214 protein-coding genes and 2 pseudogenes (2 of these 216 only partly in view) are annotated in these 229,045 nt (G+C 69.9%); 108 read left to right on the top strand and 108 right to left on the bottom strand.

The annotated features are described in order from the left end of the window. From OU416_RS09250 to OU416_RS09235, 4 genes are all read left to right on the top strand, one after another. A protein-coding gene (locus OU416_RS09250; protein WP_270926448.1) for a CoA transferase crosses the window boundary here: on the top strand, positions 1-376 show its 3' portion. It extends 863 nt beyond the left edge of the window; only the last 376 of its 1,239 coding nucleotides appear in the window; its start codon lies off the left edge, out of view; it ends in the stop codon at positions 374-376. A 107-nt stretch (positions 377-483) separates the two neighbouring features. Beyond that, the gene (locus OU416_RS09245) at positions 484-1,656 is read left to right on the top strand and encodes a CaiB/BaiF CoA transferase family protein (protein ID WP_270926447.1); all 1,173 of its coding nucleotides are present in this window, start codon (positions 484-486) and stop codon (positions 1,654-1,656) included. Positions 1,657-1,724: 68 nt separating this feature from the next. Further along, entirely contained in the window at positions 1,725-2,951 is a 1,227-nt protein-coding gene (locus OU416_RS09240) for an acetyl-CoA C-acetyltransferase (protein ID WP_333779628.1), read from the top strand. 180 nt (positions 2,952-3,131) lie between these two features. Next, positions 3,132-4,478 (top strand): phenylacetate--CoA ligase family protein, encoded by a 1,347-nt coding sequence (locus tag OU416_RS09235; RefSeq protein ID WP_270926446.1) that lies wholly within the window; start codon positions 3,132-3,134, stop codon positions 4,476-4,478. Between the two features lie 99 nt (positions 4,479-4,577). Here OU416_RS09235 and OU416_RS09230 read toward each other — a convergent pair whose 3' ends face one another. After that, positions 4,578-5,492: a LysR family transcriptional regulator gene (locus OU416_RS09230; protein WP_270926445.1), complete on the bottom strand. Its 915-nt coding sequence runs from the start codon at positions 5,490-5,492 to the stop codon at positions 4,578-4,580. Between the two features lie 199 nt (positions 5,493-5,691). Between OU416_RS09230 and OU416_RS09225 the strand changes: the two genes are divergently transcribed. The 3 genes from OU416_RS09225 (at position 5,692) to OU416_RS09215 (ending at position 9,258) form a co-directional block, all read left to right on the top strand. Beyond that, complete coding sequence (locus tag OU416_RS09225; RefSeq protein ID WP_270926444.1) at positions 5,692-6,495, top strand: SDR family NAD(P)-dependent oxidoreductase; 804 nt, start codon at positions 5,692-5,694, stop codon at positions 6,493-6,495. 16 nt (positions 6,496-6,511) lie between these two features. Next, complete coding sequence (locus tag OU416_RS09220; RefSeq protein WP_270926443.1) at positions 6,512-7,930, top strand: MmgE/PrpD family protein; 1,419 nt, start codon at positions 6,512-6,514, stop codon at positions 7,928-7,930. A 110-nt stretch (positions 7,931-8,040) separates the two neighbouring features. Further along, positions 8,041-9,258 (top strand): MFS transporter, encoded by a 1,218-nt coding sequence (locus tag OU416_RS09215; RefSeq protein ID WP_270926442.1) that lies wholly within the window; start codon positions 8,041-8,043, stop codon positions 9,256-9,258. Between the two features lie 45 nt (positions 9,259-9,303). Here the strand turns inward: OU416_RS09215 and OU416_RS09210 are convergent, their stop codons facing one another. The 9 genes from OU416_RS09210 to OU416_RS09170 all read right to left on the bottom strand — a co-directional run bounded on the left by OU416_RS09210 (position 9,304) and on the right by OU416_RS09170 (position 18,305). Next, entirely contained in the window at positions 9,304-10,677 is a 1,374-nt protein-coding gene (locus OU416_RS09210) for an MFS transporter (protein WP_270926441.1), read from the bottom strand. Positions 10,678-10,785: 108 nt separating this feature from the next. Next, positions 10,786-11,934 carry a CaiB/BaiF CoA transferase family protein gene (locus OU416_RS09205; protein WP_270926440.1) on the bottom strand — a complete coding sequence of 383 codons (1,149 nt, stop codon included), beginning with the start codon at positions 11,932-11,934 and terminating at the stop codon, positions 10,786-10,788. 67 nt (positions 11,935-12,001) lie between these two features. After that, a complete protein-coding gene (locus OU416_RS09200) occupies positions 12,002-13,213 on the bottom strand; it encodes a CaiB/BaiF CoA transferase family protein (protein ID WP_270926439.1) in 1,212 nt (403 codons plus the stop codon). Position 13,214: 1 nt separating this feature from the next. Beyond that, positions 13,215-13,643 (bottom strand): Zn-ribbon domain-containing OB-fold protein, encoded by a 429-nt coding sequence (locus OU416_RS09195; protein WP_270926438.1) that lies wholly within the window; start codon positions 13,641-13,643, stop codon positions 13,215-13,217. 20 nt (positions 13,644-13,663) lie between these two features. After that, entirely contained in the window at positions 13,664-14,875 is a 1,212-nt protein-coding gene (locus tag OU416_RS09190) for a thiolase family protein (RefSeq protein ID WP_372907250.1), read from the bottom strand. A 5-nt stretch (positions 14,876-14,880) separates the two neighbouring features. After that, complete coding sequence (locus OU416_RS09185; protein ID WP_270926436.1) at positions 14,881-15,390, bottom strand: MaoC family dehydratase; 510 nt, start codon at positions 15,388-15,390, stop codon at positions 14,881-14,883. A 31-nt stretch (positions 15,391-15,421) separates the two neighbouring features. Then, on the bottom strand, positions 15,422-16,567 hold the full coding sequence (locus tag OU416_RS09180) for an acyl-CoA dehydrogenase family protein (protein ID WP_270926435.1): 1,146 nt from the start codon (positions 16,565-16,567) through the stop codon (positions 15,422-15,424). Positions 16,568-16,701: 134 nt separating this feature from the next. Beyond that, entirely contained in the window at positions 16,702-17,859 is a 1,158-nt protein-coding gene (locus tag OU416_RS09175) for a CaiB/BaiF CoA transferase family protein (RefSeq protein ID WP_270926434.1), read from the bottom strand. Beyond that, positions 17,856-18,305, bottom strand: a complete 450-nt coding sequence (locus OU416_RS09170) for a hypothetical protein (RefSeq protein ID WP_270926433.1) — start codon at positions 18,303-18,305, stop codon at positions 17,856-17,858. The genes OU416_RS09175 and OU416_RS09170 overlap by 4 nt, the downstream gene beginning before the upstream one ends. Before the next feature lie 372 nt (positions 18,306-18,677). Between OU416_RS09170 and OU416_RS09165 the strand changes: the two genes are divergently transcribed. Next, the gene (locus OU416_RS09165; RefSeq protein ID WP_270926432.1) at positions 18,678-19,943 is read left to right on the top strand and encodes an MFS transporter; all 1,266 of its coding nucleotides are present in this window, start codon (positions 18,678-18,680) and stop codon (positions 19,941-19,943) included. A gap of 178 nt (positions 19,944-20,121) precedes the next feature. Further along, positions 20,122-21,243, top strand: a complete 1,122-nt coding sequence (locus OU416_RS09160; RefSeq protein WP_270926430.1) for a CaiB/BaiF CoA transferase family protein — start codon at positions 20,122-20,124, stop codon at positions 21,241-21,243. A gap of 61 nt (positions 21,244-21,304) precedes the next feature. On the opposite strand, the gene OU416_RS09155 is transcribed toward OU416_RS09160, so the two are convergent. Further along, the gene (locus tag OU416_RS09155) at positions 21,305-22,009 is read right to left on the bottom strand and encodes a GntR family transcriptional regulator (protein WP_270926429.1); all 705 of its coding nucleotides are present in this window, start codon (positions 22,007-22,009) and stop codon (positions 21,305-21,307) included. A 248-nt stretch (positions 22,010-22,257) separates the two neighbouring features. On the opposite strand from OU416_RS09155, the gene OU416_RS09150 reads away from it, so the two are divergent. Next, the gene (locus tag OU416_RS09150; RefSeq protein ID WP_270926428.1) at positions 22,258-23,064 is read left to right on the top strand and encodes an enoyl-CoA hydratase/isomerase family protein; all 807 of its coding nucleotides are present in this window, start codon (positions 22,258-22,260) and stop codon (positions 23,062-23,064) included. Positions 23,065-23,147: 83 nt separating this feature from the next. After that, positions 23,148-24,542 carry an MmgE/PrpD family protein gene (locus OU416_RS09145; protein ID WP_270926427.1) on the top strand — a complete coding sequence of 465 codons (1,395 nt, stop codon included), beginning with the start codon at positions 23,148-23,150 and terminating at the stop codon, positions 24,540-24,542. Positions 24,543-24,607: 65 nt separating this feature from the next. On the opposite strand, the gene OU416_RS09140 is transcribed toward OU416_RS09145, so the two are convergent. The 6 genes from OU416_RS09140 to OU416_RS09115 all read right to left on the bottom strand — a co-directional run bounded on the left by OU416_RS09140 (position 24,608) and on the right by OU416_RS09115 (position 32,739). Beyond that, positions 24,608-25,372, bottom strand: a complete 765-nt coding sequence (locus OU416_RS09140; protein WP_270926426.1) for an SDR family NAD(P)-dependent oxidoreductase — start codon at positions 25,370-25,372, stop codon at positions 24,608-24,610. Between the two features lie 32 nt (positions 25,373-25,404). Then, positions 25,405-25,665, bottom strand: coding sequence for a hypothetical protein (locus OU416_RS09135; RefSeq protein ID WP_270926425.1), 261 nt, complete (start codon positions 25,663-25,665; stop codon positions 25,405-25,407). Between the two features lie 14 nt (positions 25,666-25,679). Next, positions 25,680-27,602 (bottom strand): hydantoinase B/oxoprolinase family protein, encoded by a 1,923-nt coding sequence (locus tag OU416_RS09130; protein ID WP_270926424.1) that lies wholly within the window; start codon positions 27,600-27,602, stop codon positions 25,680-25,682. A 10-nt stretch (positions 27,603-27,612) separates the two neighbouring features. Beyond that, a complete protein-coding gene (locus OU416_RS09125; protein WP_270926423.1) occupies positions 27,613-29,679 on the bottom strand; it encodes a hydantoinase/oxoprolinase family protein in 2,067 nt (688 codons plus the stop codon). 246 nt (positions 29,680-29,925) lie between these two features. Then, on the bottom strand, positions 29,926-31,011 hold the full coding sequence (locus OU416_RS09120) for a helix-turn-helix domain-containing protein (RefSeq protein WP_270926422.1): 1,086 nt from the start codon (positions 31,009-31,011) through the stop codon (positions 29,926-29,928). Between the two features lie 189 nt (positions 31,012-31,200). Next, on the bottom strand, positions 31,201-32,739 hold the full coding sequence (locus tag OU416_RS09115) for a helix-turn-helix domain-containing protein (RefSeq protein WP_270926421.1): 1,539 nt from the start codon (positions 32,737-32,739) through the stop codon (positions 31,201-31,203). Between the two features lie 381 nt (positions 32,740-33,120). Between OU416_RS09115 and OU416_RS09110 the strand changes: the two genes are divergently transcribed. Then, entirely contained in the window at positions 33,121-34,587 is a 1,467-nt protein-coding gene (locus tag OU416_RS09110; protein WP_270926420.1) for an aldehyde dehydrogenase family protein, read from the top strand. Between the two features lie 37 nt (positions 34,588-34,624). Here the strand turns inward: OU416_RS09110 and OU416_RS09105 are convergent, their stop codons facing one another. The 8 genes from OU416_RS09105 to OU416_RS09070 all read right to left on the bottom strand — a co-directional run bounded on the left by OU416_RS09105 (position 34,625) and on the right by OU416_RS09070 (position 42,103). Next, on the bottom strand, positions 34,625-35,329 hold the full coding sequence (locus tag OU416_RS09105; protein WP_270926419.1) for a GntR family transcriptional regulator: 705 nt from the start codon (positions 35,327-35,329) through the stop codon (positions 34,625-34,627). A gap of 42 nt (positions 35,330-35,371) precedes the next feature. Further along, positions 35,372-35,827: a MaoC family dehydratase gene (locus tag OU416_RS09100; protein WP_270926418.1), complete on the bottom strand. Its 456-nt coding sequence runs from the start codon at positions 35,825-35,827 to the stop codon at positions 35,372-35,374. Positions 35,828-35,900: 73 nt separating this feature from the next. After that, positions 35,901-36,647, bottom strand: a complete 747-nt coding sequence (gene fabG / locus OU416_RS09095) for a 3-oxoacyl-ACP reductase FabG (protein ID WP_270926417.1) — start codon at positions 36,645-36,647, stop codon at positions 35,901-35,903. A gap of 19 nt (positions 36,648-36,666) precedes the next feature. Continuing rightward, positions 36,667-37,815: an acyl-CoA dehydrogenase family protein gene (locus tag OU416_RS09090; RefSeq protein WP_270926416.1), complete on the bottom strand. Its 1,149-nt coding sequence runs from the start codon at positions 37,813-37,815 to the stop codon at positions 36,667-36,669. After that, positions 37,812-38,639: an HpcH/HpaI aldolase/citrate lyase family protein gene (locus tag OU416_RS09085; RefSeq protein ID WP_270926415.1), complete on the bottom strand. Its 828-nt coding sequence runs from the start codon at positions 38,637-38,639 to the stop codon at positions 37,812-37,814. The genes OU416_RS09090 and OU416_RS09085 overlap by 4 nt, the downstream gene beginning before the upstream one ends. Beyond that, positions 38,636-39,799, bottom strand: coding sequence for an acyl-CoA dehydrogenase family protein (locus tag OU416_RS09080; RefSeq protein WP_270926414.1), 1,164 nt, complete (start codon positions 39,797-39,799; stop codon positions 38,636-38,638). The genes OU416_RS09085 and OU416_RS09080 overlap by 4 nt, the downstream gene beginning before the upstream one ends. Positions 39,800-39,882: 83 nt before the next feature. Next, positions 39,883-40,761, bottom strand: coding sequence for an alpha/beta fold hydrolase (locus OU416_RS09075; protein WP_270926413.1), 879 nt, complete (start codon positions 40,759-40,761; stop codon positions 39,883-39,885). Positions 40,762-40,879: 118 nt separating this feature from the next. Further along, entirely contained in the window at positions 40,880-42,103 is a 1,224-nt protein-coding gene (locus OU416_RS09070; protein WP_270926412.1) for a CaiB/BaiF CoA transferase family protein, read from the bottom strand. Positions 42,104-42,556: 453 nt separating this feature from the next. Here OU416_RS09070 and OU416_RS09065 point away from each other — a divergent pair, with 453 nt between their 5' ends. The 9 genes from OU416_RS09065 (at position 42,557) to OU416_RS09025 (ending at position 53,076) form a co-directional block, all read left to right on the top strand. Continuing rightward, positions 42,557-43,027: a MaoC family dehydratase gene (locus OU416_RS09065; protein WP_270926411.1), complete on the top strand. Its 471-nt coding sequence runs from the start codon at positions 42,557-42,559 to the stop codon at positions 43,025-43,027. Between the two features lie 35 nt (positions 43,028-43,062). Beyond that, positions 43,063-44,226: an acyl-CoA dehydrogenase family protein gene (locus OU416_RS09060; protein WP_270926410.1), complete on the top strand. Its 1,164-nt coding sequence runs from the start codon at positions 43,063-43,065 to the stop codon at positions 44,224-44,226. 123 nt (positions 44,227-44,349) lie between these two features. Then, positions 44,350-45,132, top strand: coding sequence for an electron transfer flavoprotein subunit beta/FixA family protein (locus OU416_RS09055; RefSeq protein WP_270926409.1), 783 nt, complete (start codon positions 44,350-44,352; stop codon positions 45,130-45,132). A 34-nt stretch (positions 45,133-45,166) separates the two neighbouring features. Continuing rightward, complete coding sequence (locus OU416_RS09050) at positions 45,167-46,117, top strand: electron transfer flavoprotein subunit alpha/FixB family protein (protein WP_270926408.1); 951 nt, start codon at positions 45,167-45,169, stop codon at positions 46,115-46,117. A 99-nt stretch (positions 46,118-46,216) separates the two neighbouring features. Next, entirely contained in the window at positions 46,217-48,406 is a 2,190-nt protein-coding gene (locus OU416_RS09045; RefSeq protein ID WP_270926407.1) for a (Fe-S)-binding protein, read from the top strand. Positions 48,407-48,472: 66 nt separating this feature from the next. Beyond that, positions 48,473-49,363 (top strand): HpcH/HpaI aldolase/citrate lyase family protein, encoded by an 891-nt coding sequence (locus tag OU416_RS09040; protein ID WP_270926406.1) that lies wholly within the window; start codon positions 48,473-48,475, stop codon positions 49,361-49,363. Between the two features lie 415 nt (positions 49,364-49,778). Then, entirely contained in the window at positions 49,779-50,498 is a 720-nt protein-coding gene (locus tag OU416_RS09035) for an SDR family oxidoreductase (protein WP_270926405.1), read from the top strand. Positions 50,499-50,517: 19 nt separating this feature from the next. Continuing rightward, entirely contained in the window at positions 50,518-51,822 is a 1,305-nt protein-coding gene (locus OU416_RS09030) for an MFS transporter (RefSeq protein WP_270926404.1), read from the top strand. Between the two features lie 168 nt (positions 51,823-51,990). Further along, positions 51,991-53,076: an NAD(P)H-dependent flavin oxidoreductase gene (locus OU416_RS09025; protein WP_270926403.1), complete on the top strand. Its 1,086-nt coding sequence runs from the start codon at positions 51,991-51,993 to the stop codon at positions 53,074-53,076. Positions 53,077-53,165: 89 nt separating this feature from the next. Here the strand turns inward: OU416_RS09025 and OU416_RS09020 are convergent, their stop codons facing one another. From OU416_RS09020 to OU416_RS08960, 13 genes are all read right to left on the bottom strand, one after another. Continuing rightward, positions 53,166-54,071, bottom strand: a complete 906-nt coding sequence (locus tag OU416_RS09020; RefSeq protein WP_270926402.1) for an alpha/beta hydrolase — start codon at positions 54,069-54,071, stop codon at positions 53,166-53,168. 314 nt (positions 54,072-54,385) lie between these two features. After that, positions 54,386-55,621, bottom strand: a complete 1,236-nt coding sequence (locus OU416_RS09015) for a sensor domain-containing diguanylate cyclase (RefSeq protein WP_270926401.1) — start codon at positions 55,619-55,621, stop codon at positions 54,386-54,388. A 236-nt stretch (positions 55,622-55,857) separates the two neighbouring features. Beyond that, a complete protein-coding gene (locus OU416_RS09010) occupies positions 55,858-56,619 on the bottom strand; it encodes an SDR family NAD(P)-dependent oxidoreductase (RefSeq protein ID WP_270926400.1) in 762 nt (253 codons plus the stop codon). Positions 56,620-56,634: 15 nt separating this feature from the next. Continuing rightward, positions 56,635-57,816 (bottom strand): thiolase family protein, encoded by a 1,182-nt coding sequence (locus OU416_RS09005; protein WP_270926399.1) that lies wholly within the window; start codon positions 57,814-57,816, stop codon positions 56,635-56,637. Positions 57,817-57,841: 25 nt separating this feature from the next. After that, positions 57,842-58,576, bottom strand: a complete 735-nt coding sequence (locus OU416_RS09000; RefSeq protein WP_270926398.1) for an SDR family NAD(P)-dependent oxidoreductase — start codon at positions 58,574-58,576, stop codon at positions 57,842-57,844. Beyond that, positions 58,573-59,610: a phosphotransferase family protein gene (locus tag OU416_RS08995; protein WP_270926397.1), complete on the bottom strand. Its 1,038-nt coding sequence runs from the start codon at positions 59,608-59,610 to the stop codon at positions 58,573-58,575. The genes OU416_RS09000 and OU416_RS08995 overlap by 4 nt, the downstream gene beginning before the upstream one ends. After that, a complete protein-coding gene (locus OU416_RS08990) occupies positions 59,607-60,812 on the bottom strand; it encodes an acyl-CoA dehydrogenase family protein (RefSeq protein WP_270926396.1) in 1,206 nt (401 codons plus the stop codon). Before OU416_RS08990 ends, OU416_RS08995 begins: the two co-directional genes overlap by 4 nt. A 34-nt stretch (positions 60,813-60,846) precedes the next feature. Next, complete coding sequence (locus OU416_RS08985) at positions 60,847-62,067, bottom strand: NAD(P)/FAD-dependent oxidoreductase (protein ID WP_270926395.1); 1,221 nt, start codon at positions 62,065-62,067, stop codon at positions 60,847-60,849. Next, positions 62,064-62,258, bottom strand: coding sequence for a ferredoxin (locus OU416_RS08980; RefSeq protein WP_270926394.1), 195 nt, complete (start codon positions 62,256-62,258; stop codon positions 62,064-62,066). The genes OU416_RS08985 and OU416_RS08980 overlap by 4 nt, the downstream gene beginning before the upstream one ends. Before the next feature lie 62 nt (positions 62,259-62,320). After that, a complete protein-coding gene (locus tag OU416_RS08975) occupies positions 62,321-63,943 on the bottom strand; it encodes a pyruvate, phosphate dikinase (protein ID WP_270926393.1) in 1,623 nt (540 codons plus the stop codon). 12 nt (positions 63,944-63,955) lie between these two features. Continuing rightward, positions 63,956-64,615: a helix-turn-helix transcriptional regulator gene (locus OU416_RS08970; protein WP_270926392.1), complete on the bottom strand. Its 660-nt coding sequence runs from the start codon at positions 64,613-64,615 to the stop codon at positions 63,956-63,958. 40 nt (positions 64,616-64,655) lie between these two features. After that, positions 64,656-65,258: a histidine phosphatase family protein gene (locus OU416_RS08965; RefSeq protein WP_270926391.1), complete on the bottom strand. Its 603-nt coding sequence runs from the start codon at positions 65,256-65,258 to the stop codon at positions 64,656-64,658. Beyond that, the gene (locus OU416_RS08960) at positions 65,258-66,784 is read right to left on the bottom strand and encodes an AMP-binding protein (protein WP_270926390.1); all 1,527 of its coding nucleotides are present in this window, start codon (positions 66,782-66,784) and stop codon (positions 65,258-65,260) included. The genes OU416_RS08965 and OU416_RS08960 overlap by 1 nt, the downstream gene beginning before the upstream one ends. 202 nt (positions 66,785-66,986) lie before the next feature. On the opposite strand from OU416_RS08960, the gene OU416_RS08955 reads away from it, so the two are divergent. The 7 genes from OU416_RS08955 to OU416_RS08925 all read left to right on the top strand — a co-directional run bounded on the left by OU416_RS08955 (position 66,987) and on the right by OU416_RS08925 (position 74,675). Continuing rightward, complete coding sequence (locus OU416_RS08955) at positions 66,987-67,691, top strand: TetR/AcrR family transcriptional regulator (protein WP_270926389.1); 705 nt, start codon at positions 66,987-66,989, stop codon at positions 67,689-67,691. Between the two features lie 47 nt (positions 67,692-67,738). Further along, positions 67,739-69,469: a PEP-utilizing enzyme gene (locus OU416_RS08950; protein ID WP_270926388.1), complete on the top strand. Its 1,731-nt coding sequence runs from the start codon at positions 67,739-67,741 to the stop codon at positions 69,467-69,469. A gap of 10 nt (positions 69,470-69,479) precedes the next feature. Next, positions 69,480-70,715 (top strand): cytochrome P450, encoded by a 1,236-nt coding sequence (locus OU416_RS08945; protein WP_270926387.1) that lies wholly within the window; start codon positions 69,480-69,482, stop codon positions 70,713-70,715. After that, the gene (locus OU416_RS08940; RefSeq protein WP_270926386.1) at positions 70,712-72,160 is read left to right on the top strand and encodes an aldehyde dehydrogenase family protein; all 1,449 of its coding nucleotides are present in this window, start codon (positions 70,712-70,714) and stop codon (positions 72,158-72,160) included. The genes OU416_RS08945 and OU416_RS08940 overlap by 4 nt, the downstream gene beginning before the upstream one ends. Positions 72,161-72,266: 106 nt before the next feature. Further along, positions 72,267-73,049, top strand: coding sequence for an SDR family NAD(P)-dependent oxidoreductase (locus tag OU416_RS08935; RefSeq protein WP_270926385.1), 783 nt, complete (start codon positions 72,267-72,269; stop codon positions 73,047-73,049). 70 nt (positions 73,050-73,119) lie between these two features. After that, positions 73,120-73,884, top strand: coding sequence for an SDR family NAD(P)-dependent oxidoreductase (locus tag OU416_RS08930; protein WP_270926384.1), 765 nt, complete (start codon positions 73,120-73,122; stop codon positions 73,882-73,884). An 11-nt stretch (positions 73,885-73,895) separates the two neighbouring features. Beyond that, the gene (locus OU416_RS08925; RefSeq protein WP_270926383.1) at positions 73,896-74,675 is read left to right on the top strand and encodes an SDR family oxidoreductase; all 780 of its coding nucleotides are present in this window, start codon (positions 73,896-73,898) and stop codon (positions 74,673-74,675) included. Positions 74,676-75,175: 500 nt separating this feature from the next. Here OU416_RS08925 and OU416_RS08920 read toward each other — a convergent pair whose 3' ends face one another. The 20 genes from OU416_RS08920 to OU416_RS08825 all read right to left on the bottom strand — a co-directional run bounded on the left by OU416_RS08920 (position 75,176) and on the right by OU416_RS08825 (position 89,340). Then, the gene (locus OU416_RS08920; RefSeq protein ID WP_270926382.1) at positions 75,176-76,378 is read right to left on the bottom strand and encodes a tyrosine-type recombinase/integrase; all 1,203 of its coding nucleotides are present in this window, start codon (positions 76,376-76,378) and stop codon (positions 75,176-75,178) included. A 138-nt stretch (positions 76,379-76,516) separates the two neighbouring features. After that, entirely contained in the window at positions 76,517-77,674 is a 1,158-nt protein-coding gene (gene dnaN, locus OU416_RS08915) for a DNA polymerase III subunit beta (RefSeq protein WP_270926711.1), read from the bottom strand. Next, a complete protein-coding gene (locus OU416_RS08910; RefSeq protein WP_270926381.1) occupies positions 77,674-78,009 on the bottom strand; it encodes a hypothetical protein in 336 nt (111 codons plus the stop codon). Before OU416_RS08910 ends, dnaN begins: the two co-directional genes overlap by 1 nt. Continuing rightward, entirely contained in the window at positions 78,009-78,140 is a 132-nt protein-coding gene (locus OU416_RS08905; protein WP_270926380.1) for a hypothetical protein, read from the bottom strand. The genes OU416_RS08910 and OU416_RS08905 overlap by 1 nt, the downstream gene beginning before the upstream one ends. A 351-nt stretch (positions 78,141-78,491) precedes the next feature. Continuing rightward, positions 78,492-80,021, bottom strand: a complete 1,530-nt coding sequence (locus OU416_RS08900; RefSeq protein ID WP_270926379.1) for a YfjI family protein — start codon at positions 80,019-80,021, stop codon at positions 78,492-78,494. A gap of 97 nt (positions 80,022-80,118) precedes the next feature. Further along, positions 80,119-81,066, bottom strand: a complete 948-nt coding sequence (locus tag OU416_RS08895; RefSeq protein WP_270926378.1) for a bifunctional DNA primase/polymerase — start codon at positions 81,064-81,066, stop codon at positions 80,119-80,121. Beyond that, complete coding sequence (locus OU416_RS08890; RefSeq protein ID WP_270926377.1) at positions 81,063-81,470, bottom strand: hypothetical protein; 408 nt, start codon at positions 81,468-81,470, stop codon at positions 81,063-81,065. The genes OU416_RS08895 and OU416_RS08890 overlap by 4 nt, the downstream gene beginning before the upstream one ends. Beyond that, positions 81,470-82,093, bottom strand: a complete 624-nt coding sequence (locus OU416_RS08885) for a GGDEF domain-containing protein (protein ID WP_270926376.1) — start codon at positions 82,091-82,093, stop codon at positions 81,470-81,472. The genes OU416_RS08890 and OU416_RS08885 overlap by 1 nt, the downstream gene beginning before the upstream one ends. Positions 82,094-82,188: 95 nt before the next feature. Then, positions 82,189-82,626: a single-stranded DNA-binding protein gene (locus OU416_RS08880; protein WP_270926375.1), complete on the bottom strand. Its 438-nt coding sequence runs from the start codon at positions 82,624-82,626 to the stop codon at positions 82,189-82,191. A 63-nt stretch (positions 82,627-82,689) separates the two neighbouring features. Next, entirely contained in the window at positions 82,690-83,061 is a 372-nt protein-coding gene (locus OU416_RS08875) for a hypothetical protein (RefSeq protein WP_270926374.1), read from the bottom strand. Between the two features lie 31 nt (positions 83,062-83,092). Then, complete coding sequence (locus tag OU416_RS08870) at positions 83,093-83,569, bottom strand: hypothetical protein (protein WP_270926373.1); 477 nt, start codon at positions 83,567-83,569, stop codon at positions 83,093-83,095. Between the two features lie 43 nt (positions 83,570-83,612). Continuing rightward, positions 83,613-83,975: a hypothetical protein gene (locus OU416_RS08865; RefSeq protein WP_270926372.1), complete on the bottom strand. Its 363-nt coding sequence runs from the start codon at positions 83,973-83,975 to the stop codon at positions 83,613-83,615. A 29-nt stretch (positions 83,976-84,004) separates the two neighbouring features. After that, positions 84,005-84,499 (bottom strand): Pycsar system effector family protein, encoded by a 495-nt coding sequence (locus OU416_RS08860; RefSeq protein ID WP_270926371.1) that lies wholly within the window; start codon positions 84,497-84,499, stop codon positions 84,005-84,007. 181 nt (positions 84,500-84,680) lie between these two features. Next, positions 84,681-86,708, bottom strand: coding sequence for an FtsK/SpoIIIE domain-containing protein (locus OU416_RS08855; RefSeq protein WP_270926370.1), 2,028 nt, complete (start codon positions 86,706-86,708; stop codon positions 84,681-84,683). Between the two features lie 58 nt (positions 86,709-86,766). Further along, complete coding sequence (locus tag OU416_RS08850; RefSeq protein ID WP_270926369.1) at positions 86,767-87,129, bottom strand: hypothetical protein; 363 nt, start codon at positions 87,127-87,129, stop codon at positions 86,767-86,769. A gap of 34 nt (positions 87,130-87,163) precedes the next feature. Further along, positions 87,164-87,958 (bottom strand): hypothetical protein, encoded by a 795-nt coding sequence (locus tag OU416_RS08845; RefSeq protein ID WP_270926368.1) that lies wholly within the window; start codon positions 87,956-87,958, stop codon positions 87,164-87,166. Next, entirely contained in the window at positions 87,958-88,242 is a 285-nt protein-coding gene (locus OU416_RS08840; protein WP_270926367.1) for a hypothetical protein, read from the bottom strand. The genes OU416_RS08845 and OU416_RS08840 overlap by 1 nt, the downstream gene beginning before the upstream one ends. Further along, positions 88,242-88,631: a hypothetical protein gene (locus OU416_RS08835; protein WP_270926366.1), complete on the bottom strand. Its 390-nt coding sequence runs from the start codon at positions 88,629-88,631 to the stop codon at positions 88,242-88,244. The genes OU416_RS08840 and OU416_RS08835 overlap by 1 nt, the downstream gene beginning before the upstream one ends. Beyond that, entirely contained in the window at positions 88,628-89,074 is a 447-nt protein-coding gene (locus OU416_RS08830) for a hypothetical protein (protein WP_270926365.1), read from the bottom strand. Before OU416_RS08830 ends, OU416_RS08835 begins: the two co-directional genes overlap by 4 nt. Before the next feature lie 2 nt (positions 89,075-89,076). Beyond that, positions 89,077-89,340 carry a helix-turn-helix domain-containing protein gene (locus OU416_RS08825; RefSeq protein WP_270926364.1) on the bottom strand — a complete coding sequence of 88 codons (264 nt, stop codon included), beginning with the start codon at positions 89,338-89,340 and terminating at the stop codon, positions 89,077-89,079. Positions 89,341-89,546: 206 nt separating this feature from the next. Here OU416_RS08825 and OU416_RS08820 point away from each other — a divergent pair, with 206 nt between their 5' ends. The 3 genes from OU416_RS08820 (at position 89,547) to OU416_RS08810 (ending at position 91,846) form a co-directional block, all read left to right on the top strand. Beyond that, positions 89,547-90,392 carry a GntR family transcriptional regulator gene (locus OU416_RS08820; protein ID WP_270926363.1) on the top strand — a complete coding sequence of 282 codons (846 nt, stop codon included), beginning with the start codon at positions 89,547-89,549 and terminating at the stop codon, positions 90,390-90,392. Further along, the gene (locus OU416_RS08815) at positions 90,389-91,075 is read left to right on the top strand and encodes an HAD family hydrolase (RefSeq protein WP_270926362.1); all 687 of its coding nucleotides are present in this window, start codon (positions 90,389-90,391) and stop codon (positions 91,073-91,075) included. The genes OU416_RS08820 and OU416_RS08815 overlap by 4 nt, the downstream gene beginning before the upstream one ends. 588 nt (positions 91,076-91,663) lie before the next feature. Then, entirely contained in the window at positions 91,664-91,846 is a 183-nt protein-coding gene (locus OU416_RS08810) for a hypothetical protein (RefSeq protein WP_270926361.1), read from the top strand. Between the two features lie 214 nt (positions 91,847-92,060). Here OU416_RS08810 and OU416_RS08805 read toward each other — a convergent pair whose 3' ends face one another. From OU416_RS08805 to OU416_RS08755, 11 genes are all read right to left on the bottom strand, one after another. Then, positions 92,061-92,705: a VOC family protein gene (locus OU416_RS08805; protein ID WP_270926360.1), complete on the bottom strand. Its 645-nt coding sequence runs from the start codon at positions 92,703-92,705 to the stop codon at positions 92,061-92,063. After that, a complete protein-coding gene (locus OU416_RS08800; protein WP_270926359.1) occupies positions 92,702-93,310 on the bottom strand; it encodes an alkylhydroperoxidase domain protein in 609 nt (202 codons plus the stop codon). The genes OU416_RS08805 and OU416_RS08800 overlap by 4 nt, the downstream gene beginning before the upstream one ends. Further along, positions 93,307-93,930, bottom strand: a complete 624-nt coding sequence (locus tag OU416_RS08795) for a CMD domain protein (RefSeq protein WP_270926358.1) — start codon at positions 93,928-93,930, stop codon at positions 93,307-93,309. The genes OU416_RS08800 and OU416_RS08795 overlap by 4 nt, the downstream gene beginning before the upstream one ends. Continuing rightward, the gene (locus tag OU416_RS08790; protein ID WP_270926357.1) at positions 93,927-94,994 is read right to left on the bottom strand and encodes a putative FMN-dependent luciferase-like monooxygenase; all 1,068 of its coding nucleotides are present in this window, start codon (positions 94,992-94,994) and stop codon (positions 93,927-93,929) included. The genes OU416_RS08795 and OU416_RS08790 overlap by 4 nt, the downstream gene beginning before the upstream one ends. A gap of 39 nt (positions 94,995-95,033) precedes the next feature. Then, positions 95,034-96,659, bottom strand: a complete 1,626-nt coding sequence (locus tag OU416_RS08785; RefSeq protein WP_270926356.1) for a dipeptide ABC transporter ATP-binding protein — start codon at positions 96,657-96,659, stop codon at positions 95,034-95,036. Further along, positions 96,656-97,492, bottom strand: a complete 837-nt coding sequence (locus tag OU416_RS08780; protein ID WP_270926355.1) for an ABC transporter permease — start codon at positions 97,490-97,492, stop codon at positions 96,656-96,658. The genes OU416_RS08785 and OU416_RS08780 overlap by 4 nt, the downstream gene beginning before the upstream one ends. After that, positions 97,489-98,424 (bottom strand): ABC transporter permease, encoded by a 936-nt coding sequence (locus tag OU416_RS08775; RefSeq protein WP_270926354.1) that lies wholly within the window; start codon positions 98,422-98,424, stop codon positions 97,489-97,491. Before OU416_RS08775 ends, OU416_RS08780 begins: the two co-directional genes overlap by 4 nt. A gap of 22 nt (positions 98,425-98,446) precedes the next feature. Next, a complete protein-coding gene (locus OU416_RS08770; protein WP_270926353.1) occupies positions 98,447-100,231 on the bottom strand; it encodes a TIGR04028 family ABC transporter substrate-binding protein in 1,785 nt (594 codons plus the stop codon). Positions 100,232-100,990: 759 nt separating this feature from the next. Further along, on the bottom strand, positions 100,991-101,938 hold the full coding sequence (locus tag OU416_RS08765; RefSeq protein WP_270926352.1) for a DUF389 domain-containing protein: 948 nt from the start codon (positions 101,936-101,938) through the stop codon (positions 100,991-100,993). A 552-nt stretch (positions 101,939-102,490) separates the two neighbouring features. Beyond that, the gene (locus tag OU416_RS08760) at positions 102,491-102,643 is read right to left on the bottom strand and encodes a hypothetical protein (protein ID WP_270926351.1); all 153 of its coding nucleotides are present in this window, start codon (positions 102,641-102,643) and stop codon (positions 102,491-102,493) included. A gap of 38 nt (positions 102,644-102,681) precedes the next feature. Then, positions 102,682-103,341 (bottom strand): DsbA family protein, encoded by a 660-nt coding sequence (locus OU416_RS08755; protein WP_270926350.1) that lies wholly within the window; start codon positions 103,339-103,341, stop codon positions 102,682-102,684. Between the two features lie 398 nt (positions 103,342-103,739). Here OU416_RS08755 and OU416_RS08750 point away from each other — a divergent pair, with 398 nt between their 5' ends. Then, entirely contained in the window at positions 103,740-104,252 is a 513-nt protein-coding gene (locus tag OU416_RS08750; RefSeq protein WP_270926349.1) for an ImmA/IrrE family metallo-endopeptidase, read from the top strand. After that, the gene (locus OU416_RS08745; RefSeq protein WP_270926348.1) at positions 104,252-105,388 is read left to right on the top strand and encodes an MAB_1171c family putative transporter; all 1,137 of its coding nucleotides are present in this window, start codon (positions 104,252-104,254) and stop codon (positions 105,386-105,388) included. The genes OU416_RS08750 and OU416_RS08745 overlap by 1 nt, the downstream gene beginning before the upstream one ends. 53 nt (positions 105,389-105,441) lie before the next feature. Here the strand turns inward: OU416_RS08745 and OU416_RS08740 are convergent, their stop codons facing one another. After that, a complete protein-coding gene (locus OU416_RS08740) occupies positions 105,442-105,888 on the bottom strand; it encodes a hypothetical protein (RefSeq protein ID WP_270926347.1) in 447 nt (148 codons plus the stop codon). A gap of 675 nt (positions 105,889-106,563) precedes the next feature. Here OU416_RS08740 and OU416_RS08735 point away from each other — a divergent pair. The 3 genes from OU416_RS08735 (at position 106,564) to OU416_RS08725 (ending at position 109,231) form a co-directional block, all read left to right on the top strand. Continuing rightward, positions 106,564-107,418: a helix-turn-helix transcriptional regulator gene (locus tag OU416_RS08735; protein WP_270926346.1), complete on the top strand. Its 855-nt coding sequence runs from the start codon at positions 106,564-106,566 to the stop codon at positions 107,416-107,418. An 83-nt stretch (positions 107,419-107,501) separates the two neighbouring features. Next, positions 107,502-108,026 (top strand): MaoC family dehydratase, encoded by a 525-nt coding sequence (locus OU416_RS08730; protein WP_270926345.1) that lies wholly within the window; start codon positions 107,502-107,504, stop codon positions 108,024-108,026. After that, positions 108,023-109,231, top strand: coding sequence for a metal-dependent hydrolase family protein (locus tag OU416_RS08725; RefSeq protein WP_270926344.1), 1,209 nt, complete (start codon positions 108,023-108,025; stop codon positions 109,229-109,231). The genes OU416_RS08730 and OU416_RS08725 overlap by 4 nt, the downstream gene beginning before the upstream one ends. Positions 109,232-109,258: 27 nt before the next feature. On the opposite strand, the gene OU416_RS08720 is transcribed toward OU416_RS08725, so the two are convergent. The 4 genes from OU416_RS08720 to OU416_RS08705 all read right to left on the bottom strand — a co-directional run bounded on the left by OU416_RS08720 (position 109,259) and on the right by OU416_RS08705 (position 114,445). Next, on the bottom strand, positions 109,259-110,890 hold the full coding sequence (locus tag OU416_RS08720) for an ABC transporter substrate-binding protein (protein ID WP_270926343.1): 1,632 nt from the start codon (positions 110,888-110,890) through the stop codon (positions 109,259-109,261). 18 nt (positions 110,891-110,908) lie between these two features. Further along, entirely contained in the window at positions 110,909-112,555 is a 1,647-nt protein-coding gene (locus tag OU416_RS08715; RefSeq protein ID WP_270926342.1) for a dipeptide ABC transporter ATP-binding protein, read from the bottom strand. Further along, entirely contained in the window at positions 112,552-113,370 is an 819-nt protein-coding gene (locus OU416_RS08710; RefSeq protein ID WP_270926710.1) for an ABC transporter permease, read from the bottom strand. The genes OU416_RS08715 and OU416_RS08710 overlap by 4 nt, the downstream gene beginning before the upstream one ends. Before the next feature lie 97 nt (positions 113,371-113,467). Then, positions 113,468-114,445, bottom strand: coding sequence for an ABC transporter permease (locus tag OU416_RS08705; protein ID WP_270926341.1), 978 nt, complete (start codon positions 114,443-114,445; stop codon positions 113,468-113,470). A 477-nt stretch (positions 114,446-114,922) separates the two neighbouring features. On the opposite strand from OU416_RS08705, the gene OU416_RS08700 reads away from it, so the two are divergent. The 8 genes from OU416_RS08700 to OU416_RS08665 all read left to right on the top strand — a co-directional run bounded on the left by OU416_RS08700 (position 114,923) and on the right by OU416_RS08665 (position 123,851). Continuing rightward, positions 114,923-116,206 carry an aspartate kinase gene (locus OU416_RS08700; RefSeq protein WP_270926340.1) on the top strand — a complete coding sequence of 428 codons (1,284 nt, stop codon included), beginning with the start codon at positions 114,923-114,925 and terminating at the stop codon, positions 116,204-116,206. Positions 116,207-116,408: 202 nt separating this feature from the next. Continuing rightward, positions 116,409-117,206 carry a 2-amino-3,7-dideoxy-D-threo-hept-6-ulosonate synthase gene (locus tag OU416_RS08695; protein WP_270926339.1) on the top strand — a complete coding sequence of 266 codons (798 nt, stop codon included), beginning with the start codon at positions 116,409-116,411 and terminating at the stop codon, positions 117,204-117,206. A gap of 55 nt (positions 117,207-117,261) precedes the next feature. Then, the gene (locus OU416_RS08690) at positions 117,262-118,368 is read left to right on the top strand and encodes a 3-dehydroquinate synthase II (protein ID WP_270926338.1); all 1,107 of its coding nucleotides are present in this window, start codon (positions 117,262-117,264) and stop codon (positions 118,366-118,368) included. 45 nt (positions 118,369-118,413) lie between these two features. Next, complete coding sequence (locus tag OU416_RS08685; protein WP_270926337.1) at positions 118,414-118,956, top strand: flavin reductase family protein; 543 nt, start codon at positions 118,414-118,416, stop codon at positions 118,954-118,956. A gap of 17 nt (positions 118,957-118,973) precedes the next feature. After that, positions 118,974-120,176, top strand: coding sequence for an FAD-dependent oxidoreductase (locus OU416_RS08680; protein WP_270926336.1), 1,203 nt, complete (start codon positions 118,974-118,976; stop codon positions 120,174-120,176). A gap of 321 nt (positions 120,177-120,497) precedes the next feature. Further along, positions 120,498-121,268, top strand: coding sequence for an arylamine N-acetyltransferase family protein (locus OU416_RS08675; RefSeq protein WP_270926335.1), 771 nt, complete (start codon positions 120,498-120,500; stop codon positions 121,266-121,268). 119 nt (positions 121,269-121,387) lie between these two features. Continuing rightward, positions 121,388-122,935: an AMP-binding protein gene (locus tag OU416_RS08670; protein WP_270926334.1), complete on the top strand. Its 1,548-nt coding sequence runs from the start codon at positions 121,388-121,390 to the stop codon at positions 122,933-122,935. Between the two features lie 76 nt (positions 122,936-123,011). Continuing rightward, positions 123,012-123,851 carry a methyltransferase domain-containing protein gene (locus tag OU416_RS08665; RefSeq protein WP_270926333.1) on the top strand — a complete coding sequence of 280 codons (840 nt, stop codon included), beginning with the start codon at positions 123,012-123,014 and terminating at the stop codon, positions 123,849-123,851. A gap of 103 nt (positions 123,852-123,954) precedes the next feature. Here the strand turns inward: OU416_RS08665 and OU416_RS08660 are convergent, their stop codons facing one another. Next, positions 123,955-124,638, bottom strand: coding sequence for a TetR family transcriptional regulator (locus OU416_RS08660; protein WP_270926332.1), 684 nt, complete (start codon positions 124,636-124,638; stop codon positions 123,955-123,957). Between the two features lie 158 nt (positions 124,639-124,796). On the opposite strand from OU416_RS08660, the gene OU416_RS08655 reads away from it, so the two are divergent. Together OU416_RS08655 and OU416_RS08650 are read left to right on the top strand one after the other, a co-directional pair. After that, a complete protein-coding gene (locus OU416_RS08655) occupies positions 124,797-126,023 on the top strand; it encodes an MFS transporter (RefSeq protein ID WP_270926331.1) in 1,227 nt (408 codons plus the stop codon). Positions 126,024-126,332: 309 nt separating this feature from the next. Beyond that, positions 126,333-127,169 (top strand): TIGR03619 family F420-dependent LLM class oxidoreductase, encoded by an 837-nt coding sequence (locus OU416_RS08650; protein WP_270926330.1) that lies wholly within the window; start codon positions 126,333-126,335, stop codon positions 127,167-127,169. Positions 127,170-127,312: 143 nt separating this feature from the next. Here OU416_RS08650 and OU416_RS08645 read toward each other — a convergent pair whose 3' ends face one another. Genes OU416_RS08645 through OU416_RS08635 form a run of 3 tightly spaced genes read right to left on the bottom strand, consistent with a single transcriptional unit; the run spans position 127,313 to position 130,835 of the window. Then, positions 127,313-128,647, bottom strand: coding sequence for an MFS transporter (locus OU416_RS08645; RefSeq protein WP_270926329.1), 1,335 nt, complete (start codon positions 128,645-128,647; stop codon positions 127,313-127,315). Between the two features lie 48 nt (positions 128,648-128,695). Then, complete coding sequence (locus OU416_RS08640; protein ID WP_270926328.1) at positions 128,696-129,700, bottom strand: PDR/VanB family oxidoreductase; 1,005 nt, start codon at positions 129,698-129,700, stop codon at positions 128,696-128,698. A 1-nt stretch (position 129,701) separates the two neighbouring features. Beyond that, positions 129,702-130,835 carry an aromatic ring-hydroxylating dioxygenase subunit alpha gene (locus OU416_RS08635; RefSeq protein ID WP_270926327.1) on the bottom strand — a complete coding sequence of 378 codons (1,134 nt, stop codon included), beginning with the start codon at positions 130,833-130,835 and terminating at the stop codon, positions 129,702-129,704. A 108-nt stretch (positions 130,836-130,943) separates the two neighbouring features. On the opposite strand from OU416_RS08635, the gene OU416_RS08630 reads away from it, so the two are divergent. From OU416_RS08630 to OU416_RS08610, 5 genes and pseudogenes are all read left to right on the top strand, one after another. Beyond that, entirely contained in the window at positions 130,944-131,528 is a 585-nt protein-coding gene (locus OU416_RS08630) for a PadR family transcriptional regulator (protein ID WP_270926326.1), read from the top strand. Positions 131,529-131,631: 103 nt separating this feature from the next. After that, on the top strand, positions 131,632-131,829 hold the full coding sequence (locus tag OU416_RS08625; protein WP_270926325.1) for a hypothetical protein: 198 nt from the start codon (positions 131,632-131,634) through the stop codon (positions 131,827-131,829). An 18-nt stretch (positions 131,830-131,847) separates the two neighbouring features. Beyond that, a complete protein-coding gene (locus OU416_RS08620; protein WP_372907248.1) occupies positions 131,848-132,828 on the top strand; it encodes a PDR/VanB family oxidoreductase in 981 nt (326 codons plus the stop codon). 182 nt (positions 132,829-133,010) lie between these two features. Next, positions 133,011-133,184: pseudogene (locus OU416_RS08615) on the top strand (o-succinylbenzoate synthase); the annotation flags it as partial. 33 nt (positions 133,185-133,217) lie between these two features. Further along, positions 133,218-133,304, top strand: a pseudogene (locus OU416_RS08610) (HIT domain-containing protein); the annotation flags it as partial. A gap of 102 nt (positions 133,305-133,406) precedes the next feature. On the opposite strand, the gene OU416_RS08605 reads toward OU416_RS08610, so the two are convergent. Together OU416_RS08605 and OU416_RS08600 are read right to left on the bottom strand one after the other, a co-directional pair. Next, positions 133,407-134,537 carry an aminotransferase class V-fold PLP-dependent enzyme gene (locus tag OU416_RS08605; protein WP_270926324.1) on the bottom strand — a complete coding sequence of 377 codons (1,131 nt, stop codon included), beginning with the start codon at positions 134,535-134,537 and terminating at the stop codon, positions 133,407-133,409. A 283-nt stretch (positions 134,538-134,820) separates the two neighbouring features. After that, positions 134,821-135,564: an IclR family transcriptional regulator gene (locus tag OU416_RS08600; protein WP_270926323.1), complete on the bottom strand. Its 744-nt coding sequence runs from the start codon at positions 135,562-135,564 to the stop codon at positions 134,821-134,823. Between the two features lie 117 nt (positions 135,565-135,681). Between OU416_RS08600 and OU416_RS08595 the strand changes: the two genes are divergently transcribed. From OU416_RS08595 to OU416_RS08585, 3 genes are read left to right on the top strand one after another with little or no spacing between them, the layout of a single operon-like run. Continuing rightward, positions 135,682-136,986, top strand: a complete 1,305-nt coding sequence (locus OU416_RS08595) for an SLC13 family permease (RefSeq protein ID WP_270926322.1) — start codon at positions 135,682-135,684, stop codon at positions 136,984-136,986. A 14-nt stretch (positions 136,987-137,000) separates the two neighbouring features. Further along, positions 137,001-137,819, top strand: a complete 819-nt coding sequence (locus tag OU416_RS08590; protein ID WP_270926321.1) for an enoyl-CoA hydratase/isomerase family protein — start codon at positions 137,001-137,003, stop codon at positions 137,817-137,819. After that, a complete protein-coding gene (locus tag OU416_RS08585) occupies positions 137,800-139,206 on the top strand; it encodes an acyl-CoA synthetase (protein ID WP_270926320.1) in 1,407 nt (468 codons plus the stop codon). The genes OU416_RS08590 and OU416_RS08585 overlap by 20 nt, the downstream gene beginning before the upstream one ends. Before the next feature lie 27 nt (positions 139,207-139,233). Here the strand turns inward: OU416_RS08585 and OU416_RS08580 are convergent, their stop codons facing one another. The 3 genes from OU416_RS08580 to OU416_RS08570 form a co-directional block, all read right to left on the bottom strand. Next, positions 139,234-140,106: an NmrA family NAD(P)-binding protein gene (locus tag OU416_RS08580; RefSeq protein WP_270926319.1), complete on the bottom strand. Its 873-nt coding sequence runs from the start codon at positions 140,104-140,106 to the stop codon at positions 139,234-139,236. 79 nt (positions 140,107-140,185) lie between these two features. After that, positions 140,186-141,556, bottom strand: a complete 1,371-nt coding sequence (locus tag OU416_RS08575; RefSeq protein WP_270926318.1) for an NAD(P)/FAD-dependent oxidoreductase — start codon at positions 141,554-141,556, stop codon at positions 140,186-140,188. 85 nt (positions 141,557-141,641) lie between these two features. Further along, positions 141,642-142,925 carry a cytochrome P450 gene (locus tag OU416_RS08570; RefSeq protein ID WP_270926317.1) on the bottom strand — a complete coding sequence of 428 codons (1,284 nt, stop codon included), beginning with the start codon at positions 142,923-142,925 and terminating at the stop codon, positions 141,642-141,644. Between the two features lie 688 nt (positions 142,926-143,613). On the opposite strand from OU416_RS08570, the gene OU416_RS08565 reads away from it, so the two are divergent. The 16 genes from OU416_RS08565 (at position 143,614) to OU416_RS08490 (ending at position 158,841) form a co-directional block, all read left to right on the top strand. Continuing rightward, entirely contained in the window at positions 143,614-145,161 is a 1,548-nt protein-coding gene (locus OU416_RS08565) for a coproporphyrinogen-III oxidase family protein (protein ID WP_270926316.1), read from the top strand. After that, complete coding sequence (locus tag OU416_RS08560; protein WP_270926315.1) at positions 145,158-146,348, top strand: valine--pyruvate transaminase; 1,191 nt, start codon at positions 145,158-145,160, stop codon at positions 146,346-146,348. Before OU416_RS08565 ends, OU416_RS08560 begins: the two co-directional genes overlap by 4 nt. Beyond that, positions 146,335-148,014 carry a thiamine pyrophosphate-binding protein gene (locus tag OU416_RS08555; RefSeq protein WP_270926314.1) on the top strand — a complete coding sequence of 560 codons (1,680 nt, stop codon included), beginning with the start codon at positions 146,335-146,337 and terminating at the stop codon, positions 148,012-148,014. The genes OU416_RS08560 and OU416_RS08555 overlap by 14 nt, the downstream gene beginning before the upstream one ends. Further along, positions 148,011-148,652, top strand: coding sequence for an SRPBCC family protein (locus tag OU416_RS08550; protein ID WP_270926313.1), 642 nt, complete (start codon positions 148,011-148,013; stop codon positions 148,650-148,652). Before OU416_RS08555 ends, OU416_RS08550 begins: the two co-directional genes overlap by 4 nt. Continuing rightward, positions 148,649-149,659: a 3-oxoacyl-ACP synthase III family protein gene (locus OU416_RS08545; RefSeq protein WP_270926312.1), complete on the top strand. Its 1,011-nt coding sequence runs from the start codon at positions 148,649-148,651 to the stop codon at positions 149,657-149,659. Before OU416_RS08550 ends, OU416_RS08545 begins: the two co-directional genes overlap by 4 nt. Positions 149,660-149,804: 145 nt before the next feature. Beyond that, entirely contained in the window at positions 149,805-150,050 is a 246-nt protein-coding gene (locus OU416_RS08540) for an acyl carrier protein (RefSeq protein ID WP_270926311.1), read from the top strand. An 8-nt stretch (positions 150,051-150,058) separates the two neighbouring features. Next, on the top strand, positions 150,059-150,310 hold the full coding sequence (locus OU416_RS08535; RefSeq protein WP_270926310.1) for a phosphopantetheine-binding protein: 252 nt from the start codon (positions 150,059-150,061) through the stop codon (positions 150,308-150,310). A gap of 64 nt (positions 150,311-150,374) precedes the next feature. Continuing rightward, positions 150,375-151,610 (top strand): hydroxymethylglutaryl-CoA synthase family protein, encoded by a 1,236-nt coding sequence (locus OU416_RS08530; protein WP_270926309.1) that lies wholly within the window; start codon positions 150,375-150,377, stop codon positions 151,608-151,610. After that, positions 151,598-152,341: an enoyl-CoA hydratase/isomerase family protein gene (locus tag OU416_RS08525; RefSeq protein ID WP_270926308.1), complete on the top strand. Its 744-nt coding sequence runs from the start codon at positions 151,598-151,600 to the stop codon at positions 152,339-152,341. The genes OU416_RS08530 and OU416_RS08525 overlap by 13 nt, the downstream gene beginning before the upstream one ends. 133 nt (positions 152,342-152,474) lie before the next feature. Beyond that, positions 152,475-153,224: a polyketide synthase gene (locus OU416_RS08520; protein ID WP_270926307.1), complete on the top strand. Its 750-nt coding sequence runs from the start codon at positions 152,475-152,477 to the stop codon at positions 153,222-153,224. Beyond that, positions 153,221-154,933, top strand: a complete 1,713-nt coding sequence (locus OU416_RS08515) for a beta-ketoacyl [acyl carrier protein] synthase domain-containing protein (protein ID WP_270926306.1) — start codon at positions 153,221-153,223, stop codon at positions 154,931-154,933. Before OU416_RS08520 ends, OU416_RS08515 begins: the two co-directional genes overlap by 4 nt. Continuing rightward, positions 154,930-156,144, top strand: a complete 1,215-nt coding sequence (locus tag OU416_RS08510; RefSeq protein ID WP_270926305.1) for a beta-ketoacyl synthase N-terminal-like domain-containing protein — start codon at positions 154,930-154,932, stop codon at positions 156,142-156,144. The genes OU416_RS08515 and OU416_RS08510 overlap by 4 nt, the downstream gene beginning before the upstream one ends. 33 nt (positions 156,145-156,177) lie before the next feature. Then, complete coding sequence (locus OU416_RS08505; RefSeq protein WP_270926304.1) at positions 156,178-156,687, top strand: quercetin 2,3-dioxygenase; 510 nt, start codon at positions 156,178-156,180, stop codon at positions 156,685-156,687. Positions 156,688-156,820: 133 nt separating this feature from the next. Next, the gene (locus OU416_RS08500) at positions 156,821-157,189 is read left to right on the top strand and encodes a BlaI/MecI/CopY family transcriptional regulator (protein ID WP_270926303.1); all 369 of its coding nucleotides are present in this window, start codon (positions 156,821-156,823) and stop codon (positions 157,187-157,189) included. After that, positions 157,186-158,127, top strand: coding sequence for a M56 family metallopeptidase (locus tag OU416_RS08495; protein ID WP_270926302.1), 942 nt, complete (start codon positions 157,186-157,188; stop codon positions 158,125-158,127). The genes OU416_RS08500 and OU416_RS08495 overlap by 4 nt, the downstream gene beginning before the upstream one ends. Positions 158,128-158,187: 60 nt before the next feature. Next, the gene (locus tag OU416_RS08490) at positions 158,188-158,841 is read left to right on the top strand and encodes a TlpA family protein disulfide reductase (protein WP_270926301.1); all 654 of its coding nucleotides are present in this window, start codon (positions 158,188-158,190) and stop codon (positions 158,839-158,841) included. Between the two features lie 3 nt (positions 158,842-158,844). Here the strand turns inward: OU416_RS08490 and OU416_RS08485 are convergent, their stop codons facing one another. From OU416_RS08485 to OU416_RS08475, 3 genes are all read right to left on the bottom strand, one after another. After that, entirely contained in the window at positions 158,845-161,313 is a 2,469-nt protein-coding gene (locus tag OU416_RS08485) for an MFS transporter (protein ID WP_270926300.1), read from the bottom strand. Next, positions 161,310-162,275, bottom strand: a complete 966-nt coding sequence (gene sbnA, locus OU416_RS08480) for a 2,3-diaminopropionate biosynthesis protein SbnA (RefSeq protein WP_270926299.1) — start codon at positions 162,273-162,275, stop codon at positions 161,310-161,312. The genes OU416_RS08485 and sbnA overlap by 4 nt, the downstream gene beginning before the upstream one ends. Before the next feature lie 249 nt (positions 162,276-162,524). Then, positions 162,525-162,995, bottom strand: coding sequence for a hypothetical protein (locus OU416_RS08475; protein ID WP_270926298.1), 471 nt, complete (start codon positions 162,993-162,995; stop codon positions 162,525-162,527). A gap of 328 nt (positions 162,996-163,323) precedes the next feature. On the opposite strand from OU416_RS08475, the gene OU416_RS08470 reads away from it, so the two are divergent. Together OU416_RS08470 and OU416_RS08465 are read left to right on the top strand one after the other, a co-directional pair. Beyond that, positions 163,324-164,085: a TVP38/TMEM64 family protein gene (locus OU416_RS08470; RefSeq protein WP_270926297.1), complete on the top strand. Its 762-nt coding sequence runs from the start codon at positions 163,324-163,326 to the stop codon at positions 164,083-164,085. Positions 164,086-164,301: 216 nt separating this feature from the next. Beyond that, on the top strand, positions 164,302-165,813 hold the full coding sequence (locus OU416_RS08465) for a multicopper oxidase family protein (RefSeq protein ID WP_270926296.1): 1,512 nt from the start codon (positions 164,302-164,304) through the stop codon (positions 165,811-165,813). A gap of 49 nt (positions 165,814-165,862) precedes the next feature. Here the strand turns inward: OU416_RS08465 and OU416_RS08460 are convergent, their stop codons facing one another. After that, the gene (locus tag OU416_RS08460; RefSeq protein WP_270926295.1) at positions 165,863-166,579 is read right to left on the bottom strand and encodes a cytochrome c biogenesis CcdA family protein; all 717 of its coding nucleotides are present in this window, start codon (positions 166,577-166,579) and stop codon (positions 165,863-165,865) included. A 121-nt stretch (positions 166,580-166,700) separates the two neighbouring features. Here OU416_RS08460 and OU416_RS08455 point away from each other — a divergent pair, with 121 nt between their 5' ends. The 12 genes from OU416_RS08455 to OU416_RS08400 all read left to right on the top strand — a co-directional run bounded on the left by OU416_RS08455 (position 166,701) and on the right by OU416_RS08400 (position 174,078). Beyond that, positions 166,701-167,378: an ABC transporter ATP-binding protein gene (locus OU416_RS08455; protein ID WP_270926294.1), complete on the top strand. Its 678-nt coding sequence runs from the start codon at positions 166,701-166,703 to the stop codon at positions 167,376-167,378. Next, a complete protein-coding gene (locus tag OU416_RS08450; protein WP_270926293.1) occupies positions 167,375-168,046 on the top strand; it encodes a heme exporter protein CcmB in 672 nt (223 codons plus the stop codon). Before OU416_RS08455 ends, OU416_RS08450 begins: the two co-directional genes overlap by 4 nt. Next, positions 168,043-168,774 (top strand): cytochrome c biogenesis protein CcsA, encoded by a 732-nt coding sequence (ccsA, locus tag OU416_RS08445; protein ID WP_270926292.1) that lies wholly within the window; start codon positions 168,043-168,045, stop codon positions 168,772-168,774. Before OU416_RS08450 ends, ccsA begins: the two co-directional genes overlap by 4 nt. Further along, positions 168,767-168,889 (top strand): hypothetical protein, encoded by a 123-nt coding sequence (locus tag OU416_RS08440; protein WP_270926291.1) that lies wholly within the window; start codon positions 168,767-168,769, stop codon positions 168,887-168,889. Before ccsA ends, OU416_RS08440 begins: the two co-directional genes overlap by 8 nt. Beyond that, entirely contained in the window at positions 168,886-169,305 is a 420-nt protein-coding gene (locus OU416_RS08435; protein ID WP_270926290.1) for a cytochrome c maturation protein CcmE, read from the top strand. The genes OU416_RS08440 and OU416_RS08435 overlap by 4 nt, the downstream gene beginning before the upstream one ends. Further along, a complete protein-coding gene (locus OU416_RS08430) occupies positions 169,302-171,251 on the top strand; it encodes a heme lyase CcmF/NrfE family subunit (protein ID WP_270926289.1) in 1,950 nt (649 codons plus the stop codon). Before OU416_RS08435 ends, OU416_RS08430 begins: the two co-directional genes overlap by 4 nt. A gap of 5 nt (positions 171,252-171,256) precedes the next feature. Beyond that, on the top strand, positions 171,257-171,730 hold the full coding sequence (locus OU416_RS08425; RefSeq protein WP_270926288.1) for a cytochrome c-type biogenesis protein: 474 nt from the start codon (positions 171,257-171,259) through the stop codon (positions 171,728-171,730). Next, positions 171,727-172,503, top strand: coding sequence for a tetratricopeptide repeat protein (locus tag OU416_RS08420; protein WP_270926287.1), 777 nt, complete (start codon positions 171,727-171,729; stop codon positions 172,501-172,503). Before OU416_RS08425 ends, OU416_RS08420 begins: the two co-directional genes overlap by 4 nt. Further along, positions 172,500-173,114: a TlpA family protein disulfide reductase gene (locus OU416_RS08415; RefSeq protein ID WP_270926286.1), complete on the top strand. Its 615-nt coding sequence runs from the start codon at positions 172,500-172,502 to the stop codon at positions 173,112-173,114. The genes OU416_RS08420 and OU416_RS08415 overlap by 4 nt, the downstream gene beginning before the upstream one ends. Before the next feature lie 79 nt (positions 173,115-173,193). Then, the gene (locus OU416_RS08410; RefSeq protein WP_270926285.1) at positions 173,194-173,475 is read left to right on the top strand and encodes a metal-sensitive transcriptional regulator; all 282 of its coding nucleotides are present in this window, start codon (positions 173,194-173,196) and stop codon (positions 173,473-173,475) included. Between the two features lie 148 nt (positions 173,476-173,623). Further along, positions 173,624-173,830 (top strand): heavy-metal-associated domain-containing protein, encoded by a 207-nt coding sequence (locus tag OU416_RS08405; RefSeq protein WP_150064588.1) that lies wholly within the window; start codon positions 173,624-173,626, stop codon positions 173,828-173,830. 5 nt (positions 173,831-173,835) lie between these two features. After that, positions 173,836-174,078, top strand: a complete 243-nt coding sequence (locus OU416_RS08400) for a CDGSH iron-sulfur domain-containing protein (protein WP_270926284.1) — start codon at positions 173,836-173,838, stop codon at positions 174,076-174,078. A gap of 55 nt (positions 174,079-174,133) precedes the next feature. On the opposite strand, the gene OU416_RS08395 is transcribed toward OU416_RS08400, so the two are convergent. The 5 genes from OU416_RS08395 to OU416_RS08375 all read right to left on the bottom strand — a co-directional run bounded on the left by OU416_RS08395 (position 174,134) and on the right by OU416_RS08375 (position 179,398). Then, on the bottom strand, positions 174,134-174,331 hold the full coding sequence (locus OU416_RS08395; RefSeq protein WP_270926283.1) for a hypothetical protein: 198 nt from the start codon (positions 174,329-174,331) through the stop codon (positions 174,134-174,136). Positions 174,332-174,580: 249 nt separating this feature from the next. After that, the gene (locus OU416_RS08390; RefSeq protein ID WP_270926282.1) at positions 174,581-176,896 is read right to left on the bottom strand and encodes a heavy metal translocating P-type ATPase; all 2,316 of its coding nucleotides are present in this window, start codon (positions 176,894-176,896) and stop codon (positions 174,581-174,583) included. A gap of 14 nt (positions 176,897-176,910) precedes the next feature. Further along, entirely contained in the window at positions 176,911-177,870 is a 960-nt protein-coding gene (locus tag OU416_RS08385; RefSeq protein WP_270926281.1) for a hypothetical protein, read from the bottom strand. Between the two features lie 46 nt (positions 177,871-177,916). Then, positions 177,917-178,123, bottom strand: a complete 207-nt coding sequence (locus tag OU416_RS08380) for a heavy-metal-associated domain-containing protein (RefSeq protein WP_270926280.1) — start codon at positions 178,121-178,123, stop codon at positions 177,917-177,919. A 234-nt stretch (positions 178,124-178,357) separates the two neighbouring features. After that, positions 178,358-179,398 (bottom strand): C40 family peptidase, encoded by a 1,041-nt coding sequence (locus OU416_RS08375; protein WP_270926279.1) that lies wholly within the window; start codon positions 179,396-179,398, stop codon positions 178,358-178,360. Positions 179,399-180,024: 626 nt separating this feature from the next. Here OU416_RS08375 and OU416_RS08370 point away from each other — a divergent pair. The 3 genes from OU416_RS08370 to OU416_RS08360 all read left to right on the top strand — a co-directional run bounded on the left by OU416_RS08370 (position 180,025) and on the right by OU416_RS08360 (position 182,582). After that, complete coding sequence (locus tag OU416_RS08370; protein WP_270926278.1) at positions 180,025-180,783, top strand: CPBP family intramembrane glutamic endopeptidase; 759 nt, start codon at positions 180,025-180,027, stop codon at positions 180,781-180,783. A gap of 222 nt (positions 180,784-181,005) precedes the next feature. Beyond that, complete coding sequence (locus OU416_RS08365) at positions 181,006-181,821, top strand: ABC transporter ATP-binding protein (protein WP_270926277.1); 816 nt, start codon at positions 181,006-181,008, stop codon at positions 181,819-181,821. Continuing rightward, a complete protein-coding gene (locus OU416_RS08360; protein ID WP_270926276.1) occupies positions 181,821-182,582 on the top strand; it encodes an ABC transporter permease in 762 nt (253 codons plus the stop codon). The genes OU416_RS08365 and OU416_RS08360 overlap by 1 nt, the downstream gene beginning before the upstream one ends. 49 nt (positions 182,583-182,631) lie before the next feature. Here OU416_RS08360 and OU416_RS08355 read toward each other — a convergent pair whose 3' ends face one another. From OU416_RS08355 to OU416_RS08345, 3 genes are all read right to left on the bottom strand, one after another. Next, complete coding sequence (locus OU416_RS08355) at positions 182,632-183,201, bottom strand: TetR/AcrR family transcriptional regulator (protein ID WP_270926275.1); 570 nt, start codon at positions 183,199-183,201, stop codon at positions 182,632-182,634. A gap of 119 nt (positions 183,202-183,320) precedes the next feature. Then, the gene (locus OU416_RS08350) at positions 183,321-184,691 is read right to left on the bottom strand and encodes an amidase (protein ID WP_270926274.1); all 1,371 of its coding nucleotides are present in this window, start codon (positions 184,689-184,691) and stop codon (positions 183,321-183,323) included. After that, positions 184,678-184,887, bottom strand: a complete 210-nt coding sequence (locus OU416_RS08345) for a hypothetical protein (RefSeq protein WP_270926273.1) — start codon at positions 184,885-184,887, stop codon at positions 184,678-184,680. Before OU416_RS08345 ends, OU416_RS08350 begins: the two co-directional genes overlap by 14 nt. A 143-nt stretch (positions 184,888-185,030) precedes the next feature. On the opposite strand from OU416_RS08345, the gene OU416_RS08340 reads away from it, so the two are divergent. Beyond that, complete coding sequence (locus OU416_RS08340; protein WP_270926272.1) at positions 185,031-185,912, top strand: MBL fold metallo-hydrolase; 882 nt, start codon at positions 185,031-185,033, stop codon at positions 185,910-185,912. A 37-nt stretch (positions 185,913-185,949) separates the two neighbouring features. On the opposite strand, the gene OU416_RS08335 is transcribed toward OU416_RS08340, so the two are convergent. Then, complete coding sequence (locus OU416_RS08335) at positions 185,950-186,696, bottom strand: MerR family transcriptional regulator (protein WP_270926271.1); 747 nt, start codon at positions 186,694-186,696, stop codon at positions 185,950-185,952. Between the two features lie 138 nt (positions 186,697-186,834). Between OU416_RS08335 and OU416_RS08330 the strand changes: the two genes are divergently transcribed. Continuing rightward, positions 186,835-187,473, top strand: a complete 639-nt coding sequence (locus OU416_RS08330) for a DUF3159 domain-containing protein (protein WP_270926270.1) — start codon at positions 186,835-186,837, stop codon at positions 187,471-187,473. 182 nt (positions 187,474-187,655) lie between these two features. Here the strand turns inward: OU416_RS08330 and OU416_RS08325 are convergent, their stop codons facing one another. Genes OU416_RS08325 through OU416_RS08300 form a run of 6 tightly spaced genes read right to left on the bottom strand, consistent with a single transcriptional unit; the run spans position 187,656 to position 194,584 of the window. Then, on the bottom strand, positions 187,656-188,993 hold the full coding sequence (locus OU416_RS08325; protein ID WP_270926269.1) for a serine hydrolase domain-containing protein: 1,338 nt from the start codon (positions 188,991-188,993) through the stop codon (positions 187,656-187,658). After that, positions 188,990-190,000 carry an ABC transporter ATP-binding protein gene (locus OU416_RS08320; RefSeq protein WP_270926268.1) on the bottom strand — a complete coding sequence of 337 codons (1,011 nt, stop codon included), beginning with the start codon at positions 189,998-190,000 and terminating at the stop codon, positions 188,990-188,992. Before OU416_RS08320 ends, OU416_RS08325 begins: the two co-directional genes overlap by 4 nt. Beyond that, entirely contained in the window at positions 189,997-191,010 is a 1,014-nt protein-coding gene (locus OU416_RS08315) for an ABC transporter ATP-binding protein (protein ID WP_270926267.1), read from the bottom strand. Before OU416_RS08315 ends, OU416_RS08320 begins: the two co-directional genes overlap by 4 nt. Before the next feature lie 2 nt (positions 191,011-191,012). Then, positions 191,013-191,897, bottom strand: coding sequence for an ABC transporter permease (locus tag OU416_RS08310; protein ID WP_270926266.1), 885 nt, complete (start codon positions 191,895-191,897; stop codon positions 191,013-191,015). Beyond that, the gene (locus OU416_RS08305) at positions 191,897-192,898 is read right to left on the bottom strand and encodes an ABC transporter permease (protein WP_270926265.1); all 1,002 of its coding nucleotides are present in this window, start codon (positions 192,896-192,898) and stop codon (positions 191,897-191,899) included. Before OU416_RS08305 ends, OU416_RS08310 begins: the two co-directional genes overlap by 1 nt. Positions 192,899-192,931: 33 nt before the next feature. Then, complete coding sequence (locus OU416_RS08300; RefSeq protein WP_270926264.1) at positions 192,932-194,584, bottom strand: ABC transporter substrate-binding protein; 1,653 nt, start codon at positions 194,582-194,584, stop codon at positions 192,932-192,934. 229 nt (positions 194,585-194,813) lie between these two features. On the opposite strand from OU416_RS08300, the gene OU416_RS08295 reads away from it, so the two are divergent. The 4 genes from OU416_RS08295 (at position 194,814) to OU416_RS08280 (ending at position 199,408) form a co-directional block, all read left to right on the top strand. Next, positions 194,814-195,863 carry an Lrp/AsnC family transcriptional regulator gene (locus OU416_RS08295; RefSeq protein ID WP_270926263.1) on the top strand — a complete coding sequence of 350 codons (1,050 nt, stop codon included), beginning with the start codon at positions 194,814-194,816 and terminating at the stop codon, positions 195,861-195,863. Between the two features lie 183 nt (positions 195,864-196,046). Next, positions 196,047-196,928: a LysR family transcriptional regulator gene (locus OU416_RS08290; RefSeq protein WP_270926262.1), complete on the top strand. Its 882-nt coding sequence runs from the start codon at positions 196,047-196,049 to the stop codon at positions 196,926-196,928. A gap of 69 nt (positions 196,929-196,997) precedes the next feature. After that, on the top strand, positions 196,998-198,077 hold the full coding sequence (locus tag OU416_RS08285; protein ID WP_270926261.1) for an MBL fold metallo-hydrolase: 1,080 nt from the start codon (positions 196,998-197,000) through the stop codon (positions 198,075-198,077). Beyond that, entirely contained in the window at positions 198,074-199,408 is a 1,335-nt protein-coding gene (locus tag OU416_RS08280; protein ID WP_270926260.1) for an MFS transporter, read from the top strand. Before OU416_RS08285 ends, OU416_RS08280 begins: the two co-directional genes overlap by 4 nt. A gap of 55 nt (positions 199,409-199,463) precedes the next feature. Here the strand turns inward: OU416_RS08280 and OU416_RS08275 are convergent, their stop codons facing one another. Then, complete coding sequence (locus OU416_RS08275) at positions 199,464-200,219, bottom strand: GntR family transcriptional regulator (protein ID WP_270926259.1); 756 nt, start codon at positions 200,217-200,219, stop codon at positions 199,464-199,466. Positions 200,220-200,511: 292 nt separating this feature from the next. Here OU416_RS08275 and OU416_RS08270 point away from each other — a divergent pair, with 292 nt between their 5' ends. The 5 genes from OU416_RS08270 to OU416_RS08250 all read left to right on the top strand — a co-directional run bounded on the left by OU416_RS08270 (position 200,512) and on the right by OU416_RS08250 (position 207,857). After that, positions 200,512-202,014: a fumarylacetoacetate hydrolase family protein gene (locus OU416_RS08270; protein ID WP_270926258.1), complete on the top strand. Its 1,503-nt coding sequence runs from the start codon at positions 200,512-200,514 to the stop codon at positions 202,012-202,014. A 61-nt stretch (positions 202,015-202,075) separates the two neighbouring features. After that, entirely contained in the window at positions 202,076-203,053 is a 978-nt protein-coding gene (gene dapA, locus OU416_RS08265; protein ID WP_270926257.1) for a 4-hydroxy-tetrahydrodipicolinate synthase, read from the top strand. Positions 203,054-203,064: 11 nt separating this feature from the next. Beyond that, the gene (gene hpaE / locus OU416_RS08260) at positions 203,065-204,573 is read left to right on the top strand and encodes a 5-carboxymethyl-2-hydroxymuconate semialdehyde dehydrogenase (protein ID WP_270926256.1); all 1,509 of its coding nucleotides are present in this window, start codon (positions 203,065-203,067) and stop codon (positions 204,571-204,573) included. Positions 204,574-204,603: 30 nt separating this feature from the next. Beyond that, the gene (hpaD, locus tag OU416_RS08255; RefSeq protein ID WP_270926255.1) at positions 204,604-205,668 is read left to right on the top strand and encodes a 3,4-dihydroxyphenylacetate 2,3-dioxygenase; all 1,065 of its coding nucleotides are present in this window, start codon (positions 204,604-204,606) and stop codon (positions 205,666-205,668) included. Positions 205,669-205,949: 281 nt separating this feature from the next. Then, complete coding sequence (locus OU416_RS08250) at positions 205,950-207,857, top strand: FAD-binding monooxygenase (protein WP_270926254.1); 1,908 nt, start codon at positions 205,950-205,952, stop codon at positions 207,855-207,857. A gap of 55 nt (positions 207,858-207,912) precedes the next feature. Here OU416_RS08250 and OU416_RS08245 read toward each other — a convergent pair whose 3' ends face one another. Genes OU416_RS08245 through OU416_RS08235 form a run of 3 tightly spaced genes read right to left on the bottom strand, consistent with a single transcriptional unit; the run spans position 207,913 to position 210,740 of the window. After that, positions 207,913-209,169, bottom strand: a complete 1,257-nt coding sequence (locus tag OU416_RS08245; protein ID WP_270926253.1) for an NAD(P)/FAD-dependent oxidoreductase — start codon at positions 209,167-209,169, stop codon at positions 207,913-207,915. Between the two features lie 3 nt (positions 209,170-209,172). Next, positions 209,173-209,499 carry a 2Fe-2S iron-sulfur cluster-binding protein gene (locus OU416_RS08240; RefSeq protein WP_270926252.1) on the bottom strand — a complete coding sequence of 109 codons (327 nt, stop codon included), beginning with the start codon at positions 209,497-209,499 and terminating at the stop codon, positions 209,173-209,175. Positions 209,500-209,534: 35 nt separating this feature from the next. Further along, positions 209,535-210,740: a cytochrome P450 gene (locus OU416_RS08235; RefSeq protein ID WP_270926251.1), complete on the bottom strand. Its 1,206-nt coding sequence runs from the start codon at positions 210,738-210,740 to the stop codon at positions 209,535-209,537. A 136-nt stretch (positions 210,741-210,876) separates the two neighbouring features. Between OU416_RS08235 and OU416_RS08230 the strand changes: the two genes are divergently transcribed. Further along, positions 210,877-211,821, top strand: a complete 945-nt coding sequence (locus tag OU416_RS08230) for a LysR family transcriptional regulator (protein WP_270926250.1) — start codon at positions 210,877-210,879, stop codon at positions 211,819-211,821. A gap of 56 nt (positions 211,822-211,877) precedes the next feature. Here the strand turns inward: OU416_RS08230 and OU416_RS08225 are convergent, their stop codons facing one another. After that, on the bottom strand, positions 211,878-213,188 hold the full coding sequence (locus OU416_RS08225) for an MFS transporter (protein ID WP_270926249.1): 1,311 nt from the start codon (positions 213,186-213,188) through the stop codon (positions 211,878-211,880). A 570-nt stretch (positions 213,189-213,758) separates the two neighbouring features. Beyond that, positions 213,759-215,909 carry an ATP-binding protein gene (locus OU416_RS08220; protein ID WP_270926248.1) on the bottom strand — a complete coding sequence of 717 codons (2,151 nt, stop codon included), beginning with the start codon at positions 215,907-215,909 and terminating at the stop codon, positions 213,759-213,761. Positions 215,910-216,223: 314 nt separating this feature from the next. Between OU416_RS08220 and OU416_RS08215 the strand changes: the two genes are divergently transcribed. The 9 genes from OU416_RS08215 to OU416_RS08175 all read left to right on the top strand — a co-directional run. Further along, on the top strand, positions 216,224-217,591 hold the full coding sequence (locus OU416_RS08215) for an amidase (protein ID WP_270926247.1): 1,368 nt from the start codon (positions 216,224-216,226) through the stop codon (positions 217,589-217,591). Between the two features lie 134 nt (positions 217,592-217,725). Beyond that, entirely contained in the window at positions 217,726-219,417 is a 1,692-nt protein-coding gene (locus OU416_RS08210) for a helix-turn-helix domain-containing protein (protein ID WP_270926246.1), read from the top strand. A 124-nt stretch (positions 219,418-219,541) separates the two neighbouring features. After that, entirely contained in the window at positions 219,542-220,447 is a 906-nt protein-coding gene (locus OU416_RS08205; RefSeq protein WP_270926245.1) for an FAD binding domain-containing protein, read from the top strand. 2 nt (positions 220,448-220,449) lie between these two features. Continuing rightward, on the top strand, positions 220,450-221,061 hold the full coding sequence (locus tag OU416_RS08200; protein WP_270926244.1) for a (2Fe-2S)-binding protein: 612 nt from the start codon (positions 220,450-220,452) through the stop codon (positions 221,059-221,061). Next, positions 221,058-223,553: an aerobic carbon-monoxide dehydrogenase large subunit gene (gene cutA / locus OU416_RS08195; RefSeq protein ID WP_270926243.1), complete on the top strand. Its 2,496-nt coding sequence runs from the start codon at positions 221,058-221,060 to the stop codon at positions 223,551-223,553. Before OU416_RS08200 ends, cutA begins: the two co-directional genes overlap by 4 nt. Beyond that, positions 223,550-224,185, top strand: coding sequence for an SRPBCC family protein (locus tag OU416_RS08190; RefSeq protein WP_270926242.1), 636 nt, complete (start codon positions 223,550-223,552; stop codon positions 224,183-224,185). Before cutA ends, OU416_RS08190 begins: the two co-directional genes overlap by 4 nt. Positions 224,186-224,369: 184 nt before the next feature. Then, positions 224,370-226,472 (top strand): hydantoinase/oxoprolinase family protein, encoded by a 2,103-nt coding sequence (locus tag OU416_RS08185; RefSeq protein ID WP_270926241.1) that lies wholly within the window; start codon positions 224,370-224,372, stop codon positions 226,470-226,472. Then, complete coding sequence (locus OU416_RS08180) at positions 226,469-228,424, top strand: hydantoinase B/oxoprolinase family protein (protein ID WP_270926240.1); 1,956 nt, start codon at positions 226,469-226,471, stop codon at positions 228,422-228,424. Before OU416_RS08185 ends, OU416_RS08180 begins: the two co-directional genes overlap by 4 nt. A gap of 4 nt (positions 228,425-228,428) precedes the next feature. Next, on the top strand, positions 228,429-229,045 hold the 5' portion of the coding sequence (locus OU416_RS08175) for an NmrA family NAD(P)-binding protein (protein WP_270926239.1). It continues 250 nt past the right edge of the window; 617 of the gene's 867 nt are visible here — the first part of the coding sequence; it begins with the start codon at positions 228,429-228,431; its stop codon lies beyond the right edge, outside the window.

Raw genomic sequence — 229,045 nt, 5'->3', positions numbered from 1 at the left:
GGCCGACCGCTACCGGCACCGGGAGACGATCACCGCGATCCTCAAGCCCTGGTTCGCCTCTCGTGACCGCGCGCAGGCGGGCGCCGAGCTCGACGCCGCGCGTGTTCTCTGGGGCAAGTACCAGGGGATGGGCGAGGTCGTCGCCGAGCACCGGGCCGGACGGCACGCCGTGCTGGCCGACGCGACCTTGCCCGGCGGTGCCGAGGCGATCACGGCCCGGTCGCCGATGCGCTGGAACGGCGATCACGGTGGCGCTGGAGCGGCGCCCGAGCTGGGGCGCGAGACGGATGAGGTGCTGGCTGCCCGGCTCGGGCTCAGCGCTGCCGAGATCAGCGCGCTTCGCTCGCGCGGAGTGGTCGCGGGGCCGCGCGGCTGAGTTCTCCGTTGACCGGAACGAGTATTGAACATAATATATTTTTTGCTGAAGGCGCGCGGATGCGGCGCCCCTGTGCCCCGAGGGCTGTCATGGAAAGGAGCCGCGACGTGAGCGCTCCCCTGGAGGGGATCACGGTCCTGTCGATCGAGCAGGCGATCTCGGCCCCGCTGTGCACCCGTCACCTCGCCGACCTCGGCGCCCGCGTGATCAAGGTGGAGAACCCCGGGATCGGCGACTCCACCCGGCACTACGACGGGGTGGTGCGCGGCATGGCCGCGCACTTTGTCTGGCTCAACCACGGCAAGGAATCCGCCGAGCTGAACCTGACCGATTCGGCCGACGCCGAGGTCTTCGCGCGACTGCTGACCAAGGCCGACGTGCTGGTCAGCAACCTGGCGCCGGGTGCGCTGGGTCGGCTGGGCCTCGACCCGGCGGACCTGCTGGAGCGCTATCCGCAGCTGATCGTCGTCGACATCTCCGGCTACGGCCGGGGAGGCCCGCTCGACCACAAGCGGGCCTACGACCTGCTCGTGCAGGCCGAGGGCGGGTCCGCTTCGATCACCGGGCTGCCGGGACAGCCGGCCAAGCCCGGCATCCCCGTCGCCGACATCGGCACGGCCCTCTACGCGTACTCCTCGGTCCTCGCCGCGCTCTACGACCGGGACCGGACGGGGCGCGGCACCGTCATCCCGATCGCGATGCTCGACGTGGTCGCGGAGATGATGGGCTTCGCGCTCAACGCGGTGCTGCACGGCGGCGAGGAGCCGGAGCCGGTCGGCATGGGCTCGCCGATGATCGCCCCCTACGGCGCGTACGCCACCAAGGACGGCCAGACGGCGGTCCTCGGTACCACCAGCGATCGCGAATGGCGCCGCCTGGCCGGTGACCTCCTGCGGCGCCCGGACCTGGTCGAGGACGCCCGCTACGCGCGCAACGCCGACCGGGTGGCCCGGCGCGCGGAACTCGACGAAATCCTCGGCGCCTGGTGCGCGGCCCGCGACCTCGCGGACATCCAGCGACTCGCCGACGAAGCGGGCATCGGCAACGCGCGGCTGAACAGCGTCCGCGACCTCGCCGAGCACCCGCAGCTGGCGCAGCGCCACCGCTGGCGCCAGGTCGGATCGCCCGTCGGGCCCGTCGCGGCACTGCTGCCGCCCGCCTTGGGGCGGGGCTGGGAAGTGCCCGAGGGGCGCGTCCCGGCACTGGGCGCGGACACCGCGGCGATCCGCGCGGAGGCGGCGGAACTGGAACTGCCGGATCGAGCGGACGACTCGGCCTAGGTCTGCTGCCCGAGCCGCGGAAGTCCGAACAAGCGCTGCTGTGCAGCTCTCGCCAAGGAGAATTCATCGTGCCTGCTTCGAAATCGGTGCGCCGCGCCGCGATCGTCAGCCCGTTGCGAACCCCGGTCGGCGCCTTCGGCGGCGCCCTCCGCGACGTCCCGGTGGAGGATCTCGCCGCTACCGTGGTCAAGGCGGTGGTGGCGCGGTCCGGCGTCGACGCCGAACGCATCGACGACGTGGTCTTCGCCCAGTCCTACGCCAACTCCGAGGTGCCGTGCGTCGGTCGCTGGGTGGCGCTGCACGCGGGCCTGCCGATCGGCGTGCCCGGGATGCAGCTGGACCGCCGGTGCGGCGGTGGTCTCCAGGCACTGGTGACGGGCGCGATGATGGTGCAGACCGGCGCCGCGGACGTGGTGCTGGTGGGCGGCGTGGAGTCGATGAGCCGCATCGAGTACTACTCCACCGCGACCCGGTGGGGAGCTCGCGCCGGAACTGTCTCGCTCTACGACCGGCTCGACCGGGGCCGGGAGCGCTCGCAGCCCGAAGCCCGCTTCGGCCGGATCTCGGGAATGATCGAGACGGCCGAGAACCTCGCGTCGGACTACGGGATCGAGCGTGCGCAGGCCGACGCCTACGCGGCGCGCAGTCACCAGAGGGCTGCCGCGGCTTGGAAGGAAGGCCGGTTCGCCGACGAGGTGGTTCCGGTCGAGGTGCCGCGACGCAAGGGCGACCCGGTCGTGGTCGACACCGATGAGGGCGTGCGTCCCGATTCCACGCCGGAGGCCTTGGCCCGGCTGCGGACCATCGTGCCGGACGGGACCGTCACGGCGGGCAACGCCAGCCAGCAGAACGACGCGGCGGCCGCCTGCCTGCTCGTCGCCGAGGACCGGCTCGCGGAGCTCGGCCTGGAACCGCTGGGATTCCTGGACTCCTGGGCCGCGGCGGGGTGCGATCCCGCCCGGATGGGCATCGGCCCGGTGCCCGCGGTGGACAAGCTCGCGGCGCGCAGCGGGACCGACACGCGCAGCCTGCTCGACGGCCTGGATCTCGTGGAGCTCAACGAGGCCTTCGCGGTGCAGGTGCTGTCGGTGCTGGAGGGGTGGGACTGGCGCGACCACGACCGGCTCAACGTCAACGGTTCCGGGATCTCGCTGGGGCACCCGATCGGTGCCACCGGGATGCGCATGGTCACCACGCTGCTGCACGAGCTGCGGCGACGCGGTGGCGGCAGGGGTCTGGCCACGATGTGCATCGGCGGCGGGCAGGGCCTGGCCGCGACCTTCGAGACGGCCTGACGTACCGGCTCGGAGAAATCCGGCCGCGGAATTGCTATACATAATATTTTTCTACTACCGTTGGTATGCCCCGTCGAGCGCACCTCGGCGATCAGCGCGCAGGGTGCGGCGGGAGGTTCCGCGAGCGGAACGTCCCCAGGAGTTCGACCGCGGGGTGATCACCGATTCACAGGAGGCGTCATGGCAGCCGCTCCGTTCTCGGCGAACTACTGGAGCGCCGTGGAAACCCTTTCACCGGCGGAGGCACGCGCGGTCCAGGACGAACGCCTGCGGGAGCAGCTGGACCACCTGGCCGCGCACAGCGAGTTCTACCGCGCGAAGTTCGCCGAGCACGGCGTCGACGTGGCGAAGGTCCGCACCGTCGACGACCTGGCGGACCTGCCCTTCACCGAGAAGCAGGAGTTGCGCGACAGCCTGGCCACCGCGCCGCCCCTGGGCGCGCACGTGGCGGCCGACGCCGCGGACATCGTTCAGGTGCAGGCATCTTCGGGGACCACGGGCAGCCCGTCCTACGTCGGGCTGACCGCAGGCGACGTGGTCACCTGGTGCGAGCTCGGCGCCCGCGCGCTGTACGCGAACGGGTTCCGGCCCGGTGACCGGCTGCTGCACGCCTTCGGCATGAGCAAGGGCTTCGTCGGCGGCCTGCCGGTGATCCAGATCCTGCAGTACATGGGCATCGTGGACATCCCGATCGGTGCGGAAGCGGGCGCCGAACGGCTGCTGCGGGTGCAGGCCGACCAGCGGCCGAACGCGATGATCGGCACGCCGAACTTCCTGGCCCACCTGGCCGAGCAGGCGCCGCGGATCGTCGGCCGCCCGGCCAGCGAGCTCGGCGTCCGCGCGATCAGCGTCGGCGGCGAGCCGGGCGGCGGGCTGCCCTCGGTCCGGGAGAAGATCGAGTCGCTGTGGGGCGCGACCTCGCGCGAGATGCTGGGCGGTACGGACATCGCCTGCACCTACTGGGGCGAGTGCGAGGCGGCGGACGGGATGCACTTCCTGTCACCGGACCTCATGGTCGCCGAGCTGATCGACCCGGACACCGGCCAGCGCATCGAGCCGGTGGCCGGCGCGCAGGGCGAACTCGTCTACACCGCGCTGCGCCGCCAGGCCTCGCCGCTGCTGCGGTTCCGCACCCGGGACCACGTGGTGGTCACCGGCACCGACTGCTCGTGCGGGCGCACCGGGTTCAAGGTCCGCTGCATCGGCCGCACCGACGACATGCTCATCGTCCGCGGCATCAACGTCTTCCCCTCGGCCATCAAGCAACTGGTCGCCGAGCTGGTCCCCGCCGCCACCGGCGAGCTGCGCATCCGGGCGGACTTCGAAGGCCACTCGACCCAGCGGCCGCTGCCGCTGGTCGTGGAGCACGCGCAGGGGATGGGCGAGGCGGAGCAGGCGGAGCTGCGCACGGCCATCGAGACCCGGATCCGCTCGGCGCTCAACGTCAAGACCGTCGTGGAGCTCGTTCCCGACGGCACCCTCAAGCGCCCGGACCACGTCAAGGTCAACCTGATCGAACGGGTTTGAGACGGGCGGAGGAGGCGCCCCCTCGGCAGCGCGGACCGATCTCGTGGGAGGAGCGGTCCGCCGCCGAGGGGGCATCTTCATGCCGCGGAGTGACGCGGCTCAGGCGTCCTGCGGCCGGTCGAGCAGCTGCTTGAGCAGGGCGCGCGCGGCCGGCCCGGGGCTGCGCCCGTGCGCGGTGGCGATGTGGATCTTGCGCACGGCCCACGGCTCGGTGAGTTCGAGGACCGCGACGCGGGTGCGCAGATCGTGGTCGAGCAGGCATTCGGGCACCGCGGTGACGCCGAGCCCGGCCTGGACGAGGCTGATGGCCACGCTGGCGCTCTTCACCACGTGCCTGGACTCGAAGTCGAGCCCGAGGCGGCGGGCTGCGGCGCGGAACGTGCCGGACATGGTGCCGACCGCGATGAGGTTCTCGGTCAGGAGGTCCTGGAAGGCCGCGCCGGAGCGGTCGGCGAGCCGGTGGTTGGCGGGCACGACGGCGACGATGCGGTCCTGCCGGTAGGGCGTGACGTCGATGCCGTCGAGATCGAGTTCGTAGGCGGCGGCGAACACGCCGATATCGGCCTCGCCGCGCGCGACCTGGTGGATGATCTCGGGGTTCACGAGTTCGCGCACGGTCAGGTCGACCAGCGGGTACTCGCGGCAGTAGTCGCCCAGTTCGCGGGCCAGGAACGGGTTGATGACGGACCGGGCGGAGGCGATCGCCAGCTCGCCGCGCACGCCGTCGGTGAAGGTGGCGATCTCGGAGCGCATGTCCTCCAGGCTGTCGAAGATCGCGCGGGCGTAGCGCTCCAGGACGGTGCCCGCCGGGCTCGGCGCGACGCCTTTCGGGCCGCGCTCCAGCAACTGGATGCCCGCGACGTCCTCCAGGGCCTGGATCCGCTTGGTGGCCGTGGAGGCCGCGATGTTCTCCCGGATCGCGGCGAGCCCGATCTGCTTCTCCTCGATCGCGGACAGGAACAGCCGCAGCGTGAACAGGTCGACCTGGCGGATCAGGTGCAGCCGGTTGAACATGCGTCCCTCGCCTCCGGGCACCGCCTCGCGGCGCCGTCGCCCCTTCCGCCTGTGAGGAACACAATATATATTAAATTTTCGCGACCGTCACGAAGTCGCGACGAGAGGCCGGCGCGCCCGGGTGCGCCGCCCGGTCAGGTCCGCCGGACAACGCCCGGCTGGAAATCCAGAATCGACCTTGTGAGGGGCAATCACTGCCATGACCAAATTCCCCGCTGCGGAAGCGGCTTCCATCGGTGAACTGGTGGACCTGAGCGGCAAGACCGCGCTCGTCGTCGGCGGTGCCATGGGCATCGGCCTCGGCATCGTGCGCCGCCTCCACGAGGCCGGGGCCAACGTCGTGGTGTCGGACATCAACGGCGCAGCCGCTGAGCAGGCGGTGGCGGAGTTCGCCGAGGCGGACCGGCTGCACGCCGTCGTCGGCGACGTCAGCGATCCGGCGGACGCCGAGGCGATGGTGCGCGCCGCAGTCGACCGGTTCGGCGCCCTGGACATCTTCGTGAACAACGCGGGCATCTACGGGATCGCGCCGTTCCTGGAGCTGGACCTGGAAACCGCGCGGCGCACGCTCGAGGTCAATCTGCTGGGCGTCATGGCCTGCTCGCAGGCGGCGGCCCGGCAGATGATCGCGCAGGGCAGCGGCGGCCGGATCATCGTGGTGTCCTCGATCGAATCCCTGACCCCGTCGCTGGTCGGGATGGGGCACTACGGCGCCTCCAAGCACGGCGTCGCCGGCCTGCTCAAGACCATGGCGCTGGAGCTCGCCCCGCACGGCATCTCGGTCAACTCCGTCGCGCCCGGCGGCATCCGCACGCCCGGCCTCGGCCCGCTCGACGACGACGTGCTCGACGCGTTCGAAGCGGTGGTCCCGATGGGGCGGATGGGCGTGCCGGACGAGATCGGCCGGGTGGCGCTGTTCCTCGCCTCCGATCTCGCGACGTACATGACCGGAACCCAGGTCGTCGTGGACGGCGGCCGGACGCTGCGCGGCGCCGCAGTCTGACGAGAGGATCTCCGCAATGACCATCGTCGAACAGCTGGCGGACTTCACCGTCCGCAGCGAATTCGACCAGTTGCCCGCCGATGTCGTCGAGGAGTCCAAGCGCATCGTGCTGGACTCGATCGGTTGCGCGCTGGGCGCGGTCAACCAGCCCAAGGGCCGCATCGGCGTCGACTACGGCCGGATGACGGGGGGCTCGGGCGGTGATGCCACCATCATCGGTACGCCGGAACGGGTTTCGGTGTTCGGGGCGTCGTTCGCCAACGGCGAGCTGATCAACACGCTCGACTCCGATGCGGTGCTCCCGCCCGGGCACGTCACCCCGTATGTGCTGCCCGGCGCGCTCGCCGTCGGGGAGAGCGCCGGCGCCTCGGGCAAGGAGCTGATCACAGCGGTCGCCGTCGCGCACGAAATGTCCTACCGCATCGGCAAGGCGATGGACTACCTGCGCGACGTCAAGGACGGCGAGGTGAACACCCCGAAGGTCTACGGCTACAGCAGCACCGTCTTCGGGGCGACCGCGGCCATCACCAAGCTGAAGGGGCTCGCGCCCGAGGTCCAGGCGCACGCGCTCGGCATCGCAGGCCTCGTGGCGCCGGTCAACTCCTTCCGCTCGTGGAGCATGCACACGCCGACCTCCACGATCAAGTACCTGCTGGCGGGCACGCTGACGCAGGCCGCGCTGACCGCCGCGCACATGGCCGACCTGGGCCACCGCGGCGATCTGCAGGTGCTCGACGACCGGGAGTTCGGCTTCCCGCGCTTCATCGGGACGACGCGCTGGGAACCCGAGCACATCACCGATGCGCTCGGCGGCGAGTGGCGATTCCCGGCCGAGCAGACCTTCAAGCCGTACCCGCACTGCCGGATCCTGCACGCGCTGCTGGATTCGCTGGGCGAGATCGTGGCGGACAACGATCTGAAGCCGGAGGAGATCGACGGCATCAAGGCGCTGGTCGAGGGCTTCGTCGAGCAGCCGCTCTGGCTCAACCGCGACATCGAGCACCCGCACGACGCGCAGTTCAGCATCGCCCACGGCCTTGCCGTCGGGGCGCACCGCGTGCCGCCGGGCCCCGCCTGGCACGACCCGGAACTCATCCACAGCAAGTCCGTGCTCGACCTGATGGGCCGGACGACGCACGAGGTCCACCCGGACTACGTCGAGATGCTCAAGGGCAACGCCGCGAGCCGACCGGCCCGCATCGAGGTCTCGGCGCGCGGTGAGGTGTTCGTGGGGGAGCGGCGCTACCCGAAGGGCAGCAAGTCGCCGGAGCCCGGAACCACCATGACCAACGACGAGCTCGCCGAGAAGTTCCGCCGCAACGCGGAGGGGATCATCGCGGAGTCCAATGTGGACCGTATCGTGGACGCCGTGCTGAACCTCGAAACCGTCGGTGACATCGGCACGATCATGAAGGAGACCACGGTTCGGGGATGATCGCGAGGCCGGCGTCGCGCTTCGCGGCGTCGGCCGGACTCGTCCTGCGCGGGTGGTAGTCTGCGGCCAACAATTTATTGTTGCTAACTACCGAAGTGGGTGGTGCGCCGGTGACCGAGGTGAGCCCTCGCCCCGCGCTGGTGCTGCTCAGGGATCGCCGCTTCGGCCCGTTCTTCTTCGGCAAGACGCTCTCGCTCGCGGGGTTGTGGAGTCACAACGTCATCGCCGCGGTGCTCGCGTACCAGTTCACCGGCTCGGTGCTCTACGTCGGGCTGGTCAGCGTCGTGCAGTTCGGGCCGCAGCTGCTCTTCGTGGGCGCCAGCGGCGTCGCCGCCGACCGGGGCGACCGGCGGCACCAGATCATCCTCGGTCGCCTCGTCTGCACCGCCGGATCCGCCGCGCTCGGCCTCTGGTGCCTGCTCGACGGCGGTGATGGCCCCGTGGGCAGGGTGATGGTCCTGGCCGCGTCCCTGGTCATGGGCATGGGGCTCGTGCTGGGCGGCCCGGCGCTGCTCTCGATCGTTCCCGCGCTGGTCCGGGAGGGCGAGGTCCCGACGGCGGTCCGGTTGGACTCGCTGCCGATGCTCGTGGGCAGGTCCGCCGGTCCCGCGCTCGGCGCGTTGCTGGTGGCCTGGTCCGGCCCCGGACCGGCGCTGCTGGCCGCCGCTGCCACCAACGTGGCCTTCTCCGTCGTCGTGGCCATGCTCCGCGTCGACGAGCCGGAGGCGCGCGATCCCGAGGCGGACAGCTCGATGCGGGCGGCGGTGCGGTACGTGCGCAGCGAGCGCAGGATCGCGTTGATCCTGCTCGGGGTCGTCACCATCGGTGTGGCGGCCGACCCGGCGCTCACCCTGGCTCCGGCCATCGCCGAGGCCGCCGGCGGTGGCACGGCCGCGGTGGGGGTCTTCGCGTCGGCGTTCGGCATCGGAGCCGCGCTCGGTGTCGTGGTCATGGGACCGGTGGAGCGGTGGTTCGGGCGTACGCCGCTCGTGGCCGCCGGGCTGTGCGTGCTCGGCGTGGCCACGGCCGTGCTGGCGGTGCCACTGCCCATCGCGGCCACGGTCGGAGCCTTCGGATTCGCGGGTGCCGGGATGTCCGTGGCGCTCACCAGCCTGACGACCCTGCTCCAGGTCGCCGTCCCGGACTCGCTGCGCGGGCGCGTGATGAGCCTGTGGATGGCCTGTTTCGTCGGGTCGCGCCCGGTCGCCGCGCTGCTCAACGGGGCGTTGGCGGATGCGTTCTCCGTCCCGGTGGCCCTGGTGGTCGCCGCTGCGCTGGTGGCGATCACCGCGTGGGTCTGCCGTCCCGGCAGGCTGTGCGAGAGCTGAGCCGGGCGATCCCCGGCCGGAGGCGCCGACCGGGGATCGCACGGCTCAGTCGGCCGACACCCGGTTCGCGACGCCTTCGTCCGGGCGGGTGCCCGCGGGGTTCTTCCCGGAGCGGGAATCGACGCGGCGCTTCTGGTCGAAGAGCGCACCGAGGATCACCAGCAGCGCGGAAGCCGCGATCAGCACGGACACGCCCCAGGTCGAGTGGCTGGGCGACATGGTGACCATGGCCAGCGCGGCCAGCGGGGCGAGACCACCGGCCACCGCACCGCTGATCTCCCGCCCGGCGCCGATGCCCGAGGAGCGGACCTCCGTCGGGAACTGCTGCGCCATGAACGCGCTGCTCGCCACGATGATGACCGGGGCGAGCACACCCGTGGCCAGCATCAGCAACGCCCAGATGTAGCCGGGGCGGCCGGTGTCGAGGACCCAGAACATCGGGAACGCCAGCGCGAGGACGCCGATCGCGCCGAACACCATGACGCGGCGGATCGAGATCCGGTCGCACAGCCGGCCGATGAGCGGCACCGAGACGATGGCGACGATGCTGGCCAAGGTGATGCCGAACGATCCGACGTTGGCGGCGACGCCCTGGAACTCGGTGAGGTAGGACAGCGAGAACGTCTTGAAGGTGTAGGAGATCGCCGCGTAGCCGCCGTAGATCGCGGCCACCACCAGCAGGCCGCGCCAGTCGGACCGCACCAGGTCGCGCAGGACGTGGATGCCCTTGCGATTGCGGGCGTCCGCGGCCACCTGCTCGAACTCCGGTGTCTCTGGCATGCTGCGGCGGATCCACCAGCCCACGCCGACGAGCGCGAAGCTGGCGATGAACGGGATCCGCCAGCCCCAGCTGTGGAGGAACTCGTCGCCGAAGCTGGTGACGGCGGTGACCGCCAGCGATGCCGCCAGCAGGCCGATCTGCGCTCCCAGCGCGGGAAGGGCCGCGTAGCGCCCCTTGGTCTTCTCGTCGGCGTACTCGTAGGCCACCGTGATGGCGCTGCCCAGTTCCGCGCTCGCCCCGAAGCCCTGCAGGATCCGCAGGACCACCAGGAGGATCGGGGCCGCGATGCCGATCGAGGCGTACGGGGGCAGGAGGCCGATGAGCCCCGATGCGATGCCCATGATCAGCAGGCTGAGCGACAGGACGGCCTTCCGGCCGATCCTGTCGCCGAGCGCCCCGAAGAGCACGCCGCCCAGCGGGCGGGCCAGGAAGCCGACCGCGAACGTCGCGAAGGCCGCCAAGGTGCTCAGCGCCGAGTTTCCCGAGGGGAAGAAGATCTTCCCGAACACCAGCGCCGCCATGGAGGCGTAGAGGTAGAAGTCGAACCACTCGAGCGTCGTGCCGATCACGACGGCGGGGCCCACGCTCTTCGGGGGCTGCGGCGGTGCGGATCCGGTTCCGGCTGGTCCAAGCGTCATCGATCGGCCCTTCGCTGGTGCAGGTCCATGTGGTTGCCACCACACGGGCGAGAGGACCATAAGATACACAAAATATTATCTATGATGAAAGGGTTGGTCGATCGGTGTTCAAGCCGGGGGCTTCAGCGCCGCGTCGAGCTGGTCGTTGTCCGCACCGATGTCGTGCGCCGGGTGCAGCGGCGGCGGACGCTTGCCGTCGAAGGACAGCGGCAGTCCCACGACGCCGAGCTCGTCGCCCGCGGGCTTGCCGATGATGTCCAGTTCCCGGGTCTGCTCGTGGGCGACCACGTCGGCGACGGACTGGACGGGCGCCACCGGAATCCCGTGCTCCTGCAGCAGTTCCTGCCAGTGGGCGCTGGATTCGCCCGCGAGCCGCTCACCGATCAGCCGGTCGATCTCCGCCCGGTTCCGCAGCCGCGCCTGGTTCGTGGTGAACCGCTCGTCGGCGGCCCACTCAGGACGCCCCAGCGCGGCGCACAGCCTGGCGAACAGCGCGTCGTTGGCGCAGCTGACGATCAGGTCCCCGTCGGCCGTCGAGTAGGCGCGGTGCGGCACGATGAAGACGGCTCCCGAACCGTGCCGCCCGCCGGGATGGCCGTCGGCGTTGTAGCTCGCGATGCCGATGGACATCCACGCGAGGGCGGTCTCCAGCAGCGAGCCGCTCACCGTCGCTCCGCTGTGCTTCTCCTGGCGCCGGTACAGCGCGGAGAGGACGCCGATCACAGCCCACATCGCGGACCCGAAGTCGATGATGGACACCCCGGCGCGCACCGGTGGCTGCCCCTCCTCGCCGGTGAGGCTCATGATCCCGGAGAACGCCTGCATGAGCGGGTCGTAGCCGGGCTGGGTGCGCAGCGGGCCGACGTGCCCGAAGGCGCCGATCTCGCAGTGCACCAGCTCGGGCTTGGTGACCCGGAGGCTGTCGGCGTCGAGCCCGTACTTCGCGCTGGTGCCGGGCCGGAGGTTGTGGATGAAGACGTCGGCGCGTTCGGCGATCAGCCGGTGCAGCCTCGCCAGCTGGTCCTGGTCCTTGATGTCCACGCTGATGCACCGCTTGCCGCGGTTGAGCGCGTGGAAGGCGGCGCCGCTGCCCTTCCAGGTGCTCGGGCCCCAGCCGCGCGCGGAGTCGCCCGAGGGGCGCTCCACCTTCCACACCTCGGCGCCGAGCTCCGCGAGGATCTTCCCGGCGAAAGGCGCCGAGGCGCTGTCGCTCAGCTCCACCACGACGACCCCGGACAGGGGCAGGTCACGCAGCATCGTTGCTCTCGCTTCCCTAGAGACCGTTCGTTGCAATTGTGCGGAACGCGTTTCCCGCGAACCAGGTTCAACCGCCCCGGACCGGACCGGCGGCGACCGCGGCGCCGGAGGCCAGCAGCTCGTCGATCTCCGCCCGGGCGAAGCCGTACTCGGCCAGCAGCTGTTCGGTGTGCTCGCCCAGCCGCGGCGCGGGCAGGCGCAGCTCCGGCCGGCTCTCGCTCCACCGCTGGGGTATCCCGAGCATCCGGAGGTGGCCTTCGGACGGGTGCTGCTGGTCGACGAAGAAGCCCACCTCGGCCAGGTGCGGGTCGTCGAGCAGCGTGTCGGGGGTGTTCATCCGGATGATCGGGATGTCCGCCTCGGTCAGCAGCTCCAGCCACTCGTCGGTGGTCCGCGTCGTGAAGACCTCCGCCAGGAATTCGTACAGCTGACCGATGTGCTCGGTCCGGCCGTGGATGTCGGCGAACCGCGGGTCGTCGGCCAGGTGCGGGTGCCCGGACACCTCGAAGAACCGCTGCCAGTGCCGGTCGGTGTAGACGTTGACCCCGACGTAGCCGTCCAGCGTGCGGTACGGCCGGCGGTCGGGGTTCATCATCCGCGCGTACCCGGTGCCGCCGATGGCGGGGACGAAGGTGCGGCCGTAGAGGTGGTCGCCCAGCACGAAGTGCGCGAAGGTCTCGAACATCGGCACCTGGACCTCCTGGCCGCGCCCGGTCCGCTCCCGCTGGAACAGCGCCATCGACACCGCCGAGGTGGCGGCCATCCCGACGACGCGGTCGGCGACGGCGGTGGCCACGTACTCGGGCGGCCCGGCCCGGCGGCTCTGCAGGACGGGCATGCCCACCGCGGCCTGGATCAGGTCGTCGTAGGCGGGACGATCGGCGTGCGGACCGTTCTGCCCGAAACCGAAGGTGCCGCAGTAGATGAGCCGCGGGTTGATCGCGCGGGCGTCGTCGTAGCCCAGCCCGAGCTTGGTCATCGACTTCGGCCGGATGCTGTGCAGCAGGACGTCGGCGCCGCGCAGCATCCGTTTCAGCGCGGCGTTGCCCCCGGCGCTCTTGAGGTCCAGAACGATGCTGCGCTTGTTCCGGTTGAGGTGCAGGAAGATCGCGCTCATGCCGGGGTTGCGGCACGGCCCGACGCCACGGGTCGTATCGCCCTGCCGCGACTCGACCTTGGTGACGTCGGCGCCCATGTCGGCGAGCAGCAGCGAGGCGTAGGGACCCATGAAGTTCGACGTCAGGTCGACGACCCGCACGCCGTCCAGCGGCCCGGCCACGTCACTGCTCCCGTCCGTCGGCCAGTGCGAAGACCGGCAGCTTCTGCTCCCCGCGCTGCACGTAGCGGACGGCCACCGCACGCCCGATCTCGATCTCCTCCGGATCGCCGTCGATCTGGGCGAACAGGAAGTAGTCCTCGGCCATGTGCACGAAACCGACGGTGTAGGGCACGATCGCGGCCCAGACCGGGGTGGGCCCGCGCATGATCGTGCTGTGCGAGTAGATCGTGCCGCGCCCGCTGGAGCGCTTCCACGACAGCGCGGCGGAAGAGCAGCCGGGACACCGGGAATGCGCGGGCCACACGGCTTGCTCGCAGTCGGCGCAGTGCTGGAAAGTCAGCTCCTCGCCCGACAGCGCGTCCCAGTACGGCTGCGCGTCGAGCAAGCGGTAAGGCTGCGGCCAGTCGTGCAACGTCGTTGTCTCACCCATGCCGTGCTCCCAATCGTGGCTCAGGTCGAAGTGGACAGCAGCAGCACGCTGCCCGCGGCGAGCATGCCGCCCGCGCCCTGGACCAGCGCCGTCTTCGGACGGCGTGCCGGGGCGAGGCCGAGTGCGGTGCCGCGCAATTGGCGGGTCGCCTCGATCAAGCTGTCCATGTTGCAGGAGATCCCGGGCTGGCCGAAGGACAACCAGCCGCCGTTGGTGTCGGTCGGCAGGTCGCCGTCGATGCCGGTGCGGCCTTCGCGGTAGACGTCGATGCCGCTGCCCTTCTTCGCGAACCCGAGGTCCTCCATGACGATCGGGCCCATGTGCGCGAAGTTGACCGAGATCTGTGCCATCTCGACGTCACCGGGGCCGAGCCCGGACATGGCGTAGGCCTGCCGCGCTGCCTCCGCCGTGGCGGTGTGCGTGAGGTTCGGGAACGTGCCCAGACCCGGGAACTTGCAGCTGCGCATGTTCATCCGGTCGGTCAGGTACTCGTGCGTGGTGGCCGACCCGTATCCGAGCAGGTACACCGGATCGCGGGCGTGCCCGGCGTTCTCCGGCGACGTCACGACCAGCGCGCCTCCGGTCCCGCCGCCCCAGGTGGAGCACATCCACCGGCGCAGGGGAGTGGCGACGTAGGGCGAGGACAGCACCTTCTCGCGGTCGATCTCGCCGTGCTTGGCCTTCGCCGCGTGCGGGTGGTGGGCGCCCCAGCGCTGGTTGGCCACCGCGACGTCGGCGAGGTCCTGCTCGGTCACGCCGAACTCGTGGAAGTACCGCTGCGCCGCCTGTGCGTACAGCGAGGGGATCGTCGGGCCGTAGGGCACCTCGAACTGGGGATCCGCGTCGGCCTCGGCACCCATCGCCACCGCGTCGACGAACAGCTCGGTCGCATCGCTCTGCAAGCACAGCACGTACTCCGCGGTCCCCGCGGCGATCTGCTGGGAGGCGATGGCCAGCGACGCGGTCAGCCCGGCGCCGTGCAGGGTGAGCTCGCTGGTGAACGTCACCGGCATCTGCATGTGCGAGATGAAGATGTTGCTCCACTGCGAGCGCTTGTCGGCCCACGGCGAGCGCCCGGTGAACACGGCGTCGACCTGGTCCTTGCGGATGCCGGCATCGGCGAGCGCGGCGACGGTGGCCTCCGCGGCGAGCTGCAGCGGGTCCTTGCGGTCCGCCTTCGAGGCGTAGGCATCGCCCATGCCCACGATGGCGGCGACCGGTTCGCCTGCCATGGCGGTCACTTCCTCTCCGGCTGCTTCTCCGTCGGCAGCGAAGCCGCCAGCAGCGCTTCGAGGTCGGCGCGCCGGCGCAGCATGAGCAGGCTCCACTCGCTGCGCTGCACGACGTACCCGTCCTGGTTGAGGGCCTTCATCAGGAAGGTCGTGACGCCGTACTTCTCGTCCTTCTCCTTCTTGGCGGTGACCTCGGCGGTGACGTAGATCGTGTCGTCGATGGCCACCGGCTTGAGGTAGCGCAGGTTGTCGATGCCGTAGTTGGCCTGGATGGCGGGGCCGAACTGGATCAGCCCGGTCATGATCGAGTACGTCAGCGAGCCCTGCACGAGGCGCTTGCCGAAGCGGGTCTGCTCGGCGTAGTGCTTGTTGGAGTGGATCTCGATCCAGTTGCCGGTCAGCGCGCAGTAGTTGACCACGTCGGCCTCGGTGATCGTGCGTCCGCCGGTCCGGAAGACCTGCCCGATCTCCAGCTCGTCGCAGGGCATGTCGATGCGGTTGTTGATGGTGCTCATGGGGTTGTTGCCTCTCGCTCGCGCGGTGGGGTCAGCGGCGCATCGACTTGGCGATGATGGTGCGCTGGATCTGGGAGGTGCCGCCGCCGATGGTGGACTGGATGCTCTCGCGCAGGTAGCGCTCCATGTCCGCCTCGGGGAGGTTGGCGTAGCCGCCGAGGATCTGCATGCCGTCGAGGGCGCAGACCTTCAGCGTCTCGGAGCCGTACAGCTTGGCCATCGAGGTCTCGCGGGCAGCCGGGAGCTTGTCTGCCTTCATCTGCGCGGCGCGGTAGCAGAGCAGCCGCGCGGCGTCGACGCGCGTCTGGTTCTCGGCCAGCATGTGCTTGAGGACCTGGAAGTCGTAGATCGGCCGACCGAACTGGGTCCGCTCGTGGGCGTACTCGTTGGCCGCGTTCACGGCTTCCTGGGCGTTGCCGACGTAGGCCGCGGCCACCGCGCAGCGCTCCAGTTCGAGGTGCTCGGTGATGATCTTCCAGCCCTGGCCCTCCTCGCCCAGCAGGGCGTCGGCGGGCACGCGGACCTCGTCGAGGAAGATCTCCGTGGTGCCGGTCGCGTGGCGCGACAGCGTCGGCAGCTTGCGGATGTCCAGACCGGGAGTGTCGTTGGGGATCAGCAGCACCGACAGGCCGTTGTGCTTGTCGTCGGGATCGGTGCGCACCAGCATCGCGATGACGGTGTCTTTGGCCGCCGCCCCGCTGCACCACAGCTTCGAACCGGAGACGACCCAGTCGCCGTTGTCGTCGCGGCGCGCCCGGGTCTTGGTGTTGGCGGCGTCCGAGCCGGCGTCCGGTTCGGAGATCGACACCGAGAACCGGATCTGGCCGTCGATGAACGGCTTGACGTACTGGGCCTTCTGCTCCGGCGTGCCGTACTTGACGATGTTCATCGCGGTGAAGGTGGGCACCAGCACCGAGCACGCGAAGTCGAAGCCGAACTTGCCCAGGCCTTCGGCCATCAGCGAGTAGTCGAAGATGTCACCGCCGGAGCCGCCCTCCTCCTCCGGGATGAGGATGCCGAGCCAGCCCTGCCGGGCGATCTTCTCGTAGGCCTCGTACGGGTACTGGCGTTCGGTGTCGCACTCGCGCACGTATTCCACGGTGATCTCGTTGTCCATGAAATCGTTCACCGCGGCCAGCCAGTCGGACTGGGATTCGTTCAGGAAATTAGCGCACATTTCGCCTGCACTCCGAATTGATGCGATTCGGTGCGGGAACATCGCCCGCCACCCAGGATGCTCATATATTAAATCTGATATTCAGGTGAGCCAAGTGATGAATTCCGAATCGGCGATTCGGCGGCGTCGAACCGTCAGGCGATCGCACCCGCCTCCCGCAGCGCGGCCACTTCGCCCGGGGTGAAACCCCAGTCGCCGAGGACTTCCCCGGTGTGCTGACCGGGACGCGGCGGAGGGCCTTGCACCGCGCCGGGAGTGCGGCTGAACCGCGGGGCCGGCGCGGGCTGGACCACGCCGTCGACCTCCACGAAAGTCTCCCGTGCGCGCAGGTGCGGGTGATGCGGGGCTTCGGTCAAGGACAGGACCGGTGCGAGGCAGGACTCCTCGCCTTCGGCGAGCGCGCACCATTCGTCGCGAGTGCGCGTGCGGAACACCGCGGCGAACTTCTCGCGCACCTCGGGCCACCGCGACCGGTCGTGCTGGTCGGGCATTTCATCCTCGTCGAACCCGAGCAGGCGCAGCACGTTGCGCCAGAACCGGGCCTCGTTGGCGGCGATGCTGATCCACCGGTCGTCCGCCGTGGCGTAGACCTGGTACCAGGGCGCGCCCGAATCGAGGCGGTTCGTGCCGCGCTCGTCGTTCCAGTACCCGGCGGCGTGGAGCCCGTAGACGAGCGTCATCAGCGACGCCGAACCGTCGACCATGGCGGCGTCGATCACCTGACCCCGCCCGGAAGCCCGGCTCTCCAGCAGCGCCGACACCACGCCCAGCGCGAGGTAGAGCGAACCGCCGCCGAAGTCCCCGGTGAGGTTGAGCGGGATCGCCGGCGGACCGCCCGCGGCACCGATGGAGTGCAGCACCCCGGTGAGCGAGATGTAGTTGATGTCGTGGCCGGGTTCCCGTGCGAGCGGCCCGTCCTGGCCCCAGCCGGTCATCCGGCCGTAGACCAGCGCCGGGTTCGCCGCCAGGCAGACGTCGGGGCCGAGACCCAGCCGCTCCGCGACTCCCGGCCGGAAGCCCTCGATCAGCGCATCGGCCCGGCGCACCAGTGCCAGAGCAGCATCGACCGCCGCAGGGTTCTTCAGATCCAGTGCGGCGCTGCGCCGCCCGCGGTTGAGCAGGTTGAACTTCGGGTCGACCGGTGCGCCGCCGTCGTAACCGGCGGGGCGGTCGATGCGGACGACGTCCGCGCCCAGGTCGGCGAGGAGCATCCCGCCGAAGGGCACCGGCCCGACGCCGCCCAGCTCCACGATCCTGATGCCCGCGAGCGGGCCCTTCTGCTTCGGCGTCATTTCGACTCCCGTCGGGGATCGTCGGCACGGGTCGCGGTGACGATAGCCCGCGGCCCGCGCCGTTCCAATTGCGAAATGGCGAATCGCGGATTCGGCGGAGTCGAATCGAATTCCGCCGTTGCCCGTTCGTGTTCGGCCGGTGTGAGCGAGCTTGACGAGATCATATTTCCGTCATCGACTTGACCGAAATCACCGGCTGGGCGGGAACCGGTTTTCGGTGATCGATGCGAAAGCGCGTCGCGCCGTGGTGATCCGTTCGGCCTGGCCCGGCGTTCGAGTTCCAGATCGACTTCCCGGTGGAGCATCGACTGGACCGGCAGTGCGGGACACCGGATCTCCGCCGCCGCGTTCAGGCCCTGATCCCGGAAGAAGCCGTGCAGCACGCAATCCGCGGTCCGCGCGTACCGCTCCGCCCCCGGCGAGGTCGTGTGGGCCGAACCGCGCATGATTGCACATAATATATCAAACTTCGAGACTTCATCTAGCCGGCGGCGGGCTATATCCTCGCCAGGAGTTCCTCCGGTGTCCGATCCAGGGCATCACGGTGCCGATCCGCCGGTGAGGGTGGTCGTGGCGGCAGGGAGCTCCGGTCGCGACAACCCGCGCTCCGGCGGTTGGCTGAAATTCTCCCGGGAAATAACCTTAGCTATTAAAACGAGTTTGTCCAGACATCGCGGTGCGCCGGAAGGCGAGCACCGAACCGAGCGGGCATCGGTCCACGGTGGACCTCCGCGTCTGAGATGAGGGAACCTATGACGGTACAAGGGCGTATCTCACCGGCGGTCGAGTCGGAAGCTCCCGCCAAGGGGTGGGGGAAGGTGCTGTTCGCGACCATCGCCGCGCAGTCGATCGAGTACTACGACTTCCTGATCTACGGGACCGCGGCCTCGCTGATCTTCAGCACCCAGTTCTTCCCGGCGGCCAACCCGGTGGCCGGGATCCTCGCCTCGTTCGCCACGTTCGCGGTCGGGTTCGCCGGCCGGCCGCTCGGTGCGGCGGTCTTCGGCCACTTCGGCGACAAGTTCGGCCGCAAGCCGGCGCTGCTGGTCGCCATGATGCTGATGGCCGTGTCCTCGATGCTCATCGGTCTGCTGCCGACCTACGCGACCGTCGGCGTGGTGGCGCCGGTCCTCCTGGTGATCCTCCGCCTGGCCCAGGGGATCTCGGTCGGCGGGCACTTCGGCGGGGCCACCCTGATGTCGCTGGAGAACGCGCCGCCGAACCGCCGCGGTCTCTTCGGTGCGCTGCCCCAGCTCGGGGTCGTCGTCGGCATGCTCAGCGGAACGCTCATCTTCCTGCTGATCAGCAACATCACCACGCCCGAGCAGTTCGGGTCGTGGGGCTGGCGGATCCCGTTCCTGCTCAGCTTCGTGATGTTCCCGGTCGCCTACTTCGTGCACCGCTACGTCGAGGACACCCCGGAGTTCCGCCGCGCCGACGAGACGCTGGCCGAGCGCAAGCGCTCGAAGCCGCGCTCCTCGGTGATCCAGGTGCTGCGCAACCCCAAGCAGGTCCTGCTGGTCGCGTTCACCTTCATCCCCGCCACCATCTCCTTCTACATCATCGTGACCGGCATGCTGCACTACGCGACCAGCGACCTGGGCATCAGCCGGAACACCATGCTGACCGTGGTCATGCTCTCGATGATCGCGTTCGCGGTGGGCACGATCGGGTTCGCGTTCCTGTCCGACGTCGTGGGCCGGCGCGCGGTCTACGCGGGCGGTGCGGTGTTCGCCGGGGCGTGGAGCTTCGCGCTGTTCCCGCTGATGGAGACCGGTAGCTTCCCGCTGATGCTGCTCGCGGCGTCCGTCGGGCAGCTCGCCGTCGGTGCGATGTTCGGGCCGGGCACCGCGTTGTTCGCCGAGGCGTTCCCGCCCAGCGTGCGCTACTCCGGCGCCTCCATCGGCAACCAGCTCGCGAACATCCTCGGCGCCGGCTTCGCCCCGTTCATCATGGTGACGCTGCTCGCGGCGACCCACACCTCGGTGTCGGTGTCGCTCTACATGGTCGCGGGCTCGCTCGTCAGCCTGATCGCGATCTCGATGCTCCGCGTGCCGACCGGAAAGCCCGTCGCGGCGAGCTGACCGGGGTCGCGAGTGCGCGGCGGTGCTCAAGCGCCGCCGCGCATCTCGTTGCCGGACGAAGAATGTTGTATATAAAATATTCCAGATTCATCCGGCGAAGGAGCGACGCTGTGCACACCCCCGGCCCTGTTGAGGGCTTTCTGGAGATCCGAGGAACGGCCGCGAGCAGGGGTGCAGCATGAGCGGGCCGCTGGCCGGTGTCCGGGTCGTCGTGCTGGCAGGGATGGGCCCGGTTCCCTTCACCGGGATGCTCCTGGCGGACATGGGGGCCGAAGTGGTCCGGGTGACCCGTCCGGCCAACCGGTCGCAGCGCGCCCTGGCCAACACCGACGGGCTGCGCCCCGAGCACGACCTGGCCAACCGCGGCGTCGAGGCGGTCGAGGCCGACCTCAAGGAGTCAAGCGGTGTGGAGGCGGTCCGGCAGCTCGTGGCTGCCGCGGACGTCTTCGTCGAGGGGTACCGCCCCGGCGTGGCCGAGCGCCTCGGGCTGGGGCCGGAGGTGCTCCTGGAGCGCAATCCGGCGCTCGTCTACGCCCGGCTCACCGGTTACGGCCAGACCGGCCCGATGGCCAAGCAGGCCGGGCACGACATCAACTACGTCGCGCAGTCCGGTGCGCTGCACGCCATGGCCCGCGCGGGCGAGGCACCCCGGCCGCCGATCAACCTGCTCGGCGACTACGCCGGCGGCGGGACGGTGGCCGCCTTCGGCATCGTCTGCGCACTGCTGGAGGCGCGTGGATCCGGGCGCGGACAGGTGCTGGACGCCGCGATGGTGGACGGGGTCGCCCTGCTGACGGCGAAGCTGCAGGGCCTGCGAGCCGCGGGCCTGTTCGCCGACGAGCCCGGTACGAACTGGCTCGACTCCGGCGCGCCGTACTACGACACCTACCGGTGCGCCGATGGCCGCTACCTCGCTGTAGGAGCGCTGGAAGCCGACTTCTACCGGGAGTTCCTCGCGCGGCTCGACGTCGACGTCGCCGACTGGCCGGACCAGCACGACCGGGCGGGCTGGCCGAAGCTGCGGGAACTGATCGCCGCCGCGGTGGCGTCGAAGCCCCAGGCCGAGTGGGCCGCGATCTACGCGGGCACCGACGCGTGCGTCACGCCGGTGCTGACGTTCGACGAGGCGGCCGAGGACCCGCACAACGCCGAGCGCGAGCTGTTCCAGCGGATCGGCGGAGCTCTGCACCCGTCTCCGGCACCGCGCTTCAGCCGGACCGCTCCACGCGAACCGGCCACTCCGCGCCCGGAGCCGCTCGACCTGCGGAGCCTGCTCGAGACCTGGGCTGGCGGGAGCTGACACCCGCGCCCCGGAGGCCGAGGACCTCCGGGGCGCGATTCGGGTCAGGGGTTGCGACTGCTCAGTCCTCGGAGTCCTCGTCGTCCCAGAAACCGCTCTCCTCGAGCATCTCGATCACGTAGTCGGCGCTCTCGGCGATGTGCTCTTCCATGAGGGTCCGGGCCTTGCGCACGCTGCGCTTGCGCAGGGCTTCGACCATGAGCGGGTGCTGTTCCCTGGTCGAGCTGACCCGGGACTCCAGCGAGGCGTAGAAGCGGTTGGGCATGTGCTTGACGATTCCCGCGAGCAGCAGCGCCAGGCGGTGCGAGCCGGCGGCGAGGTTGATCTCGCGGTGGAAGGCGTGCCCGAGGTCGGCGATGAGGTCCTTGTCGCCTGACTTGACCGCCTTCTCCAGCTCCTCGATGATCGCTTCGAGCTTGGTGAGCTGCTCGGGCGTGATGTTCTTGGCCGCTCGCGCGGCGAGCTCGCCCGCCAGCTTGGCCTGGGCCCAGAACAGGTCGCGGACGTCCTGCCGGGTGAAGGGTGCGACGACGAAGCCGCGGCGCGGGACGAGCTGGACGAAGCCCTCGTTGTGCAGGGTCAGCAGTCCCTCGCGGACCGGGGTGTTGCTGACGCCGACGGCCTCGGCGATGGGTTCCATGCGGAGGAAGGCGCCTGGCTTGTAGTGCCCGGACATGATCTGCTCGCGGACGTAGCTGGCCACCTCGTCGGGCAGCTGCCGCCGCTTGTTCCCGCGGACTGCGATCAGGTCGCTCGCAACCGACATCCTCACTCCAGCTTCTCGACGGACTGCTGGAACATCATATACCCGAGGTTACCGCCGCGTACGGCACGTAGCGCGGCAATTCGCCGTCGGCGAGTGCGATGCCCGCGCTCGTGCCGGGGCTACCACGGGTCAGGATAGAGGTAAATTCTACACATCATATATTTTTCATTGTACCGTTCAGGCTTGCCGGTGGCCCGCGGTGCGCGAGCACGGCCGCCGGCCCCAGCAGCGTGCGGAAGGGGAGAGCAGTGCTCGACAAGTACCAGGATTTCTCGGCGTTGACCTTCGAGAACCACCAGCCGGGGGTGCTGGAGGTCGTGTTCAACGCCCCGAACCTCAACGCTGTGGATGCGAATGCGCATGCGCAGCTCCCGCAGATCTGGCCGGTGATCGACGCCGACCCGGAGGTGCGCGCGGTCGTCGTCAGGGGCGAGGGGAAGGCGTTCTCCGCGGGTGGCAGCTTCGACCTCGTAGAGGAGCAGATCGCCGACTACGTGGTGCGGATGCGGGTGCTGCGCGAGGCGCGGGATCTGTACTACAACATTCTCGCCTGCAACAAGCCGATCATCTCTGCGATTCACGGACCCGCGGTCGGCGCCGGTCTGGTGGTCGGGCTGATGGCGGACATCTCGATCGCGGCGCGGACGGCGAAGATCGTCGATGGGCACACCCGGCTCGGTGTGGCGGCCGGTGACCACGCTGCTTCGGTGTGGCCCATGTTGTGCGGGATGGCCAAAGCGAAGTACCTGCTGCTGACCTGCCGCCGGATCACCGGCGAGGAGGCGGAGCGGGTCGGGCTGGTGTCGTTGACGACCGACGAGGACGAGCTGCTGTCGACCGCTCGTGAGATCGCGGGGGAGCTGAGCGCGGGTGCGCAGGATGCGATCCGGTGGACGAAGTACTCGTTGAACCAGTGGTACCGGCAGGCGGGGCCGATCTTCGATGCCTCGTTGGGGCTGGAGTTCCTGGGCTTCGGCGGTCCGGATGTGGTCGAGGGAGTGGCGTCCTACCGGGAGCGCCGCGCCCCGGACTTCCCCGGCCCGGCGACCGCCTGACGGGACTCGGCCCGCATCGCGTGGTGCGGGCCCTGCGCACTCCGAGACCAGTCACACCCGGAACGGAAGCGAGACTTCACCTCATGCAGCACATCCCCTCCGTCGAATCGGCGGTCGCGCGCCTGGTCACCGAGCTGGAGTTCGACGAACTCCCGGCCGGTGCGGTGCAGGGAGCCCGGCGGCTGATGCAGGACCAGCTGGCCGTCCAGATCGGGTGCGCGGACCTGTCCTGGAGCCAGGTCGTGCTGAACCTGACGCGGCGGCAGCACGCTGCGGGCGCTGCGCGGGTCACCGCCTCCGGTGAGGCGATGAGCGCTGCGGACGCGGCGTTCGTGAACGCGACCTTCGGGCACGGTTTCGAGTACGACGACGCGCACAGGGCCAGTTCGAGCCACCCCGGCAGCTGCGTGGTGCCGACCGCGCTGGCAGTCGGGGAGGAGATCGGCGCGTCGCTGCGCGAAGTGCTGGCGGGAATCGTCGCGGGCTACGAGGTCTACACGCGCATCGGCGTGCTCGCCGCGCCGGAGCTGCTGGAACGCGGTTTCCACCCGCACGCGGTGCTGTCGAACTTCGGAGCCGCGGCGGTGGTGGCGAAGATGCGCGGCTTCGACCTGGAACAGACCGTGCACGCGCTGTCCATCGCGATGAGCCACTGCTCGGGTACCACCGAGTACACCTCGTCGGGCGGCTCGGTGAAGCGAGTGCACGCGGGGATCGGCACGCGCAACGGCATCCGGGCCGCCGAGATGGCCGAAGCGGGCCTCACCGGGCCGGTCGGCTTCCTGACCGGTGGCAAGGGCTTCTTCCGCACCTTCGTCGGCCGGGAGGTGGGCGAGGAGGCGGCGGCGGCCTTCGGGCCGGGTGCGCCATTCGAGATCGAACGGCTCTGGATCAAGCCGTACTGCTGCTGCGGCATCAACCACGCTTACATCGACGGAGCGCGGCAGCTGACCGGGCGGGCCGATGAGGTCGAGTCCGTCGAGCTGGGGATCCAGACAGGCGGGAACATCATCGTGGGCAACCGCAACGTGAACGCCTACGCGCCCAAGAGCATCGAGAACCTCCAGTACAGCCTGCCCTTCCAGTTCGCCCTGTCGCTGTTGGGGCGCGGCAACGGCTTCACCGCGCACCACGACTACCTCAACGGGCGGCTGGACCTGTCCGAGGGCGGTGAGATCGCGGAGCTGGCCAACCGCATCCGCATCACGCCCGACCCGGAGCTCGACACCGCGCACCCCGGCAAGTGGGTCGCCGACATCACCGTCACCTACCGCGACGGACGCAGCGAGCACCTGTTCGTCGACAATCCGCTGGGCACTGCGGAGAACCCGGTCTCGCAGGCCGATCTGGACGCGAAGTTCCGCGACCTGACGGTCTCGGTGCTGGGGGCCGATCGGAGCGAGGAGCTGCTGCGGGCGATCACCGACGGCGACCCGGCCCTGCCCGCTTCGTTCGTGGTCGATCTCCTGGTGCTCTGACCGGCTGAGCGCAACGGCGGGGAGCCGGGTCGGCTCCCCGCCGTCCGTTGTGGACCCGGGCGTGGTCAGCCCGCCATGTAGCCGCCGTCCACGACGAACGAGCCGCCGGTGGCGTAGGACGCGCGGTCGGAGAGCAGCCAGCACACCATCTCGGCGATGTTGCCCGGTTGGCCGAGGGCACCGGCGGGGATGCGGGACATGATGGCCGAGCCACCGCGGGCCATCGCGTCCTTCATCAGGTCGGTGTCGGTGTAGCCGGGGCACACCGCGTTCACCCGCACGACGGGTGCGTACTCGATGGCCGCGGTCTTGGTCAGCCCGATGACGCCGTGCTTGGCCGCCGAATAGCCCGCGGTGGTCTTGAACCCGGCGAGACCGGCCAGCGATGCGGTGTTCACGATGGTCCCGTGACCCTGGGCCGTCATCTGCTTCAGCTCGGCGCGCATGCACCGCCAGACGCCCTTGAGGTTGACCGCGAGCACGAGGTCGAAGGCGTCCTCGTCCCAGTCGGCCACGAGCTTGCCGCCCTGGCCGACCTGCCCACCGCTGACCCCGGCGTTGTTGAACGCGCCGTCGAGGCGGCCGTAGTGGTCGATGACGGCGGAGAACATCGCGTCGACGGAATCCCCGTCGGTGAGGTCGGCGGCTGCAGCGAATGCCTCCCCGCCCGCCTCGCGAACCAGCTCAGCTGTCTTCTCCGCGCCCGCCGCGGACACGTCGGTCACCGCGACCTTCGCGCCTTCCGCGGCCGCGAGCAGGCACGTCGCGCGGCCGATCCCGCCCGCGGCTCCGGTGATGAGAACGATCTTGCCGTCCAGCAATCCTGACATCTCTGCCCTCTTCCTGATCAAACGTGCGGGGGTCAGCCGAGGCGCGAAGGAGCCCAATCGCGGGTGGGGGAGCGCCAGGCCGGCCAGTTGTCCGCGGGCTCGGGCCGGGTCACCGACAGGTGGGTGAAGCAGTCCTGGCACTTCACGACCATCCGCGGGCCCTGGTAGTTGGCCACCGGGTAGCGGGCGATGTCGGTACCGCCGCAGGACGGGCAGGTGGCGTCCACCGGGATCCGCTCCACCGAGACCCGCGGGGTCTCCGGGCGCGGGAAGAGCAGTCGGTCGAGTGACATCGGGGATCTCCTTCTCAGATGGTCCAGCGCAGCGGCGTGGCGGTGGGCACCGACCAGCGGCCCTGCTCGCGGAGCGCGGCGAGTTCCGCTCGGCGTGCCGCGGTCGCGTCGCGATCGATGTGGTCCCCGGACAGGACGGCTCCGTACGCCTGGGCCGCGAACTCCGGGCTGCACAGGCCGTTGCGCACGTCTTCTTCGAGGCGGTCGAGGTCGCGCAGCAGCGGGTCTCCCCAGCCGCCGCCCCCGCCGATGATGAAGCGGAACGCGTCGCCCGCCTTGAGGACGAGACCGGAGATCTTGCCGGTGCGGTAGCGGGCGCCCTTGCAGAACTCGCCGCCGTTGGGGTCGGGCCTGCCGTCGTCGTCGAACATGCCGAACAGCGGCTCCAGTCCGCGCAGGTCGAGCGGATCGGAGTGCCGTTGCAGGTCGAAGTCCGGGATGTACCAGCCGAAGGCGGGAGCGCCGGCCCCGGCTCCGGCGGCGCCGGGCGCACCGGTGCGGACCCGGTCGCAGGTGACGGTGACCATCGTGTCGGACTGGGCGGTCAGCGTGTACACCGAACCCAGACCGCCCCGGTACTGGCCGGCGCCTGCCGTGTCGAGGACCATCTCGTGCTGCGCGATGATCAGCGGGCTCTCGATCTCGACGTGCTCCTGCACGGAGGTGCGGCAGTTGCCGATGGGCGTCACGCAGAAGGAGACGCCGTCCTCCTTCCAGGTTCCGCCCCAGCCGCCGCCGGTGAGCGCGAAGGCGCCCCACGGCGTGCCCTCGTGGCCGGGGCGGGTGTCGATCCCGCCGAGGCTGATGACCAGCGCGGTCCCCGTGTCGCAGGCGATCGAGCGGTCCCCGACGGCTTCGCTGAGCGCGCTCGCCACGGCGTTGATGCACCGCGGGCCGATGTCGGCGTGGTTGGAGCAGCTCGACGGCGGCAGCACGCACACCACGCTGCCCTGCGGGAGGATGGTCTCGATCGGGCGCAGCGTGCCGCTGTTGACCGGGGTGCTCGGGTCGACCATCAGCTTCACCGCCTCGATGCACCGCACGGCCTCGCACCAGGCCGTGCCGCAGTTGCCCAGCGGCTGCCTGCCCGATCCGGAGAAGTCGATCTCCATGCTGTCGCCGCGGACCTTCACGGTGACCCGCACCGGGATCGGTTCGTCGGTGACGCCGTCGTCGTCGAGGAAGTCCTCCACCGTGTAGTCCCCGTCGGGGACGGCAGCGATGCCCCGGCGCATGCTCTGCTCGGTGGCTTCGATCGCGTACCGCCCGGCGGCCTGGACCTTCTCCAGGCCGCCGCGCTCGATGAGCGCCCGCAGCTGCCGCTCGCCCACGACCAGGCAGCCGTAGAGCGCGCGGAGGTCGCCGAGGACCAGGTGCGGAACCCGGTTGTTCTCCAGCAGGAAGTTGAACAGCGGCCGGACCGGGACGTCGTTGGCGTACAGCAGCGTCGGCGGCAGCTTGAGCTGCTCCTCGAAGGCGGTCTGGGTGCCGTTGGCGAAGCCGCCGGGGATCGGGCCGCCGAGGTCGACCAGGTGGGAGGTCGAGTGCAGGATGAACTCCGCGCGCCCGTTCACGAACACCGGTCGCAGCAGGTTCACGTCGGACTGGTGGATGGTCCCGCGCCACGGGTCGTTGACGAAGATGACGTCACCGGGCTGCATCGAGTCGACGTCGAAGTCGTCCATCGCGAAGTTGACGATGTGCGGGGAGGTGAAGGCGTGCTGCATGCAGCCCTCCCACTGGGCCACGGTCTCCCACCCGTCGCCGCTGCGCACGTGGATCGCGGTCGTGCAGTCCAGGATGTCCCGGCACACCGGGGAGAACGCGCTGCGCATCAGCGCGTCGTTCATCTCCCTGGCGACCTCGATCAGGCCGTAGCGGAGGATGTCGAGCTCGAACTCCGCGGGGGCGCCGGTGGTTTCGGCTGAGATGGTCATGGGTCGCTCCTCAGCGGTCGCTCTCGATGATCAGCAGGCCGTGCTCGTCGACGTGCGCGCTGCGGCCGGGCAGCACCAGCGTTGTGGCGAACTTCTCCGCCACCAGCGCCGGACCCGCGACGCGCTCGCCGGGTTGGAGCCGCTCCCGGACGTGCACCGGCACGTCCACCCGCTCACCGGTTCCCGGTACGAGCACCGGCCGGTGGCCGAGCAGCGACTCGCCGGGTTCGGGCGCCGCCGCGGGCACCTTGTGCGGGCGGGGGAGGACCGCGGTGACCTCGACGGTGGAGACCACCACGGGGATCTCGGCCGCGGAGAATCCGTAGGAGTCCTGGTAGAAGGCGTGGAAGTCGGTGGCGATCGCACCTGCGGACTCCGCGGTGACCGGACCGCTCGGGATGGGCAGTCGGTTGTCCCAGGTCTGGCCCCGGTACATCGCGAACACGGCGCGGTCGAACATCAGCCCTTCGACGTCCACGCCCTGCGACACCAGATCGGCGGTGAGATTGCGCTCCAGCGCGGCGAAACCGGCCTCGATGTCCTCGGCGTTGTCCGGCAGGAGCGGGATCATCAGCGAGTGCGCGCTCGTCGCGCGCAGGTCGCTCTGCAGCAGGCCCAGCGCCGAGAACTGGCCCGGCGTGGTCGGCACGACGACGCTGTCGAGGCCGAGGATCTGCCCGACCCGGTCGGCCAGCATCGGCCCGGCCGAGCCGAAGGGCAGCAGCCCGAACTCGCGGACGTCGAGCCCGCGGTAGACCGAGATGGTGCGGATCTTGGCGGCGATGTCCTCGCAGGCCACCTGGTAGGCGGCCGCGGCGAGCTCGTCGGCGGACATGTGCCAGCGCCTGCCCGCCTCGGCGAGGGCGGCGCGCGCGGCGTCGACGTCGGGCCGGATCTTGCCGTTGGCGAACAGGTCGGGCTGCAGGACGCCGAGCACCAGGCACGCATCGGTCAGGGTCGGCTCGGTGCCGCCCCGCCCGTAGCAGACCGGGCCCGGGTTCGAACCGGCCGAGCGCGGCCCGACGGTGACCTGGCCCAGCGAGTTCGGCGCGATGATGCTGCCCGCGCCGGAACCGACGCTCTCCACGTCGACCAGCGGCAGCGTGAGCGTCAGGCCCGTTTCGAGCGTCCACAGGTCGGTCAGCGGGGTCTGGGCCCCGACGATGGCCGCCACGTCCGTGCTGGTGCCGCCCACGTCCATGGTCAGCAGGTCGGCGCGGCCCGACTCGCGGGCGAGCTGGATGGTGCCGGTGACGCCGCCGACCGGGCCGGAGACCAGCTGGAAGACCGGTGCCTTCCCGGCGGCCTCGTAGGTCGCCACGCCGCCGTTCATCATCATGATCCACAAGGTGCCGTCGAAGCCCGCGGCGTCCAGCGCTGCCGACAGCCGCTCCAGGTACCCGACCACCGCCGGACCCACGTAGGCGTCGAGCGCGACCGTCGTCGTCCGCTCGTGCTCCTTGGAGACGGGGTAGAGCTGGGAGGTCTGGATGTAGGCGTCCGGGAGCTCCTCGGCGAGGATCTCGGCCGCGCGCCGCTCGTGATCGGCGTTGCGGTAGGAGTTCATGAAGCAGACGCCGACCGCCTCGACACCGCGGGCGGCGAGCTCCTTGCCTGCTGTGCGAACGGCTTCCTCGGACAGCTCCACGCGCACCGAACCGTCGTGGAGCACCCGTTCCGGCACGCCGATGCGGTTCTGCCGCGCGATCACCGGGCGCTCCTGGTGCGGGCGGAGCCAGGTGGGGTCGTAGAACCGGTTGCCGAACTCGCGGTGCATCCGGCCGACGTCGAGCAGGTCGCGATGCCCCTGGGTGGCCAGCAGCCCGGTCGTCGCACCGGCGCGGCTGAGCAGCGCGTTGATGCCCACGGTGTGCCCGTGCACGATCTCCGCCACTTCCGGGACCGCCAGGTCGATCGCGGAAAGCGCCTGCAGGACGCCGACTTCCTGTTCCTTCGTGGACAGCACCTTGCCGTCGCGGATCTCCCCGGTCACCCGGTTGAGCCCGATGATGTCGGTGAACGTCCCGCCCACGTCGATGCCGACCAACCAGTCGACGGAGCCTCTTTGCCCAGTCACCTCACGCCTCCGCGATCATCCGTGCGTGCGATCCGGCCGCGGCCGGATCGGATTGCGCCCTCGCCCACTTCGCGACGGGCCTCGAAAGCCACCACCGGGGCTGCGAACCCGGCCGGTGTCGCATGTGATTCTGCGAACGAGGCCCGGACGAGTCGTCCCCGAAAGGTCCTGGTTCTTCTCAGACCTTCGGACAGGTCGGCCGTCCGCTCGGGGAGACCAGGGCGCGCGCGGGATCGCGGAACGGGTTCAGCGCGATCGGCGCAGCCAACGCGAGATCGCTTCGGCGCGGCTGGCGGCGTCGAGCTTGCGCAGGACGTGGGTGACGTGGGACTTCACGGTGCTCTCAGAGATGCGCAGGTGCCGGGAGATGTGGCGGTTGGAGTGCCCGGCCGCCAAGAGCTCCATCACCTCGGCCTCGCGCGCTGTCAACGGCACCTCGTCGACCGGCGCTGCGGGCACCGCAGGCGCGGGAGCCGCTGTCGGTGGCCGCGTCAGCAGGTGGTCGACGTTCTCGCGCAGGGCGGCCAGCCCGTCGAGCATGCTCAGGCGCCCCAGCGAGTGGCTGAGTCCTTCGGCCATCAAGGACAGCAGGGTCTGGTCGGTCACGTCGAGATCGCGCTGCTGGTGGTAGCAGTCGCCGTGGAGCAGCCCGACGACCTCGCCGTGCACGGTGAGCGGTGCGATGCCGTAGGAGGCGGATCTGGTGACCCGGATCAGGTTGCGGTCCACGCGGTCGCTGTTCTGCGCGTCGAAGACGAGAGAAGGCCTGGCACGGGTGACCACGTCGGCCTCGATGAGCGCGCCGCCGAGCTGCGGCGGCTGCGCCTTGCCCGCGGCCACGATCTCCTCGGCCCACCGGGGTTCGCGGACGACGCACATGGTGTGCAGCTGCCACACGGAGTTCTCGATCCGGGAGACCAGGACCCGGTCGAAGCCCAGCCGGCACCCGGCTTCGGGCACCCGGCTCAGGAAGTCGTCGACGGTCCGCGCCTCGCGGACCGAGGCCAGCGCCTCCGCGACGCGGCGCAGATCGGTCCGGCCCTGGCCGATCCGGGCCTCGGCCACTTCCGACTCGATGCCGCGGATGCGCCCGAGGAGTTCGAGCAGCTCCAGCTGCCGGGCCGGGGATGGGGTGCCGTCCTGCGTGCAGCGCAACGTTTCACCCAGCACTGCGTTCCAGAGCCGGCCCAGCACCGCTTTCACCGCGCGCGCCGGGGGCACGTCGCCGCCCGGCTGCGGGACGTCGATGCCGAGCACGCCCCGAACGTCGGTGCACAGATCCCGGAAACTCCGCTCCAGAGCGGAGTCGAGGCCGGGTTCGCGACCGCGCACCAAGGGCTCTCCGCGGCGGGGGAGCGGCATCTGCTCAGGCCCCATGGTCCACCTCGACATCCCACGACGTGCGGAGTCGACGAGCCCGGATCGGCCGGGTGCCGGGCACGACGTCGAGCCGCAGCGAGTAGCGAACAATGTGTATTCCGTGCTGCCCGGGCAACACCGGCCGCGCTCGGCCGGAGAGGTCTACAACCGGATTCGCAGGGCGCGCATCCGGTTGTAGAGCGTTGACCGGCTCACGCCGAGCGCGCGGGCGGCCTGGAGCTTGTTCCCGCCCGCTGCTTCGATGGCCGCGACGATGACCTCCCGCTCCGCTTCCCGGAACGGTGAGGCCGGTGCGGGCGCGGTGCGGTGCGACGCGGGGAGGTCCGAGGGGATGATGTCGCCCGCCGAGCGGGTTCCGGCGACTGCCCGGATGACTCGGTGCAGTTCGGTGAAGTTCCCGGGCCAGGGCTGGGTGGCCAGCACGTGCAAGGTGTCGGAGGTCAGCCGGACGCGGTCGGAGCCGGTGGTTTCGGCCAGCGCCCGCTCCGCCAGCTGCGGGATCTCGTGCCTGCGCCGGCGGAGCGGGAGCAGATCGCGGCGGGAGTCGCACGCCGAGACCAGCGTTGCATGCACGCCGTCGAGGTGGTCGCCGGGCGTCGTTGTCAGCACGACGTCGCGCTCCGTGCGGCGAAGGAGCTTGGCCAGCAGCGTGGTCATCGGTTCGGCCAGCAGCTGGACGTCCTCGACGATCACTGCGGGGCCGTCGTCCTCCAGCAGCGCTGCGGCGGTCGCGGCCCACGACTGCTCGCCCTGCCGCACGACGTCGGTCGCGTCGAGCACGGCTGCCGCAGCACCGGCGGCCTTGCGCGCCTCGGTGGTGCGACCGCTGCCGCTCTCGCCGACGATCAGCAGCGGCCAGCTGGCGGTACGGCCGGAACCGGGGCGGTCGGGTTGGCCGTCCTGCTCCGGGACGATGTCCACCAGGAACCCGTCCGTCGCCTCGACCGGCTGGCACCTCAGCCGCACGACCCGGCCGGACGCCAGTGTCAGCAGGTGGTTCGCCGTCCCGCTGCGGGTGCCGGTCCCTTCGGCGCAGGTCCGCACCGCTGCGTGGTCGGCGGGGGAGAGCAGGTCGAGCGCGGGCGGGGTGGCCAGCACGAGGCCGTGCCCGACGACGATGACCGGACGCCCCCGACGGCGCGCCGCTGCCTGGAACTCCGCCAGCAACCGGCGCTGCGCGACCCCGGCCCGGAGCTGGAGGCGGTTCTCGATGTCGCGCACCAGACGCCGGGCCATGGGTGGGAAGAGCGCGCTGTCCGCGCCTGCGGCGCCGCACAGGTCGAGCACGCCTTCGACCCGGCGGGTGAGCGGGTGGACGATCGGATGCCCGTAGCAGGTGAAGGTGCGGAACGCGGCCAGGAAGTGCTCGGGCCCGCGCACGAGCAGCCCCTGCTTGGTCTCCAGCGGGGTGCCCAGCGCGTTGGTCCCCACCTGCTCTTCGCTGAACCGGGTTCCGGGCACGACACCGAGCTCGCTGAGCGCTAGGCCGGCCGACCGGTCCGCGAACTGCACGTCGAGGACCTGCGCGCCGCGGTCGGCGAGCACGATTCCGACCGGAGTCCCGTCGAATTCGGCTCTCGCCTGCTCCAGCACCGGGCGTGCGGCGCGGACCAGGGAGCCTTCCGCGGCGACCGGATGGTGCTCGATCTCCGGCACGGCGTTCTCGTGCAGTCCGCTCAACCGCGATCGGTCCCACGACGCCGCGATCTCCGGTCGTGGCCGTGCGGCGAGATGCGTCGAAGTGCGGCGCACGCAGGATCACCCCATCGTTGGCCTAATCACATGTGATGCACAATATAATATCTCCGATGCGGAGCTGTCCACGCGGTGCTCCCTTCGGAGCTGTTGACGGTCGGTCGGGCACATGAAATATTTTGTTCAACGTTTGTCTCAGCAGCGCCCGCGTTCCGCGAGATCCCGGTCCGGCCGCGCTGCCGCGCGCATCGCCCACCGCTCTCGGGAGGGCTCGGTGCTTTCGAGGGGAATTCCTCCTGCACACCAAGGAATTCGCCCGCTGCTGATCAGACTCGGACCCCGATTCTCCGCTCGGAGGGAGACGGCATGACTGCGATTGCGCCGGTGCGAGAAGCCGCGTGCTACGTCGACGGGAAGTGGTGGACGGGGGAGGGACCGGAGATCCGGTCCGTCGATCCCTCCACCGGCGAGGAGATCGCGATCTCCCCGTCCGCGTCCGCGGCGCAGGCCGCGGCGGCGACCGCGGCTGCTCGGCGCGCGTTCGACGGCGGCGAATGGAGCAGGCTCGGGCCACGAGAGCGCAGCGACCTGCTGCACCGGCTCGCGGATCTGATGGAGCGGGACCGCGACGAGCTCGTGCGCCTCACCGCGATCGAGGTCGGTTCCCCGCTCAGCGGTGCGGAGCTGCACGTGGACGGGCCGGTCAAGGTCCTGCGGTGGTACGCCGAAGCGGCGCGGCGCGGGCCGAGGGACGGGTGGGAGGAGCACCTGCCGCTGCACCACGACCCGATCGCCTCCAGCAGCATGCTGCTGCGCGAGCCCGCGGGCGTGGTTGCGGCGATCACCGCTTACAACGTCCCGCTGGTGCTCGCCGCGTGGAAGCTGGGCCCGGCGTTCGCCGCCGGTTGCCCGGCGGTCCTGGTGCCGTCGCCGAAGGCGGTGCTGTGCACGACGGCTCTCGTGAAGCTGATCGAGGAGGCCGGTTTCCCCGCGGGTGCGGTGAACCTCGTGTTCGGCCCGCCCGCGGTCACCGAGCAGGTGGTCGGCGCGCCCGAGGTGGACATGGTCAGCTTCACCGGATCGGCGGCGGTGGGCAGCAAGATCCTGACCCTGGCCGCGCCGTCGCTGAAGAAGGTGCTGCTGGAGCTCGGCGGGAAGTCGCCGAACATCCTGCTTCCCGGCACCGACGTCGAGGCGACGGTCCGGCCGTCGGTGCTGCGGTTCTGCCGCAACGCCGGGCAGGCCTGCGGAGCGACCACCCGGACGCTGGTGCCCGAGGCCGACTTCGACGAGTTCGTGTCCAAGGCCGCCGAGTTCATGAGCGGGCTCGTCGTCGGCGACCCGCACAGCCCGGAGACCACGATCGGGCCGCTGATCACCGCCGAGCACCACCGGAACGTCTCGGGATACCTGTCGCGCGCCGTCGAGCAGGGCGCCGAGGTGGTGACCGGCGGCGGCCGCCCGGCGGGCCTGGACCGGGGGAACTTCCTCCGGCCCACGCTGCTCACCGGGGTCGACAACGACGACGAGATCGCCCAGGAGGAGCTGTTCGCACCGGTGGGCGTGGTGATGCCCTACCGCGAGGTCGACGAGGCGATCCGCATCGCCAACGACTCCCGGTACGCGCTCAACGCCAACGTGTGGGGACCGACGGCCGAGGCGATCGCCGTGGCCCGCCGCATCCGCTCGGGCACCGTCACGGTGAACGGCGGTGGCGGCAGGCGGGACGACGCTCCGTGGGGAGGCCCCGGTTACAGCGGCATCGGCAGGGAGTGCGGCGAAGAGGGATTCCGCGAGTTCTTCGAGGTAAAGCACGTGCAGTGGCCGCTCTGACAAAGGGGCGGGCGGGGTGCGCAACCCCGCCCGCCTGTCAGGGCGCTTCGTCCGGGACGGCCCACAGGGCGCGTTCCTCGATCATCTTGATGACGCCCTCGGCGCCCCCGAGGATGTGCTTCTCGGCGATGGACCGCGCCCGCTCCGGATCGTGGTCGCGCAGCGCCTTCAACAGCTCGGTGTGGTCGTGGCCGGTGGTGGCCACCCGGCCCTCCAGCGAGGCGTAGAAGCGGTTCGGGAGGTGGTTGACCACCGAACCGAACAGCAGCGTCAGCCGGCGCGAGTCCGCGGCCAGGTTGATCGCCCGGTGGAAGTCGTGGCCGAGGCTGGTGATGCGGTCCTGGTCGCCGGCCTCGAAGGCCTCGGTGAACGCCTCGTCGATCGCGGCCAGCCCGGCCAGCTCCTGCTGGGTGATCCGGCGCGCGGCCCGCGCGGCCAGCTCGCCGGCGAACTGGGCCTGCGTCCAGAACATGTCGTGCACGTCCTGCCGCGAGACCTGGGCGACGACGAAGCCCCGGCGGGGGACCAGCTGGACGAAGCCCTCGCTGCGCAGCGCGAGCAGCCCCTCGCGAACGGGGGTGTTGCTCACGCCCAGTGCTTCGGCGATGGGCTCCATCCGGAGGAACTCGCCCGGCCGGGCCTGCCCGGTCATGATCAGCTCCCGCACGTAGCTGGCCACCTCCTCGGGCAGCTGCTGACGCCGGGACTTGCCGCCCCGCAACGGGTTCGAGCGCTCGGGCATGCCTGTCGCCTCCGGTTCAGGTCGAATGCGCACAACGTCTGATCAGGGCACCAGCACGACCAGCATCTCGGCCACGCACGCCGGCTTCTCCGCACCTTCGCGCTCGACGGTGTACCGGGTCGTCAAGGTGGCCCCGTTCGCGCTCTCGCGGAGGTCGGCGAAGGTCGCCCTGGCCCGCAGCGCGGATCCGACCGGGACCGGGGCCGGGAAGCGGACCTTGTTCACGCCGTAGTTGATCCGGGCGGTGCCGAAGTCGAGAGCGAACAGCTGTCTGCCGAAGTGGGGGAGCAGCGAGAGGGTCAGGTAGCCGTGCGCGATGGTGCTGCCGTACGGACCGCTCGCGGCGCGTGCGGGGTCGGTGTGGATCCACTGGTGGTCGCCGGTGGCGTCGGCGAACGCGTCGATCCGCTCCTGGGTGATCACGAGCGGTTCGGTCGGGCCGAGTTCGTCGCCGAACGCGGCCTCGACCTCGGCGAGGGAGGTGAAGGTGCGGAGCACGGGGATCCTTTCTCCTGTGGTGGCCGCGAGGAGCACGTGGTCCCGGGGCGTCGGGCCGCCCCGGGACCACGGGTCACATGAAGCGCCCGCCGGTCACTTCCAGGACGGTGCCGGTCATGTAGGACGACAGGTCCGAGGCCAGGAACAGGGCCACCGAGGCGACCTCGGAGATCTCCCCGGCGCGGCCCATCGGGATCTCGGCCATCTTCTGGTCCCACGCCTTCTGCGGCATCGCCTCGGTCATCGCGGTGCGGATCAGGCCGGGCTGGATCGCGTTGACCCGCACCCCGTGGTGGGCCATCTCCTTGGCCGCGGCCTTGGTCAGGCCGACGATGCCGGCCTTGGCCGCCGAGTAGTTGGTCTGACCGACCATGCCGACCTTGCCGGACAGCGACGAGAGGTTGACGATCGCCCCGCGCCGCTGCTCGCGCATGATGGCCGAAGCCTTGCTGGTGCCGTTCCAGGTGCCCTTGAGGTGCACGTTGATGACCTGGTCGAACTGCTCCTCGGTCATCTTGCGCATCGTCGCGTCGCGGGTGATGCCCGCGTTGTTGACCACGACGTCGAGCGAACCGAAGGAGTCGACGGCGGTCGCCAGCAGAGCATCCACATCGGACCCGGCGGTCACGTCGCAGCGAAGGCCCCTGGCGACCCGCGCGCCGCCGAGCTTCTCGGCTGCGACCTCGGCCGAGATCCCGTCGATGTCGCCGAGCACGACGCGAGCACCTTCGGCGACGAAGCGCTCGGCGATGGCGTACCCGATGCCCTGCGCGCCTCCGGTGATCACGGCGGTGCGTCCGTCGAGCAGTGGCTGTGACATGTCAGCTCCGTTCCTGGCGTCAGATCTTGTTGCGGGCGATGAGCTGCGCCGCGATCACGTTGCGCTGGACCTCGTTGGTCCCCTCGCCGACGATCATCAGCGGCGCGTCGCGGAAGTAGCGCTCCACGTCGAACTCCTTGGAGTAGCCGTAGCCGCCGTGCACGCGGATCGCGTCGAGGGCCACCTGCATCGCCGCTTCCGAGGCGAACAGCTTCGCCATCCCGGCTTCCATGTCCGTCCGGTCACCGGCGTCGAGCCGTTCGGCGGCGTCCATGGTGAGCAGCCGGGCGGCGCGCATCTTGGTGGCCATGTCCGCGAGCATGTTCCCGACGGACTGGTGCTTCCAGATCGGCTTGCCGAAGGACTCCCGCTCCTGGGCGTAGCGGACGGCCGCGTCGAGCGACGCCTGTCCCACGCCGAGCGCCCGTGCGGCGACCTGGATTCGCCCGACCTCCAGCCCCCGCATCATCTGCGACCAGCCCTGGTGCGGTGTCCCGCCGAGCACGGCGGAATCCGGCACGTGCATCGAGTCGAAGACCAGCTCGCAGGCCTCCACACCGCGATACCCGAGCTTGGGCAGCTTCTTGGAGATGACGAGACCGTCACCGGGCTCGACCAGCAGCACGCTCATGCCCCGGTGGGCGGGCTCGGCCTCGCGGTCGGTGATGCACAGCAGGCCGACGAGCCCGGAGTGCGCCGCGTTGGAGATCCACGTCTTGGACCCGGTGATCGACCAGCCGTCGCCGTCCGGCACGGCGTGGGTGCGCATGGCCTGCAGGTCGCTGCCGCCGCTGGGCTCGGTGAGCGCCATCGTGGCCCGGATCGTGCCCTCGGCCATCGCCGGGAGGTAGCGCTCCCGCTGCTCCGGCGTGCCGAAGGTCTTGATCAGGTAGGTGATCACCGAGTGACCGCCGATCGCGCCCGCCAGGCTCATCCAGCCCCGCGCGAGCTGCTCGGTGATCTGCGCGAAGCAGGCGGTGCTGACGTCGACACCGCCGTGCTCGGCGGGCGCGAGGAGCCCGAAGAAGCCGAGCTTCTTCATCTCGTCGATGAACTCGGCGGGGTAGATGTCGTCCTCTTCGAACTCGCGCACCCGCGGGCGCACCCGCTCGTCCACGAACTCGGAGACGAGCGCGACCATCTGCTGCTCGTCCGGGCTGAGCTTCATCGGGGATTCCTTTCTGCGACCTGGCGGAGGACGCGTCGTGCCCGTTCCACCACCGGCTTGTCGATCATCTGTCCGCGTACCGCGACGACGCCGCCCTGCACGGCAGCGTCGACGACTTCCCGCGCCCAGTGCAGTTGGTCGTCGGTCGGGCGCAGGGCTGCGGTGGTCGCTGCGACCTGCTTCGGGTGCACGCAGAGCTTCCCGGTGAACCCGAGCAGCCGAGCGTGGCGGACGTCGTCGGTGAGGAGTTCGTCGTCGTGCAGATCGCCGGTCACGCCGTCGACCGGTCCGGGCAGTCCCACGGCGGCCGACGCGAGCACCAGAGCGCTCCGGGAAGCGGCGAGCGCCTCGCGGTCCCCTGGATCGACGCCCAGCTGAGCGGCCAGGTCGAAGCTGCCGAACGCGAGGCGCTGCACCGCTGCCACGCGCCCGATGTGCCGGGCGTCCAGCACGCCCTGCGCAGTCTCGATCAACGCGATCAGCGGCGAGCCGCCGAGCCCGTCGGCCACCTCCCGCACGGTCTCGGCGTCCTCGGCCTTCGGCAGCATCACCGCGCAGTGCTGCGTCGAGAACGCGGCCAGGTCGGCCTCGTGCCACTCGGTGCCCGGCGGGTTGATCCGCACCGCGCACTCGTGGTTCCCGGCCACCCACTCGGCCACGTGGGCACGAGCCTCCGCTTTGCGGTCGGGCGCGACTGCGTCCTCCAGGTCCAGCACCACCAGCCCGGCACCGGATGCCCCGGCCTTGGCGAAGCGTTCCGGCCGGTCTCCTGGGACGAACAGCAGCGTCGTCGCGTCCCGCACCTTCTCCGCGAGCGCGCTCATGCTTTGCGCCGCTCGGCTCGGACGAGGCCACCGCCGATGATGAGCCGCTGGATCTCGCTGGTGCCCTCGTAGAGCCGCAGGAGGCGGGCGTCGCGGTAGATGCGCTCGACCGGGACTTCGCGCATGTAACCGGAGCCGCCGTGGACCTGGACGGCGAGGTCGGCGACCTTGGCGAGCATCTCGGTGCAGTAGAGCTTGGCGACCGAGGGGCTGATGCGGCGGTCTTCACCGCTGACGTAGCGCTGCGCGGCGTCGCGGACGGTGGCCCGGCCGGTCATCACGCCGGTCTGCTGGTCGGCGAGCATGGCCTGGACCAGCTGGAACTCGCCGATCGGAGTGCCGCCCTGGGTGGCGGTGGCGGCGTAGGCGACGGATTCGTCGAGGGCGCGCTGGGCGCTGCCGACGGCCAGCGCGGCGATGTGCACGCGACCGCGGGCCAGCGAGGTCATGGCGGCTCGGTAGCCGTCGTCCTCGTTCCCGCCGACCAGGGCCTCGGCGGGGACGCGGACGTCGGTGAAGGTGACGTCGGCGGTCCAGGCGCCTTCCTGGCCCATCTTCTTGTCCTTGACACCGACCTCCAGGCCGGGTGTGTCGGCAGGGACCAGGAACACGGCGATGCCCGGGCCGGACTCGTCGGCGGGGCGGGTGCGGGCGAAGACCACGAACAGGTCGGCCAGGGGAGCGTTGGTGATGAAGCACTTGCTGCCGTTGATCACCCAGTCCTGACCGTCGCGGACGGCTTTGGTGCGCAGTCCGGCGGGATTGGAACCGGCACCGGGCTCGGTCAGGGCGAAGGAGGCCACGACCGCACCGGAGGCGATGCGCTCGAGCCAGGTGGCCTTCTGCTCGTCGGTGCCGAAGTTGACCAGCACCTGGCCCGCGATGCCGTTGTTGGTGCCGAACATCGAGCGCAGGGCGAGGGAGGTGTAGCCGAACTCCATGGCCAGCTCGACGTCCTGGGTGAGGTCCAGGCCGAGCCCGCCCCACTCCTGCGGGATGGCGTAGCCGAACAGGCCCATCTCCGCGGCCAGCTCGCGCAGGTCGTCGGGGATGGCGTTGGTGTCCATGATCTCCTGCTCGCGCGGGACCACCTTCGTGCGGACGAAGTCCCGCACGTGCGCCAGGATCGGTTCGAAGTCCTCGGGGCTCACAACTGCCATACCAGCACTATCGACTGTCTTATCCATAATGTAAAATATTTTATCCTGAACGTGGCTTGGGTCACACGACGTTGGTGGAGTGCTCAGTGCCTGGCCGGCGCGGCTCGTCCGCTGAGGACGTCCGTGGTGAGGAACTCGAAGAGGTGCGAGGCGAAGACGTCGTTGTCGTCGCCCGCGATCATGTGCCCGGCGGCGACCTCGACGGCGCGGGCGGTCGGCATGAGCTCCAGCAGCTCCGCCACGGCCTCGGGCGTCACGACGTTGGACTTGTTTCCCCGCACGACCAGAGTCGGTGCAGTGGCGTTGCGCGCGGCTGCGTTCAGCCGCCGGGTGGCCTCGTCCAGGTCGGTCTCGGCGTAGTCGAGGAACGCCGGGTCCCAGTGCCAGTACCAGCGTCCATCGGCGTGCAGCCGGAGGTTCTTCTTCAAACCCTCCAGGTTGCGCGGACGCCTCCGGCTCGGGTTGTAGGCGTTGATGGCCTCGGCGGCTTCCTCCAGCGAGGCGTAGCCGTTGGGGGCGCCGGCCATGAACTCCCGAACCTTCGAGCGCCCGGATTCCTCCGTGCGGGCCGCGATGTCGACCAGGACCAGGCCCGAGATCGACTCCGGGTGGTCGCCCGCGAGCGCCAGCGAGGCGCGCCCGCCCAGCGAAGCGCCGATCAGCACGGGTGGGTGGTCGCAGGATTGCGCGATGCTGTGGACGTCCCCGGCGAAGTGGTCCAGCGTGTAGACGCCGCCGGGGGAGCGGTCGCTGTCACCGTGCCCGCGGGCGTCCACTGCGATCGCCGTCCAGCCCCGGGAGGCGAGGACCTGCGCGGTACGCGCCCACGAGTGCCGCGTCTGACCGCCACCGTGAAGCAGCAGCACCGTTCCGAGCGGACTCTCCGGTTCCCACTGGGAGGCCACGAGCTTGATGCCGTCCAGTCCGCGGAACTCCACGCGGGCGCCCGGATCATCGGCCACCACGGAACTCCTCCATCCGATGTTGTTCGGGATTTCCTTCGGGGGAAGGTGAAAGGCCGGTGTTCACCGACGAGCCTGCCCGCGCGCCGTAGCGGACGCGGGCGGACTCGTGAGCGGGTCAGCAGCCGTTGGCGCTGGCGGGCTCGGCATCGGCCGAGGTCGGCTCGCCGTCGGCGAACAGAACCCCTTGCGCCAGCAGGGCCTCGATGCGGTCTTCGTCGTAGACCTCGGCGGCGATCTCCCGGGTGTGCTGCCCGACCCGCGGCGCGGCGCCGTCGCGCTCGGGTCGCACGCCGTCGAACCGCCACGGCGGACGCAGGAGGTGCAGGCCGTTCTCCTCCGGCTCCGGTTCCAGCATCTCCAGCCACTGGACCTGCGGGTGCGAGACGTAGTCGGCCATGCTCAGCACCGGGGCGAAGGGCACGTCGAACTCGGTCAGCTGCTTCTCCCACTCCGCCAGCGGACGCTTGGCGAACTCCGCCGTCACGAGCTGTACGAGTTCGAAGTAGTTCGCCTCGCGCGCCCGGTAGACCGCGAACCGCTCGTCCTCGGCCAGGTCCGGTCGGTTCATCGCGCCGCACAGGCTGCGCCAGAACTTCTCGGAGGAGGACAGGTGGACCACGAGGAACTCGCCGGAAGAGGTTTCGAGGCAGAAGTTCTGCGCCTGCGGGTGCCGGGTCTGCCGGGTGGGGTTGGTCCCGGTGTCGTAGTACTGGGCCAGCGCGTCGGCCGCCAGGGTGCTCATCGCCTCCATGAGGGAGGTGTCCACGCGCTGCCCGACTCCGGAGCTGAGGCGCCCGACCAGCGCGGCCAGCACGCCGGTCGCCGTGGTCAGGCCGGTGACCAGGTCGGCGATGATGGTCCCGGACAGCTGGACGGCCCCGTCGTCGCTGAGCACGGAGTACATGCCGCCGAAGGCCTGGCCGATGGTGTCGTAGGCCGGCCGGTTCTCCAGCGGGCCGCCGTTGCCGAACCCGGTGACCGAGCCGTAGACGAGATCGGGCCGGAGCGCCTTGCACTCCTCCGGGCCGAGGCCGAGGGCGGCGACCTTGCCGGGCCGCATGTTCTCCAGCACCACGTCGAACCGGGGGATGAGCTCCTTGACCAGTGCGACGCCTTCGGGTGTCTTGATGTCGACCGACAGGCTCCGCTTGCCCGCGTTGTGCTGGGCGAAGTAGGGGCTCTGATCGTTGGCGAGGCGCCGGAAGTCATCGCCGTTGACGGTCTTCTCCACCTTCACCACCTCGGCGCCCAGCGCGCACAGCAGGGAGGTGGCGTAGGGCAGGGAGATGTAGCCTCCGAGCTCCAGGATCCGAATGTCCTCGAGGGGCTTGTGCTGCATCCGTGACCTCGCTCCGTTGGGACGTCCTTTTTGCTAGACCAATGCTATATAAAATATATTAAAAGGCAATGGCTGGACTGGGGGATCCGTGCTGGAGATCGGGATTCCGGATGCATTCAGCGCCGCTCCCTGCGCATTCTTCACCTGGCCGGTGTGTGATCGCCAAATGGTCCAGTCCCATCCGGGGTGGCATGGGTTAGAGGCTCGGCGGTTGCAGGATGCGAGGCGGAGGTCTGGCCTTCCGGGGTTCCGTCCACTCCCTCCGCGTGGGCAGAGGCGTCTTGACCGCCACAGCGTCACCGGTGTAAACATTATATATTGTGCACGGCAGAACGGCGGGTCTCCGGCGCTCCCCGGCGAGGGTGTCGGTTTGCCCGTGTCGCGCACTCGGCGCCGTCCGAGGACTTCGGACGGCGCCGGTCACCAGTCCCGCGAGCGAAAAGGACGTCCGCCATGCCCGGTCTTTACTTCGAGGAGTTCGAGCCCGGTGCGGTGATCGAGCACGCGACGCGCCGCACGGTCACCGAGGCCGACAACGTGCTGTTCAGCACGCTGACGTTGAACCTGGCACCGTTGCACCTGGACGCCGAGTACAGCAAGAACAGCATCTACGGGCAGCGGCTGGTGAACAGCCTGTTCATCCTGGGGCTGGTCTCGGGCATCACGGTGCCCGACACCACGCAGGGCACGACGCTCGGCAACCTGGGCTTCGGTGAGATCAAGTTCCCGAAGCCGGTGTTCCACGGCGACACGATCCACGTGCGCACCGAGATCGTGAGCAAGCGGGAGTCCAAGAGCCGCGACGACTCGGGGATCGTGCAGTTCCGCCACTACGGGATCAACCAGCGGGACGAGGTGGTCTGCACGGCCGACCGGGCCGGCCTGATGCTCAAGCGCTCCGCGGTCGAGCCCGCCGCTTCCTGAGCCGGGAAACCCAGGGAACCTGCAGAAGGAGAACGATGACCTCCAGCGAAGAGAGCAACGTCGAGGTCGTGCGCAAGGCGACCCGCGAGCTCGCCCGGAAGTTCGACTACGAGTACTGGCTGGACAAGGACCGCAAGCACGAGTACCCGTGGGAATTCGTCAAGGCGTTCGCCGACGGCGGCTGGCTGGGCGCGATGATCCCGGAGGAGTACGGCGGGATCGGCCTGGGCCTGGCCGAGTCGGCGGTCATGATGTCGGAGATCGCCGCCTCCGGTGCCGGGATGAGCGGCGGCTCGGCGATCCACTTCTACGTCTTCCCGCCCGCGCCGATCCTCAAGCACGGCTCGGAGGAGATGAAGCGCCAGTGGCTGCCCAAGCTGGCCAAGGGCGAGATCCTGATGGCCTTCGGCGTCACCGAGCCGACCGCCGGTGTGGACACCTCCCGGATCACCACCCGCGCGGAGAAGATCGACGGCGGCTGGCTGGTCAACGGTCAGAAGGTGTGGATCACCAACGCGCAGAACGCGCACAAGATCCTGCTGCTGGCGCGCACCTCGCCCCGCCGCGAGGACAAGCCGCTGCACGGCATGACCCTGTTCTTCACCGACCTGAACCGGGAGCGGATCACGGTCCGGGAGATCGAGAAGCTGGGCCGCGCGTCCATCGACTCCAACGAGCTTTTCATCGACAACCTCGAAGTCGCCGACCACGAAGTCGTCGGTGAGGTCGACAAGGGCTTCTACTACCTGATCGACGGCCTCAACCCGGAGCGCGCCGTGGTCGGGATGGAGGGCATCGGCCTCGGCCGGGCCGCGCTGGAGCTGGCCACGAAGTACGCCAACGACCGGGTCGTCTTCGACCGCCCGATCGGCAAGAACCAGGCGGTCGCGCACCCGCTGGCCGACTCGTGGATCCGCCTGGAAGCCGCCGAGCTGATGGCGATGAAGGCGGCCGAGCTGTTCGACGCGAACCAGCCCTGCGGCCCCGAATCGGCTGCGGCGAAGTTCCTGGGTGCTGAGGCGGGCTTCGAGGCGTGCGACCGCGCGCTGTCGACGCACGGCGGTTATGCCTACGCGAAGGAGTACCACGTGGAGCGGCTGTGGCGCGAGGTGCGCCTGCTGCGCAACGCGCCGTTCTCCCAGGAGATGGTGCTCAACTACGTGTCGTCGAAGGTGCTCGGACTGCCTCGCGCCTACTGACCGCGGGCATCGATGGGGGAGCGGCTCGGATGCGGTCGGGCCGCTCCCGCAGGCAGGAACCTCGCTCCGGACCATCCGCATCGGTGCGGCCAGGGAAATCGGCGTAGAAAGGCGTTATAGGAAATGAATGTTGTCGTCCTGGTCAAGCAGGTGCCCGACACGTATTCCGAGCGGAAGCTCAAGGATGCGGATCACGTGTTGGACCGCGAATCGGCTGATGCGGTTTTGGATGAGATCAACGAGCGCGCGGTTGAGGAAGCGCTGTTGATCAAGGAAGCGCAGGGCGGTGAGGTGACCGTTCTGTGCATGGGCCCGGACCGCGCCACCGACGCGATCCGCAAGGCGCTGTCGATGGGTGCCGACAAGGCCGTGCACCTGTCCGACGATGCGCTGCAGGGCTCGGATGCCCCGGCGACCGCTCGTGCGCTGGCGAAGGCGATCGGCACCGTCGAAGGTGTCGACCTGGTGATCGCGGGTAACGAGTCGACCGATGGCCGCGCGGGTGCGGTTCCGGCGATGGTCGCTGAGGTGCTGGGCTGGCCGCAGCTGACTTACGCGCGCAAGGTCACCACCGACGGTTCGGGCGTGCAGATCGAGCGTGAGACCGACGCGGGTGTGTTCACCGTGGAGGCGGGTTTGCCCGCGGTGGTCAGCGTGACGGAGAAGATCAACGAGCCGCGGTACCCGTCGTTCAAGGGCATCATGGCCGCGAAGAAGAAGCCGGTCACGGCGCTGACGCTGGCCGATGCCGGGATCGACCCGTCCGAGGTCGGACTGGCCAACGCTTCCTCGCAGGTCGTGGAGTCGGCGCCGAAGCCGCCGAAGTCCGGTGGTGTGAAGGTCACCGACGAGGGCGAGGGTGGCGTGCAGGTGGCCGAGTTCCTGGCCGGCGAGAAGCTGCTCTGAGTCGTTCACGGGTTTTCGAGGAGGCATAGTTTTCATGGCTGAGGTTCTGGTCCTCGTCGATCACGTGGACGGCGAGGTTAAGAAGGTCACGCACGAGCTTTTGACGGCGGCGCGCCGGATCGGTGAGCCGTCGGCGGTGGTGGTCGGCGAGCCGGGCACGGCGGGCAAGCTGTCGGAGTCGCTGGGCGCGCACGGTGCGGCGAAGGTGTACGCGGCGGAGTCGGCCGAGGTGGGCCAGTTCCTGGTGACGCCGCAGGTCGATGTGCTGGCCGCGCTGGTGGGCAGCGCGTCCCCGGCGGCGGTGCTGGTACCGGCGTCCATCGACGGCAAGGAGATCGCGGGCCGCCTGGCGGTGCGCCTGGGCTCCGGTCTGCTGTCGGAGGTCGTGGACCTGGACGCCGACGGTGTGGGCAGCCACTCGTTGTTCGGTGGCACCTACGACGCGAAGGCCAAGGTCACCAAGGGTGTTCCGGTCATCACGGTGCTCCCGGGCAGCATTGAGGCCGAGGCGGCTTCGGGCGCGGCTGCGGTGGAGCAGGTCGAGGTTCCGGCCGCTTCCGGTGCCAAGATCACCGGTCGTCAGCCGGCCGAGGCGGGGGACCGTCCGGAGCTGACCGAGGCCAACATCGTGGTCTCCGGTGGCCGTGGTGTCGGCAGCGCGGAGTCGTTCGAGGTCGTGGAGAAGCTCGCCGACAGCCTGGGTGCTGCGGTGGGTGCTTCGCGTGCGGCGGTGGATTCGGGTTATTACCCGCACCAGTTCCAGGTCGGGCAGACCGGTAAGACGGTGTCGCCGCAGCTCTACATCGCGTTGGGTATTTCGGGTGCGATTCAGCACCGGGCGGGCATGCAGACCTCGAAGACGATCGTGGCGGTCAACAAGGACCCCGAGGCACCGATCTTCGAGATCGCCGACTACGGCGTCGTGGGCGACCTGTTCAAGGTCGCACCGCAGCTCACCGAGGAGATCTCCAAGCGCAAGAGCTGAGCTCCAGCCGGCTCGGAGCCGGTGGATGCCCCCGTCATCCACCGGCTCCGCACATCTGTCGCCGTGCAACCGGCGAAACTCAACGAGAAGGACCGTGGCATGGGTGCCCTGCAGCTCGTCCTGGGCCTGAGCTGTCTTGCCGTGACGCTGGTCGCGGTGGTGATGGTGGTCAGGACCGTTCGACGGATGGTGTCCTCCATTCGCATCGGCCAGCCGGACCCGTCCCGGAAGGGCCCGTTCGCGGCGCGCTCGCGCAACGTGGTGAAGGAAGTCCTGGGGCACACCAGGATGCTGAAGTGGACGCACGTCGGCATCGCGCACTGGTTGGTGATGGCCGGGTTCGGCGGCCTGAGCCTGACGGTGCTGGAGGCCTACTTCGAGGTGTTCGACCCGGCGTTCCACCTGCCGCTGATCGGCACCTGGTCGGTGTGGAACCTCATCGTCGAATTCCTGGGCGTGGCCACGATCCTCGGTGGCGTGTGGCTGATCGTGGTCCGACAGCTCAATCACCCGCGCCGCGCCGACCGCGTCTCGCGCTTCCAGGGCTCCAACTTCGGGCAGGCCTACTTCGTCGAAGCGGTGGTGGTCCTCGAAGGAATCGGCATCATGGGCCTGCGCGCGTTCAAGCAGGCTTCGGGCTTGTTCGAGGCCCCGGTGTGGGCCGCGCCGGTCACCCACGCAGTGGGCAGCGCTTTGCTCGCGAGCACGGCCGCGGTGTCGGTCTTCGCCGCGTTCAAGATCTTCTCGGCGATGATCTGGGTCATCGTCATCGCGTCGAACATCACGATGGGCATCGCGTGGCACCGGTTCTCGGCGTTCTTCAACATCTACTTCAAGCGCGAGGCCGATGGTGGTGTCGCGCTGGGCGCGGTCAAGCCGATGATGTCGGGTGGTAAGCCGCTGGACTTCGAGGAGGCCGACCCGGACACCGACGTGTTCGGTGCCGGGAAGGTCGAGGACTTCTCGTGGAAGGGCTGGCTGGACTTCACCACCTGCACCGAGTGCGGTCGGTGCCAGTCGCAGTGCCCGGCGTGGAACACCGGCAAGCCGTTGTCGCCGAAGCTGCTGATCACTTCGCTGCGTGATCACGCCTACGCCAAGGCCCCGTACCTGCTGGCCGGTGGCAGCAAGGACATGGCCGGTGACGAGGTCGGCATCACCGGTGACGATGCCGAGGCGAAGCTGGCGAAGATCGACGTGCTGGCGCTGGCCGAGTCCGAGCGTCCGCTGGTCGGTGGCCCTGACGAGCTGGGGGTCATCGACCCGGAGGTGCTGTGGGCGTGCACCTCCTGTGGTGCGTGCGTGGAGCAGTGCCCGGTGGACATCGAGCACGTCGACCACATCGTGGACATGCGGCGTTACCAGGTGATGATCGAGTCGAACTTCCCGACCGAGTTGGGCGGGATGTTCAAGAACCTGGAGAACAAGGGCAACCCGTGGGGCCAGAACGCCAAGGACCGCCTCGCCTGGACCGAGGGCCTGGACTTCGAGGTCCCGGTCTTCGACGGTGAACTCGCCGACGACACCGAGTACCTGTTCTGGGTCGGCTGCGCCGGTGCGTTCGAGGACCGGGCGAAGAAGACCACTCAGGCCGTGGCGGAGCTGCTGCACATGGCCGGGGTGAAGTACACGGTGCTGGGCCCGGAGGAGACCTGCACCGGTGACCCGGCGCGTCGTGCGGGCAACGAGTTCATCTTCCAGATGCTGGCCCAGCAGAACGTCGAAGTCCTCAACTCCGTGTTCGAGGGCCGCGAGCCCGGCAAGCGCAAGATCGTCGCGACGTGCGCGCACTGCTTCAACTCGCTGGCCAACGAGTACTCCGAGCTGGGCGGCAACTTCGAGGTCGTGCACCACACCCAGCTGCTGAACAAGCTGGTCCGCGAGAAGCGCCTCACCCCGGTCGCGCCGGTCGCGGAGGACGTGACCTACCACGACCCGTGCTACCTGGGCCGTCACAACAAGGTCTACACGCCGCCGCGTGACCTGGTCGGGGCTTCGGGTGCGACGTTCCGGGAGATGCCGCGTCACGCCGACCGCTCGATGTGCTGCGGTGCGGGTGGTGCGCGGATGTGGATGGAAGAGCGCATCGGCAAGCGCATCAACGTCGAGCGCGTCGACGAGGCCCTCGGCACGGCGCCGTCGAAGATCGCCACCGGCTGCCCGTTCTGCAAGGTCATGCTCTCCGACGGCCTGACCGCCCGCCAGAGCGAGAAGGTCGCCTCCGAGTCGATCGAGGTCGTCGACGTCGCACAACTCCTGCTCTCCGCGGTCAAACGCGGAGAGGACTGACCCGACAGCGCAGCAGGTCGTCCAATGCGGACTCTTGCGCAGAGAACCGAAAGAGGAGAGTGTCCCTTGAAGCCGTACCGTTCCATGCTGTTCGTTCCCGGACACAAGCCGTCGTGGGCGGAGAAGGCCGTCGCCGCGGGCAGCGATGCGGTGATCCTCGACCTGGAGGACTCCGTCCCCGCCGCGGACAAGGCGGATGCGCGCAAGACCGTCCGCGAGACCATCGGACGGCTCGCCGAGCAGGGCGTGCGCTCCGACGTCTGGGTTCGCCCGAACAGCTTCGACACCGGTCTGTTCGGAGCCGACGTCGAGGAAGTCCTGGTCCCCGGCCTCGCCGGGCTGTTCCTGCCGAAGGTCTTCACCGCGCAGGAGATCGTCCAGATCGATGCCGTGGTCTCGCACATCGAGGCGCGCGACAGCCTCGAACCCGGCTCGATCGGGCTGATCGTCAGCTTCGAGACCGCGGTGTCCATGGCGCACTGCGAGGAGATCGCCGCGGCGAGCCCCCGGGTGTCCAGCCTGCTGGGCGCCACCGGCCCCAGCGCCGACGTCGGGCGCGAGCTCGGCTTCGAGTTCACTCCCGAGGGCCTGGAAACGCTCTACCTGCGCAGCCGCATTGTCCTCGCCGCCCGCGCCGCTGGCCTGCACCACCCGGTTTCCGGCGTCTGGCAGGACCTCAAGGACCTCGACGGCTGCCGCCGCTTCGCCGAGGACCAGCGCAAGCTCGGCTACCGCGGCCTGGTCTGCATCCACCCCTCCCACGTCGCGATCGCCAACGAGGTCTTCACGCCGTCCCCGGAGACGGTCGACTTCCACCGGCGCATGATCGCCGCCTACCGCGAGGCGGAGGCGAAGGGCAGCTCGGCGGTCGACTTCGAGGGCCAGCACATCGACCTCGCCCACGCGAAGACTGCGGAGGGCATCATCGAACTCGCCGAAGCGATCGGCGTCCGGTGAGCTAGGACCCGGCTGGCCACGGGCCACCCCGCACCTGCCGAGGCCCGGCGGAACCGGAGCACTTCCGCATTCCGCCGGGCCTCGCCACGTCTCGGTCAGCTCCTCAGGCAGAGAGCGAACTCGGCCCTCGCCCAGGTTGAGCCCGGCAGCGGTGAGGACGGTGCCCGGCCGGGGTGGGGGAGTGATCAACCTTTATGCAGTAAAAAATATGATGCCCAATGCTTAACTTCTGGTTCGGAGCTGGGTTAGCCTTTACCGCCCGCGGCCCACGACATCCCAGGAGCGGGGGAACCATGACCAGAGCACGCATCCACCGAATGAGCGCCCCCGCACGACGGTGGGTTCCAGTGCCCGCGCCAACCCGTCGGCGTGCGGTCGTCCCGGAACGCGGCCGCCCCCGCGCTGGAGCCGAGCTGTGAGCCGGCTGCGGGGAGCCCGAGTCGTCATCCTCGGCGGGACCTCCGGGATCGGGCTCGCCACCGCACTGGCCGCCACCGAGGCCGGAGCGGCGGTCGTGGTGGGCGGCCGTGATCCCGAGAGGCTGGGCCAGGCGCTCGAACTGCTGGGACCGAGCGCTGAAGGGCACCTCGTCGACGTCGGCGACGAGAACTCGATCGAAGAGTTCCTCAACGCCGCAGGCACCCTCGACCACCTGCTGGTCACGCCGTCACGGCTGGTTCCGGTGCGGGTCGCCGAGGCCACCGAGAAGCAGGTACGCCCGGCGCTGGACCTGCGGTTCTGGGCGGCCTTCCACGCGAGCCGACTCGCCGCACCCCGGATGGCCGGGGCAGGTTCGATCACCTTCACCTCCGGGATCGCCGGTAGCCGTCCGATTCCGAACGAAGCCGTGGCGGGTGCCTCCTGCGCGGCGGTCGAGGCGCTGATGCGTTCGCTGGTCACCGAGCTCGCCCCGGTGCGGTGCAACGTCTTGAGCCCTGGCTACGTCGACACCCCGCTGCTCGACGGCTTCCTCGGCGCGAGCCGCGACGAGAAGGTCGCAGCGATCGCGGAATCGTTGCCGGGCAAGCGGATCGGCACACCGGCGGAGATCGCCGACGCCGCCCTGTTCCTCATGGGCAACGACTACATGAACGGCCACGTCCTGACCATCGACGGCGCGCACACGCTCGTCTGACCCATGTGAGGTTTCCGCGATGTCGGGCACACCCACGACCACCGCGACGCCACCCACGAGACGCCGCATCGCCAAGGTCGCGTTCGCGTCCTGGGCCGGAGCGAGCATCGAGTGGTACGACTTCTTCATCTACGGCACCGCTGCCGCGCTGGTGTTCCCGAAGCTCTTCTTCCCGGCGCAGGAACCGCTCACCGCGACGCTCCTGTCGTTCGCGACCTTCGGGGTCGCGTTCGTCGCGCGCCCGTTCGGCGGGGCGCTCTTCGGGCACATCGGCGACACCATCGGGCGCCGCAAGACGCTCGTCATCGCCCTGGTCGCGATGGGCGCGGCGACGACGCTGATCGGGTTGCTGCCGACCTATGCCGCGATCGGGCCCGCCGCGTCGGTCCTGCTCGTCGTCCTGCGCCTGGTCCAGGGCATCACGGTCGGTGGCCAGCAGGGCGGTGTCATCCTGCTGGCGACCGAGAACTCCCCGGCATCGCGGCGCGGCTTCTACGGGAGCTTCGCCTCAGCCGGGGCGCCAGGTGGTGTGCTGCTGGCCAACGGCGCCTTCCTGCTTGTCCTGGCGACGACGTCGGACGAGGCCTTCCTCTCCTGGGGCTGGCGGGTTCCGTTCCTCGCCAGCGCCGTGCTCATCGCCATCGCCGTGACCATCCAGCTGCGGCTCGAGGAGACCAGCGACTTCCGCGCTGCGAAACCGGGAGAACGACGTCGTTCGCCTGTCGTCGAAGCGGTCCGCCGCTACCCTCGCCAGATCCTGCTCGCCGCGGGTTGCTACCTGGCCATCAACCTCACCTACTACCTGTTCATCACCTTCGTGGTGGCCTACGGGACGAATCCCGCCATCCTCGGGATGCCGCAGAGCACGCTGCTCACCGCGATCCTGATCGCCTCCGCGGTCGAGCTCTTCGCCCTCCCGGCGGCAGGGCTGCTCTCCGACCGCTTCGGGCGCAGGCAGGTGTTCGCCGCCGGGGCGCTGCTACTCGGGGTCTTCTCGTTCGGGTTCTGGCCCCTCGTGGACAGCGGATCATTCGTGCTGATCACCGTTGCCCTGGTGATCGGACTCGGAGTCGTCCACAGCCTCATGTACGGGCCGCAGGGCGCGTTGTTCTCCGAGGCCTTCTCCACCGAGATCCGGTACTCGGCGCTGTCGCTGGGCATCCAGCTCGGCTCGGTCATCGGCGGAGCGTTCGCCCCGTTCATAGCGACAGCTCTGTTCAGGGGCTTCGGCAGTTCGGTGGCCATCGCGGCCTACATGGCGCTCGCCTGCCTGATCAGCGCCGCTTGCACGATCGCGCTGCGCCCGACCCGCACCACGCCCTGAGACGCAGAAATGCACGGCCACCCGGTTCGGCCGGGCCGGGTGGCGGTGGGGAGCGCGGAGGACGCCGCGGCCGATGATGGTCTTCCGGATCTCGCTGGTGCCTTCGCCGCTGAGCAGGAAGGGTGCTTCGCCCCGCCGCAGATTGCCACCACCTGAAGGGAAGGAACCATGGCTTCGAAGTTGCGGACGCCGATCTGCGACCTGCTGGGCATCGACGTGCCGATCATGCAGGCCGGGATGGGCAACGTCGCCTACGGGCGGATCGCCGCCGCCGTGTCCAACGCGGGCGGATTGGGCTCGATCGGCGGCATCGACATCACGCTGCAAGAGGTCGAGGCCGAGATCAAGCTGTTCCGGGAGCTCAGCGACCGTCCGCTGTGCGTCGATCTGGGGTTCCCGGCGAACGCGCCGCAAGGATTGTCCGATGTGGAGGTCCCGGAGCTGCCGGGGCCGCTGCGACAGCTGAAAGCGGAACTGGACGAGCACGGCGTCGAGGTGGTGCCGACGACGGATCAGGCGATCAGCGTCGCGGACAACAAGCGAAAGCTGGAGATCGCGCTCGACCACGGCGTCGAGGTCATCGCGTGCGCGTTGGGCACCCCGGCCTGGGTGGTGGAGGCGTGCCACGCCAAGGGCGCGAAGGTGATGAGCATCGTGGGCCAGGCGCGTCACGCGCGCAGCGCGATCCGCAACGGCACCGATGTCGTGATCGTGCAGGGCACGGAGGGCGGTGGGCACACCGGTGACGTCGGACTGATCACGCTGCTGGCGGAGGTGCTGGAGTTCTCCACCGTGCCGGTCGTCGCGGCGGGCGGGCTGGTGAAGGGCGCCCAGATCGCGGCTTGCCTGACCATGGGCGCGCAGGGCGCGTGGGTTGGCACGCGGTTCCTGGCGAGCCAGGAGTCCGGCTCGGAGGACGTGTTCAAAGAGGCCGTGGTCGAGGCCGAGTACGACTCGACGCTGCGCTCGCTGCTGTTCGACGGACTGCACGTGCGGATGCTGCGCAACCGGTTCACCGAGGTGTGGGAGGGCCATGACGACCAGCTCAGCCCGTACCCGGTGCAGCGCGTGCTGACGATGCCGTTCAAGTACGCCGCGATGCGCGCCAACCTCAGGTCGCACATGAGCCTGCCTTCGGGTGCGGGCGCTGGGATGATCAACGATTTGCCCGGCGCTGCCGAGATCCTGCGTCGGCTGACCGAGGAAACCGTCGAAGCGCTTCGCGCCGCACCCAAGGCCGTCGAGGCCGACTGAGGCGCTCGCGATACCACGTAATGAAACCGGTCCGGCCGCCGCCGCGCAGATCAGCGCGACGACGGCCGGACCGGTTTCGGACCGCTATCTCAGAGGTTTTCCTTGAAGAAGGGCTCCAGCTTGGTGAAGGCCTGGTCGACGGCGAAGGGCTGGTCGTAGAGGTCGTAGTGGCTGGCGCCTTCGACGACGAAGATGTCCTTGTTCTCGGACCGCGCCTTGTCGAAGAGCTCGAACCCGTCCCGGTAGGAGCCGAACGCGCCCGGCACGCTGCCGACGATGATCTGCAGCGGCTGGGTCAGCAGCTTGTCGGCCAGGTGGTAGGCGTCGAAGCCGAAGGCGGCTTCGAGCCCGGACAGGCGCAGCTTGTTCGGCGAGCCGGGGCTCTGCGCCCGCGGGGTGCGGTAGTAGTCGACGGCTTGGACGATGTCGATGTCGGTGATACCGGCCTGCTCCCGCTCCTCGGAGGAGCTGGGGATGTAGGTGGTGAGCACCGGATCGGCGCCGCGGGCTTCGGCGGTGCGCTGCTGGCCGATGGCCTCGAGTGCGGCGAGGCCTCCTTCGCGGACCAGTCGCCCGTAGTTGGCGCCGACCACGGTGGCCAGCGCCTTGATCCGGTGGTCGGTCATGGTGGCGTTGGCCGCGTAACCGCCACCGCCGCAGACTCCCACCAGACCGATGCGGTCGGCGTCGACGTAGTCCAGGGTCACCACGTAGTCCACCGCGCACCGGAAGTCCTCGACCCGGGTCGCGGGGTCCTCCAGGTAGCGCGGTTCGCCCCCGCTCTCGCCCTGGTGGGAGGCGTCGAAGGCGAGGGTCACGTAGCCGAGCTCGGTGAGCCGCTGGGCGTAGATGTTGCCGGCGGTCTGCTCCTTGCAGCTGCTGATCGGGTGGGCGCAGATGATCACCGGGTACTTCTTGGTCTTGTCGAAACCGTCCGGGAACCGGAGGTCCGCCGCCACGTCCCAGGTCCGGTTCTTGAAGCGCACCGATTCCATGTTCTGTCTCTCCTGACGAGTTCTGCGGCCGTGCCAACGGCTCACGCTTTAAACTGCACCGACACCGGTGAGGCCCAGCGAGGAGAACCGTGATCGGCTCGAAGTGTTGCTTTACCGGCTGTTCCGCCGGTGTGATACCAAGACTCACACTTCTTCGCGGTTGCCACAAACGGAAGCTTTCCTCCTTTGACGCATTTATCCTGGGATGAATCGTTCCCCCTCGGGACGAATTGGGCGGTCGCTCGGCACAGGGCGAAACAGCAGGACTCGCACGCCACACGGGTCCCGCCGTATCCTCGCCGCCGACTGAGGAACTATCGGCGGCTCTCGGCTTTGTGCGCGTACATGTCGAGGTCGGCTCGGTGCAACAGCTCGGAGCTCGTCATTCCGGTGCCGTCCGCTGTGGCGAGTCCGACGCTGGCGCTGAGCCTCGTTTCGTGACCGGCCAGGACGACGGTCGTTTCCAGGCGCTGTGCGACGACGTCGCGGAACCCTTCGGCCTCGTGGCGACTGGATGTCCGCGTGAGCACGACGAACTCGTCGCCGCCGAGCCGGGCGACCGTGTCGCCGGGTCGGACGGCCTTGAGTAGCTCGTCCGCCGCGGTGATCAGGAGCTGATCGCCAGCGGCGTGGCCGTAGCTGTCGTTGATCGGCTTGAGCCCGTTGACGTCCGCCAGCAGCACCGCGAGCACGCCGCCGCGCCGGGGGAGGACGGCGAGTTCCTGGTGGAGCCGGTCCATCAGCAGCGCGCGGTTGGCGAGCCCGGTCAGGGGATCGTGCAGCGCCATGTGCGCCAGGTGGCGGTCGCGGGATTCCCGCTCACCGATGGCCTCGTACTGCGCAACCAGGTACGCCGGCTCGGCGTCCGCCCCGCGGACGACGCTGGCCCGGACCAGGATCCAGATCGGATGCCCGGCCTTGTGCCGGAAGCGCTTCTCGATGCTGGCGGTGTCCTGCCTGCCGCTGACGAGCTCGTTGAAGAGGTCCATCCCGGACTGGTCGGGGTAGGTGAGGTCGGTGAAGCGCTTGGTCAGCATCTCCGCGCGGGTGTAGCCGACCATCTCGCACAGGTTGTCGTTGACCTCCGTCCAGCGCCCGGTGAGGTCGACCAGGGCCATGCCGATCGGGGCGTTGGCGAAGGTCTGGCGCCAGCGCAGCTCGACCTCGTGCCGCTCGGTGATGTCCTGATGCTGGGTCAGGACGAACAGCGGTTCGCCGTTCGCGTCCCTGATGAGGGCGTAGTTGCTGAGCAACCAGACGGCCGCACCGTCGGACCGCACGGCGCGCTTCGCCGCGCTCCGTTTATGGTCCGGGTTCGTGATCATGTCCTGGATGAAGGCGGCGTCCACCGCGGGGTCGTCCGGGTGAGTCAGTTCCTGCGCTGCGCGGCCGAGCAGGTCGTCGGGGCCGCACGCGAGGAGATCGCACAGCGCGGGATTGACGTAAGCGATGCGTCCCCGCAGGTCGAGCACTGATACCGGACCAGCGGCCTGGTGCAGGACCGTTCGCCATGCCAGCCCGTCGGGCGTGGCCGAGTCGTGCTCTGACATCGAGCCAAACGTAGCGCCACCGCAAGAACGCCACTGTGAAAACGTCCTTTCGAGTGAAGCAGAACGGCAACAGCAACCCCAGAAGAAGTCAATCGGCACGTCTGCAACGCCAACGCGTGCTCGCGGGCGAGGCGCGGTGAACTCGACCCAGGCTCCTTCCGGCCAGGTTTAGCAGCCCTCAGAGGATCCGGTCTTCGACCAGGCCGACGGAGCATTGAAATCCGCAGGGTGCGGCGTCAGCGCGGGGACATGCGGATCGCGCCGTCGAGGCGGATGACCTCGCCGTTGAGCATGGGATTCGCCGCGACGTGCTCGACGAGCGCCGCGTATTCGTCGGGGTCGCCGAGGCGGGACGGGTGGGGGACTTGGGATTCGAGCGAGCGCCGCGCTTCGTCGGAGAGCCCGGCGAGGATGGGCGTTGCGAACATGCCGGGGGCGATGGTGACCACGCGGATCTGGCGGTTGGCGAGGTCACGTGCGATGGGCAGCGTCATTCCGACGATCCCGCCTTTGGCAGCCGAGTAGGAGGCCTGGCCGATCTGGCCGTCGAAGGCCGCCACCGATGCGGTGTTGACGATCAGCCCGCGTTCCTCCCCGCTGAGTTCGCTGTCGACCATGTGCGCTGCGGCGAGGCGGATCACGTTGAAAGTGCCGATGAGGTTGACCTCCACGACCTTGCGGAAGCTGTTTAAGGACAGCGGGCCGTTCTTCCCGACGGTTCGGCCCGCGTTCCCGATCCCTGCGCAGTTGACGACGATCCGCAGCGGTCCTCGCTCCGCTGCGAGTGCAACCGCGGCGCCCACCTGCTCGGGATCTGTCACGTCGGCTGGTGCGAAGGACGCTTCGCTGCCGATGGATTCGGCGGCTACCGCTCCGTTGGCCGTCGGCAGATCCAGGAGGGTGACCAGTGCGCCCGCGGCGGACAGTCGGCGGGCTGTTGCCAGGCCGAGTCCGGAGGCTCCGCCGGTGATCAGGGCAGACGTTCCAGCGATGTGCATTCGGGGCTCCGGTCGTCAGAGGCGTTCGATGATGGTGGCGTTGGCCGTGCCGCCGGCTTCGCACATGGTCTGCAGGCCGTAGCGGCCTCCGGTCGATTGCAGGTGGTGGACCATGGTGGTCAGGAGCCGGGTGCCGGAGGCGCCTAGGGGGTGCCCGAGGGCGATCGCGCCGCCGCGCGGGTTCAGGCGCACCGGGTCTGCGTCCAGTTCGTGTTGCCAGACCAGCGGGACCGGGGCGAACGCCTCGTTGACTTCGTAGGCGTCGATCTGGTCGAGGGAAAGCCCGGAACGTTCGAGGGCTTTCCTGGTGGCGGGGATGACGCCGGTCAGCATGAGGAGAGGGTCGCTGCCGGTGACCGCGAAGGTGTGGAACCGGGCCAGTGGCCGCAAGCCGAGGGAGTTCGCGCGCGCTTCGCTCATGATGAGCACGGCGGAGGCGCCGTCGGTGAGCGGGGATGAGTTGCCGGGGGTGATGCGCCAGTCGATCTCGGGAAAGCGCTTGCCGAGCTCCGGGTCGGTGAACGCCGGCTTGAGCGAGGCGAGTCCTTCGGCCGTCGTGCTCGCGCGGATGGTCTCGTCCTTCGTGACCGCCTGCGGCCCGCCGACGTCGATCGGGATGGTCTCGGCGTCGAAACCGCCTGCCGCGGCTGTGTTCGCGGCCCGCGCGTGCGATCGGGCAGCATATTCGTCCAATGTGGATCTGGTGAGTTTCCAGCGCGCGGCGATGATCTCCGCCGAGATGCCCTGGTTGACCAGTCCTTCGGGGAAGCGCGCCGCCATCGCGGCGCCGTGCGGGTTCTCACCGAGGGTGGTGCTGCCCATCGGGACTCGGCTCATCGATTCGACACCGCAGGCGATGGTGACGTCGTAAGCACCGGCCATGATGCCTTGAGCGGCGAAGTGCGCGGCCTGCTGGCTGGAGCCGCACTGGCGGTCGACGGTGGTGGCGGGGACGGTTTCAGGGAAACCGGCGCCGAGCACGGCCGTCCGGGTGATGTTGAGGGCCTGCTCGCCTGCCTGGTCGACGCAGCCGCCGATCACGTCGTCGACGAGTGCTGGATCCAGGTCGTTGCGTTCGATCAGCGCGCGCAGCACGTGCGAGAGGAGATCGGCGGGGTGCACGCCGGACAGGGCGCCGCCCGGTTTGCCCTTCCCGGACGGTGTGCGGACCGCATCCACGATGACGGCGTTGTTCATGTCTGCTGTTCCTCCTGGGGAGACATCACGCGCGCCAGATCTGCTCGCCGGCGCGGGTCAGGACCATGTTGGGCACCACCGCCCGGGCGGACAGGCGTGTGATGGCGAGCACGAGTTCGGCCACGTCCGAGGTGCTCAGCATCGATTCCCGGCCCAGTTCCTCGCGCTTCCACTCGGTCATGTCGGTGTCGACGTAGCCGGGGGAGAGAGCGGTGGCGGTGACGCCGTGCGTGGATTCCTCCAGGGTGACCGTTTCGCACAGCGAGATCAGCCCGGCTTTGCTGGCGCCGTAAGCCGCGAGGTTCGGTTCACCGGCGACTCCGGTGATCGAGGCCAGTGCCACGATCTTGGCCCCGTGCGAGGAATGCGCGACCGCACCCTTCCGCAGCATGGGCAGGCACTGCTGGATGAGCAGGAACTGCGCGCGCAGGTTGATGTTGAGCATCAGGTCGTAGGTCTTCATCTTCATCTCGGCGACCGGGCCCGCCGAACCCACACCGCCGTTGAGCACGAGCAGGTCGAGGGACCCGAACCGTTCCTCGTGCGCGGTGGCGAGCTGCCGGACGTCGTCCTCGGTCGCCAGGTTGCCGACCACCGGCGCGACCTCGGTCTCACCGGCGAGTTCGGAGGCCGCACGCAGCAGCGGTTCCTCCCGGCGAGCCGACAGCGTCAGGGCGTACCCCGCTGCTGCCAGTCGTTGTGCGATGCCGAGGCCGATTCCGCGAGATGCGCCGGTGACGAGCGCCGTTCGTCGGCTCATTCGTCCGCTCCCAAGGTGTCGAGGCCGGCCTGCACGAGCGGTGGGACCGCGAGTCCCACGGTGTCGAAGCCGTCGCCGACGGTGCGGCCGGCGAGGTAGCGCTGGTGGATGCCCTCGGCGATGACGGCCATCTTGAAGTAGCCCAAGGCGCGGTAGAACGGCAGTTGGGACAGGCCGCGTCCGCTGGCCCGGGCGTACCGCTCGGCGATCTCGGTGGTGGAGAGGAAACCGGGGTTGGCGCTGGGCGCGTGCCGGACGCCCAGCACGGGCTCGGTGACCGGATTCCAGTAGACCTGCAGCAAACCGAGGTCGGCCAGCGGGTCCCCGATGGTGGACATCTCCCAGTCGACGATCGCGGCGATGCGCCCGACGTCCTGCGCGTCGAGGATGGTGTTGTCGATCCGGTAGTCGCCGTGCACGACGGCGGCGCCCGACCGGTCGGGCACGGCTTGCTGGAGCCGGCCGTGCAGCACTTCCAGCGCGTCCAGCGGCCGGGTGGCGACTCGGTCCCACTGGGCGCGCCATCGACGGACCTGCCGGTTCAAGTAGCCCTCCGGTCGGCCGAAATCGGCCAGTCCGATCTCGGTGAAGGGCACTTCGTGCAGGGCCGCCAGGGTGTCGACGAGCGCGATCGAGCACCGTCGGGCGTCTTCGGGCGTGAGCCGCTCGGCTTCGTGGCCGTCCTGCAGCGTTTGACCATCCACATAGGACACCACGGCGAAGGGTGCGCCGATGACACCGGGGTCTTCGCACAGGGCGACCGCATCGGCGACGGGAACGCCGGTGCTTCGGAGGGCGGCGACGACGCGGAACTCGCGGGCCATGTCGTGGGCGGTAGGCGTCAGCGGGCCCAGCGGAGGTCGGCGCAGGACCCAGCGGTGGGTTCCGTCGGTGATCGCGTAGGTGAGGTTGGACTTGCCGCCGGTGATGAGCCGGACCTCCAGCGGCCCAGCGGTGCCGGTGACGCCGGTGTCGAAGAACTTCTGCAGGGCGGGCAGGTCGATGCCGGGCGGTACTTCGGCCGGGGGTGTCATCGCGGGCCCTCCAGCCGTCGCTGCGCGTCGCGGACCACTCGCCGGGCGATGGACCACCGGTGCGTCTCCGACGGGCCGTCGTAGATGCGGAACGGACGCACTTCCCGGTAGAGCCGGGACAGCGGAGCGTCACCGGAGATGCCGAGGGCGCCGCACACCTGCAGAGCGCGGTCGACCACGCGGTTGACCGCTTCGGACACGAACGTCTTGGTGATGGAGGTGATGCGGCCGGCGGGGACTCCGGTGTCGAGGTCCCAGCAGGTCTTGAGGATCAGTGCGCGGCTGGCCTCGATGTCGATCTCGTTGTCGGCCAGGAGCTGCTGCACCATGCCCAGGTCGCCGAGCCGCCCGCCGAACGCGCGACGGGTCGCGGCGCGTTCGGCGGCGATGTCGGCCGCCCGCCGGGCGGTGCCCAGCCAGCGCATGCAGTGCGTGGTCCGCGCCGGTCCCAGGCGCACCTGCGCGTACTCGAATCCCTTGTCGACCTCACCGAGGACGGCGTCGTGGGAGACCTCGACGTCGTCGAGGACGAGTTCAGCGTGCCCGGCGAACATGCTCTCGTCGAGTGTCTCGATGTCCCGGACCCGGTCGAAGCCCGGCGTGCCCGCATCGACCAGGAACATGGTGGCCCCACCGCGGGAACCGGGCTCGCCGCTGGTGCGCGCCATGACGATGGCGAACCCGGCGTCGTTCGCCCCGGTGATGAACCACTTGCGGCCGTTGAGCAGCCATCCGGCGGCGGTGGGCCGTGCGGTGGTGGCCAGTGCGCTCGGGTCGGACCCGGCGCCGGGTGCGGGTTCGGTCATGGCGAAGCAGGACCGGGTCTCACCGGCGGCGAGAGGGCGCAGGTAGCGTTCCTTCTGCTGCGAAGTCGCGACCTGCTCGAGCAGGTGCATGTTGCCCTCGTCCGGTGCCGCGCAGTTCAGCGCGAGCGGTCCGAACAGCGAGTAGCCCGCGGCCTCGAACACCGGGGCGCGGTCGCGCATGTCCAATCCCAGCCCGCCGAACTCGGCGCTGACGTGGGGGCTGAAGACGCGGGCCGCACGAGCGGCGTCCTGCAGCTCCTGCCGGAGCTCGTCAGGAGCGTCGTGGGCCGAACCCCGGTGGCGCAGTTCCAGGGGCAACACCACATCGCGGACCACGTCCTCGGTCCGCTGGACGATTCCCGCGACTGTGGGATCGACGTCGAACTGCACAGGCACGACAACTGCTCCTCTGCTCGGAGATGCGACGGTTTCAGCGGTGTCCGGCTGGTTTCTTCGCGCGGGCGGCGGTGAAGTCGAGGGCCTCGGCCCAGCTCGCCCGGCGGGTGAGCAGACCGCGGTACTTCATGATCACGGCCTGGCCGTTGAGGGTGAGCACGCCCGACAGGCGGTCGCCCCGGCGGTACAGCGCGACGAACCGGTCGCCGTCCGCGGCCCCGGAGACGATCCGCACCTCATCGGCACCCGGGACGCCCACGAACTGGATGCGGTTCTCGTACCAGTCGGACCAGAAGTAGGGGACCGTCGAGTACGGCTTGGCCGCTTCGGGGGCGAGGGCGTTGCGGGCGGCCACGGCGCCCTGTTCAGCGGCAGCGGTCCAGTGCTCGATGCGCATGAGCTCGTCGAACAGCGGGTTGTGCCAGCGCGCGACGTCACCGGCCGCGTGCACGCCGCTGGTGGCGGATAGGCTCGCATCGCACACGATGCCGTTGTCGATGCGCAGTCCCGAGCCCTGCAGCCACCCGGTCGCCGGATCGGCCCCGATGCCCGCCACGACCAGGTCGGCTTCGACGGCGGTGCCGTCCGTCAGGTGGACCCGCCGGACGCGACCGCGTTCGGACTCGATCCGCTCGACCGCCACTCCACACCTCAGGTCGGTTCCGGCGCGGTGGTGCAGGCCCGCGATCGCCTTGCCCATCTCCGCGCCGACAGCTCGCACCAGCGGCGTCGGCGCCGCCTCCACGATCGTCACCGGGAGCCCGCGCTTGCGTGCTCCGGACGCGACTTCCGAACCGATGAAACCGCAGCCGACGACCACCGTCCGGGCCCCGGAGTCGAGAGCGGCTCGCACCGCGATGGCGTCGTCGAGGGTGCGCAGGGTGTGCACACCGGCGATGCCGTCAGCGCCCGGAAGCCGCCGAGCCGTCGCGCCGGTGGTGATGACGAGCGCATCGTAGGGGAGCTCCCGGCCATCGACGCGCACGAGGCGCTGCACCGGGTCGAGCTGGTTCACAGGCGCTCCGAGCAGCAGCTCGACCCCGAGTTCCGCGCGGAGGTGGTGCTCCTCCCGGAAGGAGACCCCGGGCGGTTCGGCGACGTCGAGGTAGGCCTTGGACAGCGGTGGCCGGTCGTAGGGCAGGTGCTCTTCAGCGCCGATCAGCGTGATCGGCCCGTCGAAGCCCGCGGACCGCGCGGCTTCGACGGCGCGGAGGCCGGCAAGCGAGGCGCCGACGACGACCAGGCCGCCGGTCATTCCGCCACCAGCCGCAGCGCTTCGGTCGGGCAGCCCTCCACCGCGGCCCGGACCTCGTCGATCACGTCATCGCCCGGTGTCTCGGTGAGCAGGACGAGTTCCCCGTCCTCGCTGACCTCGAACACGTTGGGCGCCATCGCTTCGCACACGCCGAGCGCGGTGCACTTGCTGCGGTCGACAGTTACCTTCATGGCCGGTTCTCCTGGGTGTGCTTCGATGAAAGGGTCCGGGAGCGCGTTGGCGAAACCACGTGCTACTCCGGCGGTCGCGCCTCGGTCTCTCGCGCCCACTGTTCGAGGACGCCGAGTTCGGGGAGTTCGTCGGCCAGCAGCGCTGCGTCGTCACGGGGGGCGTCGGCGTTGCCTTCGATCCGCCCCGACCAGACGGCGCCGGTGGTCCCGTCGATGGTGATCTCGTCGCCGGCGTGGATGACCGGGCCGTCCGCGCCCACCCAGACACTCGCCCCGTCGAACCGCAGCGCCTCGGCTCCGACGACGGCGGGAATTCCCCAGCCCCGCGCCACCACTGCGGCGTGGCTCACCAGACCACCGCGGCCGGTGAGGATCCCGGCTGCGACGGACATCCCGGCGACGTCCTCGGGGCTGGTCTCGGGCCGGACGAGGATGACCGGCCGGTCCGCGGCCAACGCCTCGTCCACGTCCAGGACGGCGGAGCCGCAGACCCGCCCCGGGGAGGCACCCAACCCCGTCGTCAGCGCCGCCACCTCGGTGTCCCGGTGGTCGGCGGAGCCGAGGACCTCGGCACGCGCCTTGTCCCGGATTTCCTGCGGAACCCGGGCCACCGCCTCGGCCGGGGTGAGAGCGATCTCCGGATCCTCCGTGAGCGCGACGGCGGTGCGGACGGCGGCGACGGCGCCGCGTTTGCCCACCCGCGTTTGCAGGACCCACAGGCGTCCGGCCTCCACCGTGAACTCGACGTCGCACAGGTCCCGGTAGTGCAGTTCGAGGGTGCGCAGGTGGCGGCGCAGTTCGGCGGCGACATCGGGAAGCTGCTCGGCCAGCGCGGTCACCGGCCGGGTGTGGGCGCTGCCGGAGACGACGTCCTCGCCTTGGGCCCCGGGCAGGTAGTCGCCGTAGGGGCCATCGCGTCCCGTCGCCGGATCGCGGGTGAAGACCACTCCCGTGCCGGACCGGTCGTCGCGGTTGCCGAACACCATCGCCTGCACGTTGACGGCGGTGCCCAGATCGTCGGGCAGCCCCTCGCGCTCCCGGTAGGCCCGGGCGCGCGGACTCAGCCACGACCGGAACACCGCCTCGATCGCCGCGCGCAGCTGGTCGGCCGGGTCGGTGGGCACCGGTCGTCCGGCCATCTCGGCGATGCGCTCCCGCAACCGGGCGACGTCGGTCCGGGGATCCGCTGGTGTCATCTCGCAGAGGCCGAGGCGGTCGTCGGACACCCCGAGGACCGTGGTGGCGAACATCCGCAGGAATCGCCGGTAGCTGTCCCAGGCGAACTCGGGATTCCCGGAGACCTTCGCGAGTCCTTCGACGGTGTCGTCGTTGAGACCGAGGTTGAGCACCGTGTCGAGCATCCCTGGCATCGAGCGGGGCGCTCCGCTCCGCACCGCGAGCAGCAGCGGATCGGCCGGATCGCCGAGCTTGCGGCCCACCTGCGACTCCAGCCGTTCGCAGTGGGCCCGGACCGCGCTGTCCAGCGACTGCGGCCATCCCGACCGCAGGTGCTCGCGGCAGACGTCGACGGTGAGGGTGAATCCAGGCGGCACCGGGAGACCCAGCACGGAGGTCATCTCGGCCAGTCCCGCGCCCTTTCCGCCGAGCAGGTCGGCGAGCTCGCGCGGCGGCCGTGCGTGCGGGTGGTCGAAGGCGTAGGCCGTGGAATTGCTGTTGTTGGTCACGGGATTCCCGCCTCAGTGTCCGTCGTTCGCGGAGCGCTGCCTGCCGAGCGTGCTCATGAGGTCCTGGTGGAGCGCCATCCACGTGTCGTGGTAGCTGTCGGCCATGGGAGCGGTGAAGGCACGCGCTTCTCCGCTGTCGATGCGGCGCCAGGCGTTCTCCAGCCGCGGCGGATACCACCCGTAACGCGGCACCGCGCGCGTCAGTTCGGTGGTCAGGCGGACGGCGGCGGGATGCAGTTCGGCCAGCCTGTCGAAGATCTGGCGGTCGTAGTGCGGGTCGTCGTGGTCGTTCGGCGCGCCGTCGCGGACCTGCCAGTCGGTGCAGAGCTGCTTGAACGGCCCGTTCAGCTCGACGAAGGCCGCATCGGCCGCTTCCACCGCCGACCGGCCCCCGAGACGTTCGAGTTCCGCGGCCAGCTCCTCGGCGTGCCAGGCGCGACCGGCGGGGGTGAGCGCGTACCCGGCGATCCGCCCTTCCCGGCGCACGCACAGCTCGGCCTCGGTTGCGGTGTCCAGCTCGGCCTCGACGGTGCTGATGTCGAGACCGGTGAAACCGGCGACCGCGTTCGGTGAGGCGAAGCCCGCGATGCGCAGCACGTGCAGGCAGTGCAGCCGCATCGTCTCGGCGGTCGTCACGGGATTCGTCGGGACCGCGGTGTGGGGGGCGCTCATCGGAAACCTCCTCGTTGAGATCCGGTCACAGGGCAGGGCGTCAGGAGGACCAGTGCAGGTGCGTGGTCTCGTTCGCGGTTCGCACCATGCGGTACCCGTCGCCAGCGGCGACGACTCGGCTGACCGAGGTGTAGTCGGGTGTGAAGAACATCGGTTCCGCCGTGCCGAGGACGTGTGCGAGGTAGGCGTTGATCACGCCGCTGTGGCAGACGATCGCGACGGTCCGGTCGGGGCTCGCGGCGGCGACGCGCTCGATCGACTCGACGACGCGGCGCCGGAATCCGTCCATGTCGAACTCGTGGCCGTGCCAGCGCCCTTGGAGCAGCTCCTCCCACTGGCGCCGCCGGTCGCCGCGGTACTCCTCGGCGGGGATGTAGACCGGGGCCCCGTGGTCGAACTCGACGACGCCGTCGTCCTCGACCACGGACAACCCCAGCTTCTTCGCCAGCGGGGCGGCGGTTTCGCGCGCCCGGTTCATGGGACTGCTGTGGACGGCGTGGATCTCGCGAGCACCGGGGCGGGCGAGGAACTCCGCCAGTTGTTCGGCCTGCAGCGCACCTTCCGGGGTGAGCCCGGGGTCGACCCCGCCGGAGGCGGCTTCGGCGCGCACCGGCCGCGCATGCCGGATGAGCAGCAGCTGCATCAGCTCGTCGTCCTTTCGGTCGGGGCAGGCCAGTACGCGGAGCGCAGCGGTGCGGCGAGGATCTTGCCCGTCTCGGTCCGGGGGAGGCGTTCGGTGAAGTCCACCGAACGCGGGCACTTGAAGTGCGCGAGCCGCGCCCGGCAGTGCTCGATCAGCTCCTGTTCGAGCTCCGGTCCGGCCGAAGCCGCGTCGATCGGTTCCACGACCGCCTTGACCTGCTCGCCGAATTCCGCATCGGGCACGCCCAGGACGGCGACGTCGCGCACCGCCGGATGCGGCGCCAGCACGTCCTCGATCTCGCGGGGGTAGACGTTCACTCCACCGGTGATGATCGTCTGGCCCACGCGACCGGTCAGGTGGAGGAAACCGTCGTCGTCGAGCGAACCGAGGTCGCCCATCTGCCCCTCGGCCCCGTTGCGCACGAACCAGACGCGGCCGGTCTCCCCGGCGGGCAGCGCGGTGCCGTTCTCGTCGCGGATCTCGACCCGGCCGGATACCGGTCTGCCCACCGAGCCGGGGTGGACGAGCCATTCCTCCGGACCGATGGTGGTGTGGCCGTGGCCTTCCGAAGCGCCGTAGTACTCGTAGAGGACGGGGCCCCACCAGTCGAGCATCGCGCGCTTGACCTCTGGTGGGCAGGGCGCTCCGGCGTGCACCGCGACGCGGTGGGTGCTCAGGTCGAAGGCGTCGCGGACCTCGGGATCGAGCCGCAGCAGGCGGACGAACATGGTCGGCACCCACTGGCTGTGCGTCACGCGATGGTGTTCGATGGCGGTCAGGGATTCCCGCGCGTCGAACCGCTCCATCATCACGACCGTGCCGCCCAGCTGGTGCACCGTCTGCATGAACGCGAACGGCGCTGCGTGGTAGGCGGGCCCGGTCGAGAGGTAGACGAGCGACTCCCCGGGTTCGACGTCGAAGCGGAGCCGGGACAGCAGCGGGCCGAGCCGCACCGGCACGTCGCTCGGATGCACGCCGGGCAGCGGTTGCCGGAAGGGTTTGGGCCGCCCCGTGGTGCCGGAGCTGAACAGCAGGCGGGAGCCCGCGATGTCTTCCACGCCCGGATCCGGACCCGTGTCTGCCAGCGCTGCGTCGTAGTCGGCGACCCTGCCTCCGGAGTCCTGCACCTGTGGGAAGTCGGGTTTGCGGACGACGAGCCGGGCTGAGGTGGTCCCGGCCTTCGTCGCGGCCTCGTCGACCGCGTCGAGCAGGTGCGAGGACGTGATCACCGCTACCGGCGCCGCGTCTTCCAGCAGGGGAACCAGCTCGGCCGCGGTCAGGTGCCAGTTCACCGGCGCGACGTACAGACCGCTGCGCAGGCAGGCCCAGATGATCTCGGCCCACCGCACGTCGTTCTCCAGGCAGACGAGCACGACGTCACCGGTGCGGGCCCCTGCTCGCCGGAGCCATGCGGCCAGCCGCGCGCTGTTGTCGTCGAGCTCGCGATAGCTGCGGCTCGCACCGCTGCCGGCCATGACGATCGCCGGGCGGTCCGGCACGACCGCCGCGTGCTGGGTTGGGTACATGGATACCTCGGACTCCATCGGCCTTCGATGTGACTTGCCGTCACATTGGTGGGCTCAGGTAAGCACAGCGCTCCGGCGGCGCGCAATACTGAAATCGGTTCGAAAAGGCCATTGACCGTGCTTGACAACGGTAATGTGGCGTGCGTCAATTACCGCCGTCGCGATCAGATCTGGCGGCGTTTCGAATCCGAGGAGACCCAAAGTGACGACAAGTCGCATCGAGGCCGAATCTGGGGGCAACACCCCGGAAGCTTCGGGGACCGCGCTGGACGACGACGTCGCCGAGCTGTTCGCGAAAGGAGCGGCCACCGAGCGCGGGGCCCGGACCAGGGCGGCACTGGTGGCCGCGGCGAGCGCGTGCTTCGCCGAGTTCGGCTACAACTCGACGCGCATCGCCGACATCGTCCAGAACGCAGGTGTCGCGCACGGCAGCTTCTACCGGCACTTCGCCGGCAAGGGCGAAATCCTCGTCGCGGTGATCGAGCCGTGCGTGCGGGACCTGCTGGAAACCTCCCGCCGGACCGAGCCGGGCGAGGACGAGCGTTCGGCGCTCATCCGCGCGACCACGGCGTACTTCACCACCTATGCCCGGCACCGCCACCTGATGCGCGTCACCCGAGAGGCGTCGGCCGCGGACCCCGAGGGGTTCGCCGAGCTGTGGCTGCGCATCCGCGGCGAGTTCACCCGACGCAACATGCGGTGGGTGAACTCGCTGGTCCGACGCGGGGTCATCGACCCCGAGTGCGACGTCGAAATGCTCGCCGAGTCGCTCGGCGCCATGACCGACCAGCTCGCCTACGTCAAGATCGGCGTCCCGCGCGACGCGCCGCGTGCCGAGCAGCTCACCCGGATGGGGCGCGCCACCGGCGACATCTGGTACCGCGCCCTCCCGTTCGTCGAGCCCTGATGGACCAGTCGGCCGGCACGAACCGGCCCTGACGAAGAGGAGTCCTCATGACCCAGCGTTGGGTTGTGGACAACGATCCGAGCCCGGAGTTCCCGATCTACACCCGCGGCAACGTCGGTGAGGTGTTCCCGGATCCGGTGGCGCCGTTCTCCTGGACCATCTGGGGAATCCCGCACGCGGAACCCGGTTGGATCGAGGCGCTGGAACGCTTCGGCGCGGTCGACGCCGACGAGTTCACCGCGGGCGTCATGGAGTCGCTCGGTGTTTTCGGCGGCTATGCCTATCTGAACGTGAGCATCACGCGGATCTTCGGGGCGCGCGTTCCGGGGCTGTCGCCGGAGGCCATCGACGCGACGTTCTTCGGAGCCGAAGCGGCGAGCGCTCCGCCGTACGTGCCGGGGCCGGACGACGAAAGCCCGGTGCACGCCGAACGCAGCGGCAAGACCCTCGAATGGATCCTCACCGCGACCGAGGTCGACGGGCTGCAGGAGACCGCCGAGAAGATCAAGGCCATCCGCGCCGAGCGGCCCGACCTCCGCAAGCTCAGCGACGCCGAGCTGCTCGAACGCACCCGCCACCTCATCAACACCTACTGGCGCGGGCTGTGGGTCGACCACATCTTCGTCACCCACTGCTCCCTCGTGGCACCGGGAATCCTGGGTGCTGTCGCGGCAGAACTGGGCGACCCCGCCCTGGTCACCAAGTTCATCTCGGGGCTCGGCGAGGTCGACAGCGCCAAACCCGCGTCCGCGCTGTGGCAGCTGTCGCGAGCCGTGCGCGGCTCCGCCGAGCTCACCGCGGCGTTCGACGCCGGCCTGCCGGGTCTGCGCGAGCGGGTCGCGGCGCTCGGGTCGGCCGGGGACCGGTTCGTCGCCGCGTTCGACCGGTTCACCTTCGACTTCGGGGCGCGCGGGTTCAACGAGTACGAGATGCGGTCGCGGACCTTCGAGACCCACCCCGAGCTGGCGTGGGCGGCCATCGACCGGATGCGCCACGCCCCCGACGATGCCGATCCGGCGATCGCGCGGGACCGGCTCGCCCGGGAACGCGAGCTCACCATCGAGCAGATCGCGGGCAAACTCGCCGACCAGCCCGAGCTGCAGGGCCAGTTCCTCGCGGCCGCGCAGTCCGCGAAGACGTTCCTCAGCAGCAGGGAGCGCACCAAGTCCAACGTCATCACGCTGGTCCACGAGGGCCGCGTGGCGATGCGGGAGCTGGGCCGCCGCTTCGTCGAGCGCGGCGTGTTCGCTGAGGTCGAGGACTTCGGGCTGCTGACTGATGACGAGTGGACCGAGCTGCTGGCCGATCCGGCCTCGGTCGCCCACCTAGTGCCCGAGCGCAAGGCGCAGATGGCCGAGCTCGGCGAGCTGGAGGCGCCGTTCATCGTCGCGGGCGAGGTTCCGCCGGTGCGGACGTGGCGTCGCCGGACCTCCGACGTCTCGCCGGTCGAGCCCGGCGAGGTGCTGCAGGGAGTGCCCGGCTGCCCGGGCACCGTCACTGGCCGGGTGCGCATCGTCAGCGACCCCGCCGATCCGCGCGGGTTGGAAGCGGGCGAGGTGCTGGTTACCAGCATCACCGATTCGTCCTGGACTCCGTTGTTCGTGGCGGCTTCGGGAGTCGTGGTGGACCAGGGCGCCACGGTCAGCCACGCCGTGATCGTCAGCCGCGAACTGGGCGTGCCCTGCGTGGTGTCGGCAGCCGATGCGAGCCGGCGCCTGCGCGATGGCCAGACCGTGACCGTGGACGGCGCCACCGGCACCGTCACGGTCGTCGACTGAGGAGCGCCAGATGGCTGAAACGACGACAGCTCCGCCCGGCGCCGGACCGGATCTCGCCGACATCGACCTGATGGACATGGCGATGTTCGCGGCAGGCGAGGACGGCGCCGCCTTCCGCGTGCTGCGCGACCGCGCCCCGCTGTTCTGGAACGACGAGCCCGGCGACGGCCCCGGGTTCTGGTCCGTCACGCGGTACGCCGACGTCGACGCGGTGGCCAAGAACGCGGCGGTGTTCTCCTCGGCGGACGGCACGCAGATCCAGAGCCGCCGTGCCGAGGGCAAGGCGCACTCGATGCACAACATGGACGACCCGCGCCACCTGCTGCTGCGGCGGATCACCATCGGCAGCTTCACCGCCAAGCGGGTCGAGAACTGGCGGGATCGCGTCCGCGAGGTGACCACGGCGCTGCTGGACGAGGCCGTCGAGCGCGGGCAGTTCGACTTCGTCGAGCTCGTCTCCGAGCGGCTGCCGCTGCTGATCTTCGCCACGATGCTCGGCGTCCCGCGCGAGGACGCGCCGCTGCTGCTGCGCTGGACCAACATGATCGCCAGCGAGGATCCCGACCACGCACCGGACCCGGACAGCCTCGCGAAGGCGCGCACAGAACTGTTCGACTACTTCCACGGCCTCGCCGCAGAGCGCCGGAAGGAGCCGCGCGACGACCTGGTGAGCCTGCTGGTTCACGCGGAGGTCGAAGGCCAGCGTCTGCGGCCCGACGAACTGGACCCGTACTTCCTGCTGCTGACCGTGGCCGGCAACGAGACCACCCGCAACCTGCTGTCCGGTTCGGTGGCGATCCTGAGCCAGACCGGCCAGTGGAACCGGCTCGCCGCCGATCCGGCCCTGCTCACGCCCGGGATGGAGGAAATGCTGCGCTGGGTCAGCCCGGTGATCAACATGCGGCGCACCGCGTTGGTCGACACCGAGCTGCACGGCAGGAGGATCCGGGCCGGCGAGAAGGTCGTGCTCTGGTTCAGCTCGGCCAACCGCGACGAACGCGTCTTCGACGAGCCCGACACCTTCCGCCTGGACCGCACCCCGAACCGGCACCTCGCCTTCGGATCCGGTGCGCACTTCTGCCTCGGCGCGCACCTCGCCCGGCTGGAGATCCGCACCTTCTACCAGGAGTTGCACGCCCGCGGCATCCGCTTCGAGCTCGCAGCCGAGCCGGTGCGACTGCTGTCGAACTGGTTCCGCGGCATCAAGTCGATGCCGGTCGAGACCCGACGGGCGGGGACGTCATGACGGCGGCCGACCTGTCAGAAGTCCGCGACCGCGACCACCTCTACATCGACGGTGCCTGGATCGAGCCGAACGGCACCGGACGGACCGACGTGGAGAGTCCGTCGACCGAGAAGATCGTCGCCAGCGTGGTCAACGGGGACGATGTGGACACCGACCGCGCTGTTCAAGCCGCGCACCGGGCATTCCGGGAATGGTCGGAAACCCCGCACGACGAGCGGATAGCCGCGGTCGAGCGGCTCGCAGCGGCATTGGACTCCCGCCGGAACGCACTCGGCGGTCTCATCGCGACCGAGGTCGGGATGCCGCTGGAACAGGCGTCCACGGCCCAGGCGACGATGCCCGTCGGGGTCCTGGAAGCGACCGCACGGGCCGCCAAGAGCTATGAGTGGGCGGAGCCGGTCGGCAACTCGCTGGTGGTGCGGCGACCCGCCGGGGTGGTCGCCGCCATCACGCCGTGGAACTTCCCCCTGCACCAGATCGCCGCGAAGGTGGGCCCGGCTCTCGTGGCGGGCTGCACCATCGTGCTCAAACCGAGTGCGGTGGCACCGCTCAACGGCTTCGCGTTCGCGGAATGCGTTGCCGAGGCGGAAATCCCACCCGGCGTGTTCAACCTCGTGCCCGGGCGCGGCTCGGTGGTTGGGGAGGCGATGGTCTCCCACCCGCTGGTCTCCGTGGTCTCGCTGACTGGAAGCGTCGAATCCGGTGCGCGGGTGGGGCAGGTCGCGGCGGCGGGCATCAAGCGGGTCTGCCTGGAACTCGGTGGCAAATCGGCCAATGTCCTCCTCGACGACGCCGACCTCGACGCCGCGATTCCCAGCGCGGTGGCCCAGGCGTTCGTCAACAGCGGCCAGGCGTGCAACGCGCTGTCGCGACTGCTCGTGCCACGGCGGCTCCTCGCCGAGGTGGAGGAGCGCCTCGTCGCCGAGGTGGACCGCATCGTCGTGGGGGACCCGTTCGAGCCGGGCGTCACGATGGGACCGGTCGTGAACGCGGCGCAGCGCGAATCGGTCCGCGGGCACATCGGCAGCGCACTGGGCTCCGGCGCGCGCCTGATCGCCGGGGGAGCGGAGGCTCCACCAGGGCTGGCCACCGGGTACTACCTGTCCCCGACGGTGTTCTCCGACGTCACTCCCGAGATGCCGATCGCCCAGGAGGAGGTCTTCGGTCCCGTTCTGGTCGTGCAGCCCTACGACGACGAGGACGATGCCGTCGCCATCGCCAACAGCACCCTCTTCGGCCTCTCCGGTGGTGTGTGGTCCGCAGACCGCGCTCGCGCCCTGTCGCTGGCGCACCGGCTGCGCACCGGGCAGGTCAAGATCAACGGAGTGCGCACCCGCGACCACTTCGATGCACCCTTCGGGGGATACGGGCTGTCCGGTCTGGGCCGCGAGCTCGGCCGGTTCGGCATCGACGAGTTCACCGAGGTCACCTCGATCCTCGGGTGAGACCGGGCTGGCACCGGTATCCGGCGGTACTCCCGCCACCATTCCCTCATCAGGAGCAATTCCACCGCTGTGCGCGCACGGCAGCCGACGGAAAGGCAACGACGCCATGACCAAGCGCCTCGAAGGCAAGTCCATCGTCATCACCGGTGCGGCCGGCGAACTCGGCCGCGCGACCGCTGTCCGGCTGGCCCGCGAAGGTGCCGACCTCACCTTGGTCGGCAGCGGCCGGACCCCGCTCGACGACAGCAAGGCCGCCGCGGAGGCCGAAGGCGCGAAGGTCCTCACCGTCGAGGCCGACGTGGCGACCGGTGCCGGCGCCGCGTCCTACCTCGACGCCACGAAGGCCACCTTCGGCCGCGTCGACGTGTTGTTCAACAACGCCGGGATCCAGGCCGCGATCGGTCCGATCACCGAATTCCCGGACGACGACTGGGATCGCGTCATGGGCGTCAACGTGCGCAGCGTGTTCCTCGGCATCAAGCACGCGGCTCCGATCATGACCGAACAGGGCGGCGGCGTGATCGTCAACATGGCCTCCGTCGCCGGTGTCATGGGAGTTCCGCTCATCGCGAGCTACTCGGCGAGCAAGCACGCGATCATCGGACTGACCAAGGCGGCGGCCGGCGAGCTGGCTCCCGCGGGCATCCGCGTCAACGCCGTCGCTCCGGGTGTCATCGAATCCCCGATGATGCGCACGATCGAGGAGGGTGCGGCCCCGGGCGCTCCGGACGCGGCCAAGCAGGCTTACACGGCCCTGACCGCGATGGGCAGGTACGGCAACCCCGAGGAGGTCGCCGCCGCGGTGGCGTTCCTCGCCAGCGACGACTCCTCGTACATGACGGGCTCGTACCTGCGCATGGACGGCGGGATGAGCGCCGGAAGCGCCTGACCGGTATCCACATCGGACGGTGGTGGCCCGGGCATTTCGCGGGCCACCACCGCTGCGCGGAGGAGATTACATGGCAGATCCGGAACGCGGTTCGGCACTGGTCACCGGGGGAGCGAGCGGAATCGGCCGCGCGGTCGTGGGCGAGCTGGTGGCGCGCGGGTACTCGGTCGTGGTGGCCGATGTCGACCCAGGCGGCCGGCGCCTCGAAGACGGTGCGGGCGTGCGGTTCGTTCGCACCGACGTCCGCGATCTCGAACAGCTCGCAGCAGCGGTTGCCGCGGCCGCGGAACTCGGCCCGCTGAGGTTCGTCAACCTCGGTGCCGGCCTGGCACGACCGGCGGCACGCCCGTTGGCGGTGGACGACGCGACGATGGACCTGGTGCTCGGGGTGAACATCAAGGGAACCTGGCACGGGGTGCGCGAGTCGGTTCCGGCGCTTCGCCGCGCCGGTGGTGGCCGCATCGTCGTCACGGCGTCCTTGGCAGGGCTCAGCCGGTGGCCGCAGGATCCGCTGTACACGGCCAGCAAGCACGCGGTCGTCGGGCTGGTGCGCGCACTAGGGCACGACTTGGCTGCCGAAGGCATTGCCCTTTCGGCCCTGTGCCCGGGCTTCGTCGACACGCCGCTGGTACCCGACGAGTTCCGCGAATCCGGGTTCCCACTGCTCCGAGCGGAGGAAGTAGCCGCAGCCATTGTGGACGATCACACCCCAGGCGGTGTCTACGTCCTGCAGCCGGGTGCGCCGCTGACTCGATACCGAGCGGCCCGGGTGCCCGAGGCACTCGGCCCGGATGGCACGCCCGCTGCCGTCCCGTTGCTGGGAACTGAGACATGATGGAGGACGCGATGGTTTCCCCGCCCGTTCTGGTCACCGGAGCAGCATCCGGAATCGGCGCGGCACTGGCCACCCGCCTGGTACGAGCAGGACTGCGAGTGATCGGTGCGGACCGGGCGGCCGAGATGCCGGAAGGCGTTGAACCGATCTGCTGCGACCTCACCGATCCGCAGGCCCTCGCGGCCGTGGTCGACCGACTGCGCGGTCGATTCCCGCGTCTCGGGGGCCTCGCACACGTGGCCGGTGTCCCAGGCACGGTGGATGCCGCCACGGTGCTCGCCGTCAACTGGCTGGCACCCCGCAAGCTGACCGAAGGCTTGCTGGACTCGCTGGAAGGTGGCGCCATCGTCAGCGTCGCGTCCCTCGCCGGCCACCACCCCGAATACGCCGACCAGGTGGCGGAGCTGGCCGGGCTCGCAGACGACGAGCTGCAGGACTGGGCCCGGCGGGAAGGCCTGACCGGCCCCCGTGCCTACGACCTGTCGAAGAAGCTGCTGATCCACCACGGCAGGGCCCTCGCCGCCCGATTGCTGCCGCGGGGAGTGCGGAGCAACACGATCAGCCCAGGACCCGTGCACACACCGATCCTGGGTGACTTCCGGTCCTCGATGAACGGATCGGTGGAGCGCTCGGAGCACCTGGTGGGCAGACACGCGAGCGCCGACGAGATCGCCGCCCCCGCAGCATTCCTCCTGTCCGACGAAGCGTCCTGGATCAACGGCGTGGACCTCGTCGCCGACGGCGGCCTGATCGCCTCGCGCACCGCGCCGACGCCGGAATCCACATCATGATCCGCTGAAGCTCGATGGACACGAGGGTGTGCATCATGCTGTTGACTGGAACTGTCGTGTCAGTGCTGAATGAAATAGATCTTCGGGAAAGTTGCGGGTTTCGCAGCAGCCGGGCTTCGTGGGGGCTCTGTGTCACGCGCTTCGTTCGTGCCTGTTCGTTGCTCTGACGATCGTCCTAGGTGCGTCATGTGCTCGAGATCTGGGTTTGGTGCTTGTGGTCGACGTGCGACAGCGGCCCGGGGGCGGCGCGCCTCCTTGTGCTGTGCGGGCGGCAAAGCGGTTGGGGGCGAGTATCGTGGACTCCTTTACTTCGCTGAGTAGACTGTGCAGTGACCTCGAAGAATGAGCTTGAGCATGCCGCTGACCCTCGCTTTAGCTGGGGGTCAAGGGGTCGCAGGTTCAAATCCTGTCATCCCGACGGAGCGATCAGCCCGCTGACGTAGCGCGAAAGCGCAGGTCAGCGGGCTGATCTGCATCTGGCGGTGGAGCTTGTTGCCCGCTCAGACGACGCGGAGCTGGGGACCATTTGGGGACCGGTGCAGGTGTTTGGACAGCAGAGCGCCCGCGTCGGTTACCGACTGCCGGTCGGGATGCAGGTACCGCTGGGTCGTCGTGAGCGTCCCGTGCCCTGCGATCTTCCGGAGGTGGTGGATCGGGATGCCAGCATCCGCCATCCACGTGAGTCCGGTGTGCCGGAGGTCGTGTCGGCGCAGGTGCTCGTAGCCGAGCTTGGTCACGACCTCGTCCCACGAGGTGGCGTCTCGGAGCACGGCGGTGGTGATCCGACCGCCCCGGGGGCCGGTGAATAGGCGGGCGTCCGGACTGCCGTCGGTCAGCGCGACGCGGCGCTCCACCAGTTCGCGGATCTCCGCGATGACCGGCACTGTCCGAGCCCGCTTGCCCTTGGTGCCCTTGTCCACCAGGCCGCCAGGACCCGTGGTGGTCTGACGCCGGACAGTCCAGGTCCATTCGCGGGTGTTGATGTCCCGTACGCGGCACCCGGACACCTCACCGATCCGAGCGGCCGTGCAGGCCGCGAACAGGACCACGTCGCCCCACCCCTGGTACTCAGTGGACGATCGCGCAACGAGAGCGTTTGCCAGGCGCTCCAGCGTGGTCCAGTTCGGCAGCGCCAGGGAACGCGGGTCGTCCAGCTCATCCTCGGCCTGCCGAAAGGCGTGCTGCCAGCCCGTAACTCGTGCGGGATTCCTGCTGATGATCTCGTCCCGGACTGCCTGCTCCATGATGCGGACCAGTACTGCCAGGCTGTTCTTGACGGTTGACTTGCTGTGACCATCCGCAATCCAGACGTGCACCGCACGGTCGACCGCGCCGTTCGTGACCATGCGGACCGGGATGTGCCCGAGCGTGGGCACGACCCGCTTGCGCCACCCGGCGAGGTAGGGGTCTTTGGTCTTGTTCTCGATCCCGCGCAGGGCATACGGCATGGCGGTGTTGCCGTACTCGCTGAGCTGCATCATCGCAGCGGTGGGGTCGAGTCCACCGCTGGCAGCGCTCTGCATCTCGTCGATCCAAGCGGCGGCCTGCTCGGTCGTCTCGTGCTGCTCGGACAGCGACCGGCGCCGACCAGTCTCTGGGTCATTCCACCGGACCCGAGCGCGGTACGGACGAGAGCGGCCCTCCCGGTACTCGACGTCGGGCGAGAGGGTGACACCGATCGGCGGGCGTCGGGCGGTGGCCATGTCGTGTTCTCCATTCGCGAGTTCGGAGCGCCGTCGGACGGTCGTTCCGGGATTTGCGGGCTGTAGATCCGTTGATGGTCGGGCATGCCCCGCCCGGCACCGGCCATGGCGCCGGGCGGGGCACATGCGCTGGGAGTGCTATGCCGCTTGGGCGCTACTGGCTTGTGCGGTCTTGAGGGGCATGACGACGTAGCGGAGCTGGTCGTCGGGCGTGGTGCCGGTGAGGGGCCGGAAGGCCCACGGCCTGGCGTCGGGTCGGGTGGGGATGGTGATGTGGACGAGGTCGGTGCCCAGCGCGTGCAGTGCGGAGGCGAGGAAGGTCGGGTTGAAGCAGGTTTCGACCTGCTCGCCCTGGTAGTCGACGGCGAGGGTTTCGGTGCTGTGCCCGGCGTCGCTGGCGATGGACAGCTGGAGCGTGTTGTCAGCGAGGGAAAGGTGCGCGCCGGAGCGTTCTTTGTGCAGGGCCAGGCGTTTGACGGCGGCGTGCAGTTCGGTGACCGGCACGGTGACCTCGCCTGCCACCTCGGGGTTGAGGTGCGGTTCGTAGTCGGGGACTTTGACGGCGAGCTCGGCGAGGGTGATCGTGCGGTGTCCGTTGGTGAGGCCGACCCGCCCGGGCTCGGGGGTGGCGCCGAAGCGCACGGTGTCGGCGCCACCGGCGAGGAGGTCGGCGGCGGCGTGCAGCTGCCGGGCGGGGATGAGCACCCGCCGGGGCTGCACCGGGGTGTCGAGCGCGGGCTGCCAGGGCAGCAGGCCTGCCGCCATGCGGTAGCGGTCGGTGGCGTAGAGCCGCAGCGGCTCGCCTGGTGCGGGCAGGTCGATCGCGACGACCGTGAAGTGGGGCATCGCGGGGTCGGTGCTGGCCGCGGGAGCCACCCGCGAGACGGTCTCGGCGAAGGCCGCGGCGTCGATCTCCCCCACCAGGTCGGGGGTGGCGGGCAGCTGCGGGTAGTCCTCGATCGGCAGCAGCGGCAGCGTCGCCCGGCTGCCGCCCGCGGTGATGGTCAGCCGCATGCGGTCGGCGGTCACCTCGATGGTCTGCCGGGGCAGCAGGCGGGCGATCTCGGCCAGCAACCGCCCGGACACCAGGACCCGCCCCGGGGTCTGCACGTCGGCGGGCAGCCGCAGCCGGGTCGCGGCGTCGGGGTCGAACCCGGACAGCGTCACCCCGCCCTCGTCGTGGGCGTGCAGGACGGCGCCGGCCAGGACCGGAGTCGGTGGCCCGCCCGCCAGCAGCTTGGCCACGCCCCGTGCGGCATCAGCGAACGCCACCTGGTCCTCGATACGCACCTGCATCACGCGGCCTCCTCGTCGTCCTGCGGGCCGGGCTCGGCGTGGGTGATGCCGTCGGTGGCCACGCAGCGCGGCCGCTTGGTGATGAGGTGCACCCACGTCCACACGCGGGGGCCATCCGGGGCGTAGGCGGCGATCTGGGAGCCGCAGTGACGGCACACCCAGCTCAGCTCCGCGTCGAGCACGGCGGCGCCCGTGGCGGGGTCCTTGGCGCTGGGCCGGAAGTCAGCCGATCCGTTCGTCAGCAGCGTCGGGCCGCCCGCAACGGCGGGCAGGTCGCTCAGGATCTCGGCGACCTGTTCGACCTCGTCGGTGGTTCCGGTGATTCGGATTCTCATCACGCAGCCTCCTTCGAGCTGGTGGGGATGTGGCCGAGCGCGTGGGTGATGGCGGTCAGGAGGAACTCGGCGGCGGGTGGGGTGACGGCGTTGCCGAGCTGGCGGACCTTCTCGCGGCGGGTGCCCAGCACCTGGTAGTCGGGGCGGCAGTTCTCCTCTGGTCCTGGTCAGGCATCGGTGCTCGGTGGTGACGGGTGGCCGGGCGCCTGACAGAAATGACGTAAATGACAGAAATCGCGGAGAGCGATGTTTTCGCTGGTCAGGGCTTCAGTTGGTGGCGCGGGTGGGCTCTGACAGAAATCGACGAAAAATCTGACAGAAATCCGGGAGGGCTCCTCGGCATGGCTGACCGCGCGGTCTAGTGCTCGCGGCGGCGTATTTGTGTCAGATTTTCGGGCGGTTTCTGTCAGACCCCCGCCAGCCGGGTGGGCAGCGGCGCTACCTGCGGTTTCGTTCTGCAGTCGGGGTTTGTGTCATTTCTGTCATTTCTGTCCGGGGTGGTAGCGGGGGTGGGTCCAGTAGGACGGGCTGCGCGGCCTGCCCCGGCCGGTGTGGGGCTGCTCGACGCAGGCGATGTGGCCGTGGTCTTCGAGCATGGCCAGGGCCGGGTTGAGGTCGGTGGCGCTGGGGAAGCGGCTGGCCAGGGAGCGGTGTGCTTCGCGTTTGGTGAACGCCCGGATCTGGTTCTGGGTGATCCACTGCAGGACGGTGCGGGCACCCTGGACGGCGGGGTCGGCGCCGAGCCGTTCGAACACCGCGAGCGCGTGCTGGGCGAAGTAGTCGCCCAGGGTGCGGGCGGCCTCGGCGAGGTCGCGGTCGACTGGGCGGGCCCAGGGCTCGCCAGGGTGCTGGGCGGCGTGCAGGAGCGCGGCCAGGCGCGCGGTCTGCCCGACCTGCTTGCCTGCCCAGTCGCCGATGTGGGCCCATTCCCCCCGCTGGGGGTGCAGCTTCGGTTCGATCGTGTTGTGCAGGTCGATGAGGACCTCGTTGGCCTCCGGGGAGAACGCGAACACCGCCGGGTCGGTCCATTCGTGCAGGGTCATCACCAGCCCGCGCAGGTTCTCGTCGTAGGCGGCCAAGATCTCGGTGGGCACCGGGGGCGGGTCGGCGAGCCGGGTGCCGACGGTGTTTTCCGGCAGGGAGTAGAGGAATCGGGCGAGCAGGCCGGTGCCGCGGAAGATGGCGGTGCGGCCGAGTTCGTCGATGACCGCGGGCTGCACGGTGACGCCGAGGGTCAGCGCGGGGTTGTCGACCCGCTCGGCCGGGCGGCCTTTGCGGTCGACCAGCAGCAGGTCCCCGCCGTGGCCCTTGAGGAAGACGTTGAGGTTCGGGCTGCCGCTGTAGCGGCCGGCGAGGATGTCGAAGATCCCGCCCTCGGCCGACAGAACCGCCAGCCGCCCGCCGTGCTGGGACAGCAGCGTGGCGACCTCTTCGGGGGTGATGTCGTCGGCGATGAGCCGCGGCTCGGCCGGGACGTCCTTCTCCCTCGCTTCCAGAGCGGCGTCGAGAGCCTCGGCCAGTGCGGTCTCCCGCTCCCCGCTGTCAGCGGTGGCGGCGGCCCGTTCCGCCCGCTCCAGCACGGATTCGGCGGTCTTACGCTCCAGCCGGGCCTGCTCGATCACCGGCGCCATCTTCGCCGCCAGCTCCCGCTCGGCGGCGGTCAGCGGGGTGGTCATCGCCCGGAACACCGGCGTTTTCCGGCTCGCGGGCGGCAGAGCGACCACGGTGTAGATGTTGACCGGCTCGTCCCAGCCCTGCCGGATCCGGGCCACGGCCCGGCCACCGACCGCGGTGGACAGCACCGCCAGTGCCACGCAACCCGCCAGATCCGGCGGGGTCTGCGTCGCGATGGCCACCGCGGTGACCTGCTCAGCCAGCCAGCCGGGCAGGACTTCGACGGGGAACGGCGGCAGGACGCGCTGGCTGCCCAGCGGAACGGGCTGTTCCCAGATGAGTCCGGGCTGCTCTTCGGCGTCGGGCATGTCGGGAACGGCTGCCAGGTGTGCGGGCACCGGGGCCTCCTCTCCAGCGTCGGTGGGGTGGTTGGGGCGCTGAATGCGCCCCAACCCAGGGGTTTGCGGAAGCGGGTAGCTCATGCCGGGTACCTGCTCACGCCGCCATCTGCCCCGAACCGGACCCGCTGCGCCTGCCGATCCGGCGGGGCGAGGCGGCCGCGGCGCGCAGACCGGAGCTGACCGTGGCGTCGATCGCGCTCGGGGTCCACGGGTCGTGCGGGCGGACGTCGGGAAGCCGGGACATGGCGCGGTGCAACACGGCGCGGACCCGCGCCTCCTCGACTGCGCCGCCCGCGACCAGGCGGCCGAGCGCGAGCGCGGCGGTGTAGAGGGTGTTGTTCTGCTGCCCTGGTGCGGCCGTGGCGACCCGATCAGCCTCAGCCCGAAGTGCTGCTGCCACGTAGGCGGAAGGGCGGGCAGCGGCGATCTCACGGGGCGCTGAGATCGCCGTAGACGGCCGAACGGCCAGCGCTCGGGCCAACCACCCCGGCAACTCCACGGGTTCGGAGTCGTCGTAGAGCTCGTACCCGCCCTGCGGGGTGATCGATCCGGCGGCCACGACGTAGCCGCCGTGCCCTCGGGTGTCGATCAGCGGTCCGAGCGTCCCGGAGGTGTTGCGCAGCTCCGGTTCGGCTGGCGCCCGGAAGTACAGGTGGGTGCCGCCGGACGGGGTCGTCACGGTGTAGGTCTCCGGGATCTCCTCACCGGTCCGGCGCGCCAGGTCCGCCAGCCGCTCGGCCCCGGTCTGCCCTACCTGCCCCGGCTTGGGCTGGTCGAGGTCGATGACCAGCAGCTGGGACGGGCCGGTGGCCAGCCCGATGTTGTACGGGTGATCCGACCAGCACCGCGAGATCCGGTCAGGGTCGGAAGTGGCGCGCTGCTCCCACCCCTGATGCCCGTCCCGGCAGATCCCCTCACCGGTGCAGGTGCGGTGCCCGTGCAGAGCAGGCCGCTTGGACCCCGGCAGGAGCGGAAACACCTTCCACCCCAGCTCGGCCAGGCACAACGCCCACTGCCGAAGCTGTTCGCTCGTCGCGTTCACTGCTCGGCCCTCCTCGCCGCGATCTGGCGCAGGCGAGCGGCGGTGACCTCGACCGGCCGGTTGCGGCCCAGAACGACGCCATGAACTCCGAGCTGCACCAGGTCGTCCTGATCGAAGTGGGTCCACAGCGTCACCTTCCGACCGGCGCGCGTCTCGGCTGCGACCTCTGCCTGGACGAAGCTGGACTTCTTGGTGATCGACACGGTCGTCGTGAGGTGCTCGGCCCAATCAGCCATGACGGTCAGGAGGTCACCGGTGCATCCCAGCTGGATCAGCACTTCGGCGGTCCCCGACAGCACGTGGCTGGGGTAGACGCTCACTCCGGCGACCGGAGGTAGGGCACCAAGCGGGAGACTGCCGAACCATTCGGCGAGGTCGGTGGTGATCGCGGCGAGATCAGGCATCAGGCTGCCTCCTTGGGGAGATCACGACGACGGGCGGTCGGCTGTGCGGTGCGGTCGGCGGGCAGTCGGGTGAGGTGGTGCTCGCGCTTGATCCGGTACATCCGGAGATCCGCGTGCTCCAACAGCGCGGACAGGCTCGTCACCGCGGCGGTGTCGACAGCGGCGCCGATCGAAGCGCCGATCTGCATCGGGCGGCCGTCGATCACGCGCTCCGTGGTCAGGGCCTCGCGGTAGCGCCGCGCGGTGCCCTCCGCGTCGCGGACCTCGTCGAGACCAGGCAGCAGCACGGCGAACTCGTCACCGGACAGCCGCACCGCCAGGTCACGGGTTCCCGCGGTGAGCCCGGCGAGGTCGGCGGCCACAGAGCACAGGACCTCGTCGCCGATGCGGTGGCCGTGGACGTCGTTGATGGTCTTGAAGTCGTCGAGGTCGCACAGCAGGAGCCCGACGAGCTCGCCCGGCCGGGCGCGGCGCTGCAGCCGGGTGAACGCGCGCTGCAGGGCGGGGCGGTTGGCCAAGCCGGTCAGCGGGTCGGTGTGGAGTCGGCGGTGCAGGCCGTGGGCGTACCAGCCGATCAGCGCAGTGCTGGTGGCTCCCACGATGGCTGCGGTCTTTGCGAACATGGATCACACCTCCTCGGTGCGAGGGGGAAGAGGGCGGCCCGCCGGACTCCGCCACGAGTTGGTGGCGGGCCGCCCTCGCCTTGGTCAGGGGAAGGTCAGAACGGGGGCTCGTCGCTGGCCCTGGCGGGCTGGGCCGTCCAGGCGTCTCCGGGCTGGGTGCTGGGCTTGCGGTCGGCCTTCGAGATCTTGGCGGTGGCCCATCGCAGCGACGGTCCGACCTCGGCCACGGCGAGCTCGAAAACGGTGCGCTTGTCGCCTTCCTGGGTCTCGTACGAGCGCTGCTTGAGCTGGCCGGTGACGATCACCCGGTCGCCCTTGGTCAGGCTCTCGGAGACGTTCTCGGCGGCCTGCCGCCACAGGCTGCAGCGCAGGAACGTCGTGTCCCCGTCGACCCACTGGCCGGTCTCGCGGTCGTAACGGCGCGAGTTGGACGCGACGGTGAAGTTCACGACCGCGTCCCCGCTCGGAATGAACCGCAGCTCAGGGTCCGCGACGACCGTGCCGACACAGGTCACTTCGGGCAATCCGTTCACGATCTACTCCTTCGGAATCAGGGCGTTGCACCGGCGGATCTGATGTCGTTCCGGATCCGCAGTTCAGATCTCGGTCTTGGTGTTGCGGGAGACGGCTTCGAGCTCGTAGTAGCCGCGGGCGACCTCGTTGAGGACGCGCTGGAGGCGCTTGGCCTCGACGGTCAGGCGGCTGGTGGCGGAGCAGATCTGCATCGCCGCCTCGACCTGGTCCCGGCTCGGCGTGGTGTCCTTGTTCAGGGCGCCGTTGCTGAACCGCTGCGCACGCAGCTGGAGCTTCTCGGCGAGCCCGGCCAGCGGCCAGGTGTGCCCCGCCAGGTTGTAGAAGGCGTCACCGGCCGCCAGCGGCGTGGTCAGGGCATCGCGCGCCTCGTGGAGGCCCTTCAGCGAGTCGGTGAGCTGGTGCAGGGCCTCGGGCAGCTTGTGGTGCTGGGCCATCGTGGGCTCCTCTCGATCGGTGGTGCGCTGGTCAGACGGTGGTGAGGTGGCGGGTGCGGACGAGGCGGTCGACGAGGCGCTCCACGCGGTGCCAGTGGGCGATCAGCTGGGAGTGCGCGCGGGCCCTGGCGGCGGTTTCGGTGAGCAGGGCCTTGCCGAGGCGCCGCTCCTCGCGGAACAGCCGCAGGTCGTGTTCGCAGCTGGCGCGGTAGGTGCGCAGCGCGGCGCGGTGGCTGGAGAAGTTCTGGTAGCGGGTCAGCCACAGGCCTTCGGCTTCGTGCCCGGCCATGCTGGTGGTCAGGCTTCCGTTGAGCAGGTCGCGGTCGGTGGTGTCGTAGTCGGCGGTGCGGACGAAGCCGCCGAAGTCGGTCCGGCTGGTCCACCAGATCTTGATTTCGAGGACCTGCAGGCCGCTGAGCACCGTGGCGATGGCGTGCCCGGCTTCGTGCGCGGCGACCCGGAACACGTCGGGGTCGCAGTCGCCGCCCTGGAGGTCGAAACGCGTCATCAGGCTCTCCTTCCCTGCCGTGTGGGTTGGCGGTTGAGAGGGGTCAGACCCTGACGCGGGGGTTGTCGCGACCGGCGTCGGCGAGGTGGTCGAGAGCGGTTGCCACGCGGCTCATCTCGGTGGACAAGCCGATGCACCGCTTCGCCAGCTGGTTGAACGCGGTGTAGGTCTCCTGGTAGGCGCGGCGCTGCTGGTCGGTGAGGTTGGCCTCGGGGTCTTCGAGCAGGGCGTGCATACGGAACCGGATCCAGCTGGCCATGTCCATCAGGTAGAGGCCGACGAAGCTCGCCTCCTGGAAGGCACGCGCCGCATCCGCGGGGCGGGTGTCGTGGGCGTTGGCCTGGATCCGTGCCTCGTGCGCGACGCGGGTGAGCTCCTGGAGGGCGTGCGGCAGGTGATCAGACACGGGGTCTTCTCCTTGCGTTGCAGGGGGTCTCAGGCGAGGAACAGGGCGGGCAGAGCGAGGGCCAGGGCGAGCAGGAACAGGTAGACGGCGTAGGCGATGCGCTCGTACTTGCTGACCGCGAGCCGGGAGAGCTTGGCCAGCTCGGCGGCGGCGTGCCCGGTCTCGACCGGGTCGGGGCGTTCCAGGTCGGCCAGCAGCGCCTCGGGCTCACCGACGAAGTGCGCCCACCGCACGAACCCGGCCTGGGCGCCGCCGAGGAAGGGCCGGATGGTCAGCGCGAGGAACACCACCGCGGCGGCGGCCGGGATCGCGGCCAGCACCAGCAGCACCCCGGCGGCGGTGGAGACCCCGGTGCGGGTCAGGCCGACGATGCCGGCCAGCGTGCCGACGATCAGACCGAGCAGGATCTGCGCCTTGGCGTCGGCCCGCTTCAACTCCTCGACGACACCGGCCTTCTTCTGGGCGATCTTCTCGGCCTGCGAGGAGGCCGGAACGTACTCCACCATCGGGATCTCCAATCTCATTTCAGTCACCCTCTGTAATCGATATTGGGCACACTTCGGGCCGTGCAGGTGGGGTGTGCAAGTTTGGAAACGCTGTTACAAAACTTGTTTCGCGCGCGCACGCGCCCGCGCGCGTTGATCCGGGGTCAGAGGGGTGTGTGCACGGTGCGCACTGTGTGCACGCCTCACGCACCCCTGTACATCACGCTGCGTGTCCGCGCGTGGTGCGGGCGCGGTAGGTGCCCGGGTCGTCCGCGCGCTCGATGCGTCCCTGCTCGGCGAGCGCGGAGAGCTCACGGGAGGCCCAGGAGCGGTCCCGGCCGTGCAGCTCCTGGGGCACGTCCTTGGGGCCGAACACCCCGGTCTGGCGGGCGATCCAGTCGGCCACGGCGGCCCTGGCCTGGGCCAGGCTCGGCTTGATCTGGGGCAGGTCGATCGCCGCGGTGCCCGCCTCCAGCTCGGGCAGCTCGGCGTCGGGGTCGACGTCGTCGAGGTCGGTCTCGACCTCCGGCGGCAGCGGCATCAGCCCGGCCTCGGGGTCGTCCGGGTCGTCCTCGAAGTCGTCCTCGTCGTCCAGGGAGTCCTCGAAGTCCTCCAGCAGGTCCTCCTCCGGGACCTCATCGGGGTGCAGGGGCACGACGTTGTCCTCCTTCCCGTCGTCCTCGGCGCCCTGGGCCAGCTTGGCCAGGGTCAGGGTCGCGGCGGTCGGGGCCCACATCTCCGGGGCGTGGTGGCCGTGTTCGGCGATGTCGGCCGTGAGCTGCGTGTCCTTGGCGCGGAAGGTGCGGGCGGGGGTGGCGAAGCGGGCTTCCTCGATGCCGGGGGCTTCCAGGTAGAAGGCGCCGGGCAGGCGGTTCTTCCAGCGCCACGGGGCGGCGCCGGCGTCGAGGGTCTCGTCGGACAGGGAGAACCCGGCGTCCTCGGGTTGGTTGACGCCGAAGCACAGCACGGTGCCGAGCTGGGCGCGCACGTCGGTGGACATCTGCCGGAACGTGGAGCGCTGCTGGGAGAGCACCAGGCTGATCCCGGCGGAGCGGGCTTCCTGAGCGATCGTGGTGAAGGTGTCGCCGCCCAGCAGCTTGGAGGCCTCCTCGACCCAGATCACCAGGTAGGGCATGCCGTGCTGGGTGAAGGCCTCGGGTACCCACTCGTCGTAGCCCCACTGGCCCAGCTGCGAGGCCCGCTCGGTGATCGCGGCGGGCAGCTTCTTCACCAGCTTCCTGCACTTGGCCAGGTTGGTCACCGTGACCGCGCGGGAGCCCTTGAGGAACGCCACGGTCTGGTCGCCCTTGGACGGGTCGAGCACCACCAGGTTGACGTCGCGGCGGGTCAGGAGCTCGGTGGCGATCTCCTTGAACCCCTGACTCTTTCCGCTGCCGTTCATGCCGTTGATCTGCACGTGGCTGGCGTTGCGGCCCGTGGCCTTGTCGCCGGGCAGCCACATCCGGACCGGCTCGGTGTCCTCGTAGACCCCGAACACGATCGGGTCGGTGATCGACCCGCCAGGGTTCGACGGGCCCTCCCAGTCCATCGATTCGCGCAGCACATCGCGCGGCACGATGGTCATCTCGGCCTGTGAGGCGTCCTCGGGGTTCTCGGCGATGCGCACCGCGCCCTTGCGCAGCCCCAGGTACCCGGCGATCAGGTCGGCCTTCTTCTGCACATCCTGGGCGTCGAGCTCGCCCGGCGGCAGCTGCAGCGGGCCGCTGACCTTGTTCGGCTCGACGGCTAGGGGCCCGGTCTTGACCCCGGCCAGCTTGACCTTCTCCCACAGGCGGCTGTCGCTACCGCCTTCGGAGTCCCCGCCGCGCTTGAGGGCCTTGAAGATCGACCAGGACAGCGCCACCCCGGCGCCGCCGAACGCCCACAGCTGGAACAGTGGGGACTCCCACGGGCCCTGGATCGTGGCCGCCGTGGTCCACGCCGCGGTGATCCCGGCGGTGGCGGTGGCGAAGCGCCGCACGACCGCCGCCCGAGCCCGAGCGCAGTACCAGGTCAACGCCGTCACCCCGGTGCCCAGCAGCGTCAGGCCGGCCGAGGCCCACGGCAGCGCCTCCGGCGTGCCGGTCATCCACACGTGCGACAGCGCCGCGGTCGGCCAGGACGTCAGCCAGCCGCCCCACTCGCTGGCATACGGCGCCAGGCGGGATCCCCAGTGCTTCTTCGGGACGAAGTAGGCGGCGTCGGCGACCGCGAGGTCACCCTCCCCGTTGTTCCGCTTGCTGACCATGACTTTTCGCTCCTCTCCGGTGGCCTCGCGGTCACACATCACGCAGGTAGGCGGGGGTTTACAGGTCCTCGACGTTGAACGGCCGCCGCTGGCCGTTCTTGTTGGCCTGGAACTGCTCCAGGAAGTGCTTGTGGTAGCTGGTGAACGTGCGGGTCATCTCCACCGAGGCGACCTCGATGCCCTGCGCCGAGCGGCGCAGGTGGGAGGCCACCAGCCGCGCACGGACCCGGGCGTCCAGGCCCATCCACACCGGCGAGCCGTTCGTCGGGTGGTCCTTGAGCACCGCCTGCAGTTCCTCAGCGCTCAACGACAGGTGCAGGTAGGCCTGCCGCAGCACCTTGCGGCCGTTCTCGCAGAACTCCCGGATCGCCCGCGGCGACTCGAACACCGGCTGGTCCAACAGCTTCGACTTCTCGTCCATGACGTCCTCTCCTCCTGAAACGGTGAGCAGAAACTCAGGCGGCCTCGGCCGCGACGGGGTTCTCGGATTCCATGCGGGCGCGGGCTGCATCGAGTGCGGCGCGGGCGGTGCCGTAGCGGACGCCGAGCCGACGCGGTGCTTCCCGGTAGGACAGACCGCGCTTCCCGCCGGAGCGCTCCAGGGCCCTGCGCTCGGCCTTCTCAGCGCGGTCGATCAGGTCCTCGGGAACCTCATCGGAAGCGGCCACCGCAGACTCGGGGAGCGCTTCCCGAGCCGCCTCCACGTGCTCCTCAGGCACCGGGGCGATGGCGACGAGAGAGGTCGGCTGAGCTGGGGCGGGAGCGGTCTCAGGGGCGCTTCCCACCGCTTCCGGCGAGGGCGTCACGGTGACGGGGGTAGGGGCGGATTCCGTGGCCTGCTGAGCCTCCCCGGAAGCGTCCTCGGAAGCGCTCTCCGCCGCCGCTCCCCGGCGGGCGCTGAGCACCAGGGCGACGACGTGGGAGAGCACCCACGCCAGCACCACGGGCTCGGCGCCGACCAGGATCGCGGCCGGGCTGGGAAGCACCGCCGCCTTGATCGCGTGCCAGGTGTTGAGCACCAGGGCGGTGCCACCGCCGAGGATCAGCGCCACCCACGCCCACCCGCGGACACCGCGGCCCGGGGCAGGGTTGAGGACCTCGTTGAGCGCCAGCAGGGCCGCCACGTCGTTGGTCGCGGCGAACACGATCGCCAGCTCCTGGCCCAGCAGCGGCTTCACCGCGTCCACCTGCCCGGCGAACGACAGCGAAAACGCGCCCAGCATCACCAAGAACAGTCCGGCACGGCGCATCACAGCCGATCACCCCGCCTCGGGCGACGCCGATGGGAACCGGCCACGTGCACGGTGCCCCGCGCCAGCGACCGCAGCTCACCGGCGACCTGGACCTGCCACAGCCGCAGCATCACCAGCGCCCACACCGCGCAGAGCACGATCAGCACCAGCAGCCACGGCGCCTCAAGAGCGGTGTAGAGCCACACCGACAGCGCACCGAACGCGGTCGGCACCAGCAGGAACTTGATCAGCCGGAACAGAGCCCGGAACGGGAACGTCGCCACCCGCATCGCAGCCGCCATCACCGGTCACCGCCCTGCTGCGCTCGTTCCTGCTCGACGAAGGTCATCGCCCATGCCTCGAGCTCTTCTCGCGGGGCGCCCCAGCCGATGCCGGGGTCCCTGCCGAACTGCCTGGCAGCGTCGACCGCACTGGCCATGTCCGGGAAATTCAGCGGCAGCGACTGGAACCGGTGCCCGAGGTCGCAACCGGCTCGCCAGACGTCGAGCCGGATCCGGATCGAGTGCCCCTCCTCATCTGCCTCGGCGAACGGGTACACGACCACCGGGCCGTCCACCGTGTACTGCGGGGCCGGGAGGTTGTAGGTGGCGCCGCGGACGCTCACGGACACGCTCGGCACCGAGACCCCGCCGGGGACGATGTGGGCGCTCACCAGGTTCAAGTAGGTCATGCCGCCGCACCCCCCTCGAGCACCGCGAACCGGCGCATCGGAACGACCTGCGCCACCCGCGTCACCGCCCGCTCGGTGTGGGCCATCGCCCGCCGCCGCTGCAGGGTCACCAGCACCTGGCGCTCCGCGGCGCGCGCCTTGTCCAGCCGCCGCATCGCCAGCTCGTCGGTCACGCTGGCGTCCTCGGCCTCCATGACCGCGGCCTCGGCCTCGGTCACCGCGAGACCCGCCGCCACCACCTCGGGGTGCGTCGCCAACGACGCGAACTCCGCCAGCAGCTCGTCCTGACCCGGGTCGGCGACGTCCGCCAGCGGGTCGTCCATGTACCCCTCCGGGCCGGCCTCCGTGCCGAAGGCCCTGCGGATCTGCAGCGCGAAGTACTCGGGGTCGATCGCCCCGGCCTGGCGGTCGATGGTTACGGAGTCACTCTCGAAGTTCTGCATGGTCAGGCCGCCTCTCCCAGCTCGATGCCCTCAACCTCGGCCATCGGCGCCGAGCTGATCGCGTGGTCCTCGTGCGCGGCCTGCGTGCAGGCCTTCTCGAACGCGGCCACCGCGTAGTCCGGCACGCGGTAGGCGCCCTTGCCCTCGCCGATCTTCAGCGCGGTCAGCTGCTTCGAGTCGATCGCCCGGTAGATCGTGTTCACCGAGACGTCGAACAGGTCCGCGACTTCCTTGACCCGGTAGTACCGCCTACCCTGGTCCGGCATCTTTGGCCTCCAACCTCTGATGTGCGCCCCGGCTGGTGTTGCCGCACCACCGGGGCTTTCTGGTGTCTGCCGCAGTTATCGAGACGACCGCGACACCAGAGAAGGTAGCCAGCTCTGCTAGTAGAGTCAAGCCAGCATTGCTAGTACAGCTGTGAGTCCGGAGTAGTTCAGCCATCTGGGCTAGCAGGGTGCGGTACGATCAAGGCATGGACGCCTTGGACCCGGACGACCCACGGCCGCCGTTTCAGCAGGTAGCCAACTCTTTGCGTGCCGCAATCCGCACTCGGAAGCTCGAACCGGGTGATCGGCTCCCGTCGTACGGTGAGCTAGCAGAGCGGTTCGGTGTGTCACCGATGACGGTCCAGAAAGCGATCGGAGTGCTTCGAGATGAGGGCCTGGTCGTCTCCCGGCAGGGGAAGGGCTCGTTCGTCCGCCAGCGCACCGAGCGCGCAGTCGGTCTCCGCCCGCACGTTGAAGAGGCGTTCAAAGGGGCGAAGGTCGCGATCGACTTTGCGGGGTTCTCGGGCGAAACGCTGTACGGAGCTCTGCAGGAACCCCTGGACAAGATCCGCCTGGGCAGGGTGACGCCCGATGAACTCACGATTCGGATCCTGCTTCCGGATCTGACAGCGCCGACGGGGCTGCCGTCACTGGCGCCTGACGGGGATGACTCCGCCGAGGTCAGGAAGCGCATGGAACGGATCTCGGAGAGGTCCGTTCAGGCGATCACCGACACCGTTCAGGAACTCGCCGACCTTGAGCTGGTGCGGTCCGCGACTGCGAAAGTGCGGGTGTACCGAGGCGTGCCGCTGTTCAAGCTGTACTTGCTCAACGGCGAAGAGGCGTTCTTCGGCTTCTACCCCGTCGTTGAGCACCCTGTGCCGATCAACGGGGCGCCGGTCCCGATCTTCGACTTGATGGGGAAGGACGCGACGTTGTTCCACTTCGCGTCCGTCGAGGACGAGACGTCCCTCGGTAACCAGTACATCGCTGAGGCTCAGCGGTGGTTCGACAGCGTTTGGTCCACGGTTGCAAGGGATTTCGCGGGATGACAGCTCGCGGTGACCTCACGGCCGTGCTCGGTCGGGTTTCGGCTGTCCTGTTCGACTTCGACGGACCTCTCTGCGATGTTTTTGCTGGCCTTCCAGCAGGCCGGATTGCGGTACAGCTGGGCGACTTGGTGGAAGCTGAGACGGGGGAGCGGATCGACCTCGACACGGACGACCCGATGGAGGTGCTCCGCCGGAGTGTCGGCTTGCGGCCGAACCTGACTCGTGAAGTCGACCAAGCGCTGCTGAATGCGGAGCTGTCCGCGGTGCAGGTCTCGGTGCCCAATCTGGCCGGCGTCGCGGCGCTGCGAACTTCCCTGGAATCGGGCATGCGAGTGGGCATCGTGAGCAACAACGCGAAGGAAGCCGTAGACGTCTTCCTGAGAATTCAGGGGCTCGGTGAAGTCGTTTCGCCCGTGATTGGCAGGGCTTTGGGGCACCCGGACAGGATGAAGCCGAACCCCGAGCCGCTCGTCCGCGCGCTAGATGATCTCGAACTCTCGCCGGGTGAGGCGGTTCTCGTTGGCGACTCGTTGACGGACATCGAGGCGTGCCGGGCCGTGGGGATGCCGTGCATCGCCTACGCCAATAAGCCGGGCAAGGCAGAGCGGTTTGTCCGCGCGGACGCTGTGGTCGACAACATGACCAGCTTGGCTGATGCGCTCGCGGAGGTGGGGAAGCGCTGACGGGAACTGTCCCGGGGGTCACCTCCAACGCTCCCGGGTCTCGCGGAAGTGCATCCGTCCGGTACGCCTCCCGACAGGGACCAGCCAGGGACCAGGACGCGAGGGGCACGGCAGCAAGCCCCATGTCGGCAGGGACGCGAGAAACCAGGGGAGAGGCCGTTTTCCCAGCTCGCGGACTACCCGAAGTACTGGGGGTCAAGGGGTCGCAGGTTCAAATCCTGTCATCCCGACGGAGCGAAAAGCCCGTTGATCGGCACGTTAGTGCAGGTCAACGGGCTTTTCGGCGTTGTGGTGTGGATCTGTTGTGGATCGTCCACTGTGGCTGTTAGTGCGTTTTTGGGAGGATTTTGGGAGTCGCGATCTTTGTCCGGGGTGGAATGAGGTCGCGTTCCGGTCGGCGCGGTCGAACTTTCGTTCGGCTTGTCCAGCGGGGTTTGTGGATTAAGGTCTGCACTGTTTCAGCAGGTCAGTGATGGTAGGGCTGGTTGGGTGCTTCGGCGTGGGCCGCGTTGCGTGAGGAGAGGTTCCGGCGCGGATGGCGGTGGGGCTTCCTCGCTGGTCAAGGGGTCAGGGCGGGGTGTCGGATTCGTGGTTCTGTTGGGTTTGGGTCCAGCGGTGTTGGAGAGCGGTGAGGAGCTGTTCGTCGGTTTCGGGGGCGATGTGGGAGTAGATGTCTTGGACTTTGTCGGGGAGTCGATGTCCGAGACGGCGGGCTTGGGCTACTTCAGGGATGCCGTCGCTGATGAGCCAGGTTTTGTGGCTGTGTGGTGAGCTTCCCCCGTGGGTGTGGACACCCTGATACTGGATCTTGAGGTCCAGGGGAAGGAGTGTTCCGGTGGGGACGGCCATCGAAGTATTCCGAGGAGTTTCGGCGTGACGCGGTGGAGCTGGTGCGCTCCTCGGGGCGTCCGATCAACCAGGTTCATCAGCAGCGGGCACTTCTGCGTTCGGTGTGGACCTTCGGTGATCGATTCGAGCCTGGTGATCAGAGCGTGATGTGCGTGCCGTCCGGGTGTTGTAGTTCGAGCCGGAATCCGGCGGGGGAGCCGGTGATCGTGTCGGCCACCGCACTCGCTTCCAAGCCGTGTGCGGCTACTGCGCGGTGGGTGGGCTCGGGGTCGGGTTCGATCCTCTGCAGAGACAGCAGTTCGAGCGCCGGTACGTCCGCTAGGCCGGGGTGCGGGGTGTGTCCCCAGTCGATCAGAAATGGCACGTCCGGCCGTGAGCCGTCACCGCGCGCCAGTCGCCACTCCAGCAGATCGCCGTCTGGCGTGCGTCGGGAAAGGTCGGTCACGTCGCCCGGGTCGTAGCCGTTGTTCCTGGCCCGGGCGACGGTCGCGTCGATGTCGTCTGGACGGATCGCGTAGGTGACGATTCGCGGCCGGTCGAGGTCGGCGATGCCGAAGACGTCCGGTATCAGCTCGGAGCCCGGGTCCGGGCCGATCAGCTCGATGTACTGAGGCCCCCGGAGACCGCCGATGGTGAGGGCGATCAACGCGTTCGCCGTTCCCCTCGGGTGGACACCGCCGGGAGCGGCGGTGACTCCGGTGCGCTCGGCGAACCAGTTCACCAGATCGGCGAGATCGGGACCTGCGATGACCACGTGATCGAGAAGTCGCGGGATGCTCATCGGCGCGGCACCTCGGGCTCGCCGAGCGAGAGCATCAGTCGATTGGCCCAGTTGAAGAAGGCCGCGCTGTTGATCACATCGACGATCTCGGCGTCGTCGAGCCCGGCTGAGCGGAGACGTTCGATCTCGGCGGTGCCGAATGCTGACGGCGTCCGGGTGAGCGCGGAGGCCGCTGCCGCGATGGCGTTCCACCGTTCGTCGCCGAGGTCGGCGTCGACGCCTTCGTCCAGGAGGCGCTGGACGTCGTCGGTTCGGCCGGACTCCCGGGTCGCGGCGGCGGAATGCACGGAGGCGCAGAAGACGCAGCCGTTCTGCCGGGAGGCGGCCGTCGCGGAGAGTTCGCGCTCGGCGCGTCCGATTCCGCCGGTGGTGTTGTGGAAAATGTCGAAGTCGGTCAGGGTGCGTGCCCGGAGTGCGTCGGGATCGCGGGCCAGCAGGCGGAAGTACGGATGCTTCGCCCGGCCGGGTTCGACGAGTGCGTCGCGCTGAGCGTCACTGAGCTCTGCTTCTTCCACCGGCGCCAGCCATGGCACCCAGCTGAGCCGGTCCTGGGTGAAGCGATCCGGCCGATGCAGATCCGGGTTTTCGGTGACGGGCGCGTTCATCGGGGGTCTCCTTCGCCGGGGCGGGCGGACGTCGTTCGTGCGAGCGCTCGAAGGCCTGCTGCGGCCCGCAGCTGGAATGCCAGGAATGCGATCAGTTGGGACAACCGGACGATGTCGTCGGCATTCCATCCGGCATCGACCAGAGCCTGCAGATCGCCCGGCCCCGCCTCGCGGGGGCGATAGACCAGCAGATGGGTGTGGGCAAGTGCCGCGGAGACCCGGCGACCGACTGCGGCGGTGACGTGGTCGTCGGGGCGCCAAACCGGGCCGGGCGCGCTTTCGCCGGCTAGGCCGGGCTCGCGGTATTCGCCGTACGGGCCGGTGCTCCGCGCCTCCGCTGCTGCCGTCTTCACGGCATCGGTGAACTCCGGTGCCTCGTCGGTGAGCAGGTCTTGGTAGAACGCGGTGGCCGGGGCGAAGTCGTGCAGGTCGGCTTCGAACGCCGCGATTGCGTAGCGCTCCCGCAGCGGGAAGCTCCCCGCATCGGCCGGTTCGAACAGTGCGGTGAAGCTGCGTTGGGCCTGTTCCCAGGTTTGGCGTCGCTGCTGTCTCAGAGCTGCCAGTGGACTGTCCGGGGTGATGCCCGCCAGCAGGTCGATGATGTCGGCCGGGTGAGTCATGCGTCCTTGCTTTCGTCGGTGTTGTCGTCCGGGCGGTGGGCACGGTGCAGACCGCGGGAAGCCGCGGCCCCAGTGCTCCAGCCGAGGCGGGGCGCGACCTCGGTGGCCAGCAGTTCCAGCGACCGCAGCGTGAGTTCGTGCGACGCATCGATGGAATGCACTTGGAAGGCGATGTCGCTGGCCTGCTGCAAGGTGTTGTCGGCGGCCAGCGAATCGGCGACCTCGTCGACCGTGCCGACGTGGGTGTCGGTGACCCGGATCAAGGCCTCGATGTCGAGGCCAGCCGCTTCGGCGCCCAGGAACGTTCCGGCGAGCCGGCGCAGGCCGTCCTCCGCCAGCTCGTGGGCCAGGTCCCGGTTCCGCGGGTCCACGACGAGAGCCGTGCGGGATGCCAGCACCCGGGCGGGAGCACCTGCCGGCAGCGCTGTCCGGTAGGCGTCGATGATGGGCAGCTGCAGCGCTTCCAACGGCAGGTCGGGTGCGTCGGCCGGGCGTGGTTGGGTGCGCGAGAGCATCAGACCGTCACCGCGTTCGCCGGCCCGGCGACCGCCGTCGACGGAGAAGGTCGCCTGCCAGATCCGCTGCGCCAGGTCGGTGGCCGGCGGGTAGATCTGGGACCGGGTTCCCCGGACCTCCCGGCCGGTCAGCGCGTCGAGTAAGACGGTGAAGTGATCGGCGAACAGCTCTCGCCGGCGCTCGGGCTCCCGGCCGAACGGCGCGAAGGACGAAGGCGTGCCCCCGGCGGCGACGCCGAGCTGGACCCGGCCGCCGCTGAGCGCGTCCAGCACGCTGGCGTCCTCGGCCGCGCGGAGGGGGTCGTCGATCGGCAGCGTGACGACTCCGGTGGACAGCGCGATCTCCGACGTCCGCTCCGCGGCCGCGGCGAGCAGCACGAACGGGGACGGCAGTCCGCCTTCGTCCGCGTCGAAGTGGTGCTGGGCGACCCAGGCCGAGGCGAAACCGAACCGTTCGGCGTGGCAGATCTGTTCCAGCGCGAACCGGTAGCGCTCGGCCGGGGTGGCTCGTTCGAGGAGCCGGGTGAAGAAGCCGATTCTGGGCGGCATGGGGGCCTTTCTCCGTGGTGACTTGCTGGTCGGCGTCGCTTACCCGGCACGGGTGCCGAGCCTCGTTCCGGGGATCGCCGCGATCAGCTGTCGCGTGTAGGGCTGCTCGGCGCGGGTGAAGACCTCATCGGTCGCGCCGTACTCGATCTGGCGGCCGTGTCGCAGCACCGACACGGTGTCGGCGATCTGCCGCACCACCGCCAGATCGTGGGAGATGAAGACGTAGGTCAGGGACAGCTCGGCCTGCAACTCGGCCAGCAGCCGCAGGATCTGCGCCTGGACCGTGACGTCGAGTGCGGACACCGCCTCGTCGAGGACCACCAGCTCCGGCTCGATGATCAACGCCCGGGCGATGGCGACCCGCTGCCGCTGGCCGCCCGAGAGTTCGCGGGGCCGGCGCTTGCCGATGTCAGGGGAGAGCGAGACCCGTTCGAGGTGGTGGGCGACCCGTTCGTCCTGCTCGATCCTGGTGCCGATCCGGAAGTTGCGCAACGGCTCGGCGATGATGTCGGCAACCGGCTGCCGGGGATCGAGAGACCCGAACGGGTTCTGGTACACCAGTTGCGCGATCCGGCGGAACGATCGCCACGAGCGCTGCGCAAGCACGTCGGTGTCCCCGATCCGGATGCTGCCCGCCGTCGGACGGTTGAAACCGGCGATGCTGCGGCCGGTCGTCGTCTTGCCCGAGCCCGATTCACCGACCAAGGCGTGCGTGGTGCCGCGGGCGACGGTGAAGGACACGTCGTCGACCGCGACCAGCGGTGCCCGGCCCGGCCGCCGGAACTCCTGCCGCAGGCCGGTGACCTCGACCAGGGGAACAGCGTCGTCGTGGACCGGCGGCCGGCGGCGTTCGACGACCGCGGTCAGCGACGGCGCGTCGGTGAGCAGCGTCCGGGTGTAGTCGTCCGACGGGTTCGTCAGCACCTCCGGCGCCGGCCCGGATTCCCGGACGATGCCGTCTCGCATCACCACGATCGAGTCCGCGCGGTCCGCGGCGACCGCGAGATCGTGGGTGATGAGCAGCACCCCGGTGCCGGTCTCGGTGCGCAGCCGGTCGAGCAGGTCGAGCACGTGGCTCTGCACCGTCACGTCCAGCGCACTGGTGGGTTCGTCGGCGATCACCAGCTGCGGCTCCAGCGCCAGCGCCGCCGCGATCAGCACCCGTTGTCGCATACCGCCGGACAGTTCGTGCGGGTACTGCCGGGCTCGGGTTTCCGGATCGTCGAGGTCGACCTGTTCGAGGAGCTCGAGCACCCGTGCCCGGATCTTGCGCCGGTCCCGCCAGCCGTGGATCCGCAGCGCCTCGCCGACGCTCGCTCCGATGGTGGCGACCGGGTTGAGCGAACTGCCCGGGTCCTGCGGGACGAGCCCGATCTTCGCGCCACGGATGCCGCGCCACTGCCGTTCGGGCAGACCCACCAGATCGGTTCCCCGCAAGGTGATCCGGCCGCCGGTGACGCGCCCGTTGGCCGGGAGCAGCCCGATGATCGACTGCGCCACGCTGGACTTCCCGGACCCGGACTCGCCGACCAGCGCGGTGATCTCGCCGACCCGGACGTCCAACGACACACCGTCGACCGCGGTCACCGGGCCGCCCGCCGCGTGGTACTGCACGGCGAGATCGCGAACCTCCAGCAGCGCTGGGGCCACCTGCACAGCAGTCATCGGGATTCCTCTCGCTGGATCGCGCGGCTGAGCAGGTTCGTCGCCAGCACCACCAGGGCGACGACCAGCCCCGGCAGCGCGGTCAGCCACCACGCGGTCGCCAGGTAATCGCGGCCTTCCGCGATCAGCAGGCCCCACTCCGGTGTCGGCGGCGGTGCGCCGTAGCCGAGGAAGCCCAGGGTGGAGATCTGCAGGATGGCCGATCCGAACTGCAACGCGGCCAACGCGATGACCGGGGTGATCGAGTTCGGCAGGATGTGCCGCCACAACACGCCGAGGAAGCTCCCACCTGATCCGTAGCCGGCCTCGACGTACTCGGTCACTCGCACGCCGATCACGCTGGACCGGGCGAGCCGGGCGAACACCGCGACCGACGTCACGCCGACGGCGATCGCGGCATTGGTGGTGCCGAAGCCGAGCACGATGACGACGCTGAGGGACAGCAGCAACGTCGGTATGGCGAGCAGGACGTCGACGAGTCGCATCAGCACGTCGTCGACGATGCGGCCGATCGCGCCGGCGGTGACGCCGACGGCGGTGCCGATGGTCAGTCCGACCAGGACGGCGATCAGCGCGCCGCTGATCGAGTGCGAGGCGCCGTGCACCACGCGGGCGAACACGTCGCGACCGGTCGAATCGGTGCCGAACCAGTGCTCGGCGCTCGGCGGGCGCAAGGCTGGTGCCGCTGTCTCGGTCGGGCTGACCGAGGTGAACAGCGAAGGGACGAGCGCCCACAGCAGCGCGATCGCGATCACCGCGAACGCGAGCGCAGTGCCGGGCCGAAACCACGACCGGTGGGGCGCGCTCGGGCGGGACAACGCAGCAGTACTCATCGGTCCGTTCGCCTCCGCAGTCGCGGGTCGAGCACCGGATACAGCAGATCGACGACCAGGTTGATGGTCACGAACGCAGTCGTCGACAGCACCACGACCGCCAGCAGCACCGGGGTGTCCCGGTTGGCGACGGCCTGAGCGGTGAGCTGACCGATCCCGCTTCGCCCGAAGACGGCTTCGGTGACCACCGCGCCGCCGACGAGCTCGCCGAACAGCAGCCCCGCCATGGTGAGCGCCGGCAGCACGGCGTTGCGTCCCACCGTCCGCCAGAGCAGCCAGGCCGTACTCGCGCCCCGGGCGCGGACGACCGCGACGAACGGCATCATCTTCACCTCGTCGATGCTGCGGATCAGCATCTGGGCCAGCGGTGCGCTGATCGGGACCGCGAGGGTCACGACCGGCAAGATCATGGACTCCACGGGGCCGGCGCCGATCAGCGGAACCAGACCGAGTTGGAAGGAGACGATCTGGATCAGGACGATCCCGATCCAGAACACCGGCAGCGACACGAACAGAGCCGGGATGCCGGCGACAGTTCTGCGCAGCCAGCTCGCCCGGCCGTACGTTGCGGTGACAGCGATGGCGACGGCGAGGACGATCGCCACGGCCAGACCGAGGAAGGCCAGCGCCAGCGTTGTCGGCAGCGCCGAGCTGATCAAGTCCGAGACCGCAGCCCCGCTCTGCACGGAGAACCCGAAATCGCCGCGCAGGACGGAGAACCCCGACTCCGCGTAGCGCTGGATCAGCGGCTCGTCCGCACCGAGAGACGCGCGGATCTCCTGCAGCTGCTGGGTCGACAGCCCCAGTTCCGGGCTGCCATATCGGGCCAGCACCGCATCACCAGGTAGTCCAGCCAGCAGGAGGTAGGCCGCAGTGTAGGCCAGTATCATGACGATGATCGCCTGACCGGCGCGTTGTAGTACATATCCCATTTCGACGAACTCCCCGGCCCGCTCAGGCGTTCAGCCAGGTCCTGTAGAACGACGGCCTGCCGACTGACTCCGTCGCAAACCCCCGAACCTCGGCCCGCAGGCCGAACACCTGCGGCTCCTCGAAGATCGGCAGGATGTAGGCCTGGTCCGCGAGCCATTGCTGAGCCGCTGCCGAAGCCTGCTCCCGTTGCTCGACAGTGGGTCGGGAGGCGATGGCGCTGAGCCGCGCCTCCAGTTCGCCGTCGCCGGTGCTGCCTTCGTCGGTGTTGAGATTCAGCAGCGCATTGCGGTTCTCGGAGGAGTACTGGGATTTGAGGACGTCGAAGTCGGCCCGGCCGACCATCGAGTGATACACCTGGATCTGGTCCGGATCCAGCGCCGCCGCGGTCTGCGCCGCGTAGTCACCGGGGAAGAGCTCGACCTGGATGCCGATCTTGGCGAGCTGCGCCTGGATCAAGGTCACGACTTCCTTCGACCGCGGCTGCGGCAACGCTTCGTTGAAGGTCAAGGCGAGTCGCCGACCGTCCTTCACCCGGATCTTGTCCGGCCCTGCCGTCCAGCCGGCTTGGTCGAGCAGGGCGGCGGCCTTCGCCGGATCGTGGACGTAGTTCGCCGAGGTGTCGACGTGGCCGAGCGCGGTCCTGGCCAGTGCGCCGGTCGCCAGCGGATAGCTCTTGGTGAACAGCGTGTCGACGATGGCCTGGCGGTCGATGCCGGCGATGATCGCCTGCCGAACCCGGATGTCGGACAGCTGCGGGGTGCGGAACCGGAAGCTCAGCCCGTTGTTGACGCCATTGGTCGCCGCCACGTGCAAGGCGAGTTCTTCGGTGCTGAACTGGGGCTCGTCGGGGGCTTCGATCTGCCGGGCGATGTTCGCCTGTCCAGCGACGACCGTGCCGACCCGAACGCTGTCCTCACCGGTGACGACGACGTTGATCTCGTCGAGGAGCGGCCGTCCCTGATGCGGCGACGAGGGCGGTGCCCAGCTGTAGTCCTGCCGCGCGGCCAGCCGGAGCTCCGTTCCCACCTTCTCCTCGGTGATCACGAACGGACCGCTGCCGATGATCGACTTGGCGTTGCCCGGCCCGAACCCCTTGTTCGACTTGGCCAGCGTGGCATTCGACAGCAGACCGGAGTTGATCGTCGAGGTCGCTTGCGCGAAACCCGGCGCCGGAGCGCTGAAGTGGAACCGGACGGTGTGCTCGTCGACGACCTCGCCGCGGTCGTAGTTGTTGATCGCCTCCGACGCGGTCAGCACCTTGCCGGCATCGCCCCTGCCGTACAGGTCGAAGTTCTTCACCACGTTGGCCGCGTCCAGCGGCGTTCCGTCGGAATACGTGACACCCCTGCGCAGCTTGAAGGTGTACTCGGTCGCGTCCTCGTTCACCGACGGCAGCTCAGCGGCGATCCACGGCTCGAGCTCGAGGGTCTCCGGATTCTGGTGGAGCAGCCGGTCGGTGATGTTGTTGACGATGCCGCCGTTGGCGTAGAAGCCGGCCGACGGCGGGTACAACGAGGTCCAAGTTTGCGGCTCGAGGTAGATCAGCGTGCCGCCGATCCTCGGCTCGCCGAGCTGGCCGGCGTTGCCCGCCGTCCTGCTCGAGCATCCAGCTGCCAGGGTCGCGACGGCGATCGACGCGGAAGCAGCCAGAAATGCGCGCCGTGAATGTGCCATGACTAGAACCTCTCGATGTGGGAATCCGGGGCCATCACCCACTGCCGGATAGTGCCTGGGGTGGCGCGGCGAGCCGTCGGCTTGTTCAGCGCGGGCTGGGTTGTCTGCCCCCGAAGACCTTTCCTTCTTCAAGGGAGAAACCAACAAGACCGGCGTTCTTTCGTCAAACGCGTCCGGGATCTGGGACGAAGCGTTCCGGCACATGCCGAAAACCCGCGCCGGGCGCGCGATCTTCCCGAAACGAGCTGTTAATTTTCAGGCTGAAATTAATTGTGCTGATCGCATCGTGGGAATGCTTGTCGCCACCGGGGGGTGACCTGAAGCGAGGTGTACCGCGCTGAACGGTAGTGAATTGCACCGGTTCGCCCTGGGGTTTCCCGGCTTTCGCTGGTCAGTGTTTCTTGTGGACTGTGCGCTGGGCGTCAAGGGGTCGCGGGTTCAAATCCTGTCATCCCGACGGAGCGAAAAGCCCGTTGATCGGCACGTGAGTGCAGATCAACGGACTTTTCCCGTGCCGGTGTGGATCTTCGGTGATCGCGTTGGAGGGGCCTGTCCCGAATCTCGGGCGTGGACTCGGCGAAGATCGTGCTCATCTGGGCGAGGATGGCCGTCGGGTCGATCACTCCCTCCAATTCCAGTGCGCCGGTGAGGTACCTCATGTTGACCTTGGCCGCAGGGAGCACGGTGGGCGGAGCCGGACTGTCCACCGTCGGAAACGTGATCGGCATAGCCGTCTTCACGGTTGTCGCGGCCTCCACGGTGGCAGGGCCAGTGCTGGGCTATCTCATCTCCTAGCCGGACGGAGTTCCCGGAGGAAGCCAGTGCTGCACAAGCCCGCGATCGCTTCCAAGCCGACGCGCCCACTCGTGCTCGCCCGAGCACCGCTGTTGGCTAATCGACCGTGACCGGTACCTGCTGAGAGGTCCCGAACACGAGCGACAGCCGCGCTGGAACCTCTCCGAGGCCGACGTCGTCGAGCGCTCGCCGCAGCGAATCCACGTCGGCCGCGGGTGACGGGCCGGCCGCGGTCACCCTGAGAATCCCCTGCTTGAAGGAGAGGGCAACGATCTGTCGGGCTTGGTCATCGGCCCAGCGCTGCACGGCGGGCTGGGCCGCCAGGACGATGCGTTCCTGCAGGACCACGTGGTAGCTGCCGATGCCCAGCGGCACGCTGACGAGGACGACGAATCCAGCGATGGCCGCATACGTGCGCACGCCTAGTTTCCCCACCGGGTGCCCGGCGGCTTCGGCGACCGGCCGCACTCGGTAGGCGAGCAGCACGACCGTGGCCGTCGCGATGATCGCGGCAACGTTCGTCGTGAACAACAGCAGCGCTCCGATCGCCTGGCCGAACGCGCCGGACTCCAGGGTGAGGCCGAGGACCGACAGCGGTGGCACCAGCGAGATCGCGATCGCCACCCCGGGCAATGTGTCCGACACATCCGAACGGACCAGGGCGAACGCACCGACGAAGCCGGTGGCCAGCGCTGCGACCAGGTCGATCAGCCCGGGGCTGACCCGGCCGGCGACCTGGGAGTTCGTGTCGGCCACGATCATCGTCGGGATGAGCAGCCCTAGGACGTAGCCGATGGCGACTACGACGGCGACACCGCCGAGGAGCACCGCGATGCTGGTGATGATGTGGTGGCGAATTGCCAGCACTGCCGCGAAGGCGGTCCCGAGGATCGGTGTCATCAGTGGTGCGACGACCATGGCACCGATCACCGTGGCTGCGGAGTCGGCCACCACACCTGCACCCGAGATGATCGCGGACAGGACCAACAACACCCAGAACGCCGAACGCCGTGTCCGGTTGGTCAGCAAGAGCTTCCCCGACATCCGGTCGATATCTGCTCCGGTCAGCTTCGACTCCGAGGACCCTCCGCCGCGCCCGGAGCTCGACCGCGCGCTTACGTTCCGACGGCGTCGCAACACCATGCGCCCATCCTCGTCTCGTGCCCGGAACGGTCCCGATCAGTCAAGTCGACTCGTTCGTCGCATCACCCGACCGGACAAGGCCCCAGTACAGCCGCCGGATGCATTCGTCGCTGTGCGGCAGACACGACCGGGTGAGGTCCGGGACTGGGAGCGTGGAACTGTTACCTGAGCTCGTCGCAGCTGGGTTCGCTTGTGGTAGCTGGATCGGGCGACGTCCCGCGACTCCAGGCCTTCCACTACCTCCTCGGCTTCGCGTTGTCCGGCCAGCTCCCGTTCCTGCCCTGCACCCCCGGAACCCGCATCGACCTCATCCTCCGAGACACCGTCGCCGCGCTCGCCGCCCTCGCCCGCGACCCCGACGCGCACGGGACCACTGGGTCACCGCTGGCCCGGCAGCTCTACCGATGGAACGCATCATCGACGTGGCCAGCGAGAAGCAGCGGCGGCCCGGATTCAGAACGACGAGGAGCTGCGCGGCATCGACCAGACGGTCTTCCACACCCGCCTCATCGACCCCGCCGTCGCCGCCTCGGTTATCAGCGCTGTTCTCGCCCGCGCCGCCAGCTCCGCGGCCCCCAGCGTCATCCAGCGTGCTGCCAACCTCATGCTTTCCGGACCTCGCGGGTCCGCGAAACTCGGGCTAGCTAGCCCGCTGCTCCGTCACGCGATTCACCAAGATGCGGATCCTCGGTTCGCTGGCGCTTCAACTCGAAGAAGTGTGGGTACGACGCGATGGTGGTCAGGGATTCGAAAAGGTCGACGGCCTTCTGGCCCCTGGGGATCCTGGACAGGATCGGGCCGAACAGCGCCGTGCCGTTGAACTCGACGATCGGTGTTCCTACGTCAGGTCCTACGCTGCTGACCGAGGTTCTGGTGGCGGAGCGCAAGAGGTCGTCGTGTTCTGTGGTTCCAGCGGCGTGAGCGAGCGTGGTTTCGAGCCCTGCCGCGCTGAGAGCCATCCGGTTGGCCAGCTCGAAATCGCGACCGCGGTCGACGTGGAGGTATTTCCCAAGCGAGTCGTACATCGGTTCCAGGACGCCGCTGCCAGCGGTTGACTCCGCGGCGGCGATGACGCGCACGATCTGCAGGGAGCGAGCGGTCGGAGCTTTGTACTTGTCGGGCACCTCGGGACGGCCTTCGTTGAGGAACGCGAGGCTCATCAGTGAAAGATCGATGCGCAAGGCGTGATTCGCCCTGACTTCGCGCAACCACTGGTACGTGACCCAGCACCACGGACATACCGGGTCAAACCAAAGGCGGACGTGGTGATCGGTCGTCGTGCTCGCTGTCAGGGGCGAAGCCATGTTGACTCCTTGCCGCTGCCGTGTTCTGGGCGCACTTTGCCGATCGTATCGGTGCGGGCTGCCCACGGCTATCGCGGCATTTCGGACAGCCGGATTCCCAGATGGTGTGAATGGGTGTTGGGAAGCGTTCGCCGTGCCTGGTTGTTGCGAGAGGTGGCAGCATGCGAACCCAGCGATTATGAACAGGAGATTTCTCGTGCGTTGCTTCCGGCTGCGGCCTTTCAGTCGAGTGAGCTGCTCCTTTACGGGTAGCTATTGAGAAGTGTTGGGCAGACCGCGCCGCGCAGGCCTGTGAAGTGATGTGGAGCACAGTTTTCGCGTCCGGTTGTTTCGATCCGCGAGCATCGTCTTGCATGCATGTGCTGGCAGCTTCTGGTGATCGGAGGTGATCCGGCGGGGTGGGCGACAAGGCCAGAACCGTGCGGAAGCGGTGCAAGGATTTGCTTCGGACCCTGGACGTGCAGCCGCCGTTCCGGATTGAGGAGTTTTGTCGCCAATTGGGTGAGCGCCGGGGGAGGCCGATTCGATTGATCGAGTGGCCGATCCCGGTGCCAGGGCCCTTCGGTGTGTGGATGTCCCGTCCTGGCGAGGACTGCATCTTCTACCAGCAGCAGACGTCGTTCGCCCATCAGCGGCACATAATTCTTCATGAGATCGGCCACATCATTTGTGAGCACGATTCAAATTTGTCGCTCGTTGAATCGCCTGACTTTTCGCCGCCCCTTCCGGGGGGTCTGGAGTGGAGGGGGTTGCGCCGAAACTACTACTCGGAGGTTCATGAGTACGAGGCGGAGTCTGTGGCGACGACGATACTGGCCTGGGTCGCGACGGTGGAGCGAATCGTGCCGCGGTCCAGTCCGGTCGATCCGGTGATGTTCCGGGGATTGAACTCCAGGCGAGGATGGTTGTGATGCCGTGGCAGCAGGTTGTTCTCACGGTCGTTCTGCTGGCTGCAGTCGGCTGGAGCCTCAGCGAGATCGCCGGACGCCACGCGGACTCCCGGGGAGTGCTCCGGTGGGTTGCGGTTGCTTTCGCATCGCTTGCCGCGGGCAACGTGCTGAGCGCGGAGCCGATTGTGGAAGCCATGGATGCCCTGGTTTTTCCTGGATTCGGCCGCCTGTTCTTCAATGTGTGGATTACGGGCGGTCTGTTCGCGCTGGTATGTTTCTTCCGAGTGGGGCGCGGGGGGACTGGAAGGCGATATCGGAGTCCGGTTGTTTACGATCTGTTCATGTGGCTGGCGGTGGTGGCGGCACTCATCGTCATCACCGTGCTGATCCCGCCTTCTGATCGCCACCACTCGCTTACCTCGCTGGATTACGCTGGCGAGGTGGTCGGTATGTTCTATATTGTCGGAAACGCGTATTTCGTGTACGCGTACGGTGTCGTGGCAGTGGGTGTGGCTGGATTTCTGCTATTGGGTCCGGTGGTGCACAGAATCGGCCTTGCGATCTTGTCGTCCAGCCTGGGTGTCCTGTGTGCGACGTGTCTGGTCCGCGCCGCGTGGGTGGTTTCGCCGGAAGTCCGCGCGGTGGACCACGGAGTCGTGAACGAATGGAATTTCGCCGTAGCGAATATCGCGACTATCGGGGTCTGCGTGGGGTTGTGCCTTCCGGCTTTCACGCAGGTCGTCGGTGCGGCCCGCCTTCGGCGTGTGCGCGAGCGGCAGCACCGCGACCTGCTGCCGCTGTGGAATCGACTCATCAGGGCCTTCCCCGAGCTCTGCCTCGACCGCGCTGTACCTGCGCCCTTCGCGCGGGAACGCGGGAAGGAGTGGAAGCTGTACCGGCGATACATCGAGTGCCGGGACGGTCTGACGCAGCTGAGCCCATTTCTCGCGGATGTGGCGGGCAGCAACGACCTGGGGGACATGACTGCGGAAGAGATCGCTGCACTCATAGACCCGGCATTGGCGCGGCGTGGTGCGGCTGAAGTTCCCTCGGCGCCTCGCACCGCACGTCGAGTCATGGGGCGGGGCGAGGAGTTCGAGTTCGACGTGGATGAACTGATTCGAGTCTCTCGTGCCCTCACCCCGGTTGGTGGATGACGCGGCGAGAGCTCCTGCTCGGCTTCCTGGCCGACGGATTTCCGGCGGCCGTCTCATTCATCGGCGGCCGGAGCTGTTTCGGGTGGTGGGTCGAGGATGTCCATCATCTTGAGGATCTGCTCACGTAGCGCTGGCGTCATGGTGCCAGCGCGCAACGCGATTTTCTGGATCTGCCTGTCCGCGAGCAGGTCGCCCACGTTGGTCGCGCGGTTGTTCGAGGAATCGTCGGTCAGGTCGTTGATGCTCACATCGATGCCGAGAGGCGTTAGGAGCCGACGAAAGTGAGCGACGAGAGCTTCGAGAACCGAAAGGGTCGGATTGGTTTGAGTTCCGTTCCGCAAACTCGTGAGATAGCTCCGAGAGATCGTCACGTCATGCCTGGGATCCTCGGAGATGGCGGCTGCGACCTCGGCGGTCGACGGTTCGCGCCGGCGGCCCGACTCGTCGGTGTAAGCCGCATGTGCGAACCAGATGTTGAGCTCTTCAGAGAGCTTCGCCATCGTAGGCCTCTCCCTCCGCCATGGATGACGTAGTTCTTCCCATCGTAACCTTTGGTTTAGCCTGTTTGTCCATGGGTTCTCGGCGGCCACCGGTAGTGGCGCTCGTTCGAGCCGTGCGGCGCGGGGGACCTGTTGTGCCAATCGGATGACAGGCGAACAGGCACCCAGCAGTGTCGGCAGTGGTGCTCCAGGAGTAACTTCGCCGGGCATAGCGCGCGGACCAGGACAAACGCCTGAAGCTGCTTTCATATGCGACTGGTGTCGTATATGCTGACACCTTGGCGGCTGGGGAGCGGGGACTCCGCGAACGGGTCGATGAATCAGGGACAGTGTTGTCCGCTGTCGGTCAGCGTCACCTATGTCCTGAGTAGTAATGGTGACCTGCTCGGTGCTGGGGGAGCTTGCGTTCTGCTGGTGGCGAACCCTGCGAATTGTGGGGCTGTGCGTTCTGCCTGCCGCAAGACGTTAACACCTGATCGGAGGAATGCTGTCATGAGGAGCTCGGGTGCGGACTGCGGGGAACTTGAGGGTGAAGCGATAGGGAATAACGTCCTGGCGGACCGAACCGGAAAACGTCGCTCGGCTAGTGGCGGTAAGGGGGTGCACTCCGGATACCGCGCTTCCCTGGATGAGCTCTTCGCCGAACGGGCTGCTCATGCACCCCATAGCGTCGCCGTGGCCGACGAGGACTCGGGAGCTTTTCTGTCCTACGCGGAAGTCCACCGAATATCCGACGGCGTCGCCGATGCCCTCCGCGCCCAGCAGGGGAAGGTGGGTGAGTGGGTTTCCCTCGCGAACGAATCCATCATGGGCAAGTTGGTGGGCCTGCTCGGCATGCTCAAGGCGGGTATCAGCATTCCCGCGCGATACGTCACCTTCATCTTGTGGATCGGTGAACTGGTGGCGAGCGGACAGCCCAAGACGTTGCTGCTGAACAAGGGAGCCGTGCTGGAGACGTCGGAATGCACGCCGGCGTGCTCGGACTCGATGCAGCACGGGCGAGGGGGAGACCGGCGCTCGCCTCGCTCGTACGCACCCCGGGCCGTCCAGCGCCTGCACGTCATCGACTCGGACGGTTGCTCCGAGCACATCGAACTTGCCACCTCGGCTGCGGCCGTCGACCCGCGGTTGGCGGTTCCCGTCCTTGAGGCATCCTCTCGGAGCCGGATGCCAGCAATCCCCGGGCCCTCTTCACCGGCTCTGGCGCGGAGTTCTTGTCACCTCCCCGTTTCGGTGCCTGCCTCGGGCAACGCCGGTGCTCGTCCGGAAGGCCGGGCGAACGAGTCGCTCCACGCTCCCGTGTTGGCGAGGGTGTGCGACCTGACCCGGGCTGAGATGGCCGTGGCCCGACTGGTCGCAGAGGGATTGACCAACAAGGAGATAGCAGACCTCCTGGTGCTGTCGGTGCACACCGTCGGGACGCATGTCCGCAGCAGCTTCACCAAGCTCAACGTGACTAATCGGGTGGCGCTGACCCGGGAGATCCTGCTCTACGACTGTGCCCAGCGGTCTGCGAGCGGTCTTGGGTGACACCTGATCGCCGGAACGCCAAGCACGAACCAGTGCGGACTCCACTACCGAACAGACCCGACTGAGCGCTGCTAGGAGTCACCATGCAATTCGGCCGCAGCTTCGAGGATTTCACCGTCGGTGACATCTACAAGCACTGGCCCGGAAGGACCGTCACCGAGTGCGACGACCGTCTCTTCTGCCTGCTGACGATGAATCACCACCCCATGCACGTGGACGCCCATTACGCGGCGCAGAACGTCGACTTCGAGAAGAACGTCGTCGTCGGCAACTACATCTACTCGCTGCTGCTGGGAATGTCCGTCGCGGACGTCTCCGGCAAGGCGATCGCCAATCTTGAGGTGGAGTCGCTGAAGCACGTCGCGCCCACCTTCCACGGGGACACGATCTACGGTGAGACGACCGTTCTGAACAAGACCCCGTCGAGGTCCAAACCCGACCGCGGCGTCGTGCATGTCGAGACCCGGGGCTACAAGCAGGACGGCACCATGGTCTGCGTCTTCCGGCGCAAGGTGATGGTGCCGACGGCCGAGCGCGGAAACGGCGGTGCCCACGAGGGAAACCGGAACCTGGCCGATTCAAGACTCAGGGAGAATCCGACGCCGTGACAACGGAAGTCCTGATAGCCGACCTGTTGTTGCCCGGGGCCGCCGGTGAAGCGGTGCATGATGGTGCGGTTCACGTCGCCGAGGGCGTGATCGCGGCAGTCGGCCCGGTTCGCGATGTCCTGGCCGACGTCGGTCCCACCGTGCTCCGGCGCCGCGTTCGCGGCACCCTCTTACCGGGCCTGATCGACTCGCACGTGCACCTGTCCTTCGACGCTGGCAGCGACCCGGTCGGGTCGCTGCTCGACCAGGACGATGAGGTGTTGTTCGCGCACATGGCCGCGCGGGCCCGGGCGCTGCTCGACAGCGGCGTCACCACGGTCCGCGATCTCGGTGACCGCTCGGGACTCGCGATACGACTCCGCGAATCCGCCGGGCTGCTGCCGCGCATCCTGAGCGCTACCGCACCGATCACGGTTCCCGGCGGGCACTGCTGGTTCTTCGGCGGCGAAGTGGCCGGTGTCGAGCAGATGCGCGCCCGGGTGCGGCGGAACGTTCGCGACGGTGCGGATCTGATCAAGATCATGGTCACCGGCGGTTACCTGACACCGGGCGGCCCGTCGATGTCCGAGCTGCAGTTCAGCCAGGAGGAGATCGGCGCCGCCGTGGCCGAAGCCCACTCGGCGGGAAAACCTGTTGCGGCGCACGCGCACAGCGTCACGGGGATTCGCGCAGCACTCGCTGCTGGCGTCGACACGATCGAGCACTGCTCCTTCGTTTCCGACGACGGTACCGAACGAAAGTCCGTCTTCCGGGCGGACCTGGCTCGAGAGCTGGTGGAACGGGGCACCTTCGTCTGCCCTACCTTCAGCAGCGCGTTCACCCACATCGCCGACTCGCAGGACCGGGCGGTGATCCAGCCCTGGCTGGATCTGGTCCGACAGCAGCACGAGGCCGGGGTGCGGCTCATCGCCGGTACCGATGCCGGAGTGCCGTTCGCCGGTTTCGGCGACTACGTCGAGGGACTCCGGTGGTTCTCCCGGGCCGGTCTGCCGAACGAGGTCGTCCTGGAAATGGCCACCACCACCGCTGCGGCGGCGTTGGGCCTCGCCGAACGCACCGGACGCATCGCGCCCGGCTTCGCCGCAGATCTGCTCGTCGTGGACGGTGACCCGCGGCTCGACCTCGATGCGCTCGCCCGACCCGAGCTCGTGCTCGTCCAGGGCGAACCGCACGTCCCGCGCCGATCCCGGGCGACGGCCTTGTGAACCTGTGGTTGATCGGGCCACCACGAGCTAATGGGGTCCGGAAACCCAGGCATCGTTGAGCTGCTGCAGCCGCGAATCGGCGCCGAACTCGATGCCGTGCACCTCGCCGGACTGCCCGATGATCGACGTCAGTTCGACGACCGGGATCGCATAGCCCCGGTCGACGATCAGCCGCTCCGCTGCGTTGATGAACTGCGCACGCACCTGCGGGTCCGCGGTGGCCTGCTGGCCGCGCAGCGCGGCCTCCAGCTCCGGATCGTCGATCCGGTAGGAATTGTTGCCTGCCGCGGCGTAGGTCATGCGCAGGACATCTCCGTCGGCTCGGCTGAAGTTGCCCCACGCCAAGTCGAAGGCCCCGGTCTTGAGCGTCTCCAACCACTCGGGCACGGTCCCGTTCTTGAACTCCATCCGGATGCCGATGCGCTTGAGCTGCTGCTGGAGCAACTCCAGGATCGACTGGTTCGGCCCGAAGTTCGAGACCGAAACGGTGTTGAGGACCAGCGGTCGGCCGTCCTTCACCCGGATGCCATCGGCGCCTCTCCGCCAGCCCGCCTCGTCCAGCAGCCGGTTCGCCTCGTCGGGGTCGTAGCCGATCGAAGCGCTCTGGTCGAGCCAGCCCGGAGTCGTCTTCGCCAGCACGCTCGTGGCGACGGCGAAATCCGGGGTGAGCAAGGTGTCGCGCACCTCCGCCGCGTCGATCCCGCTGCGCAGCGCTCGCCGCACGTTGCTGTCCGCGAGGACCGGGGCGGCCTGGTTCAGCGAGAACCCGTACACCAGACCGGGATTCGGCCGCACGACGAAGCTGTATCCGCTGTCCCGCAGCAGACCTACGTATTGCGGAGGAAGGTCACTGGCCGCCGCGATCTGCCCGGACTGCAGCGCCCCGGTGCGCGCACCGGCCTCTGGGATGATCTTGAACGTCACGGTGTCGACGTAGGCCTCGCCCCGGTTCCTGCGGGTCTCCGGAGCCCAGTCGTACCCGGCCCGCTTCCGCAGCACCACCTCGGAGTTCGGCGTGTAGTGGTCCAGGACGAATGGTCCGCTTCCGACCAGCTTGCCCGATGCCCGCTCCTCGAACGGGACGGCGAGCGTGCTCGGTGCCAGCAGCCCGAGCGCGGAGCTGGAGGTGGCCTGCAGGAAAGCACCGTTGGAGGCGTTGAACTCGACTTGCGCGGTCAGCGGGTCGACGACGACCGTTCGCGCATACCCGGTCAGGAAGGGCAGCGCACCGCTGGCCTTCGCTCCCGCCGCGACGATGGAATCGAAGTTGTCCTTGACGGATTGCGCGGTGACCGGACTTCCATCGGAGAACGTCACACCTTCACGCAAGGTGAACGTGAAGACCTTGGCGTCGGGAGAAACCTCCCACTTCGTCGCGAGCCAGGGGACAAGCCCACCGGTGGCGGGATCCTGCTCGGTGAGCGAGTCGACCAGCTGGCGGGTCACGTACAACGCACCGTTGCCCGACGCGCCGCCTTGCGGGTTGAGGCTGACCGGATCGACGCCCAGGCCGAAGACGAGGTTCCCGCCGGGCTTCGGTGGCCCCTCAGCGCGGGGACCGGCGGCCTCCGCGCCGCAACCGGCGATCGCGACCACCGCGACGGCCAGGCTCAGTGCGAGCAGGCCGAGCCGCCGTCGGCGAAAATGCCATGAACTCATCGGAAAGTGCTCCTCGGGTCAGGTCCGGAAGCGCTGACCTGGAATCGCGGCCAGCAGTTCTTTCGTGTAGGGGTGCTCAGGATTGCGGAAGATGTCGGTGCTGGAGGCCTGCTCCACCAGCCGACCGGCCCGCATCACGCCGACCTGGTGGGCGATCTGCTGCACCACGGCGAGATCGTGCGAGATGAACAGGTAGCTCACGCCGAACTCAGCCTGCAGGTCGATCAGCAGGTCGAGGATCTGCGCCTGGATCGAGACGTCGAGCGCGGAAACCGGTTCGTCGCACACCACCAGTTCGGGATTCACCACCAGTGCTCGTGCGATGGCCACCCGCTGCCGTTGACCGCCGGAGAGCTCGGCGGGCCTGCGGTGGAGCACCGACGAGGGCAGGGCTACCGCCTCGACCGCGTCGCGCACCCGGCGTCGCCGCTCCGCCCTCGTCCCCAGTCCGAGAGCGCGCAGCGGATCGGTGACCACCCGCTCGATCGAGAAACGCGGGTTCAGCGATGCGTACGGGTTCTGCTGGACGATCTGGAACCGCTGGCGGAGCCGTCGGAGCTCATCGCCGCGAACCTCGGTGATGTCCTCCCCAGCCAACCGGATCCGCCCGGCGTCGGGCTCGATCGCCCGAAGCACGAGCCGGGCGGTGGTGGACTTGCCCGAGCCGGACTCGCCGACCAGTGCATAAGTCTGCCCGCGGGGGATGGTGAAGCCCACGTCGTCGACTGCGCGCACCTTCCGCGGACGGCCGGATTCCGCGCGCGGAAGGGGGAATTCCTTGGCCAGTCCGGTCACCGACAGCAACGGCTCGGCGGCCTCGGCAGGTTGCTTCCCGGCTGCGGATCGACGAGGCGCAGTGCCGATGCTGGGCGCCGCAGCGAGCAACGCCCTGGTGTAATCCTGCTGGGGGGAGCGCAGAATCTGCTCCGGCGGTCCCTGTTCGACGACCTGTCCACCGGACATCACCACGATCCGGTCTGCCCGGTCGGCCGCGACCCCCAGATCGTGCGTGATGAGCAGGACACCGGTACCGCGCTGGCGGGTCAGCAGCTCGATGTGGTCGAGAATCCGGTGCTGCATAGTGACATCGAGGGCACTGGTCGGTTCGTCGGCGATGATCAGGTCCGGTTCGGCGGCGACAGCGATGGCGATCAGCACGCGCTGCCGCATGCCGCCTGAGAGCTCGTGCGGGTAGCGGCGCGCGATCGCTGCGGGATCGGGCAGCCCGGCCGCCCGCAGCGCGTCGACGGCTCCTACCGCCGCGGTCTTGCGGTCGGCGAGGTCGTGCACGATCAGCACCTCGGCGACCTGCTCTCCGATCCGCTTCACCGGGTTCAACGACACCGTCGGATCCTGTGGAATCAGCCCGATCCGCCGACCCCGGATGGCGCGCAGCTGCTTCCCCCGGAGTTTCCGCAGGTCGTGCCCATCGAAGTCGATCTCACCGGTGGTCACCTGGGCGTTCGCGGTGAGCAGCCCGACCACCGCGTGCGCCGTCGTGGTCTTGCCCGAGCCCGACTCGCCGACGATCGCCACCGTCTCGCCCGCCGCCACCGACAGGTTCACCGCGCGAACGGCCGCGACGGCGCCGTCGGTGCCGCGGTACCGCACCGAGAGACCCCGGATGTCCAGCAGCGGTCGGTGCGCCTCCGCAGTTCCGCTCACCGGAGGTACCTCCATCCATCGTCCAGAGCATGGGAAATCCGGTTGGCGGCCAGCACGGTGGCGGCGATGGTCAGGCCCGGCGTGGTCGTCATCCACCAGGCCAGGCCGAGGTAGTCACGCCCGTCCGCCATCAAGGAGCCCCACTCGGGAGCAGGTGCCGGGGCGCCGTAGCCCAGGAAGCTCAGCGTCGACACGGCGAGAATCGCGGTGCCGAACTCCAGTGCTGCCAGCACGAGAACCGGCCCCCACGAGTTCGGCAGGACGTGCCGGAACAGCACCGCGGACCGGCGAGAACCTCCGGTCCGGGCCGCCTCGACGTACGGGCTGTTGCGCACCTTCAGCACTTCGGCCCGCATGACCCGGGCGCAGCTGGCAACGCTGCCCATTCCGACCGCGATCGCCACGTTCATCGTTCCGAACCCGAGAGCGACCACCACGGCCATGGACAGCAGCAGGCTCGGGATCGCCAGCAGGACGTCCACCACGCGCATGATCACGTCATCGACCCAGCCGCGGAAGAACCCGCCGAGCAGACCGAGCGCCGAACCGACGACCAGTCCGACCGCCACGGCGAGCACTGCCGCCTGAAGCGTCAACGCCGCACCGTGCACGGTGCGGGCGAACAGATCCCGTCCCAGCTCGTCGGTGCCGAAGAGGTGCGCGGCTGAGGGCGGCCGCAGCCGCTGGCCGGGCACGGCTGCCAGCGGATCTGTCGAGGTGAGAACGTTCGGTGCGAAAGCGGCGAGGAGCACGACCGCGATCCAGCCGACGGCCAGCACCAGATCCGGCCGCCGCAGTGCTTCTCGCACCACCAGGACCGCGCCACCGGCCCGGCGCGGCGCCCGCACCGCGGCCTGCGGCTCCTTCCGGGTGTTGGGCTGCGGCGGTGCCGCAATGCTGCCTCGTTCCGGCTCAACCACGGTTGTTCTCCTCCGCTGCGGCGACGCGGTTCCGGCCGCGCCGCAACACGATTCGCGGATCCACCAGGGGATAGATCAGGTCGATCACGAGGTTCGTGATCACGAACACCGCCGCGCTGAACACCACGAGCCCGGCAACCACGGGGACGTCCCGGTTCGTCACTGCCGTGGACATCAACCGGCCTATGCCGGTCCGCGAGAAGACGGTCTCGGTGACCACCGACCCGGCCAGCAGATTTCCGACGACGATGCTGCCCATCGTCAGTGCTGGCAGCAGGCTGTTGCGCAGCGCGTGCCGGAAGTGAATGCGCAGCGGGCTCGAACCCTTCGCACGCGCGGTATCGATGTAGGGCTCGCGCAGCGTCACGTTGAGACTCCTGGCCAGCACTTGTGCGATCAGCGCCCCGGTCGGCACGCCGAGCGTGATCGCGGGTAGCACCACGCTGGCGAATCCCTCGTTGCCCACCGCGGGGAACAGCTTCAACCGGAACGAGAACAGCTGGAGCAGCAGCATGCCCAGCCAGAACGACGGCACCGCCACTCCGATCGGCGGCAGCGCGAGCAGCAACTGCCGCACCGGGTGCCACTGGAAGTAGGTCGCTGCCAGCGCGATTCCCCCGCCGAGGACGATGGCGAACAACAACCCCACCCCGGCGATCTGAACGGTCGCGGGCAACGCGTCGGCGATCATCGCGGCGACCGGCTGCCCGCTGCTGATGGAAACACCGAGATCACCGGTGAACAGCTGCCCGAGCCGGGTGGCGTACTGGACGATCAGCGGTCTGTCGAACCCGTACTCGTGCCGCAGCTGGGCCAACTGCTCCGGCGTGATCCCGCTGCCCGCGTCCGGGCCGACCACGATCGAAACAGCATCACCGGGTAACGCGTAGAGGATGAGGAACGAAACTGTGAAAGTCGCCCACAGCACGACAATCGCCTGCAGCAACCGATGCGCGAAATAGCGCAACATCACCGTCAACTTTCCGGAACAAGGTCAGAAACCAGTGGCAGAAGCGGCCGAACGGAGCAACTTCGCCGCCAGCTCCGGCGAACTCGCGACGCGATGCGCTATCCGACGCGCACCAGCATCGCGGTCGTCAGTTCGGACAACCGGACGACCGCTGTGCAATCAGTTCATGCGGCAGTACACAGTGCACTCGCCTGTCGACGCAGGTCGATGTGTGAACGAGAGACGAGCAACTCGCTGGATTTCACACGGAGTACGATCACACCTCCACCGGAAACTGTCAACGAACGGGGTAACCCGCCCGCCAGGTGGGACGGGTGCTCCCTTCCCGAAGCACCACGAAGACCCAGCACCACCGCGGCCGGGCGGCTCGGTCGCTCGCTGTCGGACGTCGTTCTTGCCGAGTCCTCCCCGATATCGCTCATTTATGTGATCCGCGAGGATGTCGCCGCCTCTAGTGTTTGAGTGCGAGGTCGACGAGTGCCTTATGCGATCGAACATCTCGGACGGAGCGGAATGGATATCGCCATTCGGAAGTATGGAGGAAGCTCGCTGGCCACCGACCAGCAAGTCGCCTCCGCTGCGGAACAGGTGGCACAGGCGCACAACCGAGGAACTTCGCTCGTCGTCGTTGTGTCCGCACGGGGGAAGAGGACGGACGGACTGGTGCGGTCCGCGGCGGGTTTGAGCCGTTTCCCCGACTCCCTCGAAATGGACAAGCTGCTTGCGACCGGCGAAGCGGAGTCGGCTGCGTTGTTCGCGATCGCCCTGCGGAACCTGGGCGTTCCCGCGGAATCCCTCTCCGGTGCACGGGCCGGGTTGCGCGCGGTCGGCCGCCACGGTTCGGGATTCGTGTCGGAAGTGGATCCGGAGCCGCTGCGCAGGCGGCTTGCCGCGGGTCGAGTCGCGGTGGTTTCGGGATTCCAAGCACTGAGCCCCGAAGGGGAGACCATCACGCTGGGCAGAGGTGGCTCGGACATCTCGGCAGTCGCGCTGGCCGCTGGACACAGAGCGCGGACCTGCGAGATCTGCACGGACGTCGACGGCGTGCATCGCGCGGACCCACGAGTGGTCGTCGGAGCACCGCTCCTCACCCGGATCGACGCCGAAACCATGTCCGAGATGGCCTTCTCGGGAGCTGGGGTCATGCATGCGAGGGCCGTGGAACTCGCAGCCGCACATGCCATCGACGTCGTGGTGCGCAACTCGGCCGATCGGACCAGGCAGACCACCATCGTGGGAAGAGGTGCAGACGTGTCAGGAACCGGAGGGATCGAAGGGCGGGCTGGCGTGGTCGCCGTGACGCACGACCGAGCCGTCACCCAGGTCGTCGTCAAGGGAGGTTCCGGCGTCGCGGCGCTCAACACCGTGGCGAGCATGGAGATCCCGGTCGACTCCGTTACGTGGGGGGTGGGCCCCTCCGACGAACTGAGAATGGCCTTTTGCATGCCCGACGCGGCACTCGAGGAAGTCCTCGCCGAATTGACCGGTGCGGTGCGCGGTGCGAACGGTTCTGTCGAGACGAGGCGCTCGCTCGGGAAGGTGTCGCTCGTCGGCGTCGGATTGCTGAGCAGACCAGGCACGATGATCGGCGCGCTGACCGCTCTGCGAGACCGCGAGATCGACGCCCAGTGCGTCTCCGCGACGCAGGCCAGGACTACTTTTCTGGTGCCGCGAGCTCGCGTGGACGAAGCCGTGGTGGCGCTTTATGAGGAGTTTCTGCTCGATCTCGACGAGAGGGGCCTGGAACTGATGAGCACCTGACTGCGCGCCGGGATCGTGGACGCAGAACTCCTCGCAGAAATGGGCGCAGAACGCCTTGAGCCCGACCTTGCACGCTGGGTCTCCCGAAACCGCGTACCTGCGGTTCGGATCCCACCAGCGGGAATGAGTGAGATCGCGAAAGAGAACTGAAACGCAGGAAGGACGCGAAGAGATGCGCAACCACCGCACTACTGCCGCTCTCATGCGGTTGCGCCGACTCCACCGCTACGGCGACGACAGACTGTTCATCGTTCCGCTGGACCACTCGGTGGCCGACGGCCCGATTCTCCCCGGGGATCAACTCGACCCGCTCATCGGGACGCTCGCCGGGAACGGCGTCGATGCGGTCGTGCTGCACAAAGGGCGGGTGGCGTTCGTGGATCCTCGCCGCTTCGCCAACATCGGACTCATCGTCCACCTGAGCGCCAGCACGATGCACGCGCGGGATCCCGACGCGAAGTACCTGGTCTCGAGCGTGGAGAACGCCGTGCGGATGGCTGCTGACGCGGTGAGCATCCACGTGAACCTGGGTTCGGACGAAGAGGGCACCCAGATCGCCGACCTGGGTGCGGTCGCCGACGCCTGCGCCACCTGGAGCATCCCGCTCCTGGCCATGATGTACCCGCGCGGCCCGCGCATCACCGATCCGCGCGATCCCGCCCTGCTGGCGCACGCCGCCTCCCTAGCCACGGACCTCGGTGCGGACATCGTCAAACTCCCCTGGGCGCACAGCACCGAGGAGATGCGGGACGTGGTTCGGCAGAGCGCCATCCCGGTGATCACCGCTGGGGGCCCCGCCGAGCAGGATCCGGCTGGAGTGCTGGCCCACGTATCGCGAATGCTGGACGGCGGGACCGCGGGCGTGGCAATGGGCCGGAACATCTTCCAGGCCGCTGATCCGGGAAAGATCGCCCGTCGGGTGGCCGAAGTGGTCCACTCGCCGCTCAGCATCGACGCGGAGTTCAGCGCCGCTGGGTCGGCGCTCCTGACATCGAGTTGAGCGCCACCATCTCGTCTCCGAATAAATCCGGAACTACCACGATTGGAATTTCCGCATGAAGCTGAGCTGGCTCGACATCCGGTCCCTCGACAACGACCTGCGGAACGCCATCATCGAAGAAGCGGTGCACCAGCGCGTCGATGCGATCGTCTCCGACGATCTGTCCTCCTTGGAACCGCTGCCGCCGACCGTGCGGAAGGTGTACTTTCCCGCTGACGCCGAGTTGCCGGAGACGTTCGGTCCCGCCGATGTCGTGATCGTCGACCCGCGGGTTCACCCCGGCGTGGCCGAGCTGTCGGTGCGCCATCCCGAAGTGGAATTCGGGCGCTACGTCGAGATCGTCGACTCGTCCACGTTGGACGACGCCTGCGATGCGGCGCGCACGGAGCAGTTCAGCCTGCTCAACTTCCGCGACCCGACGAAGATTCCGCTGGAGATCGTGATCGCCGCGGCTGCGCGGTCGGGCGGCAGCATCATCACCACCGCTGGCGACATCGAAGAAGCAGAGATCATCGTGGGCGTGCTCGAGCACGGTTCGGACGGCGTGATGCTGGCACCGAGAACGGTCGGTGACGCCACCGCGCTGAAGTCGGTCGTGACGGTGGAGTCCGCGCCGCTGAACCTCGTCGAGCTCGAGGTCACCGCGACCAGCCACGTCGGCATGGGCGAGCGCGCCTGCGTGGACACCACCAGCCACTTCGGCACCGACGAGGGCATTCTCGTCGGATCGCACTCCAAGGGCATGATCCTCTGCGTCAGCGAAACCCACCCGCTGCCCTACATGCCCACCCGCCCGTTCCGGGTCAACGCGGGCGCGATCCACTCCTACACCCTCAGCGCGGACGAGCGGACGAACTACCTGTCCGAGCTCAAGACCGGATCGAGGGTGCTGGCCGCCGACGTCAAGGGCAACACCCGGTTGATCACCGTTGGCCGCGTCAAGATCGAAACCCGCCCGCTGATCTCGATTGACGCCGTCGCCCCCGATGGCACCGCGGTCAACCTGATCCTGCAGGACGACTGGCACGTGCGCGTTCTCGGACCCGGCGGCACGGTGCTGAATTCCACCGAGCTGAAGCCGGGCGACAAGGTCCTGGGATACCTCCCGCGCGAAGACCGCCACGTTGGTTACCCGATCAATGAGTTCTGCCTCGAGAAGTAACTTCCGCGGTGCCGCGCGTTGGATTGGAACGGGGGTGAGTTGCTGGTGACCGGCAGCGAGAGCGAACTCCGGACGGTCGCGGCCGAGGATCTCCGCGCCTGCATGCGCTTGTTCCCCACCGGTGTCGCACTGCTCACGGCGGGCGAGGGCGACAGCGCGATGGGCATGACCATCAACTCGGTGGTCAGCGTGTCGTTGTCGCCACCGACCTTGCTGGTCTCGGTGCACCAGTACGCCCGGATCGCCGGACGCCTCGTGCCGGGGGCGGAGTTCTCGGTGAGCTTCCTCAGCGCCGACCAGGCCGGTCTCACTCGGCAGTTCGCGTCGGCGGACCGCCCTGCTGGCGAGGCGGCGGTGGTGGCGATGGGCGGTGCGAGAGGGGCCAATGGCGTCCCGTTCCCCGTCGGGGCGGTGGGCGTCCTCGAATGCCTGGTGGACAGGACGGTGCCGGTCGGCGATCACAACCTGGTAATCGGCCTGGTGGTGCGCGCGGAGCTGGGCCTGGCGGACTGCTCACCGCAGGTCTTCCACTGCGGGGAACTGACCACAGTGCACAGTGCGGATCGCCCGATCGACGCAAGTACGTAGGAGTGGGGAGAAGTGCGGTGAATGAGAGCGACGGTTACGCGGACTGCGGCATAGTCGGTGGCGGTCCAGCCGGGCTGCTGCTTGCGCTGCTGCTCGCCAGGCACGGGTGGCGAGTGTCGGTGGTGGACAAGAACGAGCTTCGCGATACGCGGATGGGGAAGATCTCCCCGTTCTTGTCCCCGCCGAGCCTGGAGCTGTTCGACGAACTCGGTTTCATGGATGAACTGGCCCGAGTCGGGCAGCCGGTGCGAGAGGTGGTCGAACACACCGCGACCGGTGAGCAGCGCATCTTGGACTACGCCTCGGACATCTGGCGTCGGCATCCCTACATCATGAGCGTTCCGCTGCCGACCTTGACCGGCGTGCTGCACGACGCGCTGGAGCGGGAGCCGACCGCTGCGGTCCTGCCGGGCACATCGGTGCGTCGCCTGACCGATGCTCCGGACGGTGGCCACCGCCTCGACCTGGCCGATGCGCGCCAGGAGCGGACGATGACCTGCCGGTACCTGATCTGCAGCGACGGGAAGTTCTCGCCTATGCGCACGGCGGCTGGTATCGAGGTCGACGTGTTCGACTTCGACCGGCCTGCGGTGTTCATCATCCTGCCGCAGCCGCCCGGTTGGCCCGAACGCGTCGATGTGCACCACGCCGCGGACAGCTCGTGGCTGGGCGTGATGCCGGTCGCCAACGGGCAGCTGGCGGTGCAGTGGGTCGGCGACCCGGCGGACTTCGACGAAGTCCGGTCGGCGGGAGTGGCCGAGCTGCGTGCGCGGGTATCGGCCTTCCGCCCCGATCTGGAGCAGTGGCTCGGCGGCTTGACCGACTGGGACCAGCTGATGGTGGCCCACCACCACGTGGTGCAGCCGCACGTGTGGTCGCGTGGCAGTCTGGGACTGCTGGGCGACAGCGCGCACGGGGTGCACGCGATCGGTGCGCAGGGGTTGAACATGGCGGTCCAGGACGCATTGGTGCTGGCGGATCGGTTGATCAGGGCAGCGGGCGGCGAGATAGCTGCGCCGTTGGCGTCCTACGAAGCGCTGCGGCGGCCGTTCGTCAAGGAGTTGCAGCTTTACCAGATGGGGCTGCCGCACGCCACGACGCAGGGAGATCAGAACCGGGCGGGCGACAGCATGTACGCCGGGATCGCTCAGCTCATGGCGAATGGACAGCCGGAAGTCCGTCCCTGCTACGAGCGCGTCGTCACCGCCGGTCGCGATTAGGGGACTGGCGGTCGCAGTGAGTGTTTTCCATCCTCGTTTTGCGTGGCGGTGCGGGTAGCGGAACCTCAGCGTCCGTCTGGCTCCGGGATCCCGTTCTGGTCCAATACACGGCGAACGGGCTGTCCTCACCAGGCGAACGCTGAGAACCCGCGGCGGTGCCAGCTGCGAGGGTGGGTTATGCGCCTGCGGCGCATGCGACAGCTCCCAGACTGCGGCGTTGCTCGCCGCGCCTGCGGCTTCGATCAGGATGAAGAAGCTCAGTGGAACTTGGCCATGCGGATTCTGCCCGGCCTTGTGCGCCGACGTGAGGAGGACGTTGCGATGGATGGTCAGATGGTCCAGGAGTATCTGGGCCGTCTCGGCGTGTCAGAACGTGGCCCCGATGTGGAATTCCTCCGGGAGCTGCAGGAACACCACTTGATGGCGGTCCCGTTCGAGAACATCGACTTCCACCTGGGGGAGCCCATCCGGTTGGGCGAGCACGCTCTGGACAAGGTCGTCCGCCGCAACCGGGGCGGCACCTGTCGTGAGCTCAACGGGTCGGCATTTCCCGAGCTGCTGCGAGAACTGGGCTACCGGGTCGCGCTGCTGGGCAGTCGGGTCTTCCGCGATGACGGCCCGAGCTTCCCGCTCGCGCACACGGTGATCCGGGTGGACACCCCGCGGCCGTGGCTGGTCGACGTCGGCTTCGGGCGGGATGGCGCCCGGTATCCACTGAGGATGGACGCCCGTGGCCCGCAGCACGACCCGAACGGCACTTTCGAGTTCGTCCCGGGTCCTGACGGCGACCTCGATCTGCTGCGGGACGGGACTCCCGTACTGCGAATCGAGCACCAGCCTCGCACCATCGACGACTTCCGGCACGTGCTGTGGTGGTACGAGAACTGTCCCAGCTCTCCTTTCCGGAAGAGCCTGTTCTGCACGCGCGAGTCGGAGAACGGGCGGATCACGCTGCGGGGAAACCTTCTGACGCGAACCGGCAAAGAGCACCGCGAGAAAGTCTTGCTGATCGGCGACTCTGAAATAAGGAAGGCGTACCAGGAGCACTTCGGGATCACCTTGGATCGCCTTCCGCCGATCCCCTGTGAGTGATCGCGTCACTACCGGGATTCCTCGGGTGAACTCCGCCCGCTGCAAGGCGGGTGAGGGCACCGCATCCGGAGCTCGAGCAGGCTCATCAACGCACCAGCAGGCGGAGGAGTTAGGACACGATGACACGCGACGACCAACCCGCTCTGGATGCTCAACGAGCAGTCCGCGGTTCCCTCGGTGATCCGGCCGAAGGGAGGGCCGTCACCGCCGGTATCGGGGGCACCCCGTTGGGCGCCGAACTGGATCGCCTGGCCGCGGAATCCCCCGATGCGCCAGCGGTGACCTGCGAGGGTGTCACGCTCAGCCGCGCCGACCTGGCCCGGGCGAGCAACCGCTACGCCCGAGCGTTGGCCCAGTTCGGGGTGTCGGCAGGGGACTTGGTCACCATCGGACTGCCGAACGGGATCGAGTTCTACGTCGCCACGGTGGCCGCTTGGAAGCTCGGCGCGACCCCGCAGCCGGTGTCTGCGCGTTTGCCCGCGGCCGAACTGGCGGCGGTGATCGAGGTCGCGGACCCGGCGGTGGTGGTGGGGCTGCCGAGCCCGGACGGCAGGCCGAGCCTGCCGCCCGGGTTCGAACCGGGTCCCGCGCTGTCGGACGATCCGCTGCCGCCCGTTGTCCCACCGTGCTGGAAGGCACCGACCTCCGGCGGCAGCACCGGGCGACCCAAGATCATCATGGCCGCGGATGCCGGGACGTCCGAGGCCGTGCTGGCGCGAGCCAGCTCGCTGCGCATTGATCCCGGGTGCACCTTTCTGGTGACCGCCCCGCTGTACCACAACGCGCCGTTCACCTTCTCCCTGGTCGCGCTGGCCAGTGCCGGGCACGTGGTGGTGATGCCGCGCTTCGACGCGGCCGACGTGCTGGGGCACATCGAGCGGTACCGGGCCACGTGGGTCTACCTGGTGCCCGCGCTGATGGGGCGGATCCTGCGGCTGCCCGCGGACATCCGCGCCGCTGCCGACCTGTCCAGCGTTCGGACCCTGTTCCACGTGGGCGCCCCCTGTCCGGAACACGTCAAACGCGGATGGCTGGAGTGGGTGCGACCGCGCGTGCTGCTGGAGCACTACACCGGGACCGAGGCGATCGCGGTGACCGCCATCGACGGGGAGGACTGGCTGCAGCACCCCGGATCCGTTGGCCGCCTGGTGTCCGGCGAGATCCTGATCACCGATGAGGACTTCCGCTCGCTGCCACCGGGGGAGGTGGGTGAGGTGTGGATGCGCCCGCCGCCCGGTAAGCGGACGTACCAGTACGTGGGTGCCACCCCGCGGGCGCGGGACGGCTGGGAGTCGCTCGGTGACATGGGGTGGTTCGACGCCGACGGCTACTTGTACCTGGCCGACCGGCGCAGCGACATGATCTTGGTCGGTGGTGCCAACGTGTACCCGGCGGAAGTCGAGGCCGCCCTCGAGGCGCATCCGGCGGTGGGATCGGCAGCCGTGATCGGACTGCCGGACGACGACCTGGGCAATCGGGTCCACGCGATCGTGCACACCGACGAACCTGTCGAGGAGCACATCCTCGGCGCGTTCGTTCGAGAGCGACTGGCACCGTACAAAGTTCCGCGCACCTTCGAACGCTCCGACATCCCGCTGCGCGATGACGCGGGCAAGGTCCGTCGTTCCGCGCTGCGAGCCGCCCGGGTGGTCCCGCCGACTCCGTGATGGCTCTCACCCAGCGGGAGATGAACCAGAACGCGAACTGCGGCATCAGCCGCGAAGTCCCCCGTTCCGCAGACCGATGAGGACGATCACGCCACGGATCGGCCGAAGTGGTGGGCAGAACCCCACTGCACATGGAGGAAGAACAGTGTGGAATTCCGAAAAGTACCTGCAGCACTCGGATGCGCAGAGCAGGGCATTCGAGGATCTCTCCGCGCGGATCGATGCCCGGAGCCCACGTCGGGTGGTCGACCTGGGATGCGGCCCCGGTGACCTCACCGCGGCGCTCTCGCGACGATGGCCGCAAGCCGTCGTCTCCGGAGTCGACAGTTCGCCCGACATGGTGGCGAAGGCGCGTGAGCACGGTGTCCAAGCCGAGCTCGGCGACATCCGGGATTGGAGCCCGACCGCGGATACCGACGTCCTGCTGTGCCACACCGCTATCCACTGGGTTCCCGAGCACCCCGAGCTCATCTCCTCCTGGTTGAGCGATCTCCCCGGCGGTTCCTGGTTCGGCATGTGCTCACCGGACGACGCCGGTGATGGGATCCACTCGCTGGTGGAAGAAGTGGCGGATCGCCCGCATTGGCGTGAGCTGATCTCCGACTGCGTGTTGCGGCTGGGTGAGGTCATGCGCCCGCCGGACGTGTACTACGACCTGCTGGCGGAGCGGGGTTTTCGGCCTGAGGTGTGGCAATCGCGGCACTGGCGGTGCCTGTACGGCGAGGACGCGCTGTTGAACGATCTGGAGGCGGCGCCGCTGCGTCCGATCAAGGCCAGGCTCGACGGCGAGCAGTGGGAGGCGTTCCGCGCTGAGTTCGCGCCGTTGTTGCGGAAGGAGTATCCGCTGCGCGCGGACGGGACGACACGTCTCTCAACCCGGATGCTGTTCGTTGTCGGCCACCGCGCCCAACGATGACGAGAACGACCCGGCCACGTGCCCCTCGCCTCGTCGCACCCCCGGGCTTGGGCGTTGGGCGGCGACTGCCTGGCGGATGTGGCGGTGCTGCGGGCCGGGCCGCTCAGCGCGGGTGCGCGGGCAGTTCGAGGCTTTCCGGCACGGCTGCGCAGGCGTTTCGCAGCCCGTCGGCGAGCGCCTCGGGGCCCGGCTCCGAGGGGTCGGCGACCCAGCACTCCAGCGCCCGGTGGAAGGCTGCCGTCAGCAGGTCGACGGCCAGCCGCGGACGCAGGCCGTGCGAATCCTGCTGCGCGCGCATGTCGAACCTGCGCTGCATGACGGCGACGATGTCGGCGTTGGTCCGATCGCAGAAGGCCAGGCCGTGCGCCTCCATCGACGGTGTCCGCGCCGTCAACCTCCGGCTGAGCCGCAGGCGCTCGGCCCAGCCGTCCGGGCCCATCCGGCCGATTGCTGCGAGCAGCACGCTCTCCAGCAGTTCGAAGACCGGGCCGCCGGTGGGCTCCGCGGTCTCCAGCTCTTCCATGAAGGTGGCCCACAGGTCGCGGACGGGCGCCAGCGCCACGTCTTCCTTGCTGCTGAAGGTGCGGAAGAACGTGCGCTTCGAGACGTCCACGGCATCGCACAGCACATCCAGCGTGACGCCGTCGAAACCGTGTTCCGTGAACATCTCCAGCGCCGTGTCGACGAGCGCCTGACGCGTGCGCAGCTTCTTGCGCTCCCGCAGGGGCAGTTGATCACCGGGGGCGCGATCGCGGGTCACGGCAGCTCCGCCCTTGGACTCCTTCATGGCAGGAGTGTAGCCCGCCAAACTTGCCCCTTGAGGGCGTATGCCACTCAGTGGCACTATTGTCGCCGGAGTGCAGCGCGGTCGCTGCACCGAGAAGCACGACTTCGCAACCTCGACTCGGGTTGCGATTCCGGCACTGAGGTAAGCGAGGCGTACCCGTGGTCTCTGAGCGCAGTTCGGGCTGGCTCATCGGTCTGCTGCTGACGACGTTCGTCATCGGCACCGATGACTTCATCATCGCCGGGATTCTTCCGGCGATCTCCGCCGATCTGGAGGTGAGCGAGGGCGCCGCGGGCCAGCTGGTGACGGTGTTCTCGATCACCTACGCGATCGCCTGTCCGATCCTCGCGGTGGCCACCAGGCGGGTGCCGCGCAAGGCGTTGATCGTGGGCGGGCTCGCGGTGTTCGCGGTGGTCAACTTCGGCACGGCGCTGGTGCCCTCCTTCGGGATGCTGATGGCCCTGCGGGTGGTGGCGGCGCTGGTGGCGGCCACGCTCTCCCCGGCGGCCTTCGCGGTCGCCGGTCGGCTGGCCTCGCCGGAGCGCACCGGCAGGGCGATCGGCACCGTGGCCGCGGGCCTGACCGTGTCGCTGGTGGTCGGCGTGCCCTTCGGCTCGTGGTTGAGCGGCGTGGCGGGGTGGGAAGCCACCTTCATCGCGGTGGGGGCGTTCACGTGCCTGGCGATCGCGATCACGGCGCTGACGCTGCCCCGAATCCCGCAAACCCCGGTCGTCGGCGTGGCCGAGCGGCTGCGTTTGCTGCGTCGGCCCCCGGTGCTGCTGTGCGTGCTCGGCACGATGCTCGCGGCGACCGGCGGGTTGATGCCCTACATCTACATGGCCCCCATCACCCACGACCTCACCGGCGTCGGCGGCCAGTACGTCGGCATCTTCATCGCGATCGTCGGCGTCTCGGGCGCGGTGGGCACCGTGCTGGGCGGACGGTTGACCGACCGTTGGGGCGTGGACCGCACCCTGCTCGCGGCGTTCGGCGGCGTGGTCGCGGCCGCTTTGGTGCTGCTCGTGGTCGGTGGCCTCGGGCAGGGAGCGGCACCGGCGTGGCTGGTCGGCGTCGTGCTGGTGCTGTGGGGAGTGCCCGGATGGGCCAACAACCCCCCGATGAACGCCCGCGCCATGCACATGGGCGGTGAGGCCGCCACCGAGGCGGTGGCGCTGAACACCAGCGGGCTCTACGTGGGCATCTCGCTGGCCGGTGCCATCGGCGGCGGCGCGGTCAACACCTCCGGCGGTATCGGTGTCCTGGTGTTCGCTTGCATCGCTGGCCTGATCACCATTGCGGTCATGGCCCTGTCCGTGCGGCGCTACCCGTCCCCCCAGCACGTTTCCGAAGACGACGCCGCCCCGGTGAGCGCCGCCGCGTCCTGACTCCGGCGCACTCGGAGCGAACCGGTTCCCATTCCGTTGATCGCTGGTAGCTCGCGCTGGAGCAGTGCAAGGCGGTTCCCGAAAAGGCGACGGCTTGGTTCGCGTGAAGTTCGATCTCATCGCGGACCAGGCCGCGGGGAGCAGCTGATGGAGGAGGCGGAGCTGGTCGGTCCCCGCGGCTGATCCGGCGAACAAGCCCGGACCTGATCGGCCGGAAGTCCACCCGGTCGCACCGAAGATAACCAACTCGCAAGACATGTCCACGATCGAGCAAGCTCGAATGCCGAGTTTCGGAGGTGCCGCAGCCCGATGCGCGTAGCGACCATGATCTTCCTGACCGACGAGAGCATCTGGCCGGACCGGCTGGCGCATGAGTTGGAGGAGCGCGGCTTCGCCGGGCTCTACCTGCCCGAGCACTCCCACATCCCGGCGAGCGAGGAGATCCGGACCCCTGCGGGGGAGCCGCTGCCTCGCGAGTTCGGACGCACGCTCGACGCATTCGTGGCGCTCGGTCAGGCGGCCGTCGTCACCGAGCGACTGGCGCTCGGCACCGGTATCACCCTCGTCGCGCAGCACGACCCCATCGACCTCGCCAAGCAGATCGCCACTCTCGACTTCCTCTCCAGCGGCCGCTTCACCCTGGGCGTCGGTTTCGGCTGGCTCGCCGAGGAGGCCGCTGACCACGGGGTGGAGTGGTCGACGCGGCGCGAGCTGGTGCGCGACCGGATGGCGCTGATGCGGGCACTGTGGGCAGGCGAACCCACTGCGTACGAGGGCGAGTTCGGGTCGGTGCGGGCCAGTCACGCCCACCCGAAGCCGGTGCGGGCAGCCCCGCGGACGCTGCTCGGCGGGGCGGCGGGACCCAAGCTCTTCTCCCACATTGCTCAGTACGCGGACGGCTGGCTGCCGAACGACGGGCGCGATGACCTGACCAAGGCGCTCCCCGCGCTGCGGAAGGCGTGGGAGCAGGAGGGACGGGAGGAGGAGCCCGAGGTGGTTCCTTACGCAATACAGCCCTCGGCGGGGAAGCTCGCGCACTACCGGGACTTGGGGGTGGAAGAGGTCGTGCTGCAACTGCCGTCCGCGGGCGAGGCCGAGGTGCTGCGTGCCTTGGACGACTACGCGCAGTACCTCAGCTTGACGTGATCAGCGGGACGTACCCGTTCAAATCTTGTTGTCTCGACGAAGGAAAGCCCGCTGATCGGCACGACAGATCAGCGGGCTGTTCCGCGTCTGCTGGTCGACCGGAGAACCCGGTCGACCCGGGTCGTGAGGAGGCTGAGCAGAGGTCAGGTGGTGAGTGCCTCGTTCGGCGTGCGAGTGGATTCGGGGTCGTGCCGGCGCAGGCCGACCAGGACGAGCGCGCAGAGAGCGACCACTACGGCGGCGCCGACGTAGAGTTGCGTCGCGGAAGCTCCTGCGTCCTTGAGCATGCCGGCGATGGTCGGGGACAGGATGGCGCCGATGCGTCCCATCCCGAGTGCCCAGCCCATGCCGACGCTGCGGATGTTGGTCGGGTAGAGAGGCGGGCCGACGGTGTAGGCACCGGCGATGCAGCCGTTGATCAGAGCACCGACGATGACGCCGATGCCGAACCCGAGCCACAGCGTCGAGGCACTGACGATGAAGACGACCATCATCGCGGCCGAGAGCAGGGCGAATCCGATCAGCACCACCCGCGGCGCGCGCACTCGGGCGGCAACGCCGTAGAGGACCGAGCCGACCGTGCCGCCGATCGAGATCGCCATCCCGGCAGTGACCGCCGCGCTTTCGGAGAGGCCTTCCTCGACCAGGAGCGTGGGAGTCCAGCTGTTGACGAAGTAGAAGCCGAACATGATCGTGATGAAGACGAGCCAGAGCAGGATCGTCGGCGTCAGGAGCTGCTTGAGCCATCTGGATCCGGCCCGTTCAGCGGCAATCCGGGTGGCGGCCGCCTCGTCGAGGTCGGCGTCCGTGACAGTCTCCACCCGCATCCGGGCCAGTGTCCGGTTGATCCGCTCCAGCGCGCCGCTCGGTCGGCGCTGCTCGAGGAAGGCGACCGACTCGGGCAGGACGACGGCGATCACGACCAGGGCGAGCAGGGTCCCGGCACCGCCGGCGTAGAAGACCATTCGCCAGTCGCCGCCCACCGTCGCCTTCGCGACCAGGCTTGCCGCGGTGGCGCCGATCCCGTACCCGGCGGTGTAGATGCCGATGGCAAGACCGCGATTCCTGGAATTGGAGAACTCGCTGGCGATCACGTTGGTACTGGCCAGGATGCCGCCGACACCGATGCCGGTGATGAGCCGGAAAAGACCCATCACCGTCACCGACGTTGCCGCAGCCGCGCCGAACATGCCGATCGTGCCGAGTGCGAGGCTGACCAGGATCAGCGGGCGTCGACCGATGAGGTCGGCGAAGGGGGCGAGCAGCATCGAGCCGACCGCCATCCCGATCAGGCCGACCGAGACCAGCAGACCGAACTCCGAGCCGCTGAGCGCGAACTCCTCGGTGACCGACGGCCCGGTGAAGGCGACCGCCATGACGTCGAAGCCGTCGAGGCAGTTCATGAAGGTGCAGAGCGCGACGATCAGCCACTGGTAGCCGCTCATCGGTGCCTGCGAGATGCGTGCGGTGACGTTCATGGGTCTCCAGGTGGTGAAGGATCCGTGCGAACCCTGTGGTGCACCGGCTCAGGTGAGGCGGAGGGAGAGGACAGCGGGATCTCCCGAGCCGCTGCCGGATGCCACTGCTCGGGAGACGCAGAGGCACAACCTGTTCGAGCGTTCCTTCTGGGACTCGCTCAGGAAGACGTCGCGGTGGTCGATGGTGCCGGTGGCGTCGACCACCTTCGCCAGGCACAGCCCGCACTCGCCCTTGCGGCAGTCCGAGAGCGTGTCGACCCCGGCGGCCTCGAGCGCGTCGAGGATCGAGGTGTCGGGTGCGACGGCGATCTCCCGGCCGAGGTCGGGGAGCTGCACCAGGAACTCCTCGGCCTGGTACCGGCCGCTGGATCCGAACGTCTCGAAGCGCAGGTTTGGCGCAGGAAGGTCGTGCTCGGCCCAGCTCCGCGAGATGGCGTTCATGAGCCCGATCGGACCGCACATGTAGAGCTCGGTGCCCGCAGCCTCGGGCGTCTGGGCGATACCGGCGACGAGGCCCTCCACCGCCAGCGAGGTGCCCTCGTCGTCGACGTGGACGCGGACGCGGTCGCCGTGCTCGGCGACCAGGTCGTCGAGGTAGGCCATCGCGGCGCGGCTGCGGCCGAGGAGCACCAGCTGGTAGTCGGCACCGCGCCGGCGCAGCGCGGCGGCCATGGCCACCAGTGCGGTGACGCCGATGCCGCCGGCGACGAGCACGTAGCGGGTCGCGCCGACCGCGAGCGGGAAGTTCTGCAGCGGCCCGGTGACCGTCAGGTCGTCGCCGACCCGCAATCGGTGCATCGCGGCCGAGCCGCCGGATGAGGTGGGGGAGAGCCGCACGCTGAGCGTCAGTCGGCGGCCGCCGTCCTCGGAGCGCACCACGGAGTAGGAGCGCACCCGGCGGGGGTCGTCCCCGATCTGGACGTCGACGTGCGTGCCAGGCGCGGCGTGCTCGGGCTGCTCGGGGGCCAGGACGATGCGGCGGATGCCCTCAGCGACGTCGGAGACCTCGACCACCCGGGCCTGCTGCCAGCGGGTCTGTGCCTGCACCGCCATCTCAGGCCCCCTGACCGGCGTCCGCCGCGGAGGACGGGCGCCCCTCGGCCGCGAGCATGCGCTCGAGGATCTGCCGCACCCACATCCCCCCGGCGTCGATGTTGAGGCTGTAGAACTCGTGCTCGGGATTGGCGTCGATGGCGCTCTGCTGGGCGCGCAGCATTTCCTCGTCCTCGCCGAAGACCCCGTGCACCGCCTGGCGCAGCTGGGTGGTGATGGCCTGGCTTTCCAGGCGGTAGTTGCGCATGAACGCCCAGAAGTAGTGCGAGGTGCGGTGGGTCTCGGGGGTGATCGTGTTCATCACGTACCCGTTGACGCCCTGGCTGCGATCCCCTTCGGGCGCACCGGTGCCCGCCTTCGCCACACCGACGTCGATGCGGATCGTGCCCGGCGCCTCGAAGTGGATGATCTGCCAGCGGTCGACCTTGCCGGAGAAGCCCGGGAACTTGTCCCGCATGTTCTTCAGCCAGAACGGCGGGGCGTCGATGCCGCGCATCCACCGGCTGACGGTCACCGTGTTGCCCTCGTGGGTCACGTCGAACTCGGCCTCGGACAGCTCCTCCTGGCCGATGCTCGAGGAGTGCACGAACTCCTCGTGGGTGAGGTCCATGAGGTTGTCGAGGATGAGCTGGTAGTTGCAGTCGGCGTGGATCGTCTCGCCGTCGCCGGCCCAGGCGGGGTCGTCCACCTGGTGCATGTCGGGCACCGCGGTCGGGTCGGCCAGGTCCGGATCGCCGACCCAGACCCAGACGTACCGGTAGCGCTCGACCACGGGGTAGGAGGGGACCACGGCGCTGGGGTTGATCGTCTCCTGCGCGGGCATTCCGGTGCAGCGACCAGCCGCGTTGTAGCGCAGACCGTGGTAGGGGCACTGCAGCTCGTCGCCCAGGACCTTGCCCTTCGACAGCGGCGCGAGCCGGTGCCAGCAGGCGTCCGCGAGAGCGACCGCCCGGCCTTCTGCGTTGCGCCACAACGCCAGCGGTACCCCGGCGACCGTGCGGGCCAGCGGCTGCTTGCCGGTGACCTCGTGGTCCCAAGCCGCGGCGTACCAGGCGTTGCGGGGGTGGTTGAAGATCTTCGCGGCAGCGGTGGTCGGCGGTGCGGTGTCCGCTTCGGGCGAGGTAGTGCTGGGCAAGAGAACTCCCTATGAAGATAGGTATGTGTTGCGCGGGCCACAATCTAACTATGGATATAGTGAGTTGGCAATGGTCGGTAGCTTGGGGAGTCCGGAGGGGGAGATGTCGTGTCGCTGCGTTACGCGCTGATCGCGCTGCTCACCGGTCGTCCGATGACCGGGTACGACATCTCGAAGAGCTTCAGCCGCTCGGTGGCCCACGTCTGGCACGCCCCGGATTCGCAGATCTACCCCGAGCTCAACCGGATGGAGCGCGACGGGCTGCTCACCTCGGTCGAGGTGCCCTGGGGCAAGAAGGGGACGAAGAAGGAGTACCACGTCACCGACGCCGGTCTCGCCGACTTCCGCGAGTGGATGGAGTCCCCGCTGGCACCTCAGCGGCAGCGCGACCCGGCGTACCTGAAGGCGGCCTACTTCGACTTCGCCGACCCCGAGTCGGTGCGCGAGCAGCTCCGGCAGCAGCAGGCGTACTGGGAGGAGCAGTTGAGCATGCTCGAGAGCACTCGGGCTGCGCTCGTCGACCGCACCCACCCCACCCTGGCGGCCCGCCTCTCCAAGCTGACCGTGCGCGAGGCCGAGTTCGCGGTGCGCTACAAGATGTACGCCTACGACGGCCTCATCGCCCGCGCCCGCACCGAGCTGAATTGGGTCGCGGACGGTTTCGCCCTCGTCGACGAGCTGTACGGCTCGTGACTCCCGGAAGGCCGCTGCAACACCCGCGCAACACGCTGCTCACAGCGGCGACGCACTGTCCCGGGTATTGGTGCGGTTCGGGGCACGTGGCGACGATGGGCGCATGAGACGAACCGTCATCGCAGGTGGCCCCATCACCACCATGGACGCCGAGCGCGGTGAATTGTCCGATGGTGCGGTGCTCGTGGAGGGTGACCGGATCGCGGCCATCGCGCGCTCCGTCGACGAGTTCGCCGGAGTGGACGCGGAGTTCGTCGACGCTGCGGGCGGAGTTCGTCGCCGGGCTCGGTGCGGGCGGTGATCTGCCAGACCAGGGCTCATGGCGCGTGCGAGCGTCGAGCAGCGCGGCCGCCGGGCAGGAGGTTGTCTTGCGAAGTCGGATGCCGATCGCGAGGATGACCCGTGGCTCAGCCTCGGTAGCCCGGACGGTACGGAGTTGCCGCCGTGGACGGCGGGCGCCCACGTCGATCTGGTGCTCTCGGCCGACCTCACCCGGCAGTACTCGTTGTGCGGCGATCCCGGCGATCGCAGCGTCATGAAGGTGGCTGTGCTCCGCGAGCCCGACGGCCGGGGCGGTTCGCAGTTCGTCCACGACAAGATCGCCGTCGGCAGCACCCTCCGTGTTCGGGGCCCGCGCAACAACTTCCCCGTCGTCGACGCCGAGAGCTACCTCTTCATCGCCGGCGGGATCGGGATCACGCCGCTGCTGCCGATGATCGCGCAGGTGGCCTTGTCCGGTCGTTCCTGGCGGCTGGCCTACGGAGGCCGTACGAGAGCGTCGATGGCCTATCGCGAGTTCCTCGAGGCCGAGTACCCGGGACACGTCGAGGTGTACCCGATGGACGAGGTCGGCCTGCTCGACCTGGACGCTCTCCTCGCGGAGCCGGGCAGCTCCTGCGACGACAAGGTCGTGTACTGCTGCGGGCCCGAAGGCCTGCTCACCGCGGTCGAGACGGCGTGCGCGGACTGGCCGCAGGGGTCGCTCCACATCGAGCGGTTCGCTCCGAAGGCCGGAGCCGACGACGGGCCGCGCACCACCTTCGAAGTCGAGCTCGCGGAGTCGCAGATGACCCTGACCGTCCCGGCCGACAAGTCCATCCTCGAGGTCGTCGAAGACGCCGGGATCCAGATCCTCTCCTCGTGTCAGGAAGGCACCTGTGGGACATGTGAGACGGCCCTGCTCGAAGGCGTGGCCGACCACCGAGACTCCGTGCTCACCGACGACGAGCGGGCGGCGAACGACACCATGATGATCTGCGTGTCGCGGGCGTGCTCCTCCCGACTCGTGCTCGATCTCTGAGCGGGCGCTGATGGAAACTGTCCGGCACCCGCCCGGCCCCGACCTTCGACCTCGACCCGTTCAGCGACGACTTCCTGACCGACCCGTACCCGAGCCACGAGCTGCTCCGGGAGACCGCGCCGGTGGTCTTCCTGGAGCGCTACGGGGTGGGGGCGATGGCCCGCTACGAGCACGTCCACGCGACGTTGCCCGGCGACACCTCGGCTTCTTCCCGGTACTACGAGACCGACCTCACCGAGCCCTTCGTCCTGCGAGACGGACACCTCGACGTGCCCACCGGCCCCGGGCTCGGCGTCGGTCCCGACGCGGGAGTGCTTCGCGATCTGACGACGTCCACCAGGTGGCTGACCAGCTGACGCGCACCAGCCGAGGCCAAGGCAGCGGCTGGAGCGTTCGGTGCTGATGGGGTGAACCTGCTCAACTGCTGCGGCGCTGATGCGTGGCAGTCGGTGTTCCACTTCCACCTGCACGTGATTCCCCGGTACACCGACAAGACCAAGGACCGCCTGATCGCCGCCGACCGGGAGCGCATCCGCGGTCGAGCCCTGGGGTGCGAGGGGTTGATCAACGGGTGGTGGTCATCGGCCGGTCTTGTCCAGTCCCGTCCGGAGCCGGGCCAGGGTTCCCTCGACGTCGCCGAGCTTGTCGAGTCCGAACAGGCCGATGCGGAAGGTGGAGAAGTCAGCCGGCTCGTCGCAGTGCAGCGGCACACCGGCCGCGATCTGGATTCCGACCTCCTTGAAGCGGGCGCCGCTGCGCAGCTCCGGGTCGTCGGTGTGGACGACGACCACGCTGGGGGCTGCGAACTCGTCGGTGGCGACCGAGGGGAGCCCGTGCTCAGCGAGCAGCGTGCGCACCCGGTTGCCGAGGTCGACCTGCGCGGCGCGGAGATCCTCGAGTCCGCGGTCGCGGGTCGCGAGCATCAGTTCCAGGTTGTGCGCGAGGGTATCGGTCGGCATGGTCGTGTGGTACGGGGTCTGGCCCTCGGTGTAGGCGTCGGTGATCGACAGCCACTTCTTCAGGTCGACGGAGAAGCTCGTCGACGTGCTCGCCTCGACCGCGGCCCGGCCGGCCTCGCTGAGCATGACGTAGCTGGCGCAGGGGGATCCGCTCCAGCCCTTCTGCGGGGCGCTCAGCAGAACGTCGACGCCGAGGTCGGTCATGTCGACCCAGAGCGCCCCGGAGGCGATGCAGTCCAGGACCAGCAGGCCACCGGCCTCGTGGGTGGCCTCGGCCAGGCGGCGGACGTAGTCGTCCGGCAGCAGCATGCCCGCGGCGGTCTCGACGTGCGGCGCGAAGACAACATCGGGCCGCTGCTCGCGGATGACGGTGACGACCTCATCGATCGGCGCCGGCTGCCACGGGGCCTGATGCGACGAATCGACCGGTCGTGCCCGGCACACCGCGTGTTCCTGCGCGATCGAGCCCATTTCGAGGATCTGCGACCAGCGGTAGGAGAAGAGCCCGTTGCGCACCACGAGGCAGCGGCGGCCGGTCGCGAGCTGGCGGGCGACGGCCTCCATGCCGTAGGTGCCGCCTCCGGGCACCAGCGCGACGCTGTGCGCTCGGTAGGTGGTGCGCAGGACATCGACGATGCCCTGCATCACGCCCACGAAGCGCTGGGACATGTGGTTCAGCGAGTGGTCGGTGAACACCACCGAGTACTCGAGCAGACCACCGGGATCGACATCATCATGAGGCAGAGCCATGCCCGTAGCCTGACACAGGCGGAGAAGTCGGGCACGGACAGGTGCGCGGGTGCGGAGTTTGTTCTTGCTCTGACCGCTTCCCGCTGAGCTGGATCGACGTGTGCTGCATCGGGACGTGTTGGGGTTTCCCGGTTTTCGCTGGTCGGATTCTCCTGTGGATCGTGCTGGGGGCATGGGGTCGCAGGTTCGGGTCCTGTCGTCCCGATCTTCGGTGATCGCTCCGAAGACGCCTGCCTCGAACTTCGCCGTTGAAGGACGCGGAGGGCGGCCGATTCGCACTCGCTCACAGCACGGCGTGGATTCGTCGCACGGTGTCGTGCACCGCGTTGCCGAACGTTTCGAACGTCTCCGGGACCATCCGGATGCTCGGGCCGGACACCGACACGGATCCGATCGGTTCGCCCTGCGCGTTGACGATCGCCGCGCCGACGGCGGTGATGCCCTTGCTGAGCCCTTCTCGGTTCACCGAATACCCCTGCAGCCGAACCTCTTCGATGGTTTCGCGCAAGGTGTCCGGGTCGGTGATGGTCCGGTCGGTCTGCGGGGCGAGTTGCCCGGCCAGGTAGTCCGAGATGAACTCCTGGCTGCTCGCGGCGAGGAAGGCCAGGCCGGATGCCGAGGCGTGCAACGGGATTCGCGATCCGAGCGGCAGGAACGCCCGCAGCGGGTGCGAGGTGTCCAATCGTTCGATGAGCACCAGCTCCCGGCCGTCCGGGGCCGTGAGGTGGATGGTCTCGGTCGTCGTCAGCTGCAGCTCGTTCAGGAACGGGAGGACCGTGTCGCGGAGGAACTGGTGATCGCGGGCCTGGCTGCCGACGGAGAACGCGCGGTAGGTGAGGCTCCAGCGCGTCGGCTGAGAGCTGGTCGGTCGCAGCCAGCCTATTTCGTGCAGCGTGAGCAGGGCCCGCTGAACGCTGGACTTCGGCAACCCGACCGCACGGCTGAGCTCGGAAAGACCCACCGGTTGCAGCTGGGCGACGCTCTCGAGCACCCGGAATGCGGACACCACGCTGTTGGTGGCGGACATGCGACCTCCCGTGATCGGTCCCTTGACCCGCGGTCGTCTGTGAACTAGCTTACACGCCGCCGGTTCATGTAGCAGACCACTGTGCCACACAGTGGACCAAGCGGGAAGTGCGGGCAAATGACAGTGCAGCTCACGGCGTTGGTGATCTTTGTGGGCGTCTTCGCGTTATCGGCGGTGCGCAACGCTCATCTGGGGGTGTTGATGTTCGCCGCGGCGTCCGGCGTCGGGCTCGGGCTGGCCGGCATGTCCATCGACGACGTCGTCGCCGGGTTTCCGGTCGACATCCTGGTGCTGCTGGTCGGCGTCACCTACTTCTTCGGGATCGCGCACGTCAACGGCACGATCGACCGGATCATCGAGGCAGCCCTCACCAGGGTCGGGCATCGTCGGGGCCTCCTGCCGATCGTGTTCTTCCTGTTGACCGCGGGAATCGCCGCCATGGGATCTCCGCTGGGCGGACTGGTGATGGCGCCGATCGGCATGCTGGTCGCCGACAAGCGCGACATCGATCCGATGCTGATGGCGTTGTCGATCGGCACGGGGCTCGGTGCGGGCGCCTTCGCGCCGACCAGCCTGTTCGGCATCGTCACCTATGGCACCGCGCATCGGGCCGGAGTCGACTTGAGCCCGCTGGTGCTGTTCGCGGTCGCAGTGGTGATCAACCTGTTGCTGCTGGTGGTCGCCTACGTCCTGTTCGGCGGAAGGCAGTTGCTGCGCGCCACCAGCGAGCAGTCGGCCGCTGTCGACTCCGGTACCGGCGAGCCGAGCAGTCCGGATCTGCCGTCCGGCAGCGCGCGAAAGCCGTTCTCCGGCAGCCAGATCGCCACCGTCATCGCCATGGTCGGGCTCGTCGGCGCTGTCATCGCGCTGTCGCTGGCCGACCTCGACCCCGACATCGGCGTGCTGGCGTTCGCATTCGGCGCGGTGCTGACCCTGCTCGACCCGGAGTCGGCCAAGAAGGCGATTCCCCGGATCGACTGGCCGACGGTCCTGCTGGTGGGCGGCATCATCACCTTCGTCGGCGTGCTGGAGCACATCGGTGCGATCGACATGTTCGGCGAGTACGCCAGTCACATCGGCGTGCCGTTGCTGGCCGCGCTGTTCATCTGCCTCGTCGCCGGTCTCGTCTCGGCGTTCGCCTCCACCACCGGCATGCTCGCAGCGCTCGTGCCGCTGGCCCTGCCCCTGGTGGCATCGGGCTCGATCCCGGGTTGGGCGTTGATCTGCGCGATCGGCGTCTGCGCCTCGATCGTCGACGTCTCACCCTTCTCCACCGTCGGCGCGACCCTGGTCGCCACCACCGTCGACTCGGGGGAGCGGCCGCGCATGACCCGCTCGCTGATGCGCTGGGGGCTGGCGATGGTGGTGGTCGGGCCCGTCCTGCTGGTCGGCGCCCTGGTCGTGCCGGGCATGGTGCTGTGAACGGGGGCGCAGGCATGTCACCGACACCGCGCGCGACCGTCTCACTGGACGTCGACGGCCCCATCGCACGGCTCACCATCGACAACACCGCACGCGCCAACGCCTTGAACCGGTCGATGCTGGAGGCGCTGGCCGAGCATCTCGCCGCGGTCGCACGGCGTGCCGAGGTATCCGTGATCGTCCTCAGCGGTGCGGGCCCCAACTTCTGCGCCGGACTCGACATCTCGGAGATCGCCGAGCGGCCCGCGGCCCGCATCGAGGAGGAGTTCGCCCGCGTCGAGGAGATCCTCGCCGGGTGCCCGAAACCGACGATCGCGGCCATCCGCGGCCACTGCGTCGGCGGCGGAACCCAGCTGGCCGTCGCCTGCGATCTGCGGATCACCTCCGAGCGGGCCAGCTTCGCCATCACCCCGGCGAAACTCGGCCTGATCTACCCCACCAGCTCCATCGACCGGCTCGTGCGCATCATCGGCCCGGCCGCGACGAAGCGCCTGATCTTCACCGGCGAGGCCATCACGGCGTCCACGGCGCTGCACTTCGGCCTGGTCACCGACGTCGTCGGCGAGGAAGTGCTCGACGCCGCCGCTCACCGGATCGCCGCCACCATCGCGACCCGGGCGCCGACCACCATCGCCGCCGCGAAGCAGATGACCGACGAAGCGGCGGCGAACGGCCGGGTGACCGACGAGCTGCACCGGCACTGGCAGTCGGCGCCGAACCCGGATCTCGGCGTCGGGCTGGCCGCCTTCGCGGCCAGAGCCGAGCCGGTGTTCGGCGCACCAACCAACGACACGAGAAAGGCAGTCCCCACCGATGCTTCTGACATCGCTTGATCCCGCCCACCCGAGCGCGACCGACCTCGCCGCGGCGATCACCGTCGGCCCGGACAGCATGTCGCGAGCGCAGCTGTACGAGGCAGCGCGTGCGCTTGCCGGTTCCCTCCCCGCCGGCCCGGCCGCGGTTCACGCGACACCGACCCCGGAGACGATCGTCGCCGTCACCGCATGCCTGCTGGCCGGGGTGCCGGTGGTGCCGGTCCCGCCCGACTCCGGCAGCGCCGAACTGCACCACATCCTCACCGACGCCGAGGTCACCTGCTGGGCGGGTTCACCGCACCCCGGCTCCGACCTGCCCGCGATTCCCGTCGGCCGCCGAGGTCGCGGCGAAGCGACGACCTCGATCGCACCGGCCGACGACGACCTCGCCATGATCATGTACACCTCGGGAACGACCGGTGCGCCCAAGGGCGTCAGGCTCAGCCACCGCGCCCTGGCGGCCGGCGTCGACGCCCTCGCCGACGCGTGGCGGTGGACCCCCGACGACACCGTGGTTCACGGCCTGCCGCTGTTTCACCTGCACGGCCTGGTGCTCGGCGTGCTCGCGTCCCTGCGGATCGGTTCACGCGTGGTGCACACCGGGAAACCGCGCCCCGAGCGCTACGCCGCGGCGGCGGGCACGATGTACTTCGCCGTGCCCACCGTGTGGTCGCGCATCGCCGACGACGAGAGCTCCGCACGAGCGCTGCGCCGGGCTCGGCTGCTCGTTTCCGGTAGCGCGCCGCTGCCCACACCGGTGTTCGAGCGCATCGCAGGACTCACCGGCGGTGCGCCGATCGAGCGCTACGGGATGAGCGAAACCATGATCACCCTCAGCACTCGTGCCGATGGGCCACGTCTCCCGGGCTCGGTCGGGCAAGCCGTGCGCGGGGTGGAGACCCGCTTGGTCGCCGAGAGCGGACAGCTCGTGCCCGACGACGGAGCCAGCATCGGACGGCTGCAGGTCCGCGGCCCGATGCTGTTCGACGGCTACCTCAACCGGCCCGAGGAGACGTCGGCGGCGTGGACCGATGACGGCTGGTTCATCACCGGCGACGTCGCGACGCGCGACGCCGCCGGATTTCACCGCATCGTCGGACGCGAATCGGTCGATCTCATCAAATCCGGTGGCTACCGGATCGGTGCCGGCGAGGTCGAGACCGCGCTGCTCGCCCACCCCTCGGTGCACGAGGTCGCGGTCGTCGGACGAGCCGACCCGGACCTCGGACAGCGCGTCGTGGCCTACGTCGTCACCGAACAGCAGAACCGGGCGAGGCTGGCCGACACCCTGATCTCCTTCGTCGCCGACACGCTGTCGCGCCACAAGCGCCCCCGCGAAGTCGTGTTCGTGGACGATCTGCCCCGCAATGCGCTGGGCAAGGTCCAGAAGAAGCAGCTCCAGTAGGAGTCGCGATCCCCTTTCCCGGCCTCCTCAGCGGGAGGTGACTCCGGCGAGGGCTGTTTCGAGGGTCGTGGGGCCGGTGATCTCCTCGCCGGCTCCAGGTTCGACGCCGAGCCTGCCCGCGTTGAAGCTGTCGTACATGTCGGTGAGCAGGCGGGCCGCGTCGGCGCTGCAACCCGAGATGCCGGTCATCTGGTCGTGCCATTCGTCTCGCGGGACCTCGACCGCCGCGACGGGGCGGTCCAGCAGGGTGGCGAGCGTCTTGGCGATGTCGGTGGTGGAGTACTCGCGCGGGGCGGAGATGAACCTGATCCGCGAGGAATCCGCTGGGTCGGCGATGGCGTCGGCGATGGCCGCGCCGACGTCGATCGCCGAGACCATGCGGTGTTCGCGGTCGAGGGGCACGAGGAAGCTGGGGAGGACTCCGTGCTCGCGGGCTGGTTCGACCGCGTAGCGGAAGTTCTCCATGAACAGCGGGCAGCGCACGACCGTGGTCGGCAACCCGGTGCCGCGCAGCGCTCTCTCGAGCGCCCGCGTGGTGAGGATCAGCCCGGTGCCCTCCGGGATCTCCGAGCCTTCCGCGGACAGCGCCACGACGTGCGGCGGCCTGGCGATCTCGAGGGCGCGGACGATCTTGTCGATCTGCTGGTCGTAGGTGGCGAGCACGTCGGCGGAGTCGTAGTACGTCGGCAGCATGACGAACGCGCTGTCCACGCCGGTCCAGGCGGCGACCAGCGTGTCGACGTCGTCGATGTCGGCGACCGCCAGCTCGCAGCCCAGCTCCTCGAGTTCCCGGCCGCGGCCGGCGTCGCGGACCAGCGCGCGCACCGCGAGGCCCCTTCTGCGCAGCGCGGCCGCCACCTGTCCGCCGACCAGGCCGGTCGCTCCGAGCAGTGCGTGCATTCCATCGTCCTCTCGAAGTCGGCCGGAGCGGCCGACGTGGTCGTTCGAATATTCTTGAAGGGCGCCGGCTCGCGGGGACTCAGCCGTCCAGGGCCGCGAGGACGTCGGCGTAGGTCGGCGCGGTGGACGCCGCCTGCTCGCCGGCCTCCGAGAGCTCCATGATGGCCTGGATCCGCTCGTGCACCTCGGTGGTGTCGACGGTCCTGGTCAGCATGCTCACGTAGCGGCGGGCGGCCAGCCCCAGCTCGGGGTCGTGCTCCTCCGCGTCGATCATCAGGAACGGGTTCGGCGGCGCGTCGACCAGCAGGTCCTGCCACGACTCGCCCTTGACCGCCGCGCGCCACAGCGAGGTGCGGACCACGTCCTGGGCGACCACGTCGTCGAACCAGGGGCGGACGAATTCCACCTGTTCCTGCGTGGTTCGCACGTTGAGCCCGGTCAGGTCGCCGTCGGCCGCGGCGAAGGTCTCGCTGAGCCGCACCGCGTGCGCGAGGGCCAGCGCCAGGCCGCGGCCGAACGTCGGGTCCGTCAGGCACACCCGGTCGCCGAGCGGGAAGTAGCCCCTCGGCGCGTCGGGCTTGAGGGTGCGCAGCACGTTGCGCAGCCCGGGCATCGGCACCACGTCGCTGATCGGCGTGGCGTTGCCGTCGGCGAACCACGGCTCGAACTTGTCGAACAGCGCGATCACGCGATCGAAGGCCTCCGGATCCCGCAGCTTCTTCATCTCGTCGTCCTCCGGCAACCGGCCGACGTCGATGGAGAAGACCCCGCAGTCGTGGGCGAACAGCGCTACGCCGTAGCCGAGTCCGTCGACCACGGTGGTGGAACCGTGCTCCAGCGGCGGCCGCTGCACGCCCTCGCGCAGCGCGTAGAAGCGACTGTTGTAGACCTTGCCGCACTCGGCTTCCGACACCGTCTCCAGGTACTGCTGGCCGACTCTGGAGCGCGCACCGGTGGCGTCGATGACGAGGTCGAAGTCCACGACGCCCGCAGGGGTGCGCACTCCGGTCAGCACGCCGTCCACCGGCTCGGCGAGCTGCGCGGAAACGCCCGGGTGGAGGCGGATCCGGCTCTCGCCGGCCACTGCTCGGTGCAGCGCCCACTCCAGCGTGTTGCGCCGCGCCGCCATCATCACCAGGTCTTCGTCGCCGGGCTCGACGGGGCCGCGGATCCCGCTGAAGGGCAGCTCGTCCACGCCGTGGTCGTGCATGTCCCGCAGCACGTCGGGCAGGTTCTCCCGCAGCAGGCGGCGGAACAGGCCCAGGTAGACGTGCGGGTGGTGGGACTGCGGTGCGCCGGGGCGCGGCCAGCCCTGCACGTCGGCCAGGTCGGCGGGCGGGGGAGTGTCGCGTTCGAAGACCTCCACCTCGAACCCGCGGCGGGCGAGCAGGAGCGCGCTGCTCAACCCGCCGACTCCGCCACCGACGACCGCGATGCGTGCTGCTGCCATGATGCTCCTCGTGTGATGTCCGATCGCCCGGATCGCGTTGTGCGGCCGGGGTTTTCGGGAAAGGGCGCGGGATTCCGCGGGAAGGTCAGGCGTCGACGGGGTTGTCCGCCGGCTCCCACTCGACGCGCAGGTGGCGCGGACCGTGGAAGGACGCGTTGTGCAGGTAGCCGAAGTCCTGGCCCTCGACCAACCGCATGTGCGGCAGCCTGCGGGTGAGTTCTTCGAGGATGATCCGCATCTCCAGCCGGGCCAGCGGGGCGCCGATGCAGGCGTGCGCGCCCATGCCGAAGGCGAGGTGGCGCTTGGCGTTCGGCCGGTGGATGTCGAGTTCCTGCGGGTTGTCGAAAACGGTCTCGTCGTGGTTGCCCGAGCCGATCACCAGCAGCACGCGGCTGCCCGCCGGGATGGTGACGCCTTCGACCTCGACGTCCACCAGCGCCTTGCGCCGCCAGCACTGCACCGATGCGCGGAAGCGCAGGCACTCCTCGACCGCGTTCGGGATCAGCGCCGGGTCCGCGCACAGCTCTTCCCACGAATTCCGTTGGGACAGCAGGAAGCGCAGCGCGTTCGCGGTGGCGTTGGTGGTCGTCTCGTGGGCGGCGACCAGGCCGCTCATCATCATGTTCTGCAGGTGGTTGTCGTCGACCAGTTCCGGGTCGTCGCGGTGCACGTCGATGGCGGTGGGCACCCAGCCCTGGCCGCCCTCGCGCTTGAGCCGGTCCACCAGCTGCCCGGACAGCCGCCACCACTGGCCGACCTGGTCGGCGATCTCGACCTGGTGCTCCTCGGTCGGCTTCCCCCAGGTGAACATGCCCATCTTGATGGTGTAGTGCCGGGCGCGGTCGATGTCCTCGTCCGGCACCCCGCACACCAGCAGGCCGACGATCGCCGGAACCTCCCACAGCAGGTCGTCGATGAGATCGGCGGTGCCGCGGGTGACGAACGCGTCGACGTAGCTGGTCACCAGGTCCCGGATGCGGCCCTCGAGCTTGGCCACCTCTTCGGCCGCGAGCGGTGGCGCGAGGCGCTTGCGGCGCCTCATGTGCACCGGTTCGTCCTCGTTGACCAGCACCGGGCCGGGTGCGAAGTCGTACTCCGCCAGCCGAGCGCGAGCCTTCTCCCCCAGCGGGGTGATCGGCTCCAGCGCGTTCGAGGCCGAAAACCGCTTGGTGTCGCGGAAGAACTCCTTGACGTCGCGGTACCGGGTCACCACCCAGTGGTCGAGCTCCGGGCTGTAGAAGACGGGTTCCTCGGCGCGTGCCGCGGCGAGCAGCGCGGCCGGATCGTGCTGGTACGCGTCGCCGAACGGGTCGAATTCCGCTGCGATCCGCGACACGGGGCAGCCGGTGCCGGCACGGCTTGGATCCACGTAGAGCTCCCTTGTCCCCAGACGATCGATCCGGGCGGCTCGAATGCGCCCGGAGAGTCCGCGTGATCAGGTCACGACCAGATCACGTGTCCCGTTCACCCTGCCGAGTGAACGGGGCGACTGTCAAGAACGGGATGGAAGTCGCTGGACTGCGGCGGATGTCGCAATGCTTGTTGACTATCGCGAGAAGGCGTGCATAGGCTTCCGGATGTTGATGAACCGCTGCCGGGGCTGATTCCAGCACCCGCGCCGACCGATAGTTTGCCTTTGAACGACATTAGCGGTCGGTGATCGCGGAACCATTGGAACTGATGAGCAACGGCGCACGACTGTGCCGCTGAACTGGGGTTATCGCTATCCGTCCGGTAGTTGTGTCAGCCTTTGTCCGGGTTTCTGGGGGTTTCGCGTCCTGAGTGGATAATTTCGGATTCGTACTGCTGGATGGTTCAGGATGGATTAGTCCGTTTGGTCGATGCGGTGACGTGGCGCGGTGCTACTGCGAAGGGTGGTGGCGTGCGTCACTGCGATTGTTGAAATGCGTACTGGTAATAGTGTGAAACGCAGTGCGCGCACAGCAGCAATGCGGATTCCAGTTCCGCAGAAGCGTCAAGTCGTGGTTTAGCCGTTCTTGGCGTTCGGGAGTTGACACGCAGACAGGCCTGGGCGACCTGGCCGGAGGAGAGACCGAGTGCGGGAACCGAATCAGCCGAGCGCTCCGGGTGCGCGCGGCGACCGAATGCTGCCCAGCTTCGCCGAGGCGGTGGAGTACGCCGACCAGCAGGTGCGCGCGATCGCTCTGGACGATCTGCGCGCCGCGGGCGTGTACCGCACGCCCCTGGAGTACTACCTCGTCGGCACCTACCCGCCGCTGAAGTTCCTGCACGACATCGATGAGCACGAGGTGTTCCGGGACGTCACCAGCTCCCAGAACGTCTACCTGCACATCCCGTTCTGCGAGCAGTACTGCACGTTCTGCCACTTCTACAAGGAGATCAACGCCGCCGACTCCTGGGTGGAGCGCTACGTGGGGGCGTTGCTGGACGACATCTCCGCTGTGCAGCAGCGGGTTTCGGCCGAATCGCCGGAGGGGCTGAACGCCTCGTCGATCTACTTCGGCGGCGGCACGCCCTCCTACCTGAAGGCGCCCCAGATCACCCGGCTGTTCGAGCACCTGTGGAAGAACGTCCGGACCCGGCCGGAAACCGAGATCACCTTCGAGCTGCACCCCGGGGTGGTGCGCCAGCCCGACTACGAGGACCGGCTGGACGCCATCGCCGCAGGCGGGGTCAACCGCTGGGTCTTCGGCATCCAGTCGATGAACGAGGACGTGCTGACCAAGCTCAACCGCGGGCACGGCCGGGCCGAGGTCTACCGGTTGCTGGAGCTGCTGGACCAGCGCGACATCCGCAACCTCAACGTCGACCTGATCTTCGGGCTGCCGCTGCAGGACCTGCGCAACTGGTACGACACGATCATCGAGCTGATGGACGCCGGCATCGAGAAGTTCAACATCTTCCCGCTGATGTTCAAGCGGTCCGACCCGATCACCCGCCAGTACATGCGCAACCCGGAGCTGTTCCCGGACGCGACGGACCGGCTGCGCATGCACTACATGGCCGAGCACGTGCTCAACGCGGCCGGATTCGTGCGCGGGCCGGTCTTCTACTACGCCAAGGGCAAGGTGCACTCCCAGCAGCAGCAGAACAAGTTCGACTCCATCGAGGAGGACAACCTGGTCGGGGTCGGGGTCAGCAGCTTCGGCTACATCGGCGGCACGCAGTACTACAACGTGTGCGACAACCAGCAGTACGTGGACGCCATCGACGCGGGCAAGGCGCCGGTGTGGCGGGGTCACACGCTGCCCGACGAGGAGCGGGTGCGCCGCGCGATCATGTTCGGCATCCGGTCCGGCGGCGTGGACTTCGACGTGCTGAAGCAGCGCTACGGCATCGACGCGGGGGAGCTGTTCGCGCCTGAGGTCGGCAGGCTGCGCGACCTCGGACTGGTCACGGTGGACGGTGCGCGGATGAACCTGACGGATCTGGGCTGCACCTTCGTCGACGGCATCGGCTACCTGTTCGCCAGCGACGAGGTCACCTCGCACGTCGCCGGGGCCAACGAGCTGATCGTCTCGCCCTCGCAGGACCCGGTGGACCGCTACGACTACTCGCCGATCGGCCGGCTGGACCTGCCGGGCGGGATCGCGGACCGCTACCGGGACGGGGCCCGTTCATGACCGCGGTCAGCGCGCCGCCGATCGAGAAGTGGCAGGACGTCGTCCCGTACCTGCTGGCCGTCGACCAGGGCTGGCACAACCTGGCGACCGGCATGCCGCTGGAACTGCCCGCGATCTCCGACGCCGTGCGCGAGGCCTTCCGCGCCGCCGTAGCGGATCCCAGCTTCACCAGCCGCGTCACCCGGTACCACGGGGTGCACGGTGACGCGGAGCTGCGCGAGCAGCTCGCGGCTCGCTACGCCGAGCGGTTCTCGCTGCCGGTGTCGGGTGCGAACGTGCTGATCACGCCTGGTGCGCAGGCCGCTTTCCACTACATCTCGGAGCTGATGGCCGACCGGGGCCGCAAGGTCGTGCTGTTCGGGCCGGAGTACCCCGGGTACCTGACGCACCGCGACGTCGCCTACGACATGGTGCCCGCCGAGGTCGTGCGCGAGGGCGACGACGAGTTCCGCTACGTCCCGCCCCGCGGAGCTCTCAGCAGCGATGTCGGTGCGGTCGTGGTCTCGCGGCCCAGCAACCCCGCCGGGAACGTGATCTCCGACGAGGCGCTGGCCGAACTGGCCCGGGAGTGCGCCGAGATCGGTGCGCTGCTGGTGGTCGACAACGCTTACGCCCCGGTGGTTCCCGGCCTGGCCTTCCGGGAACTCGGCATGCCCTGGGCGGACAACGTGGTCCTGGTCCAGAGCTTCTCGAAGGCGGCGCTGGCCGGTGAGCGGCTGGGGTTCGTGATCGCCCCGGAACCGCTGATCGAGCTGTTCGGCGGGTTCCAGGCGCAGGTCGCCACGTTCCCGCCGCAGCTGGTTCAGCTGGCCGTGCTGATCCTGCTGCGCGACGACCGGTACCTCGACCTGTGCCACCGCGAACTGCGCGAGAGCTACCGGCAGCGCCACCAGCTCATCCGGGAAGTCCTGGACGAGCGGCTGCGGGTGCCGTTCTGGCTGCACGCCTCCGACGGCGGCCAGTTCCGCTGGCTGCACCTGCCGGAGCTCAAGACGTCCACTTCGGAGCTGTTCCACGAGCTCAAGGACCGCGGCGTGCTCATCGCCCCGTCCGCCCCGTTCTACCTGCCGCACCTGCACGGCGAGCCGCACGCGCGCCGGTCGATGCGCATCGGGGTGACCGCGACGCACGCCGAGATCGAGCACGGGCTGGGGATCCTCGCGGAGGTGGTCAATGCCGGACGCTGAGCGCAAGCGGGTCGTGGACCGCATCGTCGACCACCTCGACTCCGCTGGTGTGCGGCACGTCTTCGGCGTGCACGGGGCCAACGTCGAAGACATCTACGACGCGATCACCCGCGGCTCCGGGCGCGTGGCCGGGATCGTCGGCAAGCACGAGTTCTCCGCCGGTGCGATGGCCGAGGGCTACCACCGGGCGAGCAACCGCCTCGCCGTGGTCGCGGCGACTTCCGGTGGAGGGGCGCTCAACCTCGTTCCGGCGCTCGGCGAGGCCTACGCCTCCGGGGTCCCGTTGCTCGCGCTGATCGGACAGCCGCCGACCTCGCTGGAAGGCCGCGGTGCGTTCCAGGACCAGAGCGGGCTCAACGAATCGCTGAACGGCCCGGCGCTGTTCGCCGCGGTGTCGCGGTTCTGCGCCCGGGTGGAGAAACCGGACGAGATCGCCGATCTGCTGCCGCGCGCGATGCACGCCGCCGAGCGCGAGCGGGGGCCCGCGGTCCTGCTGATCCCGAAGGACGTCCAGCAGGCGTCGACCGAGCTGGAACCGGTGGACCTCCCGGTCGAGGACGAGGAGCCCGGCGAACTCGACGAGCGGGTGCTGCGGGCGCTGGAAGCCGCTCGAAGCGGCGGGCCGACGTTGATCGTGGCCGGTTCGGGCGTGGTGCGCGCGGACGCGCGCGCGGAGCTGGCGAGCTTGGCGGCGGGCCTCGGTGCGTGGGTGGCGGTGGAGCCGGACGCCAAGGACGTCTTCGACAACCACGACCCGCGGTTCGTCGGGGTGGCCGGCGCGAACGGGCATCCCAGCGTGCGGCGTTGCCTGGATCGCGCGCGGACCCTCGTCCTGGTGGGCACGCGGTTCCCGCAAGTGGCGCGGGCGGGGCTGGAAGCTTCGCTGGCGGGCAAGGAGATCGTCTGCTTCGACCGGCAGGCTCCCCACGTCGGCGACGAGGTGCTGCTCGAAACCGGTGAGTTGCGCGCCCGCCTGCGGTCGGCCGCGCAGCAGCTGCTCGGGCAGCCTCCGGCGACACCGCCGCACGACGGGCTGGACTTCCTGCCGCACGAGCGGACCGAAGGCGACCGGATCGCGCTGCGCGAGGTCGTCGGGACGATCGCGGAGGCGGTGCCCGACGACGCGGTCGTGGTCTCCGACGCGGGCAACACCGGGTGCGGCGTGCTGCACTTCCTCCCGGCGCCCGCCCGCGGCCGCTACCTGCTCGCGCTGGGCATGGGCGGCATGGGCTTCAGCTTCGGTGCCGGGATCGGCGCGGCGTTCGCCACCGGGCGGCGCACCTTCGTGCTGGCCGGTGACGGCTCGTTCTACATGCACGGCATGGAGGTGCACACCGCGGTCGAGCACGACCTGCCCGTCACCTTCGTGATCTTCAACAACAACTCGCACGCGGCCTGCAAGTCGCGCGAAGAGCTGTTCTACGACGCCGAGCACACCTACAACGCCTTCCGGGGCAGCGACATCGGCGCGGGGGTCGCCGCGATGTTCCCGTCCATCCGGGCGCGGACCGTCCGGACTCTCGACGAGCTGCGCTCTTTCCTGGCCGCGAGCGACAGCACCACCGGTCCGTCGCTGGTGTCGATCGAGATGCGCCCCGACGAGATGCCGCCCTACCTGCCGTTCGTGCCGACCGATGATTCGACCGAGAGGACATCGCCGAAGTGAGGGTTTCCGACGAAGAACTGGCCGAGATCCCAGGGCTGGCCCGCTGCGAGACCCGGTCCATGGCCGAGATCGTCGACCAGGCCATGAAGGCCACCAAGGACACCTACCCGCACGAGGAGGTGTACGGGGACTACTGCACCCTGCACACCTACATCGACTGCCCGCCCCGCGACGTGTTCGACTACCTGGCCGACGTGCACAGCCAGGAGGAGTACACCTTCAGCGTGCGCGGCCTGCAGCCGGTCGACGACACCGGGCTGCACGTGGGCTGGGACCGGGTGGACGAGATGACCCGGATCTTCCTGCGCATCGAGTCCAACCCGGAAGCGATGACCATCGACTACCACGCCGCCTGGGACCAGGGCGAGGACCTGTGGATGATCTACCTCTTCCGCGTCCTGCCCGCCGAGCTGGTGCTCAAGAAGCCGGGTTCGGTGGTGATGATGACCAACTGCCACCACCCGTACTACACCGAGAACCCGTACCCGGAGAAGTCGCCCGGCCCGGACCGGCGGTGGGTGGGCGAGCTGTGGCCGTACTTCAACGCCGGCCACCGCATCGAGATGGACAACACCAAGGCCATCCTCGAACACCGGCACCGCAACGGGATCCCGATCGTCCCGGGGGTCGCGCGGTGAAGCCGGTCAGCCTGATCGACGTCGCCAGCTACCAGCCGCCGAACAAGGTCGGTCGCGAGTACTTCGAGCAGTACGCGCGGCCGGACGACCCGCTGCTGCGCAACCCGATGTTCCGGTCCCCGGAGTTCCGGCGGTACGCCTCGCGGGAGCAGACCGGGGCCGACCTCATCGAGCAGGCCGCGCACGCGCTGGCGGAGCGGCACGGCACCGACGTGCTCCGCGAGGTAGACGTCGTGATCACCTACAACGCCCTCCCGGACGTGCCGTTCCTGGGCTCCGGCGCTGAGGTGGCCCGGCGGATCGGGGCGACACCGGAGTCTATTGTGGACCTCCACAACGGACACTGCGTGGTGTTCCCGCACATGCTCGACCTGGCGCGCAAGATGCTCCAGGAACCGGGGGTCAGGACGGCGCTGCTGTGCGTGTCGCAGAACGCGGGCAAGATCTTCACCCAGCCCGGCGTGCGGACCTCCGCCCACGCATCGGTGCCGGGCGACGGCGCGGCGGTGGCACTGGTGACGGCGTCGGAGGAATCGCCGATCCTGGCCACGAAGGTGCAGCACCACCCGGAGTTCGCGCCGGACGTCGACATCACCCTCGCCGACGGCCGGTTGTACTGGGAACCGGGCACCTCGGAGATGGACGTCGGGTTCGACAACACCAAGGCGCAGAACGTCATCGAGCGCGGCACCAAGATCGTGCCCGAGGTGGTCCGCGAGGTGCTCGGCCGCACCGGGCACGAGGTGGCCGACGTCGACCTGCTGATCACCAACCAGCCGAACCGGCTGCTGCTGCGGAACTGGTCGCGGGACCTGGGCATCGACCCGGCCAAGCACTTCGACACCTTCGACTCCTACGGGAACCTCTTCGGCGCGGGCGTGCCGGTCAGCCTCGACCACGCGCTGCGGGCCGACCGGATCGCCCCCGGCTCGCTGGTGGTGCTCGCCGGTTTCGCCGGAGCGGGAGAGATGTCGGCGTGCGCCGCGATCAAGTGGCAGAGCGGGTAAGGGATTGATTCCAGGCTCGTTTTGCGTGGCGGTGCAAGTGCCGAGGGTGGGTTAAGCGCTGCGCGCTTGCGACGACCTGCGTCGGCTGGGCGCGTCTAGCGTCGCAATGAAGGAATCAAACGCTAGTGAACACGGGGAGAACCGGATGAGCGGCGAGACCAAGACCTCCGCGGAGAGCACGGCGCTGGCGTTGCTGGCCGAGGTGCTCTACGTGGAGGTGAGCAAGATCGATGTGACGGCGGGCTTCACCGAGCTGGGCCTGGACTCCATCCTCGCGGTGGAGTACGTCGCGATGATCAAGTCGGAGCTCGGCGTCGCCGAGACCGTCGAAGCTCTCTACGAGCACGGCACGCCCGAGGCGTTCATCAAGCACGTCGCCGCGAACGCGTAGGGGCCATCGTGCTGACCAGGGAAGACGTCTTCGCGGTGGTGCGCGGGAACATCCTGTCGGTGCGCTCGGACATCGACCCGGCCGAGATCCGCGAGGACCGCAGCATGACCGACCTGGGCTGCGACTCGCTGGACCGGATGGACGTGGTCGTCGGATCGCTCGACGAGATCGGGCTGGAGCTGCGGGCGGAGACCTTCGCCGGGGTGCAGGACATCGCCGGGCTGGTCGACGTGCTGCTGGCCAGCGCCAACGAACGGTGACCGGGCAGGCCGCCTCGTGCGGGCGAGGCGGCCTGCCCGGGAGGAGAGCACAGGGATGGGGCGGATGAACGTCGGAAGCGCGCATCGGGTGGGCATCGACGCAGTGGGTGCGTACTGCGGCAGCGCCTACCTGGAGACCGAGGACCTGTTCGCCGCTCGCGGTCTCGACGCGGCGCGGCTCGGCAACCTGGGGTTGCGCCGCAAGAGCGTGGCCGCCCCGGGCGAGGACATCGTGGCGATGGCGGCCACCGCGGCCCGGCCGGTCGTCGACGCGCTCACCGACGCCGAGCGCCGGAGCATCCGGACGCTGGTGGTGGCCACCGAGTCGCCGCTGGACCTGTCGAAGGCGGCGAGCACGCACGTGCACCGCCTGCTCGGCCTGCCGCGGCAATGCCGGTTGTTCGAGGTCAAGCAGGCCTGCCACGGCGGTGTCGCGGCCTTGCAGCTGGCGGCGTCGGTGGTGGCCGCGGAGCCGGGCAGCCGGGCGCTGGTGATCGCCTCGGACACACCGGTGCCGACCCGGGGCTCGTACATGGAGCCCGCGCAGGGGGCCGCGGCGGTGGCGGTGCTGGTCGGGGAGGATCCCCGGATCGTCGCGCTGGAGCTGGGCACGTCCGGTTGCTACGGCTACGAGACGCCGGACTTCTTCCGCCCGGCACCGGACGTCGACGTGATGGACACCGACCTGTCCCTGATGGCCTACCTGGACTGCCTGCTGGGCGCGTTCGCCGACCACGCCGAGCGCAAGCCGGGGGTGGACTTCGTCGGGTCCTACGACCTGCTGGCGATGCACACCCCGTTCCCGGGGATGGTCCGCGGCGCGCACCGCACCGGCGTGCGCAAGCTGTCCGATCTGGGCCCGGGCGGCGTGCAGGAGGACTTCGCGCGCCGGGTGGCGCCGTCGCTGCGGTTCCCCGAGCAGGTCGGCAACATCTACTCCGGTACCACGCTGCTGGCGCTGATCAGCGCGATCGCCGCGGCGCCGACCGATGAGCGGCTGTCGGTGGGTGTGTTCAGCTACGGATCCGGTTGCGCTTCGGAGTTCCTCGCCGGCGAAGTGGTGCCCGGAGCGCGGCAGCTGATCGCCGAAACCGGGCTGGAGCGCGAACTCGCCGCACGCACCAGGTTGACCGTCGACGCCTACGACGCGGCCGTGGACCGGGCGCAGGCCGTGGGATTCGGCGCCGAGCACGGCGAGGTAGACGGTGCGGAGCTGGCGAGCTGGGGAACCGGTGAGCGTCCGCGAGCGGTGCTGGCCTCGATCGCCGACTACCGCAGGGAATACCGATGGCTCCGGTGAACGTGCAGATCAGCGGTGCCTGCGCGCGAGTGCGGTTGTGCCGTCCGGAAGCGGGCAACGCGTTGCGCGGCGACGTGGTGGGCGAACTCCTCGACGGCCTGCGCGCCGCGGAGCGGACACCCGGCTGCCGGGCGGTCGTCCTGGACTCCGATGGCGACTTCTGCACCGGCATCGATCTGTCCGTGGTGGACTCTGAGGGAGCCTGGACCGCCGCGGACGGCAAGGCGTTGTGGGAACTGCTGTCCGGCCTGGCGAACAGCCCGCTGGTGACCGTCGCGGTGGTGACCGGTCGTGCGACGGGCGGTGGGGTCGGGCTGGCGAGCAGCTGCGACTTCGTGCTTGCCGGGCGCAACGCGCGCTTCCGCCTCACCGAACTGCTGCTCGGCCTGGTACCGGTGCTGATCACCCCGTTCGTGTCGGCCCGGATCGGAACCCGGGAGGTGTTCCGCAGAGCGGTCCTGGCCGAGGAGCTCGACGTGGCCGAGGCCCGCGCGCTCGGCCTGGTCGACGAAGTGGCGGAACAGCCGGAGGAGGCAGTGCGACGGATCCTGCGCGCGCTGCGGCGCATGCCGAGACCTGACGCGATCGGTGATCTGAAGTCCTGCCACCGGATTCTCGATCCGCTGCCGGAGAACTACGCCGAGCACGCGCACCGCGTGTTCGAGCGAGCGGCCGCCGATCCGGGAGTGCGCGCCCGGTTGCGGCGGCTGCGCGAGGAGGGGTTGCTGTGAGCCACCCTCTGTCAGCCCCAGCCCTCCTCAACCGCGGCTCAGGGGACCGTGACGCGAACCAGCCACAAGAAGCCGCGAAACGGGAGATTGAGCTGGACGCAACCACCACTGTGAATCGCGGAGAGGCGGACCTGTGAGCGATCTCGTGACGGTCGAGACCGACGGGCGCGTCGCGGTGGTCACGGTGGCCGACTCCGACGGCGGCAACGCGATCTCAGCCGCCCTGGTCGAGGCCGTTCCGGCCGCGCTGGCAGCGGCGGCGGCCGACCCCGCGGTGCACGTGATCGTCGCCGCGGGCCTGCCCACCGTCTTCGCCGCCGGGGCCAGCCGGGAGTACCTGCTGACCGACGAGCGCGCCGACGTCGAACCGTTCGTCCGCGCCTTCCCGCACTGCCCGCTGCCGGTGGTGGCGGCGATGCAGGGCCACGCCATCGGCGGCGGGCTCAGCTTCGGCCTGTACGCCGACGTCCCGGTGCTCTCCGAGCGCTCCCGCTACGCGGCGAACTTCCTGAACTACGGCCTGGTTCCGGAGTACGGCACGACCTGGCTGCTGCCGAGCCGCCTCGGGCACACCCTCGGAACCGAGATGCTGCTGACCGGCCGCGGCTACCCGGGCGCCGAGCTCCGCGCCCGCTCGGCACCGGTGAAGGTGGTGCCGCACGAGTCGGTGTTCGACACCGCGCTCGAGCTGGCCCGCGGCATGGCGCGGGCGCCGCGATACGCGTTGGAGCTGCTCAAAGGCCAGTTCGCCGAGCGGGCCCTGGCCGAGGGCGATGCCGCGATCGCGATCGAGGCCGGCCGCCACGAACAGGCCTGGGGTTCCGCCGACTTCCGGCGACTGGTCGAGCAGCGGTACGGACGAGCAGAGGAGATAGCCCGGTGACCGAGAACGCGCAGCTGGCCCCGTTGGCGATCGTGGGGATGTCCTGCCGGGTGCCCGGTGGCGACGACGTCGACGAGTTCTGGGAAACGCTGCTGACCGGCCGCCCCATGATGGGTCCGGTCCCCGCCGAGCGCCTCGTCGGCTACGACGCCGAGGTCGCCGGGGAAGGCGGGCTGACCGCCGCTCTGGTGTCCGATGTGGATACCTTCGACGCGGAGTTCTTCGACGTGGTCGGGCGGATGGCGGTGTGGATGGACCCGCAGCAGCGGCTGCTGCTGGAGACCACCTGGCGAGCGCTGGAGTCGGCGGGCATAGCGCCGAGCAGCCTGCGCGGCCAGGAGGTCGGGGTGTTCGTCGGTTCGTCCACCAGCGACTTCCGGGACGGGATGATCAGCACCGGCGTGCTGGACCGCTACTCGCTGACCGGCAGCATCGCCGCCTACCTGTCGAACCGGGTCTCGAACTTCTTCGACCTGCGCGGACCCAGCATCACGGTCGACACCGCCTGCTCCAGCGGCCTGAGCGCGCTGGCGCTGGCGGCCTCCGGCCTGCGAGCGGGCGACTTCGACACCGCCATCGTCGGCGGCTCCAACGTCTACGCCTCGGGCTGGCTCACCGGAGCGCTGGCGCACATGGGCGCGCTGTCGCCGTCGGGAACCTGCCGCCCGTTCTCCGACGACGCCAACGGGTACGTGCGCGGGGAGGGCGTGCTGTGCTTCGTGGTCAAGCGGCTCGACGACGCGCTGGAGGCCGGTGACCCGGTGCTGGCGATCATCCGCGGCGCCGCGGCCAACCACGACGGCCGGGCCGGCGGGCTGGTCAAGACCGACAGCGGTTCGCAGGCCCGGTTGCTGCGCCGCGCGCTCGCGCAGGGCGACGTGGACCCGGCATCGCTGGGCTACCTCGAAGCGCACGCCCCCGGGACGAAGCTGGACGTCGAGGAGCTCAACGGCCTGCGCGAGCTGGCCCGCGCGGACGGACCGGTGCGCTTCGCCGGTCCCGGCGAGCGGCTGTGGATCGGGACGGTGAAGGCCGTCATCGGCCACCTGGAAGGAGCCGCGGGCACGGCGAGCCTGGCCAAGGCGGTGCTGGTCCTGCGGAACGGCGCGATCCCCACCGGCGCCGGAATCCTCGCCATGGACGGGAACCTGGAGGTCCACGACCACCCGGACGAGGTGGCGCTCGGCAGCGTGCCGTGGTCGCCGGGGGATGCTCCTCGGCGGTTGGGCGTCAGTTCTTTCGGCATCGGCGGCTCGAACGCCCACGTGGTGCTGGAGGAGCCGCCTGCGGTGGACTCGCCGGACGGTTCCTGGGACGGAACGTCGATGGTGTTCCCGATCAGCGGCACCGACGACGAGGCGCTGCGCCGGGTAGCCGCGGGGCTCGCCGGTTTCGTCGCCGGGCCGAGTGCTCCGGAACCGGCCGCCACCGCCTGGACGCTGCAAACCGGCCGCGACCACCTGGCCGCGCGTGCAGTGGTCCGAGCGAGCACGAACGAGGAGCTGCGCGCCGGGCTGGTGCGGATCGCCGAAGGCGTTGAAGCACCGGCGGAAACCGACCCGCGCGTCCAGGAATGGCTGGGCGGTGCGGAGATCGACTGGCCGGAGCTGTGGCAGCGGGCGCCGCACCGCCGAGTCCGCTTGCCCGGCTACCCGTTCCGCCGCACGCCCTACGGAATCGCACCGAAGACCCGCAGGGCCGCCCGATGACGCGCGAGGTCCTGATCACCGGCGCGAGCGTGCTCAACTCCATCGCCGAGGACCTCGACGGTTTCACCGGTGCCCTGCGCGAGGGCCGCAGCGGCGTGCGCGCGGCCGACCTGCCCGCCGAGTCCAGGACGGGAGCCGCCGCGCTGCTCGACGGGTTCTCCGTCGCAGCCTGGGCGCAGCGCCACCTGCCCGACGCGGCGGAGCGGCTCGAACGCGCGACCCGCCGGTCCGCCCTGCCCGGGAAGACCGCCGCGTGCGTCGCCGAGGCAGCGCTGCGTTCGGCCGGGATCGAGGACCGGGAGAACACCGCGCTGATCGTGGCGGGGAACAACCTCGCGCTCGGCTACCACGCCGAGGCGCTGCGCGGATTCCACGACCGACCGGGCAGCTTGCGGCCATCGCACGTCCTCACCCACCTGGACACCGACGTCGTCGGCACGGTCAGCCAGGCGACCGGCGTCGCGGGGGAGGGCTGGACGGCCGGCGCAGCCTCTGCCAGCAGCACTGTCGCCACGATCCTCGGCGCGCGCCTGGTCGCCGCGGGCGAGGTCGACGCCTGCCTGGTGGTGGCCCCGGTGACGGAGCTGTCCGCGGCCGAACTCCGCGCCTTCCGCGACAGCGGCGCGATGGCGGCACCGGATGAGGAGCTGGAGCCGTGGCGGCTCTGCCGCCCGTTCGACGCACAGCGGCGCGGCTTCGTCTACGGCCAAGGCGCGGCCGCGATCGTGCTCGAGAGCCGCGCGCGAGTGCGGCCGATGGCCGCGATCGCGGGCTGGGGCCAGCGCCTCGACGCCCGCCGCGGCACCGATCCGAACCCGGCGGGCCAGGCCGCCGCGCTGCAGGCCGCGCTGGCATCGGCCCGGGTGCGGCCGGACGAGGTCGACTACGTCAACGCCCATGGCACCGGTTCACCGGCCGGCGACACGGCGGAGGCCCACGCCCTCAGCGTGGTCTTCGGCTCCGCACCGCTGATCAACTCCACGAAACCGCTGGTCGGGCACTGCCTGACGGCAGCGGGTCTGCAGGAGCTGATCGCCACCGCGCTGCAACTGCGCGGCGGATTCGTCCACGCCAACCCGAACCTGCGCGAACCCGTCGACGAAACCCTGTCCCTAGTGGGGCCGACCGCCAGGACGGCACCGATCCGGCTGGCGGTGTCCCACAGCGTCGCCTTCAGCGGGATCAACGCCGCGATCGTCCTGCACAGCTGACCAGAACAACGCACGTCACACCATGGAGGTCGAGTGACCAGCAACGAGGCGGAGCCCCGGAAGGGCCTGCTGCACGTGCCAGCCGACGAGGGCGAGTCGGTCTGGATCGGCGCGGACATCTACACGATGAAGGCGACCGGGGAGAACACCGGAGGTTCCCTGAGCCTGATGGAGGTCTCGGTCCCGCCCGGGGACGGCCCACCCCCGCATATCCACTCCAACGAGGACGAAGGGATCTACGTCCTGGCCGGTGACCTGGAGTTCTTCTCCGGCGACCAGACCTTCAAAGCAGGCCCTGGAGACTTCATCTTCATCCCCAGGGGAACGGTCCACAGCCTCCGCAACATCGGCGTCCACCCGGGCAAGACCCTGACGATGTACACCCCGGGAGGCATGGACCGCTACTTCGCGGGAGTCGGTGACCAGGCCCGCCCAGGAGTCCCGCCGCAACCGATGTCCGAAGAACAACTCCACCGGGCGATGACCCTGGCCCCTGAGCACGGCCTCGAGGTCCAACTGCCCCCACCGGGCGAACCGGCCTGACCCGGAGCGAGGGCGCACCGAGAAGGCGGTGCGCCCTCGCTGACCACCCGACCCGGACTTCACCAGCGTCACCTCCTGAACACGCCGACCACACCTAGTACTATGAAGCTTCGTGGATCGTGGGAGGTGGCTCGTGCGCGGGTTCGGTGAGCTGGAAGCCGCCATCATGGACCGGATGTGGTCGCGCGGTGCTCCGGCGACCGTCCGGCAGATCGTGGAGGAGCTCCGCGAGGAGCGCGGCCCGGCGTACACGACCGTCATGACCGTGATGGACATCCTGCGCCGGAAGGGATGGCTGGAGCGCGAGCGCGACGGCCGCGCCTACCGGTACGAGCCGACCGTGACGCGCGAGGAGCACGCGGCGCGCTTGATGCGCGAGGCCCTCAGCGACGGGCAGAACACCGAAGCCGTGCTGACGCACTTCATCGAGGGCAGCACGCGTGCGGAAGTGCGGTCCCTGCAGGAGACGTTGCGCAAGCTGGCGGCGAGGGCGAAGTCATGACCCTCGCTGCCTGCCTGGCGTTGAACGGCGCGCTCGGCGCGGTGGTGGCGCCGCGGCTGCTTCGCCGCCTCACGGTGTCGGAAACGGCGCCGCGGTTGGGAATCGCGGTGTGGGCGTTGGCGGTGGCGGGTGTTCTCTCCTCCTGGGTGGCCGCTGCTGCGGTGGCGGTGCTCTCGGCGACGGACTGGTCGGGGCGGATCGCGGATTTCGTCCACAGCTGTCTGACCGCCCTGGGGTCCCTCGGTGGTCAGCACCCGCTGGCCGCCTCATCGGCGGCTGCCCTCGCCGTGCTGTGGCTCGGGTGGTCGCTCTGGCGGGCCGGGCGGCACTGGGTCCGGGCGCATCGGCGAGGAGTGCGCCACGCGCGTGCGCTGCGGTTGGTCGGCTGCGCGGCTCCCGGGTTCGGGCCGGGCGTGGTCGTCGTGGAGACGGCGGACGTCGCCGCGTACTGCGTGGCCGGTCCGCTGCGCACGGTGGCGATCACGCGCGGGGCGCTGGACGCGCTCACGCCGGCCGAGCTCAACGCGGTCCTGGCGCACGAGCACGCGCACCTGGCCGGTCGCCACCACCTCCTGCTGACCGTGTTGGGTGCGATCCGCCGGGCGTTTCCCGGAGTGCGGCTCTTCCGGGCCGCGGAGCGCGAAGTCGGCCGGCTGCTGGAGATGTGCGCCGACGACGTCGCCGTCCGGCGGCAGGGGGCCGGGCCGTTGCTGTCGGCGCTGGCATCGATGACCGGGGGCCCGGTGCCGTCCGGATCGCTCGGCGCGGCAGGGCATTCGGTGCTCTCCAGGGCCGTTCGGCTCGCCGATCCGCCCCCTCGCTCGCGACGCGTCGTCCACCGCGCCGCGCTCGGCGGTACGGCGGCGACGCTGGTGGCGGGTCCCGGAGTCTCGCTGCTCGTCATGGGGCTGGCGGTCTGCTCGGTCCTCTACCTCTAGTCGCCTGACCGGCTAGTACTATCGCGCTTAGTAATTCGCGAGCGGGTGGAGGTGCGCGAGGTGCGTGAGTGGTCGCGTGAGATCGGTTCGACGCTCGTGGTGATCGCGCTCGCGGTCGTCGCGGTGATCGCGCTGTGGCCGCGGGACGACCAGGTCTCCGCTGGTCCCGGAACGCCTCCACCGGCAGGCGCCCGCGGCTCCGTCATGGAGGACGACGCGGCCTTGGCCGACCTGCGTCAGCGCGCCGCGCTGCGGTCCTGCCCGGTGGCGCCGGAGGGAGCCCGGGCGAGCGGCCCCCTCGCCGGGGTCGTCGTACCCTGCCTCGCCGACTCCCGGCCGGTGTCGTTGAGCGATGCCTTCGCCGGACAGGCCGTGCTGCTCAACGCGTGGGCGTCCTGGTGCGTGCCCTGCCGGGAGGAGATGCCCGCCCTGGCGGAGTACGCGGGCCGGGAGGACGCGATCCCGGTCGTGGGCATCAACGTCCAGGACCGCGCCTCCGCCGCCCTCGAGCTGATGGCGGAGCTCGGGGTGCGCTACCCGTCGGTGGTGGACGAGAACGGGCGGCTCCAGGTCGCGCTCAAGGCGCCGCCCGTCCTGCCCGCCAACTACCTGCTCCTGCCGGACGGCTCGGTGCAGCGGATCAGCGACCCGCTCACCTTCAGCACCGCTGACGAGGTCGCGGACGCGGTGCGCAGGCACCTGCCGGTGGGGTGAGCCTCACGGTTCCCACGTGCGGAAGACCAGACCGGGGTGCGGTTTCGGCCCGAACGACGTGGACTTCGGGGGCAACCGGACACCGGCCGCGGCGGTCGCCCGGAGATCGGCCTGGGTCGGCGGCGTGGTCAGCACTGCCAGACCACCGCGCGTGCGGACCTGGCGGATCGCCTCGCGCGCGTTGGCCGTGCAGGAGACGTGCTCCGGCTGCACCCGCCACAGCTCGTTGATCAGCACGGTGTGCAGGACCGTCGAGTGGACGTTCCGAACGGCCGGTGGGCAGCTCTTGAGGACGACGTCCAGCAGCTGTCGATCCGGCGCGCTCGCCAGGAAGGCGCCGGTCGGCGTCACCACGACGAACGCGGGGCCGGTTCGTGCGTGCTGCTTGAGGATCGCGGACCACTGCGGGAGTTCGCCGTGCAGCGACCGGAGGCGGAACGCGCGCGAGGCGGCCTCCAGCGCAGCCCGCGGGTCCGCGCGGGGGAGCACCCGGTGGACCGGCGCCAGCCGCATCGGGGTCTGCGCGACGTCGACCAGGAGTCCGAGGACGTAGTCCCACGGCCCGGGCCCGCTGCCGGTCGCGTAGTACTCCCGGCGGAGCTGCCGCGCCGCGGCGCGCCGGTGGTGACCGTCCGCGATGAAAGCCGCCCGCGCGGCCAGCTCCCCGGTGATGTCGCCCTGCGCCTCGCGGTCGGACATGCGCCACACGCGGTGCAGCCCGCCGTCGTCGGCGAGCACTTCGGACACCGGCGGCAGCGCGGTCGCGCGCTGGAGGTGCTCGCTGGTCCGGCCGTCGCCGGAGAAGCCCAGCAGGATCGGATCCAGGTTCGCGGCCGTTTCGTGCATCAGGTCGGCGATGCCGCGGATCTGCTCCGGGACGGAGTCCTCGTGCGCGAGGAGCTCGCTGTCCAGGTGCACCGCGGCGAGGATTCCGCGCAGCGTGCCGCGGGGCCCGCTCTGCTCGTAGGCGTAGAACGCGGGCTCGCGGTCGCGGACGAGCGTGCCGCTGTGCTGCCAGGCGCGGAAGGTGCGCGCGGCTTCGGCTGCCGGGGCGCGGTCGGTGCGGTCCCACGGCGTTGCGTAGCGGGTGCCGAGACGTCCGAGCTGGTGGGGCGCGATGTGCCAGCCGCGGAACGGGACGGCGGTGACCCCGTTCCGCGCCGGTTCGACGGCGGGAAGTGCCATGGTTTCGTCGACTCCGTCGGTGTGCTGGTCGAAATGCTCCTCCTCGGCCGCCTCGTCGTCGAGGGCCCGCTCCGCCCGTGCCGGACCGGTGGCGAGGAGCGCCCCGAGACCGCACGTCGCAGCCATGGCGAGCACGGCACCGGCGGCGGGCAGGACCCCGGTCACCGGACCGGCCAGCAGCGGACCGATCGACTGGCCGATGAGCAGGTAGCTGTTGGCCGCGCCCACGAACGAGCTCTTCTGCTCGACCGGGGCGTGCTTGCTGAAGTGCAGGAGCAGCGACTGGGCCAGGGCGGCGAAGCAGAACCCCTGGACCAGCCGGAACGGGATGAGCGCGAGCGCGTCGAGCGGCAGGGCGAGGAACGCGGTGCTCGCCCCGCAGCCGAGCGCCGCGATCGCGAAGGAGCGGACCGGGCGCCGGGTGCGATCGTTGTGCTCGCCCCACCAGAACGAGCCGAGCAACGACGCGCCCCACATCACCGAGTGGAGCACGCCGACCCACGAGCTCGCCGCGGTGGGTTCGGTGCCCCGGAGGTGTTCGGCGAAGACCGGGATCAGCCCGTACACGCCGAGGTACGCCGCGACCGCGGCCAAGGCCAGCGAGGTGGCGCCCGGGACCTGGGTCACGGGCGAACGCCGCCGCTCGGAGGTCCGCCCCGCCCGGCGTTCCGGTTCGCGGAGGCCGACGGCGCAGCCGATCGCCAGCAGCGCCGCCGCGGCGGAGATCGCGAGCATGAGCTGGGGCAGGCCACCGCTGCCGACGAACAGCCCGCCCGCGATCGGTCCGACGAGAGCTCCGGCGGCGGTCGCGCTGAAGGACTTGCCGAGCGCGGCGCCGCGCTTCCGGTCCGACCCGGCCGACCCGGCGAACGCCGCCGCGGCCTCCACCACCCCGCCGAGCGTGCCCTGCAGCAGGCGCCCCGCCACCAGCAGCAGCGGGGTGGTGGCGGTGGCCATGACGACCATGGCCACCGCCAAGCCGAGCAGGGCCCGGACGACCATCCACTTGCGGCCGACGCGGTCCCCGAGCCGCCCCCACAGCGGTGTGGCGACGGTCAGGGCCAGGGCCGGGGCGGCGATGGCCACTCCGGCCCAGGTCTGGGTCTGCGCGGTCCCGGTGGTGCCGATCTGCTCCAGGTAGAAGGGCATGATCGGCACCAGCATCATCAGACCGGCCGTGTTGACGAACTGCCCCGCCCACAGCAGCACGAGGTTCCACCGCCCGTCGCCGGAGGTGCGGGCCGGGCCCGGCCGCCCGTGCGTCCGGGCCCGGACGCCGTGCGTCACGACGTCACCGCGGTTTCCGGTTCCCGCCGCTGGGCGGCCACCCAGTCGTCGTCGTAGACGAGGTCGAGGTAGCGCTCCCCGCGGTCCGGCAGGACGGTCACGATGCGCGCCGGTTCGCGCAGCCGGGAGATCAACTGGGCTGTCCCGGCGATGACCGCGCCGGACGAGCCGCCGGCGAAGATCTTCTCGGTGTCCAGCAGCCGTCGGCACCCGGCGGCGGATTCCGCGTCGGCGACGTGCAGCACGTCGTCGATCTCGTCCGGGGCGAGGATCTCGGGCACCCGGCTGGCCCCGAAGCCCGGGATCTGGCGCGGAGCCGGGGGAGCGCCGAAGATGACGGAGCCGACCGCGTCGACGGCGACGACCTTGAGCCGCGGGTTCGCCTGCCGCAGCCGCCGGCCGATGCCCAGGACGGAGCCCGTCGTGGAGACCGCGGCCACCAGGTAGTCGATCGGGCCGTCCACGGCGCGCAGGATCTCCGCCCCGGCGGTCTCGTGGTACGAGCGCCAGTTGAGCTCGTTGGCGTACTGGTTGATCTGCACCGCATCGGGCGTCGAGGCCACGAGCTCCCGGGCCCGGCGGACGCGGGTGTGCAGGTAGCCGCCCGCCTCGTCGGGCTCGGTGACCATCTCCACGTCGGCGCCGAACAGTTCCAGCAACCGGAGATTGGTCGGCGAGGTCTTGGGATCGACCACGGCGGTGAAGGACAGGCCTCGCAGTCCCGCGACCATGGCCAGGGCGACGCCGAGGTTGCCGGAGGTGCTCTCCACCAGCCGCATGCCCGGGCGCAGCGTCCCGTCGGCGAGTCCTCGTTCGACGATGAACCGGGCGGGGCGGTCCTTCATGCTCCCGCCCGGGTTGAGCATCTCCAGTTTGGCGAGCACTTCGGCGTCGGGGAAGCACCGGCTGAGACGGACCACCGGGGTCGAGCCGACGCAATCGATCACCGAGTCGTGGATCACGCGAACCTCCAGGAATCGGGCGCGCTTCAGGGCGCACCGCATGTCGGGAAAGCAAGGAGAGTGCTTGTGCTGATGCGCGCGCGGCGGCGATCGGCGAATGCGGATGTGCGTTCGCCGCCGTGCGGGTGATCGGGTGTGCTCGACGCGGGGAAGCCGCACTTCTGCCGAGGGCGGGGTGAGAGGTGCGGAATCGGCTGCTTCACGCCGGAAAGGCGTTGACGTGGCGATTCGCGACGAGCACGGTGCGAATCAGGTTCGCGAAATTCCCGCGAGTGTCAGGAATGCCGACCCGAAGGGTCTCCACGGTGGGCGTGCCGCCCACGACCGGAGGAGCGCCGACCACGTCGGACGGGAGCGGAGAGCTGCCGCCGCCACAACGGAAACCGCGAGGAGCAGGAGGCTGAGATCGAGTGATCTGTCGGGGAACGAACGTGCGGTGGTGCTGCTGTAGTCCAGTTCGGAGTCGCAAAGAGGGGCTCCGGGGTACGGATGCTCGCTCGGCGCCGTCGAGTCCCGGACGTCTTCGCCGCTCAGGTCGTCCGCGCCGGCCTGGACCGCTTCGTGCGCGTGCGTCGACGTGGCGGTCGGCACCGTCGTCGGGTGGCCGGGGATTCCGTGCGCCGGAAGCAGGCAGAGCGGGATGAGGACGACGCCCAGCAACAGCAGGGGAAGTGTCGACCACTTCTCCTGAAACCGTTGTGGTGCGGTCCCTTTCCTCATGGTGACCACACTAGGGGCGGGTCCGGGAGCTCGCGAACGCGAATGCCGGTGTTCGCGCCGCGGAGGGCGGTCGGGTGGGGGAGCAGATGCATGTGCGCGCCGATGTGAACAGGGGAATCACCGGGTCATGTGAGCTACGAGACAGGTAAGTACTAGGCAGTTTAGTTAACAGGCGTTGGGGGCATTACTTGGGGTGGCGGGTTGGTTGCGCAGCGGAGGCGGTGCGGTGCGCTGGATTCGGCGACCGCCGTTACACTACTAACATGATTAGTACGATCCTTGCAGGTCGAGGCGGGAGCGACGGGGCGCGTCCGGCTGGCGGTGCGACGTGAGCCTGCGTTCGAGGATCTCGTCGGTGGAGTCGCGCCGGAGTTGGGTCTTCGGCGTGCTGTGCCGAGCGCGCTCGCCGAAGATCCGTTTCGCGTCGATCGGCTTGCTCGGGCTGCTCTTCCTCGGGGCTGCTCTGTGGGTGCGGCGGTACGGCTCGCTGGTCGAGTTCGACGAGTGGCGCAGCGCGACGGGTCCGTGGGCGCCGCTGCTCTTCGTGCTCGCGTTCGGCCTGTTGAGCCTGTTGTTCGTGCCGAGGCCTGCGTTGGCGGCCGCGGTGGGGGTCGTGTACAGCCTTCCCGTCGCCCTCCCGGTAGTGGTGGCGGGAACCGTCCTGAGTGCTGCGGCGGCGTTCGGGGTGGCACGCGCGGTCGGTCGTGAGCCGCTCGCGCCCCTCTTGCGCAAGGGGCGGCTCCGGCAGCTGGACTCGTTCTTGGAGCGCCGGGGTTTCGTCGCGACGGTCTTCTGCCGGTTGGTGCCGTTCGTGCCGTTCGCGGTGGTGAACTACACGGCCGGGGTCACCCGCGTGCGGCCGCTGCCGTTCCTGGCGGGTACCGCGGTGGGGACCATGCCCGCCAACGCCTCCTACGTCGTGTTCGGGGGCGTGCTGGTGGCCGATGGTGGAACCGCGCTGCTGCTCGCGTCGGTTCTGGGCGGGGGCGCGCTGCTCGGTCTCGTCCTGGCTCGTGCCGTTCGCGACCGCGTGCCCGCTTCGCGGGGGCCGGGCTGCGGAGGGGCGCGGATCAGTCGAGGTCAAGCCTGATCCGCGCCCGGTCGGCGGCAGGGCTGGGGGTCCCCGGCGGCCGACACCCCTTTCAACTATGGTGGATAGTAGACGATGGCTCAAGTGCCTCCCGGAGTTGATCGGCTCGGAGGGTGGCGCGTCCTCCGTCGGGCTTAAGTACTATCGAGCTTAGTACTAAGACTCTGGAGAGGACGGTTGCACATGGGGTCTGCGGCTTTCGGGAACCGGCCGGGGATGAGCAGGCGGGGGTTCCTCGGGCTGGGTGCTTCGCTGGCGGCGATCGGTGTCGCGCAGGCGTGCTCCAGCCAGGCGGCGCCGCTCTCGGCCGTGGGGCCGACCTCGCCGCTGGTGGGAGACCTGGAGCGGACGCGGCGGGCGGGGAACCCGCGAGTGGTCGACGTCGGTCTGCGCGCCAAGCCCGCAACGGTGGACCTCGGCGGCGTGCAGGTGCGGACCTGGTCCTTCGGCGACCGGGTGCCCGGCCCGGAGATCCGGGTGCGCCGCGGCGAGGTCCTGCGGGCGCGGTTGAGCAACGAGCTCGAGCAGGACACCTCCGTCCACTGGCACGGGATCGCGATGCGCAACGACATGGACGGCGTCCCGGGGCTGACCCAGGACCCGGTCCGGCCGGGGCTGACGCACACCTACGACTTCGCGGTGCCGCACGCGGGAACGTACTTCTTCCACCCGCACGTCGGCACGCAGCTGGACCGCGGCCTGTACGCGCCGCTGATCGTCGAGGATCCGGACGAGCCCGGCCGCTACGACGCCGAGGCGGTCATCGTGCTCGACGACTGGCTGGACGGAGTGGCCGGTGACCCGGACGCCAAGCTCGAGCAGCTGCGCCGCGAGGGCATGCCGATGGACCACGGCGGGATGGACGGAATGTCGGGCATGGACCACGGCTCCATGCCGGGCATGGGGCAGTCCGCCTCGGGGCCGCTGGGCAAGGACACCGGCGACGTGCAGTACCCGCACTACCTGATCAACGGGCGCATCCCGGCCGCGCCGGTGACCGTCAGCGCCAAACCCGGGCAGCGGCTGCGCCTGCGGATCATCAACGCCGGTGGTGACACGGCGTTCCGGGTGGCTCTCGGTGGGCACCGGATGACCGTGACCCACACCGACGGCTTCCCGGTGGAACCGGTCGAGACCGACTCGCTGCTGATCAGCATGGGGGAGCGGTACGACGTCGTGGTCACCCTCGGCGACGGGGTGTTCCCGCTGGTCGCCGACGCCGAGGGCAAGGAGGGCCGGGCGATGGCGCTGGTCCGGACCGGCTCGGGCGCGGTGCCCTCCGCCGACGTCCGGCCTCGCGAGCTGGACGGCAGGCTGCTCCAGGCCCTGGAGCTGGTGGCCGCCGAGCCGGTCCGGTTCGCGCCCGAGCAGCCGGACCGCACGCACGTGGTCGAGCTGGGCATGGACATGTCCGAGCCCTACCTGTGGACGATCAACGGCAAGACCTACGCCGAGCACCAGCCGCTGCCGGTCCAGCGGGGCGAGCGGGTGCGGCTCCGCTTCGTCAACAAGACGATGATGTTCCACCCGATGCACTTGCACGGCCACACCTTCCAGCTCGTTCGCGGACGAGCTGCCGGTGCGCGCAAGGACACCACGATCGTGCTGCCGATGCAGACCCTCGACGTGGACTTCGAGGCCGACAACCCCGGCCAGTGGATGCTGCACTGCCACAACATCTACCACGGCGAAGCCGGGATGATGAGCTCGCTGTCCTACGTGGCCTGAGGTTCCGGTGCCAGCGGCTCCCGGGTGTCGTTCGGGAGCCGCCGGCGGCTCAGATCGGCGGCCAGCCGAGGCGGGCGTAGAAGCCGAGCACTCCGCTCATCAAGGCGGTCCACCCGCCGGTCAGCATCGCGATTCCCATTGCGGCGAGCAGCAATCCGCCGAAGAGCTCGATGCGGCGCGCGTTGCGCCGCAACCATCCGAGCTCGACCCGGCCGCGGGCGATCCCGATCGCGAGCAGGACGAAGGGCAGGCCGAGACCGGCGGAGTAGGCGAGTAGCAGCACGGCTCCCTCGGCCGCGGTGGAAGTGCTGGCCGCCACGGTCAGGATCGAGGCGAGCACGGGACCGACGCACGGCGTCCAGCCGAACGCGAAGGCCGCACCCAGCGGCAGCGCTGCGGCGGGTCCGCGTCCGAAGCGGGTGAGGTCGGCCCGGAGCTGGCGCTGCAGCAGGCCGATCCGCAGGACGCCGAGCATCGTCAGCGCCATGACGATGATCAGCGCGCCGCCGATCACCTCGAGGAGCCTCTGGTTGCGCGCCAGGAGGAAGCCGAGCGCTGACGAGGTCACGCCGAGTGCGGTGAACACGGCGGAGAACCCGGCGGTGAACAGCAGCGCGCCGAGGACGGTCTTCCGGCGCGACGGGCGGTCCCCGGACAGGCCTGCGACGTACGAGACGTAGCCGGGCAGCAGGGGCAAGGTGCACGGCGAGCTGAAGGAGACCACGCCGGCGACGATCGCCAGCGACAGCAATGCGAACAGTTCCACGCGCTCGTCCTCGTCCAGTGGTGTGCGTCGGCCTCGTCGGATCCCCCGCGAGGTTCGCCCGTCCAGAGCATCTACTATGTAGCTTAGTACTACTGGTTCTGGTGTTCAGGAGGTGGCACGCATGGCTTCCGCCCCAAGCGCGAGACCGGTGGACGCCGTCGTCGAGCTGTCGGGTGTTTCGGTCGACGTCGAGGGCGCCCCGGTGCTGCGCGACCTCGATCTGACCGTGCGGCGGGGCGAGACCTTGGGCGTGCGGGGTGCCAACGGTTCGGGCAAGAGCACCCTGCTCTCCGTCGTCGCCACGCTGCGCCCGGTCCGCACCGGAACCGGCTCGGTGCTGGGGAAGTCGTTCGGTGACAGCGCGATCCACGACGTCCGGCCGAGGATCGCGCTGGTCGGGCACGCGGCCGCGCTCTACCAGAACCTGACGTTGCGCGAGAACCTGCGCTTCCTCGCGCACCTGACCGGACGTCCGGACCGCGCTGCCGACGACGCGCTCGACGCGGTCGGTCTGGCAGGAGTCGCGGACCGGACCGCGAGTCGGTGTTCGCAGGGCATGCTCCGCCGGGCGGACCTGGCACGGGTCCTGCTGTCCGAACCGGAGCTGCTCCTGCTCGACGAGGTCCACTCCGGACTGGACGCCGCATCCGTCGGGCTGGTGGCGGGACTGATCGACGGCGTCCGGCGGCGCGGCGGTGCGAGCATGGTCGTCTCGCACGATCAGCAGCGCCTGACCGCCGAGACTGACCGGGTCGTCGAAATCGTCCGCGGCGCGGCGGTTCCGGAGCGGTGCGCGTGAAGCCGAACGCGGTCCGCCAGTGCGCCGAGCTCGCGCTCAAGGACCTCCGACTGGAACTCCGGGCGCGTGAGGTCGGACTCGTGATCGCTCCGTTCGGCGCGGTCGCGCTGCTGCTGATCCCGATGGCCGTCGACGCGAGCACGGCCTTGCTGCGGCAGCTCGGCCCGGGGATGTACTGGGTGGTCGTGCTGCTGTTCGGCGTCCTGGTCGCGGTTCGTGACACGGCGGTCGAGGCGCCCGAGCAGCACGCGGTGCTCCGGCTGCTGGGCGTCGAGCCCGCGGTGCTGCAGATGGGGCGGGCGCTGGCGAACTTCGTGCTGGTGCTGCTCTTCGAACTGCTGCTGCTCCCGGTGAGCATCGCGCTCTACGACCCGGACCTGACCGGGTGGCCGTGGCTGCTGCTCGCCCTCCCGCTGACCGCAGGTGGTCTCGCGCTGCTCGGGACCATCGCCAACTCACTCGCCCGGGGTTTGACGGGCCGGTCGACGATCGGCCCGCTGATGGTCGTCCCGATCGCGGTACCGCTGCTGCTGGCAGCGGTGCAGAGCACCCGGGCGGCCGGGCTCGGGCGCGCGCCGTGGCCGTGGCTGCTGCTGATCGCGGTCGTCGACGTCGCGGCGCTCCTGCTTCTCGTGCTGACCGCTCATCACCAGGAGGAAACGGCATGAAGCCGTTCGGACGCGTGCTGCCCGCAGTCGCCGGAGGTGTGCTGGTCGTCGCGCTCGTCGCGGCGTTCCTGGCCCCCGCCGACCGGCTGCAGGGCGACTTGCAACGCCTCATGTACGTCCACGTCCCCGCGGCGTGGGTCGCCTACCTGAGCTTCGCCCTCACGCTCGTCGGCAGCGTGCTGTGGTTGTGGCGGAAGGAGCCGCGCTACGACCGGCTGGCGGCGTCCAGCGCGGAAGGCGGTGTGTTCTTCACCGGGCTGGCACTGGTCCTCGGTTCGGTCTGGGGCAAACCGGTGTGGGGCGTGTGGTGGACGTGGGACCCGAGGCTGGTCACCACGGCGGTGATGTTCTTCGTCTACCTCGGCTACCTCGCGCTGCGCCGGGCGACCGCGGATCCCCTCGCCCGGGCCCGGCGGTCGGCGGTGTTCGGCATCGTCGCCTTCGTGCAGGTCCCGGTCGTGCACATGTCGGTGGTCTGGTGGCGGACGCTGCACCAGCCACCGACGGTGCTCAAGCCCGGCGAACCCAGCATCGAGCACACGATGCTCGCCGCACTGCTGCTCAGCGTGCTGGCCTTCACCTCGCTGTTCGCGGTGGCGCTGCGCGCCCGGATGCGGATCGCCGCGCTGGAGGACGCGGTGGAGGAGCGGATGCGCACCGCGGAGCGGGCGCTGGCCGGTGCGGCGATCGCCGCACCTCGCACGGAAGGAGTCCGCACCGATGTCTGAGTGGATGTGGGTGGCGCTGGGCTTCGGCATCGCCTACGGGGCGCTCGCGATGTACTTCGCGTCGCTGCACCGGCGGTGGCGCGTCCTGCGGCGCAAGGATCGGGAGCTCTCGTGAAGCGATTTCGGCTGCTCGTGGTCTCGCTGACCGGCCTGCTGGTCGTGCTGGTCGGCCTGCTCACCTTCGGCAATCTCAACCAGAACCTGGTCTACTACCTGACCCCGGCGGAAGCGCTGGCGCAGAAGGCGGATTTCGCCGACGGGAAGCGATTCCAGATCGGCGGCCTGGTGCGCGACGGCAGCGTGGTGCGCACCGACCGGGGTATCGAGTTCATCGTGGACTCCGGCGCCGAACCCGGCCCGGACGCGGTGCGCGTGTCCCACCGCGGCAGCCCCGCGCAGCTGTTCCGCCCCGGCATCGGGGTCGTGCTCGAAGGCCGGTGGCAGGGCGAGGAGTTCGCCTCGGACCACATGATCGTCAAGCACGACGAGAACTACGCGCCACCTGAGGACGAGCGGAGTGGTGCGGAGTGAACGCGGTCCTCCCGGCGGCCGGATGGGTGGGCGCGTTCCTCGGCCTGGCCGCCTCGCTCGCCCTGGCGCTGCAGGGCTTTCGCGCCCAACGCCGACCGGACGCCGTCCGCCGCGGTCAGCTGGCCTTCCAGGTCTGGTGCATGGTCGGTGGCGCGGTGCTGTCCATGGGTGCGCTGGAAGCGGCCCTGCTGACGGACGACTTCTCGATGTCCTACGTGGCCGAGACGCACTCCCGGGCGACGCCGCTGCTGTTCACCATCACCACCGCCTGGTCGGCGCTGGGCGGCAGCCTCGTGCTGTGGACCTTGATCCTGGCCGGGTACACCGCGGTCGTGCTCCGGGGCGTGCGCGACACCTCCGACCGACTGGGCACCGGGGCGCTGGCCGTGATGGGACTCGTCGCCGCGTTCTTCTTCGGCTTGGTGACGACGGTGGCCAACCCGTTCCAGATCCTGCCGGACCCGCCTGCCGACGGTCCGGGACCGAACCCGCTGTTGCAGGACCACATCCTGGTCGCCCTCCACCCGCCTGCCCTCTACCTCGGCTACGTGGGCTTCACGGTCCCGTTCGCCTTCGCGATCTCCGCGCTGCTGCTGCGCGGCGGCGGGGTGGAGTGGTTGCGGCGCACCCGCCGCACCAACCTCGTCGCCTGGAGCTTCCTGACGCTGGGCCTGGTCATCGGGGCGTGGTGGTCCTACGAGGTGCTCGGCTGGGGCGGCTACTGGGCGTGGGATCCGGTGGAGAACGCGGCGCTGATCCCGTGGCTGGTGGCCACCGCCTTCCTGCACTCCGCGGTCGTGCAGACCAAGCGGGGGATGCTCCAGGCGTGGAACTTCGTGCTCGTGCTGGCCACCTTCGCGCTGACCATCCTCGGCACGTTCCTGACCCGCTCCGGGGTCGTCGCGTCGGTGCACTCCTTCTCCGAGTCGGAGATCGGCCCGGTGCTGCTGGCGTTCTTCGCCGTCGTCCTCGGTGGCGGGTTCGCGCTGTTCGCCTTTCGCGGGGAGAAGCTGGCCTCCGGGTCGCGCCCGGAGTCGCTGGCCAGCCGGGAGGGCGTGTTCCTGGTCAACAACCTGCTGCTGAGCCTGTTCGCGTTCGTGGTGCTGACCGGCACGGTGTACCCGATCCTGGTCGAGGCGATCAGCGGTGACCAGGTCTCGGTCGGCCGCCCGTTCTTCGACCGGATGGCGGTGCCGCTGTCGTTCGGTCTGCTGCTGGCGATGGGCGTCGGACCGTTCACCCCGTACCGCGCGGCCACCCGCCAGGTCATGTGGCGACGCCTGCGCGTGCCGCTGCTGCTGGCCAGCGCCGGGGCAGCGGTGCTGGTGCTGACCGGGGTGCGGGCGGCGAGCGTGGTCGCGGTCAGCGCGATCGCCATCGCGATGGTCGCCGCGTCGGTGCGGCAACTGGTGACCTCGGCGCCGAACCTGCGGCCGTCGGGCGTGCTGCGGGTGTTGCGCGGTCAGCGCGGCTACTGGGGCGGGCAGCTCTCGCACCTCGGGGTGGCGTTGCTGGCCGTGGTCATCGCGGTCTCCGGAGCGATGGCCGAGCGGGCGACGGTGACGCTGGAACGCGGTCAGTCCGCCGAGTTCGCCGGTTACCAGGTCACCTTCCTCGGAGTCCGGGACTTCCAGACCTCGGGGCGCGCCGTGACGGAGGCCGACATCCGGCTCAGCGAAGGGGGAACCGTGCGGGAGGTGGCCACTCCCCGGATGAGCTCCTTCCGCGGCCAGCCGCAGTCGGTGGCGGCCCCGTCGGTGTGGTCGACGCCCCGGCAGGACGTCTACGTCGCGCTGGCGCAGTTCGACCCGGACCGGGTGACGATCAACCTCTACCGCTACCCGCTCATGGTGTGGATGTGGGTCGCCGGTGCGCTGATCGCGGCAGGCGGTTTCTGGGCGCTGAGCGGGCGTCGGCGCGTCCGCTCGACGCCGGGCGGGAGTTGAGCGCGGTGCGCCATCGCATTTCGCAGGCGGCGCTGGCCGCGCTCATCCTGGGACTGCTGGCCTTCACCGGAGTCGTGCTGGTCACCGGTCCGCCGGCTCCGGTCGACCGGGCGTACGAGCTGGAGCGGGGTCTCCGCTGCCCGGTGTGCCAGAGCGTGTCGGTCGCCGAGTCCATGTCGGACACCGCGGAGGCGATGCGCCGGTCCGTCCGCGAGCAGGTCGCCGCGGGGCGCAGCGACGAGGAGATCGTGGACTACTTCCGGGCCCGCTACGGCGACTGGGTGGTCCTCGACCCGCCGGTGGCCGGGAGCACGGTCGCGCTCTGGCTGGTTCCCGGAGCCGTTGGCCTGGCAGGTGCGCTGATCGTGCTGCTGAGGCCGCGATCGAGAGGTGGAACCCGGGTCGAACTGACCGATGACGACCGAGCGCGCGTGCAGGCCGAGCTGCGACGCGTGCGGGTGGGGGAGGAGACGCGATGAGCTCCGAACTCGAGCAGCGCAGGGACGAAGCCCTGGCGGACCTCATCGACCTGGAGCGGCAGGTCGAGGAGGGGGAGATACCCCGCCAGGTCGGCGAACGGTTGCGCGCGGATTACGAGCGGCGAGCAGCTGCTGCGCTCAACGCCCTCGAATCGCCGCGGCCCGAAAAGGCGCGTCCGGTCAGGAGATCTCGCACGGTGCCCGCGCTGTACGCGCTCGCCGCCGTCGTGGCCGTCACCGCCGCGGTCCTGGTCCTGCCGAACTTCGTCGGTGCTCGACCGGAGAACGGGTTCGTCACCGGCAACGAGGCCGTCGCCCCGCCGCCGAGCGCGCCGCCGCGCGATCTCTCCACGGTCACCGATGAGGAGATGGAAGCCGTGATCGCGCAGAACCCGGACGTGGTCGGCATGCGACTGGCCCTCGCCAAGCGGTACCTGGCCGTCGGCGAGCACGACAAGGCGTCGGAGCACTTGGGCGAGGCTCTCAAGCAGCAGCCCGAGAACCCCGAGGTGCGGGCGTGGTCGGGGTGGCTGCTGTTCCAGATCGGCGAACCCGCCGCGGCCGCCGAGTACGTGGACCGCGCGCTCGCCATCGATCCCGGAGACCCGTGGGCGGCGTGGTTCAAGGCGAACATCCTGCTCGACGGGTTCGGCGACGTGGCCGGGGCGCAGGACGTCCTGATGCGCCTCCAGCAGCGGCTCGACCTCGACCCGGAGTTGCGCGAGAAGGTGGACACGGCGCTGCGGCGCAACGCGGGCGGGGGAGGATCATGACGAGCCCGGGCAGGTGGACTGCGTGGCGGATCGCCAGGTGGAGCGCCCTGCTGGTCACGGTGATCGCCATCGGCGCTGGCGCGGTGTTCGGCAGTCGGCTCGGTGCGGACCCGGCCCTGGTGGATTCGCCGCTGATCGGTCAGCCCGCCCCGGTGCGGGAGGTGCCGGAGCTGGAGGGGCCGGGCTCGCTGTCCCTGCCGGACCTGCGCGGCGAGGTAGTCGTGGTCAACTTCTGGGCGTCCTGGTGCGTGCCGTGCCGCGAGGAGCACGCGGTGCTGACCTCCGCCGCCGCGAACTACCGCGACGCCGGGGTGACCTTCGTCGGGGTGAACTACCAGGACCGCCCGGGATCCGCGACCGCGTTCCTGGACGAGCTGGGCCGCGGCGACGGCTACCGCTACGTGACCGACCCCGGTTCGCAACTGGCGCTGGAGTTCGGCGTTTTCGGCGTTCCGGAGACGTTCTTCCTCGATCGCACCGGGCGAATCGTCGGCAAGATCACCGGTCCGGCGAACTACCCGGTCCTGTCGGCTGCGCTCGACGAGATGCTGGCGGGTCGTCAGCCCGGTGTCCGGGTGCGAGGTGAGTTGCAGTCCGAGCCCGGCTGGTGAGACGGGTTCCTCGACGGCTTCCGATGCTACCCCTAGGGGGTATCATCGGTGATGTTCGAGCGAGTGACGGGAGTCCGCGATGCACGGCTACACCCAGGACAAGGAGAACTACCTCAAGCGGCTGCGGCGCGTCGAGGGGCAGGTGCGCGGGTTGGCGCGCATGATCGAGGAGGACCAGTACTGCATCGACGTTCTCACGCAGGTTTCCGCGGTGACGAGGGCGCTGCAGGCGGTGTCGATCGGGCTCCTGGACGAGCACCTCAAGCACTGCGTCGCCGAGGCGGTGGCGGAGGGCGGCGAGAACGCCGACGAGAAGGTCAAGGAGGCCAGTGACGCGATCGCGCGCCTCGTCCGTTCGTGACGCGCGGCGTTCACCTGCAGGCCCCGGCGGGACGCGGTTCCCGCCGGGGCCTGCTCCTTCCCGGGTTTGTGCTCCCGGCGCTCGCCCGGTTAGGATTCGTATACCCTACGGGGGTAGTGTTCAACGGTCCTGTTGCGAGGGAGTACTCATGAGTGAAAGCACGTTCGTCGTCAAGGGAATGACCTGCTCCGGGTGCATGAGCAAGGTGACGACGGCGGTCACCGGCGTCGACGGCGTCACCGACGTCGACGTCGACATCAGCAACGGCGAGCTCACGGTCGTCAGCGACTCGCCGGTCGACCCGGAGGCGATCCGCAAGGCGGTCGGCGACGCCGGCTACGAGATCGCGAGCTGAGCTCGATGGGCGAGCCGAACCCGGCCCAGCCGCCGGTGGTGATCAAGACCGTGGACAACGGGCCGTACCAGGTGAAGGGGCCGGTCACGGTAGTTGATCACGAGAACAACGTCTACGAGCTCGGTCCGGGTCGCACCCGCCTGCTGTGCCGCTGCGGCCTCTCGGCGAAGAAGCCGTTCTGCGACGGATCGCACGCCCGGGAGGGCTTCGCCGCGGCGGATCGCGCAACTCCGGCAGAAACCCGGTAGACGCGGAAGAAGAACACCGGTGGGACGCTCGTTCGGGCGTCCCACCGGTGTTTCGTCACTTCCGCGGTCGGCGGCAAGCCGCCAGCGCGGCAGCGGCGAATTCGGCGGACACCTCGCCGACCGCTCCCCGGCGGCGGAACCGGGTCTTGACCGAGGGCAGGAGCTGGTGGCAGCAGAGGTGCACCGCCGCCTCCAAGCTCGCGTGCACCTTTCCCCACTGCCGCGTTCCGCGCAGGCGGACGATCGTTCGCATTGGCCTTCTCCTCCGGATCTCGTTTCGTCACGAGTGCGCGATCGGTCGCGACCAGCCGGGCGGGCCGGTCGACCGGCACCGGGCCCACCGAGCGGTCCCCGGCATCGCCCACCACCTGGATGCGGTGGTCGTAGGAGTCGGTCCGGGGCATCGGTGGTGTGCTCGGCGAAAGTGCTTGCGGCGCAACGGTGAAGAACGGCAATGGCCTCCCGCACGGTGGTGCGGGAGGCCACGCCGTCGGGGTCGAGCTCAGCCGCGGTGGGCGGCGGTGGGCGCGGAGCCCTCTCCCTCGGTGCTGGGCAGCGGTTCGGCGGCGATGGTGCTGCGGAAGCGGCGCAGCCGCAGGCTGTTGCCGACCACGAACACCGAGCTGAACGCCATCGCGGCCCCGGCGATCATCGGGTTGAGCAGCCCGGCGGCGGCCAGCGGCAGGGCGAGCACGTTGTAGGCGAAGGCCCAGAACAGGTTGCCCTTGATGGTGCCCAGCGTGCGCCGGGACAACCGGATGGCGTCGACCGCCGCCCGCAGGTCCCCGCGGACCAGGGTCAGGTCGCTGGCCTCGATGGCGACGTCGGTGCCGGTGCCCATGGCCAGGCCGAGGTCGGCCTGGGCGAGGGCGGCGGCGTCGTTGACGCCGTCACCGGCCATGGCCACCACCTTGCCCTCGGACTGCAGGCGTTTGACGACGTCGACCTTGTCCTGCGGCAGGACTTCGGCGATGACCTCGTCGATGCCGACCTCGGCGGCCACCGTGCGGGCCACGGTCTTGTTGTCGCCGGTGAGCAGCACGGGCTGGAGCCCGAGCTTGCGCAGCCCGGCGATCGCCTCGGCGGAGGTGGGCTTGACGGTGTCGGCCACCTCCAGCACGGCGCGCGGAGCGCCGTCCCAGGCCACCGCGACCGCGGTGCGACCCTGCTGCTCGGCGGCCTGCTGCGCTGCCAAGAGCTCCTCGGTCAGCGGCTGGCTCCACTGCTCCAGCAGGGCAGGCCGCCCGACGAGCACGGCGTGCCCGTCGACGACGCCCTGCACGCCCAGCCCCTCGATGTTGGTGAAGCCCTCGACGGCGGGGAGCTCGCCGACCCGGCCCGCGGCGCCCTGCGCGATCGCCTTGGCGATCGGGTGCTCCGAGGCGTTCTCGGCGGCACCTGCCAGGCGCAGCGCCTCCTGCTCGTCAACGCCCTCAGCGGTGTGCACGGCGACCAGCGACATCTGACCGCTGGTGACGGTCCCGGTCTTGTCCAGCACGATCGTGTCGATGCGGCGGGTGGACTCGAGCACCTCCGGGCCCTTGATCAGAATGCCCATCTGCGCCCCGCGCCCGGTGCCGACCAGCAGCGCCGTCGGCGTGGCCAGCCCCAGCGCGCACGGGCAGGCGATGATCAGCACGGCCACCGCGGCGGTGAAGGCGGCGGCGACACCGGACCCGGAGCCCAGCCAGAACCCCAGCGCGACGAACGCCAGCGCGATCACGATCGGGACGAAGACCGCCGAGATCCGGTCGGCCAGCCGCTGGACGGCGGCCTTGCCGTTCTGCGCGTCCTCGACCAGCTTGGCCATCTGGGCCAGCTGGGTGTCCGACCCGACGCGGGTCGCGCGGACGACCAGCCGGCCGCCTGCGTTGACCGTGGCACCCACCACGGCGTCCCCGGCGCGCACCTCGACGGGCACGGACTCGCCGGTGAGCATGCTGGCGTCGACCGCCGAGGTGCCCTCCTCGATGACACCGTCGGTGGCGATCTTCTCGCCGGGCCGGACCACGAACAGGTCGCCGACGGCGAGCTGCTCGGTGGGGATCCGCACCTCCCGGCCGTCGCGGAGCACCGCGACCTCCTTGGCGCCGAGCTCCAGCAGCGCCCGCAGGGCGGCCCCGGCGCGGCGCTTGGACCGGGCCTCGAAGTACCGCCCGGCGAGGATGAACATCGTCACCCCGGCAGCGACCTCGAGGTAGATGTTGCCGTCCCCGCTCATCCGCTGGATGGTCAGCTCGAACGGGTGCGTCATGCCCGGGACGCCGGCGCTGCCGAACAGCAGCGCGTACAGCGACCACAGCAGGGCGGCGGTGGTGCCCATGGAGATCAGGGTGTCCATGGTGGCCGCGCCGTGCCGCAGGTTCGCCCACGCTGCCTTGTGGAACGGCAGCGCGCCCCACACCACGACCGGTGCCGCGAGGGCCAGCGAGATCCACTGCCAGTAGGTGAACTGCAGCGCCGGGGCCATCGCCAGCACGATGACCGGAATCGACAGCGCGGTCGAGACGATCAGCCGGTTCCGCAGCGACCGGGTGGGGTCGTCGGCGGCCTCCCCGTCGCCCTCGGCGGGCTCGGAGGGCGGCTTGGGCAGTTCCGCGCTGTAACCGGCGGCCTCGACCTGCTGGACCAGCTCCTGCGGGTCGAGCCCCTCCGGGAAGGTGATCTTGGCCTTCTCGGTGGCGTAGTTGACCGAAGCGGTGACGCCGTCGAGCTTGCCGAGCCGCTTCTCCACCCTGGCCGCGCAGGAGGCGCAGGTCATCCCGCCGATGGCCAGCTCGATCTGGGCGGTGGGCCCGCCCTGTGTCTCAGTGCTCATCGAAGTCCTCCTGTTCACCCGTGGCCGCCGTGGCCGTCACCGGCGGGAGCCGGGTTCTGCCCGCCGCCGGTCGAGCCGGTTGCGTCGACCGTGAATTCCGCGGTGCGGACCTGGCCCTCGTGCTGGAAGTCCAGGAACAACCGGTAGGTACCTGCGGAGGGCACCTCCGCTTCGAAGGCGATGTCCGGACCGGCGGGGGTGCGCCCGTCACCGGGAGTCCCGGTCGGGTGCACGTGCAAGTACCCCAGGTCGCTGGTGCGCAGCGCGACCAGGTGCCCGTAGGCGCCCAGGTAGGGCTGCAGGTCGGTGACCGGGCTCCCGTCCTCGGTCACCGACAGCGTGACCGGGGAGGAGGTGCCCGCGACCAGCTCGCCGTCGAGGCGCACCTGGTAGCCGTCGACCTCGGCGATCCGCGAGGGCCGGAGCTCGGCCGGTGCGAAGGTGCCGGGCGCCGAGACGTCCGCGCCCAGCGTCTGGGCCTGGCCGCCGGTCGGCTTGAAGTCGGCGAACACCCGGTAGGTCCCGCCTCCGGTGAACCGCAGCGGTACCCGCCAGGTCCCGTCCGGGGTCATCTCCGGGTGCACGTGCTGGTACTCGGCGGTGTCCCGGCGCACCGCGATGAGGTGCATCTGCTTCTCGTGCTCGGTGTCGAACCGGGTGACCGGGGCCCCGTCCGGACCGGTGATGCGGAAGGAGAACTCGTCCGCGCTGCCCGGTGCGATCAGCGTCGAGGTGGGCGCGAGGGTGTAACCGCCCCTGGTCGAGGCCAGTCCCGCCGGGATGTCCTGCGCGGCTCCCGCGACGGTGCCGCTGTTGGTGTCCGTTCCCGCGGTGTTCCCGTCACCGGGGTGCTCGGCGTGCGCATCGGCGCCGCCGAGCGCGAGCGGACCGACAGCGGATCCGGTGACCCACGCCCCGCCGAAGGCGAGCACGAGCACCGCACCGTAGGCGGAGAGCTTCGCTGCTGTGTTCATTGCGACCCTTTCACTACCCGGATCCGTCGCAGCGGATCCGGCCTCGTCAGGAGGCGAGTTCGTAACCGGCTTCCTCGACGGCTTCCCGCACGTCGTCCTCGGGCAGCGCAGCGGCGCTGCGCACGCTCACCGCACCGCTGGACAGGTCGACGGACACGTCCGACACGGTGTCGATCTTGGTGATCTCCTCGGTGACCGACCGCACGCAGTGCTCGCAGGTCATCCCGACCACGGTGTAGTTCGCCTCGACCATCTCGCAGCCCCTTCCAGGTCTCGTCGCCCGTCCTCATCGGGCGATCCGCTGCCACGTTTATACCCTAGGGGGGTACCGTCGTCAACGAGTGGTCCGGTGTGGGCTTGATGCGGCTGAGGCTGAGGGAATCGCTGGGGAACTGGGTTCACCCGGGGATCGGAGTTGATACGGGGGTAGGGTTCGCGCACGCACGCCAGCGCCCCTCTGGCGCGGGGTCAGAGGGGCGCGTGGTGGTCAGCCGACGATTCGGCGGGCGCCGATGTAGTGGCCGTCTCCCTTGATCGAGCGGACGTCCACGAGCTGGCCCTCGGTGGGGGCGTCGACCATCTTGCCGTTGCCGACGTACATGCCGACGTGGTGGATCTTCGACGGGTCACCGGTGCCGTCGTCGTAGAAGACCAGGTCGCCGGGTTGCAGCTGGTCCTTGGAGACGGGTTTGCCCGCGGTCCACTGGGTTCTGCTGCTGGGCGGGATCTTGATTCCGGCCTGCTTGTAGGCCCACTGGGTCAGGCCGGAGCAGTCGAACTCCGTCGGTCCCTTCGAGCCCCACTCGTACTCCGAGCCGCGTTTGGCGAGGGCTGCTTGGAGCGCGGTGTTGGCCGCTCCGGGTGGGCCGAGGTAGCTGCCCGTGTCGACCGGGCCTTGCAGGCGTTGCCGGTCGGAGCCGTCCAGTCCGTTCAGGGCGGTGCGGACCTCCGAGATCCGCCCGTCGAGGTCCTCCTTTCGCTTCTGCACTTCGCCGACGAGGCGGGCCGCGTCGTCGGTCGCTCGTTGGGCTTGGCCCTCGGCTTCCTGGGCGCGTTCGCGGGCCTCCTGCGCCTGTCGGGCCGCTTCTGAGAACTTGTCGAGGACCTGCTTGTTGTCGAAGGCCACGACGCCGAGCATCGTTGCGCGGTCGAGGAATTCGTCCGGGGTTGCGCTGGAGAGCGCGGCGGTGAACTCGTCCGTGCGCGCTCCGCGGTAGGCCGATCCGGTGAGGTGGTCGACCTCGCCTTGGAGCTCCGCCTGCTCCCGCCGGGCTTCGTCCTCGACCTGCTTCGCTTGCAGGACGGCGTCTTTCGCTCGGTTGAGCTCCGATCGCTTCGCCTCGAGGGCCATGTGCGCGTCGCTGAGGTCCTCTTCGGCCTTGGCGGCCTCCGCGCCCAGCTGCTGGTACTCCTCGACCGGGTCCGATGGCTGGGCTCCGGCGGGAACCGCGATCAACCCAGTGGTGATCGCGATGGTCGAAGCCGCGAGCGCCGCCTTCATCGACTGTTTGAGCCGGTGTGACGCCACGTTGTGAAGATCTCCTCTGTTCCTGTGTCGGGATCATCCGCGGGCTGTTGACGGCCCTTTCGCGGATGCGTTTCAGCGGGCTCCCCGCAGCCCGGTTCCGGAAGTTACTCGAAAGATTCCCGGCTGTCTACTATCGGATGTAGTAGATGGTGCGGGCGGATCGCTGGAGCTGCCCGTGGCCTCTGCGGTCATCCCGCTCCTCCCAGCGCGACCGCCGCGAGTCGTGCTGCGGCGCTGGGCAACGTGACCACGCTGGCCACCGCGGGGCCTCGGGTCCCGATCCGGTTCTTCCCGCGGTCGGGGAAAGCCCTTGTCCTTCGCCGGGATTCTCTGCGCTGGGCGGGCGGCATGCGCAACATCCGCCGTTCGACGCTTGCCGGGACGCCACTACCTTGTGATACGTTGTAGCGGTACTCGGTGATACCGAGTACCAAGATGGGAAGGAGGCGGATGACCGTGCCCGACGCGGAAAAGGGCGGCCTCGCCGCGAAGGCGATCGGCCCGAAGTGGTGGTGGCTACCACCGAACTCGCACCCACCTCGAAGACGCCGCGCCTCGCCACTGCGGCACCACGCCAGCCGTCAGGACGATCGATGATCACCGCCGGAGCTGGTCGACCGAACCGGATGGCTGATCGGCTGCTGGCCGACCGCCATTCCCTGCCGCTCTCGATCGCGCTCCACCTCGTTCCCGGAGCCCTGATCGTCGCGGTGTTCCTGCTCTTCACCGGGCCGGTGGTCAAGTCGTGGGGCTACCCGTCGTTCCTGGGCTGGGCGATCGCCATGTGCGTGGCCCTCGTGCCGTTCGAGCTCGGCCTGCTGCTGTGGCTGGGGCATCGGCGCAACGGGCGGTTCTCGCTGCGCGGGGTGGTGCACTACCGGGGCAGGCCGATCTCGCGCGGCAAGCTCATCGCCGTCGTCGTCCCCCTCATCGTCTGGATGCTGGTGGTGTCGACCGCGCTCATACCCCTGGACGACGTCATCAACGAGTGGTTGTTCGCGTGGGTCCCGTTCGAGGGCGCGGGCAGCGTCACCGGATACCTCGCCGGGTACCCGCGGCACGTCATGGTCATCGCGCTGGGGTCCTGCATTCCGCTGACCGGCCTGGCCTTCCCGCTCGTCGAGGAGCTCTACTTCCGCGGCTTCCTGCTGCCCCGGCTTCCCCAGCTGGGCCGAGGGGCGCCGGTGCTCAACGCGTTCCTGTTCGCGGTGTACCACCTCTGGGCGCCGTGGACGTTCCTGTCGAAGACGATCTTCTTCCTGCCGGCGGTCTGGCTGGTCTGGCGCAGGAAGGACATCCGGATCTCGATGGGCATGCACGCCGGTACCACGTTCGTCTCGCAGACGGGGGGCACCATCGCCCTCGTGCTGGGCGTCTTCCCATGAGGCTCGGGCAGCGCCCGCACGGCGTCTGATTTCGAGAGACCCGCGGATCTTTTCGGACGGGCCCGAAACCGTCGGTGACGGCCCCGCGAACTGGTCGCGGAACTTACCCACAACTGTTTCCAAGGACGGGTTTGTCCCCGATCGGACGCGGGATGGGCTGATCAGCGCCATCGATCGCGTCGCGGGCGACAAGCCGTGACGAAGGAGAGGACGGATATCCGGATGACGGTCGATCAGGTGCGGGGCCCTGCGATTCAAGTGCGGGGCCTGGAGAAGTCGTACAAGACGCTGCGGGTGCTGCGCGGCGTGGACTTCGAGGTGGCGCGGGGCAGCATCTTCGCCCTGCTCGGCTCGAACGGGGCGGGCAAGACCACGGTCGTGAAGATCCTGTCCACGCTGCTCAAGGCGGATGCCGGGACGGCCAGCGTCAACGGCTTCGACATCACCACCCAGGCCTCGGACGTGCGGGAGTCCTTCAGCCTCACCGGACAGTTCGCCGCCGTCGACGAGATCCTCAGCGGGCGGGAGAACCTCGTGCTCGTCGCCGAACTGCGGTGCCTCGAAGACCCGGGCGCGATCGCCGACGACCTGCTCGAGCGCTTCTCGCTGACCGAGGCGGCCGCGCGCAGGGTGTCGACGTACTCGGGCGGCATGCGCCGCCGCCTCGACATCGCGATGAGCCTCGTCGGGACTCCACCGGTCATCTTCCTCGACGAGCCGACGACCGGGCTCGACCCCGAGGCGCGCATCGAGGTGTGGCACACCGTCAGGCAGCTCGCCGGCCAGGGCACGACGGTGCTGCTCACCACGCAGCACCTGGACGAGGCCGAACAGCTGGCCGACCGGATCGCGATCCTCCACGAGGGCCGGATCATCGTCGACGGCACCCTCGCCGAGCTCAAGCGGTTGCTCCCGCCCGCCGAGGTCGAGTACGTCGAGAAGCAGCCGACCCTCGAAGAGGTGTTCCTCGCCGTCGTCGGTGCCGACGGTGACATCCGCACGACCGCGACGCCGGCACGGACGAGCGAGGAACGATGATGACCGAGCGCTTCTTCGGCAACACCGCCGCCCTGCTGAGGCGATCCCTGCGCCACGTCACGCGCAGCCTGGACACCGTTCTCACGACCGCGATCATGCCGATCGCGATGATGCTGATGTTCGGCTACGTGTTCGGCGGCGCGATCAGCACGGGGGCGGACTCGTACGTGAACTACCTGCTTCCCGGCATCCTGCTCATCACGATCGCGTCGGGCATCGCCTACACCGCGCTCCGGCTCTTCACCGACATGAAGAGCGGGATCTTCGAGCGCTTCCAGTCCATGCCGATCGCGCGGTCGTCCGTGCTGTGGGCGCACGTGCTGACCTCGCTGGTCGCCAACCTGATCTCGCTCGTGGTCGTCGTGGGCGTCGCCCTGCTCATGGGATTCCGCTCGGGGGCGGGAGTGGCGGAGTGGCTCGCGGTCGCGGGAATCCTGATCCTGCTCACCCTGGCGTTGACGTGGGTCGCCGTCATCCCCGGGCTCACCGCGAAGACCGCGGACGGCGCGGGCGCGTTCTCCTACCCGCTCATCTTCCTGCCGTTCGTCAGCTCGGCGTTCGTGCCCACGCAGACCATGCCCGGCCCGGTGCGCGCGTTCGCCGAGAACCAGCCGGTGACGTCCATCGTCAACACCATCCGCGACCTGTTCACCCAGCAGCCGGTGGGCAGCGACATCTGGACGGCCCTCGCGTGGTGCGTCGGCATCCTCGTCGTCGCGTACCTCCTCGCCATGGTCACCTACCGCCGCAGGATCTCCTGAGCCGGCGAAACCGGTTGGTGCGTCGGCTCGTTCGGACTCCCGGCGGATCTCATGCCGCGCGCCGTCGCCCGAGGAGGCCGGTCACGAGCTGGCGGGCGTACGCGGTGTCGAGGCCGGCCGGGCGGAAGAGGATGCGGTACATCATGGGGGCGACGACGTGGTCCACGACCGTCTCGGTGTCGGGAGCGCTCTCCTCGCGGTCGGCCGCACGGGCGAGGATGACGTCGATCTGCTCGGCCGCGTAGGCCGAGCACTGGCCGGCGTTGCTGCCGTCCGGGTCGCCGAGCAGGGCGTCTCGGACGTAGGCCCGGCCCGAGGCGGACGCCATCTCGTCCAGGAACTGTTCGGCCCAGGCCGTGAGGTCGGTCCGCAGATCGCCGTGGTCCTCCGGCTCGCCGTCGGGGCGCAGCCGTTCCACCGCGACGTCCGACAGCAGTTCCTGCAGGTCGCCCCAGCGCCGGTAGATCGTCGACGGGGTGACGTCGGCGCGCTGGGCGACCAGCGGGACGGTCAGCGCGTCGCGCCCCACCTCCGACAGGAGTTCACGCACGGCGGAGTGCACCGCGGCCTGGACCCGGGCACTGCGCCCGCCGGGACGCACCATCTGCTTGCGACTCATAGCACCACTTTAAAGCACAGATCTTGCGTTTAGCGTGCTCGGTGGCTGCGGCGGAGCTCTCGCCGCGGCTGGAGTCCGGTGGTGTGCGGGCCGGACGGTTTCCGGCCCGCACACCGCGTTCAGGCGACGGGCGCGAGCGCTCGGGCGGGCTGCGTCCGCTCGTAGGCGTGGCCCACCCGCAGCAGCGTCCGTTCGCCGAAGGCGCGGCCGAGCAGCTGCATGCCGATGGGCATGCCCGCCGTGCTGTGTCCGACGGGGACGGACAGGGCGGGCACCCCGGTGATGTTGGCCGGGGAGGAGAGGCGGACGTAGGCGTCGGAGACGGCCTCGACCGCTCCGTCGGGCCAGGTGACGGTCTCCTGTCCGGCCTGGACCGCGGTCATCGGGACCGTCGGGGCGGCGATCACGTCGACCTCCTCCAGGACGCGTGCCCACGCGTCGCGCATCAGCGTGCGGGCGCGCTGAGCTCGCAGGTAGTCGCCCGCGCCCATCAGCTCGCCGGCCTCCAGGAGGATCCGGACGTCGGCCTGGTACAGCTCGGGCACGGTGCGCAGGGTGCGCTCGTGGTAGGCGGTGGCCTCCGGCACCATCAGGCCCCACTGGGTGGCCTGGACGTAGCGGGTCATCGGGACGTCGATCTCGACGAGCCGGGCGCCCAGCACCTCCAGCTGCGCGATGGCCTGGTGGACGGCGGCGGCCACCTCCGGGTCGACGTGGTCGAAGTAGTAGTTGCCCGGCACGCCGACGCGCACGTCCGTCAGGTCCGGTTCCGGCCGGTGGTCGACGGCGAAGGCGTCCAGCGCGGCGTGCCCGGTGAGGGCGGCCAGGACCAGGGCCGCGTCCTCGACAGTGCGGGTGATCGGCCCGACGTGGTCGAGGGACCAGGACAGCGAGGTGACGCCGTGGCGGGGTACCAGCCCGTAGGTGGGCTTGAGGCCGACCACTCCGTTCAGCGCGGCGGGCACCCGGATGGAGCCGCCGGTGTCGGTGCCGAGGGCGAAGGTCGCCGCCCCCGCGGCCACCGCGACGGCGGACCCGCCGCTGGAGCCTCCGGCGACCCGGTCGCGGTCCCAGGCGTTGCTGGTCTGCGGGGTCGTCAGGCCGTAGGCGAACTCGTGGGTGTGGGTCTTGCCCGTCAGGACGGCGCCGGCGGCCCGCAGCCGGGCGGCGACCGTGCTGTCGGCGGCCGCGCGGTGGTCGGCCCGGACCTGGGAGCTGGCCGTGGTGGGCGTTCCAGCGACGTCGATCAGGTCCTTGAGCCCGGCCGGGATGCCGTGCAGCGGCCCTCGGTGCCCGCCTCGGGCGACCTCCCGCTCGGCCTCGCGCGCCGTGCCGCGGGCCTGGTCCGCGGTGACCGTGACGTAGGCCCCGACGTGCGGTTCCACCTGATCGATGCGTTCGAGGACGGATTCGACCAGTTCGACGGGCGACAGCCGCCGTTCCCGGATCTCGTTCGCGGCGGCGGCGAGGGTCAGCTCATGCGGTTGCACCGGGCTTCTCCTCTCCCGCGCGGTAGGCGCTGCCGGGTGGGGTGTCCCCGAAGTCCAGCTCGCGCAGGACCGCGACGACGGAGTGGATGTGGTTGGCGGTGGCCGCGACCGCGGCGTGGCGGTCGTCGGGCAGCGGAAGCCCGGCCCGGGCGGCCCAGCGGGCGGCCTCGGGCGGCGTGAGTTCGGCGGAAGGCACGGATCCCTCTTCTGGTCAGGGCTGGAGCGCCGAAGCGCTTCAAAAGCTAACGGTTTGCTTTAGGGCGACTGTATGCCCTATCGTCGCTTAAAGCAAATGCGTAGCTTTTACCTCCGCTGAAGAGCAGAAGGAAACGACAGATCATGCCGATCCCCTCCTGGACCGTGGGCGACGTCGCCGTCCACCGCATCGACGAGATCCCGCTGCCGCCGGCGACCGGGCCGTGGCTGCTGCCCGGCGCCACCCCCGAGGTGGTGACCGGCCAGGACTGGCTGAGTCCCGACTTCGCCGGGCACGACGGCGTCCTCCACATCGACAGCCACAGCTTCGCCTTCGTCGTGGGCGGGCTGCGCGTGCTCGTCGACACCGGCATCGGCAACGGCAAGGAACGGGCCAACCCCGCCTGGCACGACCTGCGCACCGACTACCTGGAACGCCTCGTCGCGGCCGGGTTCCCGCCCGAATCCGTCGACCTGGTGGTCCTCACCCACCTGCACGCCGACCACGTGGGCTGGAACACCCGGCAGGTGGACGGCGCGTGGATCCCCACCTTCCCCGCCGCCCGCTACCTCACCGCCCGCGCCGAACGGGAGTTCTGGGCCGGGTACGACATGGAGGAGGCGCGCCGCCAGATGTTCCGCGACTCGGTGATCCCGGTGGAGCAGGCCGGACTGCTCGACCTGGTCGACGTCCCGGCCGACGGCGTGCAGATCGTCCCGGGCCTGCGCCTGGTCCCGACTCCCGGGCACACCCCTGGCCACGTCGCGGTCGAAGTCACCAGCCGGGGCGAAACGGCGCTGATCACCGGTGACTGCGTCCACCACCCGGTCCAGCTCGCCCACCCCGCCATCGGCGCGTGCGTGGACATCGACCCCGAGCAGTCCGAGGCCACCCGCCGCGCCTTGCTCGGCTCCCTCGCAGGCACCGGCACCCTGCTGCTCGGAACCCACTTCGCCCCACCCACCGCCGGCCGGGTCGTCGACCACGGGGACGCCTACCGGCTGCTGCCCGTCCCCGCGGCCTGACGTCCCCGGTTTCCCGGGGAGCGGACGCGGTTTCAGCTCAGGTGCGGGTTGCGCGTGCGCCCGGGCTGTCCGGGCCGGAGTTCGCCATGAGAACCCGGGTCCGGTGGATGACGTCCAGCTGCGCTGGGTTGTACAGCTCGCGCATGACGGTCTCGATGGTCTTCGCCCTCTCGGGCGCGTTGGCGTACAGGTCGGGCAGGTCCGGGTGGTCCAGGTGGATCTGGCGCAAGTAGGGCACCATCCGCTCGGCGAGATCCCGGCGGAGGTCCTCGGCGGCGTCGGCGGGCAGCTCGTCGAACTCGCGACTGGTCGGATGAGCAGGCAGGTTGCGCAGCAGCTCGCCGTAGGACTCGAGCTGTTCCTCGCCCATCAGGCGGGTCATCACCAGCACCAGCGACCGGTCGGCCTCGGACAGCGGCACATCCGGAGCGGGCGTCAGCTGCGGGGGCAGGTCGGCCGGGGCGCGCCGTTCGAGCATCGCCGCGAGTTCGAGGCGCGCACGTTGCAGCCGCTGGATGGTCGCGGCCAACTCCGCGTCGAGCGTGCGCAGCGCCTGCCCGGGGTGCTCGCCCTCGTCGACGGTCTCCGCGATCCGCTCCAGGGAGAACCCCAGGTCGACCAGGCGCTTGATCCGCAGCAGCCGGACCAGGTGCGGCACCTTGTACTGCTTGTACCCGTTGGCGCGGCGTTCGGGTTCGGCCAGCAGCCCGACGTCGTGGTAGTGCCGCACCGCCCGCAGGCTCAGCCCGGCCAGCTCGGCGATCTCGCGGGTGCTCCAGCTCATCGCTCCAGCCAACACCGTGCCGTTGCGGCACGGTCAAATCGAAGTGATCCGGATCACGGATCGCCCGGTTCGGCTTGAGTGTGCCGCAACGGCACGCCCTTCGATCGCCTCCAGTGGCCGACGACCGATGGAGGATCGATGAGCTCCACCCCGGAGCACCGCGACAACGGCGCGCAGAGCGTGCTCGACCAGCTGGGTGGCCCGCTGGGCTTCCTGTGCTCCACCGCCCCGGTGGTCGTGTTCGTCGCGGCCAACGCGTTCCTGCCCCTGCCGCTGACGATCGGCATCTCGCTCGCGACCGGGCTGGCGCTGTTCGCGTTCCGGATGGTGCGCGGCGAGCGGGTCGGCACCGCGATCGGCAGCCTGGCCGGGGTGGCGGTGGCCGTCGGCGTGGTGGCGTGGACCGGTTCCGCGCGGGACTTCTTCGCAATGGGGATCTGGCTCTCGCTGGCCGGTTTCGTGCTGACCTTCGGCTCGGTGCTGGTGCGGCGGCCGCTGACCGGTGTCGTGTGGAACGCCCTGCACGGCGGCAAGCACCTCTGGCGCGCCCATCGGGGTGTGCTGCGGGCCCACGACGTCGCCACCTCGGCCGCGGCGCTGGTCTTCGGCGCGCGGTTCGTCATCCAGCAGTGGCTGTACCTGGCCGAGAGCACCGGTGGGCTGGGCGTCGCGCGGGTCGTCATGGGCACGCCGCTGACCGTGCTGGCCGCACTAGTCGTGGTGTGGGCGTTCCGCCGCAGCACCACCCGGCTGCGCGCCGCCGCCCACGACCGCTGACCCGGAAGGAGGCGCCTGCGCCCGCCCGAGCGCTCCACCGTCACGATCTCCCCGGACGGCAGGCGCATCGCGTTCCTGGCCTTGTGGCGGAACCGGTTCCGCGGCTGAAGAGTTGACGCAGCCGCCCGTTCTCAAGAGCTCAGCGCAGCTCGTTTCCGGGACGGCCCGACCGGCGCGCCTGATCAACCCGGCGCGCGGGGTGCCAGCCGGTCGCGGAGGCGGAGGCCGGTGATGGTCCCGGCGCTGTCGCGGCGGACGTCGATCGGTGTGCCGCGTTCGGCCTCCGGCTCGGTGATCACCAGCTCGTCCGGGCCGCTCCACTCGACGCGTTCGATCGACGGCGGTTCCAGGTAGTAGCAGCCCGGCTGCGGTTCCGGGCGGCGGATGCGCACCCGCGCACCGCCGTCCGGGTGCGGGGTGAGCTCCATGCGGTAGAAGGTCGCGTCGAACTCCCCGGTCAGCTCGGTCCCGGCGGGTGCGACGCCCGGTCGGTGCGGGGTTTCCGGCTCGATGCCGACGAGTTCGCGCAGCAGCGCGGCGCGCACCTCCTGGTTGATCCGGTCACCGGAGGTGCCGTTGGTCAGCAGCACGAAGGCGGTTCCGCGTTCGGGGACCAGGCACAGCTGCGTGCAGTAGCCGATGGTCAGCCCGCCGTGGTGCACCAGCCGCACGCCGTCGACGTCGTCCAGCCGCCAGACCAGCCCGATCCGCTCAGCCGGTCCGCTGCGCTCGCGCTGCGGCGTGAACGGCTCCGCCGGTGTGCTGCCGCTGAGGTGGTGCTCGGCGTAGCGGAGCATGTCGCGCACGCAGGACACCAGCCCACCACCGGGCACGTCCCAACCGGGCAGCTGCCAGCCGCGCTGCCACCCCGCGGTGCGGGCCACCTCGGGGATCTCGCCCCGGTGCGGTGCGGCGACGCGGTGGGTGAGCACCTCGTCGGCCGTGGTGAAGGTGTGCGACATCCCGGCCGGTGCCAGCACCTCGGTGCGGAGCAGGTCCGCGTACCGCCTGCCGGTGACCACTTCGAGCAGGCGGCCCGCCACGATCAGCCCGGCGTTGCTGTACGAGTAGTCGGTGCCGGGGGCGAACACCAGCGGCAGCCCGGCGATGTGCGCCACCCCGGTGGCGATCGAGTCGTCCGCGCCGTCGGCGAGCAGCCGGGGACCGTTGAGGATCAGGTGGTCGCCGAACAGCCCCGAGGAGTGGGTGAGCAGGTGCCGGATGGTGATCCGCGCGTCCAGGCCGGAGCCGGGCAGGTGGTCGACGACCAGGTCGTCCAACCCCAGCCGCCCGGCCGCGGCCAGCTCGGCGAGCATCGTGGCGGCGAAGGTCTTGGACACCGAACCGATCTGGAACAGCGTGCGCTCGTCGACCGGCAGCGAGTGGTCCACATTGGTCACGCCGAAGCCGAAGTGGTCGCGCCCTCCCGGGGTGAGCACCCCGACGCCCACGCCGGGCACGCCCCACCGCCGCATCAGCGGCGGGACGATCTCGGTCAGCAGGCCGGACATGTCCGTCATGCGCGTGCACCATCCTCTGCGGGCGATCGGAGTTCTTCGCCTGGGCGAAGGGGGAAGAAGCAGGACGCGGCGCGGTGTTCCGGGCCGGTCAGCGGGGGAGCGTCCTGCGCGCACCGCGCCTGGGCCTTCGGGCAGCGCGGGTGGAAGGCGCAGCCGGCCGGTGGGTGCATCGCCGAGGGCACGTCCCCGGGGAGCACCACCCGCTGGCGGCGCGCTTCGGCGTCCGGGTCGGGCAGCGGGATGGCCGACAGCAGGGACGCGGTGTACGGGTGGGCCGGGGTGGCGAAGAAGTCCGCCCGCTCGGCGACCTCGACCACCTTGCCCAGGTACATCACCGCGACCCGGTCGCACAGGTGCTTGACCACCGACAGGTCGTGCGTGATGAACACGTAGGTGAGCCCGAGCTCGCGCTGGAGGTCCTTGAGCAGTTCGAGGATCTGCGCCTGGATCGACACGTCCAGCGCGGAGACCGGCTCGTCGCAGACCACCACCTTCGGCCGCAGGGCGATGGCCCTGGCGATGCCCATCCGCTGCCGCTGCCCGCCGGAGAACTCGTGCGGGTAGCGGTCGCGGTGGTCCGGGTGCAGCCCGACCAGCTCCATCAGCTCGGCCACCCGCCGCCGCACGTCCGGCTGCCGCTGGATGCGCAGCGGCTCGGCGATGATTTCGCCGACGCTGAGGCGGGGGTTCGCCGACGCCGACGGGTTCTGGAAGACCATCTGGACGTCGCGGCGCAGCCGGGCCAGCTCGGCACCCCGCTTGGCGAAGACGTCCTCGCCCTCGAACAGCACCTCGCCGCTGGTCGGCGTGGCCAGCCTCAGCAGCAGCCGGGCGAGGGTGCTCTTGCCGCAACCGGATTCGCCGACCAGGCCGAGGGTTTCGCCGCGCCGCACGCCGATGTCCACCCCGTCGACGGCCCGCACCAGGCCGCCGCGCCTGCGGAACAGACCGCCGCGCACGGGGAAGTGCATGGTCAGGCCTCGGGTTTGCAGGAGGTATTCGCTCATCGTCCCGCCTCGGTCGGTTCGTCCAGCGCCGCCGCCAGCGCCCGGAACTCCGCCGCGGTGTGCACGCACGCGGCCCACCGGCCCGCCGCCCTGCTTTCCAGCGCCTGCTCGGTCGTGGTGCACCGTTCGTCGGCGAACCGGCACCGGGGCGCGAACCGGCAGCCCGGCGGCGGGTCGGCCAACGACGGTGGCTGCCCGCCGATCGGCATCGGAGGGTCGTCGGCGTCGAGCCGGGGCACCGCGCGCAGCAGGGACCAGGTGTAGGGCATCAGCGGGTCCTGGAAGAGCTCCTTCGGGGTGCCGGACTCCACCGCCTTCCCGCCGTACATCACCAGCACCCGGTCGGCGATCTGGGAGACCACCCCCAGATCGTGGGTGATCATGATGATGGACATGCCGTGCGCCGCCTTCAGCTCGGCGAGCAGCTCCAGGATCTGCGCCTGGATGGTGACGTCGAGCGCGGTGGTCGGCTCGTCCGCGATCAGGATCTTGGGCCGCCCGGCCAGCGCAGCGGCGATCATGGCCCGCTGCCGCATCCCGCCGGAGAGCTGGTGCGGGTAGTCGCGGGCGCGCTGCGCGGCGCCGGGCATCCCGACCTCGTCCAGCGCCTGCACGGCGCGGCGCAGCGCCTGCTTGCGCGAAACCCGCTCGTGGCTGCGGATCGCCTCGGCGATCTGGTCGCCGACGGTGAGCACCGGGTTGAGGCAGGTGGTCGGGTCCTGGAAGATCATCGAGATCTCCTTGCCCCGGATCGCCCGCAGCTCGCGCTCGGTGGCGCCGAGCAGGTCGCGGCCCTGGTACCGGATCCGGCCCCCGGCGTAGTGGCACGGCGGCGACGGGTTGAGCCGCATGATGGACATCGCCGTCACGCTCTTGCCGGAGCCGGACTCGCCGACGATGCCCAGCGTCTCGCCCGCGGCCACCGAGAAGGAGACCCCGTCGACGGCGCGGACCACGCCTTCGGCGGTGCGGAAGTGCGCCCGCAGGTCGTCGACTTCGAGGAGTTCCATCGTCAGCGCACCGCCTTCGGGTCGAAGACGTCGCGGAAGCCGTCGCCGACGAAGTTCACGCACAGCACCGCGAAGGCGATCGCCAGCCCCGGGAAGACGATGGCGAACTGGCTGGTGAGGAACACGTGGAAGCCGGCGCGGAAGGCGTCGGAGAGCATGGCACCCCATTCCGGTGTCGGCGCCTGCGCGCCGAGTCCGAGGAAGGACAGCGCGGCGATGTCCAGGATCGCCGCGGCGAGGCTGAGCGTGGACTGGACGATCAGCGGGCCCGTGCAGTTGGGCAGCAGGGTGCGCAGGAGGATCCGCGCGTGCCCGGCGCCCATGGACCGCGCGGCCTGCACGTAGTCGCTGTCCCGCAACCCGATCGCCGCCGACCGGACCACCCTGGCGATCTGCGGGACGGAGACGATGCCGACCGCGAGCATGGCGTTCCAGAGCCCCGGCCCGAGGGTCGAGACGATCATGATGGCCAGCAGCACGCTGGGGAACGCCAGCAGGACGTCCATCAACCGCATCAGCACGGTGTCGTACCAGCCGCCCCGGTAGCCGGCGAGCAGTCCGATCACCGTCCCGACGGCGGTGGCCAGCGCGACCGCCAGCAGCCCGGCGGACAGCGTCACCCCGGCGCCGTGCAGCAACCGGGACAGGATGTCGCGGCCCAGCTCGTCCTGCCCGAGCAGGTGCGCGCCGCTCGGCGGCTGGAACCGGCCGGCGAGGTCCTGCGCGTACGGGTCGTGCGGCGCGATGACCGGTGCCAGCACGGCGATCAGCGCGAACAGCCCGAGCACGACGGCGCCGAGCACGGCCAGGCGGTTGGCGAAGAAGGCGCGCCTGCGCCGGGACGGCCGGGCGCCGGTCGGCGGCGCGGTGGCGGCCACGTCGACCATCAGTACCTCACTCTCGGGTCGAGGATCGCGTACAGCAGGTCGACCGCCAGGTTGACCAGCACGAACAGCAGCGATCCGTACAGCACCACGCCCTGGATCAGCGCGTAGTCGCGCTGGTACACCGCCTGGTAGGCGATCTGGCCGATGCCCGGCCAGGAGAAGATCGTCTCGGTGATCACCGCGCCGCCGAGCAGCAGGCCGAGCTGCAGCCCGATCACCGTGAGCACCGGCAGCATCGAGTTGCGCAGGCCGTGCCGGAAGGTCGTGACCAGCGGGTGGAGCCCCTTCGCCCGCGCGGTGCGGATGAAGTCCTCGGCCAGCGTCTCCCGCATGCTCGACCGGGTCATGCGCATGATCACCCCGCACGGGATGGTCGCCAGCGCGAGCGCCGGCATGACCAGGTGCGCCAACGAGGTCCGCAGCATCGCCCAATCGCCCGCGAGCACCGAGTCGACCAGGTTCAGCCCGGTGACGGCGGGCAGCGATTCGGCGGCGGGCAGCCTGCCCGGGAACGGCAGCAGGTGCAGGTTCACGCCCAGCACCACCATCAGGAGCATGGCCAGCCAGAAGATCGGCATGCTCACGCCCGCGACGGCGAGCACCGAGGCGGCCTTGTCCAGCAGCGACCGCGGGCGGCTGGCCGCCAGCACGCCGAGGGCGATGCCGACCACCACGGCGATGGCCAGCGCGGCCAGCGTCAGCTCCAGGGTGGCGGGCAGCCGGGCGGCCAGTTCGGCGACGACCGGCCGACCGGTCACGGTGGACTCGCCGAGATCGCCCCGCAGCGCCCGGACCAGGAACAGCCAGTACTGGGCGATGACCGGTTCGTCGAGACCCATCTCGGCGCGCAGCTCGGCGATCTGCGCGGGGGTGGCGTTCTCCCCGAGGATGACCTGCGCCGGATCGCCCGGGATCATCCGCACGGTGAAGAACACGACCGCCGAAACCCCGAGCAGCACCGGGATCAGCTGGCCCAGTCGGCGCACGGCGTAGGTCAGCACGGGCGCTCACCTCCTCGGTGCCGGGGGCGCGGCTCAGACGGTGAGCGCATCGAGGTCGTCCATGGCGATGTTGGTGCCGAAGCCCGCGACGGTGGAGCGCACCGCGATCGGCGGGCTGACGTAAGCGATCGGCAGCACCGGTACCTCGTCGTGCACGATGCGCTGGACGGTGGCGTAGCGGGCACGTTGTTCCTCCGGATCGGTGGTGACCCTGGCCTCGGCGAGCAGCGCGTCGACCTGCGGGTTCTGGAAGAAGGAGAGGTTGGAGGAGTTCTCCGCCGTGGCGCTGGCGCCGGCGTACCAGTAGTTCAGCGGGAAGTAGGAGTCCACGCCGATCGTGGTGCCGCCGAACATGGCGATGTCGTGCATGCCCTTGCCGGTGCGCTCCACGTAGGTGGCGAGCTCGTAGGTGACCAGGTCCGCCGCGATCCCGACCTCGGCCAGGTTCGCCTGCACGACCTGGGCGACGCCCTTGCCGTCCGGCATGTACGGCCGGGCGGTGGACATGTACCAGAGGCTGGTCCGGAACCCGCCGGGAAGCCCGGCTTCGGCCAGCAACCGCCGCGCCAGGCCGGGGTCGTACGGGTGCGGCCGGATCGAGCGGTCCACGAACGCGGAGATGCCGTACAGCGGCGCACCGGCCACCTCGGCCCGCGCGCCGAAGAAGTGCTCCACGATCCGCGGCAGATCGATCGCGTGCGCGATCGCCTTGCGCACCAACGGGTTCTGGAAAGGCGGGCGGCGGGTGTTCATGGCGAAGTAGGCGAAGCACTCCTGCGGGTGCTGGACGATGCTGAAACCGGTTGTCTCGCGCAGCGCGTCGGCGTCCTGCGGCACGATGCCGTTGACCGCGGAGAGCCCGCCGCCGACCAGCGCGGCCACCCGGGCGGTGCTGTCCGGAATGGACGTCAGCACCACGGTGCTCACCCGCGTGCCGGGCCCGGCGGGCCGCGCGCCCCACCAGGATTCGTTGCGGTGCAAGGTGATCTTGTTCCCGTGCTCCCAGGACGCCAGCGCGAACGGGCCGGTGCCCACCGGGCGTTCCCAGAAACCTTCGACGTCCTGCCGGATCGCGGTGGGCGAGGCGATGCCGAACTGCGCTCCGGCGAGGGTGGGCAGGAACGGGCCGTAGGGCTCCCGGAGGGTGAACCGCACCGCGCGCGGGCCGACCGCTTCCACGCGGCTGATCACCGACTCCTCGTCGAAGCCGCCGAAGAGGTTGGCGTAGTAGGCGAACTTGCTGCTCTGCGGGCCGCCGCCCCGGTGGTACGGGTGGTCGCTCTCCCGCCAGCGCCGGAAGTTGAACACCACGGCCTCGGCGTCGAGCGGAGTTCCGTCGTGGAACCGCACGTCCTCGCGGAGTTCGAAGGTGTACCGCCTGCCGCCGTCCTCGGGCTCCGGAACGGCGGTCGCCAGCGCGGGCAGCAGCACCCCGTCCGGGGCGTAGCGCAGCAGCGAGTCGAAGACCTGGTGGATCACCGCGTAGGACTCGCTGTCGGTCTGGTTCATCGGGTCCAGCGAGACCGCGTCGGCGCCCCGCCCGTAGACGAACGCCGCGCCGCCGGCTCCGGCCCGCTCCGGGGTCCCGCACCCGGCGGCGCCGAGCAGCACCGCTCCGGCCCCGGCGAGCTGGAGCAGACCGCGGCGGGACAACCCCGGCCCGGTCCGGGTGAGCTTGTGCGTCATCGCAGCTCCTTTGGTCTCAGTGCGCTGAGCCGGCATGAGCGGAGGGGACTCCGGTCCGCATCGGGCGCGTGATCCTCGAGTACGCTGCCGCGGGCATCTCCGGGTGGCTGTTCCGGTTCCGCGGACCCGTTGATCTCGCGTCGGGCTGGACTAGAGTGTGAACTCGGTGGCGGATGAACAAGATCATCCGCTCGATTCGCTCACTTCCTGCTCGCTGGGAGCGAGAAACGTGCACGAAGACTTCTCCGAAGACGACTTTGCGCTCATCCACGCCTTGCAGCTGTGGCCGCGCGCGCCCTGGGCGGCGCTGGCCCCGGTGCTCGATGCCTCGCCGACGGCGCTGGCGCAGCGCTGGGCCCGGATCCGCGACGCGGGCCTGGCCTGGATCACGGCGTACCCGGAGTACGGCGAGCTGTCCGGTGGCGCGATGGTGGCGCTGGTCGAGATGGACTGCGCCCCGGGCGCGGTGGACGACGTCGCCGGGCGGCTGGAGCGGACCCACCGCGTGCACAACGTCGAGCACGTCGCGCAGGGCCGGGACCTGCTGCTGACGGTCGCCGCGAGCTCGTTCGGCGAGCTCTCCGCACTGCTGCTGGACGAGCTGCCGAAGCTGCCCGGCGTGGCCTCGCTGCACTCCCACATCGGGACCAAGCGGCACATCGAGGGAAGCCAGTGGCAGCTCGACGCGCTGGACAGCGCGCAGCGCGAGGCGATCCGGCAGGCGGGCCGCGCCGAGCGGGACCGCCCCAGCGAACCGATCTACCTGCGGTCCGACGTCTTCGCGCCGCTGGTGTCGGCGTTGGCGCACGACGGCAGGGCGACCGCGGCGGAGCTGGCCGAGCGGCTCGGCCGGCCGACCTCCACGGTCCGCCGCCAGCTGGCCGCGCTGCTGCGCTCCCGCGCGCTCCGGCTGCGCTGCGAGGTCGCCCAGCTGCACACCCGGTGGCCGATCGCGGTGATCTGGTGGTGCCGGCTGCCCAACAGCGCCCTGCCTGCGGCCGTGTCCCGGTTGCGGGAGGACCCCCGGGTGCGGTTGTGCGTGTCGGTGACCGGTTCGGCGAACCTCGTGGTCAACGCGTGGACGGCGAGCATGGCGGACCTGATGAGCATGCAGGACGACCTCGAAGGACTGCTGCCCCCGGGCGGAATCGTGAGCAACTCGGTGATCCTGCGAACCCGCAAGCGGGTCGGCTGGCTGATGCACGCCGACGGCCGCTGCACCGGCGAGGTCGTCCCGCTCCCCGGCCCCCTCGCCGAGCCGGCAGGGCGCCATCCCTGACGGATGTGCGGCGCGCGCGAGACCGATCCGGTGCGGCAGCGCATCATTTCGGGCCTGGCCGAGGCTGGTGGTGTCCACAGTGGGCGAGAGCTGGTGGTGCAGCCGTCTTCGCGACCCCGCCGTCGCGGCCTCGATCGCCAGCGCTGTCCTCGTCCGCTCCGCCGGTGCGCTTAACGTGAGCGGGTGGAACGACGTCAGCTCGAGTACTTCCTGGCCGTGGTGGACCACGGCGGGTTCACCGCGGCCGCCACCGCGCTGCACGTGGCGCAGCCGTCCCTGTCGCATTCGATCAAGGTGCTGGAGCGGGAACTGGGTGCGGAGCTCTTCCACCGGTCGCCCCGCAGGGTGCGGCTCACCTCGGCGGGTGCCGCGCTGATCGACTCCGCTCGCCGGGCGCTGCGCGAGATGGAGGTCGGGCGGGCCGCGGTGCGGGAGGTGGCCGGGCTGATGGCGGGCAGGCTGGATCTGGTCACGCTGCCCACGCTCGCGCTGGATCCGCTGGCCGCGGTGATCGGTCGGTTCCGCGCTCGCCACCCGCAGGTCCGGGTGCGGTTGTACCAGCCGGAATCCGAGGAGGACGTGCGCGCGGCCGTGCGCACCGGGCAGGCCGAGCTCGGCTTCTCCGACGCGACGTCGCACCCGGCCGATGACCTGGAGAGCGTTCCGGTCGGCGAGCAGGAGCTCGTCATCACCATGCCGCCTGGCAGCGTCCCGCCGCCGGACGGTCGGATGACCGTCGACGAACTGCTCACCAGGGACGTGGTGACCGGCTTCGAGGGCACCCTGGTGCGCGACCTGCTGCGCGCCGAGGCCGAGCGCCAGGGCGTCGAGCTCAACGTCGTGGTGGAGGTCGGCCACCGCGAGTCCGCGCTGCACCTGGTGGTCGCCGGTGCCGGGTGCGCCGTGCTGCCGCGCCCGCTCGCGCGACTCGCCGAGCTCGAGGGCGCGGTGCTGTGCTCGATGGATCCGGTGCTCAACCGCCGCATCGACCTCTTCCGCCGCCCGGGCAAGCTCTCACCCGCCGCGCACGCGTTCCAGGACATGCTGCGGCAGCAGGGTCCATAGTCGCGTTCTATCGGCACGCCTGAAACTTGGTATTTGTTTCGATCGGGGAGCTGGCTTCCAATCGTCGGCATGAGCGACACCACAAGCCTCCGTCCCGGCAGCGCCGCCGATCCGAGCCCGAGGGTCGTCACCCTCGGGACCGCGGGAGGGCCCCGCTGGTGGGCGGGCGAGCACGCGGGCGAGCGTTCCGGCATCGCCACGGCCGTCCTCGTCGGTGACCGCGCCTACCTCGTCGACGCCGGTCACGGCGTCGGGCGGCAGCTGAACCTCGCCGGTGTCCCGATCAACTCGCTGCGCGCGGTGTTCCTCACGCACCTGCACTCCGACCACACCGTCGACCTGGCGAGCCTGGCGATCTTCGGCCTGTTCGCGCTGGCGGAGGACCACGACCCGATCCGGATCATCGGGCCGGGCGACCGCGGCGCGCTGCCGCCCGTCGCGCCGCGCGCGGTGGTGGCGCCGTCCCCGGTGTTCCCCGAACACCCGACCCCGGGCACGGCCGCGATGTTCCAGCACCTGATGGCGGCCTACGCCACCGACCTGAACGACCGGGTGCTCGACGCGCTGCGGCCCAGTCCGCTCGACCACTTCCAGGCCGAGGACATCCGCATCCCGGCGGGCACCGGCTACCACCCGAACGACAACCCGACGCCGGAAGGCGTGCGGCCGTTCGAGATCTACGCCGACGACCGGGTCACCGTCACGGCCACCCTCGTGCGCCACCCGCCGATCGCCCCGGCGTTCGCGTTCCGCTTCGACACCGCGCACGGCTCCGTCACGATCTCCGGCGACACCGCGCCGTGCGACAACCTGGTCCGGCTCGCCCGCGACACCGATCTGCTGCTGCACGAAGCGATCGACTTCGACTGGGTGCACCGCACCTACGCCGGGGGAGGACCGACCGCGCAGGCCTCGATCGACCACCACGTGAAGTCGCACACCAGCCCGTGCCAGGCGGCCGACATCGCCAATGCCGCGGGCGCCAAGGTGCTGGCCCTGCACCACCTGGTGCCCGGCACCGCGCCGCGATCGGTGTGGGAGACCGCGGCCGAGCGGTTCCGCGGCACCCTCGTCGTTCCCGACGACCTCGACGTGCTCCCCTTCGGTGCCGGATCCCGCGTCCCGCGCGAGGAGGTGGCCGCACCGTGAACCGGCAGACCACCGCCGCGGCCGGGCGGAAGTCCACTTCGGACAGCCTGAACACCGCGATGATGCGGCGCATCCTGGCGTCGAGCTTCATCGGCAGCGCCATCGAGTTCTACGACTTCATCCTGTACGCGACCGCTGCCAGCCTGGTCTTCGGCGAGCTGTTCTTCGCCGGGATGCCGCCGGCCGTGGGCCTGTTCGCCTCGTTCACCACGCTGGCCGTCGGCTACGTCGCCCGCCCGCTCGGAGGTGCGATCTTCGGCCACTTCGGCGACCGCCTCGGCCGCAAGGGCGTGCTGATCGTGTCGATGGTGCTGATGGGAGCCGCCACGACCGCGATCGGCGCGCTGCCGACCAGCGCCCAGATCGGCGTGGTGGCACCGACCCTGCTGGTCGCGCTGCGGCTGGTGCAGGGTCTGGCGGTCGGTGGCGAATGGGGCGGCGCGATGCTGGTGGCGCTCGAGCACGCCCCGGCGCAGCGGCGGGGATTCGCGGCGAGCTTCGCCAACATGGGCGGGCCCGCCGGTGCGGTGCTCGCAACCCTCGTGGTGTCGGCGTTCTCGACGTTGCCGGACGCGCAGTTCCTCAGCTGGGGCTGGCGGGTGCCGTTCCTGCTCAGCGCCGTGCTGATCGTCATCGGCCTGGTGATCCGGCTGAAGGTGTCGGAGACGCCGCTGTTCCTGGAGATGGAGGCCGAGGCGGATCGCCGGAAGATCCCCCTGCTGGAAGTCGTCACGCAGTACCCGCGCAACCTGGTGCTCGGCATCGTCGCGGGGATGAGCTCCTACACCGTGCAGGGCCTGATGACGGTGTGGGCGGTGGCCCACGCGATCCAGCTCGGCGTGGACCGGACCGGAGTGCTCAACGTCAAGGCGATCGGGGCGGCGCTGACGGTCGTCGGGATCTGGTTCGCCGCCCGGCTGTCCGACCGGTTCGGCCGCAAGCCCGTGATGCTCGCGGGCATGCTCGCCGGAGCGGTGCTGGCGTACCCGATCGTCCTGCTCCTGCAAACGGGCACGCTGTGGGGCTTCGCGATCGGGCTCTTCCTGGCCAACGGCATCGTCCAAGGCGTGATCTTCGGACCGTTCGGCGCGTTCGTCGCCGAGCTCTTCCCGACGCGGATGCGCTACACCGGAGCGTCGCTGGCCTACCAGACCGCCTCCACCCTCGGCGCCGGGTTCACCCCGGTGATCGCCTCCAGGCTGGTGCTCGCGGCCGGTGGCGGCCTGTGGCTGATCGCCCTGGTGTGGGCGTTGTCGTTCCTGGTCTCCGCAGCCTGCGTGCGGGCCACCCGGGAGGGCCGCGACGTCGATCTCGCGGGTGAGACCAAGTAGCGGCCGGGGCGGGGCGGGCCGGGTTGCGCTTCGGCGCGGCCCGGCCCGCGCCGGGTCACGGCTGTCCGCCGCGCGGTGGCTCGTGGTCGCGCTGGAACTGCCGGAACGCGTCGAGAGTGGCGGTGCGGTGCCGGCGCGCGGCGAGTTCGATGTCGATGGGGTCGGCGCCGCTGTCGATCAGCGCGACGAGCTGCTCGTGCTCGGCGACGGATTCGACCGCGCGGCCCGGCACGAAGCTGAAGGTCGAGCCGCGCAGCATGCGCATCCGGTTCCAGCCGCGGCGCACGAGGTCGGTGATGTGCTCGTTCGGGCAGCGGGCGAACAGGACGGCGTGGAACTCCTCGTTGAGCTCGGTGAAGCGGCGCGGGTCGAAGTGCTCCAGGCACTCCCGCATCCGCTGGTTCACCTCCCTCGCGCTGGCCAGGTCCTCGGCGGTCAGCAGCGGGGCGGAGAAACCGGTGGCGGCACCTTCGACGACCGCGAGCGTCTGCATCGTGGTCACGTACTCGCCCTCGTCCACCAGGGTGACCTGCGCGCCGATGTTCTTCTCGAAGGTGACCAGCCCTTCGGCTTCCAGCCTGCGGATGGCCTCGCGGACCGGGACCACGCTGACGCCGAGCTCGTTGGCGATCTGGCTCAGCACCAACCGGTAGCCGGGCGTGAAGCGGTGCGAGACGATCCGTTCGTGGAGCCACTCGTACGCCAGTTGGGACTTGCTGGCGGCGACACTGCCCGCCTCTCCGCGTTTTTCAGCGGTGGTTGTGCTGGGCGTTGCTCTCGCGTTGCGCGGTTTCTTGCGGCTGGGTTGCATCACGGTCCCCTGAGGTGCGGTCGAGCAGGACGCTGTCCCGCCTCTCCGCGATTTTCAATGGTGGTTGCGCTCGGGAGTGATCTTGCGTTGTGGGGGTTTCCTGTGGCTGGGTTGCATCACGGTCCCCTGAGGTGCAGTTGGGTAGGGCTGGAGTTGGCACAAGGGTGTCATGCGTCCTCATTTCGCTGATGTCCGCTCCAGCTTGCCCGGGGCGTGTGGTGCGTCCGTTCCCTCCGTCGGGAGCGCCCCATGGGCGTTGATGTCAGATACGTCATCATATACGATCCCCGTCATGACGCACGACGATGTCCGTTCTCCCACCGAAGGACTCGCTCGGCACCCACTCGTCGGGCGGCCGGGCAAGGTGATCGCGCTGCACCTGAACTACCCGTCGCGAATCGCCCAACGCGGCCGGACCCCGGCCAAGCCGTCGTACTTCCTCAAGCCCGTGACCTCCTTGGCAGCCGGGGACCAGACCGTCGAGCGTCCGCTGGGAGCCGAGCTGCTGGCGTTCGAGGGCGAGATCGCGCTGGTGATCGGCACGACCGCCCGCCGGGTCGCGCGCGAGGACGGGTGGTCGCACGTGTCCGCCGTGACCGCGGCCAACGACCTCGGGGTCTACGACCTGCGGGCCGCCGACAAGGGTTCGAACCTGCGCTCCAAGGGCGGCGACGGCTACACGCCGTTGGGGCCCGGCGCCATTCCCGCCGCCGAGATCGACCCCGCCGCGCTGCGGATCCGGACCTGGGTCAACGGCGAGCTCGTCCAGGACGACTCCGCGGGCACGGTCGCCTTCCCGTTCGGCGAGCTGGTCGCGGACCTGTCCCAGCTGATCACCCTCGAACCGGGCGACGTGGTGCTCACCGGAACCCCCGCCGGGTCCTCCGTGGTGGCCCCCGGCGACGTCGTCGAGGTCGAGGTGGACGTCCCCGGAACCGAGCACCGGACCGGCCGGCTGCGGACCACCGTGGTCGAGGGGACGGTCCGGTTGCCGGACTTCAGCGCGCAGCCGGCCGTCGACGACCACCAGCGCGCCGAGGCGTGGGGGAGCCGCGAGGCCGCCGGGCTCGCCGCCCCGTTCGAGCTCACCGACGAGCTGACGGCGAAGCTGCGGAAGGTCGCGGTGGCGACCTTGTCGTCGCAGCTGCGCAAGCACGGCTACAACCAGCTGTCGATCGACGGTGTGCGCACCAACAGCCCCGGGCGCAAGATGATCGGCCGGGCGCGCACGCTGCGCTTCGTGCCCGGCCGCGAGGACCTGTTCCGGAGCCACGGTGGCGGGTACAACGCGCAGAAGCGGGCGTTCGACGCGCTCGGTCCCGGCGACGTGCTGGTGGTCGAAGCCCGCGGTGAGCGCGGCAGCGGGACCGTCGGCGACATCCTGGCGCTGCGGGCCCAGGTCCGGGGCGCGGCGGGCATCGTCACCGACGGCGGTGTGCGGGACTGGACCGCGGTCGCCGAGCTCGACATCCCCACCTTCTCCAGCGGTCCGCACCCGGCCGTCCTCGGACGGCGGCACGTTCCGTGGGACAGCGATCTCACGATCGCGTGCGGCGGTGCGACCGTGCAGCCCGGCGACGTGATCGTCGGCGACGACGACGGAGTCCTGGTCATCCCTCCGGCGCTGCTGAGCGAGGTGCTCGACGCCGCGATCGAGCAGGAAGCCGAGGAGGCGTGGATCGCGGCCCGGGTCGCCGAGGGCGCGGCCGTCGACGGCCTCTACCCGCTGACCGGTGAATGGCGCGAGCGCTACGAGGCCGAGCGGAACACCGACCGACCGAGCACCGAGGAATGAGGGGCGCTTCCCGCCGCGCGAACCGCTCCGCAACCACTACCGAGTCCGCAGGAGGATCGGCATGAGCAACGCTCCGGGTGCCTGGCGCACCCGCCCCGAGGAACTGACCGGATCGATCGCTCCGGTGGTCACCCCGTTCACCGCCGACGGCGCGGTGGACCACCGGTCGCTGGCGAACCTGGTCGACTGGCAGCTCAAGCAGGGCTCCGACGGGATCTCCATCGGCGGCTCGACCGGTGAGCCGAGCGCGCAGACGATCGAGGAGCGGGCCGAAGCGATCCGCACCGTGATCAAGACCGTCGCCGGCCGGGCCCCGGTCGTCCCGGGCACCGGATCGGCCAAGCTCGACGAGACCATCGAGCTCACCGGCGCGGCGCACGACGCAGGGGCGGACGCCGCGCTGATCATCACCCCGTACTACGCGCGGCCCACCCAGGAAGCGCTCTACGTCTGGTACGCGACGGTCGCCGCGGAGTACCCGGACCTGCCGATCATCGCCTACAACGTGCCGAGCCGGACCGCGGTGGAGATCGCGCCGGAGACGGTCGCCCGCCTGCACCGCGACGTGCCGAACTTCGTCGGCATCAAGGAGACGACCAAGGACTTCGAGCACTTCTCCCGGGTGATCAAGGCGGCCGGACGCGAGCTGCTGGTCTGGTCCGGCATCGAGCTCCTCTGCCTGCCGCTGCTGGCCCTCGGGGGCACCGGATTCATCAGCGCCACCGCCAACATCGCGCCCGCCGCCACCAAGCAGATGTACGACGCCTACCGCGCCGGAGACCTCGACACGGCGCTGGACCTGCACTACGGCCTGCACCCGCTGGTGGACCTGATCTTCGTCGAGACCAACCCCGCCCCGGTCAAGTGGGTGCTCGAGCAGCGCGGCCTGATCAGCTCCGGCCACGTCCGCTCGCCGCTGATCGCGCCGACGCAGCCTGGTCAGGACAAGATCCGAGCGCTGCTCGCCGAAGGCGGGAAGTACCTGTCCCCGGTCGACGACAGCGACACCATCGCCGCCCGCACCGCCGCCAACGCCTGAGGGGAACGACCATGACTCACTCCGCCACGACCGCCCGGCACGTGCCGGAGAACCTGCCGGAGCGGATCCAGCACTTCATCGACGGCGAGTTCGTCGACAGCCTGAGCGGCGACACGTTCGGCGTGCTGGAACCGGTGTCCAACCAGACCTACCTCCAGTCCGCAGCGGGCAAGAAGGCCGACGTCGACCGCGCCGTCGCGGCCGCGCGCAAGGCCTTCGACGAAGGCCCGTGGCCGCGGCTGCTGCCGCGCGAGCGGGCCCGGATCCTCAACCGGATCGCCGACATCGTCGAGTCCCGCGACGAGCGGCTGGCCGAGTGGGAGAGCTTCGACTCCGGACTGCCGATCACCCAGGCGCTCGGGCAGGCCCGGCGGGCCGCGGAGAACTTCCGGTTCTTCGCCGACCTGATCGTGGCGCAGGCCGACGACACGTACAAGGTGCCCGGCAAGCAGGTCAACTACGTCAACCGCAAGCCCAAGGGCGTGGCCGGCCTGATCACCCCGTGGAACACGCCGTTCATGCTGGAGAGCTGGAAGCTGGCGCCCGCGCTGGCATCCGGCTGCACCGTGGTGCTCAAGCCCGCCGAGTTCACCCCGCTGTCGGCCAGCCTGTGGCCGGAGATCTTCCGCGAAGCCGGTGTGCCGGACGGCGTGTTCAACCTGGTCAACGGCATCGGCGAGGACGCGGGGGACGCGCTGGTCAAGCACGAGGACGTCCAGCTCATCTCGTTCACCGGGGAATCGGCGACCGGGAAGCTGATCTTCGCCAACGCCGCACCGACGCTGAAGGCGCTGTCGATGGAACTCGGCGGCAAGAGCCCCGCCGTGGTGTTCGCCGACGCCGACCTCGACGCGGCGATCGACTCGACGGTGTTCGGCGTCTTCTCGCTCAACGGCGAGCGCTGCACGGCGGGCAGCCGGATCCTGGTGGAGCGCTCCATCTACGACGAGTTCGTCCGGCGCTACGTCGAGCGGGCCGAGAAGATCAAGGTCGGCGACCCGAGCGACCCGGCCACCGAGGTCGGCGCGCTGGTGCACCCCGAGCACTACGAGAAGGTGACCGGCTACATCGAGATCGGCAAGACCGAGGCCAAGCTGGCTGCGGGCGGCGGCCGCCCGGAGGGGCTGGAGTCGGGCAACTACGTGCAGCCGACGGTGTTCGTGGACGTGCCGCCGACGGCCCGGATCTTCCAGGAGGAGATCTTCGGCCCGGTCGTGGCCATCACCCCGTTCGACAGCGACGAGGAAGCGCTCCGGCTGGCCAACGACGTCAAGTACGGGCTGGCGGCCTACGTGTGGACCTCGAACCTGGAACGCGCGCACACCTTCGGGCAGCGCATCGACGCGGGGATGGTCTGGCTGAACTCGCACAACGTCCGGGATCTGCGCACCCCGTTCGGCGGTGTCAAGGCATCCGGCCTGGGCCACGAGGGCGGCTACCGGTCGCTGGACTTCTACTCCGACCAGCAGGCCATGCACATCTCGCTGGCGCCCGTCCACACCCCGAAGTTCGGCGCCTGAGGCGTCACGCATGCGAAGGATCGTTCAACGATGAGTGCTGCATCAGAGCTCACCCCGCCCGACATCGTCCGCTGCGCCTACCTGGACCTGGTCGTCACGGACCTGGCGGCCTCCAGGGAGTTCTACGTGGACACGCTCGGTCTGGTGGTCACCGAGGAGGACGACGAGGCGATCTACCTCCGCTCCTTCGAGGAGTTCATCCACCACAACCTGGTGCTGCGCAAGGGGCCGGTCGCCGCGGCAGCGGCGTTCGCCTACCGGGTGCGCACCCCGGAGGACGTGGACCGGGCCGAGCAGTGGTTCGCCGCGCGCGGGTGCCGCACCGAACGCCGCCAGGGCGGTTTCGCCAAGGGCATCGGTGACTCGGTGCGGGTCACCGACCCGCTGGGCTTCCCGTACGAGTTCTTCCACGAGGTCGAGCACGTCGAGCGGCTGGCGTGGAACTACGAGCTGCACACCCCGGGTGCGCTGGTCCGCCTCGACCACTTCAACCAGGTGACCCCGGACGTCCCGAAGGGTCGGGCGTACCTGGAGGACCTCGGCTTCCGGGTGACCGAGGACATCAAGGACGCGGAGGGCACCACCTACGCGGCGTGGCTGCGGCGCAAGTCGACCGTGCACGACACCGCGCTCACCGGTGGCGACGGGCCGCGGCTGCACCACATCGCGTTCGCCACGCACGAGAAGCACAACATCCTCGCCATCTGCGACAAGCTCGGTGCGTTGCGCAAGTCCGACGTCATCGAGCGGGGTCCGGGGCGGCACGGCGTGTCCAACGCCTTCTACCTCTACATCCGCGATCCCGACGGGCACCGGGTGGAGATCTACACCCAGGACTACTACACCGGCGATCCGGACAACCCGGTGGTGACCTGGGACGTCCATGACAACCAGCGGCGGGACTGGTGGGGCAACCCGGTCGTCCCGTCCTGGTACACCGAGGCGTCGCCGGTGCTCGACCTCGACGGCAATCCGCAGCCGGTCCGGGAGCGCACGGATGCCAGCGAGATGGCCGTGACGGTCGGTGCGGACGGGTTCTCCTACACCCGCAAGGACGACCGCGCGGAGGGCTTCAAGCTCGGGAACTCGTTGTGAGCGGCGGACTTCCGAGCGGGTGCTGCTGACCGCGGCGCCGAGCGGAACCTGCGATCTCCCGGCCACCGCGGTGGCCGGGAGATCGTGCGTGCGCTCCTGATCGCGGCGCCGTGCCTTCGCCGCGGGATCCCACCGATGAGCTGTTTCCGGCTCCGTGCGGCCGCTTTCACCCTTGTCCAGCACCGAGGCCGGACTATACGATCGCCTGTATTCTATTTTAGAACTTTGTGTTCTATTAACGAACACGGTGCGCAGTACCCACAACGATGTGAGGAGGAACCGTGCAGTTCCACCACCGCGGTTACGTTTCCGGTGATCCGCGCATCCAGCCGCCCGCCGGTGTCGGCGTGGACCGCCCGGCGGAGCTCCCGGACGAGGTCGACGTCCTCATCGTGGGCAGCGGCCCGGCCGGCATGATCGCCGCCGCCCAGCTGGCCCAGTTCCCCGGCATCGTCACGCGCGTCATCGACCGCAGGCCCGGTCGGCTCGAGGTCGGGCAGGCCGACGGCATCCAGGCCCGCAGCGTGGAGACCTTCCAGGCGTTCGGCTTCGCCAACCGCATCATCGAAGAGGCCTACCGGATCACCGAGATGGCCTTCTGGAAGCCGGACCCGGAGAACCCGCAGAACATCGTCCGCGCCGCCCGCGCCCCCGACGACGCGACCGGGATCAGCGAGTTCCCGCACCTGATCGTCAACCAGGCCCGCGTGCTCGACTACTTCGCCGAGTCGGCGCGCAACTCGCCGACCCGGTTGGTGCCCGACTACGGCTACGAGTTCGTCACCCTCGACGTCGCCGAGCACGGGGAGCACCCGGTCGCGGTCACCTTGCGCCGCAGCGCGGGGGAGGACGAGGGCGCGGAGCGGACGGTCCGGGCCAAGTACGTGATCGGTTGCGACGGGGCGCGCAGCAAGGTGCGCGAGTCGATCGGCCGGGAACTGGTGGGGGACCAGGCCAACCACGCGTGGGGCGTGATGGACGTGCTGGCCGAGACCGACTTCCCGGACATCCGCACCAAGTGCGCCATCCAGTCGCACGACGGCGGCAGCATCCTGCACATCCCGCGGGAGGGCAACCACCTGTTCCGGATGTACGTCGACCTGGGCGAGGTCTCCGAGGACGACAACGGTGCGGTCCGCGAAACGACGCAGGAAGAGGTCGAGGCCCGCGCCAACGTGATCATGCACCCGTACACGCTGACGGTGAAGCACGTCTGCTGGCGCAGCGTGTACGAGGTGGGGCACCGGCTCGCCGCGAAGTTCGACGACGTGCCGGACCACCTCGTGGGCATCCGCAGCCCGCGGGTGTTCATCACCGGCGACGCCTGTCACACGCACAGCGCGAAGGCCGGGCAGGGCATGAACGTGTCGATGCAGGACGGTTGGAACATCGCCTGGAAGGTCGCGCACGTGCTCGAAGGCCGCGCCCCCGAGTCGCTGCTCGACACCTACTCCGCGGAGCGCCAGGTGATCGCGCAGAACCTGATCGACTTCGACCGGCAGTGGTCGAGCCTGATGGCGGCCAAGCCCGAGGAACTCGACGATCCCGCGGAACTGGAGGACTTCTACGTCAAGACGGCCGAGTTCCCCGCCGGTCTGATGACGCAGTACCAGCCGTCGATGATCGTCGGCGCGGACGTCCACCAGGACCTGGCGACCGGGTTCCCGGTCGGCAAGCGCTTCAAGTCCAACGCCGTCACGCGGGTCTGCGACGCCAACCCCGTGCACCTGGGGCATCACCACCGCGCGGACGGGCGCTGGCGGATCTACGCGTTCGCCGACCGGCCCGCCCCGGGGCAGCGCTCCAAGGCCGCCGACTTCGCCGAGTGGATCGCCGGTTCGCCGGAGTCGCCGGTGGTCGCCTGCACCCCGGAGGGGGCGGACGTCGACGCGTGGTTCGACGTCAAGGTGATCTACCAGCAGGACCACACCGGTGTCGATCTCGCCGCCGTGCCGCGCGCGTACCTGCCGAAGGTCGGCCCGTTCGAGCTCGTCGACTACGAGAAGGTCTACGCCGCCGACCCGCGGGACGACATCTTCGAAGCTCGTGGCGTGGACCGGGGCGGTGCGCTGGTCGTCGTGCGCCCGGACCACTACGTCGCGAACGTGCTCCCGCTGGACGCCCAGGAGGAGCTGGCGGAGTTCTTCGCGGGGATCTTCAACGCCAAGAGGCAGCCCGTCGGCAGTTGAGCGCGAGCGTGCCCGCCACCGGCAGGTCGGCGGGCACGCCGTCAGGGCCGGTCGATCACCGTGCGGTCCGGGCTCGGAGCGGGACGCGCTTGGCGTGGGCCTTGAGGTCGAAGGCCGGGTCGGCGGCCTGTTCCGGCCGGAGCGGCGAGTCCGCTGCCAGCAGGCGGCGGGCGGCCAGGTGGTCGGCCGGCCGGTTGGCGGACTCGACCGCGGCCAGCTCGCCGCCGCGGAACCGGAACACCGAGAACTTCCCGGCGCCGACGTCGCCGCGGAGCACCTCGTCGTCGCCGGGAAGTCCGAGCCCGGCGATCTGCAGCCGCAGGTCGCCCTGGTCGCTCCAGAACCACGGCACGTCCCGGTAGGGGGCCGGGCCGTCGAGGACGGTGCGGGCGACGTGCCGGGCCTGGTCGGTGGCGTTCTGCACGGATTCCAGGCGGGTCCGCGCACCGAGGTGGTGGCTGGGGAAGCGGGCGCAGTCCCCGATCGCGTGGATGCGCTCGTCGCTCGTTCGCAGCGAGTCGTCGACGAGCACCCCGTCGTCCACCGCGAGCCCGGCCCGCTCGGCGAGATCCGTGCGCGGCGTGACACCGACGCCCACCAGGACGAGATCGGCCGGGTACCGCCCGTCCAGCGCGCTGGTCACCGCCGAGACCCGCCCGTCGCGGCCCTCGAACGACGCGACCCCTTCACCGACCCGCAGGTCCACGCCCGCCCGGAGGTGCGCATTCGCGACGAAATCCGCCATCGGCGCGGACAGCACGCGCGCCATCGGCCGGTCGGCCGCTTCGAGCACCGTGACGTCGAGACCGCGCTTGCGCGCGGCCGCGGCGAATTCGAGCCCGATGAATCCCGCGCCGACCACGACCGCCGTCCGCGCGCGTTCGAGATCCGCGCGGACGGCACGCGCCTCGTCCAGCGTGCGCAGGTGGTGGATGCCGTCGAGGCCGGCGCCCGCGACGCGCAGCGCCCGGTTGGCCGCCCCGGTGGCCAGCACCAGGCGCGAGTACGGCAGAACGCAGCCGCTGTCGAGCACGACCTCGCACCGCGCCCGGTCGATCTCCGCGGCTCGTGCCCCGATCCGCACATCGATGCCGACCCCGGCGAAGTGGCCCGCGGCGCGGATCGGCAGCGGAGCGGGTTCACCGCCCGGACGCAGGTGGTCCTTCGACAGCGGTGGGCGCTGGTAGGGCAGGACGTTCTCCTCGCCCACGACGGTGATGCCGCCCGCGAAACCCCCGGAGCGAAGCGAATCCGCTACCTGGAGCCCGCCCTGCCCAGCTCCGATGATGACGACGCGGTCTGCTGCGGGCATCGCTCACACCTGGCTGGCGGGGACGTCGACATCGATCTGCGGCAGGTCCGCGCCGAGCTCGATCTGGCAGCCGAGCCTGCTGCGCCGCGCGTCGCGGGGTTCAGCGGTGCACTCCAGCATCTCGTCCTCGTCCTCGCCGATCTCCGGCAGGCCGTCCAGGAACGGCTCGCGGACGTACACGTGGCAGGTCGCGCACATGGCCTGCCCACCGCACTCCCCGACGATGCCGCGGACCCCGCTGCGCACAGCGGCCCGCATGATGCTGGTGCCGGACTCGGCCTCGACGGCGTCGACCGCGCCGTCCTGGTGGTGGAAGTTCACCTTCGCCATCGGGAGTTCTCCTCGGTCGTCTCGTCGGGCGGGGGTCAACCGCGGTCCCACAGCACGGGGAGGCTGAGCACGCCGCGGAACACCCAGCCGCCGGACCGCGCGGGCGCGTCCGGATCCAGGCGCAGGTTCGGCAGCGCGTCGAACAGGCGCGGCATGGCGACGCCCACCACGGAGGCGCGCGCGACCCAGGCACCGGCGCAGAAGTGGTTGCCACCGCCGAAGGCGAGGTGCGGTTGCTTGGACCGGTCGATGTCGTAGCGGTCCGGGGCGTCGAAGACCTTCGGGTCGCGGTTGGCCGCACCGACGACCACGCCGAGCCGAGCGCCCTTCGGCACCAGCACTCCTTCCAGCACCGTGTCCTGAGTGGACTGGCGCGGATACATGCCGATGGGAGCGACCCAGCGGAGGGACTCCTCGAACGCGGCGGACCACCGCGACGGCTCGGCCAGCACCTGCGCGAGCTGGTCCGGATCGGACAGCAACGCCCACACCGTGGTGCCCAGCGCGTCCCTCGGCTCGTTGAGACCGCCGCCGATGGTCATCTTCAGGTTGGCGCGGACGGCGTCCAGCGGGATCGGCAGGTGCGCCAGCCCGGAAAGCAAGCTGTGGTCGGGATCCTCGCGCAGGAGCGGCAGCATCTCGTCGATCGCGGCGTCGACCTCGCGCGATGACCGCTCGGCCGCGGCCCACACCTCCGGGTCGTCGGCGTAGTTCCCGGTTCCGTCGATCAGGGTCTGCGACCAGCGCTGGAGGTCCGCCTGCGCCGCGTTCCGGAAACCCATGACGATCCGCAGGTTCTCGGCGGCGTAGGGCGCGGCGAACTCGGCGATGAGGTCGGCGCCCGGACCGGCCTCCTTCAGGCGCTCCAGGTACGTCGCGCAGTTCCGCTCGAAAACCGCGTTCCAGTGCCGCTTGATCGCGTTCGGCCGGAGAACTCCGCCGTAGGACTTGCGGTCGACGTCGTGCGCGGGGTCGTCCTTGCGGAGCATGCTGTGCCCCATGGCCCGCTTCATCAGCGATCCGGATTCGTTCGCGGAGAACCGCTCCTGGTCCTGTTCGATGGTGTGGCAGGCGGCGTAGTCGGTCACCAGGTACCGGTTCACCGCGGGGACCCAGTGCACCGGTGCTTCGGCGCGCATCCGCTGGTAGAGGGGGAACGGGTCGTCGTGCAGATCCGGGATGGTGACCCAGTCCGCGACCGGGATCGGGCGGGGCTGGGCCGGGTCGACAGTGCGGGTCATCGTTGACCGCCTCCACTTCGTCGAGGACTTCCAGCAGCCTCGCAGAGGCGAACAACTCATGTAAACTTCAAAGTTGTTGGCTACATCCACTACTGAGTAGTGGTTTGGCCGATGCGAGCGGGCCGGAGAGGACGTGATGGCGAAGTACACGCTTCGGCAGTTGACGTACTTCGTCGCGGTCGCGGAGACTGGCTCGATCTCGAGCGCCGCGAGCGGGCTGCACGTGTCGCCGACCGCGGTCGCGTCGGCGCTCAACGAACTGGAACGCGTCTTCGGCACGCAGCTCGTGGTGCGGCGCAAGGCGCACGGGGTGTCGCTGACGCCGGCGGGGAGCTACCTGCACTCCCGCGCTGCGGACCTGCTCCGGCAGGCCGACGACCTGGAGCTCAACGCGGCCAGCGGGGGAGCGGAGCTCAACGGCCCCCTGGTGATCGGCTGCTACGCCACCATCGCACCGACCGTGGTGCCGCCGCTGCTGGAGTGGTTCGCCGACAACCACCCGAAGGTCCAGGTGCGGGCGGTGGAGGGCAGCCAGTCCGAACTCCCGCGCAGGCTGCTCGCGGGCGAGCTGGAACTGGCGGTGGTCTACGACCTGAACCTCCCCACAGGCCTGGACTCCGTGGTGCTCTACGAGGCGCCCGCCTACGTCCTGCTGCCTGCCGGGCACCGCCTGGCGAAGCAGGCGGTGGTGTCGCTGGGCGAGCTCGCGAGCGAACCGATGGTCCTGCTCGACGTGCCGCCCGCCGCGCAGCACACGATGACCCTGTTCGACCGCGCCGGTGTGGTGCCGCGAGTGGCCCTGCAGGTGTCGGACTTCGAACTGGCCCGCTCGCTGGTCGCCCGCGGGATGGGCTACGCGGTCATGATCCAGCGGCCCGCGGTCGCCAAGTCCTACGAGGGACTTCCCTTGGTGGCGAAGGAGATCCGGCCTGCCGTGCAGCCGATCCGGGTGAAGGCGGTCTGGCCGACGGCGGTGCGGTTGACCGACCGGGGCCGGGCGCTGCTCGATTTCGCGCGAGACCCGGGACTTTCGAACGAGCCGGGCTCGCGGCGCCGGGCGAAGGCACCGCGAGCCCGCTGATCCGGGTGCTGCCGCAGCGGGGCGGGGGAGCTGCCCGGCCGCCCCACCTCGGGCGGCTACCGGTCGATCGCCGCGGTGAGCTTGGCCGCCCCGGGAATGTCCAGCGCGTCCGCCCCGAGGGACTTGCCGGTGCGGTCCTTGATGGTGAAGGCCGCGATCATCCCGATCACCGTGAGACCGAACAGGTAGGCCGAAACGGCCGCGGTGCTGCCGAAAGCGGCCTGGAGCCACGTCGCGATCATCGGGGCGAAGGCACCGCCCAGGATCGCGCCGAAGGCGTAGGACAGCCCGGCCCCGGAGTAGCGGACCTGGGCCGGGAACATCTCGGCGAGCATGGCCGCCTGCGGTCCGTAGGAGAAGCCGATGCCGATGCTGAAGACCAGCATCGCCAGCGCGGTCAGCACCACGCTCTTGGTGTCGATCAGCCAGAACATCGGGAAGACCCACACCAGCAGCACGGCGAAGCCGATCTTGTACACCGCGGTCCGCCCGATCCGGTCCGACAGGATCGCTCCCGACATCGTGGTGACGACCCAGGCGGCGCTGGTGAGGGTGACCAGGTTGAGGATCGTGGCGCGGTCCATCCCCAGCTCGGCCGTGGTGTAGGAGAGCACGTAGCCACCGGTGACCATGTACCCGGCCGCGTTGTTCGCGGCGAAGGTGAGCGCACCCTGGAGCACCTGCGGCCCGTTGAACCGGAACATCTGCACCAGCGGGAGCCGGACGCGAGGCTTCTCGTCATCGGCTCCGGCGAACACCGGCGACTCGGCGACGCCCAGCCGGATCGCCATGCCCACCGCGATGAGCACGACGGACAGCAGGAACGGAACCCGCCACCCCCAGTCGAGGAACTGCTGCTCGGTCGTCGTCGCGGTGACGATGCTGAGCACGGCGGTGGCGATCAGCATCCCGACGGGGACGCCGATCTGCGGGAAGCCGCCGTACCGGCCGCGCTGGTGCGCCGGAGCGTGCTCGACGGCCATGAGCGCGGCCCCGCCCCATTCACCGCCCGCCGAGAAGCCTTGCAGGATGCGCAGCACGATGAGCAGGATCGGGGCCCACATCCCGATCGAGGAGAAGTCCGGGACCAGGCCGATCGCCGTGGTGGCTCCGCCCATCAGCACGAGCGTCAGGACCAGCATGGCCTTGCGGCCCAGCTTGTCGCCGAAGTGCCCGGCGACCGCCGCACCGAGCGGGCGGAAGATGAAGCTCACCCCCACGGTGGCGAACGAGATCAGCCGTCCGGCCAGTTCTCCGTAGGAAGCCACGAACGGTTCGAAGAACAGGGGCGTCAGCACCAGCGCGGCGGCGTTGGCGTAGATGAAGAAGTCGTACCACTCGATGGTGGTGCCGATCAGCGTGCCCATCGCGACTCGGCGATGTTCTCGCCGAGTCCGTTCCCCGGTGTGTTCTCGGTCAGACATTGCAGCTCCCTTGCTGTGTCCGGTGCGATGTCGGGCTGACGCGGGCGCCGCTGTCGAAGCTGCTGCCCGGCTGCCCGCACCGCTGGGGGAGAAGCCCTCCGCGCCGACCGCGAACTCCGTTCCCGGTCGGCTCGGTGCTCCCGTCTGGTCTTCAGGAAGTGCGAGAGCGCCGTAGGCGTGCGGCCTCGTCGTGGTGCGTGGAGGTGAGCCGTCGGGGAGCTGGGGCGACTGCGCCCGGCTGGTGCCCGGGCGCGGTGGTCGCGAGGTCGCGGGTCAACGAAAGCTCCCAAGATCAGCTACGATATCGGATACGATCCAGGATATTGATCGGTGCGAGCTGCTGTTGTCAATGGTCAGCTGGCCGAGACCTGGCGGAGCTGGACCCCGGAACGTGAAAATCGTATACGTTTCGCGGGTGCCCGCCGACAGCACGACAGCCCCCTGAGGTGCTCGACACCGAGGCGTTGGCGGTGGTCGTGAACGCCTCCGGAGCCGGTGCGCGTTCGCGCCGGGCTAGTCCTGCGCGGTTCGGTGATCGAGGGCGTCGAGGAGCCGCTGGACGCGGTCGGCGTCCTTGATGCGGTGCTGGGTTCGGTAGAGCTCCAGGGCTTGTTGCCAGGCGGCGCGAGCCTGGTCGTGCTGGCCCAGCTCTTCGCGGGGATGGCCGAGGTGTTCGAGGATTTCGGCTTCGTTGTAGGTGTCCGTGAGTTCGCGGAACAGCTGGAGGGCTTGCTGGTAGAAGTCCTGGGCCAGGTGCGGGTCGCCGGTGTGGTGGGCGATGTAGCCGAGGCTGTCCAAGGCGTTGGCCTGACCGCCGCGGAGTCCGTGGTGGCGGAACAGGGCGAGGGCGGTTCGGCAGTGGGTGCGAGCTTCGTCGTAGTCGCCGAGGAGGGCCTGGTACCAGGCGGCAGCGTTGAGCGCGTGCGCTTCCTCGACGGGATCCTGGGCGGTGCGGAAGAGCTGCAGGGCTCGGAGGGCGTGTTCGAGGGCCGGCTGGTGCTGTCCTCGGTGCGTCCACGCCTGTGCCAGCAAGCGCAGCGCCAGGCCCTGGGCGTGGTGGTTCGCGGCGTCTTCGGCGAGTCCGAGCGCGCGGTGGAGGTGATCGGAGGCCTCGTCGTGCTGTCCGATACGTGCGTAGGAGTGGCCGAGGAGCCTGTGCGCCCGGGTCCGGGCGTCGATGTCATCGAGGTGATCGGACGAGATGAGCCCGGCACGCCACATGGCCACCCGGTCGTGGAGGTGCCCGCGCCGGAGGTGGAACGTGTCCAGCACCCACGCCAGGTTCCACACCGAGTCGTGCCAGCGGAGACCGGCGGCGGCGACCTGGACGGCGAGCAAGCACGCGTGCTCGGCGTCGAACCAGGCGAGCGCGGCCTGTTCATCGGTGGGAGGCACGGGTTGGCAGCTGGGCGGGGGCGGAACGAGGTCGATCTGGGGGCGGTGCGGGCTGAGCAGCCGATCACCGGCGCGTGCCGTGTGCACGTAGTGGCTGGTCACCCGCAGGAGTGCGGTGTCTCGTTGCTCCGCTGCCTGCTCGCGAGCTTTCTCCGTGGCGTAAAGACGGGTGAGGTCGTGCATGCGGTACCGGCCCGACGTGTGCTCGTCGAGCAAGGACATGCGTTCGAGCGTCCGCAGCGCTCTCTCGGCTTCGCGGTCGGGCACGCCGAGGAGGCTGGTTGCGGCTCGCGCGCTGATGTCGGGGCCGGGGGCGATGCCGAGGAGCCCGAATGCGCGGGCGGCATCCGGGGGCAGCGCGTCGTAGGACCAGGACAGGACTGCGCGGAGGCTGGACTGAGGATCGCCCGCGTCGAGGACGCCCAGTCTGGTCGCGGAATCGCGGAGCTGTTCTGCCAGGCTGTGGAGCGGGAAGTTGGGTTGGGTGAGTCCGCGGCCCGAGATGACGCTGAGCGCGAGCGGGAATCCTCTGCAGCGAGCCAGGATCTCGTCGACGGCGGCAGGCTCGGCGGCCAGGCGGGCGGCACCGAGCCGGGCGGTGAGCAGCTCGCGCGCGGCGGAGTCGGTGAGCGCGGCGAGGTGGAGCGGGCGGGCACCGTACCGGGTGGTCAACCGGGGCAGCCGATCGCGGCTGGTGATCAGGACCGCGCATGCCGGGGTTCCGGGCAGCAGTGGCACGACCTGGTCTGCGGTGCGGGCGTTGTCCAGCACGATCAGCATTCTCTTCTCGGCGATGAGACTGCGGTACAGGCTGGATTTGGCCTCGGTGCCGGACGGGATCATCGGAGGTTCGATGCCCAGCGCGGCGAGCAGGGTGTGAAGTGCGGAGGAAGCGGTGAGCGGCTCCTCCTTCGGGTCGAAGCCGCGGAAGTCGACGAAGAGCTGACCGTCGGGGAACCGGTCGAGATGCTGATGGGCCCAGCGCAGGGCCAGCGTGGTCTTCCCGATTCCGCCCTGGCCGCCGATCACGGACATCATGACCGCATCGCCGCGATCCGCAGTGGATTCCAGCAGTGCGGTCAGCGCATCGAACTCCGCGTCGCGCCCGGTGAAGTCTCCTGGCACGAGCGGGAGCTGGCGCGGGATCGGGCGAGCGGGAGCCGTGCGGTGGTGGTGTATCCCGCCGCTGATGGTGTGGGCCTGCACCATGGAGCCGGCGACCAGCTCGCTGACCCGGTTGCCAGGACCGTCTGGCTGCCGTTCGGCCATGCCCACCAGCTTGGCGGAAGCGCCCGACGTCGCTGATCACCGAGCGCGGATACCACCCCGATGGAGCATTCTCGTCACTCGATTCATCAACGGTGCGGCTGCGCGGGGTCCGGCGGACGGGAACCGCGTCGAGCCGGACGTCGTGAGCTTGGAGCGCCCCACGCCCGTTCGAAGTTGTCCAGCAGGATCCCGGAGGTAGCGGGGAGTATCAACTGTTCACACCGCTCGGGCGGCATTCCTGTGCACACTCGCCGTTGGGCGCACCCCGCTCTCCTCCCTAGCGTTCTCGGTCAGCAGATGCCGGAGGAGGCCGCGTGCGCCAAGTCGACAACGGGTGGATCGGATCGGACGCGGGTGCGATCGCTCGCGCCGTGACCGGACGGGAGGTGTCCGCACGAGAGGTCGTCGAGGCGCACCTCGCCCACATCGAGGCGAAGAACCGGGAGATCAACGCGATCGTCACCGTCGCGGTCGAGTCGGCGCTGGAGGCAGCGGACGCACTCGACGCGCGGCTCGCCAGGGGCGAGGTGGCGGGTCCGCTCGCGGGCGTCCCGTTCACCGTGAAGGACCTGATCGCGACAGCTGGTGTCCGGACGACGGCGGGGTCGCGCGCGCTCGTCGAGAACGTGCCCCGCGCCGATGCTCCGGCCGTCGCGGCGATGAAGGCCGCCGGGGCGATTCTCGTCGGCAAGACCAACACGCCCGAGTTCGGCGCGTCCGGCCTGACCCACAACGACCTGTTCGGCTTCACGGTGAATCCGCTGGGCACCGGCGTGGTGCCGCGGTCGCCGGGCGGGTCCAGCGGCGGCGAAGCGGCGGCGCTGGCGTCGGGGATGAGCGCGGTCGGGCTGGGCACCGACTTCGGCGGGTCCGTCCGCTGGCCCGCGCACTGCACGGGGCTCCGGTCGATCCGCCCGACGCCCGGCCGGGTGAGCCCCGACGGGCAGTACCCCGGCGTCCCGGCCGGTGACCACGTGCTGACCAACCCCGCGACGGTGCACGGCGCCCTGCAGACGATCGGTCCGATGGCGCGGAGCCTCGACGATGTCGCGCTCGTGCTCCGGGTGGTGTCGGAGCCGCAGTTCGGGTGGATCGAGCCCGCGTCGGTGGACGTCGACCGCCTCGACATCACCTGGGCACCCGGCGAGGGCACCGTGCCGGTCGGCGCGGAGATCGCCGGCGCGGTCGCGGAGGCGGCGGGCGAGCTCGGCGCCCGGGCGCACTCGGGATCGGCGCTGAGCAGCGCCCACGATCTGTTCGGGCGGCTGCGCGAGACCGAGACGCACACCGACATCGCGGCCTGCGGCGCCCCCGGCGACTTCGGGGCGAACATCCGGGACGTGCTCACCACGGCCGGGCGGGGAGGAAGGCACGAGGTCGAGGGCCTGTGGGCGGCGCGTGCCGCTCTCGTGCACCGGCTCCTCGGCGAGATGGGCGATGTGCTCGTGCTGCCGGTGGCTTCGATCCCGGCCCCGCCGCTCGGGCTCGACCACTTCGACGTGGACGGCCGAAGCCTCACCTGGCCGGAGGCGCTGGCGTGCTGCCGGGCGATCAGCGTGGCCGGGTTCCCGTCGGTGGTCGTTCCCATCGCGACGGCGGGCGACGGCATGCCGATCGGCGTGCAGATCGTCGCGCGGCCTTGGCAGGAGCACGTCGCGCTGGCCGTGGCAGCACGCCTTTGACGGGCCTCGGCTCGCCGCAGCCCGCTTTCGCGGTGGGGTCCGACGGGCTGGTGCGCGTTCCGGCCGCGGTCCTAAGGTCACAGTCTCGTACGCGCACGTGATCATTGCCCCCGGCAAGTAAGTAGGTTGTTGCCGTGACGGAGTGGAACACCGAGAACAGCTCTTGCCCGGATCCGGTCGACGCTGCCGCCGATCACCCGGTCTTCCACCCGGTGCTGTTCGCCGACGTTCTCTCGTCCCCGCTGCTGCCCGAGCCGACGGTCGTCACGGGCGACGTGACCGCCGCGCGCGACGTCACGAACGTCGCGGTGATGGTCCTCCCCGACATCGGCCCGTGGCTGCGCCCCGGCCAGCTGCTCATCACCTCCACGACGGTCCTCAGCCGTCTCGTCGGTCCGGCCTCCGACTTCGTGGCCATGCTCGACCGGCGCGGTGCGGCCGCGCTCGCGGTGCGGCTCGACGACGCGAGCCCCCTCCCCGAAGGGCTGGCGGCGGCCGCTGCGTCGCTCGCGTTCCCCGTCGTCACGATCACCGCCGACCACTCGGCCGACAGCCCGTTCGCGGACGGCCTGCCCGAGATGGCGGCGCGGCAGATCGACGCGGTGTTCCGCGCGGACCACACCCGGCGCGTCCTGCTCGACATCGTGATGGGCGGCGATGGGCACGCAGCCCTCGCCGACGGCGTCGCGCGAGAGCTGGACGGCGCGGTGCTGATCACGACTCCCGACGGGCGCCAGATCTGCGGTGCCGGTGACGAATCCGCGCTGCACCGCCTCGCGGCCAGCGCCGCCATCGACTCGACCGGGCGCTTCCGCACCGACTCCACCGAGGGCGGGCTCGGACTGCACCGGTTGGGCGGTGACCACCTGGCGGTCTCCGCGATCTGGGCGAACGGCATCGACCACGGCCGCCTCGTGCTCTTCAGCCCGGCGCGCAGCCTCACGAGCGAGGACCTCTACCTCGTCGAGCAGGCGGCGACGGTGTGCGCACTCGTGGTCGACCGCGAGCTGGCGGTGTCCGCGGTCGAGGAGAAGCACCGCGCGAACTTCGTCCGCGACCTGCTCCTCGGCCGCGGCGGCAAGCCCGAGCACGTCATCGCCCACGCCAAGACCTTCGGGTGGGACCTCGACCGGCCGGTGGTCGTCGTCGCGGTCGAACCGGACCTGGTCGGCGACGACACGGCGTCCGCACCGGCGCGCCTGCCCGTCGTCGAGCGGCAGGCGCGGGCGTTCACCGGTGCGGTCACCAGCCGCGATCCGGGCGCGGCCGTGACGGTGCTCGCGACGGAGATCGTGGTCCTGATGGGCCAGGGCAGCGACACGATGACGGTCGTCCACGAGTTCGTCGCCCAGGTCCGCGGTGCCGGCGGGGGCGGTCGTCAGCCGTTCAGCGTCGGAGTCTCCAGGGCGTCGGCCTCCGTCGCCGACCTCCCGGCGCTCTACGCGCAGGCGCGGACAGCAGTGCAGGTGGGGCGCCGGATCTCCGGGACGTGGGCGGTGACGCACTTCGACGACCTCGGGGTGTACCGGCTGCTCAGCCTCGTCGAGGACACCGACGAGCTGGAGTCGTTCGCCAGGGAGACGCTGCGGGAACTCGCCGAGGACACGGCCGAGGCGCAGGACATGCGGCGCACCCTCGAGGTGCTGCTCGCGACGAACATCAACATCGCGGAAGCCGCGCGGCAGCTGCACTTCCACTACAACACGCTGCGGTACCGGGTGGCCAAGCTGGAGAAGCTGCTCGGCTCGTTCACCGCGCACCCCGAACTGCGGCTCGACCTCTCCCTCGCGCTGAAGATCATCGCGATGCGGGGCATCAACTCCTGAGGCGGTCGCCGCCGGCCGGTCCGCACCGCCGACGTGACGCTGATTACTTCTGCCATGGGCGGCGCACCAGGATTGTCACTTGTTCACAAAACATCGAGCCAACGACCTCGGCAGGATCTCTGAAATGAAACCGTCGCCGTTCACCTACCACCGCCCCCGGGCGATCGACGAGGCCTGCCAGGTCCTCGCGGAGGTCGGGCACGAGGGCAAGGTGCTCGCAGGTGGCCAGTCGCTGATACCGCTGCTGTCCATGCGGCTGGCGGCTCCGGCGCACCTCGTGGACATCGGTTCGATCCCGGGCATGGACGCGGTTTCGGCGTCCACCGAGCAGGGTGTCACGTTCCACGCGCTCACCACGCACGCGGTGCTCGAGGCGGATCCGGCCGCGGCACGGGTGCAGCCGCTGCTGAGCCGGGCGCTGCGGCTGGTGGCGCACCCGACGATCCGGAACCGGGGCACCACCGCGGGCTCGATCGTCCACGCCGACCCGTCCGCGGAGATGCCCGCGGTCCTGGCACTGCTCGGTGGGACGGTGACCGTCCGGTCCGTGCGCGGTGACCGCGAGATCCACGCGGAGGACCTGTTCGCCGGGCCGCTCGAGTCGACGCTGGAACCGGACGAGATCGCAACGAGCGTCACCGTCCCCGCGGCCGTTCCCGGCGTGGGGACGGCGATCGACGAGATCGCCCGCAGGCACGGCGACTACGCGCTCGTCGGAGCCGCCGCGCAAGTGCGGGTGGCGGACGGCGTCGTCACGTCCGCGCGGATGACCTACGTGTCCGCAGGCGAGCTGGGGCAGGTGGTCGACTGCACCCCCGTGCTCCGAGGGGCGTCGGCGACCGACGACCGCGATCCCCGGTGGCAAGAGCTGTCCGAGGTCGCGCGAACGAGCATCGAGACCGAATCCGACATCCACGCCACGGCCCGGTACCGCTCGCAGCTGGTGGCGGTGCTCACCGCGCGAGTCGCGTTCGCGGCCGCGCAGGACGCGGTTGTCAACGGCGCGCGGATGTCCGCGGGAGGAAGGTGACCATGGCGCAGGAAGAAGAGCAGCTGGTCCGGCTGCGGGAGGAGACGGGCGAGCAGCACGTGGCGGTGACGTTCACGTTGAACTCGGTGCGGCGGACGGTGGTCCTGCCCGCGCGGACGCTCGCCTCCGACGCGATCCGGCACCACCTGCGCCAGACCGGCACCCACGTGGGCTGCGAGCACGGCGTCTGCGGCGCGTGCACGGTGCTGGTCGACGGCAAGCCGGTCCGGTCGTGCCTGATGCTGGCGGCGAGCCTGGAGGGCAGATCGGTGACGACCGTGGAGGGACTGGTCGAGCCCGACGGCACCCTGCACCCCGTGCAACAGGCGTTCATCGACTGCCACGGACTCCAATGCGGTTTCTGCACACCGGGTTTCGTCACCACGATCGCCGCCTTCCTGGAGCAGAACCCCGCTCCCACGGAGGCGGACGCGACCGAGGCGATCGCCGGAAACCTGTGCCGGTGCACGGGATACCACAACATCCGGGCAGCGGTGCTGCGGGCCGCCGAGATCAAGCGGGAGCGGTCGAGCGGGTCGGCTTTCGGGCCCGGCGACGAGGTGGCGCGGGAGCTGGTCGAGCACGAGGTCGGCGGAAGGGCGGAACGCGCATGAGCATCACGAAACCGCACCCGCCGAAGACCGCGGCTCCGGACGATGCACCGGAGCAACCGGACAAGCTGTTCGGCAAGCCCATCCCGCGCTCCGAGGACGCCCGGCTGCTCAGCGGCGAGGGCCGCTACCTCGACGACCTCGGCCACAACGCGCTGATCGCGGCCTTCGTCCGCTCACCGCACGCGCACGCCCGGATCACCGCGATCGACGTCGGCGCCGCGCTCGACATGCCCGGGATCCACGCGATCTACACCTACGACGACCTCGAAGCCGACTCGCCCGAGATGGCGGAGAACCTGCCGCTGCTGATCCCGCACCCGGCGATCGTCGCGCCGCGCAACGGATATCCGCTCGCCAAGGACGAGGTGAACCACGTCGGCGAGGCGATCGCGATGGTCGTCGCCGACAACCGGTACCTCGCCGAGGACGCGTGCGCCAAGATCGACGTCAGCTACGAGGTGCTCCCGCCGGTCGTCGGCATCGAGGCCGCGCGGCGCGCGGACCACGCCGTGCACGCCGAGATCCCCGACAACGTGGCCGCGCACCTGCAGCACGGCTTCGGCGACGTCGACGCCGAACTGGCGAAGGCGCCGCACCGCCTCACGCTCGACCTCGAGATAGAGCGGTCGGCGTCGATGCCCATGGAGGGCAAGGGCGTCTACGCCCGCTGGGACGACGACGAGCAGGCCCTCACCTTCTGGACGTCCACGCAGACCTCGACCTCCGCGCGGGCGGCCATCGCCGCGCGGCTGAACATGGCGCACAACAAGGTGCACTGCATCGCGCCCGACGTCGGCGGCGGCTTCGGCGTCAAGATCGTGCACCCGTGGCCGGAGGAGGTCATGGTCACCTGGGCCGCGCGCCGGCTCGGCCGGGCGGGGATCTCCAGCGAGGTCAAGTGGGTGGAGGACCGGCGCGAGCACTTCGTGTCGAGCGCGCACGAACGCGGGCAGACCCAGCAGGTCACGGTCGGGTTCGACGACGACGGACGGCTCCTGGCGTTCGACTTCGCGTTCTGGCACGACAACGGTGCCTACCTGCCCTACGGGATCATCGTCGTGCTCAACACGGCGACGCAGGTACTCGGGCCGTACAAGCCGAAGTCGTTCCGGGTCGACGCCTACTCGCTGTACACCAACACCGTTCTGGTCACGCCCTACCGCGGTGCGGGACGCCCGCAGGCGGTGTTCGCGATGGAGCGGTCGATGGACGCCATCGCGAAGCACCTCGGCAAGGACGTCATCGAGGTCCGGGAGACCAACTTCATCCGGCCCGAGGAGATGCCCTACGACTTCCACCTCACCTACCAGGACGGCCGGCCGCTCATCTACGACACCGGCGACTACCAGGCGGGCATGGACAAGCTGAAGGAACTGGTCGGCTGGGCGGACTTCGCCGAGCACAAGGAGCGGGCGCGGGCCGAGGGGCGCACCATCGGCATCGGGATCGGCGCCTACGTGGAGGGCACCGGGCCCGGACCGTACGAAGGCGCCCACGTGCTCGTCGAGACCTCCGGGAAGGTCAAGGCGGCCACCGGGCTGACCACCCAGGGCCAGGGCCACCAGACGACGTTCGCGCAGATCGTCGCCGACGACCTCGGGGTGCCGGTGTCCGACGTGGAGATCGTCACCGGGGACACCCGCCGATTCGGTTACGCGGTGGGAACGTTCGCCTCGCGCGGCGCGGTGATGTCGGGTTCGGCGTTCCACGTGGCCGCGCAGCTGGTCGCGGACAAGGCCCGCAAGATCGCCGGTGAGCACCTGCGCCTCGACCCGGACGAGCTCGAGCTCCGCGGCGGCCACGTCTGCAAGATCGGCACCGAACCCGGCGCGGAGGGCACCTCGATCCCGCTCGGCGTGGTGGCGGTGCTGTCGAATCCGCTGCGCTACGCCTTCGACCGCTCGTCGCGGCAGGCGACCGGGTTCGCGAAGGCGGACGCGGACATGTCCGTCCCGCCGGTCCCGGCGGGCGAAGCGCCCGGGCTCGAGGCCACCGGCTACTACTCGCCGCCCGGGTCGACGTTCGCCTCCGGCGTCCACGCGGCGATCGTCGAGACCGACCCGGAGACCGCCGAGATCCACGTGCGCAAGTACGTGGTGATCCACGACTGCGGCAACGTCATCAACCCGCGCGTCGTCGAAGGCCAGGTGCAGGGCGCCGTGGTGCAGGGCATCGGCGGCGCGCTGTACGAGGAGATCGTCTACGACGAGCACGGGCAGCTGCTCAACGCGTCCTACATGGACTTCCTGATGCCCTTCGTCACCGAGCTCCCCGACTCGCTCGACATGGACCACACGGTCACGCCGTCCGGCCTCAACCCGCTCGGGATGAAGGGGGCGGGCGAGGCCGGCGTGATCCCGACCTCGGCCGTGATCGCCGCGGCGATCGAGGACGCCGAGGGCATCCCGGTCAACGCCATGCCGATATCCCCGTCGAAGCTGTTCGAGCTGCGTCTGGAGCACGCGGCGGCACAGAGCAAGGAGAACGGATGAAGATCGCCGGTACCGCGCAGCTGACGGCCCCGCCGGAAGTCGTGTACGACCACCTGCAGGACGGTCGCGTCCTCGCGGCGACCATCCCCGGCGTGCAATCGCTGGAACAGCTCAGCGACACCCACTACAAGCTGTCGGTCACGGCGGGCGTCGCGTCCATCAAGGGCACCTACGAGGGCGAAGTGCGCCTGTCGCGGCAGAACCGGCCCGAGTCGTTCGTGATGACGGCTTCGGGTGCGGGAGCTCCGGGCACCGTGACCGCGGACGTCCTGGTGCGGCTGGAGGAGCACGACGGCGGCACCCGGCTCAGCTACGACGCCGACGCCGTCGTCGGGGGCATGGTCGGCGGCGTCGGGCAGCGGATGATCACCGGTGTCGCGAAGAAGATGGCCGGTGTGTTCTTCAAGGGCCTCGACGAGGTGATCGCCAACGGGGTTCCGGCGGGACCGGAGGCCGCGCCCGCCGAGGTCACCGGACCTCCGGAACCCGCAGCGCCCGGGGCGCCCGCCGCCCGGGCCCCGGAGGGCGCACCCGCGGCGAACGTTCTCGTGCCCGCGCTGGTCGGTGCGGGAATCGCGCTCGCCGGTGTCGTCATCGGCGGTCTTCTCGCCCGGACCGGCAGAGCGCGGTAAGCACCGGACACCTCCCTTCCCAGCACCCCGGGCCGAACCGGCCCGGGGTGCTGTCGTGTCCGCGGGTGTCGAACGGAAATGAGGCGCCGACTTCGGCGAGATGTGCCGAAGAACGCGCCCGGCCCAGCCGGTGGAATGGGCGCACACGTCAGGTGCGTACCGGCGAGAGCCCCCAGGAGGAAGCGTGGAATCGAGGAAGGTCCGAGTCGGCATCGACACCGGCGGAACGTTCACCGACATCGTGGCCGTGGACGAGGAGTCCGGCGACGCCGTCACGACCAAGACCCCGTCGACCCCGGCGGACCCGGCGCAGGGCTTCCTCGCCGGCATCGAGAAGGTGCTCGCGAAGCTGGGCGAGACCGGGGAGGCCATCTCCGCGGTCAGCCACGGCACCACCGTCGCCACCAACAAGCTGCTCGAGGGAAAGGTGGAGAACCTGGGGTTCGTCACCACCGAGGGCTACGAGCACGTGCTCGAGATCGCGCGGCAGTCGGTGCCGGACGGCTACGGCAACTCCTACTTCTGGGTGAAGCCGGACCGCATCGTGCCCGCCGACCGGGTTCGCACCGTCGGCGGTCGGCTCACCTTCGACGGCAGCGAGCTCCGCCCGCTCGACGAGGACGACGTCCGGGCGGCGGCGCGGTTCTTCGCCGATCGCGGCACCCGCACCATCGGCGTCTGCCTCATGCACTCCTACGCCAACCCCGCCCACGAGCGCCGGGTCAGGGACATCTTCCTGGAGGAGTTCCCCGAGGCGACCGTGAGCATCTCCAGCGAGGTGCTGCGCGAGTACCGGGAGTACGAGCGGTCCATCACCACGCTCGTCGACGCGGCCGTGAAGCCGAACATCCGCGACTACGTGAACAACATCGCCAACCGCCTCCGCGAGTTCTCCTCCGCCGACGGAGCCGCCCGCGACATCCCGTTCTACGTGATGAAGTCCAACGGTGGTGTCCTGTCGGCCAAGGAGGTCGTCCACCAGCCGATCACGACCGTCCTGTCGGGGCCTGCCGCGGGTGCCCTCGGCGCGGCGCTCATCGCGAGCGCGGCGGGCGTCGAGCAGGTGCTCACCTGCGATGGTGGCGGCACCTCCACGGACGTCACGGTCGTGGTGCAGGGCGAACCTGCCCTGACCACCGAAGGTCGCGTCGGGGTGTACCCGTCCAAGATCCCGATGATCGACGTCGTCACGGTCGGGGCCGGCGGCGGCTCCATCGCGTGGATGACCCCGGAGGGCACGCTGCGCGTGGGCCCGCAATCGGCGGGCGCGGACCCAGGACCGCTCTGCTACGGCAAGGGCGGCGACCAGCCGACCATCACCGACGCGCACGTGCTGCTCGGCCGGATTCCCCCGCACCTGCTCGGCGGGGAGATCCCGCTCGACACCGGGCTCGCCCGCAAGGGCGTCGAGGAGCTCGCCGGCCGGCTCGGCCTCGGTTTCGAGGAGTGCGCCACCGGAATCCTCGAGGTGTCGGCGTGGAACCAGGCGAACGCGCTGCGCCAGGTCACCATCAAGCGCGGCCTCGACGTCCGCGACTTCACCCTGGTGACGTTCGGCGGATCGGGATCGCTGCTCGCGTGCCGGCTCATCGACATCCTCGGGCTCAAGGACGTCCTCGTCCCGCTCAACCCGGGCAACGTCTCCGCGTTCGGCCTGCTCACCGTCGACGTGCGCAACGACTACGTGCAGACCCACGTCTCCCGGCACGACCGCCTCCGCGTCGAGGAGCTCCAGTCGGTCCTGGACGCGCTGGCCGGTGACGCGGAGCGCGCGCTCGCCGAAGAGGGCTTCGCCCCGGAGCACCGTCGCTACGCGCGGTCGGCGGACCTGCGCTACCTCGGGCAGGCCTTCGAGGTGCGGGTCCCGATCGGCGACGGCCCGGTGACGCGGGAGCTCATGGCGGAGACCGCGGAGCGCTTCCACCGAGCCCACCGGGAGCTCTACGGCTACGACTTCCGCGGCGATCCCGCGCAGCACGTGGAGTGGGTCAACCTCCGGGTGAGCGGCATCGGGCCGATCAAGCGGCCCGCCCTGACCGAGATCGCAGCCGGGCGCGGCGCGGAGGCGGCCGTCACGAGCACTCGCGAGACCTACTTCGACGAGTGGGTCACCGCCCGCGTCTACGACCGGGCGCTGCTCGGTGCCGGTGACGTCCTCGACGGTCCCGCGGTGATCGAGGAGTTCAGCTCCACCATCCCCGTGCACCCCGGTTTCCGGGCGCACGTCGACACCTTCGGAAACATCCGCATCGCCAAGTCGTCCGACTCGAACGGAGCCAACCGATGACCGCGTCCACCGAACGCCCCGACTCGCGGGTGGCCAAGCCCTACCGGCTGACTCCGCTCGACGGCACCGCGCCCGACCCGGTGCTCGTGGAGATCGTCGCCGGCTACCTCGCCAGCGTCGAGATGGAGGTCGAGACCTCGATCGCGCGGACCTCGCGGTCCCCGATGATCCGCGACGCCCACGACTTCCGCGCCGGCATCCACGACCGGCACCTGCGCAAGCTCACGGGCCGCTCGTACTCCGCGCTCGTCCACCCGGTCGCCAGGGACTTCCCGCTGGAGACCATGAAGCCCGGCGACGTGTACTTCCACAACGACGTCTACCTCTCCGAGGGCGGCATCGGCCACCTGCCCGACCTCTGCGTCACCGTGCCGGTGTTCGGCACGCGCGAGGGGGACGACGAACCGACGGTGGTCGCCTTCGTGCAGGCCTTCGGCCACCACGACGACATCGGCGGGGGCTGCCCGGGCTCGATGCCCTCGGGCGCGACGTCGGTCTACGAGGAGGGGCTGATGGTCCCGCCGATCAAGCTGTGGGCGGAAGGCGTGCCGAACGAGGCGGCCCTGCGCATCATGACCCGGAACTCGCGGACCCCCGACGCCCTCGCCGCCGACCTCGACGCCGAGTGCTCGGCGTGCCTCATGGGTGCCCGCCGGCTCACCGAGCTGTTCGACCGGTACGGGGTCGCGACCGTGGAGTCGTGCTTCGACGCGATGATGGACGCGACCACGGAGACCTACCGCCGCGAAATCCTCAGCAAGATCCCGACGGGCGAGTACACGTGGGAGGACTACGCCGAGCACGACGGCGTCGACGAGCCGAAGCTGCACACCCAGCGGATCACCCTCACCAAGACCGCGCCGGACAGCGAAGGCGGGGAGCGGCTGATCCTCGACTTCACCGGCACCGGACCGCAGGCGAAGGGGCCGATCAACCACTGCGGCGACTACGCCGACGGCAACTTCCTCGTCAAGTGGCTCGCCCCGATCCTGCGGAACCTGGCGGACACCCCCGAGCGCATGGCGGAGCTGGACGTCAACGAGGGCGTCGTGCCGCTGATCGAGATGAAGTTCCCCGAGAAGGGCACGCTCATCACGCCGATCTTCCCGGCGCCCACCAACGCCCGCACGTTCGTCATCCTGCGGCTGCTCGGCGTGCTGGCCGGTGCCGTCGCGAAGGCCGTCGACGGGAACATGCCCGCCGACCAGGAGACGATCCGCTACACCGGCGTGTACGGCGAGGACCGCGAGGGCAACCCCTACTTGATGCGGGAGGTCCTGGGCGGCGGCTCCGGCGGCAGGCACTACGCGGACGGCGAGGACACCATCCACGTCGTGCCGGATTCGCGGAACCTGCCGACGGAGTTCACCGAGAGCCGGTTCCCGTTCATCGTGGAGAAGCTCGGCCTGGCGATCGACTCGGGCGGTGCCGGTCGCCATCGAGGCGGCCTCGGCTACGAGAAGCACATCCGGATGCTCAAGGACGCGCACTTCATGTCCATCGCCGACCGGTCCATCCTGTCGTGCTGGGGGGTCAAGGGCGGCAAGGCCGGTGCCCCGTTCTCGGTGGTCCTCGACCCGGGCGGGCCGAACGAGCGCGAGTTCGACGCCTTGACCGACGCCGAGCCGATCCGGGCGGGCGAGGTCGTGCGGATCCGGACCACCGGCGGTGGCGGCTGGGGCGATCCGCTGGACCGGCCGATCGACGAGGTCGTGCAGGACGTGCTGTGGCGCAAGGTGTCTCCGGAAGGTGCGCGGCGGGACTACGGGGTCGTGCTGGCCGCCGGGTCGACGGCCGACGAGCCCGTCGCGGACGCCGCGGCCACCGAAGCCCTGCGCGAGCGCATCCGGGCCGACCGCGGCCCGAACGAGCCGTTCTTCGATCGCGGACCCGGCTACGAACGCCTCTCCGGCGGAGCGACGTTCGCCGAGTACGACTTCGTCCAGCGGTGAACCGATGACCGGAACCTCCTCCCGCGGCGCCGATCTCGCCGTGATCGGCGCCGCGGGAAAGACCGGCACCTCTGTCGTCGGGGCCCTCACCGGCCTCGCGGACGTGCGCCCGGTGGTGCGCACCGCTCGGCGCCCCGGTGACGTCGCCGTCGACCTCGACACCGGCGCCGGTCTCGACCGGGCGTTGCAGGGGTGCCGGGGCGTGTACGTCATCGCCCCGAACGTGCATCCCGACGAGCCCGGACTGGTGCGGCGCGTGCTCGCGGCGGCCGCGTCGGCCGGTGTCGAGCACGTCGTCTACCACTCGGTCGCGTGGCCCTGCACCCCGGCCATGCCGCACCACGTCGACAAGGCGCGGTGCGAGGACGAGCTTCGAACCTTCGGCGACCTGCGGTGGACGATCCTCCAACCGTGCGCCTACGCGGAGAACTTCAGCGCGGTGCTCACCGGTGAAGCCGACGAGGTCGACGTGCCCTACAACCCCGGCTCGCCGTTCTCGTTCGTCAGCCTGAACGACATCGCTCAGGCCGCCGCGCGCGTCCTCGTCGACGGCGGCGATGCCCACCACGGAGCCACCTACGAGCTGGGCGGTCCCGAGGCACTCAGCGTCCGGCAGCTGTG

It is taken from the genome of Saccharopolyspora indica, from assembly GCF_027853965.1.
Classification (GTDB): Bacteria; Actinomycetota; Actinomycetes; order Mycobacteriales; family Pseudonocardiaceae; genus Saccharopolyspora; species Saccharopolyspora indica.
The sequence above is the reverse complement of the archived record's forward strand: the minus strand, read 5'-3'. Positions and strand labels throughout refer to the sequence as shown.

Coding starts and splice junctions, on each gene's coding strand:
- OU416_RS09235 (WP_270926446.1), top strand. CDS start 3,132: ATGGCAGCCGCTCCGTTCTCGGCGAACTACTGGAGCGCCGTGGAAACC.
- OU416_RS09230 (WP_270926445.1), bottom strand. CDS start 5,492: ATGTTCAACCGGCTGCACCTGATCCGCCAGGTCGACCTGTTCACGCTG.
- OU416_RS09225 (WP_270926444.1), top strand. CDS start 5,692: ATGACCAAATTCCCCGCTGCGGAAGCGGCTTCCATCGGTGAACTGGTG.
- OU416_RS09220 (WP_270926443.1), top strand. CDS start 6,512: ATGACCATCGTCGAACAGCTGGCGGACTTCACCGTCCGCAGCGAATTC.
- OU416_RS09210 (WP_270926441.1), bottom strand. CDS start 10,677: ATGACGCTTGGACCAGCCGGAACCGGATCCGCACCGCCGCAGCCCCCG.
- OU416_RS09205 (WP_270926440.1), bottom strand. CDS start 11,934: ATGCTGCGTGACCTGCCCCTGTCCGGGGTCGTCGTGGTGGAGCTGAGC.
- OU416_RS09195 (WP_270926438.1), bottom strand. CDS start 13,643: ATGGGTGAGACAACGACGTTGCACGACTGGCCGCAGCCTTACCGCTTG.
- OU416_RS09190 (WP_372907250.1), bottom strand. CDS start 14,875: ATGGCAGGCGAACCGGTCGCCGCCATCGTGGGCATGGGCGATGCCTAC.
- OU416_RS09185 (WP_270926436.1), bottom strand. CDS start 15,390: ATGAGCACCATCAACAACCGCATCGACATGCCCTGCGACGAGCTGGAG.
- OU416_RS09180 (WP_270926435.1), bottom strand. CDS start 16,567: ATGTGCGCTAATTTCCTGAACGAATCCCAGTCCGACTGGCTGGCCGCG.
- OU416_RS09175 (WP_270926434.1), bottom strand. CDS start 17,859: ATGACGCCGAAGCAGAAGGGCCCGCTCGCGGGCATCAGGATCGTGGAG.
- OU416_RS09170 (WP_270926433.1), bottom strand. CDS start 18,305: ATGCGCGGTTCGGCCCACACGACCTCGCCGGGGGCGGAGCGGTACGCG.
- OU416_RS09160 (WP_270926430.1), top strand. CDS start 20,122: ATGAGCGGGCCGCTGGCCGGTGTCCGGGTCGTCGTGCTGGCAGGGATG.
- OU416_RS09155 (WP_270926429.1), bottom strand. CDS start 22,009: ATGTCGGTTGCGAGCGACCTGATCGCAGTCCGCGGGAACAAGCGGCGG.
- OU416_RS09145 (WP_270926427.1), top strand. CDS start 23,148: ATGCAGCACATCCCCTCCGTCGAATCGGCGGTCGCGCGCCTGGTCACC.
- OU416_RS09140 (WP_270926426.1), bottom strand. CDS start 25,372: ATGTCAGGATTGCTGGACGGCAAGATCGTTCTCATCACCGGAGCCGCG.
- OU416_RS09135 (WP_270926425.1), bottom strand. CDS start 25,665: ATGTCACTCGACCGACTGCTCTTCCCGCGCCCGGAGACCCCGCGGGTC.
- OU416_RS09130 (WP_270926424.1), bottom strand. CDS start 27,602: ATGACCATCTCAGCCGAAACCACCGGCGCCCCCGCGGAGTTCGAGCTC.
- OU416_RS09110 (WP_270926420.1), top strand. CDS start 33,121: ATGACTGCGATTGCGCCGGTGCGAGAAGCCGCGTGCTACGTCGACGGG.
- OU416_RS09105 (WP_270926419.1), bottom strand. CDS start 35,329: ATGCCCGAGCGCTCGAACCCGTTGCGGGGCGGCAAGTCCCGGCGTCAG.
- fabG (WP_270926417.1), bottom strand. CDS start 36,647: ATGTCACAGCCACTGCTCGACGGACGCACCGCCGTGATCACCGGAGGC.
- OU416_RS09090 (WP_270926416.1), bottom strand. CDS start 37,815: ATGAAGCTCAGCCCGGACGAGCAGCAGATGGTCGCGCTCGTCTCCGAG.
- OU416_RS09085 (WP_270926415.1), bottom strand. CDS start 38,639: ATGAGCGCGCTCGCGGAGAAGGTGCGGGACGCGACGACGCTGCTGTTC.
- OU416_RS09080 (WP_270926414.1), bottom strand. CDS start 39,799: ATGGCAGTTGTGAGCCCCGAGGACTTCGAACCGATCCTGGCGCACGTG.
- OU416_RS09070 (WP_270926412.1), bottom strand. CDS start 42,103: ATGCAGCACAAGCCCCTCGAGGACATTCGGATCCTGGAGCTCGGAGGC.
- OU416_RS09065 (WP_270926411.1), top strand. CDS start 42,557: ATGCCCGGTCTTTACTTCGAGGAGTTCGAGCCCGGTGCGGTGATCGAG.
- OU416_RS09060 (WP_270926410.1), top strand. CDS start 43,063: ATGACCTCCAGCGAAGAGAGCAACGTCGAGGTCGTGCGCAAGGCGACC.
- OU416_RS09055 (WP_270926409.1), top strand. CDS start 44,350: ATGAATGTTGTCGTCCTGGTCAAGCAGGTGCCCGACACGTATTCCGAG.
- OU416_RS09050 (WP_270926408.1), top strand. CDS start 45,167: ATGGCTGAGGTTCTGGTCCTCGTCGATCACGTGGACGGCGAGGTTAAG.
- OU416_RS09045 (WP_270926407.1), top strand. CDS start 46,217: ATGGGTGCCCTGCAGCTCGTCCTGGGCCTGAGCTGTCTTGCCGTGACG.
- OU416_RS09030 (WP_270926404.1), top strand. CDS start 50,518: ATGTCGGGCACACCCACGACCACCGCGACGCCACCCACGAGACGCCGC.
- OU416_RS09025 (WP_270926403.1), top strand. CDS start 51,991: ATGGCTTCGAAGTTGCGGACGCCGATCTGCGACCTGCTGGGCATCGAC.
- OU416_RS09020 (WP_270926402.1), bottom strand. CDS start 54,071: ATGGAATCGGTGCGCTTCAAGAACCGGACCTGGGACGTGGCGGCGGAC.
- OU416_RS09015 (WP_270926401.1), bottom strand. CDS start 55,621: ATGTCAGAGCACGACTCGGCCACGCCCGACGGGCTGGCATGGCGAACG.
- OU416_RS09010 (WP_270926400.1), bottom strand. CDS start 56,619: ATGCACATCGCTGGAACGTCTGCCCTGATCACCGGCGGAGCCTCCGGA.
- OU416_RS09005 (WP_270926399.1), bottom strand. CDS start 57,816: ATGAACAACGCCGTCATCGTGGATGCGGTCCGCACACCGTCCGGGAAG.
- OU416_RS09000 (WP_270926398.1), bottom strand. CDS start 58,576: ATGAGCCGACGAACGGCGCTCGTCACCGGCGCATCTCGCGGAATCGGC.
- OU416_RS08995 (WP_270926397.1), bottom strand. CDS start 59,610: ATGACACCCCCGGCCGAAGTACCGCCCGGCATCGACCTGCCCGCCCTG.
- OU416_RS08985 (WP_270926395.1), bottom strand. CDS start 62,067: ATGACCGGCGGCCTGGTCGTCGTCGGCGCCTCGCTTGCCGGCCTCCGC.
- OU416_RS08980 (WP_270926394.1), bottom strand. CDS start 62,258: ATGAAGGTAACTGTCGACCGCAGCAAGTGCACCGCGCTCGGCGTGTGC.
- OU416_RS08970 (WP_270926392.1), bottom strand. CDS start 64,615: ATGAGCGCCCCCCACACCGCGGTCCCGACGAATCCCGTGACGACCGCC.
- OU416_RS08965 (WP_270926391.1), bottom strand. CDS start 65,258: ATGCAGCTGCTGCTCATCCGGCATGCGCGGCCGGTGCGCGCCGAAGCC.
- OU416_RS08960 (WP_270926390.1), bottom strand. CDS start 66,784: ATGTACCCAACCCAGCACGCGGCGGTCGTGCCGGACCGCCCGGCGATC.
- OU416_RS08950 (WP_270926388.1), top strand. CDS start 67,739: ATGACCCAGCGTTGGGTTGTGGACAACGATCCGAGCCCGGAGTTCCCG.
- OU416_RS08945 (WP_270926387.1), top strand. CDS start 69,480: ATGGCTGAAACGACGACAGCTCCGCCCGGCGCCGGACCGGATCTCGCC.
- OU416_RS08940 (WP_270926386.1), top strand. CDS start 70,712: ATGACGGCGGCCGACCTGTCAGAAGTCCGCGACCGCGACCACCTCTAC.
- OU416_RS08935 (WP_270926385.1), top strand. CDS start 72,267: ATGACCAAGCGCCTCGAAGGCAAGTCCATCGTCATCACCGGTGCGGCC.
- OU416_RS08930 (WP_270926384.1), top strand. CDS start 73,120: ATGGCAGATCCGGAACGCGGTTCGGCACTGGTCACCGGGGGAGCGAGC.
- OU416_RS08925 (WP_270926383.1), top strand. CDS start 73,896: ATGGTTTCCCCGCCCGTTCTGGTCACCGGAGCAGCATCCGGAATCGGC.
- OU416_RS08920 (WP_270926382.1), bottom strand. CDS start 76,378: ATGGCCACCGCCCGACGCCCGCCGATCGGTGTCACCCTCTCGCCCGAC.
- dnaN (WP_270926711.1), bottom strand. CDS start 77,674: ATGCAGGTGCGTATCGAGGACCAGGTGGCGTTCGCTGATGCCGCACGG.
- OU416_RS08910 (WP_270926381.1), bottom strand. CDS start 78,009: ATGAGAATCCGAATCACCGGAACCACCGACGAGGTCGAACAGGTCGCC.
- OU416_RS08890 (WP_270926377.1), bottom strand. CDS start 81,470: ATGCCTGATCTCGCCGCGATCACCACCGACCTCGCCGAATGGTTCGGC.
- OU416_RS08885 (WP_270926376.1), bottom strand. CDS start 82,093: ATGTTCGCAAAGACCGCAGCCATCGTGGGAGCCACCAGCACTGCGCTG.
- OU416_RS08875 (WP_270926374.1), bottom strand. CDS start 83,061: ATGGCCCAGCACCACAAGCTGCCCGAGGCCCTGCACCAGCTCACCGAC.
- OU416_RS08870 (WP_270926373.1), bottom strand. CDS start 83,569: ATGACGCGTTTCGACCTCCAGGGCGGCGACTGCGACCCCGACGTGTTC.
- OU416_RS08860 (WP_270926371.1), bottom strand. CDS start 84,499: ATGAGATTGGAGATCCCGATGGTGGAGTACGTTCCGGCCTCCTCGCAG.
- OU416_RS08855 (WP_270926370.1), bottom strand. CDS start 86,708: ATGGTCAGCAAGCGGAACAACGGGGAGGGTGACCTCGCGGTCGCCGAC.
- OU416_RS08850 (WP_270926369.1), bottom strand. CDS start 87,129: ATGGACGAGAAGTCGAAGCTGTTGGACCAGCCGGTGTTCGAGTCGCCG.
- OU416_RS08845 (WP_270926368.1), bottom strand. CDS start 87,958: ATGCGCCGTGCCGGACTGTTCTTGGTGATGCTGGGCGCGTTTTCGCTG.
- OU416_RS08840 (WP_270926367.1), bottom strand. CDS start 88,242: ATGGCGGCTGCGATGCGGGTGGCGACGTTCCCGTTCCGGGCTCTGTTC.
- OU416_RS08835 (WP_270926366.1), bottom strand. CDS start 88,631: ATGACCTACTTGAACCTGGTGAGCGCCCACATCGTCCCCGGCGGGGTC.
- OU416_RS08830 (WP_270926365.1), bottom strand. CDS start 89,074: ATGCAGAACTTCGAGAGTGACTCCGTAACCATCGACCGCCAGGCCGGG.
- OU416_RS08825 (WP_270926364.1), bottom strand. CDS start 89,340: ATGCCGGACCAGGGTAGGCGGTACTACCGGGTCAAGGAAGTCGCGGAC.
- OU416_RS08820 (WP_270926363.1), top strand. CDS start 89,547: ATGGACGCCTTGGACCCGGACGACCCACGGCCGCCGTTTCAGCAGGTA.
- OU416_RS08815 (WP_270926362.1), top strand. CDS start 90,389: ATGACAGCTCGCGGTGACCTCACGGCCGTGCTCGGTCGGGTTTCGGCT.
- OU416_RS08805 (WP_270926360.1), bottom strand. CDS start 92,705: ATGAGCATCCCGCGACTTCTCGATCACGTGGTCATCGCAGGTCCCGAT.
- OU416_RS08800 (WP_270926359.1), bottom strand. CDS start 93,310: ATGAACGCGCCCGTCACCGAAAACCCGGATCTGCATCGGCCGGATCGC.
- OU416_RS08795 (WP_270926358.1), bottom strand. CDS start 93,930: ATGACTCACCCGGCCGACATCATCGACCTGCTGGCGGGCATCACCCCG.
- OU416_RS08790 (WP_270926357.1), bottom strand. CDS start 94,994: ATGCCGCCCAGAATCGGCTTCTTCACCCGGCTCCTCGAACGAGCCACC.
- OU416_RS08785 (WP_270926356.1), bottom strand. CDS start 96,659: ATGACTGCTGTGCAGGTGGCCCCAGCGCTGCTGGAGGTTCGCGATCTC.
- OU416_RS08780 (WP_270926355.1), bottom strand. CDS start 97,492: ATGAGTACTGCTGCGTTGTCCCGCCCGAGCGCGCCCCACCGGTCGTGG.
- OU416_RS08775 (WP_270926354.1), bottom strand. CDS start 98,424: ATGGGATATGTACTACAACGCGCCGGTCAGGCGATCATCGTCATGATA.
- OU416_RS08765 (WP_270926352.1), bottom strand. CDS start 101,938: ATGTCGGGGAAGCTCTTGCTGACCAACCGGACACGGCGTTCGGCGTTC.
- OU416_RS08760 (WP_270926351.1), bottom strand. CDS start 102,643: ATGAGGTTGGCAGCACGCTGGATGACGCTGGGGGCCGCGGAGCTGGCG.
- OU416_RS08755 (WP_270926350.1), bottom strand. CDS start 103,341: ATGGCTTCGCCCCTGACAGCGAGCACGACGACCGATCACCACGTCCGC.
- OU416_RS08745 (WP_270926348.1), top strand. CDS start 104,252: ATGCCGTGGCAGCAGGTTGTTCTCACGGTCGTTCTGCTGGCTGCAGTC.
- OU416_RS08740 (WP_270926347.1), bottom strand. CDS start 105,888: ATGGCGAAGCTCTCTGAAGAGCTCAACATCTGGTTCGCACATGCGGCT.
- OU416_RS08730 (WP_270926345.1), top strand. CDS start 107,502: ATGCAATTCGGCCGCAGCTTCGAGGATTTCACCGTCGGTGACATCTAC.
- OU416_RS08720 (WP_270926343.1), bottom strand. CDS start 110,890: ATGAGTTCATGGCATTTTCGCCGACGGCGGCTCGGCCTGCTCGCACTG.
- OU416_RS08705 (WP_270926341.1), bottom strand. CDS start 114,445: ATGTTGCGCTATTTCGCGCATCGGTTGCTGCAGGCGATTGTCGTGCTG.
- OU416_RS08695 (WP_270926339.1), top strand. CDS start 116,409: ATGCGGTTGCGCCGACTCCACCGCTACGGCGACGACAGACTGTTCATC.
- OU416_RS08690 (WP_270926338.1), top strand. CDS start 117,262: ATGAAGCTGAGCTGGCTCGACATCCGGTCCCTCGACAACGACCTGCGG.
- OU416_RS08675 (WP_270926335.1), top strand. CDS start 120,498: ATGGATGGTCAGATGGTCCAGGAGTATCTGGGCCGTCTCGGCGTGTCA.
- OU416_RS08670 (WP_270926334.1), top strand. CDS start 121,388: ATGACACGCGACGACCAACCCGCTCTGGATGCTCAACGAGCAGTCCGC.
- OU416_RS08665 (WP_270926333.1), top strand. CDS start 123,012: ATGAGGACGATCACGCCACGGATCGGCCGAAGTGGTGGGCAGAACCCC.
- OU416_RS08660 (WP_270926332.1), bottom strand. CDS start 124,638: ATGAAGGAGTCCAAGGGCGGAGCTGCCGTGACCCGCGATCGCGCCCCC.
- OU416_RS08650 (WP_270926330.1), top strand. CDS start 126,333: ATGCGCGTAGCGACCATGATCTTCCTGACCGACGAGAGCATCTGGCCG.
- OU416_RS08645 (WP_270926329.1), bottom strand. CDS start 128,647: ATGAACGTCACCGCACGCATCTCGCAGGCACCGATGAGCGGCTACCAG.
- OU416_RS08640 (WP_270926328.1), bottom strand. CDS start 129,700: ATGGCGGTGCAGGCACAGACCCGCTGGCAGCAGGCCCGGGTGGTCGAG.
- OU416_RS08625 (WP_270926325.1), top strand. CDS start 131,632: ATGAGACGAACCGTCATCGCAGGTGGCCCCATCACCACCATGGACGCC.
- OU416_RS08620 (WP_372907248.1), top strand. CDS start 131,848: ATGGCGCGTGCGAGCGTCGAGCAGCGCGGCCGCCGGGCAGGAGGTTGT.
- OU416_RS08605 (WP_270926324.1), bottom strand. CDS start 134,537: ATGGCTCTGCCTCATGATGATGTCGATCCCGGTGGTCTGCTCGAGTAC.
- OU416_RS08600 (WP_270926323.1), bottom strand. CDS start 135,564: ATGTCCGCCACCAACAGCGTGGTGTCCGCATTCCGGGTGCTCGAGAGC.
- OU416_RS08595 (WP_270926322.1), top strand. CDS start 135,682: ATGACAGTGCAGCTCACGGCGTTGGTGATCTTTGTGGGCGTCTTCGCG.
- OU416_RS08590 (WP_270926321.1), top strand. CDS start 137,001: ATGTCACCGACACCGCGCGCGACCGTCTCACTGGACGTCGACGGCCCC.
- OU416_RS08585 (WP_270926320.1), top strand. CDS start 137,800: ATGCTTCTGACATCGCTTGATCCCGCCCACCCGAGCGCGACCGACCTC.
- OU416_RS08580 (WP_270926319.1), bottom strand. CDS start 140,106: ATGCACGCACTGCTCGGAGCGACCGGCCTGGTCGGCGGACAGGTGGCG.
- OU416_RS08575 (WP_270926318.1), bottom strand. CDS start 141,556: ATGGCAGCAGCACGCATCGCGGTCGTCGGTGGCGGAGTCGGCGGGTTG.
- OU416_RS08560 (WP_270926315.1), top strand. CDS start 145,158: ATGACCGCGGTCAGCGCGCCGCCGATCGAGAAGTGGCAGGACGTCGTC.
- OU416_RS08555 (WP_270926314.1), top strand. CDS start 146,335: ATGCCGGACGCTGAGCGCAAGCGGGTCGTGGACCGCATCGTCGACCAC.
- OU416_RS08540 (WP_270926311.1), top strand. CDS start 149,805: ATGAGCGGCGAGACCAAGACCTCCGCGGAGAGCACGGCGCTGGCGTTG.
- OU416_RS08530 (WP_270926309.1), top strand. CDS start 150,375: ATGAACGTCGGAAGCGCGCATCGGGTGGGCATCGACGCAGTGGGTGCG.
- OU416_RS08525 (WP_270926308.1), top strand. CDS start 151,598: ATGGCTCCGGTGAACGTGCAGATCAGCGGTGCCTGCGCGCGAGTGCGG.
- OU416_RS08510 (WP_270926305.1), top strand. CDS start 154,930: ATGACGCGCGAGGTCCTGATCACCGGCGCGAGCGTGCTCAACTCCATC.
- OU416_RS08495 (WP_270926302.1), top strand. CDS start 157,186: ATGACCCTCGCTGCCTGCCTGGCGTTGAACGGCGCGCTCGGCGCGGTG.
- OU416_RS08475 (WP_270926298.1), bottom strand. CDS start 162,995: ATGAGGAAAGGGACCGCACCACAACGGTTTCAGGAGAAGTGGTCGACA.
- OU416_RS08465 (WP_270926296.1), top strand. CDS start 164,302: ATGAGCAGGCGGGGGTTCCTCGGGCTGGGTGCTTCGCTGGCGGCGATC.
- OU416_RS08455 (WP_270926294.1), top strand. CDS start 166,701: ATGGCTTCCGCCCCAAGCGCGAGACCGGTGGACGCCGTCGTCGAGCTG.
- ccsA (WP_270926292.1), top strand. CDS start 168,043: ATGAAGCCGTTCGGACGCGTGCTGCCCGCAGTCGCCGGAGGTGTGCTG.
- OU416_RS08440 (WP_270926291.1), top strand. CDS start 168,767: ATGTCTGAGTGGATGTGGGTGGCGCTGGGCTTCGGCATCGCCTACGGG.
- OU416_RS08420 (WP_270926287.1), top strand. CDS start 171,727: ATGAGCTCCGAACTCGAGCAGCGCAGGGACGAAGCCCTGGCGGACCTC.
- OU416_RS08415 (WP_270926286.1), top strand. CDS start 172,500: ATGACGAGCCCGGGCAGGTGGACTGCGTGGCGGATCGCCAGGTGGAGC.
- OU416_RS08410 (WP_270926285.1), top strand. CDS start 173,194: ATGCACGGCTACACCCAGGACAAGGAGAACTACCTCAAGCGGCTGCGG.
- OU416_RS08405 (WP_150064588.1), top strand. CDS start 173,624: ATGAGTGAAAGCACGTTCGTCGTCAAGGGAATGACCTGCTCCGGGTGC.
- OU416_RS08400 (WP_270926284.1), top strand. CDS start 173,836: ATGGGCGAGCCGAACCCGGCCCAGCCGCCGGTGGTGATCAAGACCGTG.
- OU416_RS08395 (WP_270926283.1), bottom strand. CDS start 174,331: ATGCGAACGATCGTCCGCCTGCGCGGAACGCGGCAGTGGGGAAAGGTG.
- OU416_RS08390 (WP_270926282.1), bottom strand. CDS start 176,896: ATGAGCACTGAGACACAGGGCGGGCCCACCGCCCAGATCGAGCTGGCC.
- OU416_RS08385 (WP_270926281.1), bottom strand. CDS start 177,870: ATGAACACAGCAGCGAAGCTCTCCGCCTACGGTGCGGTGCTCGTGCTC.
- OU416_RS08380 (WP_270926280.1), bottom strand. CDS start 178,123: ATGGTCGAGGCGAACTACACCGTGGTCGGGATGACCTGCGAGCACTGC.
- OU416_RS08370 (WP_270926278.1), top strand. CDS start 180,025: ATGGCTGATCGGCTGCTGGCCGACCGCCATTCCCTGCCGCTCTCGATC.
- OU416_RS08365 (WP_270926277.1), top strand. CDS start 181,006: ATGACGGTCGATCAGGTGCGGGGCCCTGCGATTCAAGTGCGGGGCCTG.
- OU416_RS08360 (WP_270926276.1), top strand. CDS start 181,821: ATGACCGAGCGCTTCTTCGGCAACACCGCCGCCCTGCTGAGGCGATCC.
- OU416_RS08355 (WP_270926275.1), bottom strand. CDS start 183,201: ATGAGTCGCAAGCAGATGGTGCGTCCCGGCGGGCGCAGTGCCCGGGTC.
- OU416_RS08340 (WP_270926272.1), top strand. CDS start 185,031: ATGCCGATCCCCTCCTGGACCGTGGGCGACGTCGCCGTCCACCGCATC.
- OU416_RS08335 (WP_270926271.1), bottom strand. CDS start 186,696: ATGAGCTGGAGCACCCGCGAGATCGCCGAGCTGGCCGGGCTGAGCCTG.
- OU416_RS08330 (WP_270926270.1), top strand. CDS start 186,835: ATGAGCTCCACCCCGGAGCACCGCGACAACGGCGCGCAGAGCGTGCTC.
- OU416_RS08325 (WP_270926269.1), bottom strand. CDS start 188,993: ATGACGGACATGTCCGGCCTGCTGACCGAGATCGTCCCGCCGCTGATG.
- OU416_RS08320 (WP_270926268.1), bottom strand. CDS start 190,000: ATGAGCGAATACCTCCTGCAAACCCGAGGCCTGACCATGCACTTCCCC.
- OU416_RS08315 (WP_270926267.1), bottom strand. CDS start 191,010: ATGGAACTCCTCGAAGTCGACGACCTGCGGGCGCACTTCCGCACCGCC.
- OU416_RS08310 (WP_270926266.1), bottom strand. CDS start 191,897: ATGGTCGACGTGGCCGCCACCGCGCCGCCGACCGGCGCCCGGCCGTCC.
- OU416_RS08300 (WP_270926264.1), bottom strand. CDS start 194,584: ATGACGCACAAGCTCACCCGGACCGGGCCGGGGTTGTCCCGCCGCGGT.
- OU416_RS08285 (WP_270926261.1), top strand. CDS start 196,998: ATGAGCGACACCACAAGCCTCCGTCCCGGCAGCGCCGCCGATCCGAGC.
- OU416_RS08275 (WP_270926259.1), bottom strand. CDS start 200,219: ATGCAACCCAGCCGCAAGAAACCGCGCAACGCGAGAGCAACGCCCAGC.
- OU416_RS08270 (WP_270926258.1), top strand. CDS start 200,512: ATGACGCACGACGATGTCCGTTCTCCCACCGAAGGACTCGCTCGGCAC.
- dapA (WP_270926257.1), top strand. CDS start 202,076: ATGAGCAACGCTCCGGGTGCCTGGCGCACCCGCCCCGAGGAACTGACC.
- hpaE (WP_270926256.1), top strand. CDS start 203,065: ATGACTCACTCCGCCACGACCGCCCGGCACGTGCCGGAGAACCTGCCG.
- hpaD (WP_270926255.1), top strand. CDS start 204,604: ATGAGTGCTGCATCAGAGCTCACCCCGCCCGACATCGTCCGCTGCGCC.
- OU416_RS08245 (WP_270926253.1), bottom strand. CDS start 209,169: ATGCCCGCAGCAGACCGCGTCGTCATCATCGGAGCTGGGCAGGGCGGG.
- OU416_RS08240 (WP_270926252.1), bottom strand. CDS start 209,499: ATGGCGAAGGTGAACTTCCACCACCAGGACGGCGCGGTCGACGCCGTC.
- OU416_RS08235 (WP_270926251.1), bottom strand. CDS start 210,740: ATGACCCGCACTGTCGACCCGGCCCAGCCCCGCCCGATCCCGGTCGCG.
- OU416_RS08230 (WP_270926250.1), top strand. CDS start 210,877: ATGGCGAAGTACACGCTTCGGCAGTTGACGTACTTCGTCGCGGTCGCG.
- OU416_RS08225 (WP_270926249.1), bottom strand. CDS start 213,188: ATGGGCACGCTGATCGGCACCACCATCGAGTGGTACGACTTCTTCATC.
- OU416_RS08220 (WP_270926248.1), bottom strand. CDS start 215,909: ATGGCCGAACGGCAGCCAGACGGTCCTGGCAACCGGGTCAGCGAGCTG.
- OU416_RS08205 (WP_270926245.1), top strand. CDS start 219,542: ATGAAACCGTCGCCGTTCACCTACCACCGCCCCCGGGCGATCGACGAG.
- OU416_RS08200 (WP_270926244.1), top strand. CDS start 220,450: ATGGCGCAGGAAGAAGAGCAGCTGGTCCGGCTGCGGGAGGAGACGGGC.
- cutA (WP_270926243.1), top strand. CDS start 221,058: ATGAGCATCACGAAACCGCACCCGCCGAAGACCGCGGCTCCGGACGAT.
- OU416_RS08190 (WP_270926242.1), top strand. CDS start 223,550: ATGAAGATCGCCGGTACCGCGCAGCTGACGGCCCCGCCGGAAGTCGTG.
- OU416_RS08180 (WP_270926240.1), top strand. CDS start 226,469: ATGACCGCGTCCACCGAACGCCCCGACTCGCGGGTGGCCAAGCCCTAC.